261 protein-coding genes, 1 pseudogene and 2 riboswitches (1 of these 264 cut by a window edge) are annotated in these 230686 nt (G+C 38.9%); of the genes and pseudogenes, 227 read left to right on the top strand and 35 right to left on the bottom strand.

The window, feature by feature from the left end; genetic code table 11:
• From MKX72_RS21020 to spoVK, 59 genes and pseudogenes are all read left to right on the top strand, one after another.
• A protein-coding gene (locus MKX72_RS21020) for an isoprenyl transferase (RefSeq protein WP_028411408.1) crosses the window boundary here: on the top strand, positions 1–331 show its end. It extends 452 nt beyond the left edge of the window; 331 of the gene's 783 nt are visible here — the last part of the coding sequence; its start codon lies off the left edge, out of view; the stop codon is at positions 329–331.
• A gap of 18 nt (positions 332–349) precedes the next feature.
• Entirely contained in the window at positions 350–1141 is a 792-nt protein-coding gene (locus tag MKX72_RS21015) for a phosphatidate cytidylyltransferase (RefSeq protein WP_028411407.1), read from the top strand.
• A gap of 35 nt (positions 1142–1176) precedes the next feature.
• Entirely contained in the window at positions 1177–2325 is a 1149-nt protein-coding gene (gene dxr / locus MKX72_RS21010) for a 1-deoxy-D-xylulose-5-phosphate reductoisomerase (protein WP_033579795.1), read from the top strand.
• A 78-nt stretch (positions 2326–2403) separates the two neighbouring features.
• Complete coding sequence (gene rseP / locus MKX72_RS21005) at positions 2404–3663, top strand: RIP metalloprotease RseP (RefSeq protein ID WP_028411405.1); 1260 nt, start codon at positions 2404–2406, stop codon at positions 3661–3663.
• 104 nt (positions 3664–3767) lie between these two features.
• Positions 3768–5465, top strand: coding sequence for a proline--tRNA ligase (locus MKX72_RS21000; RefSeq protein WP_028411404.1), 1698 nt, complete (start codon positions 3768–3770; stop codon positions 5463–5465).
• A 118-nt stretch (positions 5466–5583) separates the two neighbouring features.
• A complete protein-coding gene (locus MKX72_RS20995; protein ID WP_049166117.1) occupies positions 5584–9894 on the top strand; it encodes a PolC-type DNA polymerase III in 4311 nt (1436 codons plus the stop codon).
• A 364-nt stretch (positions 9895–10258) separates the two neighbouring features.
• The gene (gene rimP, locus MKX72_RS20990; protein WP_028411402.1) at positions 10259–10729 is read left to right on the top strand and encodes a ribosome maturation factor RimP; all 471 of its coding nucleotides are present in this window, start codon (positions 10259–10261) and stop codon (positions 10727–10729) included.
• 37 nt (positions 10730–10766) lie between these two features.
• Positions 10767–11879 carry a transcription termination factor NusA gene (nusA, locus tag MKX72_RS20985; protein WP_028411401.1) on the top strand — a complete coding sequence of 371 codons (1113 nt, stop codon included), beginning with the start codon at positions 10767–10769 and terminating at the stop codon, positions 11877–11879.
• A gap of 13 nt (positions 11880–11892) precedes the next feature.
• Positions 11893–12174 carry an RNase P modulator RnpM gene (gene rnpM, locus MKX72_RS20980; protein ID WP_013058838.1) on the top strand — a complete coding sequence of 94 codons (282 nt, stop codon included), beginning with the start codon at positions 11893–11895 and terminating at the stop codon, positions 12172–12174.
• On the top strand, positions 12174–12473 hold the full coding sequence (locus MKX72_RS20975) for a YlxQ family RNA-binding protein (protein WP_028411400.1): 300 nt from the start codon (positions 12174–12176) through the stop codon (positions 12471–12473). The genes rnpM and MKX72_RS20975 overlap by 1 nt, the downstream gene beginning before the upstream one ends.
• A gap of 22 nt (positions 12474–12495) precedes the next feature.
• Positions 12496–14364, top strand: a pseudogene (infB, locus tag MKX72_RS20970) (translation initiation factor IF-2); the annotation flags it as partial.
• Positions 14361–14639 carry a DUF503 domain-containing protein gene (locus tag MKX72_RS20965; RefSeq protein ID WP_013058835.1) on the top strand — a complete coding sequence of 93 codons (279 nt, stop codon included), beginning with the start codon at positions 14361–14363 and terminating at the stop codon, positions 14637–14639. The pseudogene infB and the gene MKX72_RS20965, both read left to right, overlap by 4 nt.
• Before the next feature lie 14 nt (positions 14640–14653).
• Positions 14654–15019, top strand: coding sequence for a 30S ribosome-binding factor RbfA (gene rbfA / locus MKX72_RS20960; protein WP_013058834.1), 366 nt, complete (start codon positions 14654–14656; stop codon positions 15017–15019).
• 92 nt (positions 15020–15111) lie between these two features.
• Entirely contained in the window at positions 15112–16029 is a 918-nt protein-coding gene (truB, locus tag MKX72_RS20955) for a tRNA pseudouridine(55) synthase TruB (protein ID WP_155007673.1), read from the top strand.
• A gap of 28 nt (positions 16030–16057) precedes the next feature.
• Positions 16058–17014, top strand: coding sequence for a bifunctional riboflavin kinase/FAD synthetase (gene ribF, locus MKX72_RS20950; protein ID WP_028411397.1), 957 nt, complete (start codon positions 16058–16060; stop codon positions 17012–17014).
• 149 nt (positions 17015–17163) lie between these two features.
• Entirely contained in the window at positions 17164–17433 is a 270-nt protein-coding gene (rpsO, locus tag MKX72_RS20945) for a 30S ribosomal protein S15 (protein WP_013058831.1), read from the top strand.
• A gap of 168 nt (positions 17434–17601) precedes the next feature.
• A complete protein-coding gene (gene pnp / locus MKX72_RS20940) occupies positions 17602–19728 on the top strand; it encodes a polyribonucleotide nucleotidyltransferase (RefSeq protein ID WP_014458473.1) in 2127 nt (708 codons plus the stop codon).
• Between the two features lie 142 nt (positions 19729–19870).
• Positions 19871–20851, top strand: a complete 981-nt coding sequence (locus tag MKX72_RS20935; protein ID WP_155007674.1) for a polysaccharide deacetylase family protein — start codon at positions 19871–19873, stop codon at positions 20849–20851.
• A gap of 28 nt (positions 20852–20879) precedes the next feature.
• The gene (locus MKX72_RS20930) at positions 20880–22124 is read left to right on the top strand and encodes a M16 family metallopeptidase (protein ID WP_028411394.1); all 1245 of its coding nucleotides are present in this window, start codon (positions 20880–20882) and stop codon (positions 22122–22124) included.
• Between the two features lie 98 nt (positions 22125–22222).
• Entirely contained in the window at positions 22223–22489 is a 267-nt protein-coding gene (locus tag MKX72_RS20925; protein WP_013058827.1) for a YlmC/YmxH family sporulation protein, read from the top strand.
• Between the two features lie 188 nt (positions 22490–22677).
• Positions 22678–23577 (top strand): dipicolinic acid synthetase subunit A, encoded by a 900-nt coding sequence (dpaA, locus tag MKX72_RS20920; protein ID WP_013058826.1) that lies wholly within the window; start codon positions 22678–22680, stop codon positions 23575–23577.
• Complete coding sequence (locus MKX72_RS20915; protein WP_013058825.1) at positions 23577–24182, top strand: dipicolinate synthase subunit B; 606 nt, start codon at positions 23577–23579, stop codon at positions 24180–24182. The genes dpaA and MKX72_RS20915 overlap by 1 nt, the downstream gene beginning before the upstream one ends.
• A gap of 191 nt (positions 24183–24373) precedes the next feature.
• Positions 24374–25417, top strand: a complete 1044-nt coding sequence (asd, locus tag MKX72_RS20910; protein WP_013058824.1) for an aspartate-semialdehyde dehydrogenase — start codon at positions 24374–24376, stop codon at positions 25415–25417.
• A 39-nt stretch (positions 25418–25456) separates the two neighbouring features.
• Positions 25457–26689: an aspartate kinase gene (gene dapG / locus MKX72_RS20905; RefSeq protein WP_028411393.1), complete on the top strand. Its 1233-nt coding sequence runs from the start codon at positions 25457–25459 to the stop codon at positions 26687–26689.
• A gap of 75 nt (positions 26690–26764) precedes the next feature.
• Positions 26765–27637: a 4-hydroxy-tetrahydrodipicolinate synthase gene (gene dapA / locus MKX72_RS20900; protein ID WP_013058822.1), complete on the top strand. Its 873-nt coding sequence runs from the start codon at positions 26765–26767 to the stop codon at positions 27635–27637.
• Between the two features lie 193 nt (positions 27638–27830).
• Entirely contained in the window at positions 27831–29498 is a 1668-nt protein-coding gene (locus tag MKX72_RS20895; protein WP_034265208.1) for a ribonuclease J, read from the top strand.
• Between the two features lie 105 nt (positions 29499–29603).
• The gene (locus tag MKX72_RS20890) at positions 29604–30356 is read left to right on the top strand and encodes a ClpP family protease (RefSeq protein ID WP_013058820.1); all 753 of its coding nucleotides are present in this window, start codon (positions 29604–29606) and stop codon (positions 30354–30356) included.
• Positions 30353–30562: a YlzJ-like family protein gene (locus MKX72_RS20885; protein WP_028411391.1), complete on the top strand. Its 210-nt coding sequence runs from the start codon at positions 30353–30355 to the stop codon at positions 30560–30562. The genes MKX72_RS20890 and MKX72_RS20885 overlap by 4 nt, the downstream gene beginning before the upstream one ends.
• A 138-nt stretch (positions 30563–30700) precedes the next feature.
• Positions 30701–33058, top strand: a complete 2358-nt coding sequence (locus MKX72_RS20880; RefSeq protein ID WP_154991802.1) for an FtsK/SpoIIIE family DNA translocase — start codon at positions 30701–30703, stop codon at positions 33056–33058.
• Positions 33059–33698: 640 nt separating this feature from the next.
• A complete protein-coding gene (locus MKX72_RS20870; protein ID WP_028411389.1) occupies positions 33699–34424 on the top strand; it encodes a GntR family transcriptional regulator in 726 nt (241 codons plus the stop codon).
• Positions 34425–34557: 133 nt separating this feature from the next.
• Positions 34558–35646: a BMP family lipoprotein gene (locus MKX72_RS20865; RefSeq protein ID WP_028411388.1), complete on the top strand. Its 1089-nt coding sequence runs from the start codon at positions 34558–34560 to the stop codon at positions 35644–35646.
• A gap of 119 nt (positions 35647–35765) precedes the next feature.
• Positions 35766–37295 carry an ABC transporter ATP-binding protein gene (locus MKX72_RS20860; protein ID WP_028411387.1) on the top strand — a complete coding sequence of 510 codons (1530 nt, stop codon included), beginning with the start codon at positions 35766–35768 and terminating at the stop codon, positions 37293–37295.
• Complete coding sequence (locus MKX72_RS20855) at positions 37292–38353, top strand: ABC transporter permease (protein ID WP_014458483.1); 1062 nt, start codon at positions 37292–37294, stop codon at positions 38351–38353. The genes MKX72_RS20860 and MKX72_RS20855 overlap by 4 nt, the downstream gene beginning before the upstream one ends.
• A complete protein-coding gene (locus MKX72_RS20850; RefSeq protein ID WP_155007675.1) occupies positions 38350–39309 on the top strand; it encodes an ABC transporter permease in 960 nt (319 codons plus the stop codon). Before MKX72_RS20855 ends, MKX72_RS20850 begins: the two co-directional genes overlap by 4 nt.
• Positions 39310–39567: 258 nt before the next feature.
• Positions 39568–40863 (top strand): EF-P 5-aminopentanol modification-associated protein YfmF, encoded by a 1296-nt coding sequence (gene yfmF / locus MKX72_RS20845; RefSeq protein ID WP_028411385.1) that lies wholly within the window; start codon positions 39568–39570, stop codon positions 40861–40863.
• Entirely contained in the window at positions 40850–42133 is a 1284-nt protein-coding gene (gene yfmH, locus MKX72_RS20840; protein ID WP_186807944.1) for an EF-P 5-aminopentanol modification-associated protein YfmH, read from the top strand. The genes yfmF and yfmH overlap by 14 nt, the downstream gene beginning before the upstream one ends.
• A gap of 63 nt (positions 42134–42196) precedes the next feature.
• Complete coding sequence (gene ymfI / locus MKX72_RS20835) at positions 42197–42922, top strand: elongation factor P 5-aminopentanone reductase (protein WP_155007676.1); 726 nt, start codon at positions 42197–42199, stop codon at positions 42920–42922.
• Between the two features lie 65 nt (positions 42923–42987).
• Positions 42988–43248, top strand: coding sequence for a DUF3243 domain-containing protein (locus MKX72_RS20830; RefSeq protein WP_013058809.1), 261 nt, complete (start codon positions 42988–42990; stop codon positions 43246–43248).
• 213 nt (positions 43249–43461) lie between these two features.
• The gene (locus tag MKX72_RS20825) at positions 43462–44253 is read left to right on the top strand and encodes a DUF3388 domain-containing protein (RefSeq protein ID WP_013058808.1); all 792 of its coding nucleotides are present in this window, start codon (positions 43462–43464) and stop codon (positions 44251–44253) included.
• Positions 44254–44265: 12 nt separating this feature from the next.
• Positions 44266–45234 (top strand): helix-turn-helix domain-containing protein, encoded by a 969-nt coding sequence (locus tag MKX72_RS20820; RefSeq protein ID WP_235918721.1) that lies wholly within the window; start codon positions 44266–44268, stop codon positions 45232–45234.
• Positions 45235–45378: 144 nt separating this feature from the next.
• Positions 45379–45963 (top strand): CDP-diacylglycerol--glycerol-3-phosphate 3-phosphatidyltransferase, encoded by a 585-nt coding sequence (gene pgsA / locus MKX72_RS20815; RefSeq protein ID WP_028411382.1) that lies wholly within the window; start codon positions 45379–45381, stop codon positions 45961–45963.
• 16 nt (positions 45964–45979) lie between these two features.
• Positions 45980–47221, top strand: a complete 1242-nt coding sequence (locus MKX72_RS20810) for a competence/damage-inducible protein A (RefSeq protein WP_028411381.1) — start codon at positions 45980–45982, stop codon at positions 47219–47221.
• A gap of 199 nt (positions 47222–47420) precedes the next feature.
• Positions 47421–48458, top strand: a complete 1038-nt coding sequence (gene recA, locus MKX72_RS20805) for a recombinase RecA (RefSeq protein WP_154991800.1) — start codon at positions 47421–47423, stop codon at positions 48456–48458.
• A 280-nt stretch (positions 48459–48738) separates the two neighbouring features.
• Positions 48739–50298 carry a ribonuclease Y gene (rny, locus tag MKX72_RS20800; protein ID WP_013058803.1) on the top strand — a complete coding sequence of 520 codons (1560 nt, stop codon included), beginning with the start codon at positions 48739–48741 and terminating at the stop codon, positions 50296–50298.
• A gap of 81 nt (positions 50299–50379) precedes the next feature.
• Positions 50380–51177, top strand: a complete 798-nt coding sequence (locus tag MKX72_RS20795; RefSeq protein WP_028411380.1) for a TIGR00282 family metallophosphoesterase — start codon at positions 50380–50382, stop codon at positions 51175–51177.
• A 223-nt stretch (positions 51178–51400) separates the two neighbouring features.
• The gene (spoVS, locus tag MKX72_RS20790; RefSeq protein ID WP_003181955.1) at positions 51401–51661 is read left to right on the top strand and encodes a stage V sporulation protein SpoVS; all 261 of its coding nucleotides are present in this window, start codon (positions 51401–51403) and stop codon (positions 51659–51661) included.
• Positions 51662–51736: 75 nt separating this feature from the next.
• A complete protein-coding gene (locus tag MKX72_RS20785; protein WP_033579803.1) occupies positions 51737–52654 on the top strand; it encodes a dipeptidase in 918 nt (305 codons plus the stop codon).
• Between the two features lie 182 nt (positions 52655–52836).
• On the top strand, positions 52837–53013 hold the full coding sequence (locus MKX72_RS20780; RefSeq protein ID WP_155278273.1) for a hypothetical protein: 177 nt from the start codon (positions 52837–52839) through the stop codon (positions 53011–53013).
• A 17-nt stretch (positions 53014–53030) separates the two neighbouring features.
• Entirely contained in the window at positions 53031–54788 is a 1758-nt protein-coding gene (locus MKX72_RS20775; protein WP_013058800.1) for a 2-oxoacid:acceptor oxidoreductase subunit alpha, read from the top strand.
• Positions 54775–55641 (top strand): 2-oxoacid:ferredoxin oxidoreductase subunit beta, encoded by an 867-nt coding sequence (locus MKX72_RS20770; RefSeq protein ID WP_013058799.1) that lies wholly within the window; start codon positions 54775–54777, stop codon positions 55639–55641. The genes MKX72_RS20775 and MKX72_RS20770 overlap by 14 nt, the downstream gene beginning before the upstream one ends.
• A gap of 254 nt (positions 55642–55895) precedes the next feature.
• Positions 55896–57425, top strand: coding sequence for a tRNA (N6-isopentenyl adenosine(37)-C2)-methylthiotransferase MiaB (gene miaB / locus MKX72_RS20765; protein WP_025601388.1), 1530 nt, complete (start codon positions 55896–55898; stop codon positions 57423–57425).
• 1 nt (position 57426) lies between these two features.
• A complete protein-coding gene (locus MKX72_RS20760) occupies positions 57427–57858 on the top strand; it encodes a RicAFT regulatory complex protein RicA family protein (protein WP_013058797.1) in 432 nt (143 codons plus the stop codon).
• A 225-nt stretch (positions 57859–58083) separates the two neighbouring features.
• The gene (locus MKX72_RS20755) at positions 58084–58629 is read left to right on the top strand and encodes an outer spore coat protein CotE (RefSeq protein ID WP_013058796.1); all 546 of its coding nucleotides are present in this window, start codon (positions 58084–58086) and stop codon (positions 58627–58629) included.
• Between the two features lie 177 nt (positions 58630–58806).
• Positions 58807–60204 carry an amino acid permease gene (locus tag MKX72_RS20750; RefSeq protein ID WP_033579805.1) on the top strand — a complete coding sequence of 466 codons (1398 nt, stop codon included), beginning with the start codon at positions 58807–58809 and terminating at the stop codon, positions 60202–60204.
• A gap of 163 nt (positions 60205–60367) precedes the next feature.
• A complete protein-coding gene (gene mutS, locus MKX72_RS20745; RefSeq protein ID WP_028411377.1) occupies positions 60368–63025 on the top strand; it encodes a DNA mismatch repair protein MutS in 2658 nt (885 codons plus the stop codon).
• Positions 63026–63043: 18 nt separating this feature from the next.
• Positions 63044–64921, top strand: a complete 1878-nt coding sequence (mutL, locus tag MKX72_RS20740) for a DNA mismatch repair endonuclease MutL (protein ID WP_028411376.1) — start codon at positions 63044–63046, stop codon at positions 64919–64921.
• 100 nt (positions 64922–65021) lie between these two features.
• Positions 65022–65972: a tRNA (adenosine(37)-N6)-dimethylallyltransferase MiaA gene (miaA, locus tag MKX72_RS20735; RefSeq protein ID WP_048019986.1), complete on the top strand. Its 951-nt coding sequence runs from the start codon at positions 65022–65024 to the stop codon at positions 65970–65972.
• A 32-nt stretch (positions 65973–66004) separates the two neighbouring features.
• Complete coding sequence (gene hfq, locus MKX72_RS20730) at positions 66005–66229, top strand: RNA chaperone Hfq (protein WP_013058791.1); 225 nt, start codon at positions 66005–66007, stop codon at positions 66227–66229.
• 205 nt (positions 66230–66434) lie between these two features.
• Positions 66435–67373, top strand: coding sequence for a stage V sporulation protein K (gene spoVK, locus MKX72_RS20725; RefSeq protein ID WP_223546698.1), 939 nt, complete (start codon positions 66435–66437; stop codon positions 67371–67373).
• Between the two features lie 31 nt (positions 67374–67404).
• Here the strand turns inward: spoVK and MKX72_RS20720 are convergent, their stop codons facing one another.
• On the bottom strand, positions 67405–68016 hold the full coding sequence (locus MKX72_RS20720; RefSeq protein WP_013058789.1) for a trimeric intracellular cation channel family protein: 612 nt from the start codon (positions 68014–68016) through the stop codon (positions 67405–67407).
• A gap of 277 nt (positions 68017–68293) precedes the next feature.
• Between MKX72_RS20720 and hflX the strand changes: the two genes are divergently transcribed.
• The 8 genes from hflX (at position 68294) to MKX72_RS20680 (ending at position 78532) form a co-directional block, all read left to right on the top strand.
• The gene (gene hflX / locus MKX72_RS20715) at positions 68294–69556 is read left to right on the top strand and encodes a GTPase HflX (RefSeq protein WP_016765352.1); all 1263 of its coding nucleotides are present in this window, start codon (positions 68294–68296) and stop codon (positions 69554–69556) included.
• A 14-nt stretch (positions 69557–69570) separates the two neighbouring features.
• Entirely contained in the window at positions 69571–70833 is a 1263-nt protein-coding gene (locus tag MKX72_RS20710; protein ID WP_033579808.1) for a methionine gamma-lyase family protein, read from the top strand.
• Between the two features lie 182 nt (positions 70834–71015).
• Positions 71016–71423, top strand: coding sequence for a MerR family transcriptional regulator (locus MKX72_RS20705; protein WP_014458504.1), 408 nt, complete (start codon positions 71016–71018; stop codon positions 71421–71423).
• 83 nt (positions 71424–71506) lie between these two features.
• On the top strand, positions 71507–72841 hold the full coding sequence (gene glnA / locus MKX72_RS20700; protein WP_013084732.1) for a type I glutamate--ammonia ligase: 1335 nt from the start codon (positions 71507–71509) through the stop codon (positions 72839–72841).
• Between the two features lie 922 nt (positions 72842–73763).
• Positions 73764–74804, top strand: a complete 1041-nt coding sequence (locus tag MKX72_RS20695) for an N-acetylmuramoyl-L-alanine amidase (RefSeq protein WP_155007678.1) — start codon at positions 73764–73766, stop codon at positions 74802–74804.
• A 191-nt stretch (positions 74805–74995) separates the two neighbouring features.
• Positions 74996–75137, top strand: a riboswitch (cyclic di-AMP (ydaO/yuaA leader).
• Positions 75138–75299: 162 nt separating this feature from the next.
• Entirely contained in the window at positions 75300–77126 is a 1827-nt protein-coding gene (locus tag MKX72_RS20690) for an APC family permease (protein WP_155007679.1), read from the top strand.
• A 109-nt stretch (positions 77127–77235) separates the two neighbouring features.
• Entirely contained in the window at positions 77236–78213 is a 978-nt protein-coding gene (locus MKX72_RS20685) for a cation diffusion facilitator family transporter (RefSeq protein ID WP_028411371.1), read from the top strand.
• Between the two features lie 139 nt (positions 78214–78352).
• Entirely contained in the window at positions 78353–78532 is a 180-nt protein-coding gene (locus tag MKX72_RS20680; RefSeq protein WP_080754469.1) for a hypothetical protein, read from the top strand.
• A gap of 67 nt (positions 78533–78599) precedes the next feature.
• On the opposite strand, the gene MKX72_RS20675 is transcribed toward MKX72_RS20680, so the two are convergent.
• Positions 78600–80045 (bottom strand): hypothetical protein, encoded by a 1446-nt coding sequence (locus tag MKX72_RS20675; RefSeq protein WP_034270839.1) that lies wholly within the window; start codon positions 80043–80045, stop codon positions 78600–78602.
• 209 nt (positions 80046–80254) lie between these two features.
• Positions 80255–80872, bottom strand: coding sequence for a transcriptional repressor LexA (gene lexA / locus MKX72_RS20670; RefSeq protein WP_013058778.1), 618 nt, complete (start codon positions 80870–80872; stop codon positions 80255–80257).
• A 146-nt stretch (positions 80873–81018) separates the two neighbouring features.
• Here lexA and yneA point away from each other — a divergent pair, with 146 nt between their 5' ends.
• From yneA to MKX72_RS20630, 8 genes are all read left to right on the top strand, one after another.
• A complete protein-coding gene (gene yneA, locus MKX72_RS20665; protein WP_028411366.1) occupies positions 81019–81348 on the top strand; it encodes a cell division suppressor protein YneA in 330 nt (109 codons plus the stop codon).
• Between the two features lie 53 nt (positions 81349–81401).
• A complete protein-coding gene (locus MKX72_RS20660; RefSeq protein ID WP_155008232.1) occupies positions 81402–82070 on the top strand; it encodes a YneB family resolvase-like protein in 669 nt (222 codons plus the stop codon).
• 69 nt (positions 82071–82139) lie between these two features.
• Positions 82140–82370 (top strand): DUF896 domain-containing protein, encoded by a 231-nt coding sequence (locus MKX72_RS20655; protein WP_013058775.1) that lies wholly within the window; start codon positions 82140–82142, stop codon positions 82368–82370.
• A 167-nt stretch (positions 82371–82537) separates the two neighbouring features.
• Positions 82538–84544, top strand: coding sequence for a transketolase (tkt, locus tag MKX72_RS20650; protein WP_049166088.1), 2007 nt, complete (start codon positions 82538–82540; stop codon positions 84542–84544).
• A 149-nt stretch (positions 84545–84693) separates the two neighbouring features.
• The gene (sirA, locus tag MKX72_RS20645) at positions 84694–85134 is read left to right on the top strand and encodes a sporulation inhibitor of replication protein SirA (protein WP_028411364.1); all 441 of its coding nucleotides are present in this window, start codon (positions 84694–84696) and stop codon (positions 85132–85134) included.
• A gap of 90 nt (positions 85135–85224) precedes the next feature.
• A complete protein-coding gene (locus tag MKX72_RS20640) occupies positions 85225–85437 on the top strand; it encodes a YneF family protein (RefSeq protein WP_013058772.1) in 213 nt (70 codons plus the stop codon).
• A gap of 90 nt (positions 85438–85527) precedes the next feature.
• The gene (locus MKX72_RS20635; RefSeq protein WP_155007680.1) at positions 85528–87291 is read left to right on the top strand and encodes an ABC transporter transmembrane domain-containing protein; all 1764 of its coding nucleotides are present in this window, start codon (positions 85528–85530) and stop codon (positions 87289–87291) included.
• Positions 87281–89086 (top strand): ABC transporter ATP-binding protein, encoded by a 1806-nt coding sequence (locus MKX72_RS20630; RefSeq protein ID WP_340760883.1) that lies wholly within the window; start codon positions 87281–87283, stop codon positions 89084–89086. The genes MKX72_RS20635 and MKX72_RS20630 overlap by 11 nt, the downstream gene beginning before the upstream one ends.
• A gap of 22 nt (positions 89087–89108) precedes the next feature.
• Here the strand turns inward: MKX72_RS20630 and MKX72_RS20625 are convergent, their stop codons facing one another.
• Entirely contained in the window at positions 89109–89285 is a 177-nt protein-coding gene (locus tag MKX72_RS20625; protein ID WP_013084718.1) for an aspartyl-phosphate phosphatase Spo0E family protein, read from the bottom strand.
• A 139-nt stretch (positions 89286–89424) separates the two neighbouring features.
• On the opposite strand from MKX72_RS20625, the gene MKX72_RS20620 reads away from it, so the two are divergent.
• From MKX72_RS20620 to MKX72_RS20610, 3 genes are all read left to right on the top strand, one after another.
• A complete protein-coding gene (locus tag MKX72_RS20620; RefSeq protein ID WP_033579815.1) occupies positions 89425–90132 on the top strand; it encodes a cytochrome c biogenesis CcdA family protein in 708 nt (235 codons plus the stop codon).
• A 211-nt stretch (positions 90133–90343) separates the two neighbouring features.
• Positions 90344–90901 (top strand): DUF2179 domain-containing protein, encoded by a 558-nt coding sequence (locus MKX72_RS20615; protein WP_013058767.1) that lies wholly within the window; start codon positions 90344–90346, stop codon positions 90899–90901.
• Positions 90902–91005: 104 nt separating this feature from the next.
• Positions 91006–91497, top strand: coding sequence for a CcdC family protein (locus MKX72_RS20610; RefSeq protein WP_013084715.1), 492 nt, complete (start codon positions 91006–91008; stop codon positions 91495–91497).
• A 31-nt stretch (positions 91498–91528) separates the two neighbouring features.
• Here the strand turns inward: MKX72_RS20610 and MKX72_RS20605 are convergent, their stop codons facing one another.
• On the bottom strand, positions 91529–91954 hold the full coding sequence (locus MKX72_RS20605; protein WP_028411360.1) for a DUF2621 domain-containing protein: 426 nt from the start codon (positions 91952–91954) through the stop codon (positions 91529–91531).
• Positions 91955–92230: 276 nt separating this feature from the next.
• Between MKX72_RS20605 and gabT the strand changes: the two genes are divergently transcribed.
• The 3 genes from gabT to MKX72_RS20590 all read left to right on the top strand — a co-directional run bounded on the left by gabT (position 92231) and on the right by MKX72_RS20590 (position 96561).
• Positions 92231–93586 carry a 4-aminobutyrate--2-oxoglutarate transaminase gene (gene gabT / locus MKX72_RS20600; RefSeq protein ID WP_028411359.1) on the top strand — a complete coding sequence of 452 codons (1356 nt, stop codon included), beginning with the start codon at positions 92231–92233 and terminating at the stop codon, positions 93584–93586.
• Between the two features lie 148 nt (positions 93587–93734).
• Positions 93735–95105, top strand: coding sequence for a sigma-54 interaction domain-containing protein (locus tag MKX72_RS20595; protein WP_028411358.1), 1371 nt, complete (start codon positions 93735–93737; stop codon positions 95103–95105).
• 31 nt (positions 95106–95136) lie between these two features.
• Positions 95137–96561, top strand: a complete 1425-nt coding sequence (locus tag MKX72_RS20590; RefSeq protein ID WP_028411357.1) for an NAD-dependent succinate-semialdehyde dehydrogenase — start codon at positions 95137–95139, stop codon at positions 96559–96561.
• Positions 96562–96597: 36 nt separating this feature from the next.
• On the opposite strand, the gene MKX72_RS20585 is transcribed toward MKX72_RS20590, so the two are convergent.
• Positions 96598–96840, bottom strand: coding sequence for a hypothetical protein (locus MKX72_RS20585; protein WP_047749929.1), 243 nt, complete (start codon positions 96838–96840; stop codon positions 96598–96600).
• 123 nt (positions 96841–96963) lie between these two features.
• Here MKX72_RS20585 and MKX72_RS20580 point away from each other — a divergent pair, with 123 nt between their 5' ends.
• Both MKX72_RS20580 and MKX72_RS20575 read left to right on the top strand, forming a co-directional pair.
• Positions 96964–97131 (top strand): hypothetical protein, encoded by a 168-nt coding sequence (locus MKX72_RS20580; protein ID WP_165573659.1) that lies wholly within the window; start codon positions 96964–96966, stop codon positions 97129–97131.
• A gap of 116 nt (positions 97132–97247) precedes the next feature.
• Positions 97248–97733, top strand: a complete 486-nt coding sequence (locus tag MKX72_RS20575; RefSeq protein ID WP_013084711.1) for a metal-dependent hydrolase — start codon at positions 97248–97250, stop codon at positions 97731–97733.
• A 36-nt stretch (positions 97734–97769) separates the two neighbouring features.
• Here MKX72_RS20575 and MKX72_RS20570 read toward each other — a convergent pair whose 3' ends face one another.
• Both MKX72_RS20570 and MKX72_RS20565 read right to left on the bottom strand, forming a co-directional pair.
• Complete coding sequence (locus MKX72_RS20570; RefSeq protein WP_155007681.1) at positions 97770–98975, bottom strand: ATP-binding protein; 1206 nt, start codon at positions 98973–98975, stop codon at positions 97770–97772.
• A gap of 239 nt (positions 98976–99214) precedes the next feature.
• Positions 99215–100642: a cryptochrome/photolyase family protein gene (locus MKX72_RS20565; RefSeq protein ID WP_155007682.1), complete on the bottom strand. Its 1428-nt coding sequence runs from the start codon at positions 100640–100642 to the stop codon at positions 99215–99217.
• A gap of 165 nt (positions 100643–100807) precedes the next feature.
• Between MKX72_RS20565 and MKX72_RS20560 the strand changes: the two genes are divergently transcribed.
• The 12 genes from MKX72_RS20560 (at position 100808) to MKX72_RS20505 (ending at position 115020) form a co-directional block, all read left to right on the top strand.
• The gene (locus tag MKX72_RS20560; protein WP_155007683.1) at positions 100808–101644 is read left to right on the top strand and encodes a hypothetical protein; all 837 of its coding nucleotides are present in this window, start codon (positions 100808–100810) and stop codon (positions 101642–101644) included.
• Between the two features lie 251 nt (positions 101645–101895).
• A complete protein-coding gene (locus MKX72_RS20555; RefSeq protein ID WP_014458532.1) occupies positions 101896–102588 on the top strand; it encodes a copper homeostasis protein CutC in 693 nt (230 codons plus the stop codon).
• A gap of 262 nt (positions 102589–102850) precedes the next feature.
• Positions 102851–104215: an aspartate aminotransferase family protein gene (locus MKX72_RS20550; RefSeq protein WP_155007684.1), complete on the top strand. Its 1365-nt coding sequence runs from the start codon at positions 102851–102853 to the stop codon at positions 104213–104215.
• A gap of 1 nt (position 104216) precedes the next feature.
• Positions 104217–105737, top strand: a complete 1521-nt coding sequence (locus tag MKX72_RS20545; RefSeq protein WP_155007685.1) for a pyridoxal phosphate-dependent decarboxylase family protein — start codon at positions 104217–104219, stop codon at positions 105735–105737.
• On the top strand, positions 105715–107469 hold the full coding sequence (locus MKX72_RS20540; RefSeq protein WP_155007686.1) for an IucA/IucC family protein: 1755 nt from the start codon (positions 105715–105717) through the stop codon (positions 107467–107469). The genes MKX72_RS20545 and MKX72_RS20540 overlap by 23 nt, the downstream gene beginning before the upstream one ends.
• Positions 107466–108059 (top strand): GNAT family N-acetyltransferase, encoded by a 594-nt coding sequence (locus MKX72_RS20535; protein WP_028415137.1) that lies wholly within the window; start codon positions 107466–107468, stop codon positions 108057–108059. Before MKX72_RS20540 ends, MKX72_RS20535 begins: the two co-directional genes overlap by 4 nt.
• Positions 108038–109327, top strand: a complete 1290-nt coding sequence (locus tag MKX72_RS20530; protein ID WP_049166069.1) for a lysine N(6)-hydroxylase/L-ornithine N(5)-oxygenase family protein — start codon at positions 108038–108040, stop codon at positions 109325–109327. Before MKX72_RS20535 ends, MKX72_RS20530 begins: the two co-directional genes overlap by 22 nt.
• 3 nt (positions 109328–109330) lie before the next feature.
• Positions 109331–110485, top strand: a complete 1155-nt coding sequence (locus tag MKX72_RS20525; RefSeq protein WP_033579848.1) for an MFS transporter — start codon at positions 109331–109333, stop codon at positions 110483–110485.
• Positions 110482–112287 carry an IucA/IucC family protein gene (locus MKX72_RS20520; protein WP_155007687.1) on the top strand — a complete coding sequence of 602 codons (1806 nt, stop codon included), beginning with the start codon at positions 110482–110484 and terminating at the stop codon, positions 112285–112287. Before MKX72_RS20525 ends, MKX72_RS20520 begins: the two co-directional genes overlap by 4 nt.
• 285 nt (positions 112288–112572) lie before the next feature.
• On the top strand, positions 112573–113475 hold the full coding sequence (gene purU, locus MKX72_RS20515; RefSeq protein WP_028415133.1) for a formyltetrahydrofolate deformylase: 903 nt from the start codon (positions 112573–112575) through the stop codon (positions 113473–113475).
• 268 nt (positions 113476–113743) lie between these two features.
• Complete coding sequence (locus MKX72_RS20510) at positions 113744–114538, top strand: thymidylate synthase (RefSeq protein WP_013058746.1); 795 nt, start codon at positions 113744–113746, stop codon at positions 114536–114538.
• Positions 114535–115020, top strand: a complete 486-nt coding sequence (locus MKX72_RS20505) for a dihydrofolate reductase (RefSeq protein WP_155007688.1) — start codon at positions 114535–114537, stop codon at positions 115018–115020. Before MKX72_RS20510 ends, MKX72_RS20505 begins: the two co-directional genes overlap by 4 nt.
• A 294-nt stretch (positions 115021–115314) precedes the next feature.
• Here the strand turns inward: MKX72_RS20505 and MKX72_RS20500 are convergent, their stop codons facing one another.
• Complete coding sequence (locus MKX72_RS20500) at positions 115315–115533, bottom strand: hypothetical protein (RefSeq protein ID WP_155007689.1); 219 nt, start codon at positions 115531–115533, stop codon at positions 115315–115317.
• Positions 115534–115764: 231 nt separating this feature from the next.
• Here MKX72_RS20500 and ilvA point away from each other — a divergent pair, with 231 nt between their 5' ends.
• The 7 genes from ilvA (at position 115765) to MKX72_RS20465 (ending at position 122536) form a co-directional block, all read left to right on the top strand.
• Positions 115765–117036: a threonine ammonia-lyase IlvA gene (gene ilvA, locus MKX72_RS20495; RefSeq protein WP_013084697.1), complete on the top strand. Its 1272-nt coding sequence runs from the start codon at positions 115765–115767 to the stop codon at positions 117034–117036.
• Positions 117037–117197: 161 nt separating this feature from the next.
• Positions 117198–117449: a YpmP family protein gene (locus MKX72_RS20490; RefSeq protein ID WP_013058743.1), complete on the top strand. Its 252-nt coding sequence runs from the start codon at positions 117198–117200 to the stop codon at positions 117447–117449.
• A 169-nt stretch (positions 117450–117618) separates the two neighbouring features.
• On the top strand, positions 117619–118461 hold the full coding sequence (locus MKX72_RS20485) for a DegV family protein (RefSeq protein ID WP_028415129.1): 843 nt from the start codon (positions 117619–117621) through the stop codon (positions 118459–118461).
• 150 nt (positions 118462–118611) lie between these two features.
• On the top strand, positions 118612–120228 hold the full coding sequence (locus MKX72_RS20480) for an ATP-binding protein (protein WP_033579850.1): 1617 nt from the start codon (positions 118612–118614) through the stop codon (positions 120226–120228).
• Between the two features lie 24 nt (positions 120229–120252).
• Positions 120253–120831 (top strand): SCO family protein, encoded by a 579-nt coding sequence (locus MKX72_RS20475; protein ID WP_033579851.1) that lies wholly within the window; start codon positions 120253–120255, stop codon positions 120829–120831.
• Positions 120832–121066: 235 nt separating this feature from the next.
• Complete coding sequence (locus MKX72_RS20470) at positions 121067–121951, top strand: SGNH/GDSL hydrolase family protein (protein ID WP_014458541.1); 885 nt, start codon at positions 121067–121069, stop codon at positions 121949–121951.
• A 12-nt stretch (positions 121952–121963) separates the two neighbouring features.
• Positions 121964–122536, top strand: a complete 573-nt coding sequence (locus MKX72_RS20465) for a YpmS family protein (protein WP_028415126.1) — start codon at positions 121964–121966, stop codon at positions 122534–122536.
• Positions 122537–122568: 32 nt separating this feature from the next.
• Here MKX72_RS20465 and MKX72_RS20460 read toward each other — a convergent pair whose 3' ends face one another.
• The gene (locus tag MKX72_RS20460; RefSeq protein WP_014458542.1) at positions 122569–123324 is read right to left on the bottom strand and encodes a DUF4397 domain-containing protein; all 756 of its coding nucleotides are present in this window, start codon (positions 123322–123324) and stop codon (positions 122569–122571) included.
• Between the two features lie 214 nt (positions 123325–123538).
• Here MKX72_RS20460 and MKX72_RS20455 point away from each other — a divergent pair, with 214 nt between their 5' ends.
• The 13 genes from MKX72_RS20455 to MKX72_RS20395 all read left to right on the top strand — a co-directional run bounded on the left by MKX72_RS20455 (position 123539) and on the right by MKX72_RS20395 (position 136525).
• On the top strand, positions 123539–123700 hold the full coding sequence (locus MKX72_RS20455; RefSeq protein WP_176544773.1) for a hypothetical protein: 162 nt from the start codon (positions 123539–123541) through the stop codon (positions 123698–123700).
• Complete coding sequence (locus MKX72_RS20450; RefSeq protein WP_232217062.1) at positions 123690–124115, top strand: hypothetical protein; 426 nt, start codon at positions 123690–123692, stop codon at positions 124113–124115. Before MKX72_RS20455 ends, MKX72_RS20450 begins: the two co-directional genes overlap by 11 nt.
• An 87-nt stretch (positions 124116–124202) precedes the next feature.
• On the top strand, positions 124203–124376 hold the full coding sequence (locus tag MKX72_RS20445; protein ID WP_080518349.1) for a YjcZ family sporulation protein: 174 nt from the start codon (positions 124203–124205) through the stop codon (positions 124374–124376).
• A 153-nt stretch (positions 124377–124529) separates the two neighbouring features.
• Positions 124530–125930: an ATP-binding protein gene (locus MKX72_RS20440; protein ID WP_028415123.1), complete on the top strand. Its 1401-nt coding sequence runs from the start codon at positions 124530–124532 to the stop codon at positions 125928–125930.
• Positions 125931–126147: 217 nt separating this feature from the next.
• On the top strand, positions 126148–127617 hold the full coding sequence (locus MKX72_RS20435; protein ID WP_155007690.1) for an NAD(P)/FAD-dependent oxidoreductase: 1470 nt from the start codon (positions 126148–126150) through the stop codon (positions 127615–127617).
• A 603-nt stretch (positions 127618–128220) separates the two neighbouring features.
• Positions 128221–128375, top strand: a riboswitch (cyclic di-AMP (ydaO/yuaA leader).
• Between the two features lie 180 nt (positions 128376–128555).
• On the top strand, positions 128556–129791 hold the full coding sequence (locus MKX72_RS20430) for a dicarboxylate/amino acid:cation symporter (RefSeq protein ID WP_033579852.1): 1236 nt from the start codon (positions 128556–128558) through the stop codon (positions 129789–129791).
• A 108-nt stretch (positions 129792–129899) separates the two neighbouring features.
• Complete coding sequence (locus tag MKX72_RS20425; RefSeq protein ID WP_155007691.1) at positions 129900–131249, top strand: aspartate aminotransferase family protein; 1350 nt, start codon at positions 129900–129902, stop codon at positions 131247–131249.
• Positions 131250–131951 (top strand): CoA transferase subunit A, encoded by a 702-nt coding sequence (locus MKX72_RS20420; protein WP_028415119.1) that lies wholly within the window; start codon positions 131250–131252, stop codon positions 131949–131951.
• A complete protein-coding gene (locus MKX72_RS20415; protein WP_029715086.1) occupies positions 131936–132598 on the top strand; it encodes a 3-oxoacid CoA-transferase subunit B in 663 nt (220 codons plus the stop codon). The genes MKX72_RS20420 and MKX72_RS20415 overlap by 16 nt, the downstream gene beginning before the upstream one ends.
• Positions 132599–132611: 13 nt before the next feature.
• On the top strand, positions 132612–133877 hold the full coding sequence (locus tag MKX72_RS20410; protein ID WP_047749942.1) for a peptidase: 1266 nt from the start codon (positions 132612–132614) through the stop codon (positions 133875–133877).
• Between the two features lie 26 nt (positions 133878–133903).
• Positions 133904–134752: a putative beta-lysine N-acetyltransferase gene (gene ablB / locus MKX72_RS20405; RefSeq protein ID WP_033579855.1), complete on the top strand. Its 849-nt coding sequence runs from the start codon at positions 133904–133906 to the stop codon at positions 134750–134752.
• A gap of 67 nt (positions 134753–134819) precedes the next feature.
• On the top strand, positions 134820–136232 hold the full coding sequence (gene ablA / locus MKX72_RS20400) for a lysine 2,3-aminomutase (protein ID WP_028415115.1): 1413 nt from the start codon (positions 134820–134822) through the stop codon (positions 136230–136232).
• Between the two features lie 14 nt (positions 136233–136246).
• Positions 136247–136525 carry a YokU family protein gene (locus MKX72_RS20395; protein WP_013058725.1) on the top strand — a complete coding sequence of 93 codons (279 nt, stop codon included), beginning with the start codon at positions 136247–136249 and terminating at the stop codon, positions 136523–136525.
• A 35-nt stretch (positions 136526–136560) separates the two neighbouring features.
• Here the strand turns inward: MKX72_RS20395 and dat are convergent, their stop codons facing one another.
• Together dat and MKX72_RS20385 are read right to left on the bottom strand one after the other, a co-directional pair.
• Positions 136561–137406 (bottom strand): D-amino-acid transaminase, encoded by an 846-nt coding sequence (dat, locus tag MKX72_RS20390; RefSeq protein ID WP_028415114.1) that lies wholly within the window; start codon positions 137404–137406, stop codon positions 136561–136563.
• Between the two features lie 121 nt (positions 137407–137527).
• The gene (locus MKX72_RS20385; protein ID WP_013058723.1) at positions 137528–138565 is read right to left on the bottom strand and encodes an acyltransferase family protein; all 1038 of its coding nucleotides are present in this window, start codon (positions 138563–138565) and stop codon (positions 137528–137530) included.
• Positions 138566–138973: 408 nt separating this feature from the next.
• Here MKX72_RS20385 and MKX72_RS20380 point away from each other — a divergent pair, with 408 nt between their 5' ends.
• Both MKX72_RS20380 and MKX72_RS20375 read left to right on the top strand, forming a co-directional pair.
• A complete protein-coding gene (locus tag MKX72_RS20380; RefSeq protein WP_013058722.1) occupies positions 138974–139189 on the top strand; it encodes a YozE family protein in 216 nt (71 codons plus the stop codon).
• Between the two features lie 230 nt (positions 139190–139419).
• Positions 139420–140016, top strand: a complete 597-nt coding sequence (locus MKX72_RS20375; RefSeq protein ID WP_340760876.1) for a hypothetical protein — start codon at positions 139420–139422, stop codon at positions 140014–140016.
• Between the two features lie 36 nt (positions 140017–140052).
• Here MKX72_RS20375 and MKX72_RS20370 read toward each other — a convergent pair whose 3' ends face one another.
• The 3 genes from MKX72_RS20370 to MKX72_RS20360 form a co-directional block, all read right to left on the bottom strand.
• Positions 140053–141630, bottom strand: coding sequence for a recombinase family protein (locus MKX72_RS20370; protein WP_340760874.1), 1578 nt, complete (start codon positions 141628–141630; stop codon positions 140053–140055).
• A gap of 390 nt (positions 141631–142020) precedes the next feature.
• On the bottom strand, positions 142021–142164 hold the full coding sequence (locus MKX72_RS20365; protein WP_340760873.1) for a hypothetical protein: 144 nt from the start codon (positions 142162–142164) through the stop codon (positions 142021–142023).
• Positions 142165–142398: 234 nt separating this feature from the next.
• Positions 142399–142755, bottom strand: a complete 357-nt coding sequence (locus MKX72_RS20360; protein ID WP_340760871.1) for a helix-turn-helix domain-containing protein — start codon at positions 142753–142755, stop codon at positions 142399–142401.
• 410 nt (positions 142756–143165) lie between these two features.
• Between MKX72_RS20360 and MKX72_RS20355 the strand changes: the two genes are divergently transcribed.
• From MKX72_RS20355 to MKX72_RS20280, 16 genes are all read left to right on the top strand, one after another.
• A complete protein-coding gene (locus tag MKX72_RS20355) occupies positions 143166–143348 on the top strand; it encodes a helix-turn-helix transcriptional regulator (protein WP_340760870.1) in 183 nt (60 codons plus the stop codon).
• A 227-nt stretch (positions 143349–143575) separates the two neighbouring features.
• Entirely contained in the window at positions 143576–143764 is a 189-nt protein-coding gene (locus MKX72_RS20350) for a hypothetical protein (protein ID WP_340760869.1), read from the top strand.
• Positions 143765–144004 carry a hypothetical protein gene (locus MKX72_RS20345; protein ID WP_340760868.1) on the top strand — a complete coding sequence of 80 codons (240 nt, stop codon included), beginning with the start codon at positions 143765–143767 and terminating at the stop codon, positions 144002–144004.
• Positions 144005–144214 carry a hypothetical protein gene (locus MKX72_RS20340; RefSeq protein ID WP_340760866.1) on the top strand — a complete coding sequence of 70 codons (210 nt, stop codon included), beginning with the start codon at positions 144005–144007 and terminating at the stop codon, positions 144212–144214.
• Position 144215: 1 nt separating this feature from the next.
• On the top strand, positions 144216–144359 hold the full coding sequence (locus tag MKX72_RS20335; protein WP_340760865.1) for a hypothetical protein: 144 nt from the start codon (positions 144216–144218) through the stop codon (positions 144357–144359).
• A gap of 83 nt (positions 144360–144442) precedes the next feature.
• Complete coding sequence (locus MKX72_RS20330) at positions 144443–144577, top strand: hypothetical protein (protein WP_340760864.1); 135 nt, start codon at positions 144443–144445, stop codon at positions 144575–144577.
• Positions 144570–145178: a Sak single strand annealing protein gene (locus tag MKX72_RS20325; RefSeq protein WP_340760862.1), complete on the top strand. Its 609-nt coding sequence runs from the start codon at positions 144570–144572 to the stop codon at positions 145176–145178. The genes MKX72_RS20330 and MKX72_RS20325 overlap by 8 nt, the downstream gene beginning before the upstream one ends.
• A 156-nt stretch (positions 145179–145334) precedes the next feature.
• Positions 145335–145550 carry a hypothetical protein gene (locus MKX72_RS20320; protein WP_340760861.1) on the top strand — a complete coding sequence of 72 codons (216 nt, stop codon included), beginning with the start codon at positions 145335–145337 and terminating at the stop codon, positions 145548–145550.
• Positions 145551–145659: 109 nt separating this feature from the next.
• Positions 145660–145800, top strand: a complete 141-nt coding sequence (locus tag MKX72_RS20315) for a hypothetical protein (protein WP_340760860.1) — start codon at positions 145660–145662, stop codon at positions 145798–145800.
• Positions 145801–145909: 109 nt separating this feature from the next.
• A complete protein-coding gene (locus tag MKX72_RS20310; RefSeq protein ID WP_340760858.1) occupies positions 145910–146248 on the top strand; it encodes a BC1872 family protein in 339 nt (112 codons plus the stop codon).
• A 131-nt stretch (positions 146249–146379) separates the two neighbouring features.
• Positions 146380–146532 (top strand): hypothetical protein, encoded by a 153-nt coding sequence (locus tag MKX72_RS20305; RefSeq protein WP_340760856.1) that lies wholly within the window; start codon positions 146380–146382, stop codon positions 146530–146532.
• 18 nt (positions 146533–146550) lie between these two features.
• Positions 146551–146919, top strand: a complete 369-nt coding sequence (locus tag MKX72_RS20300) for an IDEAL domain-containing protein (protein WP_340760855.1) — start codon at positions 146551–146553, stop codon at positions 146917–146919.
• 183 nt (positions 146920–147102) lie between these two features.
• Positions 147103–147459: an NrdR family transcriptional regulator gene (locus MKX72_RS20295; RefSeq protein WP_340760853.1), complete on the top strand. Its 357-nt coding sequence runs from the start codon at positions 147103–147105 to the stop codon at positions 147457–147459.
• On the top strand, positions 147450–147809 hold the full coding sequence (locus tag MKX72_RS20290; protein ID WP_340760851.1) for a hypothetical protein: 360 nt from the start codon (positions 147450–147452) through the stop codon (positions 147807–147809). Before MKX72_RS20295 ends, MKX72_RS20290 begins: the two co-directional genes overlap by 10 nt.
• Positions 147806–148501 (top strand): sigma-70 family RNA polymerase sigma factor, encoded by a 696-nt coding sequence (locus MKX72_RS20285; RefSeq protein ID WP_340760850.1) that lies wholly within the window; start codon positions 147806–147808, stop codon positions 148499–148501. Before MKX72_RS20290 ends, MKX72_RS20285 begins: the two co-directional genes overlap by 4 nt.
• Positions 148502–148677: 176 nt before the next feature.
• Positions 148678–148950: a hypothetical protein gene (locus MKX72_RS20280; protein WP_340760848.1), complete on the top strand. Its 273-nt coding sequence runs from the start codon at positions 148678–148680 to the stop codon at positions 148948–148950.
• A gap of 13 nt (positions 148951–148963) precedes the next feature.
• On the opposite strand, the gene MKX72_RS20275 is transcribed toward MKX72_RS20280, so the two are convergent.
• Positions 148964–149230: a helix-turn-helix domain-containing protein gene (locus MKX72_RS20275; protein ID WP_340760846.1), complete on the bottom strand. Its 267-nt coding sequence runs from the start codon at positions 149228–149230 to the stop codon at positions 148964–148966.
• 174 nt (positions 149231–149404) lie between these two features.
• On the opposite strand from MKX72_RS20275, the gene MKX72_RS20270 reads away from it, so the two are divergent.
• From MKX72_RS20270 to MKX72_RS20095, 36 genes are all read left to right on the top strand, one after another.
• Positions 149405–149632 (top strand): helix-turn-helix domain-containing protein, encoded by a 228-nt coding sequence (locus MKX72_RS20270; RefSeq protein WP_340760844.1) that lies wholly within the window; start codon positions 149405–149407, stop codon positions 149630–149632.
• Positions 149633–149646: 14 nt separating this feature from the next.
• Positions 149647–149916: a hypothetical protein gene (locus MKX72_RS20265; protein WP_340760842.1), complete on the top strand. Its 270-nt coding sequence runs from the start codon at positions 149647–149649 to the stop codon at positions 149914–149916.
• Positions 149917–150684 carry a phage antirepressor gene (locus tag MKX72_RS20260; RefSeq protein ID WP_340760839.1) on the top strand — a complete coding sequence of 256 codons (768 nt, stop codon included), beginning with the start codon at positions 149917–149919 and terminating at the stop codon, positions 150682–150684.
• A gap of 13 nt (positions 150685–150697) precedes the next feature.
• On the top strand, positions 150698–150949 hold the full coding sequence (locus tag MKX72_RS20255; protein ID WP_340760838.1) for a hypothetical protein: 252 nt from the start codon (positions 150698–150700) through the stop codon (positions 150947–150949).
• A 12-nt stretch (positions 150950–150961) separates the two neighbouring features.
• A complete protein-coding gene (locus MKX72_RS20250; protein ID WP_340760836.1) occupies positions 150962–151135 on the top strand; it encodes a YozD family protein in 174 nt (57 codons plus the stop codon).
• A complete protein-coding gene (locus tag MKX72_RS20245) occupies positions 151136–151297 on the top strand; it encodes a hypothetical protein (RefSeq protein WP_340760835.1) in 162 nt (53 codons plus the stop codon).
• Positions 151298–151380: 83 nt separating this feature from the next.
• Positions 151381–152154 carry a DnaD domain protein gene (locus tag MKX72_RS20240; protein ID WP_340760833.1) on the top strand — a complete coding sequence of 258 codons (774 nt, stop codon included), beginning with the start codon at positions 151381–151383 and terminating at the stop codon, positions 152152–152154.
• Positions 152090–152905, top strand: coding sequence for an ATP-binding protein (locus MKX72_RS20235; protein WP_340760831.1), 816 nt, complete (start codon positions 152090–152092; stop codon positions 152903–152905). Before MKX72_RS20240 ends, MKX72_RS20235 begins: the two co-directional genes overlap by 65 nt.
• Before the next feature lie 12 nt (positions 152906–152917).
• Positions 152918–153076, top strand: a complete 159-nt coding sequence (locus MKX72_RS20230) for a hypothetical protein (protein WP_340760829.1) — start codon at positions 152918–152920, stop codon at positions 153074–153076.
• 161 nt (positions 153077–153237) lie between these two features.
• Positions 153238–154038, top strand: coding sequence for a winged helix-turn-helix domain-containing protein (locus MKX72_RS20225; protein WP_340760826.1), 801 nt, complete (start codon positions 153238–153240; stop codon positions 154036–154038).
• A 77-nt stretch (positions 154039–154115) separates the two neighbouring features.
• Positions 154116–154880 carry a DNA-methyltransferase gene (locus MKX72_RS20220; protein ID WP_340760824.1) on the top strand — a complete coding sequence of 255 codons (765 nt, stop codon included), beginning with the start codon at positions 154116–154118 and terminating at the stop codon, positions 154878–154880.
• The gene (locus MKX72_RS20215; RefSeq protein WP_340760823.1) at positions 154877–155137 is read left to right on the top strand and encodes a hypothetical protein; all 261 of its coding nucleotides are present in this window, start codon (positions 154877–154879) and stop codon (positions 155135–155137) included. Before MKX72_RS20220 ends, MKX72_RS20215 begins: the two co-directional genes overlap by 4 nt.
• Before the next feature lie 193 nt (positions 155138–155330).
• Positions 155331–155588, top strand: coding sequence for a hypothetical protein (locus MKX72_RS20210; RefSeq protein ID WP_340760822.1), 258 nt, complete (start codon positions 155331–155333; stop codon positions 155586–155588).
• A gap of 4 nt (positions 155589–155592) precedes the next feature.
• Positions 155593–156105, top strand: a complete 513-nt coding sequence (locus MKX72_RS20205) for an HNH endonuclease (protein WP_340760820.1) — start codon at positions 155593–155595, stop codon at positions 156103–156105.
• Positions 156102–156275 carry a hypothetical protein gene (locus MKX72_RS20200; protein WP_340760818.1) on the top strand — a complete coding sequence of 58 codons (174 nt, stop codon included), beginning with the start codon at positions 156102–156104 and terminating at the stop codon, positions 156273–156275. The genes MKX72_RS20205 and MKX72_RS20200 overlap by 4 nt, the downstream gene beginning before the upstream one ends.
• Complete coding sequence (locus tag MKX72_RS20195; RefSeq protein WP_340760817.1) at positions 156275–156430, top strand: hypothetical protein; 156 nt, start codon at positions 156275–156277, stop codon at positions 156428–156430. The genes MKX72_RS20200 and MKX72_RS20195 overlap by 1 nt, the downstream gene beginning before the upstream one ends.
• 84 nt (positions 156431–156514) lie before the next feature.
• Complete coding sequence (locus tag MKX72_RS20190) at positions 156515–156691, top strand: hypothetical protein (protein ID WP_340760816.1); 177 nt, start codon at positions 156515–156517, stop codon at positions 156689–156691.
• A 76-nt stretch (positions 156692–156767) separates the two neighbouring features.
• Positions 156768–157214 (top strand): single-stranded DNA-binding protein, encoded by a 447-nt coding sequence (locus tag MKX72_RS20185; RefSeq protein ID WP_340760814.1) that lies wholly within the window; start codon positions 156768–156770, stop codon positions 157212–157214.
• Positions 157215–157248: 34 nt separating this feature from the next.
• A complete protein-coding gene (locus MKX72_RS20180; protein ID WP_340760812.1) occupies positions 157249–158025 on the top strand; it encodes a hypothetical protein in 777 nt (258 codons plus the stop codon).
• Positions 158022–158303 (top strand): hypothetical protein, encoded by a 282-nt coding sequence (locus MKX72_RS20175; protein ID WP_340760811.1) that lies wholly within the window; start codon positions 158022–158024, stop codon positions 158301–158303. The genes MKX72_RS20180 and MKX72_RS20175 overlap by 4 nt, the downstream gene beginning before the upstream one ends.
• A 4-nt stretch (positions 158304–158307) precedes the next feature.
• The gene (locus MKX72_RS20170; RefSeq protein WP_340760809.1) at positions 158308–158763 is read left to right on the top strand and encodes an XF1762 family protein; all 456 of its coding nucleotides are present in this window, start codon (positions 158308–158310) and stop codon (positions 158761–158763) included.
• 108 nt (positions 158764–158871) lie between these two features.
• Entirely contained in the window at positions 158872–159090 is a 219-nt protein-coding gene (locus tag MKX72_RS20165; RefSeq protein WP_340760807.1) for a hypothetical protein, read from the top strand.
• Between the two features lie 158 nt (positions 159091–159248).
• On the top strand, positions 159249–159578 hold the full coding sequence (locus MKX72_RS20160) for a nucleoside triphosphate pyrophosphohydrolase family protein (protein ID WP_340760976.1): 330 nt from the start codon (positions 159249–159251) through the stop codon (positions 159576–159578).
• Positions 159579–159631: 53 nt separating this feature from the next.
• Entirely contained in the window at positions 159632–160039 is a 408-nt protein-coding gene (locus MKX72_RS20155; RefSeq protein ID WP_340760806.1) for a DUF1064 domain-containing protein, read from the top strand.
• Positions 160036–160431: a hypothetical protein gene (locus tag MKX72_RS20150; protein WP_340760804.1), complete on the top strand. Its 396-nt coding sequence runs from the start codon at positions 160036–160038 to the stop codon at positions 160429–160431. The genes MKX72_RS20155 and MKX72_RS20150 overlap by 4 nt, the downstream gene beginning before the upstream one ends.
• 12 nt (positions 160432–160443) lie before the next feature.
• Positions 160444–160905 carry a hypothetical protein gene (locus MKX72_RS20145; protein ID WP_340760802.1) on the top strand — a complete coding sequence of 154 codons (462 nt, stop codon included), beginning with the start codon at positions 160444–160446 and terminating at the stop codon, positions 160903–160905.
• Positions 160906–161488: 583 nt separating this feature from the next.
• A complete protein-coding gene (locus tag MKX72_RS20140) occupies positions 161489–161656 on the top strand; it encodes a hypothetical protein (RefSeq protein ID WP_340760800.1) in 168 nt (55 codons plus the stop codon).
• Positions 161653–161961, top strand: a complete 309-nt coding sequence (locus MKX72_RS20135; RefSeq protein ID WP_340760799.1) for a hypothetical protein — start codon at positions 161653–161655, stop codon at positions 161959–161961. Before MKX72_RS20140 ends, MKX72_RS20135 begins: the two co-directional genes overlap by 4 nt.
• A gap of 73 nt (positions 161962–162034) precedes the next feature.
• Positions 162035–162196, top strand: coding sequence for a hypothetical protein (locus MKX72_RS20130; protein WP_340760797.1), 162 nt, complete (start codon positions 162035–162037; stop codon positions 162194–162196).
• A complete protein-coding gene (locus MKX72_RS20125) occupies positions 162197–162646 on the top strand; it encodes a hypothetical protein (protein WP_340760795.1) in 450 nt (149 codons plus the stop codon).
• Between the two features lie 99 nt (positions 162647–162745).
• Positions 162746–163195 carry a hypothetical protein gene (locus MKX72_RS20120; protein ID WP_340760793.1) on the top strand — a complete coding sequence of 150 codons (450 nt, stop codon included), beginning with the start codon at positions 162746–162748 and terminating at the stop codon, positions 163193–163195.
• Positions 163195–163356 carry a hypothetical protein gene (locus MKX72_RS20115; protein WP_340760791.1) on the top strand — a complete coding sequence of 54 codons (162 nt, stop codon included), beginning with the start codon at positions 163195–163197 and terminating at the stop codon, positions 163354–163356. The genes MKX72_RS20120 and MKX72_RS20115 overlap by 1 nt, the downstream gene beginning before the upstream one ends.
• A 46-nt stretch (positions 163357–163402) precedes the next feature.
• Entirely contained in the window at positions 163403–164158 is a 756-nt protein-coding gene (terS, locus tag MKX72_RS20110; protein WP_340760789.1) for a phage terminase small subunit, read from the top strand.
• Positions 164127–165380: a PBSX family phage terminase large subunit gene (locus tag MKX72_RS20105; RefSeq protein ID WP_340760975.1), complete on the top strand. Its 1254-nt coding sequence runs from the start codon at positions 164127–164129 to the stop codon at positions 165378–165380. Before terS ends, MKX72_RS20105 begins: the two co-directional genes overlap by 32 nt.
• 17 nt (positions 165381–165397) lie before the next feature.
• On the top strand, positions 165398–166978 hold the full coding sequence (locus MKX72_RS20100; protein ID WP_340760788.1) for a hypothetical protein: 1581 nt from the start codon (positions 165398–165400) through the stop codon (positions 166976–166978).
• Positions 166975–168045 (top strand): phage minor capsid protein, encoded by a 1071-nt coding sequence (locus MKX72_RS20095; RefSeq protein WP_340760787.1) that lies wholly within the window; start codon positions 166975–166977, stop codon positions 168043–168045. The genes MKX72_RS20100 and MKX72_RS20095 overlap by 4 nt, the downstream gene beginning before the upstream one ends.
• A gap of 14 nt (positions 168046–168059) precedes the next feature.
• Here the strand turns inward: MKX72_RS20095 and MKX72_RS20090 are convergent, their stop codons facing one another.
• A complete protein-coding gene (locus tag MKX72_RS20090; protein ID WP_340760786.1) occupies positions 168060–168197 on the bottom strand; it encodes a ribbon-helix-helix domain-containing protein in 138 nt (45 codons plus the stop codon).
• Between the two features lie 115 nt (positions 168198–168312).
• Here MKX72_RS20090 and MKX72_RS20085 point away from each other — a divergent pair, with 115 nt between their 5' ends.
• From MKX72_RS20085 to MKX72_RS19965, 25 genes are all read left to right on the top strand, one after another.
• On the top strand, positions 168313–169836 hold the full coding sequence (locus MKX72_RS20085) for a hypothetical protein (RefSeq protein WP_340760785.1): 1524 nt from the start codon (positions 168313–168315) through the stop codon (positions 169834–169836).
• 109 nt (positions 169837–169945) lie between these two features.
• Positions 169946–170536: a phage scaffolding protein gene (locus tag MKX72_RS20080; protein WP_340760783.1), complete on the top strand. Its 591-nt coding sequence runs from the start codon at positions 169946–169948 to the stop codon at positions 170534–170536.
• A 14-nt stretch (positions 170537–170550) separates the two neighbouring features.
• A complete protein-coding gene (locus MKX72_RS20075) occupies positions 170551–170931 on the top strand; it encodes a hypothetical protein (RefSeq protein WP_340760782.1) in 381 nt (126 codons plus the stop codon).
• 81 nt (positions 170932–171012) lie between these two features.
• Positions 171013–172041 (top strand): major capsid protein, encoded by a 1029-nt coding sequence (locus tag MKX72_RS20070; RefSeq protein ID WP_340760781.1) that lies wholly within the window; start codon positions 171013–171015, stop codon positions 172039–172041.
• Between the two features lies 1 nt (position 172042).
• Complete coding sequence (locus MKX72_RS20065; RefSeq protein WP_340760780.1) at positions 172043–172192, top strand: hypothetical protein; 150 nt, start codon at positions 172043–172045, stop codon at positions 172190–172192.
• A gap of 33 nt (positions 172193–172225) precedes the next feature.
• Entirely contained in the window at positions 172226–172468 is a 243-nt protein-coding gene (locus tag MKX72_RS20060) for a Rho termination factor N-terminal domain-containing protein (RefSeq protein WP_340760779.1), read from the top strand.
• A gap of 8 nt (positions 172469–172476) precedes the next feature.
• On the top strand, positions 172477–172818 hold the full coding sequence (locus tag MKX72_RS20055; protein ID WP_340760778.1) for a hypothetical protein: 342 nt from the start codon (positions 172477–172479) through the stop codon (positions 172816–172818).
• An 8-nt stretch (positions 172819–172826) separates the two neighbouring features.
• On the top strand, positions 172827–173132 hold the full coding sequence (locus MKX72_RS20050; RefSeq protein WP_208756756.1) for a hypothetical protein: 306 nt from the start codon (positions 172827–172829) through the stop codon (positions 173130–173132).
• On the top strand, positions 173125–173625 hold the full coding sequence (locus MKX72_RS20045) for an HK97 gp10 family phage protein (protein WP_340760774.1): 501 nt from the start codon (positions 173125–173127) through the stop codon (positions 173623–173625). The genes MKX72_RS20050 and MKX72_RS20045 overlap by 8 nt, the downstream gene beginning before the upstream one ends.
• Positions 173622–174020: a minor capsid protein gene (locus MKX72_RS20040; RefSeq protein ID WP_340760772.1), complete on the top strand. Its 399-nt coding sequence runs from the start codon at positions 173622–173624 to the stop codon at positions 174018–174020. Before MKX72_RS20045 ends, MKX72_RS20040 begins: the two co-directional genes overlap by 4 nt.
• On the top strand, positions 174020–174601 hold the full coding sequence (locus MKX72_RS20035; protein WP_340760770.1) for a hypothetical protein: 582 nt from the start codon (positions 174020–174022) through the stop codon (positions 174599–174601). Before MKX72_RS20040 ends, MKX72_RS20035 begins: the two co-directional genes overlap by 1 nt.
• Positions 174602–174704: 103 nt before the next feature.
• The gene (locus tag MKX72_RS20030) at positions 174705–174875 is read left to right on the top strand and encodes a hypothetical protein (RefSeq protein WP_340760768.1); all 171 of its coding nucleotides are present in this window, start codon (positions 174705–174707) and stop codon (positions 174873–174875) included.
• 311 nt (positions 174876–175186) lie between these two features.
• Positions 175187–175684 carry a hypothetical protein gene (locus MKX72_RS20025; RefSeq protein WP_340760766.1) on the top strand — a complete coding sequence of 166 codons (498 nt, stop codon included), beginning with the start codon at positions 175187–175189 and terminating at the stop codon, positions 175682–175684.
• A gap of 20 nt (positions 175685–175704) precedes the next feature.
• Positions 175705–176025 carry a hypothetical protein gene (locus MKX72_RS20020; RefSeq protein ID WP_340760765.1) on the top strand — a complete coding sequence of 107 codons (321 nt, stop codon included), beginning with the start codon at positions 175705–175707 and terminating at the stop codon, positions 176023–176025.
• Between the two features lie 15 nt (positions 176026–176040).
• Positions 176041–180429, top strand: a complete 4389-nt coding sequence (locus MKX72_RS20015; RefSeq protein ID WP_340760763.1) for a phage tail tape measure protein — start codon at positions 176041–176043, stop codon at positions 180427–180429.
• Between the two features lie 325 nt (positions 180430–180754).
• On the top strand, positions 180755–181306 hold the full coding sequence (locus MKX72_RS20010; protein ID WP_340760761.1) for a hypothetical protein: 552 nt from the start codon (positions 180755–180757) through the stop codon (positions 181304–181306).
• Complete coding sequence (locus MKX72_RS20005; protein WP_340760759.1) at positions 181303–182133, top strand: distal tail protein Dit; 831 nt, start codon at positions 181303–181305, stop codon at positions 182131–182133. Before MKX72_RS20010 ends, MKX72_RS20005 begins: the two co-directional genes overlap by 4 nt.
• Before the next feature lie 14 nt (positions 182134–182147).
• Positions 182148–184442: a prophage endopeptidase tail family protein gene (locus MKX72_RS20000; protein WP_340760757.1), complete on the top strand. Its 2295-nt coding sequence runs from the start codon at positions 182148–182150 to the stop codon at positions 184440–184442.
• A 4-nt stretch (positions 184443–184446) separates the two neighbouring features.
• The gene (locus tag MKX72_RS19995) at positions 184447–184722 is read left to right on the top strand and encodes a hypothetical protein (RefSeq protein WP_340760755.1); all 276 of its coding nucleotides are present in this window, start codon (positions 184447–184449) and stop codon (positions 184720–184722) included.
• Positions 184723–184739: 17 nt separating this feature from the next.
• Positions 184740–186698: a hypothetical protein gene (locus MKX72_RS19990; protein WP_340760754.1), complete on the top strand. Its 1959-nt coding sequence runs from the start codon at positions 184740–184742 to the stop codon at positions 186696–186698.
• Positions 186699–186806: 108 nt separating this feature from the next.
• Complete coding sequence (locus tag MKX72_RS19985) at positions 186807–187388, top strand: hypothetical protein (RefSeq protein ID WP_340760752.1); 582 nt, start codon at positions 186807–186809, stop codon at positions 187386–187388.
• A 233-nt stretch (positions 187389–187621) separates the two neighbouring features.
• Entirely contained in the window at positions 187622–188059 is a 438-nt protein-coding gene (locus MKX72_RS19980; protein WP_340760750.1) for a hypothetical protein, read from the top strand.
• A complete protein-coding gene (locus MKX72_RS19975) occupies positions 188035–188433 on the top strand; it encodes a hypothetical protein (RefSeq protein ID WP_340760749.1) in 399 nt (132 codons plus the stop codon). Before MKX72_RS19980 ends, MKX72_RS19975 begins: the two co-directional genes overlap by 25 nt.
• A 12-nt stretch (positions 188434–188445) precedes the next feature.
• Positions 188446–188685, top strand: coding sequence for a phage holin (locus MKX72_RS19970; RefSeq protein WP_340760748.1), 240 nt, complete (start codon positions 188446–188448; stop codon positions 188683–188685).
• 42 nt (positions 188686–188727) lie between these two features.
• On the top strand, positions 188728–189747 hold the full coding sequence (locus MKX72_RS19965; protein WP_340760746.1) for a peptidoglycan recognition protein family protein: 1020 nt from the start codon (positions 188728–188730) through the stop codon (positions 189745–189747).
• Between the two features lie 42 nt (positions 189748–189789).
• Here the strand turns inward: MKX72_RS19965 and MKX72_RS19960 are convergent, their stop codons facing one another.
• From MKX72_RS19960 to MKX72_RS19935, 6 genes are all read right to left on the bottom strand, one after another.
• On the bottom strand, positions 189790–190578 hold the full coding sequence (locus tag MKX72_RS19960) for an FxLYD domain-containing protein (protein WP_340760744.1): 789 nt from the start codon (positions 190576–190578) through the stop codon (positions 189790–189792).
• Between the two features lie 108 nt (positions 190579–190686).
• Positions 190687–190971 (bottom strand): hypothetical protein, encoded by a 285-nt coding sequence (locus MKX72_RS19955; RefSeq protein ID WP_340760742.1) that lies wholly within the window; start codon positions 190969–190971, stop codon positions 190687–190689.
• Positions 190972–191072: 101 nt separating this feature from the next.
• Positions 191073–191297 (bottom strand): hypothetical protein, encoded by a 225-nt coding sequence (locus MKX72_RS19950; RefSeq protein ID WP_340760741.1) that lies wholly within the window; start codon positions 191295–191297, stop codon positions 191073–191075.
• Between the two features lie 245 nt (positions 191298–191542).
• Positions 191543–192295 (bottom strand): Rha family transcriptional regulator, encoded by a 753-nt coding sequence (locus MKX72_RS19945; RefSeq protein ID WP_340760739.1) that lies wholly within the window; start codon positions 192293–192295, stop codon positions 191543–191545.
• A complete protein-coding gene (locus MKX72_RS19940; protein WP_340760737.1) occupies positions 192292–192732 on the bottom strand; it encodes a hypothetical protein in 441 nt (146 codons plus the stop codon). The genes MKX72_RS19945 and MKX72_RS19940 overlap by 4 nt, the downstream gene beginning before the upstream one ends.
• A gap of 48 nt (positions 192733–192780) precedes the next feature.
• A complete protein-coding gene (locus MKX72_RS19935; protein ID WP_340760736.1) occupies positions 192781–193050 on the bottom strand; it encodes a helix-turn-helix transcriptional regulator in 270 nt (89 codons plus the stop codon).
• Between the two features lie 157 nt (positions 193051–193207).
• On the opposite strand from MKX72_RS19935, the gene MKX72_RS19930 reads away from it, so the two are divergent.
• The 5 genes from MKX72_RS19930 (at position 193208) to MKX72_RS19910 (ending at position 196455) form a co-directional block, all read left to right on the top strand.
• Positions 193208–193396 (top strand): hypothetical protein, encoded by a 189-nt coding sequence (locus MKX72_RS19930; protein WP_340760735.1) that lies wholly within the window; start codon positions 193208–193210, stop codon positions 193394–193396.
• 316 nt (positions 193397–193712) lie between these two features.
• Positions 193713–193889 carry a hypothetical protein gene (locus MKX72_RS19925; RefSeq protein ID WP_340760733.1) on the top strand — a complete coding sequence of 59 codons (177 nt, stop codon included), beginning with the start codon at positions 193713–193715 and terminating at the stop codon, positions 193887–193889.
• A gap of 186 nt (positions 193890–194075) precedes the next feature.
• Entirely contained in the window at positions 194076–195299 is a 1224-nt protein-coding gene (locus MKX72_RS19920) for an FtsK/SpoIIIE domain-containing protein (RefSeq protein ID WP_340760731.1), read from the top strand.
• Positions 195259–195804: a replication-relaxation family protein gene (locus MKX72_RS19915; protein WP_340760730.1), complete on the top strand. Its 546-nt coding sequence runs from the start codon at positions 195259–195261 to the stop codon at positions 195802–195804. Before MKX72_RS19920 ends, MKX72_RS19915 begins: the two co-directional genes overlap by 41 nt.
• Before the next feature lie 480 nt (positions 195805–196284).
• Positions 196285–196455, top strand: a complete 171-nt coding sequence (locus tag MKX72_RS19910; protein WP_013058720.1) for a YozD family protein — start codon at positions 196285–196287, stop codon at positions 196453–196455.
• Positions 196456–196513: 58 nt separating this feature from the next.
• Here MKX72_RS19910 and MKX72_RS19905 read toward each other — a convergent pair whose 3' ends face one another.
• The gene (locus tag MKX72_RS19905) at positions 196514–197575 is read right to left on the bottom strand and encodes a DUF2515 family protein (RefSeq protein ID WP_063248359.1); all 1062 of its coding nucleotides are present in this window, start codon (positions 197573–197575) and stop codon (positions 196514–196516) included.
• A gap of 117 nt (positions 197576–197692) precedes the next feature.
• Between MKX72_RS19905 and MKX72_RS19900 the strand changes: the two genes are divergently transcribed.
• From MKX72_RS19900 to MKX72_RS19880, 5 genes are all read left to right on the top strand, one after another.
• Entirely contained in the window at positions 197693–197947 is a 255-nt protein-coding gene (locus tag MKX72_RS19900) for a hypothetical protein (protein WP_080754470.1), read from the top strand.
• Positions 197948–197953: 6 nt separating this feature from the next.
• Positions 197954–198787 carry a serine/threonine protein kinase gene (locus tag MKX72_RS19895; protein WP_063248357.1) on the top strand — a complete coding sequence of 278 codons (834 nt, stop codon included), beginning with the start codon at positions 197954–197956 and terminating at the stop codon, positions 198785–198787.
• Positions 198774–199544: a sporulation protein gene (locus MKX72_RS19890; protein WP_028415111.1), complete on the top strand. Its 771-nt coding sequence runs from the start codon at positions 198774–198776 to the stop codon at positions 199542–199544. Before MKX72_RS19895 ends, MKX72_RS19890 begins: the two co-directional genes overlap by 14 nt.
• Before the next feature lie 235 nt (positions 199545–199779).
• A complete protein-coding gene (locus tag MKX72_RS19885) occupies positions 199780–200406 on the top strand; it encodes a phosphatase PAP2 family protein (RefSeq protein ID WP_154989786.1) in 627 nt (208 codons plus the stop codon).
• A gap of 246 nt (positions 200407–200652) precedes the next feature.
• A complete protein-coding gene (locus MKX72_RS19880) occupies positions 200653–200976 on the top strand; it encodes a hypothetical protein (RefSeq protein ID WP_013058713.1) in 324 nt (107 codons plus the stop codon).
• Positions 200977–201027: 51 nt separating this feature from the next.
• On the opposite strand, the gene MKX72_RS19875 is transcribed toward MKX72_RS19880, so the two are convergent.
• Positions 201028–201180, bottom strand: coding sequence for a hypothetical protein (locus MKX72_RS19875; protein WP_013058712.1), 153 nt, complete (start codon positions 201178–201180; stop codon positions 201028–201030).
• Positions 201181–201374: 194 nt separating this feature from the next.
• Here MKX72_RS19875 and deoD point away from each other — a divergent pair, with 194 nt between their 5' ends.
• Together deoD and MKX72_RS19865 are read left to right on the top strand one after the other, a co-directional pair.
• Positions 201375–202079, top strand: coding sequence for a purine-nucleoside phosphorylase (gene deoD / locus MKX72_RS19870; RefSeq protein ID WP_013058711.1), 705 nt, complete (start codon positions 201375–201377; stop codon positions 202077–202079).
• Between the two features lie 214 nt (positions 202080–202293).
• Positions 202294–203742, top strand: a complete 1449-nt coding sequence (locus MKX72_RS19865; RefSeq protein WP_155007692.1) for a SulP family inorganic anion transporter — start codon at positions 202294–202296, stop codon at positions 203740–203742.
• Positions 203743–203985: 243 nt separating this feature from the next.
• Here MKX72_RS19865 and MKX72_RS19860 read toward each other — a convergent pair whose 3' ends face one another.
• A complete protein-coding gene (locus tag MKX72_RS19860; RefSeq protein WP_014458560.1) occupies positions 203986–205152 on the bottom strand; it encodes an FtsW/RodA/SpoVE family cell cycle protein in 1167 nt (388 codons plus the stop codon).
• A 663-nt stretch (positions 205153–205815) separates the two neighbouring features.
• On the opposite strand from MKX72_RS19860, the gene MKX72_RS19855 reads away from it, so the two are divergent.
• From MKX72_RS19855 to MKX72_RS19800, 12 genes are all read left to right on the top strand, one after another.
• A complete protein-coding gene (locus MKX72_RS19855) occupies positions 205816–206361 on the top strand; it encodes a hypothetical protein (protein ID WP_028415108.1) in 546 nt (181 codons plus the stop codon).
• A gap of 158 nt (positions 206362–206519) precedes the next feature.
• The gene (locus tag MKX72_RS19850) at positions 206520–206975 is read left to right on the top strand and encodes a hypothetical protein (protein WP_014458562.1); all 456 of its coding nucleotides are present in this window, start codon (positions 206520–206522) and stop codon (positions 206973–206975) included.
• Positions 206976–207115: 140 nt separating this feature from the next.
• The gene (locus tag MKX72_RS19845; protein WP_155007693.1) at positions 207116–207742 is read left to right on the top strand and encodes an FMN-dependent NADH-azoreductase; all 627 of its coding nucleotides are present in this window, start codon (positions 207116–207118) and stop codon (positions 207740–207742) included.
• A gap of 133 nt (positions 207743–207875) precedes the next feature.
• Complete coding sequence (locus tag MKX72_RS19840) at positions 207876–208073, top strand: hypothetical protein (RefSeq protein WP_372452798.1); 198 nt, start codon at positions 207876–207878, stop codon at positions 208071–208073.
• Positions 208074–208307: 234 nt separating this feature from the next.
• Positions 208308–208805: a PTS sugar transporter subunit IIA gene (locus MKX72_RS19835; protein WP_028415105.1), complete on the top strand. Its 498-nt coding sequence runs from the start codon at positions 208308–208310 to the stop codon at positions 208803–208805.
• A 37-nt stretch (positions 208806–208842) separates the two neighbouring features.
• Positions 208843–209670, top strand: coding sequence for a PRD domain-containing protein (locus MKX72_RS19830; RefSeq protein WP_033579862.1), 828 nt, complete (start codon positions 208843–208845; stop codon positions 209668–209670).
• A gap of 178 nt (positions 209671–209848) precedes the next feature.
• Positions 209849–211228: a sucrose-specific PTS transporter subunit IIBC gene (locus MKX72_RS19825; RefSeq protein ID WP_028415103.1), complete on the top strand. Its 1380-nt coding sequence runs from the start codon at positions 209849–209851 to the stop codon at positions 211226–211228.
• 505 nt (positions 211229–211733) lie between these two features.
• On the top strand, positions 211734–212552 hold the full coding sequence (yidC, locus tag MKX72_RS19820) for a membrane protein insertase YidC (RefSeq protein ID WP_014458568.1): 819 nt from the start codon (positions 211734–211736) through the stop codon (positions 212550–212552).
• A 101-nt stretch (positions 212553–212653) separates the two neighbouring features.
• Positions 212654–213859 carry a TolB family protein gene (locus MKX72_RS19815; RefSeq protein WP_033579863.1) on the top strand — a complete coding sequence of 402 codons (1206 nt, stop codon included), beginning with the start codon at positions 212654–212656 and terminating at the stop codon, positions 213857–213859.
• A gap of 35 nt (positions 213860–213894) precedes the next feature.
• On the top strand, positions 213895–214404 hold the full coding sequence (locus MKX72_RS19810) for a GNAT family N-acetyltransferase (protein WP_033579864.1): 510 nt from the start codon (positions 213895–213897) through the stop codon (positions 214402–214404).
• 119 nt (positions 214405–214523) lie between these two features.
• Positions 214524–215366: an ATP-binding cassette domain-containing protein gene (locus MKX72_RS19805; RefSeq protein WP_033579865.1), complete on the top strand. Its 843-nt coding sequence runs from the start codon at positions 214524–214526 to the stop codon at positions 215364–215366.
• A gap of 1 nt (position 215367) precedes the next feature.
• Positions 215368–216054 carry an ABC transporter permease gene (locus tag MKX72_RS19800; RefSeq protein WP_155007694.1) on the top strand — a complete coding sequence of 229 codons (687 nt, stop codon included), beginning with the start codon at positions 215368–215370 and terminating at the stop codon, positions 216052–216054.
• Between the two features lie 27 nt (positions 216055–216081).
• On the opposite strand, the gene MKX72_RS19795 is transcribed toward MKX72_RS19800, so the two are convergent.
• The 3 genes from MKX72_RS19795 to MKX72_RS19785 all read right to left on the bottom strand — a co-directional run bounded on the left by MKX72_RS19795 (position 216082) and on the right by MKX72_RS19785 (position 218458).
• Positions 216082–216900 carry a glycerophosphodiester phosphodiesterase family protein gene (locus MKX72_RS19795; RefSeq protein WP_155007695.1) on the bottom strand — a complete coding sequence of 273 codons (819 nt, stop codon included), beginning with the start codon at positions 216898–216900 and terminating at the stop codon, positions 216082–216084.
• 128 nt (positions 216901–217028) lie between these two features.
• A complete protein-coding gene (locus MKX72_RS19790) occupies positions 217029–217652 on the bottom strand; it encodes a class F sortase (protein WP_155007696.1) in 624 nt (207 codons plus the stop codon).
• A complete protein-coding gene (locus MKX72_RS19785; protein ID WP_034270733.1) occupies positions 217649–218458 on the bottom strand; it encodes a DUF4397 domain-containing protein in 810 nt (269 codons plus the stop codon). Before MKX72_RS19785 ends, MKX72_RS19790 begins: the two co-directional genes overlap by 4 nt.
• A gap of 260 nt (positions 218459–218718) precedes the next feature.
• Here MKX72_RS19785 and MKX72_RS19780 point away from each other — a divergent pair, with 260 nt between their 5' ends.
• From MKX72_RS19780 to MKX72_RS19760, 5 genes are all read left to right on the top strand, one after another.
• Positions 218719–219609: a YitT family protein gene (locus MKX72_RS19780; protein ID WP_013058693.1), complete on the top strand. Its 891-nt coding sequence runs from the start codon at positions 218719–218721 to the stop codon at positions 219607–219609.
• A 214-nt stretch (positions 219610–219823) separates the two neighbouring features.
• Positions 219824–220579 carry an alpha/beta family hydrolase gene (locus MKX72_RS19775; RefSeq protein ID WP_033579868.1) on the top strand — a complete coding sequence of 252 codons (756 nt, stop codon included), beginning with the start codon at positions 219824–219826 and terminating at the stop codon, positions 220577–220579.
• Positions 220580–220684: 105 nt separating this feature from the next.
• On the top strand, positions 220685–221053 hold the full coding sequence (locus tag MKX72_RS19770; protein ID WP_028415095.1) for a GntR family transcriptional regulator: 369 nt from the start codon (positions 220685–220687) through the stop codon (positions 221051–221053).
• The gene (locus tag MKX72_RS19765) at positions 221050–221919 is read left to right on the top strand and encodes an ABC transporter ATP-binding protein (RefSeq protein ID WP_028415094.1); all 870 of its coding nucleotides are present in this window, start codon (positions 221050–221052) and stop codon (positions 221917–221919) included. Before MKX72_RS19770 ends, MKX72_RS19765 begins: the two co-directional genes overlap by 4 nt.
• Positions 221919–222614: a hypothetical protein gene (locus tag MKX72_RS19760; RefSeq protein ID WP_033579869.1), complete on the top strand. Its 696-nt coding sequence runs from the start codon at positions 221919–221921 to the stop codon at positions 222612–222614. Before MKX72_RS19765 ends, MKX72_RS19760 begins: the two co-directional genes overlap by 1 nt.
• 39 nt (positions 222615–222653) lie before the next feature.
• Here the strand turns inward: MKX72_RS19760 and MKX72_RS19755 are convergent, their stop codons facing one another.
• Positions 222654–223256 carry a DUF3885 domain-containing protein gene (locus MKX72_RS19755; RefSeq protein WP_155007697.1) on the bottom strand — a complete coding sequence of 201 codons (603 nt, stop codon included), beginning with the start codon at positions 223254–223256 and terminating at the stop codon, positions 222654–222656.
• Between the two features lie 230 nt (positions 223257–223486).
• Here MKX72_RS19755 and MKX72_RS19750 point away from each other — a divergent pair, with 230 nt between their 5' ends.
• Positions 223487–223855 (top strand): hypothetical protein, encoded by a 369-nt coding sequence (locus MKX72_RS19750; protein ID WP_033579870.1) that lies wholly within the window; start codon positions 223487–223489, stop codon positions 223853–223855.
• A gap of 5 nt (positions 223856–223860) precedes the next feature.
• On the opposite strand, the gene MKX72_RS19745 is transcribed toward MKX72_RS19750, so the two are convergent.
• The 3 genes from MKX72_RS19745 to MKX72_RS19735 are packed head-to-tail and all read right to left on the bottom strand — an operon-like array spanning position 223861 to position 227540.
• A complete protein-coding gene (locus MKX72_RS19745) occupies positions 223861–224988 on the bottom strand; it encodes a Ger(x)C family spore germination protein (RefSeq protein ID WP_155007698.1) in 1128 nt (375 codons plus the stop codon).
• Positions 224985–226088, bottom strand: a complete 1104-nt coding sequence (locus MKX72_RS19740; protein ID WP_034270713.1) for a GerAB/ArcD/ProY family transporter — start codon at positions 226086–226088, stop codon at positions 224985–224987. Before MKX72_RS19740 ends, MKX72_RS19745 begins: the two co-directional genes overlap by 4 nt.
• 21 nt (positions 226089–226109) lie before the next feature.
• Entirely contained in the window at positions 226110–227540 is a 1431-nt protein-coding gene (locus MKX72_RS19735; protein WP_098626902.1) for a spore germination protein, read from the bottom strand.
• 118 nt (positions 227541–227658) lie between these two features.
• On the opposite strand from MKX72_RS19735, the gene MKX72_RS19730 reads away from it, so the two are divergent.
• The 3 genes from MKX72_RS19730 to MKX72_RS19720 all read left to right on the top strand — a co-directional run bounded on the left by MKX72_RS19730 (position 227659) and on the right by MKX72_RS19720 (position 229004).
• On the top strand, positions 227659–228063 hold the full coding sequence (locus MKX72_RS19730; protein WP_033579874.1) for a secondary thiamine-phosphate synthase enzyme YjbQ: 405 nt from the start codon (positions 227659–227661) through the stop codon (positions 228061–228063).
• Positions 228064–228166: 103 nt separating this feature from the next.
• Entirely contained in the window at positions 228167–228292 is a 126-nt protein-coding gene (locus tag MKX72_RS19725; protein ID WP_016765283.1) for a hypothetical protein, read from the top strand.
• 586 nt (positions 228293–228878) lie between these two features.
• Positions 228879–229004 (top strand): hypothetical protein, encoded by a 126-nt coding sequence (locus tag MKX72_RS19720; protein ID WP_013058681.1) that lies wholly within the window; start codon positions 228879–228881, stop codon positions 229002–229004.
• 150 nt (positions 229005–229154) lie between these two features.
• On the opposite strand, the gene MKX72_RS19715 is transcribed toward MKX72_RS19720, so the two are convergent.
• Both MKX72_RS19715 and MKX72_RS19710 read right to left on the bottom strand, forming a co-directional pair.
• A complete protein-coding gene (locus MKX72_RS19715; RefSeq protein ID WP_028415087.1) occupies positions 229155–229697 on the bottom strand; it encodes a 5' nucleotidase, NT5C type in 543 nt (180 codons plus the stop codon).
• Positions 229698–229831: 134 nt separating this feature from the next.
• Complete coding sequence (locus MKX72_RS19710; protein ID WP_016765281.1) at positions 229832–230509, bottom strand: C40 family peptidase; 678 nt, start codon at positions 230507–230509, stop codon at positions 229832–229834.
• Positions 230510–230686 lie beyond the last annotated feature (177 nt).

The raw sequence follows: 230686 nt of genomic DNA, 5'->3' as shown, positions 1-230686 counted from the left end.
GATTTTAAACTTCGCGCTTAATTACGGTAGCCGTCACGAAATTGTGGGCGCTATTCGGTCATTGGCAGAAGATGTAGAACAGGGAAAAGTGGCTTCCTCTTCTATTTCAGAAAATTTATTTTCTTCCTATTTAATGAGCAAAAGCCTTCCAGATCCGGATTTGCTTATTCGCACAAGTGGTGAGCTTCGCTTAAGTAACTTTATGCTTTGGCAGCTAGCGTACACAGAGTTTTGGTTTACAAAAGTATTATGGCCAGATTTTAAAGAAAATCATTTAATCGAAGCAGTCGAGGCGTTTCAAAAGCGCGGTCGCCGCTTTGGTGGTGTATAAGAAGGTGTGGAAAACAAGATGAAACAGCGCATTATCACCGCGATTGTAGCACTTGCGGTATTTGTGCCGATTGTTTTAATTGGAGGGTTACCTTTTACCCTTATCATGTATGTGATCGGAACAGTTGGTGTAATTGAGCTTTTAAAAATGAAACATTTGAAAGCAATGTCTTTTCCAAGTATCATTAGTTTATTACTAACTTGGGTGTTTTTACTACCAAACGGAAGAGATGTTGCATTTCAATTCTTAAGTGAACATAAGATAGAAGTAGCGCTTGCTGCTGTCCTTCTTTTATTAATGTACACGGTTGTAGTTAAAAATAAATTTACCTTCGATGACGTTGGGTTTATTTTATTAACAACAGTATATGTTGGTTTTGGCTTTCATTATTTTATCGAGGTTCGTCAAGAGTTCGGGTTAGCTTATTTGTTCTTTGCTTTCCTTATTATTTGGGCGACGGATTCCGGAGCTTATTTTATTGGACGAGCAATGGGGAAACGAAAGCTATGGCCGGAAATCAGTCCCAATAAAACAATTGAAGGTTTTGTTGGTGGCGTCGTATGCGCTATTATAGTAGCCGTTGTATTTAAGCTGTTAGCAAATATTGATCAAACTATGATCGAGCTACTTGTAATTGGTATTATCGTATCGTTATTTGGACAGATGGGTGATCTTGTACAATCAGCGTTCAAACGTCACTATGGCGTAAAAGATTCAGGAAAAATTTTACCGGGTCATGGTGGGATTTTAGACCGTTTTGACAGTTTAATGTTCATCATGCCAATTTTAGCTTTTTTATTATCTCTATAAAAAAGATGTCTTTGTTTTAATAGGAGTGAATATACTTGAAGAAAATTTCCTTGTTAGGAGCTACAGGTTCAATCGGTACTCAAACCGTTGATATTGTTCGAGCGCATCCTGAGCATTTTGAGCTCTCAGCAATCTCTGTAGGTCGAAATATTAACGAAGCAAGAAAGATTATTCAGCAGTGTAAGCCAGCCCTTGTTTCTGTAATGAAGAAAGAAGATTGTCTGTCACTGCAAGCAGAATTCCCTTCTATTCGATTTGTTTATGGAGAAGAAGGACTTGTGGAAGTAGCAACTCATCCTTCTACAGAAGTGTTGGTAAACGCTGTTCTTGGAAGTGTAGGGTTGACTCCTACGCTAGAAGCAATCAAAATGAGAAAAACAATTGCTATTGCAAATAAGGAGACACTTGTTACCGCTGGTCACCTTGTCATGGAAGCAGCCAAGGAATATGGCGCTGATATTTTACCGGTAGACAGTGAGCATTCAGCTATTTTTCAAAGTTTGCAAGGGCAAGATCAAAAAGCAATAGACCGTTTAATTTTAACGGCTTCTGGAGGGAGCTTTCGAGATAAGACGAGAGCAGAACTACAGGGAGTAACGGTTGAAGATGCGTTAAATCATCCAAACTGGTCAATGGGAGCTAAAATTACAATTGATTCGGCAACGATGATGAATAAGGGACTAGAAGTGATTGAAGCACATTGGCTTTTTGATCTTCCCTATGAGAAAATTGATGTATTGTTACATAAGGAAAGCATCATTCATTCTATGGTAGAGTATTCTGATACAAGCGTTATTGCTCAGCTTGGAACGCCCGATATGCGCGTGCCAATTCAATACGCGTTAACGTATCCAAGACGCATGTCTTTGCCTGACACCAAGCGTTTAAGTTTGGCGGATATTGGTCAGCTTCACTTCGCTAAAATGGATGAAGAGCGTTTTCGCTGTTTAGCTTTTGCATTTGAGGCTGGCAAAGCGGGTGGAACACTTCCGACTGTTTTAAATGCAGCTAATGAAGAAGCTGTTCAAGCCTTTCTAGATGGTCACATTACATTTTTACAAATTGAAGATGTGATTGAAAAAGCAATGAATGAACATACTGTAATACAGAAACCTTGTTTATCTACTATTAAAGAAGTAGATTTAGAAGCAAGAGAGTTTGTTAGATCCGCCATCTCTCGATAATGTGCGTGCGAGAGAAGCCACTCCCTTATTTTTGGTGGGTGGAGGTTTGACTCTATTACATGAAGGGGGTAATACCCATTGAACACAGTCATTGCGTTTGTCGTCATTTTTGGAGCTCTTGTATTCTTTCATGAGCTTGGTCATTTAGTTTTTGCAAAGCGTGCAGGCATCTTATGCCGTGAGTTTGCCATTGGGTTTGGTCCCAAAATCTTTTCATTTAAACGAGATGAAACAGTTTATACCATTCGCTTACTGCCTCTAGGTGGATTTGTTCGAATGGCTGGAGAAGACCCGGAAATGATTGAAGTTAAGCCTGGTCAAATGGTGGGCCTCATGTTTGATAAGGAAGGCAAAGTAAATAAAGTCATTATTAATAACAAGGAACAGCATCCAAATGCAAAAGTTATTGAGGTAGAGCAAGCAGACTTAGAGCATAATCTATTTATTTCAGGTTATGAAGAAGGTGAAGATGAACATCTGCAAAAATTCGAGGTAGCAGAAGAATCTTACTTTGTTATGGACGGAGAAGACATTCAAATTGCACCTTACAGCCGTCAGTTTGCTTCCAAAACTCTTGGTCAGCGTGCGCTAGCCATTTTCGCTGGTCCGCTAATGAACTTTATATTAGCCTTTGTTATTTTTATCGTTCTTGGGATTTCTCAAGGATATGTTGTTGACAAACCTGTGATGGGCAAATTAACATCAGATGGAGTAGCCGTTGATGCGGGACTTAAACAAGGAGATAAAGTTCAAGCAATTGATGGACAAAGTGTTTCAACGTGGGATGATGTCGTAAAAGTAATTCAAAAACATCCTGAACAGCAAATTACATTCACGGTTCAGCGCGGCGGCAAAACCCTAGATATTCCAATTACACCTGAAAGCCGCAAGGTTGGGGAACAGACAATTGGATTAATTGGCGTATATGCACCGGTTGAAAAGTCATTCATTGGTTCGATCACGCACGGAGCTACTGAAACATATACGTGGATGAAAGAAATTTTAACGGGCCTTGGGAAGCTTGTGACAGGACAGTTCAAACTGGATATGCTTTCTGGTCCTGTAGGTATTTACGCAGCAACCGATCAAGTAGCACAGTCAGGCATTTATTACCTAATGAAATGGGCAGCCGTTTTAAGTATTAACTTAGGGATTGTCAATTTGCTTCCACTTCCTGCTTTAGATGGAGGACGACTATTATTCTTCGCTGTAGAAGGAATTCGCGGTAAGCCAATTGATCGTCAAAAAGAAGGGATTGTTCATTTTATCGGTTTTGCTTTATTAATGCTGCTGATGCTCGTTGTAACGTGGAACGATATTCAAAAGTTCTTTTTATAAGACATACGCTCAGCGAGGGATATTCCCTCGCTGATTATATGAAAATTGCGGCATGGTCCGCCTTAAAAAATAAGATAGAGAAGTAAGCAAAGAGGTGCGAGGTTATGAGACAAAGTTCTACATTGATTCCTACATTAAGAGAAGTGCCAGCTGATGCGGATATAAAAAGCCATCAGCTTCTACTGCGCGCAGGTTATATGCGCCAAAATGCAAGCGGCGTGTACAGCTTTTTACCGCTTGGTAAGCGTGTATTGCAAAAAGTTGAACAAATTGTTCGTGAAGAGATGGACCGTGCAGGTTCTGTCGAATTATTGATGCCTGCTTTACAACAAGCTGAATTGTGGCAAGAGTCTGGCCGCTGGTATTCATATGGGCCTGAGTTAATGCGTATGAAAGATCGTCACGGCCGTGAATTTGCTTTGGGAGCAACACACGAAGAAGTTATCACAAGCTTGCTTCGTGACGAAGTGAAGTCATACAAACGTTTACCGCTAAATTTATATCAAATTCAAACGAAGTTCCGCGATGAAAAACGTCCACGCTTTGGCTTATTACGCGGTCGTGAATTTATTATGAAAGATGCATATTCGTTTCATGCTTCTCAAGAAAGTTTAGATGAAGTGTATGATAAAATGTTTGCTGCCTACAGCCGCATCTTTGAGCGCTGCGGATTAAATTTCCGTGCGGTTATCGCTGATTCAGGTGCAATGGGCGGAAAAGATACGCATGAATTTATGGTTCTTTCTGAAATCGGGGAAGATACAATTGCTTATTCAGATACATCTTCTTATGCAGCAAATGTTGAAATGGCACCGGTTGTAAATACGTATGAAAAATCAGATGAAGCTGAAAAAGAATTAACAAAAGTGGAAACACCAAATCAGCATAGCATTGAAGACGTAGCTGCTTTCTTAAATGTTGAAGCGACTTCTTGTATCAAGTCCCTTTTATTTAAAGTAGATGATCGTTTTGTGCTTGTACTTGTTCGCGGGGATCACGAAGTAAACGATATTAAAGTGAAAAACTATTTTGAAGCTTCCGTCGTTGAACTGGCAACTCCAGAAGAAACAAAAGAAGCATTAAAATGCGCAGTTGGTTCGGTAGGACCGATTGGTGTAAGTGATTCAGTAGAAGTGGTAGCTGATCATGCGGTAAAAGCAATCGTTAACGGTGTATGCGGAGCAAATGAAGAAGGTTATCACTATACAAATGTGAATGAACGTAACTTTAATGCAACTTACGAAGATTTCCGCTTCATCCAAGAAGGAGATCAGTCACCGGATGGACAAGGTGTTATTAAGTTCGCTAAAGGTATTGAAGTCGGACATGTCTTTAAGCTAGGAACTCGCTACAGTGAAGCGATGGGAGCAACGTATCTAGATGAGAACGGACGCAGCCAGCCAATGATTATGGGTTGCTATGGTATCGGTGTTTCTCGTACAGTAGCTGCGATTGCAGAACAATTCAATGATGAAAACGGTCTTCTATGGCCAGAGGCTGTTACGCCTTATCAAGTGCACGTTATTCCAGTTAACGTGAAAAATGATGAACAGCGTGAACTAGGTGAGAAATTATATAATGAGTTATTAGATAATCGCTTTGAAGTGCTGTTAGATGACCGCCAAGAGCGTGCAGGAGTAAAATTTGCAGATTCAGATTTAATTGGTCTTCCTGTTCGAGTAACAGTTGGTAAACGTGCATCTGAAGGAATTGTAGAAGTAAAAGTACGGAAAACTGGGGAGTCACTAGAAGTGTCAGTTGACAATCTTGTTTCAACAGTGAAAGAACTGCTAGCGAAGTAATGAAGCAGCGGGGATTTGTATCCCTGCTGTTTTTATGTTTATAAACAGAACATATGACAGAATAGAAGTCATTTATGTTAAAATAGATTGCACTCATTTATAAAAGGAGGCAGAAAACTTGGAAGCACAAACGCTAGGAAAAAAAGAGCGTTTTAAGTTGCTGCTGCAGCAGTTAGAGCTGACGAGTGATCAAATTGTTCCTTATTTTGAAAACGCAGCGATTGAAAAGCTCATCATTCAGAAAGAACAAAAAAAATGGCATTTTCATTTTTCTTTAGAAGGGTTATTACCTTTTGAGATCTATGAGTTATTCCATGCTCGCATGTCTTCAGCTTTTTCTCATATTGCGAGTGTTTCTTTTTCTGTTCAAACCGTTAATAAAGAATGTACGGAAGAGCATGTACAGTCATATTGGAAGCATTGTATTGGAGAAATGCAGGGAATATCCCCGCTTTTACAGTCGCTTTTACAAGATCAAATGCCGAGATTGAACGGTGCCAAATTGATTGTGAACGCACGACATGATGCAGAAGGAACGGCTTTACGTAAAAAGTACAGTCAGTTAATTGCTGATCAGTATGCGTCCTATGGCTTTCCGAACCTTCAGCTAATGACGGAAGTTGTACATTCAGAAGAAGCATTTCAGCAGTTTGTAGAGCAACGAAAACAAGAAGATACAGAAAAAGTATTACAAGCCATCACAGAAATGCAAAATAAAGAAAATGAAAAAAGTGATGGACCAGACCTACCAAAAGGTCCGCTTACAATTGGATATACGATTAAAGACGAGACGGTTCGCCTAGACTCCATTGTGGATGAAGAAAAGCGAATTGCCGTTGAAGGATACGTATTTGATGCAGAAACTAGAGAATTACGAAGCGGACGTACGCTTCTTATTTTTAAAGTGACAGATTATACAAACTCTATTATGGTTAAAATGTTTTCACGTGACAAAGAAGATATTCCTTTACTTCAAGCGATTAAAAAAGGAATGTGGGTAAAGGTTCGCGGAAGTGTACAAAATGATACATTTGTCCGTGATTTAGTTATGATTGGAAATGATGTCAACGAGATTACCGGTCCTGCTAGACAAGATACAGCGCCTGAAGATGAAAAGCGTGTGGAGCTTCACTTGCATACGCCAATGAGTCAAATGGATGCCGTTTCATCTGTTGGAGCTTTAGTCGGACAAGCTAAAAAATGGGGACATCCGGCTGTAGCGATAACTGATCATGCGGTTGCACAGTCGTTTCCTGAAGCATATGGAGCCGGGAAAAAGAACGGCATTAAAATACTGTACGGAGTGGAAGTTAATTTAGTAGACGACGGCGTGCCGATTGCCTATAATCCGAAGCATGTGGATTTAACAGAAGCAACTTACGTAGTATTTGACGTCGAAACAACCGGTTTGTCAGCCGTATACGATACCATTATTGAACTTGCTGCCGTGAAGATGAAAGAAGGAGAAATCATCGATCGATTTGAACGGTTTGCAAATCCTCATCATCCTCTGTCTGCAACAACAATTGAGCTGACGGGTATTACAGATGATATGGTCCAAAATGCGCCTGAAATCTCAGAAGTACTTCGTGATTTTCACGAGTGGATGGGTGACAGTATTTTAGTCGCTCATAATGCAAGCTTTGATATGGGATTTTTAAATATGGGACTGCAAAAAATCGGTTTAGAAAAAGCAGCTAACGGCGTTATTGATACGCTTGAACTCGGAAGATTTTTGTACCCGCATATGAAAAACCATCGTTTGAATACTCTTGCTAAAAAGTTTGATATTGAACTTGTGCAGCATCACCGCGCGATTTATGATGCGGAAACAACTGGCTATTTGTTAAATAAAATGCTGAAAGATGCATTTGAACGGGAAATTACAATGCATGATCGCTTAAATGATTATATGGGAGAAGGGAATGCCTATCAGCGGGCCCGTCCTTATCATGCGACTCTTTTAGCACAAACCGACGTAGGATTAAAAAATCTATTTAAACTTGTTTCGATTTCTCATTTAAATTACTTTTATCGAGTTCCGCGAATTCCAAGATCTCAGCTCGACAAATATCGAGAAGGCATCTTGATTGGAACCGCATGTGACCGAGGCGAAGTATTCGAAGGCATGATGCAAAAAGGAATTGATGAAGTAGAAGGAGTAGCTGAATTTTATGATTACATCGAAGTACAGCCTCCTGACAACTACAAGCACTTAATTGAACTAGATTTAGTGCGAGATGAGAAAGCCTTAAAAGATATTATTAGCAATATTGTGAAGCTTGGTGAAAAGATTGGAAAGCCGGTTGTAGCAACAGGAAATGTTCACTATCTCAATCCGGAAGACAAAATTTACCGAAAAATTTTAATTGGTTCACAAGGCGGGGCTAATCCTTTAAACCGTCATCAGCTGCCGGATGTTCACTTTAGATCAACGGATGAGATGCTGAATTGTTTTTCATTTTTAGATGGGGACAAAGCGAAAGAAATTGTTGTTCATAATACGCAAAAAATAGCCGATATGATCGATGATATTAAACCAATTAAAGATGATTTATATACGCCGAAAATTGAAGGTGCGGACGAAGAAATGCGTGAAATGAGTTATGCGATGGCACGCAGCATCTACGGTGAAGAGCTGCCTGAAGTAGTAGAAGCTCGTCTAGAGAAAGAGTTGAAAAGTATTATCGGCCACGGGTTTGCCGTTATTTACTTGATCTCGCATAAACTCGTTAAAAAATCATTAAATGATGGTTACTTAGTTGGTTCACGTGGTTCCGTAGGGTCTTCATTTGTTGCGACGATGACGGAAATTACAGAAGTAAACCCACTGCCGCCGCATTATGTGTGTCCAAAATGTAAGAAATCCGAGTTTTTTAATGACGGTTCCGTAGGTTCTGGATTCGATCTGCCGGACAAAAGCTGCGACGATTGTGGCGTACCGTTTATTAAAGATGGACACGATATTCCGTTTGAAACGTTCTTAGGATTCAAGGGAGACAAGGTTCCCGATATCGATTTGAACTTCTCCGGAGAGTATCAGCCGCGAGCTCATAACTATACAAAAGTACTGTTTGGAGAAGATAATGTATACCGTGCGGGAACAATCGGTACAGTTGCCGAAAAAACAGCTTATGGCTATGTAAAAGGCTATGCTGGTGACCGTGATTTACATTTACGAAACGCAGAAGTGGATCGTTTAGTAGCAGGATGTACGGGCGTAAAACGTACAACTGGTCAGCATCCAGGAGGAATTATTGTTGTACCGGACTATATGGATATTTTCGATTTTTCACCCATCCAGTTTCCAGCTGACGACCGTAATTCCGAATGGAGAACAACTCATTTTGACTTCCATTCGATTCATGATAATTTATTAAAACTTGATATACTCGGACACGATGATCCGACCGTGATTCGCATGCTTCAAGATTTAAGTGGAATTGATCCAAAAACAATTCCGACGGATGATCCTGAAGTGATGAAAATTTTTAGTGGAACGGAATCACTTGGCGTAACAGAAGAACAAATTATGTGTAAAACAGGAACGCTTGGCATACCTGAATTTGGAACGCGCTTTGTGCGTCAAATGTTAGAAGATACGAAGCCAACGACGTTTTCAGAACTTGTTCAAATCTCGGGACTGTCGCACGGGACGGACGTATGGCTTGGTAATGCGCAGGAGCTAATTCGCAATGATATTTGCAACTTAAGTGAAGTAATCGGCTGTCGTGATGACATCATGGTTTATCTAATTTATCAAGGTCTTGAACCTTCACTTGCTTTTAAAATTATGGAGTCTGTGCGTAAAGGGAAAGGGCTAACACCTGAATTTGAAGAAGAAATGATCAAAAATGGTGTTCCGGACTGGTATATTGATTCTTGTAAAAAGATTAAGTATATGTTCCCTAAAGCCCATGCGGCTGCTTATGTATTGATGGCCGTGCGTATTGCTTATTTCAAAGTGCACCACGCGCTTCTTTATTACGCAGCATACTTTACGGTTCGTGCAGATGACTTTGATATTGATACGATGATTAAAGGATCAACTGCCATTCGAGCGAAGATGGAAGAAATCAATGCCAAAGGTTTAGATGCATCTCCTAAAGAGAAAAACTTATTAACGGTGCTTGAGCTTTCTTTGGAAATGTGCGAACGAGGCTATTCATTTAAAAAAGTAGATTTATATGAATCGAGCGCAGACGAATTTTTAATTGACGGCACATCTTTAATTCCACCGTTTAATGCCATTCCTGGTCTTGGCACAAATGCAGCGCTGAACATTGTAAAAGCTCGTGAAACGGGAGAGTTTTTATCGAAAGAAGACTTGCAGCAGCGAGGCAAAGTATCGAAGACGATTTTAGAGTATCTAGACAACCATGGATGCCTTGAATCATTACCTGATCAGAACCAGCTTTCTCTTTTCTAACATTTGCATAAAATAAGCGGTTATGATATAGTAATTGTGGAAATGCTAAGGATACGGACGAGAAAGAGTGGGGAAACCCGCTCTTTCTTATTGATATGAACTTACTGTCATAGTAAGTAGTATGGAGAACGAATCGGCTTCTAGCATGATTCGTTTTTTCTGTAGATTTTCAATCACCATGATTGATTTATTATGTGACGTTTAAAATCCTGCAACACAAATGACAACATTTCCACTCTAGTAGGTTAGACCTCTTATAGAGTGCAAAATAAAAATAGCAAATAAACCACTCTTTTTTGATATAAGAGACATAAAAAACGCGTAACCTAAACATACCATGCAATGTCTCGAAGGGAGGATTAGAATGAGTAAAAATGTAAAACAAACAGTGGAAGAAATGGTTTCCCCTATCTTAGAGGAAATGAATTTAGAGCTTGTTGAAATTGAATACGTAAAAGAAGGAAAAGATTGGTTTTTACGTGTGTTTATCGACTCTGATACCGGCGTGGATATCGAAGACTGCGGAGCAGTAAGTGAAAAATTGAGTGAGAAAATGGATGCAGTAGATCCAATCCCTCATAACTATTTTTTAGAAGTATCATCGCCTGGTGCGGAACGCCCATTAAAAAAAGATAAAGATTTTGAACGTGCAATTGGTAAGCATGTATACATAAAAACATATGAACCAATTGAAGGTGCAAAAGAATTTGAAGGCGAATTACAATCATTTGACGGAGAAACTGTCACATTATCTATTCGTATCAAAACACGCACAAAAACGGTGATTTTACCATATGACAAAGTCGCTTTTGCTCGATTAGCGATTGTATTTTAATGTGTAGGGGCCAATATTAAAGGGGGATTATCCAACGATGAGCAGTGAGTTATTTGATGCCTTAGTCATTCTTGAAAAAGAGAAAGGCATTAGCAAAGATGTAATTATTGAAGCAATTGAAGCAGCGCTAATTTCTGCTTACAAACGCAACTTTAACCAAGCGCAAAACGTACGCGTTGATTTAAATTTAGAAAGAGGTTCAATGCGCGTGTTTGCTCGCAAAGATGTGGTTGATGAAGTATATGATCCACGTCTAGAAATTTCGGTTGAAGAAGCACAAACAATCAACCCTAACTTCCAGCTAGACGATGTGGTTGAAATCGAAGTAACGCCAAAAGACTTTGGACGCATCGCGGCTCAAACAGCAAAACAAGTTGTTACACAGCGTGTTCGTGAGGCGGAGCGCGGCGTTATCTACTCAGAGTTCAGCGATCGTGAAGAAGATATTATGACAGGTATTGTTCAGCGTCAAGATTCTCGCTTCATTTACGTGAGCCTTGGCAAAATTGAAGCATTGCTTCCTCAAAGCGAGCAAATGCCAAATGAGCAGTATAAACCTCATGATCGTATTAAAGTGTATATTACGAAAGTAGAAAAAACAACAAAAGGACCACAAATCTATGTTTCACGTACGCATCCAGGTCTTTTAAAACGTCTTTTCGAAAAAGAAGTTCCGGAAATCTATGACGGTACAGTTGAATTAAAATCAGTAGCTCGCGAAGCTGGAGACCGTTCAAAAATCTCTGTTCATTCTGAGTATGCTGAAGTAGATCCGGTCGGCTCTTGTGTTGGGCCAAAAGGTCAGCGCGTACAGGCTGTTGTGAATGAACTAAAAGGTGAAAAAATTGACATCGTTCGCTGGTCAAATGACCCAGTTGAATTTGTTGCCAATGCCCTAAGTCCATCTAAGGTAGTAGATGTGATTGTAGATGAAAATGAAAAAGCAACAACTGTTATCGTTCCTGACTATCAGCTGTCACTTGCAATTGGTAAGCGTGGACAAAATGCACGTCTAGCCGCTAAGCTGACAGGCTGGAAAATTGATATTAAAAGTCAATCAGAAGCTGAGCAAGAAGGTATGGTTGTAAAAAGTAGCGATGATATGCTAGTAAGTCAACATGCATTTGATTCAGATGAAGATATGGAATAAGAGGTGAGCCAAGGTGAACAATCGTAAAAAAGTCCCGATGCGAAAATGTGTGGCCACTGGAGAAATGAAGCCTAAAAAAGAGCTAGTACGCGTTGTACGTTCAAAAGAAGGCGACGTTTCAGTTGATGTAACGGGTAAAAAGTCCGGGCGCGGAGCTTATGTAAGCAAGGATAAAGAAGCAATTTTATTGGCAAAAAAGAAAAATGTGCTTTCGACACATTTAGGCGCGTCAATAGATGAAGCGGTTTATGAAGAGTTGCTAGCGCTTGTAGAAAAGGAGAAACAGTCACGCTAATGAATGAACAGTGGATCTCTTTTTTAGGGCTTGCAAACCGTGCACGCAAATTGATTTCTGGAGAAGAACTTGTGGTTAGAGAAGTTCGGAAACAAAAAGCAAAGTTAGTACTTTTAGCAAGCGATGCGTCTGAAAACACAAAGAAAAAAGTAACGGATAAATGTTCTTACTACAACGTTTCGGTTAGAATGGTTCCCGATCGCTACACGCTAGGTCAAGCGATTGGTAAAGATGCTCGAGTTGTGGTAGCCGTTATGGACGAGGGATTTGCTAAAAAGCTAGCAACGATGCTCGGTTAATTTTATGGGGGTGAAAGTATTGAATAAAAATACAAAATCAACAGCTAACAAAGGAAACAATAAAGGTAACAAAAAGCCACAGGCACAAAAGTCACAGGCACCAAAAGGTAGACCAGCTCCAGCAGCTGCAAAAGAGTTACCGGAAAAAGTAACGTTTGTCGGAAGCTTAACGGTTTCTGAGTTAGCAAAAGAATTAGGCAAAGAGCCTTCTGAAATTATTAAAAAATTATTTATGCTTGGTGTAATGGCAACAATTAACCAAGAGTTAGATAAAGATTCTATCGAACTAATTGCCGGAGAATACGGTGTAGAAGTTGAAGAAGAAGTAGTAGTAGATGACACTGCTTTTGAATCATTAGAAATTATTGACGACGAAAAAGACCTTCAAGTGCGTCCTCCAGTTGTTACAATCATGGGTCACGTTGACCACGGTAAAACGACGCTTCTTGACTCTATCCGTAACACAAAAGTAACGGCTGCAGAAGCAGGCGGTATCACGCAGCATATCGGTGCTTATCAAGTTGTGGTTGATGAAAAGAAAATTACATTCCTTGATACACCAGGGCATGCTGCATTTACAACAATGCGTGCTCGCGGTGCGCAAGTAACGGATATTACAATCCTTGTTGTTGCAGCAGACGATGGTGTAATGCCTCAAACAATTGAAGCGATTAACCATGCAAAAGCGGCAGAAGTGCCAATTATTGTTGCGGTTAACAAAATGGATAAAGAAGCAGCAAATCCAGATCGCGTTATGCAAGAACTAATGGAGCACGGCCTTGTAGCTGAAGAGTGGGGCGGAGAAACAATCTTCTGTAAGCTTTCAGCCATTTCAGGTGAAGGGATCGATCAATTACTTGAAATGATTTTACTTGTAAGTGAAGTAGAAGAGTTAAAAGCAAATCCTAACCGTCGTGCAGCAGGTACAGTTGTAGAAGCACAGCTAGATAAAGGCCGTGGGTCTGTAGCAACGCTTCTTGTTCAAACTGGTACACTACGCGTAGGTGATCCAATCGTAGTCGGAAATACGTTTGGCCGCGTTCGCGCAATGGTAAATGATATCGGCCGCCGTGTGAAGGAAGTAGGACCATCTACTCCGGTTGAGATTACTGGCTTAAACGAAGTTCCATTAGCTGGAGATCGTTTCTTAGTATTTGAAGATGAGAAAACAGCTCGTCAAATCGGAGAAGCTCGTGCTCAAAAGCAGCTTGAACAACAGCGCGGTGAAAAATCTCGCGTAAGCTTAGATGATTTATTTGAAAAAATTAAACAAGGTGAAATGAAAGACTTAAACCTTATCGTAAAAGCAGACGTACAAGGTTCTGTAGAAGCATTGGCTGCTGCTCTTCAAAAGATTGATGTAGAGGGTGTAAATGTTCGTATTATCCATACGGGTGTAGGCGCAATTACAGAATCTGATATCATTCTTGCAACTGCTTCTAACGCAATCGTTATCGGCTTTAACGTGCGTCCAGATGCTGGAGCAAAACGTACAGCTGACGTAGAAAACGTAGATATTCGTCTTCACCGCATTATTTATAAAGTAATTGAAGAAATTGAATCTGCGATGAAAGGAATGCTTGACCCTGAGTTTGCTGAAAAAATCATCGGTCAAGTGGAAGTACGTCAAACATTCAAAGTATCAAAAGTTGGTACAATCGCAGGAAGTTACGTAACAGACGGTAAAATTACGCGTAACAGTGGAATTCGTTTAATCCGTGACGGAATTGTTATCTTTGAAGGTGAAGTAGATGTGCTAAAACGCTTTAAAGACGATGCAAAAGAAGTCGCTCAAGGATATGAGTGTGGTATTACAATTAAAAACTTCAATGATATTAAAGAAGGAGATATTATTGAAGCATATGTAATGGAGCAAATTGATCCTAAATGATTGGACTAGTGGAGTGTGAATGCTTAATTTACGATGCTGCTTCTCTTAAAGAAAAACGTGCCGTGCTTCAGCGCATCTTGATGCGCTTGAAGCAGCGGTTTAACGTATCGGTTTCAGAAACTGATTTTCAAGATGTGTGGCAACGAACAAAAATTAGCATTGTCGCAGTCTCATCTAGCCGTGTCACAACGGAACAAGAACTGCAAAAAGCGCTAAGCTTGATTGATTCTTTTCCAGAGATTGAACGTACCATTACAACTTTTGATTGGTTATAAAAGGGGTGACACAGATGAACATAAGAGCAACTAGAGTCGGAGAACAAATGAAAAAAGAGATGGGCGAGATTTTAAATCGTAAAATCAAGGATCCGCGCATCGGTTTTGTGACTGTAACAGATGTTCAAGTATCAGGCGATTTACAGCAAGCGAAAGTTTATATCTCTGTTTTAGGAGATGCTGAACAGCGTGAGAATACGTTAAAAGGCCTTGCGAAAGCAAAGGGATTTATCCGCTCAGAAATCGGTCAGCGCATTCGCTTACGTAAAACACCTGAAATTACGTTTGAGTTTGATGAATCAATTGATTATGGTAATCGAATTGAATCATTGCTTCATGAAATAAAAAAAGAAAGCGATGACCATCAAGAGAACGAATAAGATCAGTGAATGTAGAAACAAAAAAGGGTGTCTCAAAAGTGGTTTTTGCTTCTGAGACACCCTTTTTTAAATGAAAAGGAGATGAAGAATGAGTGGACGGTGTTTTAGTTTTACATAAACCAGCTGGCCTGACTTCGCACGACTGTGTGTTTAAAGTCCGAAAGCTGCTTCGCACTAAAAAAGTAGGGCATACAGGCACATTAGACCCAGACGTTACAGGAGTATTGCCTATTTGTATCGGTAGAGCTACCAAGATTGTAGAATATCTAACAGGAGCTACTAAAACCTATGAAGGGGAAGTTACACTCGGGTTTTCTACAACAACAGAAGATTCTTCCGGAGAGGTTGTAGAAGAAAAGAAAGTAGCGGATTCTTTTTCACGTGCTCAAATCGAAGAAGTGCTGTCTTCGATGACAGGAGAACTTCAGCAAGTCCCTCCAATGTATTCAGCGGTAAAGGTCAAAGGTAAAAAACTATATGAATATGCAAGGCAAGGAATCGAAGTAGAGCGCCCAGTTAGAACCATTCATATCTATAACTTTGAACTGCTGGATGATCGCGCTACATTTGAGGGAGAACAAATTTCCTTCAAATTCCGCGTAACGTGCAGCAAAGGTACATATGTGCGAACGCTTGCTGTGATGATTGGAGAAGCTCTTGGCTATCCATCTCATATGTCGTATTTGCAGCGAACGGGTTCCGGGCAGTTTTCACTCGAAGATTGTGTGACATTTGAAGATATTGAACGGGCGGTAGAAGAAGAAACGATCAATGAGAAACTACATTCGATCGAAGAAGCTCTTAATCATTTGCCGAAACTTCAAATTAGTGATACATTAGCAGAGAAAGTGAAAAATGGCGCGGTATTGCCGTGTACGGAAGATGAAGAGTTAAAAAAAGAACCCTTCTTTTTAATGGTAAATTCTGCAGGCAAGTGCTTAGCAATTTATGCTCAGCACCCAACAAAAAAACATTTAATGAAGCCGGTTAAAGTGTTGGCAATCGACTAGACCGGTTAGGGAAAAGGTGAACTGTGTTTTGGAAACGATTGAAATTCGACATCCACACCACTTTCAACGAGAAGCTGTTCAACAATCAGTGTTAGCGCTTGGTTATTTTGATGGTGTGCATTTAGGGCATCAGCAAGTGATAAATTCAGCAAAACAGTTAGCCGATGAAAAAGGCATAGCTAGTGCTGTGATGACGTTTACTCCTCACCCTTCTGTGGTGCTCGGGCGCAATGTGCAGCACATTGATATGATCACACCGCTTCAAGAAAAAAAGAAACTCATTGAGGAAATGGGAATTGACTTTTTATATATCGTTCATTTTGATAAACAGTTTGCAGCACTATTGCCTCAAGAGTTTGTTGATCAGTATATTATTGGACTGAATGTACAGCATGTGGTAGCTGGATTTGACTATACGTATGGAAAGTTAGGTAAAGGAACAATGGAAATACTACCATTTCATTCTCGATCAAAATTCACGCAAACAACAATTGATAAGTTAACAAATGGCGAAGAAAAAATTAGTTCAACGCTTATTCGCGAAAGTTTAGCAAATGGAGATATGCATCGAGTAAAAGAGCTGCTTGGCCGCTATTATGAAGTGTCAGGTACAGTGACTCATGGAGAAAAGCGAGGCAGGCAAATAGGTTTTCCTACTGCTAACATCGCTTTAGACGATGAGTATTTACTTCCACGCATCGGCGTGTATGCTGTTGAGCTTCAGCTTCACGGTAAGTGGTATGCAGGAGTGTGCAACGTGGGCTACAAGCCGACTTTTCACGATAATTTAGAAAAGCCAACAATCGAAGTCCACTTATTATCATTTGACGAGCAAATCTACGATCAGCACGTAACGGTGAAATGGCACCGAATGATTCGCTCAGAAAAAAAGTTCAGCGGCATCGAAGAGCTTGTCGGTCAGATCTCAAAGGACAAGGAAGAAGCCCTTGCTTATTTTGAAGGAATTCAAAAAAACAAGAAATAAAAAAATATATATAAATAGCTGCTACGACTTGCTTTTTGTTCTAATAAGTAGTAACATAACACTTGTATGTAAAACAACCATTGCTTGGCATTACGATTCACCAACGTTTTGCTCGGTAACTGGGGTTTAATAATAAGGAGGTGAATAGGATGGCTATCACACAAGAGCGTAAAAATGAAATCATTAGTGAGTACAAAACTCATGCGAACGACACTGGTTCTCCAGAAGTTCAAATCGCTGTCCTAACAGAGCAAATTAACAATCTAAACGGTCACTTACGTACTCATAAAAAGGATCACCATTCACGTCGTGGTCTTTTAAAAATGGTAGGTCGACGTCGTAACTTACTTAACTACCTACGTAACAAAGACGTTACTCGTTATCGTGAGTTAATCAACAAACTTGGTTTACGTCGATAATAAGAAGAAAGCGGGAGCATTCCCGCTTTTTTAGTATGTACATTTAAGAAACATTAAAGATGCTACATAATGTGAAAAAAGCTATTGTTTTTGGATATTTCGTTTATAATAAAACTATCACATTTGATTACATACATATTTTATATGTAGAGAGGGGTACTCGTCGATATGGAACAAGAAAAACGAGTGTTCTCTGTAGATCTAGCTGGACGAAAGCTAGAAGTTGAAGTTGGCCAGTTGGCAAAACAAGCAAATGGCGCAGCATTAATCCGCTATGGAGACACAGTTGTATTAAGTACAGCAACGGCTTCAAAAGAGCCTAAAAATGTAGATTTCTTCCCGTTAACAGTAAACTATGAAGAGCGTTTATATGCAGTCGGTAAAATCCCAGGTGGATTCATTAAGCGTGAAGGCAGACCAAGTGAAAAAGCAATCTTGGCTAGCCGTTTAATCGACCGTCCGATTCGTCCTTTATTCGCAGATGGTTTCCGAAACGAAGTTCAAGTTGTCAGCGTTGTAATGAGCGTAGACCAAAACTGTTCTTCAGAAATCGCAGCAATGTTTGGTTCTTCATTAGCATTATCAGTATCTGATATTCCATTTGAAGGTCCTATTGCAGGCGTAATCGTAGGCCGTGTAGACAATGAATTTGTTGTAAACCCAACGGTAGATGAGCTTGAAAAAAGCGATATTCATCTGACGGTTGCTGGTACAAAAGACGCGATCAACATGGTTGAAGCAGGCGCTGATGAAGTACCGGAAGAAGTAATGTTAGAAGCAATTATGTTTGGACACGAGCAAATTAAAAAATTAATTGCGTTCCAAGAAGAAATTGTAGCAGCAGTAGGCAAAGAAAAAGTTGAAGTTGAGCTTTATACTGTTGATGCTGACCTTGAGCGTCAAGTTCGCGAAATTGCAGAAGGTGACATGAATCGTGCTGTTCAAGTTCAAGAAAAGCATGCGCGCGAAAATGCGATTAAAGAAGTGAAAAGCGCTGTAGCTGCAAAATTTGAAGAGCAAGATGTAGAAGAAGAAGTACTAAATCAAGTGAATGAAATTTTGTCGAAGCTTGTTAAAAGTGAAGTGCGTCGCTTGATCACAGAAGAAAAAGTACGTCCTGATGGCCGTAGTATTGACGAAATTCGTCCACTTTCTTCTGAAACAAACTTGCTTCCACGTACACACGGATCTGGATTATTTACGCGTGGACAAACTCAAGCGCTTAGCATCTGTACATTAGGTGCACTTGGCGATGTGCAAATTTTAGATGGTTTAAGTGTAGAAGAATCTAAACGCTTCATGCATCACTATAACTTCCCTTCATTTAGTGTTGGTGAAACTAGACCGATGCGCGGACCGGGTCGTCGTGAAATTGGACATGGTGCGCTAGGTGAACGTGCACTTGAACCGGTTATTCCAAATGAAAAAGATTTCCCTTATACAATTCGTCTTGTATCTGAAGTATTAGAGTCAAACGGTTCTACTTCACAAGCAAGTATTTGTGCAAGCACGCTTGCAATGATGGATGCTGGGGTTCCAATTAAAGCACCTGTAGCAGGGATTGCAATGGGTCTGATCAAATCAGGTGAACACTACTCGATTCTAACGGACATTCAAGGAATGGAAGATCACCTAGGAGACATGGACTTTAAAGTAGCAGGTACCGAAAATGGCGTAACTGCGCTTCAAATGGATATTAAAATTGACGGGTTATCTCGTGAAATTTTAGACGAAGCCCTTCAACAAGCAAAAAAAGGCCGTATGCAAATCTTAAATCATATGATGTCAACGATTGCTACGCCTCGTCAAGAGCTTTCTCAATATGCGCCTAAGATCCTTACAATGGCGATTAACCCTGATAAAATTCGTGATGTTATTGGACCAAGCGGCAAGCAAATCAATAAAATCATCGAAGAAACAGGCGTTAAAATTGATATCGAACAAGATGGTACAATCTTCATTTCTTCTATTGATCAGCCGATGAATGAAAAAGCGAAGAAAATTATTGAAGATCTTGTACGCGAAGTTGAAGTCGGCCAAATGTACTTAGGAAAAGTAAAACGAATTGAAAAATTCGGTGCATTTGTAGAAATCTTCAGCGGAAAAGATGGGCTTGTTCATATTTCAGAGCTTGCAGAAGAGCGTATTGGAAAAGTAGAAGACGTTGTAGCGATTGGTGACGAGCTTTTAGTTAAAGTCATGGAAATTGATAAACAAGGTCGCGTTAACTTATCTCGTAAAGCAATTTTAAAAGAACAAAAAGAAAAAGAAGAAAAAGCAAAAGAAACAAAATAATCTTCTTTTACTACTATATAGATATTGTGAAATCGTCCATACATGAAGAAAATCCATGTGTAGGGCGATTTTATCGTTTGTAGATGTTTGTTCTACCTTGTCCTCTTTATACATATTTTAAATGGTAAAGGGGGAAGGATAAGTGAAGAGAACCATTGTGCAATTTACAGCATTTCTATTTTTACTGGCAATTACATATAAATCTATTTATAATCCTTTTGCTGAAGCATATATAGAAGCACTTAAATCCGATGTACAATTTGTATCAGCTCAGCATGATGCGTTATATCAAAAGATTGAAGAAAAAGCAAAAGATTATGAAAAGCCAGCAGCGAATGCACGAATCGATCCCGTTTGGAAACGGGTTCCTGGCTATAACGGCATAAAAGTTGATCTTGCTGCTTCTTATAAAAATATGAAACCTGCGGGTAAATTTGATGAAAAAAAATTAGTGTACAAACAGGTTAGACCAAAGGTTCACTTGAAGGATTTACCACAGGAACCTATCTACCGTGGACACGATGAAAAGCCTATGGTATCGTTTACAGTGAACGTAGCATGGGGGAACGAGTATTTGCCTAAAATGTTAGAAGTGCTGAAAAAGCACCATGCTAAAGCAACCTTCTTTTTAGAAGGAAAATGGGTTAAAAATAATCCAGATATGGCAAAAATGATTGTAGACGCAGGGCATGAAGTGGGAAACCACTCTTATTCTCATCCTGATATGGCCACTTTATCGGCTAGTCAAATCAATCAGCAGCTTAAAAAAACGAATGATATTATTACATCTACTACGGGACAAAAAGTAAAATGGTTTGCTCCGCCGAGCGGCAGTTTTCGCCCCGAAGTAGTAACGCTTGCTTCTCAGTTAAAAATGAGTACCATCATGTGGACAGTTGATACAATCGATTGGCAAAAGCCGAGTTCAGAAGTGTTAATTAATCGAGTAATGAAAAAGATTCATCCAGGGGCTATTGTACTGATGCACCCGACTGAATCAACGGCTGAATCGCTTGACCAATTGTTAACCGATATTGAACGCAAAGGCCTGAAAGTTAGCGATGTGTCAACAATGCTAGATGAAGAACGAATGATGAAACTACCTTCTTCTACTAAGAAGTAAGTGAGATAAGCAAAAGGGAGGCACTAGCTTGATAAAACGATATACGTGCAAAAATGGTGTAAGAATTGTATTGGAAAATATCCCAACTGTTCGATCTGTGGCCATTGGGGTATGGATCGGAACGGGTTCTCGAAGTGAACACCCTGAAATTAATGGTGTATCACATTTTCTTGAACATATGTTTTTTAAAGGAACAAAAACAAGATCTGCTCGTGAAATTGCAGAAAGCTTCGACCGCATTGGGGGACAAGTAAATGCATTCACTTCTAAAGAATACACGTGCTACTATGCAAAAGTATTAGACGAACACGCAGATCAAGCGCTAGATGTGCTGGCGGATATGTTCTTTAATTCTTCATTTGATGAAGAGGAATTAGCTCGTGAAAAAAATGTTGTATATGAAGAAATTAAAATGTATGAAGATACACCTGATGATATTGTACACGATCTATTAGGAAAAGCCGTATATGGCAATCATCCATTAGGCTATCCAATTTTAGGAACGGAAGATACGTTAAAAACATTTAACGGTGATTCGCTTCGTCAGTATATGGAGCAAATGTATATTCCTGAAAACATCGTTATTTCAGTAGCTGGAAACATTGATGAGAGTTTTATTCAACAGGTGGAAAACTATTTTGGTACATATACGTCAAGTCATTCCGCTCATCAATATGTTCAGCCAGAGTTCCATACAAATCATATTGCGCGCAAAAAAGAGACAGAACAAGCTCATCTTTGCCTTGGCTTTAAAGGTTTGCCAATCGGCGGAGAAGATGTATATAGCTTAATTGTATTAAACAACGTGCTTGGTGGAAGTATGAGCAGTCGTTTGTTCCAAGAAGTCCGTGAACAGCGCGGCTTGGCTTACTCTGTTTTCTCTTATCATTCTTCTTATCGAGACAGCGGTCTTGTAACGATTTATGGGGGAACTGGAAGCCATCAGCTCGACGTATTATATGATACGGTTCAAGAAACGCTTTATGATTTGAAAGACAAGGGTATTACGGATAAAGAACTTGCTAACAGCAAAGAGCAGCTGAAAGGAAACTTAATGCTGAGTCTTGAAAGTACAAATAGCCGTATGAGCAGAAACGGAAAAAATGAGTTAATGCTGGGCTATCACCGTTCATTAGATGAGATTTTAGACCTTGTTAATGCCGTGACTAAAGATAGTGTAAATGGTCTTGCACGAGATATTTTCAAAGACGAATTTGCGCTTTCATTAATAAGCCCGAGTGGAGATTTACCTAAGGGTTTTAAGGGAAATTAAACCATAAAAGTAAGGTTGGCTAAAATAATTGAGCCAGCCTTATTTTTATGTCATTTTTTGTATGGTTGTTCAATAAATTAGATGAAAGGAGGGATTTCATGAGATTAAGTGAGCTGAGTGGAAAAGAAATTGTAGATGTTAAGCGAGCAGAGCGTTTGGGTATTTTAGGGCAAACAGATCTTGAAATTAATGAACATACGGGACAAATTAATGCGCTTATTATTCCATCTGTGAAGTGGTTTGGATTTCGAAAACAAGGAGATGAAGTGCGAGTGCCGTGGGGGAATATCGAAAAAATTGGTACGGATATGGTGATTGTAAATGTTCATCAGCTAGAAGACATAAATAATGAGTCAACAAAATAACAAACGAGATGCTTCCTGCATCTCGTTTCTTTTATTTTCAAGGATAAAGATTCACCGATTCCTGTGTGTTTACATAGTATGTTGAAGAAAAGCAATAGGCATTCTAGGGCGTAATGATAGCACTTTACATCTCGATGGTTTAAGCGAAGGATACATCTATTTAATGTTAAAGAAGGTGAAAATGAAACATGTTAACGGATTTGCACATAGCTGTAATTGGCGGTGATGCTAGGCAGCTTGAAGTCATTCGAAAATTAATTCAATTAGATGCAAAAACCTCTCTTATTGGTTTTGATCAGCTAGATCATGGTTTTACAGGTGCGACGAAATATCAGATAGAGGAGCTGGATTTTTCAGATGTTGACGCCATCATCCTTCCAGTGCCTGGAACAAATCACGAAGGGCAAGTAGATACTATTTTTTCAAATGAAAAAGTAGTATTGACTGAAGAAATACTTAAAAAAACGCCTGAGCACTGCATTATTTATTCTGGTATTAGCAATGGGTATTTAAACGAATTAGTCAAAACGACAAACCGTAAACTCGTTCAGCTATTTGAGCGTGATGATGTAGCAATTTATAACTCTATTCCTACTGTTGAAGGTACCATCATGCTTGTTATTCAACATACGGATTTTACCATTCACGGTTCAAATATTTCTGTCCTAGGTTTAGGAAGAGTAGGAATGAGCGTGGCGAGGTCCTTTGCTGCACTTGGTGCCAATGTAAAAGTAGGAGCTAGAAAATCTGAACATTTAGCACGTATTGCTGAAATGGGTTTGCAGCCTTTCTATCTTTCTGAACTCGATAAAGAAATTGCTGATAGTGATATATGTATTAACACCATTCCATACCCCATCTTAACGGCTAAGACATTATCTAATGTCCCGACCCACGCGCTCATTATTGATTTAGCTTCAAAGCCTGGAGGAACCGATTTCCGCTATGCAGAAAAACGAGGAATTAAAGCTATTTTAGCACCTGGTCTTCCAGGGATTGTGGCTCCAAAAACAGCAGGTCAGATTGTCGCTAATGTATTAGTGAATTTATTAAAAGACGCTGCGGATGCGAGAGAGGAGAAAAAATAATGTCATTAAAAGGTAAAAGAATAGGATTCGGCTTGACCGGATCTCACTGTACGTATGATGCGGTTATGCCAGAAATTGAAAAGCTTGTTAATTTGGGAGCAGAAGTGTTACCGGTTGTTTCTTACACTGTACAATCCACAAATACTCGTTTTGGAGATGGAGAAGACTGGGTGAAGAAAATTGAGGAATTAACAGGTCACGCCGTCATCAATACAATTGTAAAAGCAGAGCCTCTAGGACCAAAGATTCCGCTTGATTGTATGGTAGTTGCCCCAATCACTGGGAATACGATGAGTAAGTTTGCGAATGCAATGACTGAATCTCCGGTACTCATGGCAGCTAAAGCAACGCTTCGTAATAATAAGCCAGTGGTACTGGGAATTTCGACTAATGACGCACTAGGGCTAAATGGTGTAAACTTAATGAGGCTAATGGCGACTAAAAATATTTATTTTATTCCATTTGGTCAAGATGACCCGGTGCTTAAACCAAATTCAATGGTAGCGCGTATGACGATGTTATCAGACACGGTGTACGCAGCGCTTGAAGATAAACAGATTCAGCCTGTTATTGTCGAAAGGTTCCGCGACGGTCAAGAGTCATAGGACATATATGCCTCTTGCTGTTGTATGAATCTGTTCAATACTGCGGCTGTAAGAGAACTCTCAATCTCAAAGAAGAGAAGATTTTAAAAATCTTCTCTTCTTTGACGCAATGAAGCATAATAATATGTTAAAATAGTCAGTATATGCAGATAAATGTTGAGTAGTTGAAAATTGTTGGAGGCGGTATTAAAATGACAAGAGAATTACATGTAGCAGTAGTAGGAGCAACAGGTGCAGTAGGACAACAAATGATTAAAACCCTACAGGAGCGTAATTTTCCAGTTGGTAAATTAACGTTATTATCTTCAGCTCGTTCAGCTGGTAAAAAAGTGTTGTTTAACGGAGAAGAAGTTGTTGTGCAAGAAGCAACTCCTGATAGCTTTGAAGGCGTAGACATTGCTTTATTCAGTGCAGGCGGCAGCATTTCAAAAGCACTTGCACCAGAGGCAGTAAAACGCGGAGCAATCGTTGTAGACAACACAAGCGCTTATCGAATGGATGAAAATGTCCCGTTAGTTGTGCCGGAAGTGAACGAAGATGCATTACACGCACATAACGGAATCATTGCTAATCCAAACTGCTCTACAATTCAAATGGTAGCAGCATTACAACCATTACGCGAAACATACGGCTTATCTAAAGTGCTAGTATCAACGTATCAAGCCGTTTCTGGAGCAGGCGCTGCTGCAATTAATGAATTAAAAGAACAAGCTAAAGCTATTTTAGAAGAAAAAGAGTTTACACCGGAGATTTTACCGGTTGGTGGAGATAAAAAACATTATCAAATTGCTTTTAATGCCATTCCGCAAATTGATAAATTTCAAGATAACGGTTTTACATTTGAAGAAATGAAAATGATTAATGAAACGAAAAAAATTATGAGCATGCCTGAATTGCCAGTAGCTGCTACTTGTGTTCGTCTACCGGTTGTAACAGGTCATTCAGAGTCAGTGTACATTGAAATTGAAAAAGACGGTGTAACGGTAGCTGATGTGAAAAATTTATTGGCTGATGCACCTGGTATCGTATTGCAAGATGATCCAGAAAATCAAGTATATCCAATGCCAGCAGATTGTGTAGGTAAACGAGATGTGTTTGTCGGCCGTATTCGTAAAGATTTAGATCGCGATAACGGTTTCCATATGTGGATCGTTTCTGATAACTTGTTAAAAGGTGCAGCTTGGAATTCTGTACAAATTGCAGAATCACTTATTAAGCTTAGCTTAGTAAAATAAGCGCAACCAGAGTGTCTCGGAACATGATGAGGTGTAAGTATGAAAATAATCGTCCAAAAATTTGGAGGAACTTCCGTTCGTAACGAAGAAGGAAGAGCAAGAGCAATCTATCATTTAAATAATGCATTAAGTGAGGGTTACAAAGTAGTCGTTGTTGTATCGGCAATGGGACGAAAAGGTGAACCGTATGCAACGGATACATTGCTTTCACTTGTTGATGGAAATAAAGCGTCTCTTAACAAACGTGAGCTTGATATGCTTATGGCATGCGGAGAATTAATTTCATCGGTTGTATTTACAAATTTATTAAACGAAAATGGGATTAAAGCTACAGCATTAAACGGTGCACAGGCAGGGTTTGTGACGAATGATGATTTTACCAATGCCAAGATACTAGAAATGAAATGCGACCGTTTGTTAAAAGAATTAGAAGAATATGATGTCGTTGTCGTAACAGGCTTTCAAGGGGCAACTGCTGAAGGTGATACAACAACGCTTGGACGCGGAGGTAGCGATACATCTGCTTCAGCGTTAGGTGCAGCCCTTATGGCTGATTACATTGACATTTTCACGGATGTAGAAGGTGTGATGACAGCGGACCCGCGTATTGTAGAAGATGCAAGACCGCTATCCGTTGTCACATATAACGAAATATGCAACATGGCTTATCAAGGTGCAAAAGTAGTTCACCCACGTGCCGTAGAGATCGCCATGCAAGCAAAAGTACCGATGCGCGTCCGTTCCACGTATGCTGATTCAGAAGGTACGCTCGTTACATCTCAAGGTGAAGCACAGCAGCGTGGAAGCGATGTGCAAGAACGCCTTGTAACAGGAATCGCCCACGTATCTAACGTGACTCAAATTAAAGTTTTTAGTAAAGAAGGCCATTATGATACGCAAGCAGAGGTATTCAAAGCAATGGCACAAGAAAAAATCAGCGTAGATTTTATCAATATTTCACCGAAGGGTGTTGTATATACGGTAACAGATGAAGCAACTGACAAAGCAATCGATGTGCTTCATGCGCTAGGGTATGAGCCGGCTGTTATTCGCAACTGTGCCAAAGTATCAACGGTTGGAGCAGGAATTGCAGGGGTGCCTGGTGTTACATCTAAAATTGTTACAGCTCTTTCTAGCGAAGGTATTCAGATTTTACAATCTGCTGACAGCCATACGACGATTTGGGTGCTTGTAAAAGAAGAGGATTTAAAGAAAGCCGTTAATGCTCTTCATGGTGCCTTTGACTTGTCAAAAGCACCGCAAAAAAGATAAACTACATGTTCCGTTAGCTATAAGCTAACGGTTCATTACATGAATAGGGATAATGCAATTTCAAGGAGTGAAAACATGATTGATTTTGGGAAAGTCGCAACAGCGATGGTAACGCCTTTTGATCATAAAGGAAATATTGATTTTGAAAAAACAACGCAGCTTATTAACTATTTAATCAGCAACGGTTCAGATGCGTTGGTTATTGCAGGAACAACTGGTGAATCTCCTACGCTTTCAACAGAAGAAAAGCTGGCGCTGTTCCGCCACTCAGTAAAGGTAGTAGATGGCCGTGTACCTGTTGTTGCAGGTACAGGAAGCAATAATACGTATGCATCAATTGAATTAACGAAAAAGGCAGAAGAAATCGGCGTAGATGCGATTATGATTGTAGCACCTTATTATAACAAGCCGAATCAGGAAGGCTTATATCAGCACTTTAAAACAATTGCTGAAAGTACAGAGCTGCCTGTCATGTTATACAATATTCCAGGGCGATCCGTGATCAATATGTCTGTGGATACAATTGTACGCCTAGCTGAACTGCCAAATGTTGTAGCGTTAAAAGATGCAAGCGGCGACCTTGACGCAATGACAGCTATTATCGCACAAACAAGCGATGATTTTGCTTTATACAGCGGTGATGATGGCTTAACACTGCCGGTATTAGCAATTGGAGGAACTGGGATTATTTCTGTTGCCTCTCACGTTATTGGAAATGAAATGCAAGAGATGGTTAAGCTGTATGAGTCAGGAAATCCGAAAGAAGCAGCAAAAATTCATCAGCGTATTGTACCTGTGATGAAATCTCTTTTTGCGGCTCCAAGTCCAACGCCTGTTAAAACAGCTTTACAGCTAAAAGGGTTAGACGTAGGATCGGTACGATTACCTTTAGTTCCGTTAACGGAAGAAGAACGCCAAACGTTAGTCAGCACATTAAATACGCTATAAGCTATAAGTATGTTTTTAAACGTCTCTTCATTGACCGTATATACGAGTTGATGAAGAGACGTTTTTTTCTTATAAGATAACAGAAGAGCAGATGACGGAAATAGACGAATGAAATTTCTTGTATTCCAATTCTTACTTCAGTTATAATGTAAGCAAATGAAATTGTACGGGTGAAAGTAAGTAGGAGGAACTTATGGTACTAGAAAAGACAGAAAATATTAAAATTTCAGCCTTGGGTGGAGTCGGAGAACTTGGAAAAAACATGTATGTGGTGGAAATCAATGAAAACATATATGTGTTAGATGCAGGGTCAAAGTTTCCGGGAGGGGAAATGTTAGGAATTGATATTGTCATTCCTGACATTACATATTTAGTAGAAAATCAGCAGAACGTAAAAGGCATTTTTGTTACTCATGGACACGAAGAGCAAATTGGGGCGATTCCCTTTATACTTCAAAAATTGGACGTGCCGGTATATGGTACAGAATTAACGCTAGCGCTTATCAAAGAAAAGTTAAAAGAGTATGGAATTAAAAAATATGAAGCTTTACATCCTATCACTTCGTCAACGGTTTTATCGTTTGAAGGAGTGGATATTTCATTTTTTAGAACGCAGCACAGTATACAAGATTCAGTCGGCATTTGTTTACAAACCAATCAAGGTGCGATTGTATATACAGGTGATTTTAAATTTGATCAAAACTCAGTCAGCATTCAAAGCGCTGATATTGGAAAAATGGCTGCCATTGGGGAAAAAGGCGTCCTGTGTTTGCTTTCAGACAGTACAAATGCGGATAAGCCAGGCTATACAGTTTCCGAGGCCGTCATCGGACAAAATATTACCGACGCTTTTTATAAAAGCAAAGGTCGAATCATTGTTGCTGCATACAGTTCCAATCTGCACCGTATTCAGCAAATTATTCATGCCGCATATCAGCATGGCCGTAACCTGATCGTTATGGAAAAGAGTATGCTGAAAATTATTGATATTGCAGCAAAACTTGGACATTTGCAGCTGCCTGAGGATTTAATTGTTCCTGTGCAAAAGCTAAAGGATCTTTCAGAACATGAAACGGTTATTTTAACAACAGGTCATCACGGAGAGCCGATTTCAGGTCTTACTCGAATGGCTAGACAGTCCCATAAATTGATTCAAATCAAACAAGATGACACGGTCCTGCTGGCTGCTACACCCGTGGCGGGGCACGAAACGACCTTTTCAAAAACAATTGACGTCATCTTTCGTTTAGGAGCAAGCGTAGTGTTTGCTCAGAAGAAAGTGCAGGCTTCCGGACACGGCAGTCAAGAAGAACTAAAATTTATGATTAACTTAACAAAGCCGAAATATGTCATGCCTGTGAATGGAGAGTACCGAAAACAAAAAGCTTATGCAAAGCTAGCCGGTCAATTAGGAATATCAGAAGATCATATTTGTTTGCTTGAAAAAGGTGAGCGAGTTGAGTTTAAAGATGCTCGCATGTACCCTAGCGGTTCTATTCAAGCGGGAAATACGCTCATTGATGGACTAGGAGTCGGCGATATTGGGAATATCGTTCTGAGGGATCGCAGGCTGCTGTCACAGGACGGAATCTTAACGGTAGTAGTTACGATTAATAAACGTCAAAAAACAGTAGTAGCGGGGCCAGAAATCATCTCCCGAGGCTTCGTCTATGTAAGAGAATCAGAAAAGCTTTTAGAAGAAGCAACGAAGATTGTTCAGCAAATTTTAGAAAAGTGTATGGAAGACAAAGTGATCGAGTGGTCTTCATTAAAATTAAAAATGAGAGAAAGTTTAAATCAATTTTTATATGAAAAAACCCGTCGTAAACCGATGATTTTACCGATTATCATGGAAATCTAATGTGAAGCCTTCCCGCTGGGAAGGCTTTTTATTTGCAGCTGATGCGGATGTAATAACTATGAGAAGTTCATACTACTACTATCAATAAGTGAAAGGAGCTAGAATATGTTTGAAAATAACGAAAGATTACATTCTGATGAAGCGCCTCAGCAGCCTAATAAAAATGAAGAAAGCAAGGGCGGAATATTAGATAAAATTCAACAATTGGGACAGACCAACGTGGCTCAGCTTCCTCAGGATTCTAATATTCACTGTTTAACGATTGTAGGACAAATCGAAGGGCACATGCAGCTGCCTCCTCAAAATAAAACGACAAAATATGAGCATGTCATCCCGCAAATTGTGGCGATTGAACAAAATCCAAAAATTGAAGGATTGCTTATTATTTTGAATACAGTAGGTGGAGATGTAGAAGCAGGTCTTGCCATTGCGGAAATGATTGCTTCGTTATCCAAGCCTTCTGTGTCCATTGTGCTAGGAGGCGGACATTCAATCGGTGTTCCAATTGCGGTTTCAACTGATTATTCGTATATTGCCGGTACAGCGACCATGACCATTCATCCCATTCGCTTAACGGGTCTTGTTATTGGTGTACCGCAAACATTCGAATACTTAGATAAAATGCAAGAGCGCGTGATTAACTTTGTGAGAGAACACTCTCATATTTCAGAAGAAAAGTTTAAAGAACTTATGTTTTCAAAAGGGAACTTAACGCGTGATATCGGGACAAATGTAGTTGGCGGAGATGCTGTTTCATACGGGTTAATTAACGAAGTAGGCGGAGTTGCTCAAGCAATCAAAAAATTGAATGAACTGATTGAGCAAGGACGTCAGAATGAGGAGCAGCTGCTGCAATGATTTTATATACAATGATGCCACAAGAACTGATTTTTCAGCAGTCTTATCATCAAGAACAATCTCAGCCAAAGCTTATTAATCATAATGGAATCCCGGTTATCGTTGAAGAAAATGAACAAAAACAACAGCAAATTGTAAGGGTTTTAAGCACGAATCCTCAAGATTATTTGAATGAAAATTATTATCCTGGTCAAATTTTGTCGTAAGGATTTCAGTATAATTATGGTGAATATGGTATAATGAATATGACGAAGAAGGCAGCCGCTGTATTGGCTGCTTTTTTATTCAACTGATAAAAGAAACAAAATCAACATAGGGTGTTGGACGTTGATTGGAGTGGAAAAATGGCAAAGAAAAAACGAAGAGGTCAAATAAAAAAGGATGAATGGAAACGCATATTGCGCTTTGAGCTTATTGGATTATTTTTATTAGCGTTAACGTTAATTGCCATGGCAGGACTCGGTGCTGTAGGACAGGCTCTTGTGCTCGTGGTCCGCTTATTTATTGGCGAATGGTATATGCTGTGTTTAATCGGAATGGTTATTCTATCTGTTTATATTATTTGGAAAAGAGAAATGCCTCCTTTAGTGACGCGGCAGCTTATCGGTACATACCTCATTATTTTATCTATTTTACTGTTTAGTCACGTGACGTTATTTGAAAATTTATCGAAAAACGGAACGTTTACAGATCCATCTGTCATTATGAATACGTGGGATTTGTATATGCTCGAAGCAACGGGACAATCGAATCACAGTGATTTAGGGGGAGGGATGATAGGAGCTATTATGTTTGCCATGTTCTACTATCTGTTTGATAGCTTAGGAACAGAACTTATCGCTGCCTTGCTTATTGTGATTGGGGTACTGCTCATTACCGGACGTTCGCTTCACGAAACGGTATTAAAACTTCTGTCACCTCTAGTTAATTTTTTAACAACGGAGTTAAAAGAAGGCTGGCAAGATATTCGGACGTGGAAACATAAGAAGAAAAAAGCCCCTAAAACAACAAAAAAGAGACGCCAAGAAAAAGCTGTTCAAGAACCAGAAGAAAGCGTGGAAATAGAAGTGGAAGCACCTTCGCCTCCAATTATTGAACACTTTGATTATGGAGAGGAAGAGTCTAGTCAATCTCCTGCTGCTCCTATAGCTCCGGTGCCTCCGGTTATGGAATCGAAGCCTGTAGCTGCTGCACCGCAACAGCCAAGGCCGCAAAAGGAACAGGAAGAAGAAAAAGCTCCTATGATTACCTTTACTGAAACGGAAAATAAAGAGTATGAGCTTCCTCCTATCAAGCTATTGACGATGCCAAAGAAAAGTAACCAGGCAAAAGAGCATAAAAACATTTATAAAAATGCCGAAAAGCTTGAAAAAACGTTTCAAAGTTTCGGCGTAAAAGCAAAAGTGGCAAAAGTTCACCTTGGACCAGCTGTTACAAAATATGAAGTATATCCTGATGTAGGAGTAAAAGTAAGTAAGATTGTCAATTTAAGTGATGATTTAGCACTTGCATTAGCTGCCAAAGATATTCGGATTGAAGCTCCAATTCCCGGGAAATCAGCGGTAGGAATTGAAGTGCCGAACGAAGAAGTAGCGATGGTTTCACTTAGAGAAGTACTTGAAGCGACTGAAAATAACCGACCTGATAAAAAGCTATTAGTTGGTTTAGGAAGAGATATTTCAGGCGAAGCTGTGCTAGCAGAGCTTAATAAAATGCCTCATATGCTTGTAGCAGGGGCAACAGGAAGCGGAAAAAGTGTGTGTATCAACGGTATTATTATTAGTATTTTAATGAGAACAAAGCCTCATGAAGTAAAATTAATGATGATTGACCCTAAAATGGTTGAGTTGAATATGTACAATGGTATTCCGCATTTATTGGCTCCTGTCGTAACAGATCCGAAAAAAGCTTCTCAAGCATTAAAGAAAGTTGTAAGTGAGATGGAGCGACGGTATGAGTTGTTCTCACACAGCGGAACGAGAAACATTGAAGGATATAACGATTTAGTAAAACGTATGAATGATGATGGAGACGTCGATGCAAAACAGCCGACTCTTCCTTATATTGTGGTGATTGTTGATGAGTTGGCTGACTTGATGATGGTTGCTTCATCTGACGTCGAAGATTCGATCACACGTCTTGCTCAAATGGCTCGTGCTGCCGGCATTCATTTGATTATTGCTACACAGCGACCATCAGTAGATGTTATTACTGGAGTTATTAAAGCAAACATTCCTTCCCGAATCGCTTTTAGTGTATCTTCACAAACTGACTCTCGTACGATCCTAGATATGGGAGGAGCTGAGAAGCTTCTAGGAAGAGGAGATATGCTGTTCATGCCTGTTGGAGCTTCAAAACCTGTGCGTGTGCAAGGTGCCTTTTTATCAGATGAAGAAGTAGAAGAGATTGTTGATTTTGTAATTGCACAGCAAAAAGCACAGTATCAAGAAGAAATGATTCCAACAGATGCTCCTGAACAAGTCGATGATTTTGCAGATGAGCTGTATGACGAAGCGGTTCAGCTTGTGGCAGAAATGCAAACAGCTTCTGTTTCTATGCTGCAGCGACGCTTTCGAATTGGCTATAACCGGGCTGCACGTTTAATCGATGCGATGGAAGATCGTGGAGTGGTTGGGCCTTACGAAGGAAGTAAGCCGCGTTCGGTGCTGATTTCTCAGCAAAATGAAGATGTTGGATCTTAATAAGGTTATTAGAAAAGATGGAGCTGGGACAAAAGTATTTTAGCCTAAGTGAAAAACGAATCACTAATCAACATGTCTGATTAGCGGTTCGTTTTTTTTGTTAGGGTGAATATAGGTTTCATCCGTTTCGTTCCTTCTAGCAGTTGACTGAAAGACAAGGTGAAGACTCCTGCGGGAAAAGCGTAAGCGACGAGGAGGCCCATCGCCCGCCCGTGGAAACCGAAGTCTTGCACGGAAATCAACTGCGGTGTCGCAAGCGTTTCAGCTCATGTATCTTATTTGTTTGTCTTTAGATTGGATTCATTTAGTTATGTCTCAACCTCATTTTTTTATGGAAGAAGAGACGGTAAGAATAGTATTATACAAAAATATGTCATGCTAAATAAATAAAATAAAAACGAATATTAAAAAATTTAATGACTAAAATGTTTGGGTTTTATCTAATATTAGAAGAAAAGTAGGTTGTTAGGTATGCTGACATTAAAAAATAACAAAAATTCATTTTTTTAAAAAAATATTAAAAATATTAACAAAAAATTAATATAACCTATTTATTTATCTGTCGAAAAATGATATATTATTTTCGATTAAGTAGTCGAACATCAGAGGTCTGATGACTTTTTAATATGGAGGAAGAGTGATGTCTATACGTGCGGATAATCGGCACTTGTATTTACAAGTGATTGATAAAATTAAACAAAATATAGAAAAAGGAATTTTTAAAGAAAAGGAAAGACTCCCTTCAGAGTTTGATTTATCAAAGCAGCTAGGGGTTAGCCGCGCAACGCTACGTGAGGCACTTCGCATATTAGAAGAAGAGAATATTATTGTTCGCAGACACGGCGTGGGAACATTTGTCAACACGAAGCCTACTTTTTTGTCAGGGATTGAGCAATTAAATAGTATAACACATATGATTGAACAAGCTGGTATGAAGGCCGGAACAATCTTCTTATCTTCTCAAATACAAGAGTTGTCTGAAAATGATTTAACACGTTTTGCTTGCGGGGAAGACGAACAGATTTTATTTGTTGAACGGGTGAGAACGGCAAACGGAGAGCCTGTTGTATATTGCATGGACAAGGTTCCTCAAAAAATATTGCCTGAAAATTTCGAATATAAACAGGAATCTTTGCTAGAAATTCTTGAAAAACAAGCAGGAAAGCACATTTCATACGCCGTGGCAAATATTGAGCCTCTAGGCTATCATGAAAAAGTTTCTCCTATTTTACAATGCGAGCCAGAAACCGCTTTGCTTGTGCTGAAACAAATGCATTATGACCAGTATGATGAACCTATTTTATATTCCATCAATTATTTTAAAGCAGATCAATTTAGTTTCCAAGTACTGCGTAAACGCGTCTAGTTTTTTTATGGTTAAATGTCAGAAAATTTACAACTATTTAACATTGTCCTTTTAAGGAGGTGTCAAATGTAGGTCACAGGGACGAAATAGAAAATTGGCTTTATACTTTTAAAACTATTCAGGGGGTTAAAACATGTTAAAACGTAAAACGGGACTTGCATTATCACTAGTATTAGCGGCAGGAACACTTTTAAGCGCGTGTGGCTCAAACGACGCAGATAAGAGCAGCGGAGATAAAAAAGCAGCGGATTTTAAAGTGGGAATGGTAACAGATACGGGCGGGGTAGATGATAAATCGTTTAACCAATCTGCTTGGGAAGGTCTAACAAAGTTTGGGAAAGACAACGGACTTGATGAAGGGACTGGATACAAATATTTGCAGTCTACAAAAGCATCTGAATACGAGAGCAACCTTTCTAAATTTGCTGAGAGTGGCTACAACTTGACGTATGGAATTGGCTTTTTATTAAAAGAAGACATTAAAAAAGCAGCAAAGCAGTATCCAGATGCTAACTTTGCATTAGTAGACGATACGTTAAAATCAGAAAACTTAGATAACGTGGCGAGCATTCTATTTAAAGAAGAGCAGGGCTCTTTCTTAGTAGGTGTAGTGGCAGCGAAACAAACGAAAACGAACAAAATCGGCTTTATCGGAGGCGTTGAATCTCCATTAATCAAGAAGTTTGAAAACGGATTTAAAGCAGGTGTTAAATCTGTAAACCCAGACGCTGAAGTTATTTCTCAATACGCGGAAAGTTTTAACTCTCCAGAAAAAGGCTCAGCTATCGCTTCTACCATTTACAGCAAAGGCGCTGATATTATTTATCAAGCGGCTGGCGGTACTGGAAACGGCGTATTTACAGAAGCTAAAAACCGTTCAAAAGGCGGTAAAGACAAAAAGGTTTGGGTAATTGGAGTTGACCGCGATCAGCATGAAGAAGGTATGCCTGAAAACGTAACGTTAACTTCGATGGTAAAACGCGTTGACCTGGCTGTAGAAGATGTTGCAAAACAAGCAATGGACGACAAATTCCCAGGCGGTAAAGAGGTTGTGTTTGGCTTAAAAGAAGACGGAGTGGGAATTGCTCCATCACAAGATAATGTAAGCAAAGATGCGTTAAAAGCAGTTGATGAGTATAAGCAAAAAATTCTAGACGGTGACATTACAGTGCCTCAAACGGATAAAGAATTTAAAGAGTTTGAAAAAACGCTTAAAAAATAAGCTGATATCTGTTAAGCAATGATTATATGAGTATAAAAGGCTAGTGAAAACTAGCCTTTTTCATAGCCAAAAAACGGAAGACAGAATCCTGTAGCAGGCAGGAATAGGGAGTGAAAGTAGTGGAATATGTTATTGAAATGCTAGATATTCGCAAAGAGTTTCCCGGTATTGTCGCTAATGACAATATTACACTCCAAGTGAAAAAGGGAGAAATTCATGCTTTGTTAGGAGAAAATGGTGCAGGTAAGTCAACGCTGATGAACGTTTTATTTGGGCTTTATCAGCCTGAAAAAGGGCAGATTCGTGTAAACGGCCAAGAAGTCAAAATCACGGACCCTAACGTAGCGAATGACTTAGGAATTGGAATGGTTCATCAGCATTTTATGCTTGTTCAAAACTTTACAGTCACAGAAAATATTATTCTTGGGAACGAACCGACGCGAACGGGGAAAATCAATATTAAAAAAGCAGCTCAAGATATTCAAGAGCTTTCAAATCAATATGGATTATCGGTAGATCCATATGCGAAGATTCAAGATATCTCAGTTGGCATGCAGCAGCGAGTGGAAATTTTAAAGACGCTTTACAGAGGAGCCGACATTCTTATTTTTGATGAACCTACTGCCGCCTTAACACCTCAGGAAATTACGGAATTAATTCAAATTATGAAAAAATTAATTCAAGAAGGAAAGTCGATTATTTTAATTACGCATAAATTAAAAGAAATTATGTCAGTGTGTGACCGCTGTACAATTATTCGAAAAGGTGTCGGGGTTGGTACGGTAAATGTGCAAGAGACCAACCCTGATGAACTTGCTGCTTTAATGGTAGGAAGAGAAGTACATTTTAAAACTGAAAAGAAAACAGCGACTCCAAAAGAAGCTGTGTTAACAATAAAAGAATTAGTAGTAGAAGACAGCCGAGGAGTAGAGGCTGTAAGTTCACTTGATCTAAGCGTTCGAGCAGGCGAAATTGTAGGCATCGCGGGTGTGGATGGAAATGGCCAAACAGAGCTGATTGAGGCAATTACGGGTCTAAGAAAAATAAAGTCGGGCTCGGTCACGTTAAAAAATCAAGAGTTGTCTACGTTATCCACGCGTAAAATTACGGAGTCAGGAGTAGGACATATTCCGCAGGATCGCCATAAGCACGGGCTTGTATTAGATTATACAATTGGTGAAAATATCGGTCTTCAAACGTATTATCAAAAGCCGATGTCTAAATCAGGTATTTTGAATTATAAAGAGCTGTATAAAAAAGCAAAAGAGTTAATTGCAGAATATGATGTGCGAACCCCTAGTGAATATACGCAAGCGCGATCGCTATCGGGCGGAAATCAGCAAAAAGCCATTATTGCCCGTGAAGTAGACCGCAGTCCGGAACTATTAATTGCAGCTCAGCCAACGAGGGGGCTGGATGTAGGAGCCATTGAATTTATTCATAAAAAGCTGATTGAAGAACGAGATAAAGGACGGGCAGTGCTGCTCGTTTCGCTAGAACTAGATGAAGTAATGAATCTAAGCGATCGCATTGCGGTTATTTATGAAGGGAAAATAGTTGACATTGTAGATCCAAAAGAAACGAATGAACAAGAGTTAGGTCTATTAATGGCAGGCGGTACGCGTGAGAAAGCGGGTGGAACAGCATGAATAAACTTGTGAAAAATGAACGTGTAATGATGATTTTGATCCCTGTTGTATCGGCCATATTAGGACTCATTGCCGGAGCGGTTATTATGTTACTAGGCGGCTATGATCCAATGCTTGGCTATCAATCTCTTTTTGACGGGATGTTTGGAACGCCAAAAGCCATTGGAGAAACGATTCGTGCCATGACTCCTCTTGCTCTGGCCGGTATTGCGGTTGCGTTTGCTTATAAAACCGGTCTCTTTAACATTGGAGTAGAAGGACAGCTTTTAGTTGGCTGGTTGGCTTCAGTATGGGTTGGGTATGCGTTTGATTTACCAGCAGTCATTCATATTCCTTTAGCTGTATTAGCAGCAGCTGCAGCTGGAGCAGTTTGGGCGTTTATTCCAGGATTTTTAAAAGCAAAATTTCATGTTCATGAAGTAATTGTTTCCATCATGATGAACTATATTGCTCTTTACACCACGAGCAGTTTAATCCGTACGTATTTATACGCGGGTAATGAAAAATCGTATGATATTAAAGAATCGGCATCTTTAGCATCAAGCTTTTTAGCACAGTTAACCAATAACTCCCGCCTTCATTACGGCATTCTTATTACCATCGCTGCAGCCGTCGTAATGTGGTTTATTTTGAATAAAACAGCTAAGGGATTCGAGCTAAGAGCCGTTGGTTTTAATCAGCATGCTTCACAGTATGCAGGAATGAATGTAGGCCGAAACATTGTGTTATCCATGGCTATTTCAGGCGCTTTTGCCGGGCTTGCCGGAGCTATGGAAGGGCTTGGAACATTTCAATATATGGGCACATTCACTGCGTTTACGGGTACGGGATTTGACGGTATCGCCGTAGCCCTTTTAGGAGCTAACAGCGCAATTGGAATTTTATTAGCTTCATTCTTTTTCGGAGGACTGCAAACTGCGGCTCCTCAAATGAACTTTATGACAGGCGTACCGTCTGAATTAATTCAAATTGTCATTGCGCTTATTATCTTTTTTGTTGCATCTAGTTATTTAATTCGCTGGGTGCTTGGCCGTGCAGGCAAGGGGGGAGCAAAATGAACTTCTTAGAGGTGTTAGCCATTATTATTCCAGCGGCGCTATATTCAGCTGCACCGCTTATCTTTACCGCGCTCGGAGGGATATTTAGTGAACGTTCCGGGGTCGTGAACATTGGATTAGAAGGGCTGATGATGTTTGGCGCGTTCACAGGTATTGTTTCAACCCTTTTACTTCAGGATTCATTAGGTGCTTGGGCCCCGTGGGTAGCAATAGTAATTGCGGCTGTTGTTTGCGCTGTGTTCTCGCTGATTCATGCTGTTGCAAGCATTACATTAAAAGCAGATCAAACTGTAAGTGGTGTAGCCCTGAATTTTCTAGCTGCGGGTCTTTCAATCTTTTTAATCAAAAAGATTTTTGGGAAAGGACAAACAGATTTTATTCAATTCCGTATCGATAAAGTAAGTATTCCAGGTTTATCAGACATTCCAGTAATCGGTAAAATTCTGTTTTCGAACGTTCCTATTACGTCTTATATTGCGATTGCGCTAGCTTTTGGTGTATGGTACATCATTTATAAAACGCCGTTTGGTCTCCGTCTTCGTTCAGTTGGTGAACACCCAATGGCAGCAGACACGATGGGGATCAAAGTTGTGAGAATGCGTTACGTTGGCGTTATGATTTCCGGCATGTTCGCTGGAATCGGCGGAGCGGTGTATGCCACGTCTATCGCTACAAACTTTGCAGCGGGAACGATTGCTGGACAAGGGTTCCTTGCTATTGCGGCCATGATTTTCGGGAAGTGGCATCCTATTGGTGCTTTAGGTGCAGCCATGTTTTTCGGATTAGCACAGTCTTTGAGTATCACGGGAGCTCAGATTCCGGTTATTCAAGATATCCCATCCGTCCTTTTAACCATTGCACCGTACGTATTAACAATCTTAGCGCTTACTGGTTTTGTAGGACGTGCTGAGGCTCCTAAAGCGCTGGGCGTTCCTTATGAAAAAGGCCGCCGCTAATAAATCCTCTATACGAGGTCTAACAATGACTAAAGTTGGATAAATATAGAAGGTGGAGACAAAGAAATCATATTCTTTTCTCCGCCTTTTTTTCATTGAGAGAAAGAATATGAAAAGAAATGAGGAAGCGCGCGGCAAGTTACTTGAAAATGTTTCCTTGAATTCGATATAGTGGTTATAAGACTAAAATTAGCGTTAAAGATTCAAAATAGAAGTATTGTCTAGTTAATACATCAAAATTTAAAAGGAGGTTTATATATGAAATTATTGACTGAACAAAAACATGAACTAGAAGGATTGACTGTTCATACCATTCAAACAGCTAAGTACAAAACAAACACGTTCATTTTAAAACTAAATGCCCCTTTAGATAAGAAAACGGTGACAATGCGTGCCCTTTTACCTTATGTGCTTCAAAGCGCTACCGAGTCGCTGCCGTCTACGACAAAGCTTCGTACATATTTAGATGAGCTTTATGGTGCTACTTTACAAGTAGACTTAACAAAAAAAGGTGATAACCACGATATTACGATTCGCATTGATATAGCGAATGAAAAATATTTGAAAGATTCAACTCCGCTTTTGCAAAAAGCGTTAGCGCTTCTTGGCGATATTTTATTAAAGCCAGCAGTTGAAGGGGACTCTTTTTTAACGGATATTATGACAAAAGAAAAGCGTTCGCTTCGTCAGCGAATTCAAGCCGTATTTGATGATAAAATGCGCTATGCTAATTTAAGACTAGTTGAAGAAATGTGTAAGGAAGAACCTTACTCTTTACATGTAAACGGTCAAATTGACGATGTGGAAGAAATTACAGGTGAAAGTTTGTACGCTTATTATCAGCAGGTGTTAAAAGAAGATGCCATTCACCTTTATGCTATTGGAGATTTGCAAGTCGAAGAGGTTTTACAAACAGTAAAAGAAACATTTACTTTACCAAAGCGCGAGCAAAAAGACATTGAAGATTCTATCACGTCTAAAGAGATCTCAAACGTAAATGAAGTGGTGGAAAAACAAGAAGTCAAACAAGGGAAATTAAATATTGGCTATCGTACAAACGTTGTATACGGAGATAGACAGTATTTTGCTCTTCAAGTATTCAATGGGATATTCGGAGGGTTCTCACATTCCAAGCTATTTATTAACGTGCGTGAAAAAGCGAGCTTAGCTTACTATGCTGCTTCGAGAGTAGAGAGTCATAAAGGATTACTAATGGTCATGTCGGGTATTGATGCTAAAAATTACGACCAAGCTGTTACGATTATTAAAGAACAAATGCAGGAAATGAAACAAGGATCGTTTACAGACGGCGAAATCGCTCAAACGAAAGCCGTTATTCACAACCAGCTGCTTGAAACGGTGGATACTCCACGAGGACTAGTAGAGGTTATGTATCATAATGAATTAACGGGTAAAGATATTTCAATTGATGAATACTTAAAGCATATTGATGCGGTATCTAAGCAGGAAATTATTAAAGTGGCTGAGAAAATTGAAATGGATACAATTTATTTCTTAACAGGAACGGGCGGTGAAGAAAATGGAGAAAATTGAATTTTCGCAGCTTCAAGAACAGCTGTATCATGAAAAAATGGATAACGGGCTGCAGGTATACATTTTGCCAAAACCGGAGTTTAACAAAACGTTTGCCACTTTTACAACAAACTACGGATCGATTGACAATCAATTTGTACCGCTAAATGAAAATGAAATGACAAAAGTTCCGGATGGAATTGCCCACTTTTTAGAGCATAAATTATTTGAAAAAGAAGACGGAGATGTCTTTCAGCAGTTTAGTAAACAAGGTGCTTCGGCCAATGCATTTACTTCTTTTACCCGCACAGCTTACTTATTCAGCTGTACATCTAACTTTGAAGAAAATCTTGAAACATTAGTGGACTTTGTACAAGAGCCGTACTTCTCAGAAAAAACGGTAGAAAAAGAAAAGGGCATTATCGGTCAAGAAATTACAATGTATGACGACAATCCGGACTGGCGCTTGTATTTTGGTACCATTCAAAATATGTACAAAAACCATCCTGTTAAAATTGATATTGCTGGCACGATCGAATCAATTTCACATATTAATAAAGATTTACTGTACACATGCTATGAAACGTTTTATCATCCGAGCAACATGCTGTTGTTCATTGTAGGTCCTGTTGATGCGGAAAAAGTAATGACGCAAGTTCGAGACAATCAGCAGAAAAAAGATTATAAAGAAATCTCTGACATACAGCGTCATTTTGACGAAGAGCCTGAAACGGTGGATCAAGAAAAACAAGTATTAAAAATGCCGGTGCAGTCTTCGAAATGTATGGTGGGTCTAAAAGCGAAAAATCCGCAGCGTTCAGGCGGAGAAATGCTTAAATACGAGTTAGCAATGAATATCATTTTAGATTATGCATTTGGAAAAAGCTCTTCGTACTATGAGGAGTTGTATGCAGACGGACTCATTGATGAAACGTTTGCGTATGATTATACGGAGGAAAGAGGATTTGGTTTTGCTCTTATCGGAGGAGATACGGATCAACCGGAACAGCTGTATGATCGAGTTAAACAAATTTTACTTGAAATGAAAACAAAATCACTAACAGAAGAGGAACTTGAACGTATTCGTAAAAAGAAAATCGGCGGATTTTTACGTTCATTAAACTCACCTGAGTTTATCGCTAATCAGTTTACACGCTATGCGTTTAATGATATGAATTTATTTGATATTGTTGAAACGCTAGAAAAACTGAAGGTAAACGAAATAAAAGATGTGCTAAACGAGATTATTGATGAAAAGAACTTTACGGTTTGTGAAGTAGTACCTAAATAAAGATGATTGTTGCCAAAAAAGCTGATGTTCATCAGCTTTTTTGCATGTAAAGGAGAGAAGGCTATGGAGAAATTTGCCCTTGTGACAGGTGCAAGCGGAGGAATTGGCACAGCGATTGCTAAGCAATTGGCTGAAGATGGATACTCGCTTATTTTGCACTATCATCAACGAAAAGACAAAATAGAGGCGCTTGCACATGAGCTAGCTGAAAAGGTGAAAACCGTGTTTACAGTACAAGCGGATTTATCATGTAAAGAGGGAGTGGAGAAGTTGTTAAAGGAGATTATTGTTCCGGTAGAAGTTATTATTCATAACAGCGGACGAAGCGTTAGCGGGTTAATGACAGATGCTTCGGCAAATGAAACCGAAGAAATGATCTATCTTCACATCACGGCTCCCTTTGTTATTACAAAAGCTTTGCTGCCTAAAATGATCAGTGCTAAAAGCGGACAAATTATCATGATTTCTTCCATTTGGGGACTTACAGGAGCTTCGTTTGAAGTTCTTTATTCAATGGTAAAAGGCGCCCAAAATACGTTTGTAAAAGCTTTGGCAAAAGAGGTTGCATTAAGTGGAATTCGCGTCAATGGAGTTGCGCCCGGAGCGATTGAAACGGATATGATGGCCAGCTATTCAAAAGAAGAGGTTAAAGAGCTGGCTGAAGAGATCCCTTTAGGAAGAATAGGATATCCAAAAGAAGTGGCAGATGCGGTTTCATATTTAATATCTTCACGTGCTTCGTATATAACTGGACAAATATTATCGGTTAATGGCGGTTGGTACATATAAAGTGTGCATAAAATTAAAAACAAGGTACAAACTATGATATGAATAAACCTTAAGGAGGGCTACTCATGTCAGTATTAGAAAACTGGGATAGCTGGAAAGATTTTTTAGGCGACCGTTTACATCATGCACAAAACGAAGGAATGCAAGAAGAAGTTATTCATGATCTTGCTTATCAAATTGGTGGATATTTAGCAAACCAAGTTGATGCAAAAAATGATCAAGAGCGAATTTTAGCAGACCTTTGGAGCGTTGCTTCTAAAGAAGAGCAGCATGCGATTGCGAGCAGCATGGTGAAATTAGTTCAAAATAACGGATCAGTAAAATAAGTTATCGTTTCTAAAAAGGAGCTAATTCACCGCGTGTGAAAGCTCCTTTTTTCTTAGAATTAAATAGTACAAATAAATAAGCGCTTACATACATAACAAATGTAGAACTACTTGCCTTTAGGGTTTATAATATAATGGAAATCATTTATAGTTAAACTAGGTGAAAAAAAGGGGGCACCTCTCGAAGGCCAGCCAAGAAATGGGAGGGGTTTGATGGAGAAAATTGAGTGGTATTTAGAATATCAAATACAAAAAAATCGTCCGGGTCTTTTAGGTGATATTTCATCGCTTCTTGGAATGTTGTCAATTAATATTGTCACAATTAATGGAGTGGATGATATTCGCCGTGGATTATTGCTGCGCTGTGATTCACATGAGCAAATAGACAGGCTTGAATCTATTTTGAAAACAATGGATAATATTATTGTGACAAAAATGAGACCGCCTAAATTGCGTGATAAGTTAGCAGTGCGTCACGGTCGCTATATTCAGCGTGACGCAGATGATAAAAAGACATTCCGTTTCGTAAGAGATGAATTAGGTTTGCTCGTAGATTTTATGGCGGAACTGTTTAAACAAGACGGTCATAAGCTTATCGGTATTCGAGGTATGCCGCGAGTAGGCAAAACCGAATCGATTGTAGCAGCTAGCGTATGTGCGAACAAAAGGTGGCTTTTTGTGTCTTCTACACTCTTAAAACAAACGATTCGCAGTCAGCTTATTGCTGACGAATACAACGCTGATAATATTTTTATCATTGACGGGATTGTATCGACAAAACGAGCGAATGAAAAGCACTGGCAGCTTGTTCGAGAAGTAATGAATGTACCCGCGACAAAAATCGTGGAGCATCCGGATGTATTTGTACAAAATACCGAGTATTCGTTAGATGATTTTGCCTACATTATTGAAATAAGAAATGACCCCAATGAGAAGATTACATATGAAATAATGGAAGGTCCTCAAATGTTTCAAGACGGTGGATTATCGATGTTTGATTTTTAGCATAATTGGTAGGTGTTAGCATTGACAGAGTTAGGACAAAGGTTAAGACAAGAACGAGAAAGCAAAGGATTGTCGTTAGAGGATTTACAAAAACTAACGAAAATTCAAAAACGCTATTTACTTGGCATTGAAGAAGGCAATTATGAGGTTATGCCAGGGAAATTTTACGTACGAGCGTTTATTAAGCAATACTGCGAAGCAATTGGGTTGGACACAGATGCTATTTTTGAAGAATACAAATCAGACATTCCTTCAACTCAAACAGAAGACATGCCGCAGCAGCTTTCGCGCGTTCGCAGCCGCAAAGAAATTCCTCAGCATACAAAAGGAGTTTCAAAAGCATATGACTACCTTCCAACTGTTCTAGTGGTGGCGGGAGTTGTAGTTGTTGGGATTATTATTTGGGTAATCGCTCAAAATATCGTCTCGGATAAAAACAAGGAGCAGGCTAACCAAGAAGCTCCAAACAGCGAAGTTCAGCAGTCTAACACGCAGGAAGAAACGAATGAAACTACTGCAAAAAATGACAATAGCAAGTCAGAAGATGAACAAAGTGCTGCTGATAAGAAAGAACAAGAAAAAGAAAAAGCTGAAAAAGAAAAAGCCGCAAAAGAAAAAGCTGAAAAAGAAAAGAAAGACAGCGGTAAACAAGAATACAAGGAAGTTCAAAAAACAGGCAGAAGTGCTACGTATGCTCTTTCCGGTACAGATGCATTTAACCTAGAAGTAACATCCACTCAAGCAGATACTTGGTTAGATGTGAAAAATGGAAAAGGAAATGCTCTCTTTAGCTCCATTCTAAAAAAAGGTGAAACAAAAGAATTTGATTTGACGAAAGAAACGGAAGCTCGTGTCAACATCGGTTATTCACCTGGAGTAGAGTTAAAAGTAAATGGAAAAGCGGTTGACTTGCCGTTTGATTCATCCAAGCAAGTTCGACAAGTTGTAACGATTCAATATCAGCCGGCAGAAGCACAGTAAACAGCCTGTTTTAAAAAGTGGTCAGGGTGTAAATAAAGATAATATGTGAATTAAACACTCATTCACGCTATAATAAAACCAAAGCCGTGCAAACAACTTCGTTTGCACGCTTTCAGTTTGTAACAGTAATTGGAGGCAGAAGAAGTGAATTTACCAAACAAGATTACCATTTCGCGAATTTTTCTAATTCCCGTATTCCTCATTTTTATGATGGTGCCGCTACCATTTGGCACAGTAGAGGCAGCAGGAAAAGAGATTCCGATCGCTCATCTATTAGGGGCGGCATTATTTATTATTGCATCTACAACAGACTGGATCGACGGATACTATGCAAGAAAGTACGATTTAGTCACGAACTTGGGCAAGTTTTTAGATCCACTAGCAGACAAGCTGTTGGTTTCAGCTGCGCTTGTAGCTATTGTTGACTTAGATTTAATTGCAGGTGCAGGATGGGCTGCTATCATCATTATTAGCCGTGAATTTGCTATCACAGGTTTAAGACTTGTACTAGCAGGGGAAGGAGAAGTTGTAGCAGCCAATATGTTAGGTAAAATTAAAACATGGACTCAAATTTTAGCTATTTCAGCTATTCTGTTGTACAACTTGCCTTTTGAATGGATTTCCATTCCGTTTGCTAGCGTAATGCTTTGGATCTCAGTGATTTTTACGGTTATTTCAGGCTGGGACTACTTTGCTAAAAACAAACAGGCTTTTGTTAATTCAAAATAAGTAAGATGGAGATGATATGATGAACGCTGAAATTATTGGAGTCGGCTCTGAGCTGCTGCTTGGGCAAATTGCCAATACAAACGCTCAGTATTTATCGAAAAAATTAGCCGAACTTGGAATTAATGTTTACTATCATACAGTAGTAGGAGATAATGCACAGCGCTTGAAAGAAGTGATTGCTACAGCTCAAACACGTGCAGAGTTAATTATTTTCACAGGCGGGCTTGGTCCTACAAAAGATGATTTAACAAAAGAAACAATTGCGAGTGTGCTAGGAGTAGAGTTGACAACAAATGCGGAAGCACTTGAAAGCATTGAAGCCTATTTCAAACAGTCAAATCGTATCATGACACCTAACAATAAAAAACAGGCAATTGTACTTGAAGGTTCGACAGTGCTCCCTAATGATTACGGAATGGCTCCAGGTATGGGGCTTACAGTAGAGGGAAAACACTATATGCTATTCCCAGGGCCGCCAAAAGAGCTCTATCCAATGTATGAAGCATATGGTCAAGAATTTTTAGCTCAAAAGCTTGAATTAAAAGAAAGTATTGAATCACGCGTTCTTCGTTTTTTCGGAATAGGAGAATCACAGCTTGAGACGGAAATTGAAGATTTGCTTGATGCGCAAACAAACCCGACGATTGCACCGCTTGCAGGAGATGGAGAAGTGACGCTTCGCTTAACTGCTAAGCACGCTGATGCTGCTGAAGCACAGCGCATGTTAGACGAAGTGGAAAAAACCATTTCAGAGCGCGTAGGCGAGTATTTATATGGATACGAAGCAACTTCTTTACATAATGAATTGGTAAAAGAATTAACGGCACAAGGCTTGACGATTGCTTCAGCCGAAAGTTTAACCGGCGGGTTATTCAGCGAACGTTTAACAACTGTTTCAGGTGCTGGAGAAGTTGTTAAAGGCAGCCTGGTAGCCTATCATTATGAAATCAAGCAAAATATTCTCGGAGTGAGCGAACACACGCTGAATCAGTACGGAGCCGTTAGCGAGCAGTGCGCGGCTGAAATGGCTCAGCGTATTCAACAGTTATACAAAACGGATATTGGCATCGGTTTTACGGGTGTAGCTGGACCCTCTAAACAAGAAGGACACCCTGTAGGAACAGTGCATATAGGGGTCGCTTATAAGGATCAAACTCCTCAAGTTTACAGCTTGCAGCTATCTGGAAGCCGCCAAGGAATTCGTTCACGAACGGTTAATTACGGCTGTCATTACGTATTGAAGACGATAAAAAAATAAAGAAAAAAGGCTGCTTAGTTTTACCAAAGCAGCCTTTTTTTAATTTTATAAAAAACGAACATTTATTCGCTTTTTGCTTGTCAAACGACCCAAAAACTAGTATAGTAAGTTATAGAAAGTTGTTAATTCGACATTGCTACTACATCGTAGTAAGTTTGCAGTTTATAGATGATTTCAAAGAGATAGAGGAGGAAATTGAGTGAACGATCGTCAAGCAGCCCTTGATATGGCTTTAAAGCAAATTGAAAAGCAATTTGGTAAAGGTTCAATTATGAAATTAGGTGAACAAACGGAAAAAAGAATTTCTACAATTCCAAGTGGTTCATTAGCATTAGATATAGCTTTAGGCGTAGGTGGATATCCACGTGGACGTGTGGTGGAAGTATATGGCCCAGAAAGCTCAGGTAAAACAACAGTTGCTCTTCACGCGATTGCAGAAGTTCAACAGCAGGGCGGACAGGCTGCATTTATCGATGCGGAGCACGCGTTAGATCCTGTATATGCTCAAAAATTAGGTGTTAATATTGATGAGCTGTTATTATCTCAGCCTGATACAGGAGAACAAGCTTTAGAAATCGCAGAAGCTTTAGTTCGAAGCGGCGCAGTAGATATTATTGTTGTTGACTCAGTAGCAGCGTTAGTGCCAAAAGCGGAAATTGAAGGAGAAATGGGAGACTCTCACGTGGGTCTACAAGCTCGTTTAATGTCTCAAGCATTGCGTAAACTATCTGGAGCTATTAACAAGTCTAAAACAATCGCTATCTTTATTAACCAAATTCGTGAAAAAGTCGGCGTAATGTTTGGTAACCCTGAAACAACTCCTGGTGGACGTGCGCTTAAATTCTACTCTTCAGTGCGTCTAGAAGTGCGTCGTGCAGAGCAGTTAAAGCAAGGAAATGATATCGTAGGTAACAAAACAAGAATTAAAGTTGTGAAAAATAAAGTAGCTCCGCCTTTCCGTGCTGCCGAAGTAGATATTATGTACGGAGAAGGTATTTCAAAAGAGGGTGAAATTTTGGATATCGCTTCTGAACTAGATATTGTCCAAAAAAGTGGATCTTGGTATTCATATAATGACGAGCGTCTAGGTCAAGGTCGTGAAAATGCAAAGCAATTCTTAAAAGAAAATACTGATATTCGTCAGGAAATTGCGGGACAAGTGCGTGAACATCATGGTTTAGACCAAGATGCAGAGCCAGCTCCTGAGGATGACGATCAAGGCGATTTAAATATTTAATTTGCTGCGAGATAAAAAAAGACTCCTCTATTTCAAAGAAGGGGTCTTTTTTTTGTAAAAATTGTTAATGCTAGAAAAGTAACATACGAAATTTCAATATATACTGTAGAGGCAGGCTTGACAATAAAAATGCACAGATTTACAATTAAGATGTATATTTTCCCTTTTTAAAACATTTTAGCGTTTAAAAGCCTTTGTGTGTATATTGAAAGGTGAATACGATGTACATGCCGACATGAAATTTAAAACTTACAAGTTTATAGCAAGGGGAGGTGAAATGATGGATACTAATACAATCATCTTCGCTTTGCTTGGCCTAATCGTCGGTGCAGTTGTTGGCTTTTTTGTTTGTAAATCGATTGCTGAAGCTAAAATTGCGGGAGCAAAGTCTAGTGCAGAACAAATTATTGATGAAGGAACCCGCGAGGCGGAAGCTTTGAAAAAAGAAGCTTTACTAGAAGCGAAGGATGAAATCCATCAGCTTCGTACAGAGGCAGAACAAGATATTCGTGATCGTCGAGCAGAACTTCAAAAACAAGAAAATCGATTAATGCAAAAAGAGGAAAATCTTGATCGTAAAGACGAATCACTTGATAAACGTGAAGCGTTACTTGAAAAGAAAGATGATTCTCTTACTGTTAAACAACAGCATATTGAAGAGATGGAAAGCAAAGTTGAAGAAGTAGTACGTGCACAGCAAACAGAGCTAGAGCGCATTTCAAGCTTAACAAGAGAAGATGCAAGAGCGATTATTTTAGATCGTGTTGAAAATGAACTTTCCCACGACATTGCAATAATGGTAAAAGAAACAGAAAACCGTGCAAAAGAAGACGCCGATAAAAAGGCGAAAGAAATTCTTTCACTTGCTATTCAGCGTTGCGCAGCAGATCATGTTGCTGAAACGACTGTCTCAGTTGTTAACTTGCCAAATGACGAAATGAAAGGCCGAATTATCGGTCGAGAAGGTCGAAACATCCGTACGCTTGAAACTTTGACAGGAATTGATCTTATTATTGATGATACGCCAGAAGCAGTTATTTTATCAGGATTTGACCCAATTCGTCGTGAGACAGCAAGAATTGCACTTGATAAACTCGTTCAAGATGGTCGTATCCATCCCGCACGTATTGAAGAAATGGTTGAAAAATCTCGCCGCGAAGTGGACGAATATATTCGTGAAGTCGGTGAACAAACGACGTTTGAAGTCGGTGTTCACGGGTTGCATCCAGACTTGATGAAAATTCTTGGTCGCTTAAAATTCAGAACAAGCTATGGTCAAAATGTGCTGAAACATTCAATGGAAGTAGCTCATTTATCAGGACTTATGGCTGCTGAATTAGGTGAAGATGAAACGTTAGCCAAACGAGCAGGATTGTTACATGATATTGGTAAAGCAATTGACCATGAGGTAGAAGGAAGCCACGTAGAAATCGGTGTTGAATTAGCTACAAAGTATAAAGAACATCCGGTTGTTATTAACGCGATTGCTTCTCACCATGGAGATACAGAACCAACATCAATCATTGCTGTACTAGTTGCAGCAGCGGATGCATTATCTGCTGCAAGACCAGGTGCTCGCAGTGAGACGTTAGAAAACTACATTCGTCGTCTTGAAAAGTTAGAAGAAATTTCAGAGTCTTATGAAGGCGTTGAAAAATCATTTGCAATTCAAGCAGGGCGTGAAGTTCGTATTATGGTGAAACCAGATACGATTGGTGATCTAGAAGCGCATCGACTTGCTCGAGATATCCGAAAACGAATTGAAGATGAGCTGGATTATCCTGGCCACATCAAAGTAACGGTTATTCGCGAAACAAGAGCAGTAGAGTATGCAAAATAAAAATGAAGTGGCGTTTCGCCACTTTATTTTTTTTCGTAGAGATGAAGATGCAGATTAAGAATGAAGTATAGGAGCTTTTACATGAGAATTTTATTTATTGGAGACGTAGTTGGTTCTCCAGGCCGTGAAATGGTTGAAGAATATTTACCGAGATTAAAAAGAAAATACTCTCCGGGACTTACAATTGTGAATGGAGAAAATGCAGCTTCAGGAAAAGGAATTACCGAAAAGATTTATCGTCAGTTCTTACAAGCAGGGGCTAACATTATTACTCTTGGTAACCATGCGTGGGACAAACGTGAAATTTTTGATTTTATTGACGATGCAAAAAATCTTGTTCGTCCAGCAAATTTTCCTGAAGGTACACCGGGCAAAGGAATTACGTATTTTACGTACAATCAGCTTGAGGTAGCCGTGATTAATTTACAAGGGCGTACGTTTATGGCTCCGCTCGATTGTCCATTTCAAAAAGCAGATGAATTAATTGAAGAAGCACGCCAGCGCACTCCGCTTATTTTTATTGATTTTCATGCTGAAACAACAAGTGAAAAGCAAGCGATTAGCTGGTATGTGGACGGTCGTGTCAGCGCTGTTGTCGGCACTCATACGCACGTTCAAACAGCTGACAATCGTATATTGCCAAAAGGAACAGCCTACATCTCTGACGTAGGAATGACGGGACCTTATGACGGCATTTTAGGGATGGAGCGCGAAGCTGTTATTAAGCGTTTTTTAACGTCTCTTCCTGTTCGATTTGAAGTGCCAAAAGAAGGAAGAACGCAGCTTAGTGGAATCGTTATTGATATTGATCAAAAGACGGGGAAAGCAACAAAAACAGAGCGAATTTTAATTAACGAAGATCATCCGTTTTTTGAATAAAGGGAAAAAGTCAATGTGTCGAAAGGCGATACATTGGCTTTTTTATTTTGTCAAAAACGTAAAAAGAAAAAAGAAAGGTGTAGAAATATAAGTTTTTGAATATTTAGGAAAAACAAGCAGGAATACGTTTGACATATCGTGAATATAGTAACATTGAAATCAATTAAGTCATTGGTCTAATGATCTCTCATCATACATTGTAAAGAATAAGGAGGAGCTAGATATGGAAATATTAAAAGTTTCAGCAAAGTCTAATCCAAATTCAGTTGCTGGTGCCTTAGCAGGCGTGCTGCGCGAACGCGGCGCAGCAGAAATTCAAGCCATTGGGGCCGGGGCACTTAATCAAGCAGTAAAAGCTGTAGCAATCGCAAGAGGGTTCGTTGCACCAAGTGGGGTTGATTTAATCTGCATCCCAGCTTTTACAGATATTCAAATTGATGGAGAAGAGCGAACAGCCATTAAATTAATTGTAGAGCCGCGATAATTATAAAAACCACGGACCTGTAAAGCATAGAAGCCAAACAGGTCCTTTTTGTATAGAGTTAAAGGGGTGTTGGTTGTGATATTTGATGCTCATTGTGATGTATTAATGAAGCTCTGGTTAAATAAACGTTTATCTTTTACATATGATTCAGCGCTGCATGTTACGTTAGAAGGCATAAAAAAAGCAAAAGGGAAAGTTCAGCTATTCGCTATTTATATTCCAGAAGCGGTTCCGGCAGCTCAGCGCTTTGATGTTGCGTTAGAAATGATTCAGCTGTTTCAGAGTCATATTTTATCGCTTCCCGGTGTAAAATGGGTTCGTTCAAAGCGCGATATAGATAGCTTGAAAAAAGGTGAACTTGGAGCCATGCTGACGCTTGAAGGGTGCGATGCCATTGATACAAGTTTAGTTCGCTTAAAGACACTTTTTTCACTGGGTGTACGTTCAGTAGGCTTGACATGGAATTACAGCAATGCTGTATGTGATGGTATTTTAGAACCTCGAGGTGCGGGGTTATCGTCTTTTGGAAGAGAAGTTGTTGAATTGAATAATGAACATAAAGTATGGACGGATGTCTCTCATTTATCAGTAAGAGGTTTTTGGGATGTGATTGAGCTAGCACAATATGTAGTGGCTACTCATTCCAATTCACACGTATTGTGTTCTCATCCCCGGAATTTAAGAGACGATCAAATTCATGCTTTAATAAAGCGAAACGGCGTGATTGGTATTACGTTTGTCCCTGAATTTTTAACGAGTTCTGCCAAAGCGCACATAGCGGATGTGATCCGTCATCTTGATTACATATGTGAAAGAGGAGGCGAATACTCCGTTGGTTTTGGCTCAGACTTTGACGGCATTGACAAAACGGTTTATCGTCTCGGAAGATATGAACAGTATACGAATTTAATTGAAGAACTCCTTAAGTATTACACTGAGGAGCAGGTAAAACGTTTTCTGTTTCAAAACTTTGCCGATCGTGTATGCAACTAATAAAAAAAGAGCTTTTTCTTTTTGGAAAGCTCTTTTTATAGAAGTTATTTATATAATAATACCTCATGTGAAGGCAGAAAAGATCATTAAAAAACTTCATCTTATTCATTAAATATAAATATAATTAAAACGATTGAGAATTCAATGGAAAGGGTTGCATTTTTCTGGCAATCGGAATAAAATTGAAAACGGATTATGGAGCTGTTCAAGCAGAAACGTATCCTGCACAGCGACAAGGTGCTGTGGGAGTTTTGCGGATGATTTTTGTTCGTGAAATGCAGAAGCAAATGAAATCGTTTGCTAATTTACTTTTTTCAGTTTTTATCAATAAAATAGATTTCTATATTAAGAGCAATTAAAGGAGTGGCGTTGATTTATGGTACAGCAACTTTCATGGAAAGTTGGCGGACAGCAGGGTGAGGGAATCGAAAGTACGGGAGAAATCTTTTCAACCGCTTTAAATCGATTAGGTTATTACTTATACGGCTATCGTCATTTTTCTTCTCGTATCAAAGGTGGACATACAAATAATAAGATCCGAGTGAGTACAACTCAGGTTCGATCTGTGTCAGATGATTTGGATATTTTAGTTGCGTTCGATCAGGAAACAATCGATGTAAACGTCCATGAGCTGCGCGTAGGAGGCGTTGTAATTGCAGATGCGAAATTCAACCCAAGTCTGCCCGAAACATGTACAACTGCTACGCTATACGCTGTTCCGTTTACAGAAATTGCAACGGAACTAGGAACGTCGCTAATGAAGAACATGGTTGCTGTAGGCGCTTCAAGTGCTGTGCTTCATATTGACACAGAAGTATTTGAAGAAGTAGTGCTTGAAATCTTCGGTAAAAAGGGCCAAAAAGTTGTACAAAAAAACATGGAAGCTATTAAAAAAGGTGCAGATTACATTCGTGAACAGCTAGGCGAACAATTAGAAACAATGAAACTAGATCCAGCGGATGGTAAAAAACGTATGTTTATGATTGGAAACGATGCGATTGCACTAGGTGCTTTAGCCGGTGGGGCTCGTTTTATGCCAGCATATCCAATTACCCCTGCTTCAGAAATCATGGAATACTTAATTAAAAAGCTTCCTCAATTCGGTGGAACTGTTATTCAAACAGAAGATGAAATCGCAGCATGTACGATGGCTATCGGAGCTAACTATGCAGGCGTACGTGCGCTGACAGCATCAGCTGGACCTGGTCTATCATTAATGATGGAGTCGATTGGATTAGCGGGCATCACTGAGCAGCCTGTTGTGATTATTGATACGCAGCGCGGCGGTCCAAGTACAGGGCTTCCAACTAAGCAAGAACAGTCTGACTTAATGGCGATGATTTACGGTACGCACGGTGAAATTCCGAAGATCGTCATGGCGCCAAGTACGGTTGAAGAAGCATTCTACGATACGATTGAAGCGTTTAACTTAGCAGAAGAATATCAGTGTCCAGTTATTATGCTAACGGATTTACAGCTTTCACTTGGGAAACAGTCTGTAGAACCGCTTGACTATAACCGCGTTGAAATCCGCCGCGGCAAGCTTCAGCAAGGAGAGCTAGAAGAGTTGGAAGAAAAACAATATTACAAGCGCTACCGCGTAACAGAAGACGGCGTATCACCACGCGTCATTCCAGGAATGAAGCATGGCATTCATCACGTAACGGGAGTAGAACATGATGAGACAGGAAAGCCATCTGAATCTCCGGTGAACCGCGATGATCAAATGAATAAGCGTCTTCGTAAAACAAAAGGAATTCGTTTTAATACGCCAATTCATGTTCACTCTCATGAAAAAGAGTCTGATATTTTATTTGTTGGATTTAATTCGACGCGTGGAGTTATTGAAGAGGCAATGGAACGTTTGGAACAGGACGGTATAAAAGTAAATCACGCTCACATTCGTTTAATTCATCCTTTCCCAGCTGACGAACTGCTTCCTTACGTGCAAGGAGCTAAAAAAGTAGTTGTCGTTGAAAACAATGCTACTGGACAGCTTGCTAATATTTTAAAAATGAATATCGCAAGTCATGATAAAATTCAAAGCGTATTGAAGTACGATGGAAATCCATTTCTTCCGCAAGAAGTATACGCAAAAAGTAAGGAGATGTTTGTGTTAAATGGCAACGTTTAAAGATTTTCGTAACAGTGTAAAACCTAACTGGTGTCCGGGGTGTGGAGATTTCTCCGTACAAGCAGCCATTCAACGCGCATCTGCTAACGTAGGTTTAGAACCTCATGAGCTTGCTGTTATTTCAGGTATTGGATGCTCTGGACGTATCTCTGGTTATATTAATTCATATGGTTTTCACGGTATTCACGGACGTGCGCTTCCAATCGCTCAAGGTGTAAAAATGGCTAATCGTGATTTAACCGTTATCGCATCTGGCGGTGATGGAGATGGGTTTGCTATCGGTATGGGACACACGGTACATGCGATTCGCCGAAACATCGATGTAACGTATATCGTAATGGATAACCAAATCTATGGTTTAACAAAAGGACAAACATCTCCTCGCAGTGAAGTAGGATTCAAGACAAAAAGTACGCCTGAAGGATCAATTGAGTCGTCTTTATCTGTCATGGAGCTGGCGTTAACTTCCGGGGCAACGTTTGTAGCGCAAAGCTTTTCAACGAATTTAAAAGAGTTAACAAGCTTAATTGAACAAGGCATTCAGCATAAAGGTTTTTCTTTAATTAACGTATTTAGCCCGTGCGTAACGTATAACAAAGTGAACACGTATGATTGGTTTAAAGAAAACCTAACTAGTCTTAGCACAATTGAAGGTTATGATGCAAACAATCGTATGCAAGCTATGCAGACGTTAATGGAGCATAATGGCTTAGTAACAGGGCTTATTTATCAAAATGCGCATCAGCCGTCGTATCAGCAGCTTGTTCACGGCTATAGTGAAGAGCCGCTGTCAAAAGCAGACTTAGGTATGACTGAGGAAAAATTTGATGAGCTAGTGGCTGAATTTATGTAAAAGAGGCTGCAATAAAAGCAGTTTAGTAGAGGGAAAATCCGAACGGTAAATTGAGATTCTTAATGGAGAATCCAGCTCGTTCGGATTTTTTCATAGTGATAGGTATAGAAAATAGGTATATGATTGTGTTCGCTACTTGAAAGTTATATACTATGTTAATGTGATGAGTTTTATGCATAAGCATAAGGCTGTCACATTTTTTTGCGATTTACAGGTGCAACGTGACAATTGTCATGGCGAAAGGAGATTTTTTTATGAACGAAAAACAACGTTTAGAAAGCAACCAAGTTAATCCAGCGGACAAAAAATCCGAAAAGGATTACAGCAAATATTTTCAAACAGTATACATGCCACCTTCTTTAAAAGATGCGAAAAAACGAGGAAAAGAAGAAGTTTCCTATCACAACGATTTTGCAATCGATGAACAGTTTCATGGAATGGGACAGGGACGTAAGTTTTATATCCGTACGTACGGCTGTCAAATGAATGAGCACGATACAGAAGTAATGGCTGGTATTTTTCTAGGCCTTGGCTACGAGCCGACTGACTCTGTTGAAGATGCTCATGTTATTTTATTGAATACGTGTGCGATCCGTGAAAATGCGGAAAATAAAGTGTTTGGTGAATTAGGACACTTGAAGGCCTTAAAGCGCGAGCGTCCTGAGCTATTAATCGGCGTCTGCGGATGTATGTCTCAAGAAGAGTCAGTTGTAAATAAAATTTTACAAAAACATCAGCACGTGGATATGATTTTTGGTACACATAACATTCACCGTTTGCCTCACATTTTGAACGAAGCATACTTAGCAAAAGAAATGGTGATTGAAGTATGGTCTAAAGAAGGGGACGTTATTGAAAACCTTCCAAGAGCACGTAAAGGCAGCGTCAAAGCATGGGTTAACATCATGTACGGCTGTGACAAGTTCTGTACGTACTGTATCGTTCCGTATACGCGAGGAAAAGAACGAAGCCGCCGTCCAGAAGATATTATCCAAGAAGTACGACATTTAGCTGCTCAAGGCTACAAAGAAATTACGCTTCTAGGCCAAAACGTTAATGCATACGGAAAAGATTTTGAAGACATGACGTACGGCTTAGGCGACTTAATGGACGAAATCCGTAAAATTGACGTTGCTCGTATCCGTTTTACAACAAGTCATCCTCGTGACTTTGATGACCGTTTAATTGAAGTTCTTGCTAAAGGTGGAAATCTTGTCGATCACATTCACTTGCCTGTTCAATCAGGAAGCAGTGATATCTTAAAAATTATGGCACGAAAATATTCTCGTGAACATTATTTAGAGCTTGTTCGTAAAATTAAAGAAGCCATTCCAACGGCATCATTAACAACTGATATTATTGTTGGTTTCCCAAATGAAACGGATGAGCAGTTTGAAGAAACAATGTCGCTATATCGTGAGGTTGAATTTGATAGTGCTTATACGTTTATTTATTCACCTCGTGAAGGTACGCCGGCTGCTAAGATGCAAGACAACGTACCAATGGAAGTGAAAAAAGAGCGTCTTCAGCGTTTAAATGCTCTTGTAAATGAAATTTCTGCAAAGAAATTGAAGGAATATGAAGGTAAAGTTGTCGAAGTATTAGTAGAAGGTGAAAGTAAAAATAATCCGGAAGTATTAGCAGGCTACACGGAAAAAAGTAAGCTTGTAAACTTCAAAGCACCTAAGTCAGTGATTGGGCAACTTGTAAAAGTAAAAGTTACAAAAGCCAAAACATGGACATTAAACGGGGAAATGGTAGAAGAAACAGCAGAGGTGAAGTAATATGGCGCAGTATAACAAGAGTGACGTAATTAAACGTGCTCAAGAGCTGGCAAAAATGATCGCTGAAACGGAAGAAGTAGATTTCTTCAAGCGTGCCGAAGCTCAGCTTAACGAAAATCAAAAAGTGCGTGAAACCATTGCAAGCATTAAAAGTTTGCAAAAACAAGCTGTTAATTTCCAACATTATGGTAAGACAGAAGCGTTAAAACAAGTGGAGGCAAAAATCGATCGTTTACAGGAAGAGCTGGATGAACTGCCGATTATTCAGCAGTTTCAAGAGTCTCAAATAAACGTGAATGATTTGCTTCAACTTGTCGCTAACACTATTTCAAACACAGTAACAGATGAAATTATTGTGTCAACAGATGGTGATTTACTGCGCGGTGAAACAGGTTCACAGGTGCGAAACAGCCCTGGATCTAGCTGCTCATAAAGAAAAAATGCCTTAGCAAATTGCTGAGGCATTTTTTTGTGCATCACGTTGCACGAAAATTGGGCAGATTTTCTCTCTAATAATTGTCACGTTTTTCTATATCCTTGCATACAATGGAACATAGGTTTTTTATGCCTTAAACCTAGTTTCTTAAAAATAATGTGCAAACAAGTGAATGAGCCTGCATAGGATGAAATGAAGATAGTTTGAGGAGGGTATGCTCACATGTCACAACACTATAGAGAAATTATTACAAAAGCAGTCGTAGGTAAAGGTCGCAAGTTTACACAATCGTCTCATACGCTTGCACCGAAAAATCGACCAACAAGCATCTTAGGATGCTGGGTGATTAACCATGAGTACAAAGCAAAGAAAAGCGGCAGCAATGTAGAAGTTGACGGCAGATATGATATTAACATCTGGTATTCGTACAATAATAATACAAAAACCGAAGTTTGGACGGAAACCGTATCATACAAAGATAATATTAAGCTGCGCTATAAAGACGAAGATTCGATTGGAGACGATTACGAAGTAATTGTTCGCGTGCTGCAGCAGCCAAATTGCCTAGAGTGCACAATTTCACCAAATGGCAATAAAACGATTGTTCAAGTAGAGAGAGAATTGTTGGCGGAAGTGATTGGCGAAACCAAGGTTTGTGTTGCAGTAAATCCGAAAGGCTGCGATGATGAAGACGAGTTTGATTTAGACGTAGATGACGATGAATTTGAAGATTTAGATCCTGATTTTATATTAGGAGACGATGAGTAACTAGGAAGAAGTTCTTCCTAGTTTTTTTATTTTTACTATTTTAAGAAAATTCTTATAAAAATAAAAAAATATATTGCTTTTTGTCGAATGCGCAGTGTATAGTAAATCTAAAGAAAATAATGCATTAATTTTCAGAAAATTTAGTTATATCAGATAAGTATTTTTTGGGGGTTTACTATGAGCTTATTTCGTAAAAAATCAATTCAAACGTTAATTAGTGAAACCAACTCCAAAGGTGTTAAATTAAAAAAGGATTTAGGCGCTTTCGATTTAACGATGTTAGGAATTGGAGCCATTATCGGAACCGGAATTTTTGTATTAACGGGCGTAGCCGCCGCTGAACATGCCGGTCCAGCTTTAGTTATATCTTTCATTATGTCAGGACTTGCGTGTGTGTTTGCAGCTCTTTGTTATGCGGAGTTTGCCTCAACAGTTCCCGTTTCAGGAAGTGCATACACTTACAGTTATGCAACATTTGGTGAATTAATCGCTTGGATTTTAGGGTGGGATCTTATCTTGGAATACGGTCTTGCTTCTTCTGCTGTAGCGAGCGGATGGTCGGGGTATTTCCAAGGATTGTTAGCAGGGTTTGGCATACATTTTCCAAAAGCTTTAACAAGTGCATACAATCCTGCAAACGGCACGTACATTGATATTCCAGCAATTATGATTGTTTTCTTAATTACCTTGCTTTTAACACAAGGAGTAAAAAAATCTTCACGTTTTAATGCTATCATGGTTATTATTAAACTGGCTGTTGTACTTCTGTTTATCGGGGTAGGAGTTAGCTATGTTAAGCCAGAAAACTGGACGCCGTTTATGCCGTTTGGTTTCTCGGGAGTAGCGACAGGAGCAGCAACTGTATTCTTCGCCTACATTGGATTTGATGCTGTAGCAACAGCGGCCGAGGAAGTACGTAAGCCTCAGCGAGATATGCCAATTGGAATCATCGCATCTCTTGCGATTTGTACAGTCCTTTATATCGTCGTATCGCTTATCTTAACAGGAATCGTCCCTTATACTGAATTAAATGTTAAAAACCCTGTAGCATTTGCTTTAAGCTACATTAATCAAGACTGGGTAGCAGGATTTATTTCATTAGGTGCAATTGTTGGTATTACAACGGTATTACTCGTTATGATGTATGGACAAACTCGTTTATTTTATGCGATCAGTCGAGATGGTCTATTGCCGAAGCCTTTTTCAAAAATCAGTGAGAAAAAACAAACGCCAGTAGTAAATACGTGGATTACATGTTTACTAGTATCCATCTTCTCTGGTTTAGTACCATTAGGAAGATTAGCAGAGTTAACAAATATCGGTACTCTTTTTGCTTTCATGACTGTATCAATTGGAATTTTATATTTACGTAAATCAAAACAAACTTCAGAATCGACTGGTTTCCGCGTACCGTTCGTGCCGGTGGTTCCAATTTTAGCTTTTGTGTTCTGTTTATACTTAGCACTTCAGCTTCCAAAGTTAACATGGATTAGTTTCGTAATTTGGCTTGTACTAGGGCTAGTGGTTTACTTCTTATACGGACGTAAGCATAGTCATTTGAACAGCAGTAAATAATGAAAAGCTTCGGACAAGCTTCTTCCTTCGTCCGAAGCTTTTTTATTTGTTTGATGAAAAGAAATTGAAGATTGTTCTATTTGAATAAATTAAGTTTAAGAAAGACTTATGTTATAATACGTGTAGCAAAAACGCACAACTAGATGTGGTATGGAGGAATAGTATGGCAGCGTATACGCCAATGATACAGCAATATTTGAGAATTAAGGCAGAGTATCAAGATGCCTTTTTATTTTTTAGATTAGGTGATTTTTATGAAATGTTCTTTGAAGATGCTACGACAGCTTCTCAAGAACTTGAAATAACATTAACAAGTCGAGACGGAGGAGGACAAGAGCGAATTCCGATGTGCGGGGTTCCGTATCACTCTGCTCCTACGTATATCGAGCGTTTAATTGAAAAGGGATTTAAAGTAGCTATTTGTGAGCAGGTAGAAGACCCTAAGCATGCAAAAGGTGTTGTAAAGCGAGAAGTGGTGCAGGTGATTTCACCCGGAACACTGATGAACGAACGCGGACTGCATGAAAAGGAAAATAACTATATTTGTTCTGTTACTGCGTTCGAGGATCAAACGTTTGGTCTTGCTCTTTCTGATTTGTCTACAGGAGAAAACAGCGTAACGCTTGTTAGTTCGTTTCACGATATCGTCTCAGAAATTTATGCAAAAGAAGCAAAAGAAGTTGTTGTAAGCTCTGAGTTTCCTGCTGACTTATTACAAACACTAAAAGAGCGCATGACGATTACCATTTCTTATGAAAATAGTACAGATCAAGTAGAAGGACTAGATTATTTAGTAGAGTCGCTTCAGCAGCAAAAGCTTATTACAACGTTTGCGCGTATTCTTCAGTATTTAACTCGCACGCAGAAGCGTTCGCTTGAGCACTTACAGCCCGTGCAGTTTTATCAAATCAATGAATATATGAAAATTGATTTGTTCTCTAAGCGAAACCTAGAGTTAACCGAAACGATTCGTTCAAAAGGAAAGAAAGGCTCGCTTCTATGGCTATTAGACCAGACCGTTACGGCGATGGGCGGCCGTTTATTAAAAAATTGGATTGACCGTCCGCTTTTAAAACAAGCGGATATTGATAATCGTTTGAATATGGTAGATGTCTTAATGAAACAGTTTTTTGAACGAGAAGAACTGCGTGAGTTGCTAAAAGACGTATATGATTTAGAACGCTTAGCTGGTCGAGTAGCTTTTGGGAATGTAAATGCTCGTGATTTAATTCAATTAAAAAAATCATTGCAAAATGTGCCTCATATTCAAGAGGTTGTGAATCGTTTGAATCATCCTTATGCCACAAAGCTTGTTGAAGACATTGATCCTTGTGAGCGATTAGCTAATCTTCTTGAAAGAGGATTAAAAGAGCACCCTCCGTTGTCAATTAAAGAAGGAGACATTATTAATGACGGCTATCATGAACAGCTTGATCAATATCGAGATGCAAGCCGAAACGGAAAAACGTGGATTGCGTCACTTGAACAGCAAGAGCGTGAGAAAACAGGGATTCGCTCACTGAAAATTGGTTATAATCGTGTGTTCGGCTATTATATAGAAGTAACGCGGGCAAATCTGCATCTTTTGCCTGAAGGAATGTATGAACGAAAACAGACGTTAACCAATGCAGAACGTTTTATTACGCCTGAGCTGAAAGAAAAAGAAGCGCTAATTTTAGAAGCGGAAGAGAAAATTGTAGAGCTGGAATATGAATTGTTTTTACAAATTCGTGAAGAAGTAAAAGCATATATTCCAAGGCTGCAAGAACTTGCTAAAAAAGTAAGTGAGCTCGACGTACTGCAGTGCTTTGCAAAAATCAGTGAAGAACGTCATTACACGAAGCCTATTTTTTCAAGTGAAGACATTTCAATTCAAAATGGACGCCATCCAGTAGTAGAAAAAGTAATGAATTCGCAGGAATATGTGCCAAACGACTGTCAAATGACGGATGATAGTTCAATTTTACTGATTACAGGACCAAATATGTCTGGTAAAAGTACGTACATGCGTCAGGTCGCTTTAACGGCGATATTAGCTCAAATTGGCTGTTTTGTGCCAGCTGACGAAGCGGTTCTGCCGATTTTTGATCAAGTGTTTACACGTATCGGAGCAGCTGATGATTTAATTTCAGGCCAAAGTACGTTTATGGTCGAGATGCTAGAAACGAAGAATGCAGTGACAAATGCCACTCAGTCGAGTCTGATCCTGTTAGATGAAATTGGACGGGGCACGTCTACGTATGACGGAATGGCTCTTGCTCAAGCAATTATTGAATACGTTCATGAACATATTGGCTGTAAGACACTATTTTCTACTCATTATCATGAATTAACCGTACTCGATGAGTCGCTTCCTGCGCTTAAAAATGTTCATGTAAGCGCGGTTGAAAAAAATGGGAAAGTCGTCTTTTTACACAAAATCAAAGATGGTGCCGCAGATAAAAGCTATGGTATTCACGTAGCGGAACTAGCAGAACTTCCAGATCCGCTTCTGGAGAGAGCTCGCGTCATCTTACACGATTTAGAACAATTTTCTGAGCGTGAACCTGTACGTCAGGCTCCAAAAAGAGAAGAGATAACACAACAAGTTCCACAAGAAGGTGCTTCTTTGGTTCAAGAAGAACGTGCAGATCGTAAAAAAGCAGATGAAGCCAATCAGCTTTCGTTCTTTGAAATAGAAGAGAAAAAAGAAAAGCCTGCGCTTTCAAAACGTGAAAAAGCAATTATCGATCGTTTAAAAGAGCTCGATATTTTAGAAATGACGCCTTTAGACGCAATGAATGCGATGTATGAACTGCAAAAATCATTAAAAAAGAAATAGATTGAGAGGAGTGAGTCTGTGGGTAAAATTGTGCAGCTTTCAGACGAACTTTCAAATAAAATTGCTGCCGGAGAGGTTGTTGAACGACCTGCTTCGGTGGTGAAAGAACTAGTCGAAAATGCTATTGATGCAAACAGTACAGTTATTGAAATTGAACTAGAAGAAGCTGGGCTTTCAAAAATTCGTATATTGGATAATGGAGACGGCATTGCTTCTGAAGACTGCTTGACCGCTTTTAAAAGACATGCGACAAGTAAAATCAAAACAGAACAAGATTTATTTCGAATTCGAACGTTAGGATTTCGCGGTGAAGCTTTGCCAAGTATTGCTTCGGTTTCAATGCTTGAACTCAAAACGAGTACGGGAGAAGAAGCCGGCACTCACCTTAAACTTAGAGGCGGAGAAATCGTTCATCACGAATTAACGTCAAGCCGAAAAGGTACCGAACTTGTTATTGAAAACCTATTTTTTAACACACCTGCACGTTTAAAATATATGAAGACGGTAAACACGGAGCTTGGTAACGTAACGGATGTCGTCAATCGCCTTGCGATGTCTCATCCTGAAGTTTCAATTCGGCTGATGCATCAAGGAAGACAGCTTCTGTATACGAACGGAAGCGGAGATGTGCGCCAAGTGCTTGCAGCTATTTATGGAATGGCAGTGGCCAAAAAAATGATTCCAATTAACGTTCAGTCTCTTGATTATGAAGTGAATGGTTACGTTGCTCTTCCTGAAATTACACGAGCTTCTCGCAACTATATGTCCACCATTATTAACGGTCGTTTTGTTAAAAACTACGGGTTGTTAAAAGCGGTACAGCAGGGCTATCATACCCTTTTACCTATCGGCCGTTTTCCAATCGTGTTTTTAACCATTACAATGGACCCTTTGTTAGTGGACGTGAATGTTCATCCAGCGAAACTAGAAGTGCGTTTAAGTAAAGAAGCGGAGCTGTTTGAGCTTATTGAACAAGGAGTAAAAGCTGCTTTTAAAAAGCAGCAGTTAATTCCGGATGCTGTAGTACCAACCAAGTCAAAATCAGCTGTGCAGCCAACTGAGCAGCAGACCTTTACATTTGATCATCAGTCTAAACCGTCTGGCTATCAGCCGTCTGATACGGTTCGCGAGCCTAGCTTTAAGGAGACTACCGCTCGTGTAGACGAGATCATGCCGCCTGTTAAAACAGAGGTCATACGTCAAGATGAAGAACTTGAACCAACGTTTCGAGAAATAGAACACTATGAAGAATCGGTGGAAGAAAACGCACCTATTCCAGAACCAAACCGTTCAGCCAAAGAGCAGCCAGAACCGCGTGTTCCTGCGATGTACCCAATTGGACAAATGCACGGAACGTATATTTTGGCACAAAATGAAAAAGGATTATTTATTATTGATCAGCACGCGGCGCAGGAGAGAATTAAGTACGAATATTTTAAGCGAAAGCTTGGAGAAGTAGATTCAGAAGTTCAAGAACTGCTTATGCCGCTTACGCTAGAGTTCTCGGGAAATGAAGCCTTGATTTTAGAAGAATACAAAGACATGCTTGCTGAAGTAGGAGTCTTTTTAGAACCGTTTGGACAAAACTCCTATATCGTTCGTTCACATCCGCAGTGGTTTCCAAAAGGAGAGGAACAGGAAACCATTGAAGAGATGATTCAGCAAATCTTTACGATGAAGCGAGTCAATATCGAAAAGTTACGAGAAGAAGCGGCTATTATGATGAGCTGTAAAGGATCGATTAAAGCGAATCATCATTTGCGAAACGATGAGATTTTTGCTTTACTTGAAACGTTAAGAAAAACAACGGATCCATTTACGTGTCCGCACGGACGACCAATTATTATTCATCATTCGACGTATGAAATGGAAAAAATGTTTAAGCGAGTGATGTAAGCAATGCGGCTAGCTGCAGCTAGCCGTTTTGTTGAATAAATCATAGCCATTTGGATAAAATGGAATGATGTGAATGCCTATAGATGAAAGTAGTGTTGTTATGACGGGAGAGAAACCAAAACTTATTGTCATTATTGGACCAACTGCGGTTGGTAAAACAAAATTAAGCATTGAACTTGCCAAACAGTTAGACGGAGAAATTATTTCAGGTGATTCGATGCAAATTTATAAAGGGATGGATATCGGAACAGCAAAGGTGTCAGAAGAAGAGATGCAGGGTGTTCCCCATTACCTGATCGATATTAAGGAGCCGGATGAATCGTTTTCTGTGGCAGAATTTCAAGAGATTGTAAGAAAACAAATCGATGATATTCATGCTAGAGGAAAAATGCCGATGATTGTTGGAGGGACGGGTCTTTATATTCAATCCGTTATTTATGATTATCAGTTCACAGAAACGCCTAGTGATGAAAAAGTTCGTGAACGAATGGAAGTATTTATTAAAGCTCATGGCATTGATCCCCTGTATGAGAAGCTCAAAGAAATTGACCCAGACAGTGCGGCTGCTATTCATAAAAATAACCATCGCCGTGTAATTCGAGCGCTTGAAGTTTATGAAGTAACCGGCAAAAAATTCAGTGACTATACAAAAGAACAGTCGCAAGAGTTATTATACGATGTAACCATTATTGGACTTACAATGGATCGCGACGTATTATATGAGAGAATTAATCACCGAGTCGATATGATGATGCAGGCTGGACTGCTTGAGGAAGTCAAATCATTGTACGAAAGTGGTCTGCATGATGTACAATCAATTCAAGCTATCGGCTACAAAGAGCTTTATGCTTATTTTGAGGGACGCTGTACGCTCGAAGAAGCCGTTGAACAGTTGAAACAAAATTCACGCAGATATGCAAAGCGTCAGTTAACATGGTTTCGAAATAAAATGCCTGTAAAATGGATAGAGATGGAAGTTGACAAATTTCCCGAAAAGTTTGCTGAAATTTTTACATATATTGCAGGAAAGCTGAAGAAAGAAGCGAATTAAGTAAACAGATAGAGAAACGAGGAGGCCGAATAATGAAACAATCAGTTAATATTCAAGATCAATTTTTAAATCAATTACGTAAAGAAAATATCTATGTGACGGTATTTCTTTTAAATGGTTTTCAATTAAGAGGACTAATTAAAGGATTTGATAATTTTACTGTGCTAATTGAATCTGAAGGAAAACAGCAGCTGATTTATAAACATGCGATTTCGACATTTGTACCAAATAAAAATATTACAGTAGAACTTGAATAGAGATTAAAGAGAAGCATCCGCATATTCGGATGCTTTTTTTATGTAAATAAAGGCTTAGAAAAGTTTCTTAACATTGTTTTTACTCATTGAACATAAACCTTATAATAGACGATTATTTCTTCGGTAATAAGAGATCATTGTCTTCGTATCGTTCATCGCATGCAGCTATGCGATACAGAGAAGTGGGATGAAACGAGAGGTGAACATGGTGGAACAGCCGATAACTCTTAAAAATAATGGGCAAATTAATATCATTTTAAATAATGAAACAAAAAAGGAAAAATCGTATACGACATCAATTCCGCGTCCTGCCAAAAAAGCTGTGATAAATCATGAGCCGCTTCGGGAAATTGAACGAGAAATGAGCGGACTGGTTGGAATGGAAGAATTGAAAAAAATGATAAAAGAAATATATGCGTGGCTATATATTAACAAAAAAAGAGAGGAACAGGGCTTAAAAGCGGGAAAGCAGGCGCTGCATATGATGTTTAAAGGAAATCCAGGAACAGGGAAAACGACGGTAGCCCGCCTGCTGGGTAAATTATTTTTGAATATGAACATCTTGTCTAAAGGACATTTAATTGAAGCAGAGCGTGCAGATTTAGTTGGAGAATACATTGGTCATACCGCTCAGAAAACGAGAGATCTTGTAAAAAAAGCGCTTGGAGGTATTTTATTTATCGATGAGGCTTATTCTCTTGCAAGAGGGGGAGAAAAAGATTTTGGAAAAGAAGCGATTGATACATTGGTCAAACATATGGAAGATTCAAATGATAAGTTTGTATTGATTTTAGCTGGTTATCCAAGAGAAATGGAAAATTTCTTAAGTCTTAATCCAGGACTGCGCTCTAGGTTTCCGTTTATTTTTGATTTTCCGGATTATGATGTTAATGAACTGATGGACATTGCGGGTCACATGATGAATGACAGGCAGTATCAGTTTAGTACAGAGGCCTATAAAAAGCTAAAAGATCATTTTATGGACGTGAAGTACAATCAGACGCCTAGGGATTTTAGTAACGGTCGATATGTGCGAAACATTATTGAACGTTCCATACGTACTCAATCCATGAGGCTTTTAGAAGAAGAAAGCTTTGAACGCAACGAGCTTTTAACTTTAACGTCAAGCGATATTCAGCTGTGAAAAAAAGCCTTTCGTCATGAAAGGCTTTTTTCTACATATTTGGTTGTCGAATCGTTTTAATCGGCAGGCGCCATTTGTAAATGTATGAACACATCCGAAGGCCTACAAGCAAGATAAATAACGTATAAAGTTCTACAGGCGTGTTTGTAATATGGAGCCCTACGCTAAATCCTGCGATAATCGCCCATACGGCATAAATTTCATCTTTAAGAACAGTAGGCTTTCGGCGTGCTAATAAATCTCGGATAATCCCCCCGCCGCTTCCTGTTAAGACCGCAGCTACAATAACCGCGCTAAGCGGATGGTTCATATGAGTGGCATAAAGCGCTCCTTGAATCGCGAATGCTGCAAGGCCAATGGCGTCCGAAAAATTTCCCCATCGCTTCCAATGTTTTAAGATATTGTTTGGAAATAAAAAAGTGGCAGTGATAGATAATAAAGCAATTTGAAAAAAGAGTCCTTGTTCCCAAAGGGCAGACACCGGTACACCGATAAGCAGGTTTCGAATGGCTCCTCCGCCAAAAGCCGTTACGATTCCGAGTATGTAAACGCCTAAAATATCATATTCCTCTTCCATGGCAATGAAAGCTCCGCTGATTGCAAAAGCAATCGTTCCAATAATGCTAAGTACGTCCCAAGTCATGATGCTATCCCCTTTATTCTGTTTTCACCAAGTAGCGACTATTATTTTAAAATCAGGCAGCCTGATTCAAATTTCGATAAGTAAACCAATTCAAATTGTATACAGAATTTCGTGATATTTCAATGTTTTTTTAATCATCGTTTTATAGATTTTAAAAAGGGTGTTAAACTAGTAAAAGACAATGTATTCTGTCTCTTTTGCAAAGATGGAGAAATGGACATTTTTTTGATATGATATGAATGATTTGTCAATTTAATAGTAAGGGAAGGAAAAATCTTTGACAGCAGAAATGAATACTGAACTTGAACGCGTAATTTTAGTCGGATGTCAGCTTCATGACGATGACGAACGTTTTGAATATTCAATGGATGAGCTAGCATCTTTAACTGAGACTGCAAAAGGCGAAGTGCTGGTAAGGTTAACGCAAAAGCGCGATCGCATTCATCCAGCTACTTATATTGGAAAAGGGAAAGTAGAAGAACTTGTGGCTCTTGAAGAAGAGTTAGAGCCTGATTTAATTGTATTTAATGATGAATTGTCACCGAGTCAAATCCGCAATTTGTCAGCAGGGTTATCTGCGCGTGTTATTGACCGCACGCAGCTGATTTTGGATATCTTCGCACAGCGTGCTCAAACGCGAGAAGGAAAAATGCAGGTGGAACTTGCTCAATTAAATTATCTGCTGCCTAGGTTAGTAGGACAAGGTACCGCTTTGTCGCGTCTTGGAGGCGGAATTGGAACAAGAGGTCCTGGTGAAACGAAACTTGAAAGTGACCGCAGACATATTCGCCGTAAAATTGATGAAATTAAGCGTCAGTTAAAGACAGTGGTAAGTCACCGCGAACGTTATCGAGAAAGACGTAAGCGTAATCATGTCTATCAAATTGCAATTGTGGGCTATACGAACGCTGGTAAATCGACGATCTTTAACCGCTTAACAGAAGCTGGTATTTTTGAAGAAAATCAGCTGTTTGCAACTCTTGATCCAACGACAAGACAGTATACGCTTCCGTCAGGATTAACGGCGCTGTTAACGGATACGGTTGGATTTATTCAAGATCTTCCAACAACGTTAGTAGCCGCCTTCCGTTCAACACTTGAAGAAGTAACCGAAGCTGACCTTGTTCTGCACGTGGTAGATTCATCTAATCCAGATTACAACAACCACGAAAAAACAGTGCATCGCTTACTAGAAGAGCTGAACGTAACGGACATTCCGATGCTAACAGTTTACAATAAAGAAGATATGCAGCATGAACTATTTGTCCCATCCGCTTCAACATCGTTATCAATGAGCGCTTTTAAAGCTACGGATTTAGTGAAGCTTGGGGAAAGAATTCAAGAAGAAATGAAAAAAGAAATGGCGTTTTTTCATGTGCTGCTGCCGGCTTATGAAGGAAAAATGCTCGCTGAACTAAAAACGGTCTCTATTCTTGAGTCGTTAAAGTTCAATGAAGAAACTGAGAAGTATCAGTGCAAAGGGTATATTGCAAAAGAGCATCCCCTTTACAAAAAGCTACAAACGCTTGAAGAAAGTTGAGGAACAAAGAAATGATGTTTGATCAGTTAAAAAACGGGGCACGCATTCGGGAACTTGCTGCAAAAGTAGAAAAGCAGATTAAGCCCGTACATGAGAAAATTGACGAGCGTATTGAAGCAAATCAATTTCGAGTGCTGCAAAGCTTTCAGCAAAACCGAGTGAGTGATTCACATTTTAATCCAACAACGGGGTATGGCTACGACGATCTAGGCCGCGATACGTTGGAGAAAGTATATGCGGACGTTTTTGGAACAGAAGCATGTCTAGTGCGTCCGCAAATTATTTCAGGCACGCATGCAATCGGCATTTCGCTGTTTGGTGTACTGCGTCCTGGAGATGAACTATTATATATAACCGGAAAGCCTTATGACACGCTTGAAGAAATCGTTGGCATACGAGGAAGCGGTGTAGGTTCTTTAAAAGAATATAACATTAGCTATAAATCAGTAGATTTAACTGAGGAAGGTCAAGTGGATTTTGAAGAAGTGAAAGCGTCTATTCATGAGCATACAAAGATGATAGGCATTCAGCGTTCAAAAGGGTACGGCATTCGTCCTTCTTTTACAGTCGCTCAAATAAAAGAAATGATTTCGTTTGTAAAGAGCATTAAGCCTGACGTTGTTGTATTTGTTGACAACTGCTACGGTGAATTTGTAGAAACAATCGAGCCAACGCATGTAGGAGCGGATTTGATGGCGGGGTCGCTTATTAAGAACCCTGGTGGAGGTCTCGCTAAAATCGGTGGCTATATTGCAGGACGAAAAGACCTAGTGGAAGCTTGTTCATACCGAATGACAACTCCTGGAATCGGTGCAGAAGCTGGAGCGACGCTGTATAGCTTGCAAGAAATGTATCAAGGGTTCTTCTTGGCGCCGCACGTAGTAGGTCAAGCCTTAAAAGGAGCGGTTTTCTCATCCGCTATGTTTGAAGAGCTTGGTATGCAAAGTGAACCGAAGTGGGACAGTGAACGAACAGATTTAATTCAATCCGTTCAGTTTGATGACCGCGATAAAATGGTGGCTTTTTGTCAGGCAATTCAATTCGCTTCGCCAATTAATTCACACGTAACGGCGTATCCTGCTTATATGCCAGGGTATGAAGATGATGTGATTATGGCAGCAGGAACGTTTATACAAGGAGCGAGCCTCGAGCTTACGGCAGATGGTCCTATCAGGCCGCCTTATGTCGCTTACGTGCAGGGCGGATTAACGTATGCTCATGTAAAAGTAGCAATATGCATGGCGGTAGATCAATTACTGACAAAAGAACTTTTATAAGATAGAAAGATTATTTCTCCCCGTTAACAAGGAAAAAAATAAGCTATAAAAATAAACGAAGTGCTATTTATTTGTATAGAAAAAATGTTCAGAAAAATTTATGTTAGAATTACTAACATTCGGTTGACAGGTGAACTAACATAGCATACAATGTAAATAGTTAATCCAAAGGAGGAACTGAAATGAGTGACAACATTCGAAGAAATACGCCACTTTTCCCGATTGGAATTGTGATGCAGTTAACTGAGTTGTCTGCTCGCCAAATTCGCTACTATGAAGAACATGAATTAGTTGCACCGGTAAGAACAGAAGGAAATCGACGACTATTCTCATTTAACGATGTTGATAAGCTGCTTGAAATCCGCGATCTAATCGAACAAGGTGTAAACTTAGCAGGTGTAAAACAGCTGTTTCATCTTCAAAAGGAGCAAAAAGGGCATAAGCAAGAAGAAAAAGTTGTGGCAGAAACAGCAAAGCCAGAATTAACGGACGATGAGTTGCGAAAAATGCTTCGTGCAGAACTTATGCAAGCAGGCCGTTTTAATCGAGCAACTTTAAATCAAGGAGATATGTCCAGGTTCTTTCATTAATAAAGTTATCAATATTTATGCCGTTCGTATATGAGGGGTATAGATTATAAATATTATATAGAGATTTAGGGGAGGATCACACGATGGCAAAGTACACAAAAGAAGATATTTTCCGCAAAGTTCAAGAAGAGAATGTAAAATATATTCGTCTTCAGTTCACTGACATTTTAGGAACAATTAAAAACGTTGAAATTCCAGTAAGTCAATTAGAAAAAGCGTTAGACAACAAAATGATGTTTGACGGTTCTTCTATTGAAGGGTTTGTACGTATTGAAGAATCAGATATGTACCTATTCCCGGATATTGATACATTTGTTATTTTCCCTTGGACATCTGAAAAAGGTAAAGTAGCACGTTTTATTTGTGACATCTACAATGCAGATAGAACTCCGTTTGATGGCGATCCACGTAATAACTTAAAACGTGTGTTAAAAGAGATGGAAGAGTTAGGATTTACTGATTTTAACCTTGGACCTGAGCCAGAGTTCTTCTTATTCAAATTAGACGAAAAAGGCGAACCTACATTAGAATTAAATGATAAAGGTGGCTACTTCGACTTAGCGCCAACTGACCTTGGTGAAAACTGCCGTCGTGACATCGTATTAGAGCTTGAAGAAATGGGCTTTGAAATTGAAGCATCTCACCATGAGGTAGCTCCTGGACAACACGAGATCGACTTCAAATATGCTGCTGCATTAAAAGCTTGTGATGATATCCAAACGTTCAAACTTGTTGTAAAAACAATTGCACGTAAACATGGCTTACATGCTACATTTATGCCAAAACCATTATTTGGTGTGAACGGTTCAGGTATGCACTGTAACGTTTCATTATTCAAAGATGGCCAAAACGCATTTTATGATGAGAACGGTAATCTAGAGCTAAGTGATACTGCTCGTCAATTTATCGCAGGTATCATCAAGCACGCACACAGCTTTACAGCAGTAACAAATCCTACTGTAAACTCTTATAAGCGTCTAGTACCTGGATATGAGGCTCCTTGTTATGTTGCATGGTCTGCTCGCAACCGTAGCCCATTAATCCGTATCCCAGCTTCTCGCGGCGTAGGAACTCGTGTTGAAGTACGTAGCGTAGACCCGGCTGCTAACCCATATTTAGCAATGGCTGTTCTATTAAAAGCTGGTTTAGATGGAATCAAGAACAATCTTGAAGCTCCAAAACCTATCGATCGTAATATCTATGTAATGACAAAAGAAGAGCGTGTTGAAGAAGGTATCGTAGATTTACCTGCAACATTAGCTCAAGCTTTAGATAGCTTCCAATCAAACGAAGTGATGGTTTCTGCATTAGGTGAACACTTAGCAGAGCACTTCGTTGAAGCGAAAGAAATCGAGTGGGATATGTTCCGTACACAAGTTCATCCTTGGGAACGTGACCAATACATGAGCCAATATTAATTTTTAAAAGTCGGAGAGATCGTTTGTACGTTCTCTCCGACTTTTTTGTTTTTCACAATGAATAAATAACATTCTACATACGTAAATTGAATAATATAGCTTGTTTATAAAAAAGCTGCCTGTCGTATAATTTACAGGGAGCTTTTTTATTGTTTTGTTACATACAAGAAAGAATTTGTTTACATGAATCAAAAAGGATGAGCTTTTTGTCTCATTGAATCTATAAGTAAAAGTAGTGTATAACAGATAGTGAGATTGTTTATGTGTTCACTCTGCACTGTATTTCAGTATAACTTCAGAGAGTTTTCAGCCAATCATAGTATCGTTAGAAAATACTGTTGGAGAGGAATGTAATAAAAATGAAAGAAGGAAATTTCTTTAAAGGTTTAGTGATAGGGATATTGATAAGCATTCCAATTTGGATTATTCTCATTGTTGTAGGCGTTCTGCTTTTTAAATAGGTCCTAACGTTATAAATAATAGACCCTCCTGATCTATTTAATCAACCAGAATAGAATCTGGACCAAAAGTATGTTAGGAGGAGGGAACCGCACGATGAATTGTGCGGATTTTTTTATTGGTAGGATGAACGTAGATTTCATCTATTTAGTTGCTTCTAGAAGTTGATTGGAGGGCAGGCGAAGACTCCTGCGGGAAAAGCGGAATAGGTGAGACTCCGCAGTAACGCACGCGACGAGGAGGCTCACCAGCCCCCCCGCGGAAAGCGAAGCCTTGCACGGAATTCAACAGCGATGTAACAAGCCATCCATACTAGCGCATTTATCCCATTTGTTCGTTTTGAGTTTGAAGTGATTTCGTTATGTCTCAATCTCCTTTTTTAGTAATTTTTCACTAAGTAGGCTAGTATACGTAGCACTTTTTTCCCTCATGCATATGTTAACAATAAGGAGGGACAAGTAATATGAAAAAAATTTATCTTGATGCAGGACATGGTGGGGCAGATGCAGGAGCAGTTGGAGCGAATGGACTGTATGAAAAAAACTTAGTGTTAAAAATTCAACAATATTTAATAAGCTATTTAAATAGCACTTACAGTGACTTTACGATTAAAACCACCCGTACCACAGATACTTTTTTATCGTTATCTCAGCGCGCTTCTCAAGCTAATTCGTGGGGAGCAGATGCATTTATGTCTATTCACGTAAATGCCGGTGGAGGAACAGGATACGAAGATTATGTTTATAGAAGCGCTAGCAATGCTAGTAAAACGTTTCAATCGATTGTGCACGGGCAAGTACAGCCAACGCTGCTGTCGTATAATCATCCGAATCGTGGACGAAAATCGGCCAATTATGCGGTGCTTCGCTTAACAAATATGCCTGCAGTACTAACTGAAATAGCTTTTATTGATAGGAGCGCCGATGCAGCACTTCTTCAAAATGAAGCTTTTTTAAAAAGCATGGGTGAATCGTATGCAAAAGGAATTGCCGTATATTTAAATTTACCTCGTCGTGCAGTTCCAAATCCATCTCCATCTCCAACACCGACACCAAATCCATCACCTTCTGAACCAGGTGAAAAAACGTATACAATTAAGCAAGGAGATACGCTGTACAGTATTGCACAGAAGTACGGCATAACAGTACAAGCGCTTCAAGAAGCGAATACAGGGCTTTCTGATCCTTTAACACTACAGGTTGGAAAAACAATTGTTATTCCTTCAGGAACTTCACCAACACCTACTCCAACACCACCTTCTGAACAATATCCACTTCCCAATGGAATTTTAAAACAAGGAGATTCTGGAGAAGCAGTGAAACAGATTCAAAGAGCATTAAACGCGGTTAATTTTAAAGTAGGGTCAGTAGACGGAATATATGGAGTACAAACGAAAGATGCAGTCAGACGTTTTCAGCTTGTGTATCTTCCTTATGATGTAGATGGCATTTATGGTCCTCAAACGAAAAACAAGCTAGCAGCCGTTTTAAAAGCAAAAAGTTAAAGAAAGCAGGTCTTCTGTAAGCAGGCAGAAGGCCTTTTGTTTTCCCCTTAAAAGCGCCTTAAGCACTATTTTATCGTTTACGTAAAATAATGCTTTACAAACCATTTGTACGGGAGTATATTATCTAAGAACAAAGGATAGTTATGAAAGAAACTTGTTATCAATCATACCCTTTAACCGAAAATTATATTGACCTGTTATCGCTTAATTCGTCAGAAGTGGGGGACCCAAATTTGTGCATTGTCACTTGGGGTGAATCCTTTTTTAAAAGGTAGGGCTACTCTCATAGCCCGAATCCGACAGCTAACCCCATAAGCGTTTTGGAGAGGAGGTTTAAGCTGTGTAAAAACGCTGAGAACCCTTAGTGTTTTTTTTGTGCGCTTTTTTAACATAAAAAGGTATTTTTTAGGGATAATATCACTTATTCATGAACTTGTAACGGAGCTTAGCAACGAACAGTGAATAGTAGCTAAGCAATCATCGGAGGGAAATTACGTGAACTATTCAGTTCTCAAGAGATTATTGATTGGAAAGCCGCTCAAAACAAAAGAGTTAGGCGATCAAAAGCTTAGTAAGCTTAAAGCGCTGGCTATTTTATCATCAGATGCCTTATCTTCAGTGGCTTATGGAACAGAACAGATTTTGATTGTCCTTGCAACAGTGGGCGTGCTTGCCTATTGGTATTCGATTCCAATTGCGATTGGGGTATTGGTGCTGCTGACGGCTTTAATTCTTTCATATCGTCAAATTATTTATGCGTATCCGCAAGGCGGAGGAGCTTATATTGTTTCGAAAACCAATTTAGGAGAAAATCCTGGACTTATCGCTGGGGGATCACTGTTAGTAGATTATATTTTAACAGTTGCCGTGAGTGTTTCAGCAGGAACCGATGCTTTAACTTCGGCTTTTCCAACGCTGCATCACTATAACGTAGTAATTGCGTGTTTGCTGGTGATTTTTATTACGGTTTTAAATTTACGAGGTGTAACAGAATCCGCTTCTGTCTTAGCTTATCCGGTTTATTTATTTGTGATTGCTCTTATTTTGTTAATAGCGGTGGGCTTCTTCAAAATAGTGACAGGTCAAGTTTCACCTGAGCTTCATACATCTCTCGGTACCGTGGTGCCAGGTATTAGTTTGTTTTTATTATTAAAAGCTTTTTCATCAGGCTGTTCGGCATTGACTGGTGTAGAAGCTATTTCGAATGCAGTGCCTAACTTTAAAGATCCAGGTGCAAAAAATGCTGTTCATACATTAATGCTGATGGGCGGTATTTTAGCCGTTTTATTTTCTGGCATCACGTTTTTAGCTTATTGGCTTGGCATTTCTCCAAAAGCAGATGAAACGGTTGTATCACAAATTGCATCGAGTGTATTTGGACGAAATGGGTTTTATTATTTTATTCAAGGCACCACAGCTCTGATTTTAGTGCTAGCAGCGAATACGGGTTTTTCAGCTTTCCCTTTGCTTGCCGTAAACTTATCGTCTGATAAATACATGCCAAGAATGTTTCAAATTCGCGGCGATCGACTAGGCTATTCAAATGGAATTGTGATTCTTGGAATTGCTTCTATTGTCTTACTTGTCGCCTTTAAAGGAGCGACGGAACAATTAATTCCTCTTTATGCAGTTGGAGTGTTCATTCCATTTACGCTTTCTCAAACAGGCATGATTGTCAAATGGCTTAGAGAAAAGCCGGCCGGCTGGCAAGGAAAGCTAACCATTAACTTAATTGGTGCCCTCATTACCTTAACGGTGCTAATCATTTTGTTTACAACGAAGTTTTCACAAGTATGGTCCGTGCTCGTTTTCTTACCGGTTATCGTTTATATTTTTCATCGCATTCATACGCATTATGAAGCAGTAGGAGAGCAGCTTCGTATTAAGCAAGGAGAAAAGATTGGAAAGCTTGAAGGAAGTGTGGTCATTGTTCCTGTAGCAGGAATGACAAAGGTAGTGGAAAATTCATTGAACTATGCAAGAACGATTGGTGATACCGTTATTGCGGTGCACGTTGCTTTTGACCGAGAAAGCGAAAAGAGAATGGAAGAGAAGTGGGAAAAGTGGCAGCCTGATATTCGTATTGTTACGTTTCACTCTCAATACCGCAGTCTTGTGCGTCCGCTGTTTCGATTCATCGATATGGCTGAAGAAAAAGCCCGGGAAAATAATATGGCTATTACGGTTGTTATTCCGCAGTTCATCACGAAAAAAAGCTGGCAAAACATCCTTCATAATCAGTCCAGTCTGCTGTTAAAAGCACATTTGCTTTACCGTAAAAACGTAATCGTTACAACGGTACCTTATCGTTTTAAAAAATAATGAAACATGACTAAAAACCTCCAACTTATATGTTGGAGGTTTTTAATTTTTAAATTCACATACACTAACCATAATTGAATCTCATCAAAGGCACAAACGGAGGGATTGCATGAGTGAATTAATTAAGTTATTGCGAAAAGGAAATAAATCGGCCATGATGGCCGCTATAGTTAATACCATTATATCCATTATTAAAGGGATTGCTTTTGCTTTAACGGGAAATGTAGCGATGTTTGCTGAAACGATGCACAGCTTAGGAGACGCAGCAAATCAGTTCTTTGTTTTTATAGGTTCAGCATTAAGCAAAAAAGCTCCGACCAAACGATTTCCAAACGGATTTGGACGATTGGTTAATCTCGTTTTATTAGGGGCGGTTCTTGTAGTAGGAATTATGGCATTTGAAACGATTAAAGAAGGGTATCATCATATTCTTCATCCGACGAAGTCTTCAGGCTTTATTTTAAATATTGCAGTACTTGGCATCTCGGTATTACTTGAGATGTTTGTCCTCTTTAAGGCAATGAAAGAAATTTTGCACGATGTCGGAATGAATACTGCAGAGGTCAATGTTTTTACGCAAAGCTTTGTTCATCTAAAGAAAGCAAAGCCAGCAACTAAGCTTGTTTTTATGGAAGATCTGGTAGCCACTGGAGGAGGCGTATTGGCTTTAATTGCCGTTTTTATTTCGCGGTTTACGCCTTTTCATCAAGCTGAAGGAATTGCTTCTATGCTAATTGGTCTTATGATGTTTTTTGTAGTAGGACGAGTATTTTTAGATAACGCTGCTGGAGCGCTTGGTGAAGCAGATAAAGAAATGGAAATGAAAATTGGCGCCATTGTTATGCAAGATGTACAAGTGCGTGATATTCAAACGTTAATGGTGATGAAAGAAGGAGAAGAGCTTCACGTTGAATTAAAAGTAGAAATTGATCCTTCTTTAACAGTAGCAGAAGCGGATGATATTAAAGATCGTCTCGAAAATCGTATTTTACAGGAAAAAGGAATAACGGATGTCATTATTGAATTTGATGAAGATGATGGAATTCCTGACTGGGTGACAAGCGATTTACAGCTTCAAAAAGAATAAAAACAATAGGCTGAAACAAAAGTATTTTAGTTGAAAAGAAATCTGGACGAGTTTGATTCTTGATGGAGAATCAAACTCGTTCGGATTTTTTTATGGTTAGGGTGAACGTTGGTTTTCTGTATGTAGCTACTTCTAGCAGTTGATTGGAGGGCAAGACGAAGACTCCTGCGGGAAAAGCGGAAGGGGTGAGACCCTGCAGGAGCGCAAGCGACGAGGAGGCTCACCGGTCGCCCGCGGAAAGCGAAGTCTTGCACGGAAATCAACAGAGGTGTCACAAGCAATCCCTGCTAGCTTATTTATTTCATTTGTTTCCCTTTAGACTTGCTTAATTTAGTTATGTCTCAATCTCTTCTTTTTTATCATGTATTTTCTGATGCGAACAGCTTTTATGTTTTAAATCGATCTTTTAATAAATTCCATAGGGAACTCACTCCGAGACTAATGCTGATCAGAATTCCTGATAAAGCTACTATTAAAGCGATATATTCAAAGATAGAAAACTGCTTCATACTATCCCAATTGATGTTTCCCTTTAGCTTGCTAATAACTAAATTCATTCCGTAAATACCGGAAAGAACGGTATAAATCGTTAAAATTAATAATAAGTAATTGTGACGCTTGGCCGCGATTTTCTCTTGATTTTGATACAAAGTACCAAGGGTTTCTTTGACTTCTTGATAAAGAGAATTGATGTGGAAGATTTTTTTAAAGAGCTCAGAAAACTCTTGACCTTCCGTGCGAGAGCTAATTTCTAAAAATAAATATTTACCTGAAAATACAGTAATAGAGCGAATTAGTCGCTCGATGCCCTCTGAATTTTTATGAAACGTGAGCTGAGAATACTCATAGGATAGTTTTAGCAACACGATTTTATAGAAAAAATGCAAAAATAAATTATAGTAATGTTGGCCAAATAGATGATTCATCAAAAGCTGATCCGTTTTAGAGTCTGTCGATTTAGAAATACACGAAAACACATGGTCTGTTATAACGTAATAGGTTTCAGGAGCCCATCTGGAATACACGTGTTTGGTATTATACGTTTTAATATACTCATGGTTGTGTGCAGAGATAAACGGTTTCCCGTCAGGCGTATAGCTATTTAGCTGCCCAGTACGAAATAAAGTTGTGGAGTTAATCTCTTGCTCTTGATTTACCGTTACATAACTTAATACAAACATCCGTTCATCGATAAAATAAGGAAGACTCCCGACGTGCTGTTCACGCGTCGCTTCTTTTTTGATGTGTTCGTTCAAAAATGGCGCGAGCTGTGAAAAAATATAATCCTGTACTTTGCTATAGCGATGATGTTCATAGGTAATGGTGGATCCATGCTCTTCAGCAAGCTTCGGTTCTAATACACGAAAATGATTCATGAATTCTAAAATGTCATCATAGGTGTAATGATTATGACTCATCTCAGTGCGAATGGTCATGACGCCAATTTCAAAAGGACATAAAAAAACATCCACAGACAGCACGTTGCTAGACACGGTGGTGGAGGAAGTTTGTAGCGTAACGGTATGGTCTATTTTTTTTGAAAATCGAAGCAAGCCTTCTTTTTCGCACGAATCAGGAAATAGAATACATTCAATGTAAGGAAGAAAATATTGATCCAAGCTATCATGAGATACGTAATACTGTTCTCCGTAGTATTCTTTTTCTACATGTTTGTTTTGAATGGAAAAAAACTCAAACATATTTGCTTCTAGTGCATGAACAAGCTGCTCTTTATTTTTTCGATCAAAGGAAAAAGGAAAAAGAAACATGTTCATTGCTTTGGTAGGCATAATAGTTTGAAATGGTTCTGTTTTCCTTGGTGTATTGGTCATAAACTACATCCTTCTTATAGTCGGTTGTATTTTTTTTGAGAGTCGAAAAAATGCAGACAGAAAGTAAAAGGTAAAACAGGCTTTATAAAAACCGCTCTACCTGCCTGTAATGATTCGACGTATCATTTATAATATGCCAATTTTTTTAGAAAACAAACGTAAAAAAAACCAACTAACATCATGATTAGTTGGTTTTACATACAGTGTGATTAGTGAATCGTGCGATATACACCAGTGACTTTTCCTAAAATCGTTACGTGGCGAAGAATAATAGGCGCCATCGTTGAATTTTCAGGCTGTAAACGAACGAAATTTTCTTCTTTAAAGAAACGTTTTACCGTTGCTTCGTTGTCCTCGGTCATAGCGACCACAATATCTCCGTTATTAGCAGTTTGCTGCTGACGTACGATTACCATATCGCCATCTAGAATACCTGCTTCAATCATACTTTCTCCCATAATTTCAAGCATAAATACATGATCATCTGGAGAAACGAATTTATCTGGAAGAGGGAAATATTCTTCCACATTTTCAACGGCTGTTATAGGAAGACCCGCTGTTACTTTACCGATAACAGGAACATTAATGACATTGCTTTTAGGGATGTTTACTTCGTCTAGTTGAAGAACTTCGATTGCTCTTGGTTTTGTTGGATCTCTGCGAATTAACCCTTTGCTTTCTAAACGAGCTAAATGCCCGTGTACAGTGGAACTAGAGGCTAATCCAACCGCTTCCCCAATCTCACGAACAGAAGGCGGATAACCTTTTAATTTTACTTCGTGCTTAATAAAATCTAGTATGTCTTGTTGACGTTTTGATAGCTTCATATTTTTCACCTCGATTTTAGCTATTCTTTAGGTGAATTATACCACGTGATGTGTCAATATACAAACATAAGTTCGAAGAATTCCATTGACAGAAACAAATGTTCTCAATAAAATAAGAACATATATTCTGATAGGGGGATCATAATATGCACCAATTCTTACATTCTATGAAACATTACGCTATTTTTTTTGCAGTTATCGCTGCACTTACATATGTATTGACGCTGGTTTTAGGAGCGGATAAAGTAGATTTAGACAAATATTCAACGGTTACTATTACAAAAGGAGATACGCTTTGGGACTTGTCCAACAAGTATCATAATCACCATCATTTGACCACCAATGAATTTGTCAAATGGGTTGAAGACGTCAATGATCTAAACTCAGACACTGCCCAGTCTTTATCTCCTGGAGATAAATTATATATTCCTGTTTTAAAAAAAGAGTTACATAATCAAGTGGCAATTGAACAGTAGTGTGTAACGGCCGTTCCTGAATATTGTTAGAAGCCGAAAAGGTCGTGATAAAAGTGGACGCCATTATTTATTGCCGTGTAAGTACGGATAAAAAAACCCAAGAAACATCTTTACAGCGCCAGCAAGAAGAATTAAAAAAGCTTGCTGATCTTCACCATCTAAAAGTAAAAAAAGTCGTAATGGAAAAAGCAAGCGGATATGACGTAGACAGAGAGGGTATATTGGATGTTCTTCATACAATGAAAGAAGAAAAAATATCTGTGCTGCTCATTCAAGACGAAACGCGATTAGGCAGAGGAAATGCCCGAATTGCGCTTCTTCATGCTTTTCATAAAGAAAATGCTACGATTTATACGATTAGTCATCAAGGTCAGCTTCAGCTTTCAGAATCTGATTCGATGGTGTTAGATATTATTAGCTTAGTGGAAGAGCATCAGCGGAAATTACATAATGCTAAAATTAAAAGAGGAATGAAAAGAGCCGTAGAAAACGGTTATCGTCCGCAGCAAAATTTAAAAAATCAAGGAGTTAACTCAGGAAGAGAAAAAAAAGAAGCGCCGATTGAAGAAATTGTCCGCCTTCGTCATAAGGGCTTAACCTTTGCTGAAATTTCAGTTACGCTAAAAGGTTTTGGTTATAATATTTCAAAAGCAACGGTACATCGTCGCTATCAAGAGTATCAAGAGAGTGCTCAATCTCTTGATAAAACGAAAGAGATTTAGTAAGATGACTACATGTTGCCGGAACGGTTCGGTAATTTTAATTATTGATTATAAGGAGATAGGTTTTATATGCTATCAAAAGATAAACTTGCTCGTATTAATGCTCTTTCAAAAAAGGCAAAGGCTGAAGGTCTGACAGAATCTGAAGCGAAAGAACAGCAAGAGCTACGTCAGGAATATTTAAAAGTTTTCCGACAATCTATGACAAACCACCTTCATACGATTAAAGTTGTGGACGAGGAAGGTAAAGATGTTACGCCTAAGAAGTTAAAAGAGAGCAAAAAGAAGCGTCTTCACTAAGACGTTCTAGTAAAACTAGAGGGAGAGTTCCCTCTAGTTTTTTGTATATTTTTAATAAGGCACACAAAAACTGTAAAAGTGGAAATTTTTTTGGTTCAAGTATTGTACAAATAAGCAAATCATTAGTATGATAACATATGTACATAGTTTTGAAAGGAATGAAGAGTATGACACAACGTATTGAAGATCTTTCGATTGCAACAATTCGTACTTTATCAATCGATGCGATTGAGAAAGCAAATTCAGGTCACCCAGGTATGCCAATGGGAGCTGCTCCAATGGCATATACATTGTGGACAAAATTTATGAACATCAATCCAAAGAATCCAAACTGGTTCAACCGTGACCGCTTTGTATTATCAGCAGGACACGGATCAGCACTATTATACAGCTTGCTTCATTTAGCTGGATATGACTTATCAATTGAAGACCTTAAAAACTTCCGTCAATGGGGAAGCAAAACACCAGGTCATCCAGAGTTCGGTCATACAGCAGGTGTTGATGCAACAACTGGTCCACTAGGACAAGGTATTGCAATGGCTGTTGGTAAAGCAATGGCAGAACGTCATTTAGCTGAAACATACAACAAAGAAGGTTTAGAAATTGTAGACCACTTTACGTATGGTATTTGTGGTGACGGAGACTTAATGGAAGGTGTATCTGCTGAAGCAGCTTCATTAGCGGCACACTTAAAATTAGGACGCTTAGTTGTTTTATACGATTCAAATGATATTTCTTTAGACGGAGATTTAGATCGCTCGTTCTCTGAGAACGTAGAAGATCGTTTCAAGGCTTACGGATGGCAAGTAATTCGCGTTGAAGACGGCAATGACTTGACAGCGATTGCAAACGCAATTGAAGAAGCAAAAAGCGATTTAACACGCCCAACGCTAATTGAAGTAAAAACAACAATCGGATTTGGTTCTCCAAACCACGCGGGTACTTCTGGCGTGCACGGTTCTCCATTAGGTTCCGATGAAACAAAATTAACAAAAGAAGCTTATGCATGGACATTTGAAGAAGATTTCTATGTGCCAGAAGAAGTGTATGCTCACTTCAAAGCTACAATTGCTGAAGATGGCCAAAAGAAAGAAAACGAATGGAACGATGTATTTGCACAGTATAAAGAAAAATATCCTGAACTAGGTCGTCAATTTGAACTAGCAGTAGAAGGAAAGTTACCGGAAGGCTGGGAAGAAACGCTTCCAGCATACGAAACGGGTTCAAGCTTAGCTAGCCGTGCTTCTTCTGGAGAAGTATTAAACGCAGTAGCACAAGCTGTACCTCAATTCTTCGGCGGTTCAGCTGACTTAGCTGGGTCAAATAAAACAATGATTAAAGGTTCAGAAGACTTCACTGCAGCTGATTACAGCGGACGTAATATTTGGTTCGGTGTACGTGAATTTGCAATGGGAGCTGCATTAAACGGTATGGCTCTACACGGCGGTGTAAAAGTATTCGGAGGAACATTCTTTGTATTCTCTGATTATCTTCGCCCAGCAATTCGCTTAGCAGCTTTAATGAAGCTTCCTGTAACATATGTATTCACACATGACAGTATCGCAGTTGGAGAAGACGGCCCAACACATGAGCCAATTGAACAATTGCCATCACTTCGTGCAATGCCAGGTCTTTCAGTGGTTCGTCCTGCAGATGCAAATGAAACAGCTGCTGCATGGCGCTTAGCATTAGAATCAACTGACCGCCCAACGGCGCTTGTATTGACTCGTCAAAACTTGCCAACGCTTGAAGGTACAAAAGAAAATGCATACGAAGGCGTGTCTAAAGGCGCGTACGTTGTATCTAAAGCTGGTAAAGACCAAGCGGATGCATTAATACTTGCAACAGGCTCTGAAGTAAGCCTAGCAGTAGAAGCACAAAAAGCATTAGCTGCAGAAGGCATTGATGTATCTGTAGTAAGTATGCCTGCATGGGATCGTTTCGAAGAGCAATCTGCTGAGTACAAAGAAAGTGTTATCCCTAAATCAGTGAAAAAACGTTTAGGTATTGAAATGGCTTCTACACTTGGCTGGGAACGCTATGTTGGAGACGAGGGACAAGTTCTTGGTATTAATCACTTCGGTGCATCTGCTCCTGGTGAAACAATCATGAAAGAATTTGGTTTTACAGTTGAAAATGTAGTAGCAAAAGTGAAAAGCTTGCTTAATGCATAATTCTTTTTCACAAGAAAGAGCAGACTCCTATGGTCTGCTCTTTTTTTTCGACAAAAAAACAAAGAAATTTTTTCATCGATAGACAAGCATTGCGTACACCATTCGGTATAATGGTACAAAAAAGAACGAGCCGAAAGGGAGGATGAATCGTGAGAACGTATGAAGTATATTTAATGGAGGAAGAAGTTGCATCATCCTATTTTCGAAGAGAAAAGCTCATTTATCAGCTGCTGATTGAATATAAAATGAAACGTCACTTGCAGGAAACGCATTTACAAAAACAAGTTCATTACATTACTCGCCAACTGCCCAATTCATTTATTCAACGAGAATTACTTCAGGCGTTTTCTCATTATCCTCATTTTTTTACTCATCAAGAGACGTTTGTGCTAGAATATCCTCATAAAAAAAGTCGAGCATCTATAAAATTAACGAATCGCTGTATAACAATTGAAGGAGATGGCAATGTTGATGCTGAGACAGCTTTTTTTGAAGTATTACGCAAGCTAGATCCTTGTTTTTTAGCAGTGAATTATGGAACGGATGAATACGGCTGGCTGAGGCCTGTGAAAACAAGAAAATTTGTGTAATTATTTAAGGAAATTGGAACGGAAATATTGTATAATAGCGTATGGTCTAGTACACTGTAAGTTAGACAACACGAAGGAGGAAGTAATACCATGGGAATGTATATTCTAGTTGGTGTTCTAGCATTAATTGTTGGGATAGCGCTAGGATTTTTCATTGCTCGTAAGTATATGATGAGCTATCTGAAGAAAAATCCACCAATTAATGAACAAATGTTAAAAATGATGATGATGCAAATGGGCATGAAACCATCGCAGAAAAAAATTAACCAAATGATGAAAGCAATGAACGGCCAAATTAAATAATGGTTAATTGGACAGACACTCTCTATTCAGAAGGGTGTCTTTTGTTTTATGATAGAGATAAGAAAATGGTTGTGGGGCTAGGGGGATACGATGAAAATTTTTCGAGAGTTATGGTGGTTTTTCAAACAGGAAAAAAAGTCTTACATAACGGGGATAGCGCTGCTCATTATTGTGGCAGCATTAGAACTTCTCCCGCCTAAAATTATTGGTTTAACGGTAGATGGCATTAAAGAAGGGACGCTGAATGGAAAGCGCTTAATGCAGATGGTTGGCATTTTGCTAGGAGCTGCTGTTGTGGCCTATTTCACAAGATACATATGGCGTATTATGATATTTGGTTCATCTGTTAAACTAGCCAAGCAGCTGAGAAATACTCTCTACACTCATTTTACCAGGATGAATCAGGCCTTTTATCAGCGGCGGCGAATTGGGGATTTGATGGCCCATGCAACGAATGATATTCAAGCTATTCAACAAACTGCAGGTTCGGGCGTTTTGACGCTCGTGGATTCCATTGTCACAGGAGGGCTTGTTCTATGCACAATGGCCCTAACAATCAGCTGGAAATTAACGCTTATTTGCCTTATTCCTATGCCGCTTATGGCCGTTTTAACAAGTTACTATGGTACATTGCTTCATGCGCGGTTTCATCACGCACAAGCAGCATTTTCTACTTTAAATGATAAGGTTCAAGAAAGCATTAGCGGAATTAAAGTCATTAAGACGTTTGGGGAAGAAGCAGCTGATATCGAAGAATTTCGTATGAAGTCTGCAGATGTTGTTCAAAAGAACATGAAAGTAGCACGAGTAGATGCATTGTTTGATCCGACCATTTCGATTATTGTAGCACTTTCTTTTTTACTTGCTCTTATTTTTGGCAGCAAGATGGTGATTAGTGAAGAGTTAACACTGGGACAGCTTGTTACCTTTACAACTTATTTGGGCCTTCTTATTTGGCCGATGCTCGCGTTTGGCTGGCTATTTAACATTGTGGAACGAGGAAGAGCATCATATGACAGGGTATTTTCTTTATTAAAAGAAGAAAATTCGATTGAAGAAGCAGCGCATCCTAGTGTTGAACTGCCAACAGGAAATATTGAAGCTGTTATTCATAGGTTTTCGTATGGTAAAGAAGACGAATACACGTTAAACGAAATTTACTTTACACTTTCTCGCGGTCAAACGTTAGGGATTGTCGGAAAGACGGGTGCTGGGAAAACCACGCTTTTAAAGCTGTTGCTTCGTGAATTTGATGTAAGCGACGGAGCTGTTTTATGGGGAGGAAAAGACATTAAAGATTATGCTTTTGATTCACTGTACAAAAGCATTGGATATGTTCCTCAAGATCACTTTTTGTTTTCAACAACAGTCGCTGCTAATATCGCGTTCGGAAAAGAAGACGCAAGCAATCAAGAAATCCAAGAAGCGGCTAAAGTTGCAAATGTACATAAAGACATCCTCGATTTTACAGATGGCTATCAAACAATAGTAGGTGAAAAAGGCGTTTCGTTATCTGGTGGACAAAAACAGCGTATCTCGATTGCAAGAGCTCTTCTATTAGATCCTGAGCTTTTAATTTTAGATGACTCGCTATCAGCGGTAGATGGAAAAACGGAAGCGGGTATTTTACAAGCGTTGAGGCAAAAACGTCAAAATCGAACAACGATTATTACAGCGCATCGGCTGAGCTCGGTTACTCATGCAGACCTGATTCTTGTCCTTGATAAAGGGAAAATTATTCAGCGAGGAAATCATGAAAAACTGCTTAGCGTGAGCGGCTGGTATCAGGATATGTACGATAGACAGCAGCTTGAACGTGCGGTAGAAGAAGGAGAGACGAAAAATGAAAATTGAGCATTCTTCGGTACATAAACGTCTGTTTCACTATACAATTCCGCATAAAAAATCATTTTTTTTAGCGTTCACTCTATTATTAATTGCTACGGCTGCTGATTTATTAGGGCCCATTTTGATTAAAATTTTCATTGACGATTATTTAACTCCTAAGTATTTGCCTCTTCAGCCTCTGGTGTGGCTTGCAAGCAGTTATTTGCTTTTACAGCTTTTAAAAATTGTCGTTCAATACTTTCAGCTTCTGCAGTTTCAGAAAATTGCGCTTCAAATTATTCAGCAGATTCGAATTGACGTTTTTTCTCATGTTCATCGTCTGGCGCTTCGCTTTTTTGACAACACGCCAACGGGAAGCCTTGTTTCTCGAATTACAAATGACACGGAAGCTATGAAAGAAATGTTTGTAGAAGTCATCGCGGTTTTTATTCAAAATGGGGTATTTTTGATTGGTATTTTTATAGCGATGTTTATGCTAGATGTGAAGCTGGCTTTTTACTGTTTAGTTCTTCTCCCGTTTATTTGGGGACTTATGAAGCTTTATCAGCATTACAGCGCTATTTACTACGGACAGCTCCGAGAAAAGCTAAGTCAGTTAAATGCCAAGCTTCATGAGTCTTTGCAAGGCATGTCCATTATTCAATTATTTCGTCAAGAAAAGCGGCTTCGCTCGGAATTTGAAGAAATTAATGATGAGCACTACAAAGCGGGCATGCGCAATATTAAGTTAGATGGTTTGCTACTGAGGCCTGCTGTCGAAATTCTTTATATTTTAGCGGTTATTCTTGTGCTCAGTTATTTTGGCATTTCCGTAGCTGACAGTCCTGTTAAAATTGGTGTTCTTTACGCGTTTATCAACTATTTGGATCGTTTTTTTGAGCCCGTTAATGAAATGATGCAGCGTCTTTCTATGTATCAGCAAGCGATGGTATCAGCCTCCCGGGTATTTGATTTGATGGATGAGGGAGAAAAAAATCCAGTGATGAGAGGAGAACAAAAGCAGGGGGTACAAAAAGGAACGGTAGAATTCAAAAACGTCACGTTTTCCTATGACGGTGTTCGAGATGTGCTTTCTGATATATCATTTACGGTAAACGAAGGAGAAACAGTGGCTTTAGTAGGCCATACTGGAAGCGGGAAAAGCTCCATCATTAATTTATTAATGCGTTTTTATGAGCAGCAAAAAGGAGACATTTTGATCGATAATAAACCACTGTCGTCCTTTTCAAATAAACAGCTTCGAGATCAGGTAGGGCTGGTGCTGCAAGATGCCTTTTTATTTGCCGATACCGTAAAGCGAAATATTACGCTGCATGAAGACCATTTTTCTGATGAGCAAGTAAAAGCAGCGGCGAAATTTGTGCAAGCTCACGCATTTATCGAAGCTCTTCCTAATAAGTATAATGAAGTGCTAGTGGAAAGAGGTTCAACTTTATCAAGCGGTCAGCGTCAGCTCTTAGCATTTGCAAGAACGGTGATTCGAAACCCTAAAATCCTTATTCTTGATGAAGCAACAGCCCATATCGATACAGAAACGGAAGAAGCGATTCAAGAAGTGTTAAGAGATATGGGAAAAGGCCGCACAACGATTGCGATTGCCCATCGTTTATCAACTATTCAACACGCCGATTGTATTTTAGTATTGCATAAAGGGAAAATCGTCGAAAAAGGAACGCATGCTGAACTGCTAGATAAAGGCGGTTTGTACTATAATATGTATCAGCTTCAGCACAGTGAAAAAGAGGAAAATTTCAATAAAGAAACAGGAGTAAAAGAGATTTATAAAGAATTGATAGAGTGAAGGTGAAAAAAAGAAACAACCTTCATGAAGAGGTTGTTTCTGTTGTTTGAGCAGGGAATTCATTGTAAACGTTTAATAAATGATCTAATTCTTGACTATGTTTAATAGCAGGTGGAGAGTTTAATCCACTTACTCGGACTATGCGGATGAGTTCTTCTCGTTTCTTTTCAATCGCTAATAGAATATCTTTTTTGGCCAATGCTATGTATCCCTTCTAACAAGTCGTTTACCTAATTATACAAGATAATGGTACTATTTGAAAGAAGTGAGATAAGACAATTTGGTTACAAAATGGTAACGAAAAAGAACAAAAAGAACAAAAAAGGGAAGTGGGAAATGTGGGAGATTTAAATTTATTTTTGGCATTTGGCGCAGGCTTTTTATCGTTTATTTCACCCTGCTGTTTGCCTTTGTATCCAGCTTTTTTATCGTACATAACGGGAGTATCAGTCAGCGAGCTAAAGGAAGGCGCTAAGTCACATCAGCGCAAAGCTTTTATTCACACAGCTTTTTTCCTGCTGGGATTTTCTGTTATCTTTATTATGATTGGTTTTGCGACATCCTTTATTGGTCAGTGGTTTTTTAACTATAAGGATTTAATTCGGCAGATTGGCGCTATTCTTATTATTTTCTTTGGTCTAGTTGTACTAGGGATTTTTAAGCCTCGAATTCTTATGCAGGAACATAAAGTTCAATTCGCCAATAAGCCGGCTGGACTCTTAGGTTCTTCTTTTATTGGTATGGCTTTTGCTGCCGGCTGGACTCCTTGCACGGGACCTATTTTAGTATCGGTTATGGCGCTTGCAGCGACAAACCCAGGCTCCGGTCTTTTGTACATGATAACGTATTCACTTGGGTTTTCTATTCCGTTCTTTATCATGACATTCTTTATTGGAAAAATGAACTGGTTAAAAAAACATATGAATTCCATGATGAAAGTTGGCGGATACGCAATGATTGGCATGGGGTTTATTTTATATTTTGACTGGATGACAAAAATTATTATTTATACAACGAGCGTATTTGGAGGGTTTACGGGCTTTTAAAAAGGGAAAATGATACAAAAAAGAATCTGGAAGTTGGCAGGTTCTTTTTTGTTTTTTAAAGACCAAACGTTCATTTTAGCTCTTAGGAAAGAAGCAAGAATATGACTCGAAAAAATATATAGAAAAAATTTATTTTTACTATATCTTCTATAAATACGGAGTGATACAATGAAATCGTCATATTTTTAATTGTTAAAAAGAGGTGTATAAATTGAAAGATATTTTGTTAATCTTGCTTTTACAACTGATCTATGTACCGATCTTGACGCTGCGCACAATTTTTTTAGTCAAAGGTATGAGTATGTATGCCTCGGTTTTTGGATTTGTTGAAGCGTTAATTTATGTATTTGGCTTATCCCTAGTATTTTCAGGAGATCAAAGCACGCTTGCTATGGTTGTATACGCAGTTGGATTTGGAGTGGGAATTATACTTGGAAGTTATATCGAATCTAGGCTTGCTATCGGATATACAACATTCTTAGTTAACCTTATGACCAAAAATGAAGAGTTAATTAACCGCCTTCGACAGGAAGGTTTTGGTGTTACTGTGTACCAAGGTGAAGGAAGAGACAGTGCACGCTATAGATTAGACATTTTAACAAAAAGAAGTAGAGAAGAAGAGCTATTAGCATTCATTGAAGAATATGAGCCTCGTGCTTTCATTATTTCATACGAGCCGCGTAAATTTAAAGGCGGGTTCTTACTAAAAGCAATGAAAAAGCAAAAACAAAAGCAAAAAGCAAAAGCAGATATTACCTCTACTAAATAAAAACAGAAGAGATCCTCTTCTGTTTTTTTGTTGCACTTTTACTTCTGATGTTTTTTGGATTATAATATAAGTACACACTAAACTATAGTAAAGGAAGGATTTCATTGGTTATTGCTTCAACACTTGTCGCAATTTTTATGGCTTCTTTCATATTAGTTGTTCGAATGAAAGCTGCTGATAAACCAACGAATGCAAAAAAAATTATACTTCCGCCTTTTTTTATGAGTACGGGAGCGTTAATGTTTATCTTTCCAATGTTTCGAGTAACGGGTGCAGAACTGCTTGAGGCGTTAATAGCAGGCATGATCTTCTCAATCCTGTTAATTAAAACGTCTAAATTTGAAATTCGTGACGATCATATTTACTTGAAGCGTTCAAAAGCTTTTGCATTCATTATTATTGGTTTGCTTATTATTCGAATTGCAATGAAAATATATTTAAGTTCTTCAATTGATGTTGGCCAGCTTGGCGGTATGTTCTGGATTTTAGCATTTGGTATGATTGTACCTTGGCGCATTGCGATGTACACATCGTACAAAAAGCTCGAACGAAAGCTGCACAATGATCGTCTTGGAAATACAACGATATTAAATTAAAAAAGGTGGCTACGCAGCCACCTTTTTTGATTTAAAATAAATGCTGATAAGGGACGGCATCTATTTTTTGCTTTTTTAATGTTTTTAATAAAAATTTATGATCACGTTTAGGCGTAGCTAAGATGTATCCACGTACGATTAAGTCTTCTGTTATAGAGGCGGCTTGTTCCTCAAGTGCGAGTTCCCCAATTTTCCCTGCAATTTTTTGTTTGGCCACATCGCGAAATAGTTCAGGTACTGGTTCAACAAGAACGTTTAATAGCTGCTTTTGATCCGCTGACCAAAGGTGAATGGTTTTGGAAAGATAGTGATCTTGCCAATCAAGTTCAGACATGCCGTCTTCTTTTGGTAAGCGCTTTAAAAATTTTCTGAACATAAAAAATCCGCCGATAGCAAACATGCTCATTAAAAAGACAACCCAAAATAAAATAACCCATAAAAACCAGCCCTCTAGCATATTTTTCACTCCTTTATAAAGAGATTAATCATAACATTACTATATTTATACATTTATTATAAAAGCCTTGTTCCTTTTATGGCAATATAAAATTCCTGCACTTTATGTGAAAAGAGAGTCATTTTTGACTTACTGATAAGTTTATATTGACTCATTAATGAGTGAATTATCGTTAGAATTATCTAAAAATGCTTATTTTTCAGCCTTTTAAAAGTTGGCACGTTTTTTGCATATAAACTAATTGAAGAATTATTTAATATGAGAGGAAGATAAAAAATGAGTCAAACTTTTAGCAAAGTAGCAACAAATTTACCGGGAGAAAATGCAAAGCAATTATTAGATAGAAGACACCGTGCCATTCCGAAAGGTGTAAGTTATGGCATTCCGACATTTGCTGATACGGCTGAAGGGGCGATCGTTAAAGATGTCGATGGCAATACGTTTATTGATTTCGTAGGGGCAATTGGCACAATCAATGTAGGACATAGTCATCCAAAAGTAAAAGAAGCGCTTCACAAGCAAGTAGACCGTTTTATTCACACAGGATTTAATGTCATGATGTATGAGTCATATGTAGAGCTTGCAGAAAGATTAGCAGCAATTGCACCTGGTGAATTTGACAAGAAAGTATTACTTTTAAATAGCGGAGCAGAAGCTGTAGAAAATGCAGTGAAAATTGCTCGTAAATATACAAAGCGTCAAGGAATTATTTCATTTAACCGCGGTTTCCACGGCCGTACATTAATGACAATGACAATGACAAGTAAAGTAAAGCCATATAAATATGAATTTGGACCGTTTGCTCCTGAAGTATACAAAGCTCCATATCCTTATGAGTATCGCCGCCCACAAGGATTATCAGTTGAAGCATACGAAGAGTTTATGATCACTGAATTCAAAAACTTCTTAAATACAGAAGTAGCACCAGAAACGATTGCAGCTGTTGTAATGGAGCCAATTCAAGGCGAAGGTGGTTTCATTGTTCCAGGTAAACGTTTTGTGCAAGAAGTGTATCAATTATGTAAAGAGCACGGAATTTTATTTGTATCAGATGAAATTCAAGCTGGTTTTGCACGTACGGGCCGCTACTTCGGTATTGAACACTTTGACGTTGCACCAGATTTAATTACAGTATCTAAATCACTAGGAGCTGGTGTACCGATTAGTGGTGTCATCGGCCGCGCTGAAATCATGGATGAATCTAATCCTGGTGAGCTTGGCGGAACGTACTGCGGAAGCCCTCTTGGATGTGAAGCGGCTTTAGCTGTACTTGATATCATTGAAGAAGAAAAGCTAAATGAACGCGGTGAGTACCTTGGAAAAGTGGTAACATCACGATTTGAAAAATTAGCAGAAAAATATGACTGTATCGGTGATATCCGCGGATTAGGAGCTATGTCTGCTATCGAGCTTGTGAAAGACCGCGAAACAAAAGAAGCGGATAAAGAGCTTACACAGCGCATCGTAAAAGAAGCAAACAAACGTGGATTATTACTGCTTAGCGCGGGAGTATTCGGAAACGTTCTTCGTATCTTAATGCCGATTGTTATTACAGATGAGCAGCTAGAAGAAGGCTTAGCTATTTTTGAAGCAGCACTAGAAGCAAGCGTGCAGCAAACGGTTGAAGTATAAGAGAAATTGAGGCATGAGTGAAGAGAGAACTCTTCACTCATTCTTCATAAATCACAAAGAATGGATATGTTTGGACACTCTATTTATAGATTTTTCATTTTCTGATAAAATAAAATAATAATTATTTTTTGACGAAAAGGTGATTCAAATGACCATTCATAAAAAGCAGATTCAGCAAATTAACGACGAACTTTACGATATATTTGAGTCATCATTTGATGAAATCTTTGTAACTGATGCAAATGGGTATGTATTAGTTGTAAATTCAGAGTGTGAAAAAAATTATGCTTTGAAAGTGGAAGATTTTATTGGAAAGCACGTAAAAGAACTTCAGGAAATGGGCATCTTTTATCCTTCGGCCACGTTAAAGGTGATTGAATCTAATCAAGCAATTGAATTGGTTCAAAAAACAAACTCAGGCCGATATCTTCATGTGCGGACCAGGCCAGTATTTACTAATGACGGGCAATTGAAAAGTGTTATTAGCTATTCTCGAGATCTCACAGACTTAATGGAATTAAAACGAAAAGTAGAAGAGATGGAAGAACAGCTTGAAAACTATAAAAAAGAGTTAAACGAATCCGTAGATTTAGAAGGAATCGTAACAAAAAGCGAAGCGATGAAAAAAGTTTTTTCAACCATTCAACGAGTTGCTTCTGTAAATACAACCGTTCTCTTACTTGGAGAAACAGGGGTAGGAAAAAGCAGAGTAGCAAAACTGCTTCATCAGCTTAGTACAAGAAAACAGCAGCCGTATCATGAGCTTAATTGTGCAGCGCTTCCTGAACAGCTTATTGAGTCAGAGCTATTTGGCTATGAAGGCGGTACTTTCACTGGAGCATTTCGCGAAGGGAAAAAAGGGATCATTGAGCTTTCGAACGAAGGCACGCTTTTTCTAGATGAGATTGGTGAACTTTCTCTTTCAGCACAAAGTAAGTTGCTCCATGTACTGCAAGACCGTACAATTCGTCCCGTGGGCTCAACAAGAGCAGTATCAATAGACGTACGAATTATTGCTGCTACGAATCAAAACCTGGAGCAAATGGTCGAAGAAGGAAAGTTTAGACGTGATTTGTACTATCGACTTAACGTGGTGCCAATTACGATCCCACCTTTACGAGAGCGAAAAGAAGATATTCTGCCTCTTGTCTATCAGTTTCTTCATCATTTTAATACGGTATACGAACGTAATGTACGCTTATCACCAAAGGCATTAGATGCATTTTTAGGGCAGGAATGGAAAGGAAACGTTCGCGAAGTGGAAAATATCATTGAGCGTCTGGTTGTTACAGGAGAAGAAATGATTACGCTTAAAGACTTGCCATTTGCAAAAGAGTTTGCTATCGATCCACCTGTGCATACGCTTCCTGAAATGATTGAACATGTGGAAAAAGAAATGGTCATCAAGGCGTTTGAACAGCATAGGTCATCTTACAAAGTAGCCGAACAGCTTGGTATTAGTCAATCACAAGCGAGCCGTAAAATTAGAAAATATGTGTCGGACAGTACCGAACAGTGAGTAGATAAATTTAAGCAGGGAGTGAAGAAATATGAAGCAAGCAAACTTATATATTAACGGAGAATTTGTTTCGGCAAATGATACATACGAAGTGGTAAATCCAGCAACAAATGAAGTAGTAGCTACCGTTGCAAAAGGCGGAGAAAAAGAAGCAAAGCTAGCAGCAGATGCTGCTTATGAAGCGTTTCAAACATGGTCTAAAAAAACAGCAGAAGAGCGCGGCAAATTATTATTTAAATGGCATCAGCTGATCGAAGAACACACGGATGAACTGGCTGAAATCATGACAGTCGAGCAAGGTAAGCCTCTTAAAGAAGCAAAAGGTGAAATTGGCTATGCCAACGGATTCGTTTCATGGTACGCAGAAGAAGGAAAACGCATTTACGGAGAAACAATTCCAGCTTCTTCTCCTAATAAACGATTATTTGCTCATAAGCAGCCTGTGGGAGTTATGGCAGCTATTACACCTTGGAACTTCCCGGCAGCTATGATTACGCGTAAAGTAGCCCCAGCTCTAGCAGCTGGATGTACAGCGGTTATTAAACCGGCAGAACAAACGCCACTAACGGCTCTTCGTCTAGCAGAGTTGGCGCAGGAAGCAGGTATTCCAAAAGGCGTAATGAATGTAGTTACAGGAGATGCAAAAGCGATTGGAGAAGCGTGGCTTCAAGATGGACGCGTACGCAAACTATCGTTTACGGGCTCTACAGAAGTAGGTAAACTGTTAATGCGCGGAGCAGCTGATACGGTTAAAAAAGTGTCTTTAGAATTAGGAGGACACGCTCCGTTTATCGTAACAGCAAATGCTGATTTAGATAAAGCAGTAACAAATGCAATTGCTTCTAAATTCCGTAACGCTGGTCAAACATGCGTATGTACAAACCGCATCTACGTGCACGAGTCTATTGCTAAACCGTTCGCAGAGCAGTTTGCAGCAGCCGTTAGTCAGCTGAAAGTCGGAAACGGCTTAGAAGAAGGTACGGATATCGGACCTTTAATCGATGAAAAAGCGTTAGAAAAAGTAAAGCGCCACTTAGATGATGTTGTAGCAAAGGGTGGAAACGTCTTAACTGGAGGGGCTGTACGCGAAGAGGGAAGCGGACTTTTTGTTGAGCCTACGGTTGTAGATGGTGCAACGGATGATATGCTTTGTATGTACGAAGAAACATTCGGACCGATTGCTCCAATTGCGACGTATCAAACAGAAGAAGAAGTTATTCGCCGTGCAAATAACTCGCCTTACGGATTAGCAGCTTATGTGTTCACTGAAAATATTTCAGAAGCTATTCGTATTGCTGAAGCTTTAGAATATGGTATTGTAGGACTAAATGATGGACTACCTTCTACACCACAAGCGCCATTTGGCGGCTTTAAAGAAAGTGGACTTGGACGTGAAGGCGGACATTACGGAATTGAAGAATATTTAGAAGTAAAATATATTTCTTTAGGCTTTTAATAAAAAGTGATTTCGCTTTCCTGCGAAATCACTTTTTTAGTAATAGTACACGTGGGGAATTTGTGCATGGATTGATTGAAAATTCATGAATGAAAAACAAAACTCCTCAAGAGTACAGCATGCAAGGTCTTCGCAATCGTGAGAATTAAAAAAATCTTCTAGTATAGTTGGTTCGGCGTCTTTAAATAACCAGTGGTGTTCAACATCTTCAAATTTGCCTCGATAAACCTCGCTCAGTCCATAAAAGTCAAATATATCTTCCAACTGCTTTTGGTGCATAGCCATCCCTCCTCTTCTTAGTATAAGAAAAAGAAAGAGATATTAAACAAGCCGTCATACTACTTTGTTTTTTTGAAAAAATCTCGTATAGTTAATAGTAATGACAAGCAAAGGAGTTTCGGCATGTTTACATATATTACGTTATTTGGTTTTCTTGGATTCGCTGTGTATTCGAGTACGTGGATTTATTCCATTGTCAAAAAAGATGGAAGAGCAAAGAAAAATGGAAAGGGTACTCTTATTAGTTTTCTTGTGATGCTTATCGGGTTAGTCGGTATGCAGTTTACATAACTATAGATTATTTTGACATTTTTACCACCTTCACTTATAGTTAACGTTGGGCGAACATATGTATGATTTTGGTTACGGTGCTTGCCTTAAGTTGAAAAAGAAAGAAGGTGGCATATTTGAGATATCACACACATATTGCAACATCGATTGCTGCCGGTGCCGGTGTGGCTATAACAGGAGACGCTTCGTTTACATTTCCTTATGTTGTAGGCATTGCGATTGGAGCGCTGCTTCCTGATATAGATGAACCAAATTCATATATTGGTAGAAGATCTCTTGGTCTCGCAAAAGTCATTAAATCTATTTTTGGACACCGAGGTATCACGCATTCTATTCTTGCAAGTGGACTTATTTTTTATTTACATACGATGTATAACAACGATTTTACATTAGGGATAGCCTATGGATACGCTTTTCATATTCTTGGAGATTTCTTTTCTAAACGAGGGGTACCTTTTTTCTCTCCTCTTAGCAAGAAGAAGTTTAAGCCTCCTTTAACATATGAAACAGGTGGTGGAGCAGAGACTCTCATCTTTTACCTGGCAGTGATAGGAAGTTTCTATATGCTTTATAAGTATCAGCTGTACACCCAGCTGTTTTAAAGAAAGAAGCCATCTGAGTAAATTAGATGGCTTCTTTTACACTTCTACCACATAAAGTTCAGGCGTTTTCATAGGCAGGGTAATGGTAATGCTTGTGCCGTCATTTTCTTCACTTGATACGTGGAAAAAACCATTATGCTCGTTAATAATTTTGTTGCAAATGGTTAGTCCCAGGCCTATTCCTCGTTCTTTTGTTGTATAAAAAGGCTCTCCTATATGAGGGATACGCTTTGAGTCAATTCCACATCCGCTATCTTTTATCACAATGCATAGCGTTTCTCTAGCTGATTTTTCAATCGATACAGCCAGCTTGCCGCCGCTTTCCATAGAATCAATGGCATTTTGTATAATATGAATAAATACTTGGGTTAGCTGTGTTTTTTGCCCACTAATGAGCAGGGGATATTCTTTTGGATAATGGCGAATGATGTGGATGTTTTTGACTTCGGTAACTGGTTCAAATTGCTTTAATACCTCATCTAGCAAGTCTGTCATAATAAGGCTTTCTGTATATGCGTACTCTCGTTTAGCTAAGCTCATAAATTCTGCGATAATATGTTCAATTTGTGAGAGTTCGTGCTGAATGAGATCTCGATAAACCATTGTTTCTTTCGGCTGCTGTGTCTCACTGAACAGTTGTATAAACCCTTTAATGGTTGTCAAAGGATTTCTAACCTCGTGTGCGATACTTGCAGCAAGGTGACCAATGACAGAGAGTTTTTCTGAATTCTGGATCTTTTTCTCTGCTTGTCTTTTCTCTGTTACGTCTCGTGAGATAAATACAAACCCTTCGATTTCTCCAGTAGCTGTGATAATTGGAGCGCCTTTACATTCTAATAAAACGATGGTGCCATTCACGTGAAACTTCCGGTATTCAAATGTGAAGGCATCTTTTGTTTTGCTCATGTTAGCTAAAATAGTCGAGATTAGGTGCTTGTCTTCAGGAAACGCATTGATAAGCACATGTTGTCCAATAAGTTCATCAGGATAAACCCCTAATGTTTTAGCGTAAGAAGGAGAAGCGTATTCATAAATGCCATCTTCAGTAATAGCACATACTAAATCATGGGTATGAGATAAAATAGCTTGATGCTTTGGTTCATTGTCATCGGCAATGATTCGATCTTTTAATGGATAAAAAAGCTGATCTTCTTGGTTGGTGAAGGTGTGACGAACTTGAGTGCCGCACATTCTGCAAAAATTATAATCTTCCTTATAGTTACAAGAAGGACAAACGGGCATCGAATCACTCCAATCAGATCTATGCAGTGAGAGAGTTCTCAAGCACATATAATCATTATTATATATTCAAATTATAGGAAAAAATATGAAAAATCAAATGTGCTATAGAGAGGGAAACTGGGCTTGAAAACCCTATAAATGGATTTCAAATACATGTTTTTAGTTGCGAATAGATGCGAAATGGGAATTTTTACACATTTAAAAAATCAAGACATCAAATAAGAGGTGAATAATACCTCTTATTTGATGTCTTGATAATGCTCTAGCGCACGCTCTCTAGCTGCTTTATGATCAACAATTGGAGTCGGATATGTTTTATCAAGCGTAACGTTTGCTTTTTCTAATACGTCTGCTGGAGCCTCCCAAGGTTTATGAATGTAGGAGGAAGGCAGATCTCTAAGCTCTGGAAGCCACTTTTTAATATATTCTCCTTCTTTATCAAATTTTTCTGATTGAGCAGTTGGATTAAAGATACGAAAATATGGCGCGGCGTCTGCTCCCGAGCCTGCAACCCACTGCCAGCCCATTGTGTTGTTAGCTAAATCTGCATCTACTAAGGTATCAAAAAACCAATTGGCTCCGTGTTTCCAATGAATTAAAAGATGCTTTACTAAAAAGGAAGCAGCTACCATTCGAACTCGATTGTGCATAAAACCTGTTTCCCACAGCTCCCGCATTCCGGCATCGACAAGGGGATAGCCGGTTTTTCCATTTTTCCAAGCTTGAAGCTCTTCATTGCCGTCCGCCCACTGAAATTGCTTGAATTTTTCATTCAGCGGTTCACTTGTAGTGTGTGGGAAATGATAAAGCAGCTGATAAGCAAAATCTCTCCATACAAGTTGACGAATAAACATTTCAGCTTGATGGTCAAAGGCATCAGAGCTTACTTTTTCTGCTTTAGTTCTCAAATAATGATAAAGGACTCGAGCTGAGAGCTGTCCTGTAGAAAAATAAGGAGATAGAAATGAATTTAATGCTTCAGCGGGAAAATCTCGTCCTTTTTCATAGTGAAGCAACTTCTTCTTTAAAAACGTTTTAAAGGCATTAACAGCGCCTTTTTCCGTAGCTTCCCACGTCGACTTAATCGTTTCGTCCCAGGGGATGCTTGGAAGTAAATCGAGATCTGAGACCGAAAGAGATTCAATTGGTTTAGAGAAGGCCTGTATGGAAGTAACTTTTTTTACAGCAGAAGATACGGCATGTTTTTGAGAAGCTTTATAGTAAGCTGTAAATACTTTATAAGGATCTCCATTTTCTTTTGTGATTTTCCAAGGTTCATGAAGGAGAAATCCTTCAAATGTGCGAATATTTATTTGTTGCTCTGAAAAAAAAGCTTGAAGCTCTTTATCTCTTTTTAGCGCATATGGTTCATAGCGTCTGTTCCAATAAATATCTTGCGCATTCGTTTCATGGAGTAATTTTTGCAACACATCTTTAGGGTTTCCTTTTTGTACAATTAGCGTTCCTTGTATTTGTTCGATCGAAGTTTTAAAGTCATTTAGCGCATGGTGAAGCCACCATTTACTTGCACTTCCCATTGAGTTTTCTTCATGGTCGTCATGGATATAAACAGGTACAACCATTCCTTCTTTAGCTGCGTGAAATAGAGCTGGGTTATCAACCAGCCGAAAATCTTTTCGAATCCATACGATAATGGTTTTATTCATCATGTGCCACCTTTCTATCTGCAATTCGCCTCGATTATAGCTTTTTTCTCATACGTTCTACAATTTTGAATGTGTAGAAGGCCTATTTTCTTATGGACGAATTTCAGATTGATGGTAAAAAGAATAACGTAAACAGAGTAAGAGAATGGGAAGGAGCCCTTAAAAATGAGAAATTCGTATGGAATGAAACAAACCGGACAACCGATATCCAATCCATATATGCAAGCAGCACCTAAGCCTGCTAAAATGCCGCCGATGCCTTCTGCAAAGGAAATGCAGGCAATGCCGATACAAGAAGGCACAAAGCAAATGCCGATGCACGGAGAAATGCCGCCGATGAAAGACGGAATGCCGTCGATGCATGGCGGAATGAGTCAAATGCCAACTATGCAAAAAGACATGAATCAAATGCCAATGTACGGAGAACTACCGCCAATGCATGGAGGGATGGATCAAATGCCCATGAAAGACGGAATGGCGCCAATGCATGGAGGGATGGGTCAAATGCCAATGCATGGAGGAATGCCGCCAATGCACGGAGGAATGGGTCAAATGCCGATGCAAGGTGGAATGCCGCCAATGCACGGAGGGATGGGTCAAATGCCGATGCAAGGTGGAATGCCGCCAATGCACGAAGGAATGTGCCAAATGCCGATGCAAGGTGGAATGCCGCCAATGCACGGAGGAATGGGTCAAATGCCGATGCATGGAGGAATGCCGCCAATGCACGGAGGAATGGGTCAAATGCCAATGCAAGGTGGAATGCCGCCAATGTACGGAGGAATGGGTCAAATGCCGATGCATGGAGGAATGCCGCCAATGCACGGAGGAATGGGTCAAATGCCGATGCAAGGTGGAATGCCGCCAATGCACGGAGGGATGGGTCAAATGCCGATGCATGATTGCGGATGCCGCGATGTCTCAGCACCCGTTGGTCATCAGCAGCCTCATTCTTTAAATGAGTGGATGTTCATGCAACAAACAAATCCACGCTCTTTTTAATAAACCCTTTACCCTAGATAAAAGGGATGTATTTTTGGATCTTTAGTATAAATATAGAATTTTATTAATTGAAACGTCATGAGAAAAAGAATAGTTCTTACTCTTTTTCCATGACATTCAATTTTTTGAAAATATTAATCACATCTTTTGGGTGTTTTCTTACATAAGAGAGTTTGGTAGAGTTTTTTAAGTATAAATACAGGGAAAAGAAGGCAAAAGCTCTATATTAAAGGGGAAAGGGTGTTTTTAGAATGATATTAGAAGTCACAGCTGCAACCTTGCATGATGCTAAAGTTGCCCAGGAACATGGTGCCGATCGTATAAGTCTTGTAACTGGAATCGGTGAAGGCGGCTTAACCCCAAGCTACGGTTTGATGAAAAAAGTGAAAGAAACGATACATATCCCAATATTTGTGATGATTCGTCCACATAATCAATCTTTTCAATATGATGAAGATGATTTGCAAACAATGATTGAAGATATTCACTATGCAAGAGAAATTGGCATTGATGGAATTGAAATTGGCTGTTTAACAGAAGACAAAATTATCGATGAGCAAGCTTTAAAGCGACTGCTGGATGCGGCAGGAGAAATGAACGTAACGTTCCACTTAGCATTTGATGAAATCAGTGATCAAGAAAAGGCGCTTGAAACGCTTTTAAGCTATAAGCAAATTCAGCGTGTCATGACTTCAGGAGCGGATAAAAGTGCGCTAAACGGTATTCCTCATATTAAAAAGCTGTTAAGAAGAATGAAAGATAAAGATATTATTTTAATCGGGACAAAAGGGCTGAAGCCTGAAAATCTTCAAGCGTTCTTATCCGTTACTCCCGTGAAAGAAATTCGTATTGGTTCAGGGGTTCGAGTAAATTGTCAATATACGAAACCGCTTGACCCAAGGAGTGTAAAAGCTGCAAAAGAAACGATGAATAAGCAAAAGTAACAGAAGTGCTACAAGAAATTGTAGCACTTTTTTATTTGGAAATAGAAAGGGACTTATTACATAGTTTTCCCTAATTGGAAAACAACATAAAACTCTTTTAACCCTTGATACACAAGAGAAATACTGAGTTTTTACGACTGTAGAGTGAAATAGGAATAATTTCATATTTTCAGAATAATTATTGACAGTGATAATCATTATCATTTATTGTTGTAATTGTTAATGAAAATCATTATCAATTGAACAAACAGGAGGATATGATATGTCAACGTCAACGAAACAACTTACATCAAACGAAATGCTGCTTGCTATGCAAAATGAACGAGAATCCAATGCAAGATCTTATCCTAGACGCCTTCCTATTGCGATTAAGCAGGCAAAAGGCGCCGTGATCACGGATATGGATGGAAAAGAGTATATTGATTGTTTAGCAGGAGCCGGCACACTTGCTCTTGGTCATAACCATCACGTAGTTCATGAAGCAATTCAAGACGTTTTAGCAAAATCTATTCCTTTACATACATTAGATTTAACAACGCCTGTAAAAGAAGCTTTTATCGATGAAGTGTTCGCTAGTTTGCCGGAAAATTTCGCAAACAAAGCGAAAATTCAGTTTTGCGGTCCCACTGGAGGAGACGCAATTGAAGCGGCTTTGAAACTTGTGAAAACAGCAACAGGCAACCGAACGCTTTTATCTTTTCAAGGGGGATATCACGGCTCCACACACGGAACATTAAGCATCAGCGGTACAACGAGTCCAAAAAAGCACATTCATGCGCTAGTGCCAGATACACATTTTTTACCCTACCCATATGAATATCGCTGCCCTTTTGGCGTAGGTGCTGAAGGACACACGTATATTAGTACATATATTGAAAATATGCTGGATGATCCTGAGAGCGGAATTGTTACTCCTGCCGGTGTTGTAGTAGAAATTGTACAAGGAGAAGGAGGCTCTGTTCCAGCACCGATTCCATGGTTAAAAGAGCTTCGTCGAATTACAAAAGAACGAAATATTCCGCTTATTGTGGATGAAGTTCAAACTGGAATTGGACGAACAGGAAAACTGTATGCATTTGAGCACGCTGATATCGAACCAGATGTATTAGTACTGTCTAAAGCAATTGGAGGAAGCCTTCCATTATCCGTTGTTCTGTATGATAAAAGGCTTGATCAATGGGAAGCAGGTGCACATATCGGCACCTTTAGAGGAAATCAGCTTGCAATGGCTACAGGACGGGCTACTCTGCAATTTATAAAACAAGAAAACTTACCTGCGCATGCTCACGAGTTGGGAGCCTACATTCAAAGCCAGCTAAGACATATTCAAAAGCAAGTATTGTCGATTGGAGATGTACGTGGAAGAGGTTTGATGCTGGGTGTTGAAATCATCGACGCGACAAAGCCGGCTAATAAAATCGGCAGTCATCCTGCAAACGGTGAGTTAGCTAAGCTGATTCAAAAAGAATGTTTTAACAGAGGCGTCATTTTAGAAGTCGGTGGAAGGCATGGTGCTGTTATTCGTTTGCTTCCTCCATTAATTTTAACGAAACAACAAACGGATGAAATATTAACGAAATTTGAAGAAGCGGTAAAAGCAGCAGAAGAGAAGTGGGTGAATAAATAGAATGGCACCGTTTGAAAAGTGGTTTTTATCATCATCAAAGGAAAGCCTCGAGAATTATGAAGCGATGATAGGCGGAATGACTGAGATGATCAAACGTCACTACTATGAATTAAAGTCCGCTTATACTCACATCGACGTTGAAGAGTTGTCAAACTTAGTCAATCGTTCTGTCTATTTTAGCAAGCACGAACAGCCGCTAGAAGATTTATTTGATAACGTACAAGCAGTAGTGATGAATCATTCGCTTCATATTTCGCATCCCGGAGCAATGGCGCACTTGCATTGCCCTCCGATTATACCCGCTCTTGCTGCGGAAGTGATGATTTCTGCTTTGAATCAATCTATGGACTCGTGGGATCAAAGTCCGGCAGCTACGTATATAGAAGATAAAGTGATTGATGAGTTAACACAACAAATTGGTTATCCAAGCTCATCTTCAGGCATTTTTACAAGCGGAGGGACGCAGTCAAATTATATGGGACTCCTGCTTGCTCGTAATGAATATTGCCATTCTGCCTTTTCAATGGATGTTAGTAAAGAAGGCTTACCGTTCCAAGCTAAAAAACTGCGGATTTTCTGCTCGGAAAAAGCGCACTTTACGGTGCAACAATCTGCAGCTCAGCTTGGGCTGGGCATGCGTGCAGTGGTGAGTGTAAAGTGCAATGAGCAGCATGAAATGGATATAAAAAGCTTAGAAGAAGCAATACAGGAAGTGAAAGCTCAGGGCAACCTCCCTTTTGCTATTGTAGCAACGGCAGGTACAACAGATTTTGGCAGCGTAGATCCTCTTTTTGAAATAAGTGAGCTTGCTAAAAAAGAAGGGCTCTGGCTCCATGCTGACGCCGCTTATGGAGGAGGGCTGCTGTTTTCCCATAAGTACCGTGAACGCTTACAAGCTCTTGAACAAGCGGATTCTATCACGATGGATTTTCATAAATGGTTTTATCAGCCTGTAAGCTGCGGAGCATTTTTACTGAAAAATTCAGCTATGTTTAAACACATTCAGCTTCATGCAGATTATTTAAATCCTGAAGAAGATGAGCATGTGCACTTAGTAGACCGCAGCATTCAAACGACAAAGCGGTTTGACGCCTTGAAGCTCTGGCTTACTTTCGGTGCAGTAGGTGCAAATGAATACGGAGAAATGGTTGACCACACGATTGAAACTGCTAAGCAAACAGCTGACTACTTACAAAAACAAAGCAATGTAGAAGTGTTAAATGACCCTTATATGAACGCGGTTGTCTTTCGCTATGTACCAGATATTTTATATAGTGATTGTCAAAAGCATCAGCATTATGAAAATAGGTTGAATCAGCGTATTCAGCAGCACTTATACGAAAAAGGCACGTTTATCATGGCAAAAACAAAGCATAAAGAACGAGTCTATTTAAAACTAACGATGTTAAATCCTATGATTACATTTGATTCTGTTGTCACTCATTTAGAGGAAGTTGTTGCTTTAGGCAAACAGTTGGAGAAAAAGGAGGAGCGATTACGTGAACGCTCAGTTATCGGCTAATTTTATTACGATGCAAAACATTATTAATTGCTATATTCGAGAGACAGGTAAGGGAGTATGGGAGTCCGTTTCAGAAATAAAAAGTGAGGAAACGCTCGTTCTTAGACTAGAAAAACAGCCGGTAACTCTTTACTTTCCAGTAAAGTACCGCTCAGCCACCGGACGTCACTTGTTCTTTTCAAACTTTTCTTATCGTATTCAGCAAGAGGAGATTAAGGAGTTAGATATCGTCACTCTTTTGGCCTTTCTTTTAAAAGAAGTAACGGATCATTTAGTACAAGTAAATGAGCTAATTATACGTGTTCTATTAAGCTATGAAAATATGAAATTATTCATTGAAAAAAGGCAGAAAGAGTTAGAGACGTGCTATAAATGGGACAAAACGTTCTTAGAATCTGAACAGTCCCTGCTTATTGGGCACCAGCTGCATCCAACACCTAAAAGCCGCCAAGGGATATTACCTGAAGAAGAAGAGGTATTTGGACCTGAAGTGAACGGGGAATTTCAGCTTCATTATTTTAAAGCGCATGCATCTCTCGTTGCAGAACAGTCCGCTGGAAATCAAACCGCTTCACAGCTTATTAAAGAGCAGCTGAAAAAAGATAAGACGGTTTCTGAAGAATTCATACATTCTTATTGCCAAGCGGACGATTATTCACTTATACCTATGCATCCGCTGCAAGCTCGTTATCTTTTAGGAAAAGAAGAAGTGTGCCAATGGATTCAAAAAGGCAGGCTTGCTTATCTAGGGCCACACGGTCAGCTGTTTTATCCGACTTCGTCTGTTCGAACCGTATACAGTAACAATGCAGATGTGATGTACAAATTTTCCATTCCGGTAAAGATCACTAATTCACTGAGAGTGAACAAACGCAAAGAATTAAGCAGAGGGGTAGAAGTTAGCCGTTTATTGCAAAAGGGATTACAGGCGGAGCTTCACGAAAATCATCCGGCTTTTCAAGTAATTGAAGACCCTGCTTACATCACGCTTGGAGAAAAGGAGCTTGGATTTGAAGTTATGATTCGAAGCAATCCTTTTCAAGGTAAGCAAGGGGATCGTACAACACTTCTAGCCAGTTTGTGTCAAGATCATGTGTTTGGAGAAGCTTCTCAAATTGAAAATATTATTCATCACATTGCTGCAAGTGAAAATAGCACGACTGAAGATGTAAGCAAGCGCTGGTTTAAACGCTATTTAGACGTATCTTTTCATCCTATGATGTGGCTTTACACTCAAAAAGGAATTGCGCTGGAAGCTCATCAGCAAAACTCCGTTATTAAACTTGATGAAAACGGATATCCATCGGTGTTTTACTACCGCGATAACCAAGGCTATTACTTTATGAAATCAAAGGAACAAGAGCTTCGCAAGCTGCTTCCTTTCTTAAACGGAGAAAGCGATACGGTCTGTGATGACGCTGTAGCAGAAGAAAGATTTCGTTATTACGTATTTTTTAATCATATTTTAGGATTAGTTAACGCTTTTGGTGCAGCTGGCCTCACTCAAGAATCAGATCTGCTATTGATTTTGCGACAAGAGATCGAGATGTACAAAGAAAAAGATCATACAGGGCTTGTTTCATCAATGTTAGAAGAGAAAGTGCTTCCTTGCAAAGCCAACTTCTTAACGCGCGTTCATGATATGGATGAGCTGGTAGGATCTCTTGAAACACAGTCTGTTTATGTAAATGTCGAGAATCCATTGTTCGAATCTGCAGGTGTACGTGTATGAAATCAGCCTTGCAAACGCAGTATCCATTTATGATTCAGCAAAAGGAGCAGAGCATTACCTTTCGCTCTGTTTCTTTTGCAAAAGATTTCGAACGGCTGTACAAGTGGATGCATGAACCGCATGTTATTCCGTATTGGAATTTAAATATTTCAAAACAGGCGTACGAGCAGCATTTAAAAACATTTTTAGCTGATTCTCATCAAAAGCTGCTAATCGGAGAAATTGATGGTGTACCTATGAGCTATTGGGAATCTTATATGGTTGAAGGTGACATAATCAGTAACTATTATCCTTATGAAAAAGGAGATCAAGGAATTCATTTATTGATTGGAGAACCTGCTTTTTTAGGAAAAGGCTATATTTATCCGCTCCTTCTTAGTTTGCTAAAGCATAAGTTTAACGTAGCAGACACTGCTAAAGTAATAGCGGAGCCAGATAGACGAAATGAAAAAATGATTGCAGTATTTAAAAAATGCGGGTTTCAATTCATGAAAGAAGTGTCGCTGCCTGATAAAACGGGTGTACTGATGAAATGTGAAAGAGAAGTATTTGAAAGAAGGTGGAGCGAATGGAACAACGGGACATTTTAGACGTAATTGGAGTAGGAGTTGGTCCATTTAATTTAGGATTAGCCGCTTTAATTGATAAAAAAGATTGTACATATAAATGTTTTGAACAAAAGAATGAGTTTAATTGGCATCCAGGAATGCTTTTAGAAGGTACAACACTTCAAGTGCCGTTTATGGCAGATGTGGTCACGATGGTGGATCCGAAGAGTCCATACACGTTCTTAAATTATTTGCATGAGCATGAGCGCTTGTATCAGTTTTATTTCTTTGAAAAGTTTCATATTCCGAGAAATGAATACAATCACTATTGCCGCTGGGTAGCGAGCCAGCTGAGTGGGCTTGAATTTAACAGCACAGTAAAAGAAGTAAAAATGCATGAAGACGCTAAGCCTTACTACGAAGTAACAGTTGAAAAAGAAGGAAAGCTTTATACCTATTACAGCTATCATCTTGTTACTGGAGTAGGTACGCAGCCCGTAGTGCCAAGAGACTTTCAAACAGTGGCAAGCGATACGTTTTATCACTCCGCTCATTACAAAATGAAGCGTCAGCAAACGCTGCAGGCTAAAAGCATAACCGTAATTGGCTCTGGTCAAAGTGCAGCTGAAATTGTCTATGATTTACTTCAACAGCAGCCTGAGTTTGAGTATAAGCTGAATTGGTATACGCGCTCAAAAGGTTTTTATCCAATGGAATATTCAAAGCTTGGCCTTGAACATTTTTCACCGGATTATACCCGCTATTTTTACAGATTGCCCGAAGAGAAAAAAGAGAGCGTTTTACGAAATCAAGCTCTCCTCTATAAAGGAATAAGCTTTGAAACAATCGGGAATATTTATGATTTGATTTACGAACGAACAATTGGAGGAAAAGAAGTGCCTCTAACGATGCGCGCGCTTACGGAACTTGCAGGCGTTGAAAAGATAAACGATACACATCTTCTGACTCTTCACCAATACGAGCAAGACTCATTTGAAAAAGAAGAAAGTGAAATTGTCATTATGGCTACTGGCTATCATGCAAAAGAGCCTGCTTTTATGGAAGGTTTAAAAGAACATGTACTATTCGATGAAAAAGGCCAGCTGAAAATTAACGAACGCTATCAAGTTGAGATGAAGAAGAAAGGAGCCCCGCTATTTGTGCAAAACGGAGAGCTTCATACACACGGAGTTGGAGCACCGGACTTAGGTTTAGGCGCTTATCGCAATGCTGTTTTGATTAACCAAATTGCAGGCAAAAGCGTGTACAAAATATATAAAAATACTGTTTTCCAAAAGTTCGGATTTTAAGAAATGATTTCCGCGCGTTTTGTTTTTATCTGCTTGTTTATGACCATGACGTCAGAAGTATTATTATCACCATTTTATCCACAGTATTTTACACATGCATTTCATGTAGATGGAGTGGCGATGACGTCTTTTTTCATTATTTGCTGCCGGATTGTGGTCATTGTTATGACACCTTTATGGGGAATGCTGTTTAAGAAATGGAACGTAAAATATGTAGTTGTAACGTCACTTTTAATGACGGCCTTAATTAAAGTCATTTTGAGCGAAGTTTCTACTTTTTATGAATTTTTAGCTACTTCCTTAGTGCTGCTCCTATTTCAAAGCAGTTTATATCTTTTGTACCCCTATTTAGTAGGCCACATGAAAAAAGGACAGAAAAAGGCAAGTGCTGCAACAACGTATGTATTTATTGTTCATACGGCTATTATTGTCGCTAGCTTGTTTGGAAGTACGGTTATTGCATGGGAAATGCCGCTTAACGTATATCAATACTTTGCTTTAATTGATATGGTACTGGCCGTATGGCTCTTAACAAGAAAAGCATTACCTTTAAAAGCAGAAAAAACGCCATCCATTCAAAGCATAAACGAGCCCATCTTTTTTTATTTGCTGGCGATTTTCTTTTTTTACCTTGGGCACAATGTCATTCGCCCTTATTTTACATTGTTTACACATGAAACATATGGCATGAGCAGTCAAGGCAGCGCTTTGCTGTATGCGATGCCGAGTATTATGGCGATTGTCTTAAAGCTTACGGTACCTACCAAACTATTGAACGGCAACGTTATACCGCTTTTTTATGGCATAACGGGTGCTAGTGTTTTGGTGCTGTGTTTGCAGGCATATGCTGATCATCTCAGCGTGTTTATTATCAGCCGAATTTTATATGGAGCCGGGTTTTATCTCAGCATGGTTATACTGGATATCTATTTATTTCGAAAAAGTAAAGAAGCGGCTGCTTACTATTACAGCTGGCTTATTGCTGTTCAAAATATCGCTCTGCTGATTGCACCGATTTTAGCATTAGAAATCAGCAAAGTGGATTTGGCATTTCCTTTAGTAGCGGGAGCAGCTGCTTTGCTAGCTGCTAGCGCTGTAATGCCGCTGCGTAATAAAACAATCCCTATTCTAAGACAAGTAAAGGAGAATGAAGGATGAAAATCAAAGAAACGAATCTTTCTGTATTTAATAAGCAATCATGGGAAAAAGCAAATCGACAGCTTTTAGCTAAAATGCTGCAGGAATTCATGTATGAACATATTATTGAGCCGAAACAACTGCAAAAACAGGGTGCGATTGCTATGTATCAATGGGAAGACCATCGGGGCGTTACGTATACATATCAAGCGAAACAGCGAATGTTTGATAGTTTTTCTGTACTGCCAGAAAGTATTAAACTAACATCTCAAACGTCAAACCCCACATTTTCAGAAGCACTGCAGCTGTTAATTAGCTTATCTGAAGACAAAGGAATGTCTAGCTCAACTGCAGGCCACTTAGCAAAAGAATATTTTCATACATTAGTAGCAGATTTGCATTTGCAAAATCGAAAATCAGCTGATGAATTAGCAGATATGGATTATGCAGAGCTAGAAGGTGAAATGACGGGGCATCCTTGGATTACGTATAATAAAGGGCGCATTGGGTTTGGTTATGATGACTATCTTCGGTTTGCGCCCGAGCAAAAACAAGAAATTCAGCTTTCATGGATTGCTGTAGAGAAGCAAATTGCTTCATTTCATTCGTTGGATACCCTTGGTTTTGATGATGTCATGAAGAAGGAGTTAAGCGCTGAGACGCTAGCTGAATTTGAAAAAGAGTTAACAAGCCAAAGTCTTTTACCTGCGGACTATTATTATATTCCTGTCCATGAATGGCAGTGGCTGAACGTAATTGTTCCTTTATTCGCTGAATACATTGCAAATAATTTAATTGTTCCTTTAGGAGAAGGGCAGGATCAATACTTGCCTCAGCAGTCGATTCGTACATTTGTGAATACAACAAATCGAGATAAGTATCACGTAAAGCTTCCAATGAGTATATTAAATACGCTTGTGTACAGAGGCCTTCCAAGTGAGAGGACGGTCATTGCTCCTCAAGTCACTCAGCATATAAAAGGTATAAGAGATCGTGATACGTTTTTAAAAGATACGTGCAAAGTAGGACTTTTAGGAGAAGTGGCTACGTTAAACGTCACTCAGCCGACGTTCGCTTCTATTAAAAATGCGCCTTATCAGTATCTAGAGATGCTTGGAGTCGTTTGGCGTGAAAGCATTTATCAAGAGCTAGAAGAAGGAGAGCATGCGATTATGCTAGCTGCGCTATTACATGTTGACGGTCAAGGGAAGGCTTTAGTTTCGTCATATATTGAAAAGTCAGGCTTAACTCCTAACGAGTGGATTAATGCGCTAACCAGCGCTGTGTTGCCGCCACTACTTCATTACTTGTATCAATACGGCACTGTATTTTCCCCGCACGGTCAAAATACGGTACTGGTTCTTAAAAACAACAAGCCGGTTCGAATTATTATGAAAGATTTTGTAGACGACGTGAATATTAGCGATCAGCCGTTTGAAGAATTGCAGCAGCTATCTTTTGAATTAAAAGAAGTGCTGCGCAGCGAAGAGCCGGAAGGATTGACGCAGTTTATTTTAACAGGGTTATTTGTTTGTCACTTCCGCTATTTAGCAAGCATCTTAGAAGAGCATGAAGGTGTAGAAGAAGAGGACTTTTGGAAAAGTGTACGAGCAGAAATCTTGCATTATCAAGCATCATTTCCACATTTGAAAAAACGATTTGAATTATTTGATTTGTTGCGTCCAACGATTACGAAGTTAACGTTAAATCGAAATCGAATGTTTGACTACGGATACGAAGATGACGGAGATCGTCCTCACGCAAGTGAATATGGTACGGTGAGAAATGCTTTGCATGAAGTGAGTGAAAAAGCCGTGCAATAATAAGGAAAAGCCGCTGGTGTTGTACTAGCGGCTTTTTTATGGTTAATTCTAAAGCAGGAAGCTAAGGGGATGAGCGGCAGCACTTTAGGAAACACTCATTTTATGTATGTGTAGAACGTAAAGATCAGTGAATGAACGATTTGATGGAGTAGATGGTAGAACAACAAATACGAAAGCCGAAGCAAACGTTTCGGCTTTCTTTTGTCAAAGCCTTATTTCAATGTCGCATCGCTACAAGGATAATGGTACAATTGTCTGTATATTTAAAAAAAGAGAGGGAATTACATGAAATCGCATATTCAAAAACATTTAACTTCATATAAAGAGAAATATAAAAACCGAGGTCGGCTGCTAATTAGCTGTCCGGACAAACCGGGTATTGTAGCCGCTGTGTCTACGTTTTTACATGAGCACGGTGCAAATATTGTAGAATCAAGTCAACATTCAACAAACCATGAAGGCGGCATGTTTTTTATCCGTTTCGAATTTGAATGTGAGGATTTATTAGCTAAAGAAGTAAAGCTAGAAGAAAGCTTCAAAAAGATTGCCGATACATTTTCGATGAACTGGCAGTTTACATATGCTCATAATTTGAAAAAAACAGCTATTTTTGTGTCAAAAGAGCCTCACTGTCTGCTAGAGCTGCTGTGGGCGTGGGAAAGCGGAGACTTGATGACAGACATCGCTGTCGTTGTAAGCAATCACGAAGATGCGCGCGAAGTAGTTGAATCGTTTGGCATTCCATTTAAGCATATACCAGCGACAAAAGACATTCGTCAAGAAGCAGAAGCAAAACAGCTTCAAGTATTAAAAGATTATGATATTGATGTAATTATTTTAGCGCGTTATATGCAAATTTTAACGCCGACCTTTGTGGCTGAAAATCCGTATCGCATTATTAATATTCACCATTCATTCTTACCGGCATTCATTGGAGCACGTCCATATGAACGTGCATATCAACGAGGCGTAAAATTAATTGGTGCTACGTCTCACTATGTAACGGACGACTTGGATGAAGGACCAATTATTGAACAAGATATTGAACGCGTGAATCACCGTGATGATGCGGATGACTTAAAGAAAAAAGGCCGCTTAATTGAACGTACGGTGCTTGCACGCGCTGTGAAATGGCACTTAGAAGACCGCATTTTAGTGCATGAAAACCGCACAATTGTATTTAATTAACAAAGACTAAGCTGTTAAAAAGTAGTTTAGCCGAAGGAAGATCCGAACGATGAATCGAGATTCTTGAGAGAGAATGAAATTCGTTCGGATTTTTTTATGGTCATGGTAAACGTAGGTTTCATTAGGTCTCATTCTCGTTTTTTTTTCGGGGAAATCGCGTACCTACATGATAAAGAACTTTTCTATATGAGCTGAGATTTAGTTGTTTACTTAGCCCGTGAACACTTATACAATAGAAAAGGACTTTTTAATAAAGGAAGTGTCGGAAGTGAAACAATATCTTGAACTTTGCGAGCATGTGTTAGCAAATGGAACAAAAAAAGAAGATCGGACAGGAACAGGTACAATTAGCACATTTGGCTATCAAATGCGTTTTAATTTACAAGAAGGTTTCCCGGTATTAACGACAAAAAAACTTCATTTGAAATCAATTATTCATGAACTGCTTTGGTTTTTACAAGGAGATACAAACGTTAAGTATTTACAAGATAACGGCGTGCGCATTTGGAATGAATGGGCGGATGAAAACGGCGAGCTTGGCCCTGTATATGGTCATCAGTGGCGTTCATGGCCAACGCCGGACGGCGAAAAAATTGATCAAATTACAAATGTTATTAATCAAATCAAAAACAATCCTGATTCGCGCCGCTTAATGGTAAGCGCCTGGAATGTATCTGATGTAGACAATATGGCTTTGCCGCCTTGTCACTGCTTATTTCAGTTTTATGTAGCGGACGGCAAATTGTCTTGTCAATTGTATCAGCGCTCAGCTGATATTTTCCTAGGCGTACCGTTTAATATAGCTTCATATGCGCTGCTTACAATGATGGTGGCACAAGTGTGTGATTTAGAGCCAGGTGATTTTGTTCATACGTTTGGTGATGCGCATATCTACAGCAATCACATCGAACAAGTAAACCTGCAGTTGACGCGCGAGCCTCATGCATTACCAAAAATGAAAATCAATCCAGACGTAAAATCAATTTTTGACTTTAAATTTGAAGACTTTGAATTAGTAGATTATAATGCGCATCCTCACATTAAAGGAGCTGTGAGCGTATGATTTCCCTCATTGTCGCAATGGATCAAAATAGGCTGATCGGTAAAGAGAATGATTTGCCATGGCGTCTTCCGGAAGATTTAAAGTATTTCAAGCGCATCACAACGAGTCATACGATTGTAATGGGAAGAAAAACATTTGAATCAATTGGACGACCGCTCCCTAATCGCGAAAATGTGGTTCTTACGCGTCAAAAAGATTATCAGCAAGAAGGAGCAACCGTTATTCATTCAGTTGAGGAACTAGAAGCATTAGATGCTGAAAAAGAAGACGAGCTCTTTGTGATTGGTGGAGCTACTCTGTATAAGCAAACATTAGACGTTGCAAACCGACTTTATATTACGCATATTGAAGAATCTTTTGACGGCGATACACATTTTCCTGCGATTGATTTGAGCGAATGGAAAGTTATTTCGAAGCAGCAAGGAATTAAAGATGAAAAAAATCCCTACACGTATTATTTTACCGTATACGAGCGAAGCTGATTTCCCTTATTAAAAAAATGCGAGTCTGGGACAAAAGTATGGTAGTTGAAGAAAGATCCGAACGATTCATCGTTCGGATCTTTCTTTGTGATGGTGAACGTAGGTTTCATGTCTGTAGGTGCTTTTAGCAGTTGATTGGAGGGCAAGGCGAAGACTCAGGCGGGAGCGGAAGCAATGAGGAGGCTCACCGCCCGCGGAAAGCGAAGTCTTGCACGGAAATCAACTGCGGTGTAAAAACCGATTCATATTAGACGTCTTTAGGTGGGGGCTATTTCGTTATGTCTCAATCTCTTTTTATATTGATTTTAATTGCTTCATCATTTCGTGAAAAGCGGCTGTGCTAACAAACTGTTCAGCGCTCCAGTTTGCTTCAATCCATTGAATCAGCTCGCTTGGTGTATTAAAAACTTCTCCGCTTGTATCTGCTTTGCGAAGCATATATCTACCGTTTTCTTCATCTGCCGTTACTTCGCATGGAATGGCACTTTCATAACTTTGAAGTGAAAACTCCATTTATTCCACAACCTTTCTTAATTTATACCTGTTATAGCATCAGCTGCATGTAGAAAGTATGGGCAATTTTGTAAGTCTATTTAGCGTTTGCTAAACATATGTAAAGTATGTGGACAGTAAAATAGTTGGAAAAGTTTTTTTAGTCATTATTAATGAAAAATAATGATTTTTCTAAATTTTATGTGATATAATGTACAAATTAATAATGGTAGAAGAGGAAGGAAGTTGGTTATGAAACAACAAGTAGATAATCGAACAAAACACGTACATTTAGAGGACATCATGATTGCAAATCAATTGATTAAAGATGTTGTTGTGCATACACCACTACAGCGTAATGACGTTTTGTCTGAACGATATGAATGTAATATCTATTTAAAACGTGAGGATTTACAGGTGGTGCGCTCATTTAAAATCCGCGGTGCGTACAATCGAATCAAAAAGTTATCCCCAGAAGAATTAGAAAATGGAATTGCCTGTGCAAGTGCAGGAAACCACGCACAAGGTGTAGCATATGCGTGCCGTCATTTAAATATCGATGGTAAAATCTTTATGCCGAGCACAACGCCACGCCAAAAAATTAATCAAGTGAAATTTCTAGGCAAAGATAACGTAAAGGTCGTACTAATCGGAGATACGTTTGATGATTCTTATGAACAAGCTATTGCATGCAGTGAAGAGGAGCATCGAACATTTATTCATCCATTTAATGATGTAGACGTTATTGCAGGACAGGGTACAGTAGCCGTTGAAATGTTCAATGACTGTGAAGATGAAATTGACTACGTATTTGCGGGTATCGGCGGGGGCGGATTAATTTCCGGTGTCGGCACATACGTAAAAAGCATCTCGCCTCAAACAGCTGTGATTGGGGTAGAACCAGCAGGCGCGCCTGGTATGCAGACATCTTTAGCAAATGGAAATGTAGTGACGCTACCGGCAATCGATCCATTTGTAGACGGAGCGGCTGTTAAAACAGTTGGAACGCTTCCGTATGACATCAGTAAAGAGCTTGTGGACGATATTGTAGTTGTTCCTGAAGGCAAGGTTTGCACAACCATTTTATCTCTATACAATGAAAATGCGATTGTAGCAGAACCAGCAGGAGCTCTTTCGATTGCTGCTCTTGACTCATACCGTGAGCAAATTAAAGGAAAAACGGTTGTTTGCGTCATCAGCGGAGGCAACAATGACATTGGACGTATGCAAGAAATCAAAGAACGTTCGATGATTTATGAAGGATTACAGCATTATTTTATCGTTAACTTCCCTCAGCGCGCAGGAGCTCTTCGTGAATTTTTAGACGAAGTGCTTGGACCGACAGACGATATTTCGCGCTTTGAGTATACGAAAAAGAATAACAAAGACAGCGGGCCTGCACTTGTGGGAATCGAGCTTAAGCATAAAGAAGATTATTATCCACTAATTAATCGTATGGATAAAAAAGGATTTCCTTACACAGAAATTAATAAAGAAAGCAACTTGTTTCACTTATTTATTTAAATAGAAGGTCGTTTTAAAAAGGAATGCTTCATCAACTGTCGAATAAGTTGATGAAGCATTTTTATTTTAAAAAATATTTGTGTTTTCTTTTTATTTTATCAAGACAGAAAGTACCTCAAGCATTATAATAAAATAAACGGGTAAAAAGAGGGTTGATCGCCTTGCTATTAAAAAGCCTTGAATTTAAACATGTCAGTGGTCAAAAAGTAAAAATTACTGAAATTCCAGTTTTAGAGGAAAATAGCACGTTTCGGTTCATGTTATCTGCAAAACTTGATTTATTTATTAGACAAATCACGAACGAATCAGTTCCGAAGCAAACCTACTCGTTTCAAGAATATTTAAAACGCGTGCTGAAATGGAAAGATTACGAACAGCTCTTTAAGTCTCATGTATTAAAGCATAATGCATAAACGTAAAAGTTGACTTTTCTGAATATTTCAGCAGAGTCAACTTTTTTTGTTGATCTAAAAGGTTGAACATGCATTTTACGAATTAGCAAAACTTGCATTCTATTATAACTATATTGTTGTAAGCGTTCATGTTATACTAGTTTGCAATGCATCTTATAGGGGTGAACACATGTCGAAAATTAAAGTGGTAACGGATTCAACAATTGATTTAACGTTGGAAGAAGCTGAAAAATACGGTATTGAGATGATACCTTTATGTATTAATATTGATAATGAAACATATTTGGATCGCGTGGAATTAACGCCGACAGATTTTATTGAAAAAATGAAAAATTCAAAAGAATTACCAAAAAGCTCTCAGCCGGCTATTGGTTCTTTTGTTGAAGTATATGAACGATTAGTGAGTGAAGGGTATGACGTCATTTCCATTCATATGACTGGAGGAATGAGCGGAACCGTTCGAGCAGCTGAAAGCGCGGCTCAAATGGTGGAAGGAAATATCACCGTTGTCGATTCTATGTACATTACAAAAGCTCTTTCGTTTCAAGTCTTTGAAGCGGTGAAAATGATTGAAGAGGGGCATACGGTAGAAGAAATTGTCGCGCGCTTGGAAGAGGTGCGTCAAAATACGAATCTTTTTGTCGTAGTCGATACGCTTGAAAATTTGGTTAAAGGTGGACGTATTGGACGTGGAAAAGGGCTAATCGGTTCTCTTTTAAATATTAAGCCAATTGCTTCCCTAGCTGACGGAGTATACACTCCTGTTGCTAAAGTGCGCAGTCATTCTCAAATTGTTAAGTTTTTAACGAAGCAGTTCGAAGAGCATACAGAAGGAAAAAGTATTAAAGGAGTAGGGCTTGTACATGCAGATGGACTTGGGCTCGCTTCTAAGCTAAAAGAATCAATCGTGAAGGCAAGAGGCTATACGCAATTTTCGATTGAAGATACGACGCCTATTATCTCGACGCATACGGGTATTGGTGCAATTGGTTTTATGTATTTTGCTGAATAAAGTGAGTTGCTTTTTGCAAGTCACTTTTTTGGCTTTCTCTTTTTTGGAAAAAGGAGAAAGAGAAGTGGACGAACGTGTGATATAATAGAATCAACTTTCTACCAGCGAATGCTGTGCTGGTTACTATTCTTTTGAATCCGGAGTATACCGATGAAAAAATATATTCGAAATTTGAGTGTGTTTAACAAAACGGTTTTATTTTCTACTTTAATTGTAGTTGCCCTTGGAGTCATTTCTTTAGCCATTAGCTATCAAGTTCAAAAAAAAATGGCAAAAGAGACGTTAACGCAGCATGTGTTAATTATGGCCGATTTATGGAGGGAGTCTTTATCTAAACAAGACGTAATAGCAGCAGTGGATTCAAGGAACGGGCCGATTCCTGAAAAAGACGAGCTAGAAAAGCAGTTCAGAAAGATTTATGAATTGCATCCGTCGTACTTGCAGGGATATATTATGACGACCGAAAAATTTAAATCGCATGGAAATAAGATTATCGTAACAGCGAATAAGAAAATTAAGCAATCGCTAGAGCCGTCCATGATTTATTATGGGGGAGAAGAATTTTACAAATCATTTAAGGAAGCAGAACGAAAAAAGAAAAATATCGTAACATCTACATACAAAGACGAATTCGGGACGTGGATAACCGTTTTATCGCCTATTACAAACAGCTCTGGAAAAGTTGTGGCTATTCTTGGTGTAGATGTAGATGCAAGCGCTATCTATATCTATCAAAAACGTTTAATTGTGTCTTTGGTCGTTGCGTTTACGCTTCTGTTTACCTTCATTATTGTGATTCAAGACTGGGGACTAAGGCGATTAATGTCGCCCCTTGGGGAATTAATAGAAGGAATTCAAGCGGTTAGTCAAGGGAAATTTGATGTGAAGCTGACACACGAAGATGATTCTGAGTTAGGGAATGTACACACAAGATTTAATGAAATGACCGAGCGGCTGCAGCAGCTTTTTCATCAAGTGTCAGTAACAAAAGAACACCTGAATGTAGAAACAGATCTCAGTCATACAAAAGACGGAATTACCAAAGCGATTGATGAATTGGAAGTTATTATGGAAAAAACGAGGATGCAAAAGGAATTGCAGCGAGCGGAGAAAATGAATGCAATTGGCCAATTAGCTGCTTCTGTAGCGCATGAAATTCGAAATCCTATGACGGTGGTAAAAGGGTTTTTGCAGCTGTTTCAAGATAACACAAAGCTTTCAAACACTGAATTAAGTTACATTCATCTTATGATTAATGAAATGGACAGAGCAGAAGCGATTATTCATGACTATTTATCGTTAGCCAAGCCGGATGTTCACCAGCATCGTTTTATTAACTGCTTGGAGTGTATTACAAGCTTAGTAGATTTATTATCTTCTTATGCTTTATTAACAAACAATATACTCATAGAATTAGACGCAAAAGAAGAGATGTATGTTCGCGGCAGCCGAAACGAATTGAATCAAGTTCTGCTTAATATTATGAAAAATGGAATTGAAGCCATGAGAGCTGGGGGAACGCTTCGAGTGGGGCTTTACAAGCGAGAAGGGCATGTACATATTCAAATTGAAGATACTGGTATAGGCATGACCAGTGAACAAGTGAAGCGGCTGGGAACAGCGTTTTATTCTTTAAAAGAAAAAGGAACAGGGATTGGTCTGATGGTTTCTTATCAACTGGTGGAACAAATGAATGGAAGAATTGAAGTGGAAAGCATACCAGGAAAAGGTTCAACGTTTATCTTGATTTTCCCTAGCTATGACTAAACTTTAACCGTGCAGGAGGAACATATGAAAAGCTGGTCTTATAAATTGTTTTTTTTACTGCTTATTAGTTGCATGATGTTAACAGCCTGTGGTTCCAAAATAGAAAATCCGCTTAATTGGAAGATGGACTCTTTTTCTTATGTTAACCAAGATCAAAAGAAAGTAGGGCTAAGTCAGCTGAAAGGGAACGTTTGGGTAGCTAACTTTATCTTCACAAGCTGCGAAACCGTATGTCCCCCAATGACGGCTCATATGGCTAAATTACAAAAAATGGCTAAGGATGAAGGCCTGGACGTTCACTTTGTTTCATTTAGCGTAGACCCTGAAGTGGACACTCCTCAGAAAATGAAGGACTATGCGACTAAATTTGGCGCTGATTTTTCGAATTGGGATTTCTTAACGGGCTATAAACAAGCGGAAATTGAAAAGTTTGCGCTGGATCAATTTAAGATGATTGTGAAAAAGCCGCAAGAAGATCCGCAGGTTATTCACGGTACGTATTTTTTTCTAATTGACAAAGATGGAGTGGTTCAAAAATCTTATCAGGGAGTGACTGATCCTCCTTATGATGATATGATAAAAGATATTAAAACCCTTCAGTAAGAGCTATAAAATCGTCAAATCTATCCGCTCACACAGCTATCTTTACAGTGATGTGTGAGCGGATATTTTTATGAAAGAAACATGCTTATCCTTTTTTTTACATATACTATATATAAGAAACGTAGTAAAATATCAACTTGACATAGTATGATAAGATATAAAGATATAGTTATTCAGAGCGGTAAGCAGTATTGCTTGTGACAGCGAGAATACAGCATAGTTAGTAGGTGTTATGATGAGAAAATGGAAAAGTATAGTGATAAGCAGTATGAGTGCGGTGGTGTTAGCGAGCTGTTCGACAACGACTTTTTTGCCAACGGACAATAAAGAAGAAGCCGTTCAGAAAGAAGTGGATTTAACACCTAAAAAGCATATTCCGAAAGGCTTTTTCCCTGTAGATTTAGATATTGTAGCCATTGGCGACTCATTAACTGAAGGAGTAGGAGATGAGTCTAAAAAAGGCGGTTATGTACCATACTTAACTAAATACCTTTCTAAACAAAATGAAGTGCAAAATGTACGAACAGAGAATCTAGGCAAAAGAGGAAATCGGACGGATCAGCTATTAGCGAGGTTAAATCAGCCGGGAGTAGCAGCTGAAGTATCAAGAGCAGACATCGTTTTCTTGACGATTGGCGGCAATGACGTGATGAAAGTGGTAAGGGATTACTTTTACAATATCTCAATTAAGACGTTTGAATCACAGCAGTCAAAATATGAAAAACGTCTAAATGACGTGTTTTCACGCATACGTAAGCTTAATCCTAATGCCCATATTTATTTAATCGGTTTTTATAATCCATTCTTTAAATCGTTAAGTGATGTGAAAGAAATTAATGTCGTTATTAATGAATGGAATGCGGCAAGCGAGAAAATTGCTTCTCAATATGATAATGTAAGTTATGTAAAAATTGATGATATTTTTTATGATTCTGACGTAAATTTATTAGGGAAAGACGAGTTTCACCCTAATAAAAAAGGGTACAAACTAATGGCTGAGCGCATTAGTAAATCAATGGAGGAAGAAGATCCTCTCGTTGGAGACCAGAAAAAGGAAACAGCAGAAGAAGTTACATCTGATGAAAAAGAGAAAAACACGAAAGAGAGTGGGAACGAGTAAGGAGATTGTTATATGAAGAAGTGGAAAACCCTATTTATCGCGTTATTAGGGATTAATGTTCTAGGGGCTATCCTTATTATTGCGTTTATTTTTCAACCGGTTGACAAGGTCAATCCAACTCCCTCTGAAAAAGTAGAAGGAGACGCAGAACTAACTATTTTGGCTAAAAAAGCGGACTTAAATGTACTGATTGATAAATATTTAAAAAAAGAATTTAAGAATCAGCCGCTTAACTACAAAATTACTCTTACCGATGTAGTAAGAGTAGACGGAACGATTCAAGTATTCGGCGATGATATTAATATTCGAATGACATTTGATCCGATCGTACAAAAAAATGGAGATATTGTGCTTGAACAGCAGTCACTTTCTGTTGGGAAGCTGCAGCTGCCTGTCCGCACAGTGCTTCGATACGTAAATAATAATTTTGCGCTACCAGAATGGGTAACAATCGATCCAAAGAATGAATCAGTATACGTAGCGTTACAGCAGATGAAGTTAGAGAGTGATTTTGCTGTAAAAGTACAAAAGTTTGATTTAAAAAATGATGATATTCGCGTACGTTTAATTTCGCGCAGTGAATAAAAAAAACCTTCCAATTTGGAAGGTTTTTTTTGTTAACGGTCTTGGGAAATCAGCGCTTCTAATGCAGGACGGTTTTTAGCAAATCCGACGGCATATACCGTATATGTTCGATTCGGGCGAAGGTTCAGTGCTGGGATTTCGAGTACTACATTTTTGGTTCCTGCTATGCGCACACTAAGTTGAACATGCATGGGGGATAAAGGCAAATATTTTGTGACTTCTTTGAACTGCACGCCAGAAAAAATGACGTCTCCACCTCTAGCCGCAATATCCACAGCAGGAGCATCAGGAGAAAGGTGCACAAACCGAAGCTTCGTTTCTCCACTTGGTACATCCGTATTGTCATAGATAAATAATAAATCAAGCTTGTTTAGCTCATCTACCGCCGCTACCGTGTAATTTTGGTTTCCTTCAAATGTAAATGATTCCGTTAAAACAGGTCTTCCCGTTTCTCCAGCGGGATAAATAGAAATTGTGTATCTTCCAGGTTCTTGTAATTCAATATAATCTGTTTCTTGTTTATAAGTTAAGTTGCGAATCACTCGTTTGTTGTTAATATAAATATCTACAGATGGAGAATCTGGAGAAGCGTGAAGTATACGAATTTGCGGCGGATTTACGCGTAAATTCGTATTTTCAGAAGAAGTTAAGATGGCCTGCTGGATATAGTACAAATGCTTTTGATAATAATGAATATGCTTAGATGGATCACTATACTTATAGTAGTTAGCTAGAAAATCGTATTTCATTGCTTTTTTAATATATTGATCAAAGGAATAATTAGCCATATGTTCAGCTCCCTTATTGTCGGAGTATAAAAACATTTCCATACGTAACCAAACATATGCTAAAACTCATAATTTATGCCGATCACTGATCACTCCCGAGACCTCCAAGAAGAAACAATGAGCCAAACGCCCTCTATGTGCATATACTGAATCAAATTATTGACTGAAGGCTTATTGTACGACCGAATTTAGTATAGAAAAAAGGAGTGAGAGCATGCGTGATTTTTATGCTCGGATGCTACGGTTAATCATGTTAAGTTTTTTACTGCTGCTACTTTTAATTCAATTTACAGAGCGCTCTACTTCATTTAATCAAATTACCCCCGCGCTAAATAAAGTAACCGAGCGAATTGAGCTGATTACCTATGATCAATAAATGTATGTTTTCTGCGTTTCGATATGTACTTGTTCTTTATGCAATTTGCTTTACATTTTTATTTGTTAGCACAGTTCCAAGCCTATTTGGTTTCACTGTAACCGTTCAAGAAACGGATTATCACCACCTGCATCGCGGAGATATGGTTGTCTTTAGAGACGAATCATCTTCTTCAAAGAATGAACTTGTACTGGCCCATAATCAAGACCCTGATGTACTGGTTACAGCTCAAAGAAATTCTTTGCCTGCTTCTTTTAAAGTGATTGGAAGCTACGCATACCATCTCCCGTATATAGGGGTCATTATTGAGTTTATGAAAGATTTTACTACGCTACTGGTGATGGGCAGTATTTTACTTTTGTTGTTTTCGTATACGCTGCAGCCCAAAAGGCGAATATGGCGTAAGAGAAAGTAAAAAATGGGCGAATGCACATACAGGACAATCAACTAACGCATATAAAGTACAGTGTACGAAATGAAAAAAACAAGAGGAGAGATTGCTATGTATAACTACGATTGTTACGACCCATGCCATCACGGAGGCTATCACCACCTATATGATACTTGCCACTATCCAATTGGCGGTTATCATCATTGCGGAACGGGCCAGTCATTTGCATTAATTGTTGTGCTATTTATTTTATTAATCATCATTGGCTGCACTTGTTTTTGCTGATTAGGTCTCATTTGCTCGCATGTGCGAGCTTTTTATAAAAGATGGAAAAGGACAAACTTACATATAAATTGTTTAAATAATAAAAAAATTTTGCCAAATCAACATTTACCATATTATACTATAGCTAGTAACTCAATAAGCGAAGGTGAATATATGGAAAAGGAAAAAGTATTTCAACAGCTATTTTCAATGTCATTTACACCAATGCTCGTAATGAATATGGATGGCGATATTCAAATTTTAAATGAAGCTTGCTGCCACCTTTTTAAAACGACGGAGGAACGGCTTCTTTCCTGTAATGTATTTGAAGAGCCAAATCGCTTTTTTATTGAAAAGCATGAAGTGGAACCGTTAAGAAAGCAAGAGGAAGAAGTTGTTTTACTTAAGAAAAAAGTAGATCAGCAGTTTCCGATGCATATCCATATTCAGCGCACGGAAGAAGATATTCCGCTCTTAGTTGTTCAGTGGAAAGAGTTTTCCTCAAGTATTGAAAAGCAAGAGGAAGTCATTCGGAAAATGAAGCAATATAAGCAGTTTGTCCAGCAGAGTCAAGATGCATTTATTGTAACGAGAGAAGGCAGAATTCAATATTTGAATCCCGCTGGTGTTAAACTTCTTGGCGGCGAGAAAAAAGAAGAGTATATCGGGCGTCCTTGGCTTCACTTTATTCACCCCGAACATTTAGAAATTGTAAAAGAACGAATGGTTCAGCTGATGAATGGAATGTCCGTGAGGCCACGTGTTGATGTGAAACTATTGACTAAAAAAGGGGTCGTCATTATTGAATCTTCGGCAACCAAAATTAAGTTTGAAGGACAGGATGCCATTCAGTATATTATTCGCGACGTAACGGATCGAAAAAAATATGATGAAATGGCAAGCAAATCTGAAAAGCTTACAATGGTGAGCAAGCTAGCGGCAGGAGTAGCACATGAAATCCGTAATCCAATGACGGCGATTAAAGGGTTTATTCAGCTGCTAAAAGCATCGAAACAGTATAATGAAGAATACAATGATATTATGCTTGAAGAATTGAATCGCGTCGAATCCATTATTCAAGAATTTTTAACGCTGGCCAAGCCTAAAATTGAAAATTCATACCATCCGAAAAGTCTCAATCAAATCATACGTCACGTGACATTACTATTAGATACACACGCCAATTATAAAAATTGTCGTATTATTAATGAGATTAGTGATGAGATTACAATCTTTTGTGAAGAAAATGCGCTTAAACAAGTTTTTATTAATTTAATTCAAAATGCGCTTGAGTCAATGAGCAAAGGTACAGTTAAAGTTACCGTTGAGAAAAGAAATGAATACGGCATGGTCATTATCGAGGATGAAGGATGTGGAATTGATGAGCAATCTTTAGCTCGGCTAGGTGAACCATTTTATTCCACCAAACAAACAGGAACTGGGCTAGGATTAATGATTAGCTACCGAATAATCGAACAGCATCAAGGGCATATTTCATTTGCGAGTAAAGTAGGAGTAGGAACAAAAGTAGAAATTGCTCTTCCGTATATTAAAGAACCAGTGAACATTTCGTAGCGCTTGCTATTCGTTCGCTGGTTTTTATTTGGTTGAAATAAAAACGAATGTTTTTTATTTTTTTTATTTTAATGTTCGTGTATATTGTTGACTAAAGGGTTTGTTTTTGATATATTATCAAATGGCTAGAAAATAACCGAATGATAATAAAAAAAGAAAATTCGGTCAATAACTTTTATCTTTTACCCAAAGAAAAAAGATGATGGGAGAATGTACAATGAACTCAAATTATGATGTTATTGTGGTAGGGGCAGGACCCGCTGGAATTTTTACTTGCTATGAGCTAACGTTAAAATTACCGGAAGCAACTATTTTGTTAATCGATAAAGGACACGATATCTATCGACGTAATTGTCCGATTCTTCAGAAAAAAATTGAAAAATGTCCGCCTGCAGTTGGCAGAAAAGAGTTTGCTGGCTGTTTGCCTGCTTGTTCTATCACAAATGGTTTCGGTGGAGCCGGCGCATATTCAGACGGGAAGTTTAATATCACCAGTGAATTTGGAGGCTGGATGACGGATTATCTGTCTGAATCACAGGTGGTAGATTTAATTAAATACGTGGATGAAATTAATTTAAAACACGGAGCAACCGATACGATTACGGATCCGTTAACTGATAAAGTTCGTGAAATTGAAAAACGCGGATACGCAGCAGGATTAAAGCTATTGCGTGCCCAAGTGCGTCATTTAGGAACAGAGCAAAATTTAGAAATTTTAAAAAGCATTTATGAATACTTAAAAGAAAAAATTGATATGCAGTATAAAACGGAAGTAGCCGATTTAATAACAGAAAAAGAAGATGGTCAGCATATCGTACGCGGTATTGAATTGAAGAATGGTGACAGAATTACGGCTGATAAAGTCGTGGTTTCACCAGGTCGAGACGGCTCGAAGTGGATGAGCGACTTACTAAAAAAACGCCGTTTGAAAATGATTAACAATCAAGTAGACATCGGTGTTCGAGTAGAAACATCTAACGTTGTTATGGAAGAAATCAACAAGCACTTGTACGAAGGGAAATTTATTTACAATACGTCTGTAGGTACAAGAGTCAGAACGTTCTGCAGCAATCCTTCAGGGCATGTGGTAGTAGAGAATCATTCAGGGATTATGTTAGCAAATGGACACGCATACAAAGATCCGAAGCTTGGAAGTCAAAATACGAACTTTGCGCTGCTTGTTTCTCATAAATTTTCGGATCCATTTGATCAGCCGAACGAATATGCGCACGAAGTGTCAAGATTAGCTAATATGCTGTCAAACGGAGGCTTAGTTGTTCAAAAGTATGGAGATATTTTAAAGGGGCGCCGTTCAACAACGAATCGAATTAAAGAAGGCTTTTTAGAACCAACGTTAAAAGAAGCTGTCCCTGGTGATTTGGGTTTAGTGCTTCCATACAATACAATGAAAAGCTTAATTGAAATGACAGAAGCACTGGATCATGTAACGCCTGGGTTAGCATCTGAACATACGCTGTTTTACGGTGTGGAAGCGAAATTTTACTCCGCCCGTCCGAAGTTAAACGATAAGTTTGAAACTGAAATTTCCGGTTTATACGTGGGAGGAGACGGAGCTGGTATTACGCGAGGACTCGCGCAGGCAAGTGCGTGTGGTGTGTGGGTAGCTCGTGACATTGTTGAAAAATTAAAGAATCGTAAAGCAAGTTCTGAACCTGTTACTGTATAAAAAAAAGAGGCCGTCACGGCCTCTTTTTTTTATGGGTTAAATAACGAGAGGGAATAAGTAAAAAGTAAAGAACTTGTACCGTTCCAACTCCGATAGTTTTATATGATAATTACCCGCTCCTTTTTTAAAAGATAGTAGGAAATCTATACTTCTATCTTGAGCAGAATTAAGTAGAATAAGGGGAATTGATAATGTCGATTTCTTCGCATCAATAAAGTCAGTGAAATTTTAAGGAGTGTATATCAAGCAGTACAAGGATAAAATCAACAGTTGGAAAGAGTTATTTTTTTGATAAGTAAAATATTTATGGAAGCAGTAAAGTACATGGATGTTAGAATAATTATACATATTTATGAATGATATTAATGAGAAGAAAGTTCACTTTATAAACTATTTTTTGAATTAATTTTTTATTCATTAGATTGTAAGTCTTGTTAAATAGGTGTTTTTAGTTTATTGAAATATGATGTAAATATTTTAAAATATAACAATTCTCAACTTTTTACGATAAAATCATGCATTATTTTTGAATAAAAACTTGACAGAAACATATAAAATGAATTTTAATTAAAGTAACAATTATTATCATGCAAAAATATTAAAGAAAATTATTTGCTTAATCTCTTTTGTTTTATAAGAGAACGGAGGACCCATATTTGTGCGTAATGTACTTGGGGTGAATCTTGAATGAATCAAGTAGGGTAACTCACATACCCGAATCCGACAGCTAACTCCGTAAGCATTCAGTGAGGGAATAACAGGTCTATGAAACCATGATATTCTCATGGTTTTTTGTATAGCTAAAAATATTCCTAAACTATTAATCTGAAAATTTTTAATATATTGTATATTTTGAGTGTTATCGCCCTCAATGCATGGTAAAATAAGTATGGTAGTTAGAATCATTCTAATATAATTTATTTACGGGAGGTAAATCTATGAAGCTATCGACAAAGATTATTATCGCGCTAATTGCTGGTGCTATTGTAGGAGTGTTAATCAATGCTTTTGCTCCAAGTGCTTTTGCTCCGCTGGACAAGTACTTGTTTACACCGCTTGGCCAAATTTTCTTAAGCTTAATTAAAATGCTTGTTGTACCAATTGTGTTTTTCTCTATCACGTTAGGTGTAGCAGGTTTAGGAGATCCTAAAAAATTAGGAAGAATCGGGGCAAAAACAGTTTCCTACTTCCTAGTGACAACAACCGTTGCAATTATTATCGGTTTAATTTTAGCGTATGCAATTAAACCGGGTACATTTGGATCTTTTGATACACAAAACGCTTCTTTTGAAGCTGAAAAAGCACCACCTGTTGGAGAGACATTCTTAAATATGATTCCAGTCAATCCAATTCAAGCGATGGCTGAAGGGAATATGCTTCAACTTATCGTTTTCTCTATCTTTATCGGTTTTGGTATCACGATGCTTGGAAGTAAAACAAAAGGACTTTACAATTTACTTGAGCAAGGAAATGAATTGATGATGTACCTTGTGAATCTAGTGATGAAGTTTGCTCCGTACGGAACATTTGGGCTTCTTGCAACCGCGGTTGGAAGTCAAGGCTGGCAGGCAATTAAAGCGATGGGGCTATACATGATTGTAGTCGTGCTCGCGCTGTTCATCCATTCAATCGTAACATATGGGGGATCAGTCGCTCTTATGGCCAGACGTAACCCTATTGAATTTTTTAAGGGGTTTGCTCCTGCGATGACAGTTGGATTCAGTACATCAAGCAGTAATGCAACGCTTCCGATTTCAATGAATGTGGCGCAAAAAAATCTTCGTGTCCCCGAGTCTATCAGCAGTTTTGTTCAGCCATTAGGTGCAACTATTAACATGGATGGAACGGCAATTATGCAAGGTGTAGCGACTATTTTTATTGCGCAAGTATACGGGGTTGATCTGTCGTTGGGCGCTCTTGTGACGGTTGTGTTGACAGCGGTGCTTGCTAGTATTGGTACAGCAGGCGTGCCGGGAGTTGGTCTTATTATGCTAGCGATGGTACTGAGTTCGGTTGGCCTGCCTGTAGCAGGTATCGGATTAATTATCGGAATTGATCGCTTGCTTGATATGCTTCGTACGTCTGTAAATATTACAGGAGACGCTGCGTGTGCCGTTATTGTGGCTGAGTCAGAAGCAAAGCGTATCGATAAATCTGTAACGCAATCAGCTTAATATGTGTAAAAGCTCTAGCTATATGCTAGGGCTTTTTTTATTGGCAAGAAACTCTTCTTTTCAGCATACAGTTTAATAAGAGTGTGTGTTTGAAAGGAGAGTGCGGAAATGAATAAAACCCATGTGATAAAGCCGCTGCTCGACGACGACTACCCAGTTATTTCATATGGAAAAGGAATTTATTTGTACGACCAAGATGGAAAAAAGTACATAGATGCTTCGTCAGGGGCAGTTACAGCAAGTATCGGACACGGCGTAAAAGAAATTATTGATGCGATGACGGATCAGGCACAGAAAGTTGCGTTTGTATATCGGTCGCAGTTTACAAGCGATCCGACGGAAGCCTTAGCTAAGAAACTATGTGAATTAAGCAGCAATCATTTCCAGTGGAGCTTTTTTGTTAACAGCGGGACAGAAGCGACTGAAACGGCTATGAAAACAGCCATTCAGCATTTTCAAGAGCAAGGAAAGCCAACCAAAACAAAGGTTTTGTCACGCTGGATGAGCTATCACGGTATTACAATAGGAGCGCTGTCTATGTCAGGGCACGTTGGAAGACGAAAACGTTTCTCGTTTTTGCTTGAAGATTATCCTTCGGTTTCACCTCCTTATTGCTATCGATGTCCGTTTCATCAAACCTATCCATCCTGTAATCTTGCTTGTGCACACGAATTGGAAACAGTTATCAAACGAACCGGCCCTGAACATATTGCTGCTTTTATTACAGAGCCCATTGTAGGAGCTGCCGGAGCAGCTCTCACACCTCCACCCGGTTATTATGAAGTGATAAGAGAAATTTGTGATAAATATGATGTGTTATGGATAGCCGATGAAGTCATGACTGGAGTTGGGCGTACAGGCGTGATGTTTGCATATGAGCACTGGGGAGCTAAACCAGACATCATGACGCTTGGAAAAGGAGTGGGAGCAGGATATACACCGATAGCCGTTACGTTAGCTAGCAGCAAAACGATTGAACCTATCATGAACGGATCCAAATTAATTATGAGCGGCCATACGCTAAGCGCTAATCCGCTGTCAGCCGCTGTAGGGCTAGCTGTCTTAGCCTATATTGAAAAGAACGATCTTGTTCAACAAGTAGCGCTGAAAGGAGACTATTTAGTAAAAAAATTGAAGGAGCTTCAACTTCTTTACCCTATCATTGGTGATATTCGTGGCAAAGGCTTACTAGTTGGTCTTGAGCTTGTACAAAATCCAAAAACGAAGGAGCCTTTTTCATCCTCCGAAAATATGACGGCGCGCGTAATAAGTAAAGCCCATAAAAATGGTCTTCTCCTTTATCCTTCACAAGCAGGAACAGATGGAGTAGAAGGAGACGGTATTATTATTGCGCCACCATTTACGATTACTCATCGCCAACTTGATGAAGCGGTCGTGTTGCTTTCGAAAACATTGTATGAAGTACAAAATGAAAAACAGGGAGATGAGGTGAAATAAGTGACAAAGGTCGAAAACTCATTTCAAAAGATTACAACTGTGGAACAAGCAATTGAATACGTGGATCATGCTGCTACGCTGATGATAGGAGGGTTTGGAGGCGTAGGCAGTCCGCCTTCTCTCATTGACGGCCTTATTGAAAGCGAAAAATCAAATTTCACACTGATATGCAATGATTCAGGCTTTCCTCATATTGGTGCGGGAAAATTAGTAAGTCAAGGAAGAATTCAAAAACTGATCGCTTCTCACATTGGATCGAATCCTGTGGCTGGAACGCTGATGACAGAAGAAAAGCTGAAAGTTGAGTTTTCTCCTCAAGGAACGCTTGCTGAACGGATTCGAGCGGGGGGAGTTGGACTTGGAGGAGTACTGATTGATGTAGGAATAGAAAATGACATTATTCAATTTGGAAAAGAAAAAGTGGAAGTAGACGGCAAGACATTTTTAGTTGAAAAACCGCTCACAGCCGACGTGGCTTTTGTATATGCAAAAAAAGCAGATCCATTCGGCAACTTGCTCTATGATAAAAGCGCTCGAAACACTAATCCATTAATGGCTATGGCAGGTCGTATAACTATTGCTGAAGTGGAGGAAATCGTTCCTCTTGGCGACATTGACCCAGAGAATGTGATGACGTCAGGCGTATTTGTGGATTATATTGTGCCTTCAAAAGGAGTGAATTGGAAATGGGTTTGGGAATAGATATTCGTCATCGTATTGCAAGACGTGCTGCGGCTGAAATCAAAAACGGCATGATTGTTAACTTAGGGATTGGCATTCCTTCTCTTATTCCTAATTATGTACCAAGCGCTGTTCATGTGATGTTTCATGCTGAAAACGGAATTTTAGGGTTAGGATCTTCGCCTCCTTTAGGTGAAGAAGATGAGAATGTCTGCAATGCAGCAGGCTATCCAACAACTACTGTTCAAGGGGCTTCATACTGTGATAGTGCTACAGCCTTCGCGATGATTCGAAAAGGATACGTCGATATGACCATTCTTGGTGCGTTAGAAGTGAGTGAAAAAGGGGATTTAGCTAATTGGATTGTGCCAGGTAAGCGAGTTCCTGGGATGGGAGGAGCGATGGAATTAGCTCAAAAAGCGAAAAAAGTCATTGTGCTAATGAATCATACGAGCAAGACAGGAGAACCAAAACTGGTCAAGACATGCTCTTTACCTCTTACTGCTTCGGGCTGCGTGGGATTAGTTATTACGGATCGGGCGGTTTTTAAAGTAGAAAAAGATGCGCTTCTTCTAACCGAGTTAATGTCTCCTTATACCGTAGAGGATATTTTGAGTTCAACAGAAGCGACAGTTCGCCTGAGTGATCAATTGATTACGATACCATAAGGAGGACCATTACATGAACATACAGCAATCTATTCATAACTGGATGACAGAGCATCGTCAAAGTGCAGTGCGTTTACTCAAGCGTTTCGTAGAAGAAGCAAGCGTACAGGGTTCTGAAAAGCATGCGCAGGCAATTGTCATTGAACGCCTTCGACAGCTGCAGTTAGATATTGATATATGGGAACCAGACGAAAAAACACTTCGTACCCATGAAGCTTTTGCCTCCAACCGTTCTAGTTTCCGAGATAGCCCGAATGTGGTAGGCGTGTTAAAAGGAAAAGGTGGGGGAAAATCCATCATTTTAAACGGACATATTGATGTTGTGCCTCCCGGCGATCTTTCACAGTGGAAGGAAGACCCTTATACGGCCGTTGTAAAAGATGGAAACTTATATGGGCGCGGTGCAACAGATATGAAAGGAGGGAATGTGTCGTTACTTTTAGCGATTCAAGCATTAAAAGAGCTAGGTATTTCATTAAAAGGAGATGTTATTTTTCAAAGCGTAGTAGAAGAGGAAAGCGGAGGGGCAGGAACACTTTCCTGCGTGCTTAGAGGGTATAAAGCAGATGGTGCCATTATTCCAGAACCAACCAACATGAAGATCTTTCCTAAACAGCAAGGGTCGATGTGGTTTCGCGTGACCGTACATGGAGTAGCAGCACATGGAGGGACTCGGTATGAAGGCGTGAGTGCCATTGAAAAAGCAGCTGTTGTGCTTAAACATATTGAGGGTCTTGAAAAAGAGAGAAACAGCCGAATTACAGACCCGCTCTATAATAAAATTCCCATTCCCGTGCCCATTAATATCGGAAATATACAAGGAGGAACGTGGCCTTCTTCAGTTGCTGATCAAGTAGTATTAGAAGGCAGGATAGGAGTTGCTCCGCATGAAAAAATGAAAAATGTCAGAGCGGAAATGAAATCGTGGCTTGAACTTTTGCCTCAGTGTGATGAGTGGTTTGCTGAGCATCCTGTCGACTTGGAATGGTTTGGGGCCCACTGGCTTCCTGGTGAAATTGAATTAGAGCATCCGCTTATGACCTCTCTTTCGTCCTCTTTTTATCAAGTGAAACAGAAACAGCCGATCATTGAAGCATCTCCTTGGGGAACGGACGGAGGGATATTGTCACAAGTTGGAGATATTCCAACAGTTGTGTTTGGACCAGGAGTAACAGAAGTAGCCCACTTTCCGAATGAGTATATTTGTATTCAAACGATGCTTGATGCAGCAGAAATTATTGCGCTCACCGTAGCAGACTGGTGCAGTATTGCGGACTAAGCTAAAAAGGGAGAGGATACAAACAAATGGCGAAACAAGAAACTATTTGTCAACCAACCTTTGCTATGACTCTTTTTTTAGATGAATGTAACAAGCGTCTGAGAATGGATGATTACCGGGGAAATGTGAACGATATTTGCAGCTATATATATAAAGAAATTGATAAGGTAACGTACGAAAAGTGGATTATAAAAGCACGTGCCGAACATCTGTTGGACTGGATGAGCTTGGGATTTTCTTTAGAAGCAACTGTTCCCTACTATTTTAACGGAAGCGACGCGTATCTTTTATGCTACTATACGTCTCAATCCCGCCGAGACAGCGGGGAGACGTTAAAAGAAACAGAGCTGCTTCAAGATGTTTTGAATTTGCCGACATCTGATTATTCTCCTTTATCGAATCAACTGATCATGCGCCGAGCCATTTCATCTGACGCTAAACAACTTTCTCAGCTCTACCGTCAAATCTTCACAGTGTATCCGACTCCCCTCTATGAAGAAGAGTATCTCTCTAGTTTGCTTCAAGAAGATAGTTTGTTTTATATCATCGTTGACAAGAACGATATCGTTAGCGCTGCTTCTGCTGAAATTGACTATGTCTATCACAATGCTGAACTAACGGATTGTGCGACTCTCCCTGCTTACCGAAAGTATGGATTCATGAAGCATTTATTAAGCGCACTAGAGGCGGAGCTAAAACAGAGGCATATTTTTTGTGCATACACAATAGCGAGAGCGCTTTCATTTGGGATGAATGCCGCTTTTCATCAGCTTGGGTATACCTATACGGGACGGTTAACGAATAATTGTTACATTTATAAATCGTTAGAAGATATGAACGTATGGGTGAAGGATCTATCAAAAAGTAAAGGATGAGAAATAATTAACCAATTTATGGGCTGTAACATATAACAATAGTAAATCTTCATAAAGGAGCGATTGTATGTTATATGATTTATATAAGCCGTCCCGACATTGGAAAGATATCGAATTATGGAAAGATGTGCCCGAGGAAAAGTGGAACGATTGGATTTGGCAATTAACAAACACAATTCGAACGCTAGATGATTTAAAAAAAGTCATTAATTTAACTCCTGAAGAAGAAGAAGGAGTGCGCATTTCAACCAAAACCATTCCGCTTAATATTACGCCTTACTATGCATCTTTAATGAATCCAGATGATCCTCGCTGCCCCGTCCGTATGCAGTCTGTTCCGGTTGGCCAAGAACTTCATAAAACAAAATACGATCTAGAAGATCCGCTAGATGAAGACGAAGATTCTCCAGTGCCAGGATTGACTCATCGCTATCCGGATCGCGTTTTGTTCTTAGTTACCAATCAATGCTCCATGTACTGCAGATACTGCACTCGAAGAAGGTTTTCAGGACAAATTGGAATGGGCGTTCCAAAAAAGCAGTTAGATGCTGCGATTGCTTATATCGCCAAAACACCTGAAGTACGAGATGTACTCATTTCAGGCGGTGATGGCTTGCTGATTAATGACAACATTTTAGAATATATTTTGAAAAATTTAAGAGCTATTCCCCACGTGGAAATTATTCGAATTGGCACCAGAGCACCCGTTGTGTTTCCACAGCGAATAACGGAAAATTTATGTGCCATTTTAAGAAAATATCATCCAGTGTGGTTAAATACTCACTTTAATACATCCATTGAAATTACGGAAGAGACAAAAAAAGCATGTGAAATGCTTGTCGATGCAGGCGTTCCAGTTGGCAATCAAGCGGTTATTTTAGCTGGGATTAATGACAGCGTAGCTATCATGAAAAAGCTTATGCACGATTTAGTAAAAATACGCGTTCGTCCTTACTATATTTATCAATGTGATTTATCAGAAGGAATTGGGCATTTCCGAGCACCTGTTTCCAAAGGGCTTGAAATTATGGAAGGGCTGCGAGGTCATACGTCTGGCTACGCTGTTCCAACGTTTGTTATTGATGCGCCAGGAGGTGGAGGAAAGATTGCCGTTCAACCAAACTATATTATTAGTCAAAGCGCAAGTAAAGTTGTTCTGCGAAACTTTGAAGGCGTGATTACGACGTATCCGGAGCCAGAAAGCTATGTGCCTGGGCGTGCAGATGATTATTTTCGAGCTGTTTATCCAGAATCGGATGCTAAAGATTCTTCCATCGGCATCTCGGGTCTTATGAATGATGCTCAATTCAACCTTGTACCGGAAGGGTTAGGGAGAGTAAAAAGACGTAAAACATATGAAAGTGACAGTGCTCACGAAAGCCTAAAAGACAAACGTGAAAAAAGAGATGAATTAAAAGATAAAAAGTTTAAAGCTCAATTGAAAAAAGACGGTAAAAGCGACGATGCTCCATCATCTTAAGGAGGTCCTGTAATATGACTGTTCAATGCGCATGGTGCGAAGAAGAAAAAGCGGTAGAAACAACCAATACCGCATACTGGGAATTGCCAGATGGAACGAGAAGTATCGAAATTACTCATATGCCATGTATCAGCTGTTCAGGTTGCGGGATGTCATATCAAGAAGAAGAGATCATAGAAGAAGTGGAAACACAGCTGCTTCTTGTCGATACAAAAAAACTTGATGAATCCATTCGGTATGATGAGCTATTAAAAGTGCCAAGATTATTAAAGCGCAACTACTTTAAATTCTAAAAATCCGCCCCTTATTTTGTAAGGGGCGGATTTTCTTATTGATAAGCCTTTGTTCCAGCAGTACGTAGGCTGTATGCGTGCTTTAAAGCTACTGTAACAGGACGAACAGTTGGAAGTTCGACTTCGTCTATTTTCGAAACGGGCAAAAGACCAACAGACGTGCTCGTAATAAAAACTTCATCAGCGTCTTTTAAAAAGGAAGGAGTCATATTTTGTTCTCGGATTTGAATGGCTTGTTCCTGCGCACATTCCAGTACGTTAGCGCGCGTAATACCGGATAGAATTTTTCTTGTGGCAGGAGTCGTGAACAAGACGTTGTCTTTTATCGCAAATACATTGCTGCTCGACCCTTCGGTTATGTATCCGTCTTTTACTAAAATAGCTTCTTTGCACCCTTTAGAAGCCGCAGCTTGTTTGGCCAGAAGGTTAGGAAGTAGGTTCAATGATTTGATATAGCAATTAGCCCATCGTTCGTCTTCCAATAGAAGAGTGGAGATGCCTTTTTCATAGGCTTCTTCAGGTGTTTGGCGAGGATGGCGTATTGTGAGTGCTAATTGTGCAGGTACATCAGGAAATAAATGATTTCGAGGAGCAATCCCGCGCGTAACTTGAATATAAATATCAGCGTCTTTTAACGTTGATTTTTCCATTCCTTGACGAATGATGTCCTTTAGTTCCTGTCTTGAAACTGGCAGTTCAATAAAGATTGCCTTTGCACTTCTTTCTAAGCGGTCTAAGTGACGTTCAATCGAAAACGGAACTCCTTTGTATACACGAATAAATTCATAAACACCGTCTCCAAACTGGTGACCGCGTTCATCAATTGGAATAACAGCCTCGTTAATATCTCTAAACTCTCCAGCATAATATGCTAATTCCATCTTGAAAAACTCCCTTCCTTTAGATATTAAAACGTTAACATAAAATTCAGCAAAATGAAATTATTTACTTGGTTTCTCTAAAGAAAATGAAAAAAGTCATACTCCTTTAGGAGTATGACTTTTATGAAAACGTACGTTTGAATGCTAATGAAAATTTCTGAATGGCTTTTTTAGGTGTAACAAACTGAACGATGAGCTTGGTACCGGTGATGAACCAATCGACAATACGGCTGCCAAGAAGCATCGTTACTAAAATGGACAGTGCGATTAAGACGATAATACCCCATGATGTTGGCTCTAGACTTTTTGAGAAGTCAGTTGTAAAGAACCATTTTAAAATGAAGCCGTGCAATAAATACACGTATAGTGATCGCTGTCCAATGCTTGTTAAAGCAAAACCGCGCGTTGGAATTAAAGCCATAAAGGCAAAAGATACAAGAAAAGCAATTCCATAGTGAGAAACGCGCATTAAAAATTCGGCCACATTGTCGTACGTGTTCGTTCCATACAGCATATCTGTGTAAGCCGTGTCGTCTAAGAAAGAATAGCTTCCAATTAATGTAACTAGTAATACGATGGATGCAATGATTCGATTTCGCGCTGTCAAAAGATTTGTAAAAGGCTCTTGTCGCTGTGACAAATAGTAGCCTAAAAGGAAAAACGGGAAGAAGACAAACATTCTGCTAATGCTTAGAATTTTATCAAATCCGTCAATATCAATGAAGCCCATTGCAAGTCCAAGCGAAATAGAGACAGTTAAGCTAATCCACATTGGGAATTTTGCAAAGAAAGGAAGCATTAATTTCCAAAAAATTAAGCTCAGTAGAAACCACATTGCCCATCTAGGAACCAAATATTGAAGCGTGTACGTTTCATCTGTATAAAGCACACTATAATAAAGAGTATAGATCGTTTGGAAAGCTAAGTAAGGAAGAGCCACCTTTGTAAATATTTTTTTGTAATATCCTTTTTTATGGAAATTTTTCGAGAAATAACCTGCTAGTAAAATAAAGACAGGCATATGGAAAATAAAGATAAAGTGATAAATGGACAGCATTCCGCTGCTATCTGTTCGGTACGGAGAAATCATGTGCCCAAATACAACTAAAAAAATTAATACGAATTTAGCATTATCAAAGTAAGCATTTCGAGTATTCATAGTATTATTTTTCCTCAACATATGCTGATGTAAACCTCCCACCAACAAGATTTATTTAAATGGCGATTATTGTTAGAATAACCTTTCACTACGGAATTAAAACATGAATTCTTCTTTTTTGCAATTACATAAAGGCTTGAGAAACCTGTCGAATCAACGCTTTTGTTATAAAAACGATGTGTTTTTGTTACAAATGTCTTTTTGAAAAAAGAAAAATATTGATATAACAATATTTATTCGTTACGCTAATAGTGAAATTTGTTTTGCAACTGTAACATGAATTTAATATTTTTTGTCCAGTAAAACACTCATATTGCAGTGTTCGACATCTACATATCACAGAAGAAAGTTGTAGATTTCTTGAAAAAATGATAGAAAAGATACACATACCGCTGGAGGGGGAGTACGATGAAATCCTTTTATCACTATATAATGAAATTCCGATCAAATAAAAAACATGATCGAATGGGAGAGTTTGCGCGAAGTGCTTATGATGATCACAGCTTCCCGAAATCTTCAACAGACTATGACGAACTGAGTTCTTATTTAGAGCTCAACGGACATTATTTATCAAGTATGACCGTATTTGATGAAGCATGGGAGCTTTATCAAAATAATGCGTGAGAAAATAAAAAGAGGCTAGAACAACAGTATTTTAGTTGAAGGAAGATCCGAACGATTCATCGTTCGGATCTTTTTATTTTCCTTAGCCTGTACAATAAGCAGAAAAAAATGATAGAGGGCAATAGATAATAAAGGCTTGGTTCTAAAGATGTTATACTTCCCCTTTTTTAGTTACTGCATATAATATTGTAACTTTTCAGTAGGTGTATGTTTACTAAGGAGGTGCGACGATGGCAGGGAAGAAAAAACCTAAATACGGAATTGGTGAAACAGTCGTTGTAACAATATACGGGACCGTTGGCACTATTACCGATATAAAAGTGATGGATGGGATTTTTGTATACGAAATCAACCATAGTGAAGGTCTTTTTTTAGAAGATACAATTGAACTTCTAGAAGAATATGAAGGTCAAATATTAGTACAGGAAAGAGTAGAGCTTGAATATAAATTTTTCTTCGGCGATATCGTCCAGGTTTTTAATTATGGAAAAGAGTTATTTAAAATCATTGGTATTCGAACAGAAATATGGCGTTATAAAGAGGATTCATGGGAAGATATTGTCTATGAATTGTCACGTGTAACAGATGGAGAATGGCTTGAGGCTAGTGAAGAAGAACTCATTCTCGTAACTCCTCATGAGGAAACAGAAAATTACGCTCAAAGTGTTGATATGTTGTATTTAGGTAAAGAAATTAAAAAGACGGAGTTGCTACCAAAGATGAAAAAACAAAACGGTTCTGAAAAAGAAGAAGTGAGGTTAACTAAAGAAAAGCATGAGATTATAAACGGTCTTTTAGATGTATCGAATAATCGAACCTATATATAATAAAAAGAGATACACCATTTACCAGGTGTATCTTCGTTAAACTTTAGGGTATAATGTAATCATAAAGTCATCCGGTCCCTTGGACGAATAAGACCGGTAGTAATCAGCTTTTTCTAATATGGACTTCAGCAGGCGATTCTTTTTCGAGATATCGTCTGTTTTTTTGTATGCATCAATCACACGCTCTACTTTTGGCATGTATTGATCTTCGTGTGACGAGCGTTTCTTTTCTCTTTCGATGTCTTGCTCGAGCGATTGGATATCTTGCTCAATTCCTTTGATGCGATCAGATAACAACTGTTGACGTTCCATGAACATTTCAATGGTATATACACCACGTTCTAAAAGGTCATGAATGTTTTCGCGTTGTTTATCTACTTCACCACGTTCATCTTGTTTTTGTTTCAATGCTTTTTCTTTTAATGGAAGAAGGGAGTTTTCTTTTTTCTTTTTCTTTTGCATCTTATCTTTTGCTTGGAACTCCTGTAGCATTTCTTCTAGCGCTTGAATCACAGCTGCTTCTACCCGTTTATAAGAAGCTCCTTTATTTTTCTTTAGTCTTCTACACTCATCGTTGGAACAAATAAGGGTAGCTGACTCAACTGCAGCATTCTTCGGCTGATATGCGTTCTTCTGTCGCCACATCGTTTTCCCGCAGCATTCACATTTTAATATGCCGGCAAAGGCGTTTCGCATAACTTTCTCATCGTTGACATGTGATGTATACGAGCGATTCTGTAAAAGCTTCTGGACCTCATCAAATACCTTTGGATCTATAATAGGAGGAAACGCGTTTTTATGAACAATCCATGACTCAGGCGGGAGGGTTTTGCGTGTATATTTCCCGTTACGCTTGATATGCTTAAACTTACCCCATACCAAATCACCTTTGTATACTTCATTGACCAGGATGTTACGTACCGATACAGCACTCCACGTTCCTTTTCCTGAAGCTGGAACAATCTCTAATAGGTTTAGTTCCTCTGCGATCCTACGTCTTCCTAAACCACTTCTAGCGAGTTCAAATATCTTTTCCACTACCCACGATGTCTCAGGGTCAGGGGAGAGCTTCAGTTTTTCATCCCGTATGTATCCGTATGGAGGGCGATTGCCGATGTGTTTTCCTTCTTTGACTGAATCCACACGGCCATTGTACAGACGTTTGTTGATGATTTTAAACTCTTGCCTTGCAATCAGTGACTTAATCCCAAATATCAATTCCCATGATTCATCTTCAGGATCATAGACATCAGAAGGGGTAATGATTAAAGTGGATGTATAACGGAATGCACGGTCAATCAATCCCTGGTCCAACATATCCCCACGGCCAAGACGATCTAAGTCAATCACCATCACCGCATCAATATCACCTTTTTCTACCGAACGCAGCACTTCCTGCATCATCGGACGCTCAGAAATACTTTCCCCGGATACCACTTCTTCAAAAATCTTCACAATGTTGTGATGTTCTTGTTTTGCTACAGCTAACAGACGCTTACGGTGACGATCTAACGTATCGTAGTCTCTGCCTTCCTCAGTTGCTTTCTTCTCTTCTTCGATGTCACTACGGCTTTTACGTAGATAAATATAGACATCTAAATGTGAAGGTTTCATGTGATCACCTCTATCTATCTATTAAACATCAAATAAAAAAAGCCCTCAAGTGGGACTTTTTTCTTTTTAGAGCTATTTGCCTTTTGTTTCCTTTGTCCCTTTTAAAATAACACCGTTTTCTAGCTTAATTGCCACCCCTTTATCCATTTCCTCACTATAGACAATGTTTACCACACAATCAGCCCCTGACGTTTTTTATAAAAGAAGAACATGAGTTCCTTTTATTTAATACCCATTATACACATAAATAGTCCATATTTTCCCTATTTTCAATAAATTCGGTTAATTGTCTTATTTGTTTACATCGCAATGAACCTCACCTAAAAGGGTGGGGGGTATATTGAATCTATTGTACCATTTTAAGGATAAATATGACAAATAAAAAAGAGGTTAAAAAACCTCTCCCTCTTGTTCTTCTATATATCGATCAGAAGCACTTCTGATTATTAGGTCGCCCACACAGATTGTTTCTCCCTTTGGTAAATCATCACTATATACGATATTTTTAATTTCCAAGCTTTCCACTACATTCATCCGCCCAACTCCTTTTATTTCACGAACACTCGTTCCTAAGTCTTAACTACTATTATATAACGAATCGTCTAATTTTTCTATCAAAAGGTAGCGTTTGGAAGTGTGTGAATTTTCTACATTATACTACAAAATTCTACAAATCTATGCCGAATTATTAAAAGTTATATTCTTATTTATCCTCATTTTATCTTTATACATATCCTCAATTAATCCTCAATTATCCCTCAATTATCCTTATACTTTCTTAAATTGTTCTATTATTTTTATATATTCTTTTATTTTTTCAGGAGTTATTTCTTGTTCTTCCATATCTTTAGCGAAAGTTATCCACTCAACACCTATATCTCTTAGTTCTTTAGGTACAGGCTGACTCTCTCCGAATAAGTCTTTTATCTCAATATCATAGATGTTACATATATCTTTTAGGAGTTTCATCGACGGTATGTACCCTTTTTCTATCTTACTAATATACGTATAATTTATTCCTAATTCTTCTCCCACTTGTCTCATGCTTAAATTCTTTTCGTTCCTAAGTTCTTTTAATTTGTTTCCTATTTCGGGATCAATATAGACATCATTGTTCTTATTCATACTTTCCCCTCTCATATCCAAAAAAGTTATTAATAATCACTTCCATATCTGTGTGGAAAAGTGGAAGTGGTATCAAATGTTATTATACTTCAAATTGTTGAATATTCCTCAGAATAAATAATTAAAAAAGGTAAAATAATGTATTTTTGTTAAAAAACTATTCATTATATCGGCTATTCAGAAAAAAACTTAAAATTTTTTTAAAAAAGGTTGAATTATATTCTACACCTGTGGTATTCTAAATTTAACGAAACGGTTGAATATATTTCAACAGGTTACGGAAGCTAAAATGAACACTTAAACCGAGCGGAGTAGGCGATGATATGAGCCACACCATAATACATGAACGGTTACGCCACGACGTTTAAATGTTGATCTTAGCTTTCGTACCACAGAAAGGCGGTGAAAACATGAGCAGCAAGATTACAGAACTTCGTGAGCAACGCGGCTGGTCACAAGCTGAGTTAGCACAACGTTTAAAAGTAACTCGTTCACACATTAATAAGATTGAAAAAGGTAAGGCGAACGCAAGCATTCCTTTATTAGAACGAATTGCTAAAGAATTCGGTGTATCCATTAAAGATTTTTTTTAACCTGATGTTGAATATATTTCAATGAATATCATTCAACAAATTGACTTTTTTACTCATAATTGAAAATCACTTTCAGTTACTTGATTGTATCAAATAATGACTGAATTTGAAAAGAGTCAAATTGCTTCCAAATGGTCAGAAAAACGGTTTGAAAAGTAGTTGACACAAAATGAAGGAGGTTGCCCCTTATGATAACGCGCATAGCCTTAAACAAGGAGGCGGTTGAAATGAGTAAACCATCTAAGACATACCAATACGGCAATACAAAAGTGAAGATTGTTTCACCGTTAGTCAACATGACGCCACAAGAACAATATGAGTGGTTTGAAAGTGAATGGGAAAAAGGCAATCCGGTGTTACGTGACATTGTAGACGCTGCTGTTGATTGCTTAACAAATGATGAAGAGGTGAGTTAAATGGAAAATCAATTTATTAATGAAATCGAAAAAGTGAAACACCTGATCAAACGTTCTGAACAACGTATCAACGAGTTAAAAGACGGTGATTACTTCGCCCTTACATTCTTATTAGCTGAACAGGTTCACTTAAACGGCTTAAAGGATAAGTTAAACACCTTAGAAGATTTGTTCTTTCAATTATGGGTGGATGACACGCAAAGTTATTTAGATGAATTACATGCGAAAGGAGTTATCTAAATGGGTATCATTACAAATTACCTTTGGGATAAGTGGGATGAAGAGGGTGTGGTTCCGGCAAGGCATATCATCGAAGAGGATTTACAAGACCTCATAAGCCACGATCAAGCATTAAGTATACCAGCAGTTGTTTCAGGCTTTATGCAACGTATTATACCAGCGGAAGGGGTGATTCATTACAATGCATCCTCTGAAGAAGCTGAAGAGTGAGTTGAAATCAAAGCAAGATAACATCACTCATATGGAAGAAAAGATTCAGTTCTACCGCGAACACATGCCAAAGGTGGCAAAAGAAATTGAGGAAATCGAAGAAGTGATTGCGGTTCTTGAAAAGCATTACGCAGAAAAGAAATAGACTCCCTAGCTGCTGGAACAGCCGGAGAGTCGTTTGGAAAATATATTAGAAATTAATCTTACCATAGGAAGGAAGAAAAATACATGACGATTTATTGGTTGGACGGAAAACCTCATATTTCAACAGGCAACGGATACAGAGAGGTACTACCTACAGAATTAGCTGAACTTGATGCAGCAAACGAAATTACAGGGAGCGTGAATGTAGATCATGACTGAAACTAACTACTATACACAATTAGCAAAAATAGATGTCGGTGAACACATTGAGAAAAAAGGAAAGTTTTCGTATCTCTCTTGGGCTTATGCGGTTGATGTTCTTAGAAAGCACGATCCTACAGCAACATGGGAAACAATCAGATTTGACGGTATGCCTTACATGAAAACAGAGTGCGGTTACTTTGTAGAAGTAGCTGTCACAGTACAAGGGATTACATTAAGTCAGATTCATCCGGTGCTTAATCATCAAAACAAACCAATCGAAAAGCCAAATGCCTTTGATATCAACACAGCGATTCAACGTTGCTTAGTAAAAGCAATCGCATTACATGGTTTAGGACTGTATATATACGCTGGTGAGGACTTGCCTTCTGACACACACGCTACACCTATTACTGCTCAACAGGTCGGAGAATTAAAAACGGCAGCATTAGAGTTTGCTCAGTTGCGAGGTCGTACAGATAAAGAAGTGTACAAAGCGTTAAACATTGAAGACATCACTAAATTGAGCGAAACGGATTTTAAAAAGCATTTAGCTTCATTGAAAACGTGGATTGATAAAGCTAAAGAAGAACAGGAGCAACAACATGAAAGCGCGTGAACGTGAAGCACTCCTAAAAGAGCTACAGCGCACGATTGATTGGTACAAAGGCATTAAACACGAAAAACCACGCAAGGACAAATAAACAAGGGGAGCCGCGGCTCTCCTACATACTTCAAAGTCAGTCAGGTAAATCAAAAACAGGGGGATTTACTGATGGAAATTACCATGAAACGCCATAATCGCGCAGAGTTAGAAAGAGCCATTGAAGACAATATCAAACGCGGGTTTACCGTGGTAGGTCAGATCCACGAAATCACACGGGGCTATCGCAACTTCAAATATGACAACTACCGTAAGAAATACGATGAATTCTCACATACCGATGATAACACCTTATACTGCGTCAAAATGAGAGGGGAGAAACGCTGATGGGTGCAGCAATGGCAGTTTTGATCATGTTAACACTGGCATTTGTGATAGTTGGCGGTTATACAGCTTATGAGTATGTCATGAACTTCTATAAAAAGGAGTTAGGGGAATGAGTGATAAGTTGCAGCAAGCAGTTGATGGTTATAAATGGCTAAGCGAAAGTAACACAACAGTTCTTTGCTACCTAGAAGCAGTCGAAAACGGTACGTGTCATGAATCCATTATGAAGTTGGTTCCAGTCAATGAGTGAGGGACAAATGATTTGTTGCTACGTTGCTATTATTGCAGTTCTTATCGTGTCTTGTATCTTAGTTGCACGTGATTAAGACTGAACATTCAAATAAAGGGAGAGAAGAGAAATGAATTATGACAAAATAGATCGTTTAATTGCTGTTCATGTAATGGGTTGGGAGATTAAGGCTGTTGATTTCAAGCAAGATGGTTCTTTCTACGAAGCTTATTTTGATGAAAAAGGTAATCGTTTGGGACTTGTAGGCGCTTACGAATTTAACCCATCTGAATATATTCAAGACGCTTGGATTATCTTAGATAAGTTTACCTCTTTTAAAATTCAAGATACGTTCACAGGCAACATACATGCTTCTCTGTTCAATGGAGAATGGCATAAAGCTCAGTCATCAACAACACCTTTGGCTATATGTAAAGCAGCTCTAAAAGCTAAAGGCATTCAAATATAAAGTGTTCCGGTATTTCTGTAACATATGTCAGTTTGAATTGTGGTCGTGTCAGATAGAAGTTAAACTCTCATGCTCTTGCGGTTGTTACGTGGAGCGTGAAGAGATTCAAGAATAAAAAGGAGAGAAGAGAAATGCCGTTTCGGGTTTATTGGAAAGAAGATAAAAGGTCTACTTACATGGTTTACGCAGTTGGAGAAAGTAATGAAGGAAAAGTTCAGTTCTTAGTCTATACCTTGAGTGGTTGGGATTGGGTTCCGGCAGAAGAATATACACCAGTTAAATAAAAAGAAGGAGTGGGGAAAATGAGAGTTGGTTATATGAAAGGCGATTTAATCAAATATCATTTAATGGGGTACGAGGGCAAAGTTCATTGTGTATTTAATGAAGAAAACGAAGTCAACAGCTATATGAGTGTAGAGGTATCAGCAAGCGAAGAACCAACCATTGCAGTAGGTTCTATCCAGTACATCAGCTATAAAAATTACAAGCATATCGAAATGCTACCAAATGAAGAAATGGTGCTGTATTTCAAGGATAAAACAGATGTGGACAACCTATTCACCTTCTTGCAAGAAAACGTGAAAGAGAACGCACGTAAACACTGGATTGATGAAGCATTAGCTAACGGTGATAAAGAACGGTTCATGCGTTTGACGAAGGAGGGAGAGTGATGACAGACCAACATTTTAAAGAGTATGTACACACTATATCCAAAACACTGAACATGAGCTTAACTGACTTAGCAAAACGGCTGAGACTCCAAGAAAAACGCTTATATAAATACAACATGCCTATCAGACATAAAAGAGATATTTGCAGGCGTTTACACGGCATGGTGATTAGGAGGGTGAAACGTGAAGTGTCCTGAATGCGGTCTAGTCAATGAATCTCATGTATACGATACACGTTCCAAAGGTAAGACAATCGAACGCAAACGCGAATGTGATAGCTGCCATTTTCGCTTTAAAACATATGAAGTCACAGAAGATCAGTATGAGACATCTCGTAATTGTAAGAAGTATATCCCTTGGTCAGAAGGTGAACGTGTCACATTGGTGACTCTATACGACAAAGGTCATAAGAAAGAAATGATTGGTGCTTTATTAGGAAGAAGTCGTATGAGCGTTTCGAGAGAATTGGACAAACTTACGTCCAGTGGTGACTATTTCAGTATTTTAGAAATGACAAAGGAGAATCATTCATGTTCATGAGAGTAGTTTCACAAGAAGAAGAACCTGTTATCAGTAAAGAAGCTTACCTCATGTATAAGAACATGGGCTTAGATGACTACGAAACAGCACGAGCTATGGGTTTACCTCATAAACGGTTGCAACGTGTCTACAAGCGTGAATGGGGCTTAAATAAAGTAGGTCGGAAACCTGTAGTCTTGTCGGATTCAGAAGTTAGTCGTTTAAGACGTAAGTACATCGAAATGAAAAAGAAAAGTTGGGATGATGAACGAATTGCCAAACATATGAATATGAGTCGTCCCGCACTTTCAAGATTCAAGAAGAAGTATCTACCTGGATATGTAAAAGAGAGGAAGGTCATAGAAAAATGAAAAAGCTGATAAACGGAAAAGAAATGGATGTGACAGAAGCGGTTTTAACTAACGTTGGTTTAATTCATTCGATTTGCAAGCCATTTACAGCAAGAGCAAAACGTCTAGGGTATGAATACGATGATCTTTACCATGTTGGTGTTGTTGGAGCGATAAAAGCATTTAATCGTTTTGATACAGATTCATTCGATGTAAAGTTTGCTACCTTTGCGGTTCCTGTCATTAACAGTGTGATCCAAAAAGAATTATCAAACATCAATCTAGGCGCTAAATTTTCCGCAGACGTTAAGTATTTAGCCTATCGGTTCAAAGTCAGTAAAGAAGAAGAATTTAGTGTTGACAGCATTCAGAGGACATTAGGCATTACGCGTTACAAAGCGCATAGTATCTTTGAGTTCATTTTAAACAGTCAACCCGATTCTCTTAGCAAAGTTGTTTTTCAAGATGAAGAGGAAGGATCTATCACGTTAGAACAGCAGATAGGTTACGTGGTCGATTTTTCCGGCATCCATATAGAAGAACATCTAAGCGTCTTAAACGATAAAGAGAGACGGATTGTACAAGCTATGCTGGATGATAAAAGACAGCGTGAAATCGGCCATGAATTAGGCGTAACCCAAGCGCATGTGTCACGAATGATCAAAAAGATACAGAACAAAATCAAAAGAAATATGGAATTAGCAGCCGTATAAGAGAGGATGAAACCAAATTGAATTGCGCCCGCACCTTAAAAGAAGAAATCGCTTGTCTACGAAAAGAAATCAAACAATTAAATGATACCCTGTCACAGAAAAAGTGCGGAGGGAAACCCAAGCAGAAAACGATTAGGGAACGACTGAGTTCGAGGATGTATTGAGGGGGGAGAAACATGAAAACATTTAAAACGATATTAATGAGTGTAACCCTCGCTATTTTAGCGTTGGCATGGGCATATCACATCATATTTCAACCGCCGTATTTCAGTACTGTATTAAAGGTTTCAGCTCTAATTATTGGCGTTGGTTTAATGGTTTTCGGATCATGGTTTGTAGCTTTGATAATCCGTGATGGTGATAAAACAGATTTAGGTCCTATACCAGCATTAGCTTTAATGTTTGGAGCTGGAATAGTCGTAGTATTTACGAAAATTATTTTCTTTTAAATAGAGAGCGGTGTTACTCGCTCTCCCCACTGCTATCTTGTTCTTTCGGCACTTCAACTAATGTAAAAAAATCACCAGGTTGGATATCAAGAACAACACATATGGCTGCTATCGTATCATAGTGAATTTGATTGTTGTCATTTTTATAAAGTCGGTCGAGTGTCCTTCTTGCAATTTTGTGGCCCTTCAACTCCATCAATTCTTGCAACTTGGACACACTTCTGATTTCTTTCTCAGCCATTATGATCGCTAGTCGATTTTTAACAATAGCATTTTCCATAGAGGTTTGTCCTCCTCTCGTTTATATTATGTCTGTTTCCTAACCATTATAACCGAGAAGTATAAGAAATAGTAAGATGTTAATAAAAATTACTAAAATGTTCTAATAATTTCGTTGCATTTTTTACTAACATGTTGTAACATAATACTAACAAGTTAACCGGAGGTGAAAAACATGAACGCTAAAATCAAAAACAGATTACCCGAAATTATGGGGCAAAAGAGAGTAAAGTCAATTTTATTCTTGAGCAGCGAATTGGATGTTCCGTATTCAACACTTCGTAATTTTTACAACGAACGTCATGAGATCATCAACGCTGAGTTAATCAAGAAAATCTGCTTGTACTTTGATATTGAAATCGGAGAGCTTTTCTATTTGGAAGTTGATGGACAAGTTTCTTAAAAGGAGCTGGGGAAATGCACAGTAAAGATAAGGTTTACCATATCATTTCAATTTTTCAAAACCAAAACGGATCATACAACGTTTATGGTCAAGGTATTAACATCTACACACAACAAATGGAGGTTGATTGGTTAACAAGTCATGGTGTTTTAGAATACGCAAGAAACTTTGCTAATTCAATGGCTGCTTCTTACGATTGCATCTTAGTTGAAACGTTAAAAGATTCACGTCAAAGTGCAACAGATGTAAATGAAGGTATTGGAATAGCGAGGGGGACGAGTTAAATGGACTCAATTCAGAAAATTTTCAATTATGGAGAAACGACAGTTCGTACAATTGTTAAAAATAATGAACCTTGGTTTGTGGCTAAAGATGTTTGTGAAGTATTAGAAATCACTAAGTATCGTGATGCTGTATCTCGACTTGATGAAGATGAAAGGGAGTCGGTATTAATGGACACCCTTGGTGGCGAACAGAAAATGACCGCAATTAATGAATCGGGTCTTTACTCCTTGATTCTAACAAGTCGCAAACCACAAGCTAAACAATTCAAACGGTGGGTAACACATGAAGTCATCCCTAGCATCAGAAAACATGGTGCTTATATGACGGAAGCAGCATTGGAACAAGCAGTTGCGAATCCTGACTTTATCATTGGACTTCTAACCAACTTAAAAGAAGAAAAGGAAAAGAACAAGCAGCTAAGTACAACAGTACAAAAACAAAAGCCTTTAGTTGATTTCGCTGAAATGTGCATGAGATCCGAAACAGATTTACTTGTTAGAGAATTATCCAAGCTATGCAAGAACAAAGGTTTAAATATTGGAGAAAAGCGGTTGTTTCAAAAGCTGCGTGATTGGGGCCTTATCTTTAAAAACAAAAATGAACCGATGCAAAGGTACATCGATAACGGTTTGTTCTCTGTCAGTCAAGGTGTAAGGGAGTCGCACAAAGGTACATTCACTTATCTGACAATGCGTATCACACCTAAAGGTCAAGCTTATATTGTGAATCGATTGATTAAAGAAGTTGAATCTCAAAAAGCAGTTTAAAGGGGGAGCTAATATGTACGCTATCAAAAATAAGAAATCTCAGTTATTCGCTAAACACACTGGTGAAACAAACGGATACGGTCAATACGTTGAGTATCCTTGGGAATTAGTTTCTGACATCAATCAAGCGCAACAGTACACAACTTTCATTCATGCTAACGAAATTGCATTTTGGCACTTAGATCATTATGAAGAGTGGTTAATCGTCAATGTGGAAACTGGTGAAGAAACACCTATGCAAAAAGGTAAGTACATTCCAGTTTAAGGAGCTGATCGCATGGAATTCAAAGATGTTGTCATCGATACAGAAGAAATTGCGAATTACCTCTATACCCACTTAGCGAAACGGGGCTATGCACCAGGACAAGAAGAGGTCGAAGAGTTAGCGGATATCTTTTTCGATTATCTGATTGATAAAGAAGTGATTGAAGATGATGAGGAGGAGTATTAAATGAACTTTACAAAAGGTGAAATGATGATTATTACAGGTATGACCGCATTGGTGGAAGAGGATGGTATGCATCCACGCGAAGTAATTGAAAAGATGCGTAAGCTTGAAAACAAAGTGTACTTCGCTCTAATGGAGATTTACGAAGAAACGAAAGCAAAGTAAGTAACCCCATGTTGGCGCATGGAGTCGAAACATTTAGAAAATATTTGTACAGATATTATATCACACGGAACGGAGTGTTTTAAATGACAACTTTTAGAGTCGTGAAGGATAAAGATAATCCTTACGTCATGATGAATAAACATTTTATATACGATGATCAACTTAGCTTTAAAGCTAAAGGGATCTTATCTTATATCTTCAGTCGTCCTGATGATTGGCAGATATACGAAACTGAAATCGTGAAACATGCCAAGGATAAAAAAGATGCTGTTAAAACAGGCATTAAAGAATTACTGGAAACTGGCTATATTTCAAGAACGATGAAACGTGCTGAAAAAGGGAAGTTTGGCGGTTATGAATACGAGGTGTACGAAATACCTCACCGTAACGGATTTACCGCAACGGAAAACCCGACAACGGATAATCCGACAACGGGAAATCCGCAACTACTAAATAATGAAAGTACTAATAATGATTCAACTAATAATTCTACTACTACTACCGAAAACGCCTTTAGCTTTTATGAACAGAATTTCAGTCAAATAAACGGACACCTTAGTCAAGATATAGGAGCTTGGTTAGATGATTTTAATGGACAAGATGAAATCCTTATTGAAGCCATGAAAATTGCTATTGATCGCAATAAAAGAAGTTGGGGCTACACTAAAGGCGTTTTAAAAGATTGGCATGATAAAGGTGCTAAAAGCTTAAAAGATGCTCTAGCCTTACAGAACGAACACAAACCAAAAGTAAATATCGGTACTCACAACAAACAGAATGGAGGGTATCCAAATGAACGCACTCAACAAAACAGTGGAAACACTGATACAAGCGAGTACGACAACCTCTCACTCTGAACCGCATGTTTGTAAACATTGTGGCGAAGAAGTACCACCGATTGAAGTAGAGGTGTTAGGACGTAAACGAATGGTGCAGCCTGTATGTGAATGTGAAGCGAAAGAGCAGGATAAATTCAAGGAAGAAGCTGAGAAGTACCAGCTACGGAAAGATGTTGAAAAACTGTTCTCCATTCATAACTTGGGTGAGCGGTTTAAAGAATCATCATTTGAAACGTTTATACCAAGACCTGGTGCTGAACAAGCTTATAAATTTGCGAAGATGTATGTAAATGATTTCGATTCTTGGGAAGAAGAATCTTTAATCTTTTGGGGAGTACCCGGAAATGGAAAAACCCATCTAGTGGCTGCGGTGGCCAATGAACTAGATAGGCAAGGGAAGATTGTTGTATTCATTAGTATGCCCGATTTGTTGGAAAAAATAAAAGGGACTTTCAATAAAGATAGTTCTGAATCAGAAGAACAAATTATGAGGGCTTTACACGCTTGTGACTTACTCATTATTGATGATATAGGAGCGGAAAGAGTAACAGAATGGGTGGAAGAAGTTATCTTTCGGATTGTTGATGGACGTTATAGAAAGAAAAAACCAATTGCTGCTACATCAAACCTGAAACCTAAATTATTAGCGGATAAAATCGGTGAACGTTCGTATGATCGGTTAACTGAAATGAGTCAAACTGTTGAGAATAAAGCAACGAGTTACCGCAGAGAGAAAGCGAAACAGCGTATGAAACGGTTTGTTGAATAGGAGGATGAATAAATGACAGTTCAAGAAATCAAAGAAAGTATAGCTACTTTGGAATTGTGTAAAGAAGCCTTAGAACGTCAAGGAGATCACATGGGCGCTGCTTCAACTTCATTGACGATTATCGGATATAAGAACTTGCTTAGAAAAGTGGAAGGTAAAGACAATGTGTAACACTTGCAACGGGACAGGGAGAGTCACCAGCTCCCCCTACCCTGGATTAACCACATTTGAAAGATGTACATGTCTAAAAGATATGACAGGCTACCCGACATTAGAACAACAATTACAGGTATTGGATCAAAAAATAGAAGATTTCGAAAAGGGGATGTCTTATGGCGAAAGTTTGGACGGATGAAGAAAATGAATTTCTCGAACAACATGCCGGAAAGATGACCATACCAACCTTAGCGAAACGGATATCGGAAGAGTTCGGGAATCATCGTACAGCTTCGGGGGTTCAGGCACGATTAAAACGATTAGGTATTACGAATATGCTGCAAGAAACAGGGCGAATGACTATGAATGAGCTAGGTACTCTTATCGGCGCGGATCATAAAGCAATAAGACGCTGGATTGAAAATGGATGGTTAGCCTATGTGAAACGAAAAGTGGTTTTTAAACGGCAATATTACCTCATTAAAGCTGATAACTTTTGGGAGTTCGCAGAGAAACACAAAGATCAAGTGAACTTCCTACGTATTGAACCAAACAGTATTGCACCTGAACCTGAGTGGGTGGAAGCAGAACGCAAAAAGGAATACTACGATACACCAAAAAGACAAAGTAAATTGTGGGATAAAGAACAAGACGAACTGTTAATCTCCATGAAGAAAGCAGGATATTCCATAAAAGAAATAAGCGAACGATTAAAGCGAACCGTTTCTAGTGTGCATTCTCGAAAAAAGATGTTAACGGATAAAGGGCTTATCCCACCTGACCAAATCAAGTTGTGCTGGACAGAGAAAGAAGTTGAACTGCTCTATGAGTACGAACAAAAAGGTTACACCACTAAGCGGATTGCTTACGAACTAGGGAGAGAAGAACACCATATACGCCGAAAACGCTATGACTTGAGAAAAGCTGGCAAGTATAAAGGTGCTATGAAAAAGATGGAACGCGGCAAAGTATCATAACAGGTTAACCAATAACACGGTGCATCAGACATACATACGTAGACATACACCTTTGCACCAGGGGGAGGAAACGGAGAATGGGGAGTTTAGGGGAGTTAGAGTTAAATCAGATTTATCAAAGGGATTGCTTGCTAGGAATGGAGAAGATACCTGACTGCAGCATCGATATGATTTTGTGCGACTTACCTTATGGGACAACGCGTAATAAATGGGATTCGATTATTCCTTTAGATGAGTTGTGGAAGCAATATAACCGGATCATTAAAGAGAATGGAGCGATTATTCTTACTGCACAAACACCATTTGATAAAGTGCTTGGCATGAGCAACTTAAAAATGTTGCGTTATGAATGGATTTGGGAAAAAACATCAGCTTCTGGTCATTTAAACGCAAAGAAAATGCCGATGAAAGCGCATGAAAACATATTGGTGTTTTATAAAAAACTACCAATATATAACCCTATAAAAACAACAGGGCATGTTAGGAAAGTAAGTAAAGCCGAACACAAAGTAAATTGTGTTAAATCATCTAATTATAACGATTACGGATTAAGCACTTACGACAGTACAGAGAGATATCCGAGAAGTGTTCAAGTTTTTCCGACAGATAAACAAAAAGAAGCGTTGCACCCAACACAAAAACCTATTGCTCTCTTTGAATATCTGATTAAGACATACACAAACGAAGGTGATGTCATCTTAGATAACTGTATCGGAAGTGGAACAACCGCCGTTGCTGCAGTAAATACAAATCGGAAATGGATAGGATTCGAAATAGAACCTGAATACGTGAGGTTAGCAAATGAACGTATTAAGAAAACATTAGGGGGAGTAATGATATGAAACCAGTACAAACACAAGAAGTGCAAGAGTTACTTTGTGAATTAGCTAAAGCAACACCTTTTCGCCAAGATTTAATAGAAGCAGCTGTAGATATGATTGGACGTTTGGAAGTGGAGAAAGCTGAAAAGAAACAGGCTGTTTATTTCGCTGTATTAGACGAAATGAGTCAGGCGAATGTAAATGTATCAGAATACGAGAGTGATAGCCTCAGAGAAGAAAATGAAGCGCTACGCACGGTGTTAAAAACAATACTTTAATCGGGGAGCTGATCGGATGGATATTCAACACTTATGCTTCTGTACTAATTGCGGATTACCCAATGTACTCACTCAATACGTACTGAATCACTATTTCATCCAGCACAACATCAGTCAGTTTTATTGCAGTAATTGCACGTATCACAATCAAGTGTCCAAAGCGGTCATGGACTATATAAGGGAGATGTAGGGGATGGAGGACATTCAAAAGGCGGTTGAACGTTTGGTTCATGATTTGGAATACGATGTCGAGTATGCAGATATAAGCGGGTACGCAAAAGATTTGAGATTGCTAATGAGAGAGAATAAAAGGTTGCGAGAAGAACTTGAAGTATCCGCGCCTAAAGTACTGAAAGAGAAAAACGGAAAGGTGACAAAGATTGAATTCAAAGGCATCCACTTCACACGTATTGATGGCTATTCCTATAGCGCTCAAGGAAAGAGAGGGTGATCGCATGTTAAATGAATTCCGGCCCTATTCCAAAGAAACGCAGCTAAAAGGTCATCAAAAAGAGAAGCGTAAGCCTAAACCGAAAGAAAAGCGTCCAAAGAAGCAGAAAAACCCGCATTTATATAGAGGTCGTCTCATTCCTGAACGAAAAGAGCGCACCAAAATCACGCCTGATAACTACAACAAGATGATTGAAATGTTTGGATCTTGGTGTCAAGAGTGCGGATATACACCAATACACGCCCATCATCTCGTGTTCAGGTCAAGCATTGGCACAGGAAACTGGCGCAATCTTTGTCCACTTTGCACCAAATGTCATGATCGAGCGCATAAGGATGCTGAATTCGCTGAAATGCTCAGAGAGAAACGGGCTGCAGTATATGGTCCACACTTTGGACAGGATAAATGGTCACTCTTTAAATTAGGGCTGATAAACAATACGACAGATGAATCATATGAGCAATTCATGAGAGAACAAGAAACCAAACTAAACGAGAATGGGGATATGAAACTATGAAAAATTTTGAATGTCAATGTGGTAAAACAAGCGAAAATGAAATCTTAATTCCTAAATCTGTTGTATTCATGGGTAATGGTAAGTGGCATTCTATGTACGCTGAAAAAGGTGAGTTGATTTGTCTTAGTTGTTTAGAAGAAGAAGCACAACACATAAAGGAGTGTTACTAATGACTGGATTTATGACAAAAACAATGTGGTTTGATTTCTCTAATAACAAAGTATATGAAGCTACCATGAATTTCCCTAGATTCAGTGAAATGATGAAGTTAGATAACCAAAATGACATTCAACTTCTAACTTGGAATCGAGTTGAAAGCTTATGACACTATTTGAGTTCATGGAACACATTAGCCATCTGAATCAAGCTTATGTACAAGCAGTTATCGAGATTATGAAGGGGTGATCACATGGTACGGCGTGTTATCGAAAAGAAATGGATATCCATAGACCGCGAACCACTCAGCATCATCACGATTTACGAAAACGGCGTAAGTAAACAAGACATCAAACAGGATTGGAACAAACGCAAATCCGGTGGAGTGATTGTGGGAGAGGGACAAGCTTTAACGTTCATTCAGAAATAAGCAAAACTAATCCATTTAAAACATTACTACAAAGTGCTTACGAACAGCAACCAAACATTTTTAGGAGGAAATAACTATGAACGTCATTATTCTTACAGGTAATTTAGTTAAACAGGAACTTCGATATAACAAAAGTGGTACACCAATCTGCAACGGAACAATCGCAGTAAGAAGAGATTACAAAAATCAGCAAGGTGAATACGAAACAGACTTCCACAACTATGTGGTGATCGGCAAGCTTGGTGAAATTATCGCCAATCATGTAAACAAGGGTGATAAGTTCGGTATCAAAGGTAAATTACAAAATCGTGTATGGGAGAAAGACAATGGCGAGAAAAAGTATTTCACTGAAGTATTAGTAGATGGGTTTGATTTCCCTTCTAAGCCCTCAAACGGTGGAGGTAATACAAATACATCAAACAGCAACAGAAACACGAATGTAAGCAATCCTCTGACGAATAACGATCCGTTTGCTAACCAAGGGGAAACAGTTCAATTTGATGACGAAAGTTTGCCTTTTTAGAAAATATTTCCAATAAAGTAAAGGGGATGAATAAATGAAATGGACTGAAGAAGAAATAACTATTGCGATATATAGGCTTATGAGAGAAATAGGCATCAAAAGAATGCCTACCAGTATGGAAATGCGAGAACATAAATTATCAGGGTTATCAAGGGCTATAGGTTTAAATGGTGGTACAGCGCATTGGGCCAAGAAAATGAATCTACCAGTAAAAGAGAAAAAAGTTCTGTGGTCCGATCAAAGAATAGAAGAAGAAGTTCGTAAGTGTATGAAGGTGCTGCAAATCCAAAGAATGCCGGTTGCTAGTGAATTGACAGGGATAGGGCGTAATGATTTACATTGCGCTTTATCAAAATCAAAACTCAAGTACAGTGGATGGGCGAAAAAGCTAGGTGTCAGTTTGAAGAGTAGTGAAACAACAAAAGGAAATGAGTATGAAGGTAAAGTTCTAAAACTCATCGAGGTTATGGGTCTTGATGCGAAAAGTATGAGTACTAAACACCCTTATGACTTACTTGTTAATGACTGCGTGAAAATCGATGTGAAAGTTGGTACAGCTCATCATCATTTCGGTGCAAGAGCGCACACATTTGCTCTCAATAAGAAATACGCAAGTTGCGATATCTATGTATGCGTGGCCTTGGACGAACAAGAAAAGACTGAGAGTTGTTTTATTATCCCTGCTAGAGACGTTCAAATAGTCACATTAAACATTGGTACGAACAGCAAATATAACAAATATAAAGATGGTTGGGAGCTAATTCCTAAATTAGTCAATCACTTCGATAAAGCGTTTGGTGTAAGTGGATGATCGACTATACAGGTGCATCTAAAAACCAATTACTAACCATCGCATTTGATGAGACTAACAGTTTAGAAGATAGATATGAAGCGGTGAAAGAATTAGAGTCACGCAAAATACAGAAACACTGGAAAGACTATATGATTTCCTCTCTTGTCCTCATGTGGGCGAGAGGGGCAAGTGTAGGAGAGATCGCCAAGGAATTACGGGTGAATCCTGGTCAGGTCGGTGAAAAAGCAAAACAGTTGCAGTTATGGAAAACACGATTAGTCCTTGAGAGAGGGTGAAGGGATGGAATTAGAGCTACAACCAATTACATTGAAAGAAGCTCAGGCATTTGTAAATGAACATCACAGACACAATGTTTCACCACAAGGACATAAGTTCAGTATTGGTCTAAGTGACGGAGAAAAAGTAGTTGGTGTGATAATGGTGGGCCGGCCAATAGCTAGACACAATGATGATGGTTGGACACTTGAAGTTACAAGAAACTGTGTGCTAGAGGGACATAAAAACGCTTGTTCAAAATTATACGCAGCTGCGTGGAGAGTAACAAGGAACTTAGGTTATAGCAGATTGATCACATACACGTTGAAAAGCGAACCAGGAACAACATTGAAGGCTGCAGGGTGGAAGGTTATTGGAGAAACAACCGCAAGACCTAAAGGGTGGAATACACCATCAAGGCCAAGGGTGAAAGCAGAACGTTATCCAACAGAACAAAAGACAATATGGGAAGTCAAATGAATATGGCAAGAGGGATGCTTTTCGGCGCTCTCTTCTCCATCCCGTTATGGATCAGTATTTTCGGATGGGCGAAGTTATTACAAAAACTAATTTAAAGGGGATGTCAATATGAATACAAACAATTTAGTAGCAGAGGTAACGGCAATCATTAGCAAGGAAGCGCCAATGAACTCAGGATATGAAGCACCAGTAACAATTGTAAAAGAAAAGGTGCTAACAGATAAAGAAATGCAAGAACAATTGAATGATGCATGGTATGTGAAACATAGAGGGATTGCGTACAATTTCGGTGCTGCTGGTATCAATGTAATTGGGGAGGAAGAATGATGGAAAATAGAGGGTACGAAGCATTATTACAAACCTACAACGCTTATTGGGAAACAGGTGTCATTGATGTTGACTTAGCTAACAGATTAGTTAATAAAATCCCTGTCTTAATTAAAGAAAACAAACAGTTGAAAGAAGAAATAGAAAGAGGTAATAAAGTGCAATTATCTTTAAATGATTACCAAACAATTTCAGGGCGTACAGCAAACAGACACGATTATGAATTAGCGAATTACGGGTTAGGTCTTACAGGAGAGTCAGGAGAGGTCGCGGATCTCATCAAAAAATCTATGTTTCATGGTCATAAAGTAGATAAAAGTGAAATCAAAAAAGAATTAGGGGATGTACTTTGGTACTTGGCTAATATTGCAACCTTAGCTGGTTTAACGCTAGAAGAGATTGCAACCGCAAATGTGGACAAGCTTATGAAACGTTATCCAAACGGATTTGATAAAGAAGCGTCGGTAAATCGAGTAGACATGAAGTAAATAAAAAGGATGCATCCTCAAACGGGGCTGCATCCCTCATAAGGAGAGAGAACATGAGTAAATACAAAAACAAGAAAATTGAAATAGATGGTCTTACATTTGATAGCCAAGCAGAAGCGAGATATTACACATACTTATCAGACCTCATGCAAAAAGGAATTGTAGCAGCAATTATTCCTCAACCTAGATACTTACTACAAGAATCATTCAGAAAGAACGGTATCCTGTTTAGAAAAATTGAATATGTAGCAGATTTCGCGGTTCAGTACGCAGATGGACACGGTGAAGTAGTGGACGTAAAGGGAATGGAAACAACAGATTTTAAGATTAAGAGAAAGTTATTCGAGAAAAAGTATCCAATGCCGTTGAAAGTGGTAAAGTACGTAAAGAAATTTGGCGGGTGGATAACGATAGAGGAATACAAGAAGTTCAAGAAGGAAGAAAAGAAGGTGTCTAAGTGACCGAAAGAGATTGGGTAGTAGAACACCTCAAAGAAATTACTAAATACCAAAAACAATTAGATCGTACACCTAAAGAAATGAAGGTGCAAAGAATTGAAATATTATCAAGAATGCTTGTATTCATCGGTAAGTTAGCTGCAACATTTTCAGAAGAATACAAAAATATCTATGCAGAACGCAAGTACACATACGCAGAAGCGGAAATAAAGGCAGAAAAGAATAAAAAGGCTTATGCAGAAATAGCAGTTCGAGATTTACGGAAGCAAGAAGCGAAAGCCTACGGTAATATGCAACGTTGGAAGAATGCATTTGAAAGTACGAAAGAAGAAATAAATGCCTTGAAATATAAAGTGAAGATTGATGTAGAAGACGGTTCGAGCCGTACACGATAAGGAGGAAGCAAAATGACTCAACAATTAACAGATTGGCAAGTAGAGGATTGGATTCGTGATTATGAATACTTCAAGCGAGAAATCAATCGTTTAAATAAAATCTTAAATAAAGTGGAAGTACCTAACCAAAAGCTAACAGCCACGTATGGTGATGAAGCGGGAATGCCAAAAGGAAGCAGCGGAAAGAGCATGGAAGAGTTAAGTGCATTGAGTCATGATGAAAAACGTCTGTATCGCTTTATAGAGATTACAGATTATCTTTGGAAGTGTCGAGATATTATTGAGGATGATAAAGAGTGGACAACCTACGATTGTATGTTACGAGGAATGACCTACAAAGAGATTGCTCAATACCTCAGATGTTCACGTGATAAGGTGCGAGATTACAAGGTAAATGTTATTCGCATAATCGGCAACAAAGTCACGCAAGACCAGTTCCTTACTCAGTTGAAAAACATAGCAAAAGTGGGCTAAAATGGAAGAGAGTAAGTGAGGTCGTTGAAATACACGACAACTTCACGGTGTCTTAATATTCGGAAAAATATTAGGACGGTGCTAAATTCTACATTCAGAATACTTTGGTTCGGTTTAACTTACTTTCTTTTTATCACAGGGAATAGAGTTTTTCTTTGAACTAACTAACAAACGTCTATCCAGCAGTTAGCGGAAGCTGTCGGGTAGGCGTTTTTATTTTGTGCCTAGCGCACCGCGCGACTGAGCGCTTTATATCATGAGGTGGCGGAATAGGTAGACGTTAATCAGGTATAGGAGATCCGTCTCGGTGAGACCGCGTAACGGGTAGGCTAGTCGAGATAGCGAGAAAATCTCCCCGAATCAATTGATCGGGCACGTATAACGTGTGTTACCCCTTATCCAAGGGATACGGTGGATGGAATGAGTTCCCATTGAACTAGCAGGAAGTAAAACGAGGCGTCGGTACACGCCTATCCTATACTATGTTAGGTGCGAATCCTAACCCTCATTTAATTAAATTATCTGCTAAGTAAGAAACAGAAAACAACTTACATGCCACTAAGTGGAATAGAGGTGAAAGAGTATGCGCAAAGGACAATTAGACGATGAAGAGAAAAAGCGCAAAGAAGCATATGAGCAACACAAATGCAAAGGTTGCGTATGGGGCAAGTGGTTAAATCAAAATACAATTGTCTTTTGCGGATACCCTGCAACGTGCGTAAGAGACAAGGTGAAGGAGATTAATGCATGAGTGGACGATTAGAGTTGAAGACGTTCAAAAATCATGAGGATCATTTGATTCACCGCATCCAAGAAGTATTTAGTATCGAAGTAGAAACGTGGTTCAGAAGAGAAATCAGCAATACCATGTATGGAGCAGCGAAGACGATGTTAAAAGGTTGTCAAAAGAAATTAGAACGTGCGGAAGCGAAGATTGAACACATCAGAGAAGATAGGGATAAGTGGAAGGATGCCTGTTTACAGGAGATTGAGCTAAACAGTATGCTAACAGCTCGTTTAACAAACAATCCAATCGCGCCGCCTATGCACGTTTAACTTTGGTTAACCTCTATGACCAGCGCTTGTATTTTAAGGTCGACTTAAATAAGACTGACAAGGAGTGAGTGGGATGGATGAAAAGCTAAAAACGAGCGTTGAAGGTATAAACGAATCCATTAAAAAGACTCATGAGTTATGGGAGAAGTATAACAATAGCGTGAAGGAAGCTGACGAACTGTTTCAAGAAGCGGAAAATTACATTCAATCCTGGTATGAGAATAGGAGAGATTAAATGAGCAAAGGTGAAGTAATCGTTAGGTATGAAAACGGCATAGCAATTTCAATCCCTGTTAAAGCTGCTAATGTTGAAAGGTGTTTAGAAGAAGCTCTTTCTCTACTTACAGGTAGACCGCCAAAGAAACCTGAGTATAATTGGGAATTTGATACGTTGGAAAAACACGCTAAAAAACAACAAAAAGAATCACAGGAAATAAAAGAAGAAACAAAAGCTATTGCTAAAGAAATTGCTAAAAGAGAAATCAATAAGCAATTACGAGAAGCGGCGGAGATTCTTAAACAAAACATTCGTGTCCATGGTGAAATTAGTGCGGAGTTTGCAGAAGTAGCAACGGAAGCAATGGAAAGAAACACTTACGTTAAAGGTGATAGCATTTACACTTTTGAACGTAAAATTCTTAGAGAGCTTCTAAATGAAAATATGGATAAATGTATAGGTGATTAATAAAACAGAGCTTCGTTCTCTGTTCTATGGATAGCAATACAGCGCGCAGGAATGGGTTGTGTCTCTAGAAGAAGGAATGAACATAAGGGAGCTGAAGTGATGAGGAAACCAACATATGACCCGAAAGGATTTGTAAGCAGACTGCAATCATTGGCGAAGTATTCTGTTTTATTCGCAGAACATCAAAACGAAGCTTTCGAAACATCTATGAAGAACAGCACAAAAAGGCTAGTGGAAGCGTACCAAGAGCAAAATGAATACATTGAGTACCTAGAAAAGAAATTAGAAACACCTAAACAACAATATCACCTATACGAAGTGACAAACGGCTATCAAGGATATGTTCCTGTTAGTGTAGAGGTTATGGCTGAAAACGAAGAAAGAGCGCTGAAACTCGCTTCTATCGCTTTTATAATCCATTCAGGCAAAAGGGTTAGAGAGTTAGGAAAACAATTCGGTTATGATCCCGATTTTTGGTTAGATTTAAAAGCTAGACTAATAACGGAGAACGCCGGAACACATGAATGTACGTTCGAGGTGAAGCATTAATGGATAGAAAAAAAGAATTCCTTGATAATCTCATTGAGTTAGAGAAGGAATACAATATGTATATCACCTCTGATGTAGGCCGTATAGGCGTATATGTAGAGGATAAGACAGAAAACGAACTGTTATTCTTTAATGAAGAGGATAACAGTAAATTCATTTAATACATAAAACAAACCACAACGGATGGAGTGAGGAAGTGATGACATAATGAATTGGGATGCAATACGCAAAGAGTATGAAAGCAGTGATATTACACTCAAGGCATTAGCAGAGAAACATGAGATTAAACTAGGGACATTGAAGAGCAGGAAGAGTCGTGAGGGATGGGAACGCGCGACCGAAAAGGATGCAACCCGAAAACGTGCAACCTCTAAGAAAAAGGATGCACCGAAAGGGAAACCACACAGAGCGCCAAAGGGCAATAAGTACGCTGTAGGAAACAAAGGGAACCCAAACCCAACGCCTAAATTCGCAAAACGCAACACAGAATCAGTGAAGCACGGCTTGTTCTCGAAGTACCTCCCACAAGAAACACTCGACATCATGCAGGAGCTTGAAACGAAAAGCACCGCTGATATGATATGGGATCAAATCGTTATCCAGTACACCGCTATCATTCGCGCTCAGAAGATTATGTTTGTCACTGACCAAGAGGACATGACAAGAGAAGTCAAAAAGGAAAAGTATAGCGATAGTGGTTCTGAAACAGAGTGGGAAATCCAATTTGCTTGGGATAAACACGCAAGCTTCATGAACGCCCAATCTAGGGCAATGAGTGAGTTGCGTAGTTTGATTAAGCAGTTTGATGAAATCGCCCATATCGAGGACGAAAGACGTTTGAAATTAGATATCATGGGCCAACAAGTGAAGAAGTTGAAACGTGAGAATGAAACAAGCAGCTCTACTGAAGATAAGTTGAGTAAATTGTTTGATGCGATTGAAGGTGAGTACCTTGAGCGTTAAGGATTTATACACTGAGAAACAAAGTAATATCATCCGCTATGTAACAAACAATGATTACTTTATGCTCATTAATCATGGGGCTAAACGTACAGGTAAAACCATTTTGAATAACGATCTGTTCTTAATGGAGTTGCGAAGAGTTGGGCGTATCGCTAAAGAGCTAGGGATTGATAGACCTCAGTACATTTTAGCGGGTGCAACACTAGGAACCATTAATAAAAACGTACTCATTGAGATAACAAATAAATACGGTATCGAATTTAAGTTTGATAAATTCAACCGCTTTGAGTTATTCGGTGTGCTTGTTGTATGTACAGGGCACTCAACCATTGGCGGTTTAGGTGCTATTCGTGGTATGACATCATTCGGTGCGTATATTAATGAGGGTTCACTTGCTAATGAAGAAGTATTCAATGAAATCAAAGACCGCTGTTCAGGTGAAGGTGCAAGGATATTGGTTGATACAAACCCTGACCATCCCGAACATTGGTTACTGAAAGATTACATTCAGAATCCAAGTGATGCGATTGTAGACTTTCACTTTGAATTAGACGATAACACGTTTCTAAGTGAGCGGTACAAGAAGAATATTAAAGAGTCAACACCTTCAGGTATGTTCTATGACCGTGGGATTAAAGGGTTATGGGTTAGCGGTGACGGTGTTGTGTACAGTGACTTTAATAAAGATATTCACTTTATCAGTAAAGAACAAGCGGAACAATTAAACCTTTCGTCTTACTTTGCAGGAGTGGATTGGGGCTACTCTCACTATGGTTCAATTGTGGTTATCGGTACAGATAACAAAGGGAACTACTACATGGTAGAAGAACACGCTAAACAGTACGAGGAAATTGATTATTGGGTAGGGGTTGCGAAAGATATTAAAGACCGCTACGGCAATATTAATTTCTATGCGGATAGCGCAAGGCCTGAGCATATAGCGAGATTCAAGAAAGAACGAATACGAGCGATAGACGCTAACAAAAGAGTGTTATCGGGGATTGAAGAAGTAGCGCGGTTAATTAAAAACCAGCGCTTATTTGTCGTGTATGATGTAGCTCAACGTTTCAGAGAAGAGATTTACAAATACATTTGGAATGAACGTACAGGCGAACCAGTAAAAGAGAATGACGATGTTCTCGACAGTCTTAGATACGCTATATATACACACGTTACTAAGCCTAAAGCGGGCATCAGTGGCAAAAATGCTTTTACTAGATAAGGAGAGTAGGTGAACACATGATTAACTGGAAAGAATGGACGAAACAAACCATTGCATCAATGCATGGTGATATCTATTTATACCGTGATATCTACAAAGGGAAACACGCAAAACACTTCGAACGAGCAAGACAACTGATTGAAAAAGGTGAAGTCATCGATCATACAAGCGACAAAGTATTAGGTCCAGGTGTACCAGTAAACATCCGCACACCGTATATCGTGATGAATATTTCAAAATTAATCGTAGATACACCCGCTATTCTCATTTCTCGCTCCATCGGAAAGATTTCATCTTCTATTCCAAGTAATGAAGAACAGAATGATGCAGCAACAGCGGAAGCAAAGGAAATTGTGGATGGTACAGGGGAATTCGATGATTTACAGAACGAAACCATTCGTCAAATTGAAAAGAATAGTAAGTTAACGCTAAAACATAAACGTAACATTGTTCAGCATCAGCTTGATGGTGGGCTAGTTGGTGTGCCTGTTGATGATGACAAGGGCTTGCGTATTGAGTTTAAAGCGCGTGATGTGTATTATCCGCATGAGGATGGTATGGGCGCTGATTTAGCCTACTACAAAAAGGTGGGCGAAAAGGAATACTTACATGTGTACCGCGAACGTACAGATGGAGTGAACCTGAATACAGAAAACATGTTGTATGAATTGGTAGGTGGGCAATTAACACGTACTGATGATGTAACTGCTAGAGAAATCCTTCAAATGAGTCAATTGAAAAAGGATTATCCAAAGCGTTCACAGCTGTTCATTCAGTATCTACCAAATGATGAGACATTCATGGATGAGTTAGGGGTATCCGCTTTAGAGGGGCAACTTGCTCACCAAGATGAAATCAATTGGCGCTTAACACGTAACGGGTTAGTGTTCGAACGTAACTCAACACCACGCCTAGCGGTTACATCAGATATCTTTGCCGCTTTACAAGATGCTGCAGAAGATAAATTCGGTGAACAAGGCCGTGGGTTTATCGATCATGAAATGCTTGAGATTGTGACGATGGACGAAAACGGAAAGTCGATGGAAGTAATCCAAGTGGATGTGAAAAACATTGGTGGTGTGGAATGGGCTGATACACTTATTCGTGAAATGTTAGTGTCTACAAGTACGAGCCAAAAGGCTATCGACTATTTCTCAGGTGATGCTGCGAATAACGCCGCTAGTGGTGTAGCGAAGTTCTATGACTTATTTGTATCCATCGTAAAAGCGGAGCATATCCAATCTAAATACGTGTACTTTTTGAAACAACTGTTTGAAGGGTGCATGTGGTTAGCGAATAAAAGTTCAAAAGGATCTGTGCAGATTGAAGAGCCAGAAATTGCGTTAAACGAAATGGTTCCTGTCACTCGTACAGACTTAATCGCTGAAAACCTTCCGGCTTTTGAAGTTGGCGCGATGTCCATTGAAACGTTTGTAAGGCGGACTAATCCTTATGCGAGTGAGGAATGGATTCAGTCGGAAATAGAACGCATTGAAATGGAGAAGGCAAGCGTAGACAGCACGGGTACTCCTTCATTGGATATGTTAAACGATAACCGCGATGAAAATGGTAATCCGATTGTAGATGATGAAGAATGAACAGTGAACAACTGATAGAGTATTTCGCTAAAGTGATTCAGACTATCATGAATCGAATTGGTGGAGCGTCTAACTTAACAGAAGATAAGAACGCTCAGAATCTCATTACAGCGATTTTAAAAGATTTAGATACTCTAGGTATCAAATCAAATGAAGTGATGCCTATGGAGCTACAAAAGGTATATAACAAATCATTAGACATTGCATCTAAAGAATTAAAAGATATGGGTGTTACTCCACCACCTATTAAAAAGAAAATTCACATGGCTGCAGTAAAACAAATCATCTTCAAAACGATGGATGATATAAGGAAATCTGTTGCTCGTGCGAAGAATAACGCCAAAACAATGGTAAACAGAGTGGTATCTCGTACAAAGTCTGAAATCGCTAAAGGGTTAATCCTTGGGAATCATAGCAAAATCGTAAAGAAGCGGGTAGCTAAGATGTTTCAAGAAGAAGGAATCACTGGATTTGCGACAAAGGACAAAAACGGACGAGACGTTACTATTCGCATTGAAAAGTACGCTGAGACAGTAGTTCGTACCAAAATGCGTGATGCGAATACACAAGGAGCTGTCAACCGCTACGTTGAAAGTGGCGTAACACTTGTTCAGGTTAGCAAGCATTCGCCAAGTTGCGCTAAGTGTGGGCGGTTTGCTGGTATGGTTATTTGCTTAGATGGCAGCAATAAAGGTTTCAAGTCCATAAAAGATGAGGGTATAGAACTCCCGCCTTTCCATCCAAATTGCAGACATACTGTGAAAAGTTGGGTCAAGGATTATAAGACACAAGAAGAAATTGAAGAAGAGAAAAACAAATGGCAGAACTGGCGAGAGGATGTTGATAAAAGAACACCCGCTCAGCAACGTGCTTATAAAAAGGAACAGGATATTAGAAAGAAAGCAAACGATGAGCTTAAACAGTTTGAACGCTATAAAAGTCTTTTAGGAAACGATATGTTCAAAACGATTGGGGCATTTAGGCGAGCAAAGCGGACAAATAGTAAGTCGTGGCAATTAATGCAACAAAAGTATAGACAGGCTAACAGAGAACTTAAAGCACAATAAAAAAAAGACAAGGTCTATTCCTTGCCTTTCAAATACTCTTTCAACACTTTGTTTACTTGTTGGCTAACTTTACGTTCTTCTTCTTCGCTTATTTGTTTAATTTGTTCGTAAACATCCTTATCTAACGTTAAAGATATTTTAATTTTATTCATTATTCATCACCTCTCATATATTCTAACATAAATATCTTACAATGACACATAAAGTATGTAAAAGTAGGATAAATTATGGTATAATTAAGGTATCAAATATACGAGGGTGATAAACTTGGCGAGAAAAATGACTCATCAAGAATTTGTGAATAGAGTTAATGAACAAGGTAATGGAGATTACGAGGTTTTAGGTGAGTATAAAAACAGAAGAACTAAGATTCTTTTAAAACATAAGGTTTGCGGTTGGGAGTATGAGGCTTTTCCTAACACTTTCAGTTCAGGTGGAAGATGCCCGAAATGTTCAGGATTGATGAAACTGACTCAAGAAGAATACGAGAACAAAATCACTGAATTAACAAATGGGGAGTTTGTTGTTATAGGTGAATACATCAACAGTCATACTAAAATACTTATGAGGCACAACATATGTAATCATGAATGGATGGTTTTCCCACAATCTTTAATAGTGGGTAAAAGTTGTCCGAATTGTGCGAGTAACTCGAAAAGAACAACAGAGTACTACAAAACTAAGGTAAAAGAGTTAACTGGTGATGAATATATGGTGTTAGGTGAGTATGTCGCGAATAATGTGAATGTTAAGATGGCGCATAGAGTTTGCGGGCAAGAATTCGAACCTAGACCTAGCGATTTTTTAAGGGGAAGCAGATGTCCAATCTGTTCTAAAAGGCCTGAAGAAAATAGAGAAAAGTTTGAAATGAATATGCGTTCTCTGACAGGTGATGAATACAAACTTATTGATGGATATACCAATATCAAAACAAAAGTTTTACTCAAACATAACAAATGCGGTCTTGAATATAAAACAAAACCTATAAATTTTTTAGGTGGAGGCGGACGTTGTCCGGTATGTGTTGGAAGAGTCAAAAAGACGCACGAAGAATTCGTTTTTAAAATGAAATGTTTAGTCGGTGAAGAGTACGTTCTACTGAGTGAGTATATTAATGACTCAGAAAAAATTTCATTGAGACATAACAAATGCGGAAGGTTATATAGTGTAACAGCTAATAGTTTTGTACACGGATCTAGGTGCGCTAAATGTTCAGGAGTTTTACCGCTTGACCAAAAAGAATTTGAAAAAAGAGTTAGAAAAGCTGTCGGTAAGGAATATACAGTTCTAGGTGATTATAAAACTAGAAAAAAGCCTATCTTAATGCGCCACAATAAATGCGGTCATGAATGGGGAGTGACACCAAATAACTTTCTAGACCAAAGTTCTCGTTGTCCTAGATGTAATGAGAGTAAGGGCGAAAAAGAAGTTAAAAGAATATTAGAAGATAGGAAATATAACTTTTTACAACAATATAGATTTAATGATTGTAAAGACCAAATAACATTAGCGTTCGATTTCGCTTTAATGAATAACGATGAAGTATTATGTCTAATCGAATATCAAGGTGAACAGCATTATAGAGCGGTGGGTTTCTTTGGTGGCGAAGAAGGTTTTAAGAAAAGCCAGAGAAGAGACAACATAAAACGCGATTACTGCAAAAGAAACAAGATACCGCTTATTGAGGTACCGTACTACGAAAAAGATGTTGAAGGTTACTTAGAAAATGAATTAAACAAAGTATTCAAGAAAATTAAAGGCACATATGAACAATTAGAGTTACTACTTTAAGCGTCCTTAACAGGGTGCTTTTTATTTTGTCCTGCCGAATGACGCTATAAAAGTCGGAAATACCTATCGGAGCGTTGTCCGTAATAAACGTATATAGGAGGAAATGGAAATGAAAGAACTATTAGAAGCTCTTGCAAAAGGCGATAAAAGTGTGGATGAAGTCTTACAAGCCATTGAAACAGAGAACAAAAACATGGTTCCTCGTTCCCGCTTAAATGATAAGAACAATGAAATCAAGGATTTAAAGGAGCAGTTGGGTGATCGCGACACACAATTAGCCGATTTAAAAACAAAAGCGGTTGGCAATGACGACTTACAGAAGCAGATTCAAGATTTGCAAGCAGCGAATCAAGCAGCTACATCTGAATATGAAGCCAAGTTAACCAAACAAGCTTATGACTTTGCACTAGACAAGGAATTGCTGGTAGCAAAAGCGCGTAATCCTGTAGCGGTGAAAGCTCTGTTAAACCCTGAGTTGATTAAGCTAGAGGATGGCAAGCTGTTAGGTCTTAGTGAACAGTTATCAAAGATTCAAGAATCGGATAGCTATCTGTTTGATACAGTTCAGCAACAAGATCCAGGTGGTTCAGGTGGTTACAATCCAGGCTCAGGTAAAGGTAATCCAGAACCAGGTAACAGCGGTGATGAGGGGTATGAAGCCGCTCAAGCTGCAGTAAGAAAATTAATGGGACGTAAATAAGGAGGAGAATACTTATGCCATACAATTTAAACCGTGGCCGTACAGAGTTTACAGGCGGTAAAAATATTTTAGCCAGCACTCACTTACAATTCCGTGAAGTCGGTGGAACATTAGATGCTACAAAATTCGATACTGGACTAGTGGAAGTTGGTACTTGTATCGTTCGCAACACAACAACAGGTAAATTTGAGCCTTACGAAGAAGCGACAGCAGGTACATTCCCAAGCGGTTACGATGATCCTGTGATTTTAAACGTTGATTTCGTCAATGACGGCGTAAATGACACAATCGTAGGTGAGTTAATCGTTCGTGGTTCTGTATATGGTGCGAAATTAGTGGGTGTAACAGACGAATTTAAAGCCGCTACACCGATGATTCGTTACGTATACCAATAAACCTATTCAAACAAATAAAAAATCAAATACACAAAGGATAAGGCGCTCATAGAGGGTCTTTTTTATTGAGGAGGAATTTAGATGGCTGGTTTACAAGGTCTAAAACAATTTGAAAAACCATACCTTCGCGGGTTAATTGATGAAAGTGTGGCATTACGTGAAGAAACTCCAACATTCGGACAACGTTTCTTGCCAAACTTAACGGTATACAGCTCAAACTTCACATATGACATCATCAAAAAGACAAAGAACTTAGCAGCGTTCATTGGTTATGGTGCTGAACCACCGGTAATGGACCGTGATGCGGTAGCAACTCAATTCGGTTCAATGGCTGCGTTTGGTTTACAGTACATTGCAACGATTGAAGAGTTAATGGCAATCGAACAAGCGAAAACAGACGCTGAGAAAACAGCTCTTGTAAATCGTTTGGTGAAAAAGACAGTGGATATCGTCAATGGTATTCAAGAATTTACAGATGTTTTACGCGCTCAAGCGTTAACAAACGGTAAATTACAATATACAAAAGGTGAAGTGAAAATTAACTTCGATTACATGGTTCCTGCTGAACATAAAATCGCGTTAACAGGTACAGATAAATGGTCTGATCCAAATGCTGATATCTTAGGCGATTTATTAGCGTGGAACGAAACGTTTGAAGAGTCGAATGACGGACAATCACCGGCTGTTATGTTAATGCCGCGTGAAGTGTACAAAGCGATGAAGACAAATCTTTCTATCATTGCTGAAGCGCGTCCGATGACACAAGACAAAGCAACTCGTTTACGTGACTCAGAAGTGAATGAAGTGTTAGCGGATCAAGGTCTACCAGCAATTCAAATTATTAAGAGCCGTAAAACGACTGTAACAAACATGTACACAGGTGAAACGGAAGAAGTAGAATTCTATCCTGCTGGCCGTGTCGTGTTATTAGGTGAAGGGCTTGGTAACTTCTACTATGGTCCAAACCCTGAAGCTGAAAACTTCGAGCCTGGCATTACAGTTCGTGCTGAAGATGAAAAACGTCCAAAACGTTCAATCATTGAAGGTTACGCTGCTGGATTCCCTGTTATCGAAGTACCATCATTAATTCTTCATGCGGATGTGCTGTAAGATGGCGAAAGTTAAAGTTGAAGTAACAAACGCTGTCGTTGGTGGGAAGAAGCATGGTGAAACGTTAACGGTGGAAGAAGCGGAAGCTAAACACCTAGAATCAATCGGTTACGTGAAACGCGTAGCTGCTAAAAAAGAGGACAAGGGCTAATACCTTTGTCCTTTTCTATTAGGAGGGATAAAGATGCCAAAATACGTAGCGAATGAACTGTTAGCTCATAACGGTGCGCCTGTTGCAATTGGTGAGAAGTTGATTCTTACTGAGAAACAAGCTAAAAAACTTGGCAATAAGGTGTCTCTTGCTCCTGAAGCGGTGCTAGAAAAGAAAACAGTACCGGAGTTAAAGGAGTTAGCAAAAGAGAAGGAACTTGAAGGCTATTCCGATATGAAGAAAGATCAATTAGTTGAAAAGCTTGCTGAAGAGTAGGTGAAGATATGGATTTCGTATCTGTTGATGCCTATTTAAACAAGCTGCATGGTGCTGACCTCTACACACAATTAGCACAAGAGAATAAAGAACCGCTTGTGTTTACTGCTACGGAGCTTCTAACGGATGAATTCGGAGTGGATAAACTCACAGACCGGATTGTTTCTTTGCAAGTGCTGTACATGTTAGAGGGGGAACAACAAGGGTATGCGATGTTAAAACGTCAAGGGATTACGCAGTACGCTAATAAAGGGGTATCTGCTACCTTTAACGGATCTACATCGGATATCGCACCTTCGGTCTTAGGACTGATTAAAACAAGCGGTGCAAGAGTGGGGCGTTTAATATGAGACCGCTCATGAATCAAGAAGTAAAAGTCTACTCACCAACAGGGGAGAAAGACAAATATGGTAAACCCATTCTAAAACCTATCACCTCAAAAGCGCGTGTTCAATTCTCAACTAAAACGATTATGAGTAAAGAAGGGGTAGCGTATCAATCCATTTTGGATATTGACCTACCCGCTGAAACTCTTGTCTCATTTGGCACGAAGATTTCCTACACTCAAAACGGTGTAACTACGGAAGGTTCAGTCATCTTACTAGAAGATGTTCCGAACCTAGCGGGTACACTCATTGATTATTGGAATGTGAGCGTTGGCTAGACGAGACGGAATCGACATTCGGTTTGAAGGATTGGACAGACAAGCGGATATGATGGGGGATATGTACAAGAATTGGGTCAAAATCACAAAACCAAAAATGACGAAGTTCGGCCTACTTGTTGAAGAAAGAGCTAAAGCGCTCGCACCTCACGATGAAGGGGATTTAGAAGATTCCATTTCTGCTGATCCTGCGAAATTAGCGGGTAATGAAATCAGTGTGGAAATAGGTGCGAGTGCTGAACACGCTCTTATCCGTCACGAAGCTCCTTACAAAAAAGGAACCCGTGATAAATACGACAACGGCGCGAAATTCCCTCACTATTATGTAAATGGTCGAGGTCAACGTACGCGCACCAAGTCCAGTTTGCGCGGTTTCCAACCTGGCAGAAAGTATTTACAAAATGCCGTAACCATTTCGGAACCTGAATACAATGAAATGCAAAAACGTATTCAAGAACAATTGATCAACGGTAAAAGGGGTACGCAATCATGATTGAAGAATACCTCATGAAACAAGCCAAAGAGATTACGCCTGAGTTAGAGTGGACGGTCAACTACGTAACCGGTATGGAAGCGACAGGAACCGTATACGACACAGGCGGCTCAAATGGCGATATAAACAATGATGCAGAGATTCGATATCCTACGTATCAGTTTTGGATTCGATCTTCGAAAGAGGATTGGGACTTAGCGAAAAAGGTAGCGTATCGATTATATAAACAATTCCATAAAAAAAGCGTGGATGATGTTGTTCACGTTCCAGAACTCGATGCTTCGTATCGGGTCTTTTTTATGCAATTCATGAGTCAACCCATCCTCATTGGTGAAGTCGATGACGTGATGGTGTACTCACTCAATTTAGAAGTGACATTAAGGGAGGAATCATAATGGCAGAAGCAACAGAACGCGTAGACAAGATGTTTGGACAAGCCAACATTAAATTCACTCACATTAAATCAGGTAAAGTCCTGAATTTTAATGGTAAAGAGTACTTGCAAGCAGAAGGCGGCGAATACACGCTAACACCTAGCTACTATGATGAGCAATGGGCTGATTCAGCTGAAAACGTAGTAGAAAAATGGTTAACGGGTCAAGAAGGAGCGGTAAAGGTTGTTATCGGTCAATACTCTCCTAGCTTGATGCAAATGGCGTTAAACGCTGTACAAACTATCACAGATACAACAAGCGGTGATGTTGTCGGGTTTACTGACGCACCAATCGGCTCAAAAGCGAGCGATAACGCATACAAAGTAGAGGTTCATCCTCGTATCTTACCTGAATCAGATAAATCACAAGACATCACATTCTATCGTGTGATTGCTGACAGTGAATTTACACGCGCATTCGCAAATGAAATCAACCAAATTGAGATTAACTTCTCTATGATTCCACGCGAAGGTGCTGACTTCAGCAAAGGTGGTAACTACTACTTCACTGGCCCACAAGATCCAAATGCGGTGACGCCCTAATTTCGCCGTCGATGTAGGCGGCGCTGGCAACTACACAGTTGGCTAACGCATAATGTATGGCGCTCCTTTATCGGGGCGCTTTTTATTTTGAAGGAGGGATAACATGGCTGAAGTACCTTTAAATTACGCAGGTCCTGTACCAACTTCAGGACGCGATATCGATGATACTGCTAGTAAAGTTGTAACAGATACGGTTAATAGAGGGAGTTTCACAAAGATGGTTCCTTTATTATCAGTTGATAAAACGACAACCGGTGCTGGTACGTCGGTATAAGTTAAGTCATTCAAAACATTACGTGTTGAAGTATGGGGGACAGGAACGTATACAGTTCAGATTCAAGCTGTAGGTCCTAGCGGTACAGCTCGCACACTTCAAGCGTGGGATAATACAAATAATCAGTTTGCAAACGGCAAAAACATTACCGCAGCAGGGTTTTACGATATCGATGTTCAAGGTTATACGTCTGTCAAAGCAAATGTAACAGCTATTAGCGGCGGTAACGTGAACGCTTCAGGTTTATTAATGGCTTAACAAAAAACACGCGCACTCAAACGAGTGTGCTTTTTCTATTAGGAGGAAAAAAGATGGCAACTGAAATTAAATTAAAAGTAAAAGAAAAAGTAGACGGCGAGACAGTTACAAAAAGCGTGTCGTACGAAATTGAAAAGCTGAATTTCTTTAAATTCATCGATGTTACCAAATTGATTAACGAAATCATGGTCATTGCAAAAGATGATGAAGAGTTAATCAGTGTAGCCAAAACCATGTTCATTGGACAAGCTCCATCGGATGAAGAAAAAACAAAAGAAGAGCGGGACTTAGAATTTGCTGGTAAATTAACAAGCAGCTTCGAAACATTAGCGTATAAACTACCGGACAAAGCGTTTGAACTGTTAGCTATCCTTAGTGACATCGAAAAGCCTGTTCTTGGTAAACAAGACTTCTTCACGGTTATGGATGTATATGAAGCAGTTATTGCTGAAAACGACATCCAAAAACTTGTAGATCGTGTAAAAAAGTCTTCGGAACTAACGAAACAAGCGTTCAAGCTGAAAGCGTTAGTAACGAACGTGACACAGTAGGGATTACCACTGCTGAAGCGATGATATATAAACTTTCTCCTATCTTGGGTGGACGTTCAGAAGTCGCAAAACTTTCGTTAATGGAAGCGCTCGGTCATATGTGTTTACTGAAAGATGAAGAAGAAGTGAAAAGGGATGAGAAAGAAATTGAACGTTTCATTAATTTCCGTTCCATGCAATTCGCAAGACCTGTAGATGAGAAAGATGTTGATAAAAAACGAGCACTCCAAGAATTTGAAAGACAAATTACACCGCGTAAATTCAGAGGAAGCGCAGGGGCAGGCAAGAAAATCAGAACGCTTCAAGATTACAAGTGGGACTTTGAGAAAAAGGACGAATAGAGGGGAGGTACATAAATGGCTGGTGGATTTATACGTGAGGTACGAACAGTCTTTACAGCTCAAGCAGGAAACTTTCGTTCTGTCACACAAGGGATGCAACGGGATTTCCGAAACATCCAAACATCCGGAAGAAACACAGCGCAATCAACCGATAAAGACTTCGGTAAAATGCGAACGTCTTTGTTGGGGTTGCAAAAAGAGTTGCAGGGAACCGGACAGAAAACGCAGAGTCTAAACAAACTTCAAGCTGTTGCTCATGAAGTAGCGGCGGAAATGGACCGAACAGGAAAAGCAAGTGAAGCGTCTATGAATCGTTTGCGTGAAGCGATGAAGGCAGCGGGTAAGGATACCAAGAACTTTGAAAAGCTTGGCGTATCCGGTTTTATGGCGTTGCAAAATGACATCGTAAACGTAGAACGTGAAATGAACGGTTTAGGTAAAACAACAACTAACGTTTCTTCTCAGGCTTCTAAAGGGTTCGCGCAAATTCGTAAAGGGGCTATGCTGGTTACGGGTGCATTAGCAGGGATAGGCGCAGGATTAACAGGGGCATTTGTTTTTGCTGACCAATATCAAGCGGCGATGAATAAAATGCAGATGGCAACCGGCGCAACCGCGAAAGAAACGAAGCAGCTAGGTGATGCTGTTAAGAATGTATACGCAGCAAACTATGGTCAAGATATGCAAGATGTAGCGGATTCAATGACTGCGGTTAAACAGGCGACAGGTGCGACAGGCAAGGAGTTAGAAGATTTAACAAAGTACGCCATTAGTATGCGTGATACATTCGGTTTTGAAGTAGTCGAAAGTACAAGAGCAGCTAAACAAATGATGCAACAGTTCGGCGTAACGGGGAAAGAAGCTTATACATTGATTGCACAGGGCGCACAACAAGGAGCAAATCAGAATGACGATCTTCTTGATGTAATTGGGGAGTACTCGATCCAGTTCAAAAACCTCGGATACGATGCAGAAGGCTTTATGGATATCCTAATTTCAGGAAGTCAAAGTGGCGCATTCTCAATGGATAAATTGGGTGACAGTGTTAAGGAAAGTTTCTTGTTATTAGGACAAGGATCTGACCAAACAAAAGAAGCGTTAACGGCTATGGGTTTAGATGCAGATAAAGTCACTGGACAAATCGCGTCCGGTGGAGAAGATGCACAAAAAGCCTTTACCGCAGTTTCAGCAGCTATTGCCACAATCAAAGACCCTTTAAAACAAAATCAAGCAGCAGTCGCAGCGTTCGGTACACCTATTGAGGACTTAGGGCCACAGTTTGCTACATTCTTTGCGGATGTTGAGAAAAAGACGAACAAAAGCGCAGACACCCTTAAAAAGATGAATGACGTAAAGTTCAACACGGTTGGCGATGCTATCCGTGGTGTTGGTCGTGTCATTCTAGTTGAAATGCTAGACCCAATGCAGAAGAAAGTCTTGCCGTTCGTCAATAAAATGATTTCACAGTTTAAAACGAACCTACCACAAATCAAACAAGTTGCTTCTGACGCGTTTGGTGGTATGGCTAACTTCTTTGTGAAGATGCAGCCTACGATTAAAAATTTATGGTCAGCGCTCAAACCAATTGCAGAAGTGGTAGGTGTAGCGATTTACGGGGCATTTAAAGCAATGGAAGCGACATTACCGCCGATTACAGGCGCACTTTCCTTCTTAATCGCTAAATTCACAAACATGAAAGGGTTCGTCCCTATTATGTCAGGGATTTTAGCGGCGTTTGCCACATTTAAATTATACTTATTAGCTATGCGCGCACCAGCAATGGTTATCCAAACGATATCCGTATTAACAAGAGCGTGGGCGGTTGCCCAAATGCTTCTGAATACGGTGTTGTTAGCTAACCCTATTGGTCTTGTAATCGCAGGAATTGCCGGACTTGTGGCAGCCTTTGTTGTTGCTTATAAGCGGTCTGAAACATTCCGTAACGTTGTCAACAAAGCGTTAAATGGTGTGAAAGATGGAGCTTTATTTGTTCTAAATTGGCTCAAAACAAACTGGAAAACGATTCTCGTTGTCCTTACGGGTCCAATAGGAATGGCTGTTGCGTTAATTGTTAAACATTGGAGTTCGATAAAATCGGCTACAATTACAGCTTTTAATTCGGTACTTTCCTTCTTTAAACAATGGGGTCCATTATTACTCGCCGCCTTAGCCGGTCCGGTTGGGTTAGCGATTTACGCAGTGATCAAACATTGGGATACGATTAAAAATGCAACGATTACAGCATTTAACGCAGTCAAGAAAGTTATATCTGACACAATAAACGGAATCAAACTAATTACAGGAATTGTCATTAGTGCAATGGTTAATGATGTTAAAAATCAGTGGAATCAATTTAAAGCTATGACAATTGCTGTGTTTAATGCGGTGAAAAGTTTCTTAGTTTCCGTATTCAACGCAATCAAGTCAGCGGTTATCTCTATTGTGAATGCGTATGTAAACCAAGTGAAACAAAACTGGAACGCATTGAAATCTGCTACAATCGCAGTGTTTAATGCGGTGAAATCATTCCTTGTTTCAGTATGGAATACGATTAAAACAGCTGTTAACGCCGTAGTCAACGCTCTTGTGAACTATGTAAAAGGTCAATGGAACGCGCTGAAGAGTATAACAATATCTGTTTTCAATGCTGTGAAGGCTTTTATAACGAATACATGGAATAGCATTAAGAGTTTCTTCAATTCAGTTGTTAGTGCGATTGTTAACTATGTAAAAGGGCAGTGGAACGCATTAAAGAGTATGACAACCTCCATCTTCAATGCGTTGAAGTCATTCTTAACAAGTGTGTGGAATGCAATTAAAAACACCATCCAAAAAGCGGCTAATGATGTGTTTAACCGTGTGAAAGCAGTATGGAACAATATTAAGAACATCACGACTTCTGTTTTTAATGCGGTGAAAAATTTCTTAGTTAATACTTGGAATGCTATCAAAAACACCGTATCTAAACTTGCGAACAGCGCAAAAGACGGTGTAGTCAATGCTTGGAACACGTTGAAAAACCGCACGACTGAAATGTTCAATAACATTAAAACAAAAGTAACTTCCATCTTTGATGACATTGTAGGCGCGGCTAAGAAATTGCCGGGTCGTATTGGCGATGGAATTAAAGCAATGGCTGGCGGCGTGAAAAAAGGGGTTACATCTTTTGCAAATACCCTTGTAAAAGCGATGGGTAAAGGCTTAAATGGAACAATCACAGGTATAAACTGGGTGCTTGAAAAAGTGGGAGCGCCAAAAATCAAAGAGTGGAAAGTCCCTCAGTACGCAAAAGGTACAGGGAACGGAAAACACCCTGGTGGATTAGCTGTGCTTGGTGATGGTGGCGAACATGAGCTTTACCGTACACCGAAAGGGCAAGTTGGTTTATCTCCTAATACTGATACACTCATGAACTTACCTAAAGGCACAGAAGTGTTAAGTGGAAAACAAACGAAACAAGCGTTTTCTGCTGCTGGTGTTCCGATGTATAACAAGGGTTCGGGTGTTATTGGTGGCATCAAAAAAGGTGCTGGATGGGTAGCTGATAAAGGTCAAGAGGTATACGAACACGCTAAGGATAAAACAGTTGAAACAGCTGGTAAAGTCAAAGATTTAGCCCTTGATGTGTGGGATTACATGGATGACCCTGCAGCATTGATGAAAAAAGTATTCGGTAAATTCATTCCCGACTTACCTAACCTAGCTGGCGCAGCTGGTGACATGTTAAAAGGCGGTGTAAAAACCGTAAAAGACAAGTCAATCGATTTCATCAAGTCGAAGTTAGATGAGTATATGTCCTTTGATGATGGCGGCGGTGACGGTTCTACAGTCGGTCCAGGTAGCGGATATGGCGGTATGCATCCATATGTTGAAGCATGGTACAAAAAAGTAAAAGATAAGTTCGGACCTACGAAGTTTATGGGTGGGTACAACAACCGTAATGTGCGCGGTGGTTCTAGTAAGTCCATGCACGCATACGGACGAGCGTTTGACATTGGTGGATCTCATGAAACGATGTCTAAGATTGCGGAGTGGGCGCGTACACACATGAACAACCTTCAATATGCGATTTACAACAGACGTATTGCAGGGCCGGGTATGGGTAGCAAGTGGCGTAAATATACAGGGCAAAATCCTCATACGGATCACGTTCACTTAGACTTCATGACCGGTGGCGGTGGTGGCGGTAAATCAGGCCCTTCAGGTAAAGGTGCTGAAAGATGGCGTTCTTCTATCAAGAAGGCTGCGGCCCAAATGAAAGAATCGCTATCACCTTCTGAATTGAATGGTATTATCGCTCAGATACATCGAGAATCCAAAGGAGATCAAGGTATCATTCAGTCTCCAAAAGTGAGAGATATTAATACTCGCAACGGTAATCCCGCACGCGGATTTGTAAAATAGTCCGGTTTAAATTGGGTGAATTGCTGGAACATCCTAAAGCTATCTTGCTACAACGTAACTGGAAACGGTAAGCGTGAATGCTAGAAAAGTAGATAGATTGGACAATCAGCAGCCAAGCTCCTGTCTCGAAAGAGTGGAGAAGGTTCAACGACTACGCTTAACCTACGGCTAAACGCTATGGTGATGATGCGACAGCGCCCAACACTTTTATAAGTGATGATATAGTCTAAACCGTTTAAATATCTCGAAAGGGACGGTATAAATTGTATTACAATACATCCCGCAGACGTTCCGTGCTTACGCGTTAAAAGGACACAGCAACATTATGTCCGGTTACGATCAATTACTTGCCTTCTTCAACAATACGACTTGGAGGCGTGATTTGCCCTATGGCCGAAGAGGTTGGGGGCCGCGTGGTAATCGTAAGTACAAAAACGGAACAGGATTGCTTGGTCACTTAGGTGGCGATGCAATTATGGGTGATGGAAATAAACGCGAACCATTCCTAATGCCGAACGGCTTAATGGGATTGAGTCCTGCAATCTCCACTCTATTCAAAGACCTACCGAAAGGAACGGTTGTATGGAAGAGTGTTGAGGACTTCATGGGTCAACTCAACAACGGCGCTTCTTCTATCTTAGGAAGTAACATGCCTTCTGTTGATTTAAGTGGCATTTCGTCTGCTGGCGTAGGAAGTACAACAACGAATAACTACACATTAAAAGACATCCAAAACGCGCTGACAGTCGATGTGAACGTTCAAATGGGTGATGTCATTATGGATGGCCGTAAGGTGGCACAAGTAACATCGCCATATATCAAAAAAGATTTAGTCAATGACATCAAAAAAGATTCATATAAGAGGGGGATGAAATGATGAGAGTAGACCTATACGACAAGAACTTTAACTTAATCGACTTGGAGCAATACGATGTGATTACAACGAACTTCATCTTAGACTCCCCCTCTCCTAGTCATCAACGACAAGAAATTAGTGGGCAGCACGGAACTGTGACGCTAGGTTCTACGCTTGGCGCACGTTCTATGTCTGTTACGTTTCATATACGAGCGAGAGACGCATACGACTTTCCTCTTGTTCGAAATGAAGTGTTCAAGGTGCTGAATGGCCTTGAGTTTGTTTACATCGTGGACAAGCGCGAACCAGGTAAGCGGTGGAAAGTAAAGGTCGAATCCAATTACGATGTGGCTCCTATTGCAATGGTGTTTGCTCAGTTCGATATCTCATTTATGTCAGATTCACCTTTCGCTGAAAGTATTGGAACTACACAAGATCCCTTATCTTTTGATGCGGAGGTTTGGCAGGTTGGGCAGGGATTAATCGCAGAAGACCTTAGTTACTCTACTACAAATAAAGATTTTCAAATTTACAACGCGGGCGATGTGAAAATTGACCCGCGTTTTATTCATACACCTTTAACTATTGAAGTCACAGCTGCTCAAACATCAAGCAACATTACATTGAGTTTAACAAACAATACGACAGGCGAAACATGGAGCTATACAGGCGCGACAACTGCAGGGCAAATCATTCAGTTAAGGAATGTTGAAACGCTCTCAGGTGGAGCTTCTGTGGCGTTAAAAACGAATTATAAATTAATCACACTGGTTCCAGGATACAACAGTATTTCACGAAATAGCGGAATATCGAAAGTATCCTTCATACATCGCTTTTATTATGTTTGATTGGAGGTGGATATATGCCTGATATGTATGCATGGAGCTTAGATAAAACACAGAAAGAACATTTAGTTGGATATGATGACTTATTAAGGAAATGGAAGGTGAATAACCTAAACTCCATTTCCTTTTCTATTGAGCGAACCGAATTAAATAAACGAGCTTTTGATTTAATGGAAAAGAAATCGTGGATTGAATACGATGGAACCACTTACGTTATCGAAGATATGGATCGTTCTCCTTTTGGCGATACACGAACAGTAGATATAACAGCAGAACATGTTTTTTATGATGAATTCAGAAGTCGTTCCTATGTGTATACAGTTCTTTCAACAGCCAAACGCTCCTTGAATGCGTATATGAGCTTCATTATCCCTGATACCGGCTATAGCTTTTCGGTTATCGGCAGTTTCGATAGCAAAGAAATTGAAAACTTCGGCGCTAGTAATCCTCTTGATTTACTTAACGAGTTATTAAATAAGTTCGAAGCTGAATTTGAAGTAGTTGGCACAGATATCCGTTTGTATAACCGTATTGGCTCACAAACAGCCTATCCGTATCGGTATAAACATAATATATCTGACGTTACCGAAAACGGTTCAGCGCGTAATTTAAAGACGTATATACGAGGGTTCGGGAAGGAATATGAAGATCAAAACATCACACAAGGAATTTCGAAGAACCTTGAAGCGCAAACAGGAACGTGGGTGAATCAATCGGACTCCCCGTATGCGTATGCGACTACTGTAGGTTCAACATTCAAAATGTACTGGTATGGAACAGGTTTGAAATTCCGATACCTTCAAAGTCCTGATGGTGGCGTTTGGGAATTTAAGTTAGATGGTGATCAAACTGCAACATTAAGTACGTGGGGGGCAACATCAGAATTAAAATCATTAGATTTATTTATGGATGCTCCACAACAATCTCATACCATTGTTGCTACGTTTAAAGGGGATGACGAAAAACACAAACCAAGTACCGGTGCTGGCAAATCAAAAGGGTGGGTTCGTTTTTCAGATACAAACCAATACAAAACGTTTGATCCATACCGACTACGAACGAATGATGAAAAATATATGGCGGTTGCTGAATACACATCTCCTCTAGCAGCTAAGTACGGGATACGTATACAAGACCCTGTATTTGATGAGCGCTTCACTGATAACGCAGTCTTACTTGAATACTTAAAAGAAGGAATCAATGACAAATTAGAGATTAGTCAAGAAATGACATTCGTTGAGCTTCGAAAAGCTGGTTATCCATCACCTAAACCACGTATAGGTGATAGTGTGCCGTATATCGTAGAAGAGCTAGATATCATGATACCTGATGTACGTATTATGGAAATCGATGAATACCCTGAAGACTTCAAATCCTCCACCCTTGTATTAGGTAATAGTCGTGACGACTTCGGAGAAGCGGTATTTAATTCAGGTAAACAGCAGCTAGACGAGATATTTGATTCTCGTAAAAAGAAAATTAAAAACAACGTGTTAGAAGAAGCGGTGAAACTCGCAACCCAAGCGCTTACGAATTCACTTACTGAGTTAGAGTATCCGGCTGGAATGGGGATATTAGCACGAGATCCCAACGACTATAACCGTTTTGTTGTCTTGCGTAGTTCAGGTCTAGGTGTTACAACAAACGGAGGTGTAACGTTTGATAATGCCATTACAGCTGATGGAGTCGTAACCAACAAACTGACAGCCGGACAAATTTACACGGAGAACATTCAAATCATCGGCACGGAGAACTTGTTTTATTGGGATGGCGTAGAGTTAATTGCTATTAACCCTGATAACCAAAACAAATTCGTTCGGTTAAACTCAAGTGGTATTTACATGGCTCAGGGTTCCTCGACAATCGAACGTGGGGATGGGTTCAAACTTATTGATGATGGATATGCCAACTTTAGTTATGCGACTGACATGGCGATGCCTCCACCGATCAGTAATGGTGTATACCAAGAAGGTAGATGGTATAAAAACGCAAACACTGAAAAAGGCGATGTATTTTACTACAGTTTTGAACATGTTACCCGTTATCTTTACTTACAACTAGCTTTTCATGCTGAAGATGGTGGTGCTGGTTATATCACTGTCGAAGGAAGCGGGCCATTTATAGGAACAACATACGCTAGTTTCTATACAAACCATTCAATCGGAAATAAGTATGCAAATTCAGGGCGTGTATTTGTGGCTGATTTAGGTGTTCCGACAGGTGGGACAAGAAGTGTATACGTTCGAATTCGCTCAGATGTCGCAGATAAATTCGTTGCAGTACGTCACATTAGGGGTTATTTAAGGGGGTAATCATATGGTCACGTTTGCTGAAGCGAAACCGAATATATACGGTGACCAATATCAGTTATTCATCACGTGCGATGATGAAGGAAACATTACATCTGCTGAGTACGGGCAAATGATTGTTCGATTAGATCCGGCAGATTTTTTCTTTGTGGTCACAAAAGAAGAAGGGGATATCTTAAACGACAATATCAGTAAATACAAAATTCAAATCGATGGTTTTAGACCTTCGTTAGTGTTGAAAGAAGAAACACCTACGGAAACACCTACAGAACCAACCAATTAATAAAGTGAGGTGGAAATATGAAATTATCATTTGAACGAGTCACCAACGCACTTTTTGGGGATTTTCGAAACAAAGTAAATCAATTGATGAGTGATGTAGAAGATAATTTCAAAGAGACTACATCAAACACCTATAAAGCACAAACAGATGCAACAAAAGCGATTAATGATTCTGGATCTGCGGTTCAAAAAGTAAATAACATCCAAAAACAAGTTGATGCACTTGTTGTTGGTTCTAATACCTCTCCTGCTGAGACAGTTCAAGCGCGAGTTGATGAAGGAGGCAATAGTTTCAATACTTTGAAAGAACACCTAGATGATAAAGGTAATAAAATTAAGACGTTGCAGGAATCTCAAAATACAACAAAAAAAGCTATTGGTTACAATCTAGAAGACTTCCCTCGTATTATCTTAGAGAACAATGATAATGGTAGGTTTAAAAGAGCTATAGACTCATTGGGTGATGGTGACAAATTAGTTATACCGAATGGGAGTTATACAGCCCATAGTATTAGTGTGTTAAACAAAAAAAATAACTTAATAGTAGGTGTAGGAATAGTAAAAGTTGAACAACCTGTCGAAACAACTAATTCAAGAACTTCGCTCCGCTATACTTTCAATATAGATAGTTGTACTAATGTTATATTTGAAAACATTCGAGTTAAAGGACAACATTTCCATGCGAATGGTGGAGACAACTTCAAACAACTTGGTTTCTATCTAAAAAACTGTATAGATACTGTAGTGCAAAACTGTTATGTAGAAGAAATTCACACAGCCTATAGGACTGAAGGTTGTAAAAATGCCAGGATTCTAGATAGTAATGCTAATAAAACTTATACTGGTTTTTTTATTGGTGGCAATTCTCAGTATTCTAAAGTAACAAATTGTGCATCATACGATGCCCATTATTATCCTGATGGAGATGACAAAGCGGTAGGGTACGGTTTCTTAAATGACACAGCTCAATATACTATTTTTAAGGACTGTGAAAGCTATCGTGGTGGAAGCGAATGTTTCAGAACACAAGGATCGGCAGAAGTTTTCACAGATTTTATAAATTGTAAAAGTTATCAATCAAGAAGATACGGATTCACATTTAGGTTAGCCGGTAAATATGCGAACTTTGAAAACTGTACCGCATATGACACTGGTGATCCGAATTATTGGAATGGAGCTTCAGGAAGTTTTACTTATCCATACCAGGGAACGCATTATGGTTTTTTGTTAGAGGGAACTGGTGGAGAATGTACCTCTTATAATTGTAAAGTTCTTGGAACTCTAGATGCTACAGTTTTGCTAAACGCTTTATATATCGCTAGTCCTAACACAAAGATTACAAATGCCAAAACGCGTGTAGGTGTTAGTGAAGCCGTAATAATGGTTAGACCAGAAGCAGTTGGATCTATTATTTCTGATAGCGAGTTCACCTTAAATAATACAGCTAATGCATATAACATTTATTCCTCAGCAAATGGTGTTAAAATTCAGTCTGTTAAAGCTTACGGAGGAAGAACTGGTTTTTTAGTCGGTGGCGCCAGAGTTAAGATGTTTAATAACGAATCACTATATGCTGGAAAGTATGCTTTCTTAGTTAGCTCTGCAAATTCAATTTTAGATGGTAATATCTCTTACAATTGCGGTCAATTATTAGAGGCAAATAGCTATGCTTTTTATATGCAGGGACCCAATATGGTATTAGGAACGAATACAGTCACGGATGACCAAACAACCCCAACTATTGCAAAAGCTTTGCGAATTGATAGTACATGTTTAAATTTCTTCAACGGGCAATTTCTTGAAACTCATACGAATTTAGGTGTTTCAAAAGGAATAGCAAGCACAAATGATATGAAAACTATTTATGGTAAAGCAGGAACACAAACCGATAGCACTGCAACAGACGTCGCAACTTTGAAAAATGATTTCAACTCTCTGTTGCAGAATCTAAAAAACAAAGGATTAATGAATAGTTGAAAAATCCTTGATAATAAAATCTTTATTTTGAAAAATATACCTCTTCTGTAAAAAAAGTTGTATAATTAATTGATAATATTTTCAGTTTTTTATCGGAGGAGAATAAAAATGTATATAAAAAGCAGACAAGACCTAATGGAATTTCTGAATTACGAAAAGAAAAACTATGGCAGAAAAAACACAAAGATGCCTTTGATTTGTGTTAGGGAGAAATCGTACCTTTGGAAATATAATGTGCTGCTTAGAAAATCTGAATACTATACAAATACGCGAAAGAAGATAAGGAGTTTAATTTATAGAGCTTGGTTATCTCATTATCAAAACCAACATCAAATTCACATTCCTATTAATACTTTCGATAAAGGTTTACGACTGATGCACTTGGGGCCTATCCTTGTAAATGCTAAAGTAAAGGCCGGCAAAGATATAGCTTTGCATATAAATACTTCTTTAGTTGCTGGAGGGTCTAATGATCATACGCCGGTATTAAGTGATAATATTGTAGTTGGAGTTGGAGCTGTTATTCTAGGTGATGTCCATCTTGCTAAACATATAGCTGTTGGAGCGAATTCTGTAGTGAATAAATCTTTTGATGAAGAGAACATCGCTATAGCAGGTGCGCCCGCTAAAAAAGTTAGCGATAATGGGCGTTTAAATTGGAATGTAAAAGATAAAAAGAAAATCGGATAAATGCTTGTTGAACAGTAATGTTTTTTTTGGAAAAATGAAGAAATATCGTGAGTTGAAAGGACCTTATTATTTGGGTTCTTTTTTTGTTTTTTTAAAACGACTTTAGTAATTAAAAATATTCAACTCTCTATCAAATTTTTATAGATTCAGAAGATCACTTCACTTTTTTATGTAAAATGTTTTTTGGAAAAAGAAGGCTATATAATTCTTTTTTTGATGTAAGGGGGGGGCGAATGATGCCAAATACATCGGAGGATAACATGGAGAAAAAAGTACGTGACAATACACTAGATACCCTATCAATTGTTGTTATGTTCTATACACTAATCACAGGAGTTTGCTTCATTTTCTTAGGAAGTGACGAAATCAGCAATGAAAGCACCTATAACCGTATGCAAGACCTCATGAGCATTAAGCTATGGGGTCTTTTATTTGTCTTAAATTCCATTCTCCACTTATTAGCGGTGAGTTTGGAATACAAACGGTTGCAGTATGGCTTCTTTATCGCAGCAGGAACAGTAGGGTTAGCTTTAACCTTACTGTACGCCACTGCGTCGTTTGACACATCAGCTTATAAAATTAACGCCTTTCGCTATCTATTATTTGCAGGGGTGAATCTAACCATTGCTTTAAAGGGGGCGAGAGCGTGGAAACAGGAAAACATTTCGTAACCAAAGGCGAGCTTTACGAGCATACAGACCTCATCAAGAAAGAGTTACAGGGGAGTATTAATCATGTTTCGCAGAATGTAAACAACTTAGAAAAAATTGTGTTGCCGATGGTGGTTGCTTTAGAAGCCATCAAAGAGAACACAGGCGAGTTAAACACCACGATGAAAGAGTTTGTCAGTGAACAAAAAGAACATCGCGAAAAGATCCACACACACGATATGGCCATTAATGACTTGCAACGTGATGATGATGTGAAAATTGAGAAAGAAAAAGGCAAGTGGAACGTCATCGGTATTATTACAGCTGCCCTAGTCGGTGGTGGTTTATTCATGGACAAATTCGGCTCATGGATTGCAGAAAAATTATTCGGATAAGGAGAGATACACATGAACAAAGACTTCGTAAAACAAATTACAGCGTTCCTCATGGCAATCTTGCTGTTTCTAGGTACATTAAACGTGAAATTCGAATGGTTTACGGTAGATAGCATCAATGCCTTTGAAGCGGTGTTAATCGCAGCTATTCCTCTTGTAGCGGTGCTGGTGTCCATTTATAAAAACCATTACGGCATTACGGAAAAAGCGAAGGAACAAAAGGAAGTCTTGAAACAAAAAGGATTAAAGTAGTCGCCTTTCGGGGTGGCTATTTTATTTTAGGGAGGAATATAAATGTCTGCATGGGAAAATAAATTTATCAACGTAAATAAATATGCTCGTTCAGGTAAGAAGTTAACAGCGGTTCGCAAAATTTTGATGCACTATACTGCCAATCCGGGTGCAAGCGCGATGAATCATTATAAATACTTCAACAACCTAAAAGACCGTTATGCATCAGCTCACTTCTTTGTGGATCGTGTAGACTCACTTTGTATTGTTCCACTTAATGAAGTAGCTTACCATGCGAATGATGTTCAAAAGCGTGTGAATGGGGTTGCTTATCGTGGAGTAGCGGCATTGAAACCAAATGCTAACCTTCTTTCGCTTGGTATTGAAATGTGTATCGAGAAAGACGGTACAATCCATCCTGATACTGTTAAACGTTCGGCTGCCATCGCTGTTGAGTTATGTAAGAAATACGGGCTAGACCCACTTACAGATATCGTCCGTCATTACGATGTAACAGCGAAGAATTGTCCTGCTCCTTGGGTAGCGGATAAATCACAGTTTGAAGCGTTTAAAGTATTTGTGAAAAATGAGTTAGCAGGGAATGATCCTACAATTATTCCTGCACCTTCAAATAAAGTGGATAGCGTAATCGTGAAGCAACCAACTAAACCATCTGAACAACCAAAAACAAAAGGTAATGCGGTGATGATGTCCATTCAGACAACGTTAAACAACCGATATGGCACGAAATTAGTGATTGATGGCTTATACGGACCAGCTACAAAAAAAGCGCTTGTTACAGGCTTACAAACTGAATTAAACAAACAGTATCGTGCGAACCTTACAGTCGATGGCTTATATGGTCCTGCTACTGCTTCGAAAGTGGTCAATGTACATGAAGGAGCAAGAGGGAATATTACCTATATTGTACAAGCTGTATTGTACGCACTAGGGTATGACACAAAAGGGGTAGATGGTATTTTCGGTAGCGGAACAACAGCAGCGGTGAAGAAGTTCCAAGATGATAAAGGACTATCAGTGGATGGTGTTGTCGGTGTAAACACCTTTAATAAATTGTTCTAACACAAAAGCCCTGTTACTCACTACGAGCGACAGGGCTTCTTTTTATTCTGTTACTTCTCCATCCCCACCTTCGCCAGCGGTTCCTTCAGGGTACACGTATTTGTACGCAAAGAATTCATAGTGATCCGGTTGAGTCATCTTATTAAAATTTAAAAATGGAGACTCAGCTTTAAACGACATCTTCTGACCAGGGTTTAACGTATCGCCGATTTGCCCGTAAAGTGTTGTCAGGAATTTGTTGTCTTTATCGTAAACGGCAGCGCCAATTGTAATATCGTTAGTCGCTTCTTTTGTATCGTTCTTCACTTGGCCGCGCATAAAGATAAACGTTTGATCCTCGTTCGCGTCTAGTGCTTCATTCGACATCGGCAGCTCAACCACTTTTACATCCGTCACTTCAGGAGAAATCGTCATTTCAGCCTTACCTAGCTCATAGTCAGGGTTCATATCTATTTGATTTTGTACATGTGCAATCTTACCTGGTGCTAAGACAGAAGGGGAAACCCATGCTGTTGAATCGTCACTTGAACCGATGACATGACCTTCTTTATCAAAATACGTAATATTAATAGCTGATACATCAATGTTTTCTTTGCTGTCATTCTTAATCGTAGCAGAATAACTTGCTTGTTTCTCGCCCGTGTAATCATCGTCATACGTGTAATAGATTTCTTCTTTGTTCGTAATTTTAATATCTTCAGGCTTAACTTCCTTTTTGACTGCTTCTTGTTTTGGTTCCGATTTACTCGTTGTTTCCTTTGCTGGTTCATTCCCACACCCTGCAAGTAATAATCCACATGCTAAGAGTGAGATACCCATTGCTTTTTTCATTGTTTTATCCCCTTTATTTTCATTTGTTGGCAAATTTTATTATAAAGGCAAAAAGAAAACATGCAAGATAAAGGTTCTTACATGCTTGGTTTAGGGTGCGAAAGGTGCTTATTTTTTAGGTGCATATTCAACGATAGAAAATTTATTCTTCACTGATTCTATCAGCTCCTGTTCGAGTTCGATACTGATATCCTCCCAATCATCAAGGTGATATCCTTCTTTTTCTCGTTTTTTATTGTAAAGTTCTTTTGCTTTCTCATATGAATCTTTTGTAATAGTGGATTTAGCTAACGATTCTTTTGTATAAACTATTCGACTTCCGTTTCCATAATAGGGTTTGCCTTCATAATAAACAACATAAACTGTTTCATTTTCTATTTTAGGACTAGCCATTCCATCCACTCCCTTTACATTCATCCAAACTATGATATAATCTCTCTTGTACATCTAGTGTACGTTCTTTGCTAGAGCACCCTTTGTCGTGAGGGTGCTTTTTATTTTGTTTCCTTATATACAAATTCAAACGTCTGAATACCGTTGTCTATTTCTAAAGGCAATCCATAAAAACTACTTGTTCCTTTTGTTTTTGGATCATCAATCATGATTACATCACTTAATTGCTCATTTAACCACGATTCATTTACTTTGACTCTAATGGGTTTGTTGGATTGTATTTGTCTAAGGTTTTTAACGATATCTGTTAACTCTTGTTTGTTCATTAGATTTCCTCCTCATGCCGCTTCTGATATTTTCTACCGCATTTCGTGCAAGTTATTGTGTATTCACCCCTATGTTCTTCCCAAGATGTCCACCATGTCCCAAAATCATTACTGAACCAATGTCTACGATGGAATATATTACAGATAACGTTCATTATCATTCCTCCTATTTGTATTACCTTTATTTTATGATATACTTTTCAAAAGAGGGAGAGAGCGACCAAACTAGCTCCCTCTGTATTGGTTTATTGAGTAACTTGCTTTGCAGGTTGCTCTTTATTTATGTCTAAAACCCTTAATAACTCTTCGAATTTAGAAGGGTAGTAATGCGGTTGCGTTTCTTTTGCATTATTCGGACTAATTAAGTTCTTCCCGTACACTAATCCTTTTTCTGTAATGGACTTAAACTCTTTTGTTTTTCCTTTTGAGCTAGGACGTTCTTTAATCTCCAATAATCCTACTTCAATTAATTTTGTATTAACTTTAGCAGTAGACAATCCAACTTCATGTTCTTTCAATAACTCTGTCAACGATTTAGTTGTTTCATCTTCAATGTATTTCGGAAGGTGATCGGTAGGTACTCCATGATGTTTATGAGCAACTTCAAGCATTTTAATTTTAGAAGTATCATCTACACGTAAAATTCTCGATGTGTAGTCAACGCCTATCAAGTGCATTTCAAAAGCTCTAATGTTTTCAGTCGGTTTAACCCGCGAATTCTCTAATTCCTCGATTTTCTTGATAACCTTATACCGAACTTTCGCATCATATTTTAAAGCTAATTGCATTGCGCCTTCTTTACCAAATTCGTAACAAGGTCTTTCTTGATTGTTTTTATCGAGATAGGAGCCGGGCTGAAAAATAAGCTGGGCTATTTCTTCTCCTAATTCCTCACTTTCTTTCCTTATATCAGCCATTACATTTTTGTGAAGTTTACCCGTTAATTCAGCTAAATCTAAACTCGTCATTCTAACATCATTAGCGATTAATTCGTTCATTTCACTTCCTCCACATCTTCACTAGAGTAGAAATCAACAGACATTTTAATTTTCTTCATTCCATCTTGGAGACGTTTCTCTTCCTTTTCTAATTCTAAAATTTCAGAAACTAATTTTTGTGCTTGAGCAGGGGATAAAGTGATTTCTTGGTTAAGAGCTGAAATTAATTTAAGTTGTTCAATCGCGCTATCAGGCGTAACCTTTTCGTATGCAGGTGTTTCTGGAAGTTTTGAAGCATTAACTTCAATAACTGTTTCTTCTCTTGGGATTATAGGAGTAATTTGGTCTTCAAAAAGCAAATCGTAATTACGACCATCATCACCTTTAACGTTATAAGCATTAAAGCTTTTCTTGTACTTAACGATTTCTCCAACAGGATTTCCTACATAACCTCTTGTAATCTGAACGCGTTGACCTTTTTTAAATTTCTGAGCCATTTTATATTCCTCCCGTTTTTAAGGTGCTGTATATCACAACACCTATTTTTATTTAATTTTATCCTTTTCTTCGATGTACTCCCATAAGTCGTCAACTTTACAGCCAAGAAAATGAGCTAACCTAAAAGCCTTTATTAAAGAAGGTTCTTTATGGTTGTTAGCCCAAGCGCTAACTGTTTGCTTACTTTCATCCATTACTTCAGCTACCTTATGCTGTGGAATATCCAGTTCTGCGAATCTGATTTTTAATTTGGCTTTAAGATCATCTTTTCTGCTTTCTTTACTGCTTGGCATGGTAACCACTCCTAAACTATTCATTATATTTCCCTCCCTTCATTTTATTACCATATACTCATTATAACAAGTATGATTGCCTTTGTATACTAAAAAAGATAAAAAGTTTAACAAATAGTTGAATCATGTACAACCCAACTGTCATACCATGAAGTATACCAACCAACAGGGAGTGTTTAGGATGACTACACTTGAAATGAAATTTATCGAAATGATGAAAGAAACAAATTTCAGTATGATGGATGTTTTATTTATGATGATTGACCGATTAGAAGCTGAAAACCTTTCTGAAATGGAATTAGAAAGAAGAATGGCAGTCTTACATGATTTTTCTAAAAAGTTACATGAAGCTGAATGTGGTAATGACTAATGCTAAAAGGTTTCTTCGATGGACTGTCGGAACACCGTAGCAAACGGGCGAAACAATCTGAATTCGACCATTTGGAACATACCGAATACCTTTATAGCTCAGATTACTTACGAGGCTTATACAATCGCACAAGCAATAACGGTCAACGTCACGCATTAATGGATTACATGGACAGATTTGATGTGAATAATGAATCATACAAGGGTTACAGTGGTTTGTACAACGAAATAGACAATTGGTTACATCCACAAGAAGACGAGTGGGTAAAAATCCCGCGATCCATTTTGGAAGAATATTTAAAGGGGGATGATGAGTTATGATTGCAATGTTAGGGACAGGAGCTTTATTTGTAGGGTTGGCGATTGCTGAGAAGAGAGGTTGGCTTGAACTAGATTTTGAGAAAGTAGAAGGGTTCATCAAAATTGGTATGAGTGCTGGTATAGCGGGTAGCTTGTTGTATTTTGTTTCGAAGTTAGCTGCGATGTTTTTATAGGTATGACCATTGGAAGACTGATGCAGTATTTTCCTAGGTATGGTAAAATAGTTGATGTAGCAAGGGTTCAACGCGGATTCGTCCACCGTTAGCTATTTTCTTTCTTCCTCAATCTTTTTCCAACCTCATTTCAGGAAAGTACGCTGGAGAAAATTCAGAAGATTAAAAATAGAAGGAGTGGTTTCTGTGATTGAATTCTTATTTCCTGCTGCTGTTTGTGGTCTAGCTGTAGCTTTTGGTCGAAAGAAAAAACCAACTGATAAAGATCAAATTGAGTTAGTGTTTCGGAACTTGGGCGTAGGTGGAAAAATCGGTAAAGAGAAACAAACCTTCGTATTCCCTAAACTCGTCCACGAACACAGTGTAGAAAACGGAAAAGAGTATGTCTATGCTACGACTGTAGGATTACCCGACAAGACGTTAAAACCACTTAAAGAGGTATTGTCCTCTACGCTGAACAAACCCTTGAAATTAAAGTATAAGAAGTATTTGAGTATCACTGTGTATGATATCGAAATGCCTGAAATTGTTCCGTATAAAGATGTACCAAGTAAAGAAGGGTGGGTCGTGCCTCTTGGAATGAATTTAGAAGGTTGGCACTTCCACGACTTCGATAAAACACCCCATACGACAATTGCGGGAACAACAAGGTTCGGGAAAACACAAATGCTCAAAAACATCATGACATATCTTATTGAACATCACCCTGAAGACGTAGAATTTCTTATTATCGATTTAAAAGGAAAGTTGGAGTTTAACCCTTATCGCAATTTAAAACAGGTCAGAGCGGTTTGTGGTGATCCATTTGAAGCTTATGAGGAGCTTTCGCAATTACATTTACAAGTAAAAGATACAATGGAAAAGTTTTTAGGTAACGGATGGAACAATGTTGTTAAGACATCTGAAAAGAAACGATTATTTGTCATTGTGGATGAAGCAGCTCAACTGGCCCCTGATAAATTCATGGAGCCTGAAGTAAAGAAAATTATGAGTGCTTGTCAATATTATTTATCTGAATTAGCAAGGGTAGCAGGGGGCTTGGGGACGAGAATTGTGTACGCCACTCAATATCCCACATCGGATACCCTACCACGCCAAATTAAACAAAATGCAGATATGAAAATTAGTTTCCGTTTACCTACAGGATACGCTTCGGAAGTTGCTATCGATGAACACGGTGCTGAAAAGCTACCTTCTAATATCCCTGGTAGGGCTTTAGTGAAGACGCATGAAGTGATGGAAGTTCAAACGCCTTATATAGAAGATACTGAAATGATGGAAAGGATTGATCGTTATGTTATCAGCGAACGAAAAGAAGTATCACGAGAGAGTGGATCAAGTATTACACAATTTGGAGAAAATGGAGTTCATGAGTCGGAGTCAAATCCAAAAATTATTAAACATCTCTAATGTGCGAAATATGAACCGTATCCTGATGAACATGAGTAAGTACCTCAATTCAAAAAGGTTGCATGAAAATGTCTATTATCTAAACAGAGCTGGAAGACAATACATTGGTACAGACCGAAACCCTGCTAAACCTAACCAAATTGAACATAAATTAATGAGAAGCGATATGTACATGTATTATGATTTCCCTGACACTTGGAAACCTGAACATCCGATAGAGTGGAGAGATAGACAACGAAACAAAAAGAAAATTATTTCAGATGCTTTTTTCAGCCAAGATCAAACATACTTCTTTGTAGAAGTGGACCATAAACAAATGATGACTCGAAATATGAACAAAATTGATTCTTATGCTGAACTTTTCCCTTTGCTTGAAAAAGAGTACAACGTTGATTGCGTTCTTGTCTTCTATACAATGACTGAAGCGAGAAAGAAACGTTTAATGAAATATTGTGAAGAAAAAGGTGTTACATGCGGCGTGTTCACCAAAGACGATATAGTTTAACTTGAATTAGCCACCTATATTTATATATTTCACTAGCTCACTCTTAGTTTACTTATCTGCCGAACTATGAATTTTATATATAGCCTAAACCATTGTATGTGTACAATGATTATAAATTTTTGTATGAGCTTTTTGAAGATGAAGAATACGCTGAAGTCATGAACTTAGTGCTGAAACATTTAAAAAAGATAGCAAAATCCGAACAAGGAAAATAGCAGGTAGATGCCTAATAAATAAAAGATAGCCGAGATAGATCATCACATCTCTCTTAGCTATCTTTTATTGTGTATACGGCGATGGTAATGAAAAAAGAATGGGTATAATTACCTTTCTATTTAAACTGCTGAAATTTTAGACATACTATTGCCAAATTGTTCATAAATGTGTATAAGGTAAAACTTCAAGCAGAAGATGGAGTGAACCTATTTTTAAGAAAAATAAGGTACGCTAATCCGTTCAAACGGGATAAGGAGTGATATTGTGAAAGAAATCGAAGTGGTCATTGATACGGAAGAAATTGCGGAGTTCTTTTACAATGAACTAGTCAAGCGAGGCTATGTTCCCGCTGAAGAAGAGCTAGGCGAATTAGCGGATATAACTTTTGATTATCTCATTGATAAATGTATTATTGATGAGCAAGATGAAGAATAAAAAGATAGATACATCTGTAACGACGGGGAAACTCGTCGTTTTGTTTATGAGACAGCGGTTATGAAAAAGGATTAGCAGCTTTTATAGCGGATTGCACTTTTATATGATGCTGAAGGGGAATTTTTTTAACTGAAGAATCGGGAATAGAGTCAAGAAGAGAAAATATGCTTTCGTCTTCAAACCATTCTTCTTTTCTTAAAAAAAGATGTACGCGGTCTCCCCAGCTCATAGTTAAAGTCGGGCTATAGAGCTTTTTGGAATGAGTTCTGTCATTTGTAAATATATCTGAATTATAATCGCTTCGAGACCCTGTATGAGGGTGTTTAAGGCTAAAGGTATAAATAGCATCATGCAAGTTTGAATAAAAAAGAAGAACGTATAGGGTTTTTCCCACTTCAATCCGTCTTATCACAGACTCAAAATGGTACACTTTCGTTCCACATAAATCAATTTTATTACCTGAATAATAGGGAAAGACGATTTGAGTCATACCGAGAAAATTTTGAGTGTGAAACTGCCAAGAGTGAAGAACATTACGCTGAAACTCTTTTTTAAAGAGAACATTTTTTTCGATATGATACTGTTCGTTCACAATCAGGGCTATTGATAAGAGCGTTTTGTTTCTATGCTGCCAAAAGTCATTCCAAACAGCTTTCATAAAAGAAGATATGTGAAAGGCGGGGAGTAAATGAAACAGATTGCTGTTTTGCTCTTTGCTTTTTTCATAGAGTAACAGCTGAGCGTAAGCATCATGAAATATCGCTGAGTTGGAATGTTCTAAAAACAAGAAGTATGCGTGCTGTTTCTCTGATGAAAGCAGGGATTTTATTAAGGTAGTGGAGAGATCTGTCATATAATAGCCGCCGTTTCGTGAAACTAAGTGTGCTAAAAGAGCCCAGTGAATTTCAGGGTGTTTTTGATAATAGTCCAAATAAGCTTGTGTACGTGTAACATTGTTTTGATTAGCTTTTTTTACTTTTCTTCGAATTTCTTTAATCCATTTTACATCTTCTCCAATAAAAGAGAGCGGGAGAATAGCAGGAGGTTTGTGCTGCATCATCTGCTGCAGACGAAGAACATCCTCCAATCTAATGAGGGGATTTGTGTCAGTAGAAGTCATGTTAAGCCTCCTTTGAAACGTTTAACTATTTTAAAAAAGGGTAAGGGACTTTTTGAAACCTTTATAACATTTCGTACGTATAAAGGGTAACAAATGTTAAGAAAAGAGGTTTTCTTTATGTTCAGAAAAATATTTGAATCATTAACTGGATCTAAACATCGCCGCTATAGCAGCAGTGATCGGCACTACCGACGTCCACGCCACTACAGCAGCAGTGATCATCATCACCGACGTCCGCGTCACCATAGCAGCAGTAGCGATTATAAACGAAGCAAATATTATGACAGCCACAGTCATTCAAAATATGGTCATCACCATTACAAGCGTAAACGCAAAAGCGGAAGCTTCTTCTCAAGCTTTTTCTCAAGTTGATTTGGAATGAAAAATCGAATGTTCAAACACTTTCATCGCTGGCTAGTTGACCGTCCTTTTAAAAAAGGCACAGTCATTTGTGAGCGCTATGAAATCATAAATGTACTGGGAATGGGGAGCTATGGTATAACATATGTTGCTAGTGACATTGTGCAACAAAAAGAGGTAGTAATAAAGCAACTCCGCAAAACGAAGCAGCGCACGCCTCAGGGGCTGAAGTCTTTTCATTATGAAGCAAAACTGCTGTCTCAACTAGATCATCCTCAAATTCCTTCGCTGTATGAAGCTGTTGAAATAGATGAAGGGTGTTTTCTAGTGATGGAGTTGATTCAAGGAAAAACGTTTGAAGATTTAATTTTTGAAGAGAAGCGCGTATATACAGAAGAAAAAGCGCTTGACATTTTACTTGATATTCTAAAAGTAGTTTCCGTTATTCATGAGCAAGGAATCGTTCACCGTGATCTTCGTATTCCAAACATTATTGATGTTAACGGGACCATCTATGTTATTGACTTTGGTCTTGCAAGATTTTTGGGAGCTCATGAAGAAACAAGCAGCCTTATAGAAGAACAGCAGTTTATGAGACAAACATTGGTTGCAAGCGATATCTATGCGCTTGGTCATTTTCTTTTATTTTTATTGTATTCTGGTTATGAGCCGACGGATAAACAAGAAAAAAGCTGGGAACAAGAGCTAAGCTTGTCGGCGCCCATTAAAACCATCATTCAAAAAATGCTGAGAGCAGATGAAGCGTATGAAAGTATTAAAAGTTTACAAAAAGACATTTATGACTATATAAATAGTAAGAACTCGGGGAGGGAAAAGCATGGCGCTATTTAATAAAGCGTTAGCCCGCATTGGAATTGGTGCAGCGCGAGTGGATGCTAAGCTTGTCAATGATGAATTTCGTGCTGGTGAAACGATTGAAGGGATTGTTGAAGTGTACGGCGGAAATGTTGAGCAGAAAATTGACAGCATCTATCTGCGTCTATTCACAACCTATGTAAAAGAAAGAGACGATAAAAAATACAAGCAGGACATTGAACTTAATACGTTTAAGATTAACGACCCGTTTACGATCCAACCATCTGAAACCAAGTCTATTCCTTTTACCTTTCAGCTACCTGATGATACGCCTGTTACATTAGGGAGAACCCGAGTGTGGGTGGCGACGAGCCTCGATATTAAAGATGCGGTTGATCCGTCGGATATTGATCATGTAAAAGTGCTCCCTAACCTTATGGTAACAAGCACAATTGAAGCGATGGAACAGCTTGGCTTTCGCTTGCGTCAAGTCGAGTGCGAAGAAGCTCCTCGCAGGATGAGAAAAAGACTTCCTTTTGTTCAAGAATTTGAATTTGTTCCAAGCGGTGGAGTGTACGCTGGGAAAGTAGATGAAATTGAAATCATCGTGCAGCCGAGCGGCTTACATGACTACGATTTATTTATAGAAGTAGATCGACGGGCCAGAGGGTTCGGGGGGTTTTTATCTGAAATGCTGGATGCAGATGAGTCGCTCGTTCATGTTCATGTTTCTGAAAAAGAAATTCCTCAGTTAAAAAATAGATTAACCAATATTATTTCACGCTATAGCTAACGTGCATAGCTCTCCTTTATTTTTCGTATATTAAAGACAGTAAAAAGAAAGGAGAGAGGTATATGCCGCAATCAAAACAAACGAAAAAAATAAATGCAAAAGAGGAATTTTCGGCTGAATTTGTCGTTCATCAAGCTCCCAAGCCGGAAGACTATATTCAGCCAAAACGTGTGAATAAGTAAAGCATGTAGCACGCTACATGCTTTTTCTTTTAATAGGTTGGAGGAAATAAAAAATGGTAAATCGCACTACAAAATATTCTCTATTTATTGTATCGCTTTTAGCTTTCTTTTTACTCATTTTATTTACGTTTAATACACCTTGGGTGAAACAGCTTGACTTTAATGTACTTCATACCATTGAAGGATGGAGGACGGATACGTTAACACCCATCATCATATTTATAACAACTGTAGGATCTTGGTATGTCACTGCGCCAATATGGTTTGCCATTATAGTATTTCTTCTTTATAAACGAAAAGGATTGCTCGCTTTATATATCACGCTTGTTTTTTGGGGAGTTCGCGCTTTAAATTGGGGATTAAAGGAGATTTTTGCAAGACCAAGACCTGATTGGAGTCAAGTCGTTCCCGCCTCTCACTATAGTTTTCCGAGCGGACATGCCATGAACTCAATGGCGTTTTACAGCGGAGTGCTTTTGTTAATATGGATGTATACAAGAAGCAGGGCTATTAAAACGGCAGCTGCATGCGTAATTACTATTATTATTTTATTAATTGGATTTAGCCGTTTGTATTTAGGCGTACACTTTTTAACGGATATACTAGCAGGATATTGTGTAGGACTTGCTTGGTCATTAGGAGTCTACCTCCTTTCTAAGCGCCTATATAACCAAAAATAGGAGCAATGGTTACATTTTTTTCGTTAATATTTCATTTTGTTTAAGTAGGCCTATTGATTCATCCATTCAAAAACAACTAATGATAAAATGGGAAACAAATATTTTATGTACATGTTTAATAAGAAAAAACTAGTAATTTCGACAAAAAACGTTTTGATTCGATAAAGGGTTTTCGGATTTTATCACTAATTATATAAGAATACATGACGTAAAAGAGTAAATACTTGCTTTTGGGTGGAGGGAAGAATGTTGAGTGTGTGGACCACAATAAAAAAACAATTTAATATTAGCACAGAATATGATGTAACCATTATGCAAACAGAAGAAAAAGGTGAAAAGCGCGGATATAAGCCTGTCCATCGTCTAACGATTACAGCATTCGATCATCAAGACGCAGCAACACAAGTATTTCAGATGTTTAATATTGCTGATAATTTGCCAAAAGATTGTGATGCGAGATTTATTAGCACAGGCGATATTTTGTTAATTGATGAAGGTACTCGAGGGAAGTATTACTACAAGCTATGGACAGACGGATGGCAAAAAGTGAATCGCCTGCACGTACGTTAAACATAAGGTAAAAGCGACCTATCTGGCCGCTTTTTATTTATATGTTGACTCTTAGTAATCACGAGTATGATGACCAGGGCCATTTTTTCGGTTTGTTGCTGAATATTCATCTCCATGGGCTTCATGTTCTGCTATAATTGCTTCTTTTGGAATGTGATTATTCTTTTTAGGCGAATTAATTCGGTTGCGATGTTTTTTCCCCATACATATCACCTCAGCTAAAGTTAGTAAATCCCTTGCGCTATTAGCGTACCCTTATATAAAAAGACATACTACGCCATTTTTTGGGCAGTATGTCTTTTTATTTTTGACGCATAATGTTAGAAGTAAATAGACATGCAAGGGATACAATATGGTATAGTGAAAGCGTAAGATTTTTTACATATAGGAGGTACGAAATGAGCGTACATATTGGGGCAAAACAAGGTGATATTGCAGAAACGATTTTACTTCCAGGTGATCCACTTCGTGCAAAATACATTGCAGAAACGTTTTTAGAAGACGTAACTTGCTATAACGAAGTGCGCGGTATGCTTGGATTTACAGGAACATATAAAGGAAAGCGCGTTTCTGTTCAAGGAACGGGAATGGGTGTACCATCGATTGCTATTTATGTAAATGAACTAATGAATGAATATGGTGTTCAAAACCTAATTCGCGTGGGTACATGCGGAGCAATCCAAAAAGATGTAAAAGTACGTGACGTTATTTTAGCCATGTCTTCGTCAAGTGATTCACAAATGAACCGGGTTAAATTTGGTCCTATTGACTACGCACCGACAGCTAACTTTGATTTATTAAAGCGCGCTTACGATGCAGGTGTTGAAAAAGGCCTTCAGTTAAAAGTAGGAAGTGTATTTACATCTGATCAATTTTACAATGAAGACGGCCAGCTAGAAAAATTAGCAGCTCACGGCGTATTGGCAGTTGAAATGGAAACGACGGCTCTGTATACGCTAGCCGCTAAATACGGCCGTAATGCTTTGTCGGTTTTAACAGTAAGTGATCACATCTTCACTGGTGAAGAAACAACGTCAGAAGAACGTCAAACGACGTTCAACGATATGATTGTTGTTGCGCTTGAAGCAGCAATTAATGAATGAACATAATTTCATTTATTTGCTGAATGGAAGCGAAATGCTGCCGCGTAACAAATAAAAAGACGAGAAGCAATCAAGCTTCTCGTCTTTTTATTTGCGAAAATTAATTGTTTCCAAATAGGAAATTGTATGGTACGATTTGATACGTTAAAAACGGCCTTGATTTTCGTGAAAGTCGAAAATCGTATAAAAAATTCATAAGAGGTGATAAACCATCATGATGGCAAGTATTAAACAGCAGTGGTTTTCAAATGTTCGAGCAGACATTTTGTCAGGGATGACAGTTGCTCTTGCGCTTATTCCAGAAGCCCTTGCTTTTTCCATTATCGCCGGTGTCGATCCTATGGTTGGTCTGTATGCATCTTTTTGTATGGCAATTGTGATTGCTTTTACAGGTGGAAGACCAGCTATGATTTCAGCTGCAACAGGAGCAATGTCTTTATTGATGATTAACTTAGTCAAAGATCACGGCATTGAGTATTTATTTGCAGCTACTGTTTTAACCGGAATTATTCAAATTTTACTTGGTGTTTTGAAAGTAGGAAGGTTTTTATCGTTTCTTCCTCAAACAGTGATGATTGGCTTTGTAAATGCGCTCGGTATTTTGATTTTTACCGCACAGCTTCCGCATTTTGAAGGAGCAAATTGGATGATGTACGCCATGGTAGCCGGAACGCTGCTCATCGTCTACTTATTTCCGCTCATGACCAAGGCAATACCATCTCCGCTTGTTGCCATTGTCTTGATGACGATTGTAGCGATTGTCTTTCATTTAGATTTAAAAACGGTAGGAGATATGGGGAATATTACGCGTTCGCTGCCGGTTCTTCACTTTCCAAAGGTTGATTTATCAGTGGAGACACTGGTCATTATTTTACCTTATTCGCTTCCTTTAGCGATTGTAGGCCTACTTGAATCTATGCTAACGGCAACGGTGCTGGACGAAATTACAGATACGCCTTCAAATAAAAATAAAGAAGCGCGCGGTCAAGGCATCGCTAATATTGTAACAGGTTTCTTTGGAGGGATGGCTGGCTGTGCCATGATTGGACAATCTATGATTAATGTAAAATCAGGGGGACGTGGAAGGTTATCTACCTTAGTCGCCGGAGTCTTTTTATTGTTCTTAATTATGGTGCTTGGCGATGTTGTTAAACAAATTCCAATGGCTGCTCTTGTAGGCGTTATGTTTATGGTAGCTGCCGGTACATTTGATTGGCAGTCCCTTAAAGACTTAACGAAATATCCGCTATCGGATGCTATTGTAATGGTTGTTACGGTGGTTATCGTATTGTTTACACATAACTTAGCATTAGGAGTAATGGTAGGTATTGTTTTAAGTACGATTGTATTTGGCTGGAAGATGGCTAAAATCAAAACAACTTCACAAAAAGAAGGCAATATGAAGCAATACAGGGTTTCAGGGCAATTATTTTTTGCTACCATCAGTTTCTTTATGGATGAATTTCAGTATGAAACAGACCCGGATACCATCATTATTGATTTTAGTTCTTCTCATATATGGGATCAATCGGCCGTGATCGGCATCTCAAAAATTATCGATAAGTATGAGCGATTGAATAAAAAGGTTATTGTAAAAGGATTAAATGAAGACAGTAAAAAAATCGTTAGGCAGATTGGCTTAACGTCGCTGTCGAACAAATAAAAGGTGTGCAGTAGCACACCTTTTTTACTTGTTTCGTTTTAGTAGCTGTATGAACCAGGTGGAAAAAGAAGTTGTAGATGAAGGTGCGGATGTCTGTTTTAACAAAATAGCATAGGCTTTGCGACGATATTGGTAATCAAGCATGCATATCTACTCCTTTTAAAACAGATTTTGAAAGCGTTTTCTTTATTGTAGCATGCTTAATAGGGAGATAAAAGAAAAAAGAGAGACCATTGTCTCTCTTTAATCATTTCCAAACATATAGCGTTTGTGATGCCATGAGATTCCAAACATCAGACCCATTGCAAACATGTTCCCCATCAGTGAACTACCTCCATATGAAATAAAAGGAAGTGGAATTCCGGTAATAGGCAAGACTTGAATGGTCATACCGATATTTTGAAATACGTGGAACGTAAGCATTGAAATAACGCCTACACATAAGTAAGAATTGAATTCATTTTTTGTTTCAAGCCCTAGCTTGATCAAGTAATAAACGAGTACGAAGAAAAGACTAATAACAATGCTGGCGCCTATAAAGCCAAACTCTTCTCCAATAACCGCAAAAATAAAGTCGGTCTGTCCTTCTGGCAAATAGACAACTCCATTTCCGATTCCTTTACCGTTTACCATTCCTGAGCCAATCGCATCTAACGATTTCTTTAAATGATAGCCCTCTCCGGAACTGTACGACTCAGGATCCAGCCAAGAGTAAATACGTCCAAATTGGTATTGCTTAACCCCTAAATACTTTTCCAATAAGTTAGGTGCATAAACAACAAGTCCCAAAATAACAGAGCCAACTGCTGTAATGCCTAAAAATGCAGGGGCGATGATTTTCCAGCTTACGCCTGAAACAAATACAAGTCCAACGGTGATTGCTAAGAACACAAGAGCGGTACCTAAGTCAGGCTGCTGCATGATTAGTAATAAAGGTAAAGCAAGTACAGCGCCTAGTTTACCAAGCAGTAAAAAGTCTTCTCTTACTGTTCGGATACGATATTTTTCATTGTGTTTAACAATGACCGTACTCAGTGTGATAATCAAAAACACTTTCATAAACTCTGATGGCTGCAACGAGAAGCCGGGAAGTGTGAACCAACTTTTTGCCCCGTTAATTTCTCTGGCAATACTTGAAGGAGCCACTAGTAAAAGAAGCAATAAAAAGTTCCCAAATCCATAAAAAACCCACGTTAGCTTTTGAAGCTGATCGGAGTCAAAACGCATGACAAATCCTATAATCACCATTCCAATAATATAAAAAACAACTTGTTGCGCTACGAAGTTCTTATCATACTGCCCAATTTTTTCAGCACTATGAATTGCCACGACGCTTACGCAAAACAATAGGAAGATTAGGAAAGCCAAATTCCAGTCAAATCTACTAACATTTCTTTGATTTTCACCCATATTATTCACCTGTCACTATTAAATCTCATTCTTTCTTTATGATAAAAGAAAAATGCTGTTTTTAGTGCAAAGTTGATTAATGAAGAGTCGCACTAACCTCACTTTGCAGTTTTTACTTTGAATATAGACTTGCTAAAAGTAAGAAAAGATATGTCGCAAGCTGCGTTACCATACAGCCTTTTATTATACATGAATTATTCTATAACATAAATAGGAGAAATGATAACAATTTCTTTTTTCTAAAAACTCTATTGGCAGAGATTTATTCAATTCATCTTCTTTATCTCCTTAAAGGTTAATATGAAAACATACTATAGGAATTTATCTTTTTTTGCACGTGAAAAGATAAAGAAACGTGTATATATAACGAAAGAAAGGGGGAAATAGTTTCATATGAACGACTGAAAAATTCTAAACTGCAAGGACTAAATCTAGCAAGCTATACATATGAATAATAGTAAAGGTAAGAGAAAGTGTTCTACACTATCTTTTTCTACATGCAGACATTCAACTTCTTAGCTCCCTACAAGTAAACAGTCATAGTCTACTTTCTTACTGATGAACGTATGGAAGGCATAGGGTAGATTACCGAATAAGAGACACAGGATATTAGGAAAATAATAGATAGAGATTAATAGAATCATAACGTAGAGAGGTGTGTTTATGATTATAGGGGCAAGTTTGACAGCATTTTTATTATTATGGTGGACAATTTTTTATAGCGGGCGCTACCACCATTATGTTTCAGAGCCTGTTGGCAAAAGAATTTCCCTTCACGTAGGAATACATGTTACCTTAGTGGTTGGAGTGAATGCATGTCTCTGGCTTGAGCAGCCGCTGCTTTTTTCTAGCATTTTAGCAGGGTGTGCAGGACTAGGAGCCGGATGGTTTGTAGGGATTCCTTTTTCGGTAAAAAGTATTTTAAGCGGAATAATGGGGGGCATAGGAACGAGTGTTAGTTTTTATATCTCTATGAGTATGTGGATAGATCAATTTAACTCGCTGTCTTTTTTATTGATAGGAACGAGCGTTATTTTTAGCGGAAGCTCGTTATTTCAAGTGTTAAAATCGATTCCGTCATTTGAAAAGGTACTGGTGAAAATGTGGGTTCAACATCCTTTTCTGATAGCGCCTATTTTGATTACCGTATTTTGGCTGTATAATTTTATTGAAAAATATTTTCCGCAAGCAGATCCAACACGCAAGTAGTTTCCGTGTTGGATTTATTATTTCTTCGGGTAAGCCTCCTTTAAGCTCACCAAGTTTGACATCGTTCCATTAGTCTATAGAAGGTAAAAGTAGACATTCACCTATCTTCATTATGATGCATATTGTAACGTAGCAAGCATTATAAAGGGGGAGTGCGTATGTATCCATATCAATACGATCCACGTTTTCAAAATTTGTTTCCACCTGGAGGAGGCCAAGGCTTTCCGTCGTTTCCACCTGGAGGAGGAGGTCAGGGCTTTCCGCCGCCGCCACCTGGAGGAGGAGGTCAAGGCTTTCCACCGCCACCACCTGGAGGAGGGGGCCAAGGGTTTCCGCCGCAGGGAGGAGCGCAGCCACCTTCAAGTCCGCCGCCAGGTTTTACACCTGCACCAAAGCTAGGTTCAGGAGGTCCATCGCTTTATGCTGTTGATCCAGGCGCTATTTCAGGATGCCTATACCGATACACCTATATATGGCCGAGAAATGGTCGACCTTACTGGTTTTACCCAACCTTTGTGGGCAGACGCTCAGTTGCAGGATATCGCTGGACAGGATCTTTCTGGGTGTATGCTGGGGTAGATGTAAATCAAATTCGAGAATTTCAATGTGTATAAAACTCCGCTTGCGGAGTTTTTTTGTGCGAAAAGGTTGACGCATAAAAAATGACGTTATATAATAAATCTCGAATTAAAGATAATTTGTTTAGTAATATCTCGAATTGATAATAATATACACTTTTTAGGAGATGACATTTATGGCAAATGTATTATATGTAAAAGTAAATCCACAGGTTGATGAAGCATCATTTTCAACTCGTTTAGCACAGGTTTTCTTGGATGAGTATAAAACAGCAAACCCGACTGATACAGTGACAACGCTTGATCTGTATAAAGAAACAGTTCCATTCATCGACGGAGATGTTTTAGCGGCGTGGGGAAAAGCTGGAGCTGGTGACGAATTATCAGCTGTTGAATTAGAAAAAGTAACGCGTATGGGTGAATTAGTAGAGCAGTTTTTACAAGCTGACAAAGTTATTTTCTCAGCTCCAATGTGGAACTTAAGTTTCCCTCCACTAATGAAAGCATATATTGATAACATTTTAATTGCAGGAAAAACGTTTAAATATACTGAAAATGGTCCAGTAGGATTAGCTTCAGATAAAAAGGTAGTATTACTAGAAGCTCGTGGAGGCGTGTATTCAGAAGGCCCTGCGGCAGAGCTAGAATTTACTCAAAGCTATTTACGTACAGTAATGGGATTCATTGGTGTTCAAGATTTCCAACTGGTTGTTGCAGAAGGCATGGCTTACACGCCAGCAGAAGCAGACAATATTCTAGCAAAAGCATCTGAAAAAGCAAAAGAAGTTGCGTCAATGTTCTAATCTCAAGAGGCTGGGACAAAAGGATTTTAGACGAAGTGAAAAACGAACCACTGATCAAGATGTTTGATTAGTGGTTCGTTTTTTTTGTTACGGTGAACGTAGGTTTCATGTTTGTAAGTCTTTCTAGCAGTTGATGGGAGGGCAAGCCGAAGACTCCTGCGGGAAAAGCGGAATAGGTGAGACCCCACAGGAGCGTATGCGACGAGGAGGCTCAGCATCCGCCCGCGGAAAGCGAAGTCTTGCACGGAAATCAACTGCGGTGTCAAAAGCGGTTCGGCTCATGTATACGAGTTATTCGTCTTTAGATTGGATTCATTTGTTTATGTCTTAACCTCTTTTTTAGGGTTAAAATTCAATATCCACCCTTCAGAAGATGTAGAAAGGGTTACATAAAGTGCAGCATAGGGAACGTGCTTCTTATAAAAGCGCTTATACATTTTTATTTACAAGATAAAAAAAGCATGGTTAAATAATGACCATGTTAATGTACCATCAGGATAGGGGAAGTTTTTCTGCAGAATCATTGGGGTATGCTACAAGTACAATCTAAAAAAGGGTGATTGAGATGTTTAAAAAATTATTTGGTAATAAGACAAAATCAAAAGAAACAACCGTTCTAGCTCCGCTTTCAGGTAATATCCTGCCAATCAGCGAAGTGCCAGATCCAGTGTTTGCACAGAAGATGATGGGAGACGGTTTTGCAATCGAACCTTCAGAAGGACAAGTTGTTTCACCCGTTGCTGGGGAAGTCGTTCAGCTTTTTCATACAAAACATGCGGTAGGCTTAAAAACAGAAGCCGGTACAGAAGTATTAATACATATCGGCCTTGAAACAGTGGCAATGGAAGGCGAAGGATTCGAAGCTCACGTAACACAAGGTGACAAAGTAAGTGTAGGAACACCTCTTATTACATTTGATTTAGCGCTTATTCAAGAAAAAGCGAAAAGCATTATCACACCAATTGTTATTACAAATAGTGATGCAAGTGAAAGTTTCGAAATTTTGGCTCAAGGGACGGTTCAAAAAGGCGAAACTGCTTGTGCAAAAGTAACGATGAAGTAATAAGCAAGGCCTTTTCCTTTAAGAAAGGAGAGCGCATTTGAAGATATTAAAAGTGTTAAATAACAACGCCGTTGTCTTTAAGGAAGGCGGAGTTGAAAAGATTGCGATGGGTCCCGGCATCGCTTTTCAAAAAGGTAAAAATGATCTTATTAATGCTACAAAAGTGGAGAAAGTCTTTGTCATGAAAGAAGAACAGGAAAAGTTTCAAGAACTATTAAAAAATCTTCCTGAAGAGCATATTCAAGTGGCGGAAGAAATCATTTCGTATGCTGAGCAGCAGCTTTCTGCTACGCTAAGTCATCATGTGCATATTGCTTTGAGCGATCATTTATCCTTTGCTGTCGAAAGGATAGCCCGCGGAATTTCCATCCAAAATAAATTGCTTAATGAAATTAAATCACTCTATCAGCCTGAGTATGCAATAGGAGTGTGGGCTCTTCAGCATATCAAAAAGAGGTTAGACATCACGATGCCGATTGATGAAGCGGGATATATTGCGCTTCATATTCATACGGCGAAACTGAATTCACCGGGAATGCAGCAGCTCATGATGAATACAACGATTATTAATGAAATGGTTACGATTATAAAAAAAGAGCTGAATATGGAGATTGATGAAAACAGCATGTCCTATCAGCGTCTGCTGACTCACTTGCGCTTTGCGTTAAATCGTTTAGCGCAAAATGAACCTTTTCATGAGATGGATGAAGAGATGCTCGACGTATTAAAAGTCAAATATAAAAAATCGTATCAGTGTGCTGAAACGATAAAGCAATTTGTCAAAGAGGAGTACGATATTAATTTTCCAGAAGCGGAGTTAGGCTACATCACGCTTCACATTTGCCGAATAGAGCAAAGAATATAGAAAAAAGCATTGACGAATATTGTTGTATTGAGTACAATGAAAGCGTATTAATTGAATAATCGGGATTGTGACTGGTAAAGCAGGCAAGACCTAGAATGCGCATAAAGGACAAGTGTGTCTTTTATAAGCGTGTTTTAGGTCTTGCTTTTTTTATGACATACAACAAGGAGGAAGTAAGATGGACGTAAAAGAAATTGCTAAAAAGCTTGTTCCGCTTTTGGGAGGAAAAGAAAATATTGCTAGTGCCCAGCACTGTGCTACGCGTTTGCGCCTCGTTATTCGAGATGAAAGCAAAATCGATCAAAAAGGTTTGGATGAAATAGAGGATGTAAAAGGGGCTTTTTCAAATTCAGGACAGTTTCAAATCATTTTTGGAACCGGTCTCGTTAATAAAATCCACGCTGCTTTTGTTAAAGAATTAGGCGCTGAAGAGGCTGCTGCCCCAGTAGATCACCAAGAAGAAATGAAGAAGAAGATGAACCCATTTGCCCGTTTTGCTCGCATGCTTTCCAATATTTTTGTTCCGATTATTCCAGCCATTGTAGCAAGCGGTTTATTAATGGGATTGCTCGGTATGATGAAAGCGTTCCACTGGGTCTCAGAAGATAGTGCGTTATTTGTTTTATTGGACATGTTCTCAGGAGCAGCATTTATCATTTTACCGATTTTAATCGGGTTTTCAGCTGCAAAAGAATTTGGTTCAAACCCTTATCTTGGAGCGGTTATCGGAGGGATTTTGACGCATCCGATGTTATTAAATCCATGGACATTAGCAGATGCTAAGCCAGAATATATGGATTTGTTTGGCTTAAGTATTCCGCTGATTGGCTATCAAGGTACGGTCGTTCCAATTTTATTAGCTATTTACGTGATGAGTAAAATTGAAAAGGGCCTGCGGAAAATTGTGCCGAATTCGGTTGATTTACTTGTTACGCCTTTTTTAACTGTTATTATCACGGGCTTTGTGTCACTTGTGTTTATTGGTCCTTTCGGCCGTTATATTGGAGATTTAATTTCCATTAGCCTTCAGTCTCTATACGATGTAGCCGGAGTGTTTGCAGGAATTTTGTTTGGTGGCTTATATTCAACCATTGTATTAACAGGCTTGCAGCATAGTTTTCATGCTATTGAAGCAGGGCTGCTTGCTAACCCGAAGATTGGTGTTAACTTCTTACTTCCTATTTGGGCCTGCGCGAATGTAGCGCAAGGAGGAGCAGGACTGGCTGTTTACTTTAAGACGAAAAATGCCAAAACGAAGAAAATTGCGATTCCGGCGGCTATTTCTTCTTTCTTAGGAATTACAGAACCGATTATTTTTGGCGTCAACTTACGGCTTCGCAAGCCATTTATTGCTGCGGCTATAGGCGGGGCAGCCGGGGGAGGCTACGTTGTACTTATGCACGTAGTAGCCAATGCATACGGACTCACAGGTATTCCAATGATGGCAATCGCCGCACCGCTTGGTATGAGCAATTTAATTCACTATATCATCGGTATGATTATTTCTGTGGGTGTAGCATTCGGCGTTACGTGGTTCATGAAACTAAAAGAAGACTGAGAACCAGCGCTAAGCATACGAGAATAGAGAATGGGATTAGATTTGCTCATCATATTTTATGATGAGCAAATTTTGTGTCGTAAATATGAAACTTTTTAAAAAGTAATACGTAGAACAGTCAAAGAGATAAGTTGATGTTGTGTAACAGGAATGTAAATGCTACACTACATATATTGGATTGTACTATTATAGTCAGAAAGAGAGCTGGCACATGGAATTTTATCACGATCTTTTTCTATATGCGCCGTATTTATCTGCTTTCGTTTTATACATCCTTTGTTATTATATGCTTCGTGAAGCTAGGTTTACGGCTTTTCATGCGGAACCTGTCACTGACCATGTGAATGCAGGGATCGATCCTTCAGTATTAACGATATGGAAAAGACGAAATGTATTTATACATGTGTATAGAAAAACACCAGTTAAAGAGAAGAATAATGATGAAGAAGATCCTTTCCTTCTGAAAAACACTTCATACATTTAGTCATTATTAGGAGGAAAGAATATGAAAAGAAATAAAAAATTATTATTGCTTGGTTTAATGGGAGCGCTTCTTTTAGCTCTAGCCGGCTGTAGCAGTACAAAAACACCGGTTACGGCTACAAGTGGCGGATTCTGGGATCATTATTTTGTTTACCCTTTATCTATGGCATTAACGAAAATTGCTGAGTGGGCAGGCGGAAGCTATGGTCTGTCTATTATTATTGCAACGGTTATCATTCGTTTAGTTCTATTGCCACTTATTTTAAAACAGCAAAAGAGCACGATGGCTATGCAAGCACTTCGTCCAGAGATGGAAAAGATTCAAAAGAAATATGCTGGTAAAAAAGATCCGGAAACACAGCAAAAGCAGCAAAAAGAAATGATGCAGCTTTACCAAACGCATAAAATTAATCCGGTTGGCGGATGTTTGCCAATCTTTATTCAAATGCCTATTATTATCGCATTTTATAATGCCATTGCACGAACGCATGAAATTGCGCAGCATTCATTCTTATGGGTAAGTTTAGGAAAGCCAGATCCTTACTTCATTTTACCGGTAGTTGCAGCGATTACGACATTCTTACAAATTCGTGTAAGTATGACGGATGAAATTCAACCTCCAATGAAAATGATGATGAACATTATGCCAATCTTCATCTTAGTAGCGGGAATTTCACTTCCATCTGCTCTTGCACTATATTGGGTAATTGGTAACTTATTCGGAATTGGACAAGGTTACTACTTGAAAAAACGTATGAGTTTATTAAAAGAAAAAGATGCGGCTAATAATGCAGCACAAGCTAAAACAAAGCCATCACCAAAATCTAAGTCAAAATCATAATATACAAAAAGCGCAGCTATCCGCTGCGCTTTTTTATTTTTTCAAAAATGTGATGAGATGAGGAGATTTGTGTAACGCTATAAAAAAAGACAGGAGTGAACATGGTGAAAAAAATAGCGTTATGTCTGCTTTTTCTTATGTTGTTCCCTATGCAAATAAATGCTGCCAATACAGTGAAGGTCAGTTTTATACGGCAAGGAAACCTATGGGTATATGATAACGGTACCGAAAGGCAGTTATCCTATGCCCGTCATGCCTCTATACCTCAATGGTCATCACATGGAGATATAGTTGCGTATGCAGAAAATGATTCTTTAATGATTGCACCGTTAAAAGGAAAACCGCTGCTTGTTGAACATGATGTGACTCATTATCAATGGTCACCGGTTGCCGAGGAGCTTGCGTATATTTCGAATGGAATCTTAGTATATTACAACGTTAAAACGCATGAAAAGAAGCGTGTAGCCATAGGAGTTGATCAGTTTTCATGGTTTCCGGAAGGAGATCGATTTTTAATTACGTCAGCTGCTGCGCTGGCGCCCACGGGATGGGGACCGGTAAAGCTATATACAGTGAGCAAATATGCAGGGTTAGATGTGAAAAAAGTAGAGGCTTTTACGACGCTGCCAGCAGAAAATGATTCATTTTTTGCGTATACAACAAGCAGCTTTAAATGGTCTCCTAACGGTCAATGGATTAGTTTTATCGCTATTCCAACGGCTTCGATGTCTGCAGATGCAAATAAGCTGTGCATCATTACAAAAGAAGGAAAAGCTTTTCAAGTGGTGGGAGATATGCTTAATGTACCCAATTGGTTTAAGTGGAGTAATGAAGAGCAAGTACTGGCATTTATTAATGGAGAAGGAAGATTTGCCACCGAAAATAAAAAGTTCACTTTAAAAGAGATGCCCGTTTTTAAAGAACATGTGTTTACGCCAAAAGGCTTCGCAGATTGGGATTTCACTTGGACAGAAAAAGATAACATCATCATTTCACGTGTGCCCGAAGCAGGGTGGTCGAATGATGAAAAAAAGAGGCCGCTGCCTTTTTTATATAGCATGAATGTAAAGACCAATAAGCAAAGTCAGTTCACATTTCCGCAAAAAGGCTTAGGCGATTACGCGCCTGTTTATCATAAAGCAACGAATCAAACGATGTGGATTCGTACAAATCGAAAACAAGCAAATCTTTTAACGCGCGTAAAAGATACGAAAAATGACAAGGTACTCATTTCAGATTTAGACCTGCCGGGAAATTATTATGAGCTGTATCGGTGGAATGAAGTATTTAGCGTGTACAGTCCTTAATAGCTAATTAAAACATAAGAAACTAAGGTGAAAAGATGAATATACGATTGTTGGCAAAAGAAGACGCTGACGTGTACTTTGAACTCCGTCTTCGTGCTTTAAAAGATCATCCCGAAAGTTTTATTTTAAGTTATGAAGAAGAATATGAAAAAGAAATTGCTGATATCAGAAATTATTTTCCAAGCAGCCAATCAGAATTTGTAGTAGGAGCTTTTATGGAAAGCCAGCTTGTAGGGATTGTAGGGTTTCAGCAGCAAAAGCCTTTAAAAGTTCAGCATAAAGGAGATATTTGGGGCATGTACGTAGCCCCTGAAGCAAGGGGGAAAGGTCTTGGGAAGAAGCTGTTAAAAGCCGCTGTTGAACAAGCTTTTTCCAAAACGAATGTTTTGCAAATCTACCTAGCTGTCGCTGCTAAAAATGAAGGGGCAAAAGCCCTATACAAAAGCCTCGGTTTTACTTCTTATGCGTATGAAAAAAGAGCTCTTCAAGTAGATGGTGAATTTATTGATGAAGAGCATATGGTATTGTCTATAAAAAGCCTTTGACCATATCAAAGGCTTTTTTGTATGGGAAAAATTTAGCTGAAACGTATAGAGATGGAAGCACATTCCCCATAAATATGCTATGATTTAACATATAGGATTATGGAGAGGCGAGGCAGCGGATGGAAAAACTGATTGAATTAAAAAATGTTGCAAAAGTATACAAAAAACATACCGTATTAGAAAACATTCATACGACCCTTTATAAAGGAGAGACTGTTGCGATTGTTGGAAAAAACGGGGCGGGAAAAAGTACGTTTTTAAAGCTAATTGGCGGATTATCTAAACCGACTAAAGGAACAATTCACCTTGATAAAGAAACCGGTACGCCTGGATTTGTGGTAGAGCAATTTCCTCAGGAGCTGCGTTTTACCCTAGCAGGTTATTTGCAGCACATGGGACGAATTCAAGGATTGTCTAAGAAAAAGCGCAGCTCTAGAATTGAAGAGCTGCTCGAAACTTTCGAAATGGTAGAGTTTAGACATGAAGAAATCGTTTCTTTTTCAAAAGGAATGAAGCAAAAAGTCAACATGATGCAAGCACTGCTGAGTTCTTCTAAGCTGCTATTGCTTGATGAACCTCTATCAGGATTAGATGCGCGTGCTCAGCTAGAAGTAGAACGAATTTTTACAAAGCTAAAAGAACGAGGGATGACCATTGTATTTACGTGTCATGAAGAAAGGCTCATACATGCTGTAGCAGATCGTGTTATCACTATTGGGTCACAGCGCATTTTAAAAAATGAGCGCGTTCAACTCATTGAGCATTTAACGGTTATTGAGGCAAATGTGATTCTTAATAAGCCACTTCGTTTATTAAAAGAAAAGTGCACGAAAATTGAACAGCACGGAAACTACTGGATTTTTTATATAGATAAAAAATATGTAAACGAGTTTCTTGCAGAATTACTTGCTGTTCAAGGTGAAGTTGTAAAGCTATATCATATGGAAAGGGAAGAAATTTAAGATGGGTGCATTGATTCGCTATCATTTTATTACATATATTAAATCGTATCGATATATTCCGCCGCTTGCACTTTATATTATTTCGCTGTGTATGAACTATACATATAGACCGAACCCGGTGCTTGATAGCTTTTTTAATACGGCGCTTTTCCTCTTTTTTCTAACCACTTGGTTTACAATGTCGCTGTTTCACGCGGAAGATTCCAGTCAAGAAGTTATTACAAAACTTCACGTAGGGAAAAAGAATAAGTACTTTACGAGCAAACTTATTAGCTGTGTTCTGCTGTTTACATTTTTATCAGCGGTTTCAATTGCCTATCCCGTGCTGCTTGATATGTTTGAAGTGGATATATCCACTAAGCAAATGGTGTTTGGGTTTATTATTCACTGGACGTTTAGTTTGCTTGGTATGAGCATAGGTCTTGTTTTTACAAGAGATGTTGTAAGAGAAGGCAGCTTATCGTGGTTTGGACCTCTATTTATTTTAATCATTACGCTTGCAGCGGCAGGCGTTTCATTTCCGTATCAAGGAGGCGGACTGCTGCTGTATGTACTGCCGCCCGTATCTGCAATCATTCAATTTGTTAACGAAGGATTAAATAAATTTTTGGTGTTTGGCTGGGCTTTGCTTTATGCCATAGCATTAATTAGCCTGTACTTGTGGCGAGCGAATAGAAGAGATGTATAAAAAATAAACACTTGCCGCGGCAAGTGTTTATTTTTTATGAAGCACGTTATAAAGACGATCCGGGTAATTAGTAAACATGCCGGTTACGCCCCACTCGATAAGTGTTCTCATTTGTTTTTCATCATTTACTGTATACGGGTGGACGTCTAAATCATACGAGCGAGCTTTTTGTACATATGGTTTTGTCAGCGTGCTTGCGTTAGGACCGATGCCGTTCGCGTATGTTTTAATTTGTCTGAACTGCTGATCTGTTAATATATTGGTTTGGTTGGAACGAATCAGTTGAATTAGTTTCATAGTAGGTCGGTATCGATGGACGGTTTTTAAGCTTTCAGGACTAAATGATTGTACAATGACGTGATTGGTATGAATGTTGTACTTAGCCATCAGCGTTAACAATTCTTTTTCCATACCTGGATATTCATGAGGAGATTTTGTTTCAATATAATAGTTTGTTCGATTGCCAAACTTACGGAATATTTCTTCTAAAGTTGGAATGACGGCTTTTTTAGGACCTTTTCCTGCGTTCAAACGCTGAAGCTGCTTCACTGTATACTGTTTTACATATCCTGTTCCATTTGTCGTGCGGTCAACTTTGTAGTCATGAATGGCTACAAGCTGCTGATCTTTAGACATGTGAAGATCAATTTCAATGTAATCCGCTTTTTGCTGTACGGCAGCGAGATAAGATTGCATCGTATGCTCTGGCTCATATCCTGATGCGCCTCGATGAGCAATAATGGCTACTTTTTCTGCTTGAGTAGAAGCTGCCTGCGTATGTATAAACATAAAAATACCGCATAAACAAAAAGTGAGTGAGCTTACAAACCACCATTTTCGTCTCATATCAAAACTCCTTTTTATTGAGGGGTCGTGCATTAGTTTACCAGCGAGATGTTGTGTTCATATTAAGGCTGTGTAAATATTTAAATAAAACGAACCAGTGTGTAATTAAAAGTAATAAAGGCCGATGTTTAGTGAGAAACATCGGCTGTTTTTTCCGGGCGGAGGCTTGTATAAATAACGAGTCTGCGCTCATGAGTTTTCTGTTTATGATCAAATGTTCCCGTACAGGTGATTAAATTAAGCTGGTGTTGAAAAGTTGGACCAAAAATCTCTCTGATAGGAGCAGACTCTCGGGGGTAAGAAGCTTTATTGGTAACAACAAAGGCCAGCTGCTGACCTTGCTGATCGGTTACAAAAATTTCATCTCCTTTTGTGAGCTTGTCGAGATGATAGAAGATAGCGGGTCCTTTTTGGTCATCAACATGTCCTGCAATGACCGCATTTCCTTCCTCTCCGGGTCTTGCTCCAAGCTTAAACCATGCTACATCATGACCATTATCAGGAACGCTCATTTCACCTTGATTAGTAAGGCCCATTCCTTTTATAAAAGCCTTGATATGAAGCTTCGGAATAATAAGCTGAGATGGAAGAGGTGTAGAAGCGGTCCCTGAAGATTTCAAGGATTGAGCCGATTTTGTTTCAGCCATCTTCACAACAAAATCCGTCGAGCTGTTTGCAAATGTTGATTGGGCAAACCAGCTGCTCATGAATAGTATAAAAGAAAAGGTGAAAACCCCTCCTATCCATTTCATTCGCTTTCGTATCCTCTGTGACGACGAACAACAAATATAGCGACCGCTCCAATTCCCAATAAAGTAAGAACCGGCACAATTGAATTATAATTATCCTCTGAAGCACCGCCCATACCGGTTTTTGGCATTTCGGAAGGCATAGCGGTATTATCTTTTAATAACAGCGTTTCAAGGCTGTCGGCTTTGTTAATAGCGAGCACCGTGTAGACCGTGTTGGCTTCTAAATTAAGGTTTGGAATTTCCAGTATTTTTTTATTGTCTTGACTAGTTGCGATGGTTAAATCATAAGTTCCGGCATTTACTTCAGAATAATTTGTCATTTGTTTAAAAGCAGTGTCTTTAAACAAAGCAGGGCCGTGATTAATACCTACATTAACAGCGGGAGCATCTGGAGAAAAGTGAGCAATTCGGATTTTACTCTTTCCTTTAGCTACGTTCATATCATCTTGAGCTACTTTTAATTCTAAGTGTGCAACTTGGTTAATAGCAGCAAGGGTATAGGCTTTGTTTGCTTCGACGGTTACATTAGTGGAAATGACAGGTTTTTCTTTTCCTTTTGTACCTATAGCATATACCTCTACTTTATGAGACCCCGCAGGTACCTTAAGGTAATCTGTCACATCTTTAAACGATGCGCCGACTACGATGCTTTGATTGTCCACATATATATCTACTTCAGGTGCATCAGGTGATGCATGCACAACTCGTATCATTGCCTCCTGCACAGCTGCAGAAGTGAAATTATCTGAAAAAGCTAGCAATAAAACTGCGAGTAAAGAAGCAGCAATAATCTTTACACGGTTCATAACGTTTTACTCTCCTTTTAATCTAAGTTTGTCCTGTTAATCCCGTATGAAAAGTGGTCGGGGTGCATTCACTTTTGAACGTACTCGGGCATTTATTCACTTGTTATCATCTACAATTTTATCCAATATATGCATAATTTATTTCATTAGATGAAATTTTTGTAAAAGAGCAGATAAATAGTTTGAATTTTGTGATAATATTAAAATAGAGCGTTTAGTTAGTAATTGATGTCTCTATCACAAAAAGGAGGGGAAGTTATGTGCTGCAAACGAATCATGAAATAAAAAAGGTTGTTCATCGTTCGCTATCAGCTAAAATGATTGTAAAGCGTATGCTATTTATTTTAGTGGGGGCCCTTTTAATGGCCGTCGGGCTAGAATTTTTTCTTGTCCCTAATGAGGTTATTGACGGTGGAATTGTAGGTATATCTATTATTTTATCCCACTTAACGGATGTTCAAATCGGCTTTTATATCTTCGTATTAAATCTTCCATTCTTTTTTATTGGATACAAGCAAATTGGAAAAACATTTGCGCTATCTACGCTATTAGGTGTTATCATTCTATCCATTGCTACCTCTATTTTTCACGACTTGCCGGTCTTAACAGGCGACCCTCTTTTAGCAACTGTGTTTGGCGGAATTGTTCTCGGTGTGGGAGTAGGAATTGTTATTCGATACGGAGGTTCTTTAGACGGCACCGAGATATTAGCTATTTTATTTAATAAGCGTACGCCGTTCTCCGTAGGTGAGACGATTATGTTTTTTAATTTATTTATTTTGGGAAGTGCCGGTTTTGTATTTGGCTGGGACCGCGCTATGTATTCTTTAATGGCTTACTTCATTGCTTTTAAAACGATTGACATTGTGATTCAAGGTTTAGATGAGTCCAAGTCAGCTTGGATTATTAGCGAACAATATGAACAAATTGGTGAAGCAATCCTTGCTCGTTTAGGGAGAGGCGTCACGTATTTAAACGGGGAAGGTGCGTATACGGGAGATGATAAAAAAGTGATTTTTTGTGTTATTACCAGGCTTGAAGAAGCAAAGTTAAAAGCAATTATCGATGAGATAGATCCATCTGCTTTTTTTGCTGTAGCAGCTATTGCTGAAGTCAGGGGAGGAAGGTTTAAGAAACGAGATATTCATTAATGAAGGTTGTCTGCTAATGAGACTGCCCCTTATTATAGCTTACAGCCGAATTTTTAGCTTTCTCTGCTTGATTGTTTGTAATGGTTTACGTTACTTTTGCTGCTTCATGCATATTGAGCCCCTCTTTTTTCTTGTATGTCTTTGAAACAAACATGTAAAATGTCTAAAAGATATAAAAAGAGTACATAGTAAAAAAACAGAAAGAGGGAGTGACATGAAAAAAACGTTAAAAATACTAGGAGTCAGTCTTGCCGTTCTTGTTGCAGTAACCGCGGCTTTTTTTGTTATATGGTCGGGTTTTGATTATGAACCTTCAAAACAGCTTCACTCACTGGTAGATGAGAAAAAAGTAGTGAAAAAAGACGATTATTACGTATTTAAGCCTCAAACGAACAAAGAGATAAAGGCCGGCTATATTATTTATCAAGGTGCTAAAGTAGAGCCGTTAGCATATGGCTATTATGCTCAGCAAATTGCAAATGAAGGATATCTTGTTGCTGTTGTAGATTCTCCGTTTAATATGAGCTTCTTTAGTCAAAATAAAGCGACGGATATTGTGAAGAGCTACCCGAAGATTGCCGCATGGTTTATCGGAGGGCATTCCCTTGGAGGAGTGAGTGCAGCGTCTTATGCGTATGATCATCAAAACTCAATAAAAGGCTTAGTTCTTTTAGCATCGTATCCGATGAATAAAAATGATTTTTCAACCTCCACTTACCCTATTTTGTCTTTAACCGGTGAGAAAGATGGTTTGTCGACCCCTGAAAAAATTAAAGAAACCAAGCATTTACTTTCAAAAAATACGGAGCTGGTCCAAGTAAAAGGAGCTAATCACGCACAGTTTGGAATGTACGGGAAACAAAAAGGCGACAACAAAGCCAGTATTTCTCCTAAAGAGCAGCAGGATGAGCTCGTAAAAAGAACGGTCAAGTGGTTAAACAGTCAAATGAAAAAGTCCGTCAGTAACTAACTGACGGACTTTTTTTCTTTTTTTGGAAATAATACTTGAAAAAATAACCAGTTAGTTATATAGTTAGTTACATGAGTAATGAACCACTTAAGTGAGGTAGTCAAAATGAAACAATCATTAGATCATCAGCGACCAATTTTTCAACAAATCAAAGAAACCATCGAAGAGAATATTTTAAATGATGCTTTTCCAGAAGAAGAAAGAGTACCGTCTACGAATGAATTTGCCAAAATGTATCGCATTAACCCTGCAACGGCAGCTAAAGGAATTAATCAGCTAGTTGACCACGGAATATTGTATAAAAAGAGAGGGATCGGGATGTTTGTATGTGCGGGTGCCAAAGAAGTGTTGCTTACACAAAGAAAAGAAGAATTTTATAACCGTTTTATCGTTCCGCTGAAAAAAGAAGCACAGCATTTAGGAATTACGGTAACCGAGTTAAAAGAGCTGTTAGACAAGGGGGAAATAGAATGAATATAGAAGCGCAGCTGTTAAATAAATGCTACGGATCTAAGCAAGTGTTAAAGGATATTTCACTTACGCTAGCACAAAATAAAATATACGGACTGCTAGGTAGAAACGGAGCGGGTAAAACGACTCTGATGCAAATTGTAGCCGGACATATTCCAGTTACAACAGGAGAGGTAAAAGTGGGAAATCAATCTCCGTTTGAAAACCGCTCTGTTCTACAAAACATCTGCTTAATTAACGAAAGCGGAAATTTCAAAAAAACATTAAAAGTCAAAGACGTGCTAAAAATTGCCTCCTTTTTTTATCCTTATTGGAGCCAGGAAGCTGCTGAGAGGCTTATGGAAGAGTTCGATTTAGATTGTAATAGGAAAGTGAAAGCATTGTCTAAAGGTATGGAATCAGCGTTAGGAATTATTGTTGGGTTATCTTCTCGCACAAGCATCACAATTTTTGATGAACCTTATATTGGACTTGATGCTGCGATGCGAGCCCGCTTTTATGAGCTTTTATTGGATGAATATGAAGAATATCCACGCACGTTCATTATTTCAACGCACTTAATTGATGAAGTAAGTAATTTGTTTGAAGAAGTACTTATTATGCAAAAAGGAAAGCTGATTCTTCAGGATACAGCAGAAAATTTGCAGCAGCGCTGTGTAAGTGTGAAAGGACCTAAAAGTCAAATTGAAGAATATGAAAAAGGAAAGCAAGTCATCCATGAACAAGTATTCGGGGGAGAGAAAAAAATAGTGCTGTTTAATGAAGATATTTATGCTGAAGAACTTGTCGACAGTTCGTTTCATGTAGAAGCCGTTCACATACAGGATATTATGATTTATCTTACAGCCAATCGTGGAGGTGTAGCGTAATGAAAGGACAGTTTGCAGCCATTAGTTATTCGCTCTACGTTGAACTAAAGTATTTAATGATTCGCTTTTGGACGATTCTGCTAGCTTTTGTTGCAGTAGATATTTTAGTGTTCAGTCAGGTGAATGAGCATCTTCTGTTAGTAACAAGTATGCCGCAGTATATCTTTTCAGGTATTGTAAGTTTTATTATCATTCGAAAAAGTTTTTCCTTTTGCTTAAAGTTAGGAGCTACTCGTAAAGCATATCTTTCAACGATGACCTGTGTTTTTGCTCTATTTGCAATTGTAATGTCTTTTATCAATGTTGTCATCATGAGCATTTCAATGAAGGTGATTAATAGTTTGAATTTAATGAATGTTCAGCTTTATTATGCAAGTGATTTTATCTTCCATGATCCTACTCTCGCTGTTCACTTTTTAACGGACGCTGTCTTTATCTTTTTTATTACAGCAGCCGCATGTTTGCTTGGCAGCATTGTCTACAAATTCGGGCAAACAGGAGGGATGATCAGCGGTGCTGTTCTGGTGTTACTGTTCACAATTCCAGTAACAAAAGAACCGATTATTCATTTTATAAAAAGCTTTTCGAGCGGGTCGTTATTGCTTACATTCGGAACAATGGTTATCGTAAGCTTCCTACTCTTTCTTATCAACTGGCTGTTTTTAAAAAAAGCGTCTCCTGTCCATCAAGCCTAATAAAAAAAGCAATCATTCCTTTACTGAATGATTGCTTTTTTACTGTACTTTTTTTGAACAAGCTGCATCAATATCTAGAATCCAGTCGTGAAACTTTTGCTGAAGCAGTTGAAGAGAAGACTGATTGTTTGATACGATGTCCAGGCCGCGCTCGTCGTATAGGTGGAAGATGGTTTCTTTATTCAAATTCACAATGTAACACTCTTCTTCAATAGCCGGATGAATATGAAGATCACGGTTGGCAATTGATTGCAAAAGAAGCTTTTCTTTCACATCATTTGTTTTACAGGCAATAATATACTCAGCGTTATTTAATAATGCTACGGATTGAACTTCTTGTTTCTTCAGGCGAGAGCGGATGAATTTTTTAATAGCTGTTTCTTTTTTCTTTTTTAAAAGTAAATCATCCTGTGCAGCATTCGCTTTGAAAACAAGCAGCAGCTCATCATTTTTTTCATGGAGTGTCTCAAAAATTTCGTAAGCGCGTGTGTACACATTTTTCATGTATTCTCGTTCCCATACGCCTTTTTGATTGGTAAGCGTAAAGCGAATACCCGCGGGCGCGTTATAAAAAAGAGGTCTTTTCATTTGAACATTTGGAAACATTGTTGTTAAGTATGATTGAAGCCGCATTGTGGTCATACGCAACACCTCATTTAGTTTAGTCCTGACTTAATATGTTGAATTTAGTCTATCACGTGATTAGCTAAATTTGTAAAGAAGTAATGTTATTTAATCAAAAGGTAACCAAACTGTTATATTTTGTTGATTTTGCATTATTTCTTTACACAACCTTTGCGGATGAACAGGTTTTTTCATACGCCTGTCGTATTACTTAACGTAGTAACGACGTGAAGAAAGGGTGATAGACGGTGAAAAAACAGCTTGTTCTTATTTCAATTGTTACAGCTGCTTTCTTTGTGCTTATTTTTCACAAAACGATCTTTCAAGAAGGTAATCCTCTTCCCATTGCATGGAGTATTGTAAAATTAAAGTCTTCAGGTGAAGATGTTGTTCAAATATCCGATAAGCCTAAGAGGTATCTCATTCATTCAAATGACTATTTAACGTTTATTAAACAAATGAAAAAGAAAAAAGTGAATTTTCAATATCAAGACGATAAAAAGTTTTATTTTAATAACGACGATGAACGCCAGCTGTTCGTCAGCAAAAACTATACCGATAAGTTCACGATTATGGAACTAAAGAAAAAAGAGCTGACTGAAGCTGGCGTTGAGTAATAAGACTAATCTCTGCCCTGTGTACCAAAATCTTTAATTTGAACATCAATATGATAGTCGATGGTCGACTGGCTAAATATTTCATCCCATTCATGCTGATGTTTTTTCCAAAAATGAGGATGATGAATTCGTACGTAATTATGCAGGTCAATCACATCAGCTTTGTAATTATTTTGTAATAAGCGAAGTGCTTTTTCTGCGTCTTTTCGAATAATTTTTTCTATTTTTTTTTCGGTCTTTTTTACATTAGAGGCGGCAAGAGCCTGTTTTGAAGTCTCCCAATCTTCTGATAGCCTGCCGCTTGTTTGAACGTTGATGTCAAAATGAACGGAGTGATTTGAATCAATGCGGGCCTTCACATCTTGCTGAACATCTCCGATTTCATAGGAAAAGGGGTATGGACCGTGTTTGCCGTAAATAATTCCGCCTTTAATATTCCCCGTTAACCACGTTAAAGCCTCTACTTGGTGCTGAGTTAAGATGAATTTTGCTTTTTTATCTTTTATAATTGCCGCACCGTCTATTTCAACGCTATTTTTAATTTTAGAAAGCCGCTGTATTAAAAAGCTTTGATCTGTTTTTAACTTAGCAGATAGCTCTCCCATAGTTAAGGGATTTAGAATTTTATTCGTTTTGAATTTATTGTAAACAAGCTCGTAAATTAAGTTGACTGGAGGCACAGACATTCCTTGAATCGTTAAAACGTTTTTAGCATCGCCTTTTGTAACAAACGCAAGGCTGCTGCGCCGTATCTCGTTATCACGTACAAACTGATTAATAAGCGCATCAAGAGGGATTGTCTTGCTCGCTTTTTCTCCTATTAAAAGTGCTCGCTGATGCTGGCTGTATATAGGGTCAGATTTCAGCGAAATATTTCGTGTGATTTCATGAATGGTAGGGCCGGCTGTTGTAATGTTTTTGTATGGGATGGAAGAAGACATATTTCCGGATTCCGTTTCGGTTAACGTTTGATGAGTCAGCACAAGCTGGTTTTTTCCTGTTTTTGGTTCGATTTTCGATGTAATATCCATTGCCACTCCTATAACAAGAGCAAGTTGTTCAATGTTTCGATGATTTGTACAGCCACACAATAAAAAAATGGTCATTATGACAGGAAGACATTTTTTCGTCATTTGAACACAACCTTTTTTATTTTCATTAACATGCTGAAAAAAAGAGGGATAACCAAAAATGTTACTAAAAATGCCCAGCCTAGAACAGTTGAATAATTCGACACGTCGCTTGCTGTTTTGGGCGCTAAAGAGCTCATAAATAAAACGGGTACAAGAAAGATAATATTAGTAGTTGACCGGTTTTTGAAAATCTTTTTAAATCCTGAAACAGCTAAAAAGAAATACATTACAAAAGTTAAAAAAAACTGAAGAAGCCAGACAATAAGTAAAAATAATTCAAGCCTCTCAAAGAAAATTCCTTTTACTTCATGTGTCTGAACAAATTCAATCGTAGGCCAGACGGTCGTTTTTACCTCCGGAACGGATAACGCGCCGACAACTAATACGTAAGTGATAATATATAAAAGCAAAGGAATGGAAAATCCGATGATAGAAACTTTTCGTAAATGATTTTTGTTTTTCATATGCTTTGGAAGAAAGACAATCGTTTCAATTCCTAAAAAAGAAACAGAGACGGTTGTAAAGGCAGAAAGAAGCGGGCTGAATCCATCGGCTAAAACGGGCTGTAAGTTTTTTAAATCGACCATTCCGATACTAAGAAGATATAAGATAAGAAGAATGATGACCGTTACAGGAAAACATAGCGCCATTACTTTTCCGATAGAATTGATACCGCCAGTGATTAGATAGACGCCTGTCAAAATAAACGAAAGGATAATTAACTCAATGGGCATCGTTTCCAGTAAATAAAAATGAATCATTTCTGCCATAGCTCTTACTTCAAAACTTGCTACAGATGTGAAATAAACGACTATGGCGAAATTGAAGATATTTCCAATCAGCTTACCGGTTACTTCTTGCGTGAAATCAAACATACAGCTAATTGCAAAATACTTAACCATCCAGACTAAAAAAAGAACAATTCCAATAAACAAAAGGCCGTCCATAATAAGTACAATCCATCCGTCTGCATTATTTGTCTGGTTTGTAATGCTGCTTGGCAGTGTTAATAAACCGACGCCAAGCATGGTTGAAGAGATAATTGAAATGGCATAAAAGTCTGAAAGAAGCTTGCTTGATTGTGACTGTGATTGTTCCATATGGTCCTCCTTTTGTCAGTTTTATTTCGCTTTATTTTTAGACTGTTTTAGACTTTTGTTTGGCAGACGAATATAAGAGTCTTTCCACGCTTTTTTATTTAACGCAAAAAACGGTTTGAAGTAAGCCATACCAAAACTTTCGAGCTTGGTTAGATGAATGACAAGAACAAGGAAAAACATGGTAACTCCGTATAATCCAAAGATTGCTGCAATCATCATAGATACGAAACGCAAAATTCGAAACGAAAGGCCAATTCCGTACTGAGGAACAGTAAAGGACGCAATTGCCGATACGGATACAACAATAATCATAACGGAGCTAACGATATGGGCTTCCACCGCTGCTTGACCAATCACAACTCCGCCTACAAGTCCAACTGTTTGTCCGACAGGAGTAGGGAGACGCAGCCCGGCTTCGCGCAACAATTCAAGCGTCACTTCCATGACCACTGCTTCGATAAAAGGAGAAAAAGGAACGTTTTCTCGTGTAGCCGCAATAGTAATAGCTAGCTCCGTCGGAAGCAGACCTTGGTTAAACGAAACGAGTGAAATATAAATAGCTGAAAAGAATAGGGTAATAAAAATAGACAAGTACCTTAGTAATCTCAGCAACGAACCCGCTATCCATCTTTCGTAATAATCATCGGGTGATTTCATAATCATATCGAAAGTTGTAGGTACTAAAAGAGCAAAAGGAGAGCCATCTACTAAAATGGCTACTCGCCCTTCATTCACCGCAGCGAGAACGCGATCCGGTCTTTCTGTATTTTGCACTTGAGGGAACGGTGAGTAGGGTGCTTCTTCTAAAAATTCTTCAATCATTCCTGAGTCTTGAATGTTATCTAAAGGAATGTCTAATAATTTCTCTCGGACTTGATTCACGATGTGAGTTTGACAGTGTTTATTATGAAAAACGATACTTGTTCGATGTTCCTTTGTATTTCCAATGTAAATGTCTTCAATAACCATTTCTTCTTCGGTAGAACGCTGCCTTAAAAGACCAAGGTTTTCATCTAAGTTTTCGATAAGCGCAATTTTAGGGCCGCGCACTACTTTTTCTGTTGTAGGTTCACTTAAAGAGCGCTGTTTGGTCATAGACATATTCAGCGAATATGCCGTGGTGCTTTCGCTAATGAACAGCAAGGGCTGACCTTTAAAAAAACACGAGATCGCTTGCTTGTATGTATAAACTTCTTTGTCTTTAATGACAGAAATAAATGAATCGATGTCATCGAGTGTTTGCGTTTCACTTTTTGCTTTGGTCTCAACAATATGCTGAGTGAGATTATCAAGTTTTTCTCCGTCGACTAATCCTTGGAGATAAATAATGCATATATATTTTGTGGGGGACAGCCATAATTTTTTGGAACCAACATCTGTATTTTGACCCACCAAATCTAGAAACGTTTGAACGGTGTAGTCTGCATTGGGCTGAAATTTTGAATCAAGCATAAATAAACTCACCGCCTGTTGTGTTAATGAGCTTAGTGTTTACGATGTAAAAACGAGTTATGCGAAAAATGTGGAAGAATAGAAAAGATATGTTATGGTAAAGAAAAGAGGTGATGGTATGCTACATTCATTTACGTTAAAAACGAATAAGCGTGACGAAATGATCGACGTTACGAGTCAGGTACAAGCAGTAATAAGAACAAAAGGATTAAAAGAAGGGGCTGTAGTTGTTTACTGTCCTCATACAACCGCTGGTATAACAATTAATGAAAATGCGGATCCCGATGTAAAAACGGATATGATCCGACGCTTCGATGAAGTATATCCTTGGGAACATAAGTTAGATCTTCATATGGAAGGAAATACGGCGGCACATCTCAAAGCGAGCACGGTCGGCCCCTCTCAGCATATAATCATTCACGATGGGCAGCTGCTGCTAGGAACGTGGCAAGGAATTTATTTTTGTGAGTTTGATGGACCGAGGACTCGTACGTATTATGTGAAAATTTTATCCCTACAATAACTTTTTTTCATACGTCATTGTCCAACTTTTTTCTGAAAATTGTTATAAAACAAAGTTAGTTTAATATAAATGTTATATAACAGTTAAAGGGAGAGATTGAACAATGGAAAAGATAGGTGCAGAACAAGAAACAGTAAAAAAAGAAAACGAAAAAACAAATTTTACATGGGTGGAAGAATACCCAACTATTTTAGACATTGTCAACGAGTATTACAGTACGTGTCGGTAAAGTGAAGAGACTGAGACAAAATTATTTTAATTGAAAGAAGATCCGAATGAGTTAGATTCTTGCTGGAGAATCCAACGCATTCGGATTTTTTCATTGATATAGTGAACGTAGATTTTATGTATGTAGACGAGGGGGCTCATCAGCCTCCTGGGGAAAGCGAAGTCTTACAAGGAAATCAACAGCAACGTAGCAAGCAGTTGAGATCATTTATCTCGTTTGTTCGTCTTTGGATTGGAATAATTTAGTTAGGTCTTAATATCTTTTTTATAAAAAAGATATAATAGTAGCAATTTTTCTAAAAGGTTTAATATAATAAATATTAGGGTACTGAATTGTATGAAATAAAGATAAAACGCATCGTTTCATACTATTTCCTTTTTTACCGCTAGTATAGCCTTGAAGAAAAAGTTTCATTTGATATACTAACTATACGCTTAGTCTTTAAGAGAAAGATGAAGATTCATTGTCATTGTTACACGCAGTGAATGAGCTGCCTTTGCTTGGCGAAAACGTCGTACAAACAAAGACAGATAGCGAATTGTTTTGGGTGCGTTCATTTAGTTCAAAACAGGGAGGCGATTAGTCTATGTTACTTGTACGTATGGCCATGATTGGTTTCTTTTCATTAACAGCCATATCATTGTTTTCTTTTCAGTCCGTTGAAATTATCCATGCCATTATGGACTTTTTTTCATCAGCTGATAAGTACTAAAAAACGATATCTTTTTTAAATAAAAAGCGGATAGCCCTTAGCGGGCTATCCGTCAAAAACCGCCCAAAAGGCGGTTTTTTTAGGCTTATAGCTGTGCTCACAAACGCACTGCATTCATTCTCTGATGACAAAGTCTACGTGTTTTTTTGATTAACATTCGTTAAAATAAGTATTTACGTACTGTTCAAACTGAAGCCAATCGTCCACGCGAGGAACATTTACTTCTTCGTTATACGGGTAGCTCATGGCAACAGCATGGCGGCCTGTAGCTTGAAAAGCCTTCAAATTATGAGGTGCATCATCAAATAGCAAGTCTCCGTATATTTTATCTTTTTGGTGTGTAAACACGATATTGTACTTTCCGATAAACGGAAGGTGTTTTTCAACCCACTGCTCTTTTTCTGTATAAGCATAGGTACGGCTGCTTGTGACAATTAAAATGGAAAACCTTTCATAAAGTCGTTTAAGAACCTCAACAGCATGAGGCAGAGGTTGTAAATGTAAAAAAAGCCCCGGCTGATCGAGGTAGTCATAAATCTTTGTGCCGCATTCCGGCTTTACATACTTTTCTGATTCCCAGCATTTTAACTTTTCAACCGATAAGCTGTCGCAATAATCTTTGTTATATTGGTTATGCCAATCCGTCATAAGATCACAAATGACAGAATCCATGTCAATTAAAAGGGTGTGCATTTATTCAACTTCCTTTACAGTATTCATCTACACGCTTGGTTTTGCAATGCGCTGCTTCTACTATACCAAATCTTTTACATGCAGAAAAAGAGCAAGCCGCATCAAAATCGCACAGCTTGCCCTTTTTATCGAAACTACATTCTTTTAGCACCTAAATAGCGTTTGCTCCAATAGCTCTCTTTTAGAGAAGAGATGCTCACACCTTTAGATGAAGAACAGTGAAGAAACTGGTTGTTTCCTAAATAAATTCCTGCATGAGAAGGCCCTTTTGTATAGGTTTGGAAGAACACAATATCTCCAGCTTTTGGACTTGAGACGCGCGTTCCTTTTTGATAAATCTGAGCTACTGTTCGAGGAAGCTGAACCCCGCCGCCATGTTTGAACGCATAGCCAATAAAACCGCTGCAGTCAAAGCCGCTTGGCGTTGTTCCGCCCCAGCGATAGCGAACGCCCATGTACTGTTTTCCTTTGTTAATCACTGCGTTAGGGTTATAGCGCGCTGAGCTAGAAGGCGATTTGCCCTTTGCTGAAACGCCTAGTTTAGCGTACGTTCCTTTTCCGACAATACCATCTGCTGCTAGTCCATTTTTGCGCTGAAATGATTTTACAGCAGAAGTTGTAACAGTCCCAAAGTATGTAGTCGTATTCCCTTTAAAATAACCTTTATTTTTCAACGTTTGTTGTAGTTGTTTAACATCTTGGTGATTCATGCCTTGGCGAAGCGTTTGGTCGCCTAGAGCCGCTTGGCTGACAATCGGGCTAGTAGAAACAATAACGCCAGCAAGCGTAAGAGCTGCTATTACTTTTTTCATAAAACTAGTACCCCCTGAAAATTTTTCCTGATTTGAGTAAATTCATCATATCATCTTTCGACAGTGTTCTACGTTACAATTTCATTACATATATGAAAAAAATGAAATATAAAGGTGAATATAGTCTTATAAAAGCTGTAATTAAAAGGGTTCTTTAGATGTGTAATATTGCTAGAA

Origin of the sequence: Priestia sp. FSL R5-0597 (assembly GCF_038006305.1) — a bacterium.
Classification (GTDB): Bacteria; Bacillota; Bacilli; order Bacillales; family Bacillaceae_H; genus Priestia; species Priestia zanthoxyli.
Note: the sequence above shows the minus strand (reverse complement) of the source record. Positions and strands in the feature narration are given on the sequence as shown.

Excerpts from the sequence above, each read along its gene's own strand:
- asd (WP_013058824.1), top strand. The coding sequence starts at position 24,374 with ATGACAAGAGAATTACATGTAGCAGTAGTAGGAGCAACAGGTGCAGTA.
- MKX72_RS19995 (WP_340760755.1), top strand. The coding sequence starts at position 184,447 with ATGGTCACGTTTGCTGAAGCGAAACCGAATATATACGGTGACCAATAT.
- MKX72_RS19855 (WP_028415108.1), top strand. The coding sequence starts at position 205,816 with ATGATTATAGGGGCAAGTTTGACAGCATTTTTATTATTATGGTGGACA.
- MKX72_RS20070 (WP_340760781.1), top strand. The coding sequence starts at position 171,013 with ATGGCTGGTTTACAAGGTCTAAAACAATTTGAAAAACCATACCTTCGC.
- MKX72_RS19740 (WP_034270713.1), bottom strand. The coding sequence starts at position 226,088 with ATGGAACAATCACAGTCACAATCAAGCAAGCTTCTTTCAGACTTTTAT.
- MKX72_RS19760 (WP_033579869.1), top strand. The coding sequence starts at position 221,919 with ATGAAAGGACAGTTTGCAGCCATTAGTTATTCGCTCTACGTTGAACTA.
- MKX72_RS20190 (WP_340760816.1), top strand. The coding sequence starts at position 156,515 with ATGGTACGGCGTGTTATCGAAAAGAAATGGATATCCATAGACCGCGAA.
- MKX72_RS20350 (WP_340760869.1), top strand. The coding sequence starts at position 143,576 with ATGAGTAAACCATCTAAGACATACCAATACGGCAATACAAAAGTGAAG.
- MKX72_RS20825 (WP_013058808.1), top strand. The coding sequence starts at position 43,462 with ATGGAGAAAATTGAGTGGTATTTAGAATATCAAATACAAAAAAATCGT.
- MKX72_RS20215 (WP_340760823.1), top strand. The coding sequence starts at position 154,877 with ATGAAACCAGTACAAACACAAGAAGTGCAAGAGTTACTTTGTGAATTA.
- MKX72_RS20010 (WP_340760761.1), top strand. The coding sequence starts at position 180,755 with ATGTCCGGTTACGATCAATTACTTGCCTTCTTCAACAATACGACTTGG.
- MKX72_RS20235 (WP_340760831.1), top strand. The coding sequence starts at position 152,090 with ATGAACGCACTCAACAAAACAGTGGAAACACTGATACAAGCGAGTACG.
- MKX72_RS20870 (WP_028411389.1), top strand. The coding sequence starts at position 33,699 with ATGTCTATACGTGCGGATAATCGGCACTTGTATTTACAAGTGATTGAT.
- MKX72_RS19985 (WP_340760752.1), top strand. The coding sequence starts at position 186,807 with ATGTATATAAAAAGCAGACAAGACCTAATGGAATTTCTGAATTACGAA.
- MKX72_RS20880 (WP_154991802.1), top strand. The coding sequence starts at position 30,701 with ATGGCAAAGAAAAAACGAAGAGGTCAAATAAAAAAGGATGAATGGAAA.
- MKX72_RS21000 (WP_028411404.1), top strand. The coding sequence starts at position 3,768 with ATGAGACAAAGTTCTACATTGATTCCTACATTAAGAGAAGTGCCAGCT.
- MKX72_RS20760 (WP_013058797.1), top strand. The coding sequence starts at position 57,427 with ATGGCGCAGTATAACAAGAGTGACGTAATTAAACGTGCTCAAGAGCTG.
- MKX72_RS20055 (WP_340760778.1), top strand. The coding sequence starts at position 172,477 with ATGGATTTCGTATCTGTTGATGCCTATTTAAACAAGCTGCATGGTGCT.
- MKX72_RS20165 (WP_340760807.1), top strand. The coding sequence starts at position 158,872 with ATGAATACAAACAATTTAGTAGCAGAGGTAACGGCAATCATTAGCAAG.
- lexA (WP_013058778.1), bottom strand. The coding sequence starts at position 80,872 with ATGAAGCTATCAAAACGTCAACAAGACATACTAGATTTTATTAAGCAC.
- MKX72_RS20465 (WP_028415126.1), top strand. The coding sequence starts at position 121,964 with ATGAAGAAGTGGAAAACCCTATTTATCGCGTTATTAGGGATTAATGTT.
- MKX72_RS19915 (WP_340760730.1), top strand. The coding sequence starts at position 195,259 with ATGAGTCGGAGTCAAATCCAAAAATTATTAAACATCTCTAATGTGCGA.
- MKX72_RS19770 (WP_028415095.1), top strand. The coding sequence starts at position 220,685 with ATGAAACAATCATTAGATCATCAGCGACCAATTTTTCAACAAATCAAA.
- MKX72_RS20105 (WP_340760975.1), top strand. The coding sequence starts at position 164,127 with ATGCGATTGAAGGTGAGTACCTTGAGCGTTAAGGATTTATACACTGAG.
- MKX72_RS20585 (WP_047749929.1), bottom strand. The coding sequence starts at position 96,840 with ATGCACCAAAAGCAGTTGGAAGATATATTTGACTTTTATGGACTGAGC.
- MKX72_RS20925 (WP_013058827.1), top strand. The coding sequence starts at position 22,223 with ATGAGATTAAGTGAGCTGAGTGGAAAAGAAATTGTAGATGTTAAGCGA.
- gabT (WP_028411359.1), top strand. The coding sequence starts at position 92,231 with ATGAGTCAAACTTTTAGCAAAGTAGCAACAAATTTACCGGGAGAAAAT.
- MKX72_RS20315 (WP_340760860.1), top strand. The coding sequence starts at position 145,660 with ATGAGTGATAAGTTGCAGCAAGCAGTTGATGGTTATAAATGGCTAAGC.
- MKX72_RS20750 (WP_033579805.1), top strand. The coding sequence starts at position 58,807 with ATGAGCTTATTTCGTAAAAAATCAATTCAAACGTTAATTAGTGAAACC.
- MKX72_RS20275 (WP_340760846.1), bottom strand. The coding sequence starts at position 149,230 with ATGGAAAATGCTATTGTTAAAAATCGACTAGCGATCATAATGGCTGAG.
- spoVK (WP_223546698.1), top strand. The coding sequence starts at position 66,435 with ATGGTGGAACAGCCGATAACTCTTAAAAATAATGGGCAAATTAATATC.
- MKX72_RS19865 (WP_155007692.1), top strand. The coding sequence starts at position 202,294 with ATGATGGCAAGTATTAAACAGCAGTGGTTTTCAAATGTTCGAGCAGAC.
- MKX72_RS19710 (WP_016765281.1), bottom strand. The coding sequence starts at position 230,509 with ATGAAAAAAGTAATAGCAGCTCTTACGCTTGCTGGCGTTATTGTTTCT.
- MKX72_RS20205 (WP_340760820.1), top strand. The coding sequence starts at position 155,593 with ATGTTAAATGAATTCCGGCCCTATTCCAAAGAAACGCAGCTAAAAGGT.
- MKX72_RS19795 (WP_155007695.1), bottom strand. The coding sequence starts at position 216,900 with ATGAGACGAAAATGGTGGTTTGTAAGCTCACTCACTTTTTGTTTATGC.
- glnA (WP_013084732.1), top strand. The coding sequence starts at position 71,507 with ATGGCAAAGTACACAAAAGAAGATATTTTCCGCAAAGTTCAAGAAGAG.
- MKX72_RS20895 (WP_034265208.1), top strand. The coding sequence starts at position 27,831 with ATGGTACTAGAAAAGACAGAAAATATTAAAATTTCAGCCTTGGGTGGA.
- MKX72_RS19790 (WP_155007696.1), bottom strand. The coding sequence starts at position 217,652 with ATGAAATGGATAGGAGGGGTTTTCACCTTTTCTTTTATACTATTCATG.
- MKX72_RS20685 (WP_028411371.1), top strand. The coding sequence starts at position 77,236 with ATGAGTGAATTAATTAAGTTATTGCGAAAAGGAAATAAATCGGCCATG.
- ymfI (WP_155007676.1), top strand. The coding sequence starts at position 42,197 with ATGGAGAAATTTGCCCTTGTGACAGGTGCAAGCGGAGGAATTGGCACA.
- MKX72_RS20425 (WP_155007691.1), top strand. The coding sequence starts at position 129,900 with ATGAATAAAACCCATGTGATAAAGCCGCTGCTCGACGACGACTACCCA.
- MKX72_RS19800 (WP_155007694.1), top strand. The coding sequence starts at position 215,368 with ATGGGTGCATTGATTCGCTATCATTTTATTACATATATTAAATCGTAT.
- MKX72_RS20250 (WP_340760836.1), top strand. The coding sequence starts at position 150,962 with ATGGAATTCAAAGATGTTGTCATCGATACAGAAGAAATTGCGAATTAC.
- MKX72_RS19900 (WP_080754470.1), top strand. The coding sequence starts at position 197,693 with ATGTTCAGAAAAATATTTGAATCATTAACTGGATCTAAACATCGCCGC.
- yfmH (WP_186807944.1), top strand. The coding sequence starts at position 40,850 with ATGGAGAAAATTGAATTTTCGCAGCTTCAAGAACAGCTGTATCATGAA.
- MKX72_RS20265 (WP_340760842.1), top strand. The coding sequence starts at position 149,647 with ATGCACAGTAAAGATAAGGTTTACCATATCATTTCAATTTTTCAAAAC.
- MKX72_RS19935 (WP_340760736.1), bottom strand. The coding sequence starts at position 193,050 with ATGAATAGTTTAGGAGTGGTTACCATGCCAAGCAGTAAAGAAAGCAGA.
- MKX72_RS20830 (WP_013058809.1), top strand. The coding sequence starts at position 42,988 with ATGTCAGTATTAGAAAACTGGGATAGCTGGAAAGATTTTTTAGGCGAC.
- MKX72_RS20640 (WP_013058772.1), top strand. The coding sequence starts at position 85,225 with ATGGGAATGTATATTCTAGTTGGTGTTCTAGCATTAATTGTTGGGATA.
- MKX72_RS20170 (WP_340760809.1), top strand. The coding sequence starts at position 158,308 with ATGGAATTAGAGCTACAACCAATTACATTGAAAGAAGCTCAGGCATTT.
- MKX72_RS20430 (WP_033579852.1), top strand. The coding sequence starts at position 128,556 with ATGAAGCTATCGACAAAGATTATTATCGCGCTAATTGCTGGTGCTATT.
- MKX72_RS20370 (WP_340760874.1), bottom strand. The coding sequence starts at position 141,630 with ATGAAACCTTCACATTTAGATGTCTATATTTATCTACGTAAAAGCCGT.
- MKX72_RS20125 (WP_340760795.1), top strand. The coding sequence starts at position 162,197 with ATGAGCAAAGGTGAAGTAATCGTTAGGTATGAAAACGGCATAGCAATT.
- MKX72_RS20145 (WP_340760802.1), top strand. The coding sequence starts at position 160,444 with ATGACTCAACAATTAACAGATTGGCAAGTAGAGGATTGGATTCGTGAT.
- MKX72_RS20225 (WP_340760826.1), top strand. The coding sequence starts at position 153,238 with ATGGCGAAAGTTTGGACGGATGAAGAAAATGAATTTCTCGAACAACAT.
- tkt (WP_049166088.1), top strand. The coding sequence starts at position 82,538 with ATGACACAACGTATTGAAGATCTTTCGATTGCAACAATTCGTACTTTA.
- MKX72_RS20140 (WP_340760800.1), top strand. The coding sequence starts at position 161,489 with ATGCGCAAAGGACAATTAGACGATGAAGAGAAAAAGCGCAAAGAAGCA.
- MKX72_RS19850 (WP_014458562.1), top strand. The coding sequence starts at position 206,520 with ATGTATCCATATCAATACGATCCACGTTTTCAAAATTTGTTTCCACCT.
- MKX72_RS20090 (WP_340760786.1), bottom strand. The coding sequence starts at position 168,197 with ATGAATAAAATTAAAATATCTTTAACGTTAGATAAGGATGTTTACGAA.
- miaA (WP_048019986.1), top strand. The coding sequence starts at position 65,022 with ATGACGGGAGAGAAACCAAAACTTATTGTCATTATTGGACCAACTGCG.
- MKX72_RS20695 (WP_155007678.1), top strand. The coding sequence starts at position 73,764 with ATGAAAAAAATTTATCTTGATGCAGGACATGGTGGGGCAGATGCAGGA.
- MKX72_RS19950 (WP_340760741.1), bottom strand. The coding sequence starts at position 191,297 with ATGAACAAACAAGAGTTAACAGATATCGTTAAAAACCTTAGACAAATA.
- MKX72_RS19895 (WP_063248357.1), top strand. The coding sequence starts at position 197,954 with ATGAAAAATCGAATGTTCAAACACTTTCATCGCTGGCTAGTTGACCGT.
- MKX72_RS20210 (WP_340760822.1), top strand. The coding sequence starts at position 155,331 with ATGGAGGACATTCAAAAGGCGGTTGAACGTTTGGTTCATGATTTGGAA.
- MKX72_RS20355 (WP_340760870.1), top strand. The coding sequence starts at position 143,166 with ATGAGCAGCAAGATTACAGAACTTCGTGAGCAACGCGGCTGGTCACAA.
- dapA (WP_013058822.1), top strand. The coding sequence starts at position 26,765 with ATGATTGATTTTGGGAAAGTCGCAACAGCGATGGTAACGCCTTTTGAT.
- MKX72_RS20330 (WP_340760864.1), top strand. The coding sequence starts at position 144,443 with ATGACGATTTATTGGTTGGACGGAAAACCTCATATTTCAACAGGCAAC.
- MKX72_RS20590 (WP_028411357.1), top strand. The coding sequence starts at position 95,137 with ATGAAGCAAGCAAACTTATATATTAACGGAGAATTTGTTTCGGCAAAT.
- MKX72_RS20035 (WP_340760770.1), top strand. The coding sequence starts at position 174,020 with ATGGCAGAAGCAACAGAACGCGTAGACAAGATGTTTGGACAAGCCAAC.
- purU (WP_028415133.1), top strand. The coding sequence starts at position 112,573 with ATGAAATCGCATATTCAAAAACATTTAACTTCATATAAAGAGAAATAT.
- MKX72_RS20885 (WP_028411391.1), top strand. The coding sequence starts at position 30,353 with ATGATTTTATATACAATGATGCCACAAGAACTGATTTTTCAGCAGTCT.
- MKX72_RS20095 (WP_340760787.1), top strand. The coding sequence starts at position 166,975 with ATGAACAGTGAACAACTGATAGAGTATTTCGCTAAAGTGATTCAGACT.
- yneA (WP_028411366.1), top strand. The coding sequence starts at position 81,019 with ATGCACCAATTCTTACATTCTATGAAACATTACGCTATTTTTTTTGCA.
- MKX72_RS20060 (WP_340760779.1), top strand. The coding sequence starts at position 172,226 with ATGCCAAAATACGTAGCGAATGAACTGTTAGCTCATAACGGTGCGCCT.
- MKX72_RS20175 (WP_340760811.1), top strand. The coding sequence starts at position 158,022 with ATGATCGACTATACAGGTGCATCTAAAAACCAATTACTAACCATCGCA.
- MKX72_RS20505 (WP_155007688.1), top strand. The coding sequence starts at position 114,535 with ATGATTTCCCTCATTGTCGCAATGGATCAAAATAGGCTGATCGGTAAA.
- hfq (WP_013058791.1), top strand. The coding sequence starts at position 66,005 with ATGAAACAATCAGTTAATATTCAAGATCAATTTTTAAATCAATTACGT.
- MKX72_RS20775 (WP_013058800.1), top strand. The coding sequence starts at position 53,031 with ATGGTACAGCAACTTTCATGGAAAGTTGGCGGACAGCAGGGTGAGGGA.
- MKX72_RS20340 (WP_340760866.1), top strand. The coding sequence starts at position 144,005 with ATGGGTATCATTACAAATTACCTTTGGGATAAGTGGGATGAAGAGGGT.
- MKX72_RS20115 (WP_340760791.1), top strand. The coding sequence starts at position 163,195 with ATGGATAGAAAAAAAGAATTCCTTGATAATCTCATTGAGTTAGAGAAG.
- MKX72_RS20280 (WP_340760848.1), top strand. The coding sequence starts at position 148,678 with ATGAAAACATTTAAAACGATATTAATGAGTGTAACCCTCGCTATTTTA.
- MKX72_RS20450 (WP_232217062.1), top strand. The coding sequence starts at position 123,690 with ATGATCAATAAATGTATGTTTTCTGCGTTTCGATATGTACTTGTTCTT.
- MKX72_RS20855 (WP_014458483.1), top strand. The coding sequence starts at position 37,292 with ATGAATAAACTTGTGAAAAATGAACGTGTAATGATGATTTTGATCCCT.
- ilvA (WP_013084697.1), top strand. The coding sequence starts at position 115,765 with ATGAAACAACAAGTAGATAATCGAACAAAACACGTACATTTAGAGGAC.
- MKX72_RS20305 (WP_340760856.1), top strand. The coding sequence starts at position 146,380 with ATGCCGTTTCGGGTTTATTGGAAAGAAGATAAAAGGTCTACTTACATG.
- MKX72_RS19815 (WP_033579863.1), top strand. The coding sequence starts at position 212,654 with ATGGTGAAAAAAATAGCGTTATGTCTGCTTTTTCTTATGTTGTTCCCT.
- MKX72_RS19720 (WP_013058681.1), top strand. The coding sequence starts at position 228,879 with ATGTTACTTGTACGTATGGCCATGATTGGTTTCTTTTCATTAACAGCC.
- MKX72_RS20550 (WP_155007684.1), top strand. The coding sequence starts at position 102,851 with ATGTCAACGTCAACGAAACAACTTACATCAAACGAAATGCTGCTTGCT.
- MKX72_RS19845 (WP_155007693.1), top strand. The coding sequence starts at position 207,116 with ATGGCAAATGTATTATATGTAAAAGTAAATCCACAGGTTGATGAAGCA.
- MKX72_RS20260 (WP_340760839.1), top strand. The coding sequence starts at position 149,917 with ATGGACTCAATTCAGAAAATTTTCAATTATGGAGAAACGACAGTTCGT.
- MKX72_RS20565 (WP_155007682.1), bottom strand. The coding sequence starts at position 100,642 with ATGAATAAAACCATTATCGTATGGATTCGAAAAGATTTTCGGCTGGTT.
- MKX72_RS20080 (WP_340760783.1), top strand. The coding sequence starts at position 169,946 with ATGAAAGAACTATTAGAAGCTCTTGCAAAAGGCGATAAAAGTGTGGAT.
- MKX72_RS20555 (WP_014458532.1), top strand. The coding sequence starts at position 101,896 with ATGATATTAGAAGTCACAGCTGCAACCTTGCATGATGCTAAAGTTGCC.
- MKX72_RS20545 (WP_155007685.1), top strand. The coding sequence starts at position 104,217 with ATGGCACCGTTTGAAAAGTGGTTTTTATCATCATCAAAGGAAAGCCTC.
- nusA (WP_028411401.1), top strand. The coding sequence starts at position 10,767 with ATGAGCAGTGAGTTATTTGATGCCTTAGTCATTCTTGAAAAAGAGAAA.
- MKX72_RS19785 (WP_034270733.1), bottom strand. The coding sequence starts at position 218,458 with ATGAACCGTGTAAAGATTATTGCTGCTTCTTTACTCGCAGTTTTATTG.
- MKX72_RS20675 (WP_034270839.1), bottom strand. The coding sequence starts at position 80,045 with ATGACCAATACACCAAGGAAAACAGAACCATTTCAAACTATTATGCCT.
- MKX72_RS19970 (WP_340760748.1), top strand. The coding sequence starts at position 188,446 with ATGAACAAAGACTTCGTAAAACAAATTACAGCGTTCCTCATGGCAATC.
- MKX72_RS20320 (WP_340760861.1), top strand. The coding sequence starts at position 145,335 with ATGGAAATTACCATGAAACGCCATAATCGCGCAGAGTTAGAAAGAGCC.
- MKX72_RS20720 (WP_013058789.1), bottom strand. The coding sequence starts at position 68,016 with ATGACTTGGGACGTACTTAGCATTATTGGAACGATTGCTTTTGCAATC.
- MKX72_RS20025 (WP_340760766.1), top strand. The coding sequence starts at position 175,187 with ATGGCAACTGAAATTAAATTAAAAGTAAAAGAAAAAGTAGACGGCGAG.
- MKX72_RS20040 (WP_340760772.1), top strand. The coding sequence starts at position 173,622 with ATGATTGAAGAATACCTCATGAAACAAGCCAAAGAGATTACGCCTGAG.
- MKX72_RS20130 (WP_340760797.1), top strand. The coding sequence starts at position 162,035 with ATGGATGAAAAGCTAAAAACGAGCGTTGAAGGTATAAACGAATCCATT.
- MKX72_RS20310 (WP_340760858.1), top strand. The coding sequence starts at position 145,910 with ATGAATTATGACAAAATAGATCGTTTAATTGCTGTTCATGTAATGGGT.
- MKX72_RS20580 (WP_165573659.1), top strand. The coding sequence starts at position 96,964 with ATGTTTACATATATTACGTTATTTGGTTTTCTTGGATTCGCTGTGTAT.
- MKX72_RS19875 (WP_013058712.1), bottom strand. The coding sequence starts at position 201,180 with ATGGGGAAAAAACATCGCAACCGAATTAATTCGCCTAAAAAGAATAAT.
- rbfA (WP_013058834.1), top strand. The coding sequence starts at position 14,654 with ATGAACATAAGAGCAACTAGAGTCGGAGAACAAATGAAAAAAGAGATG.
- rimP (WP_028411402.1), top strand. The coding sequence starts at position 10,259 with ATGAGTAAAAATGTAAAACAAACAGTGGAAGAAATGGTTTCCCCTATC.
- MKX72_RS19955 (WP_340760742.1), bottom strand. The coding sequence starts at position 190,971 with ATGGCTAGTCCTAAAATAGAAAATGAAACAGTTTATGTTGTTTATTAT.
- MKX72_RS20480 (WP_033579850.1), top strand. The coding sequence starts at position 118,612 with ATGAAAAAATATATTCGAAATTTGAGTGTGTTTAACAAAACGGTTTTA.
- MKX72_RS20220 (WP_340760824.1), top strand. The coding sequence starts at position 154,116 with ATGGGGAGTTTAGGGGAGTTAGAGTTAAATCAGATTTATCAAAGGGAT.
- MKX72_RS20795 (WP_028411380.1), top strand. The coding sequence starts at position 50,380 with ATGAGAATTTTATTTATTGGAGACGTAGTTGGTTCTCCAGGCCGTGAA.
- MKX72_RS19990 (WP_340760754.1), top strand. The coding sequence starts at position 184,740 with ATGAAATTATCATTTGAACGAGTCACCAACGCACTTTTTGGGGATTTT.
- MKX72_RS19755 (WP_155007697.1), bottom strand. The coding sequence starts at position 223,256 with ATGACCACAATGCGGCTTCAATCATACTTAACAACAATGTTTCCAAAT.
- MKX72_RS19885 (WP_154989786.1), top strand. The coding sequence starts at position 199,780 with ATGGTAAATCGCACTACAAAATATTCTCTATTTATTGTATCGCTTTTA.
- MKX72_RS20965 (WP_013058835.1), top strand. The coding sequence starts at position 14,361 with ATGATTGGACTAGTGGAGTGTGAATGCTTAATTTACGATGCTGCTTCT.
- MKX72_RS20525 (WP_033579848.1), top strand. The coding sequence starts at position 109,331 with ATGATTTCCGCGCGTTTTGTTTTTATCTGCTTGTTTATGACCATGACG.
- MKX72_RS20415 (WP_029715086.1), top strand. The coding sequence starts at position 131,936 with ATGGGTTTGGGAATAGATATTCGTCATCGTATTGCAAGACGTGCTGCG.
- MKX72_RS20200 (WP_340760818.1), top strand. The coding sequence starts at position 156,102 with ATGAAAAATTTTGAATGTCAATGTGGTAAAACAAGCGAAAATGAAATC.
- yfmF (WP_028411385.1), top strand. The coding sequence starts at position 39,568 with ATGAAATTATTGACTGAACAAAAACATGAACTAGAAGGATTGACTGTT.
- dpaA (WP_013058826.1), top strand. The coding sequence starts at position 22,678 with ATGTTAACGGATTTGCACATAGCTGTAATTGGCGGTGATGCTAGGCAG.
- miaB (WP_025601388.1), top strand. The coding sequence starts at position 55,896 with ATGAACGAAAAACAACGTTTAGAAAGCAACCAAGTTAATCCAGCGGAC.
- MKX72_RS20195 (WP_340760817.1), top strand. The coding sequence starts at position 156,275 with ATGACTGGATTTATGACAAAAACAATGTGGTTTGATTTCTCTAATAAC.
- MKX72_RS19960 (WP_340760744.1), bottom strand. The coding sequence starts at position 190,578 with ATGAAAAAAGCAATGGGTATCTCACTCTTAGCATGTGGATTATTACTT.
- MKX72_RS20285 (WP_340760850.1), top strand. The coding sequence starts at position 147,806 with ATGAAAAAGCTGATAAACGGAAAAGAAATGGATGTGACAGAAGCGGTT.
- MKX72_RS19925 (WP_340760733.1), top strand. The coding sequence starts at position 193,713 with ATGATTGCAATGTTAGGGACAGGAGCTTTATTTGTAGGGTTGGCGATT.
- MKX72_RS19745 (WP_155007698.1), bottom strand. The coding sequence starts at position 224,988 with ATGACGAAAAAATGTCTTCCTGTCATAATGACCATTTTTTTATTGTGT.
- MKX72_RS20710 (WP_033579808.1), top strand. The coding sequence starts at position 69,571 with ATGTTTGATCAGTTAAAAAACGGGGCACGCATTCGGGAACTTGCTGCA.
- MKX72_RS20180 (WP_340760812.1), top strand. The coding sequence starts at position 157,249 with ATGAAATGGACTGAAGAAGAAATAACTATTGCGATATATAGGCTTATG.
- MKX72_RS20155 (WP_340760806.1), top strand. The coding sequence starts at position 159,632 with ATGAGTAAATACAAAAACAAGAAAATTGAAATAGATGGTCTTACATTT.
- MKX72_RS20605 (WP_028411360.1), bottom strand. The coding sequence starts at position 91,954 with ATGCTAGAGGGCTGGTTTTTATGGGTTATTTTATTTTGGGTTGTCTTT.
- terS (WP_340760789.1), top strand. The coding sequence starts at position 163,403 with ATGAATTGGGATGCAATACGCAAAGAGTATGAAAGCAGTGATATTACA.
- MKX72_RS19905 (WP_063248359.1), bottom strand. The coding sequence starts at position 197,575 with ATGACTTCTACTGACACAAATCCCCTCATTAGATTGGAGGATGTTCTT.
- MKX72_RS20635 (WP_155007680.1), top strand. The coding sequence starts at position 85,528 with ATGAAAATTTTTCGAGAGTTATGGTGGTTTTTCAAACAGGAAAAAAAG.
- MKX72_RS20395 (WP_013058725.1), top strand. The coding sequence starts at position 136,247 with ATGACTGTTCAATGCGCATGGTGCGAAGAAGAAAAAGCGGTAGAAACA.
- MKX72_RS19725 (WP_016765283.1), top strand. The coding sequence starts at position 228,167 with ATGGAAAAGATAGGTGCAGAACAAGAAACAGTAAAAAAAGAAAACGAA.
- MKX72_RS19825 (WP_028415103.1), top strand. The coding sequence starts at position 209,849 with ATGGACGTAAAAGAAATTGCTAAAAAGCTTGTTCCGCTTTTGGGAGGA.
- MKX72_RS20460 (WP_014458542.1), bottom strand. The coding sequence starts at position 123,324 with ATGGCTAATTATTCCTTTGATCAATATATTAAAAAAGCAATGAAATAC.
- MKX72_RS19965 (WP_340760746.1), top strand. The coding sequence starts at position 188,728 with ATGTCTGCATGGGAAAATAAATTTATCAACGTAAATAAATATGCTCGT.
- MKX72_RS20255 (WP_340760838.1), top strand. The coding sequence starts at position 150,698 with ATGTACGCTATCAAAAATAAGAAATCTCAGTTATTCGCTAAACACACT.
- mutS (WP_028411377.1), top strand. The coding sequence starts at position 60,368 with ATGGCAGCGTATACGCCAATGATACAGCAATATTTGAGAATTAAGGCA.
- MKX72_RS20365 (WP_340760873.1), bottom strand. The coding sequence starts at position 142,164 with ATGAATGTAGTGGAAAGCTTGGAAATTAAAAATATCGTATATAGTGAT.
- MKX72_RS20440 (WP_028415123.1), top strand. The coding sequence starts at position 124,530 with ATGGAAAAGGAAAAAGTATTTCAACAGCTATTTTCAATGTCATTTACA.
- MKX72_RS20455 (WP_176544773.1), top strand. The coding sequence starts at position 123,539 with ATGCGTGATTTTTATGCTCGGATGCTACGGTTAATCATGTTAAGTTTT.
- MKX72_RS20240 (WP_340760833.1), top strand. The coding sequence starts at position 151,381 with ATGACAACTTTTAGAGTCGTGAAGGATAAAGATAATCCTTACGTCATG.
- MKX72_RS20270 (WP_340760844.1), top strand. The coding sequence starts at position 149,405 with ATGAACGCTAAAATCAAAAACAGATTACCCGAAATTATGGGGCAAAAG.
- MKX72_RS19930 (WP_340760735.1), top strand. The coding sequence starts at position 193,208 with ATGACTACACTTGAAATGAAATTTATCGAAATGATGAAAGAAACAAAT.
- MKX72_RS19945 (WP_340760739.1), bottom strand. The coding sequence starts at position 192,295 with ATGAACGAATTAATCGCTAATGATGTTAGAATGACGAGTTTAGATTTA.
- MKX72_RS19880 (WP_013058713.1), top strand. The coding sequence starts at position 200,653 with ATGTTGAGTGTGTGGACCACAATAAAAAAACAATTTAATATTAGCACA.
- MKX72_RS20655 (WP_013058775.1), top strand. The coding sequence starts at position 82,140 with ATGCTATCAAAAGATAAACTTGCTCGTATTAATGCTCTTTCAAAAAAG.
- MKX72_RS20810 (WP_028411381.1), top strand. The coding sequence starts at position 45,980 with ATGATGAACGCTGAAATTATTGGAGTCGGCTCTGAGCTGCTGCTTGGG.
- MKX72_RS19980 (WP_340760750.1), top strand. The coding sequence starts at position 187,622 with ATGATGCCAAATACATCGGAGGATAACATGGAGAAAAAAGTACGTGAC.
- dat (WP_028415114.1), bottom strand. The coding sequence starts at position 137,406 with ATGGAATTAGCATATTATGCTGGAGAGTTTAGAGATATTAACGAGGCT.
- ablB (WP_033579855.1), top strand. The coding sequence starts at position 133,904 with ATGGCGAAACAAGAAACTATTTGTCAACCAACCTTTGCTATGACTCTT.
- MKX72_RS20705 (WP_014458504.1), top strand. The coding sequence starts at position 71,016 with ATGAGTGACAACATTCGAAGAAATACGCCACTTTTCCCGATTGGAATT.
- MKX72_RS19765 (WP_028415094.1), top strand. The coding sequence starts at position 221,050 with ATGAATATAGAAGCGCAGCTGTTAAATAAATGCTACGGATCTAAGCAA.
- MKX72_RS20325 (WP_340760862.1), top strand. The coding sequence starts at position 144,570 with ATGACTGAAACTAACTACTATACACAATTAGCAAAAATAGATGTCGGT.
- MKX72_RS20630 (WP_340760883.1), top strand. The coding sequence starts at position 87,281 with ATGAAAATTGAGCATTCTTCGGTACATAAACGTCTGTTTCACTATACA.
- MKX72_RS19835 (WP_028415105.1), top strand. The coding sequence starts at position 208,308 with ATGTTTAAAAAATTATTTGGTAATAAGACAAAATCAAAAGAAACAACC.
- MKX72_RS20435 (WP_155007690.1), top strand. The coding sequence starts at position 126,148 with ATGAACTCAAATTATGATGTTATTGTGGTAGGGGCAGGACCCGCTGGA.
- MKX72_RS19810 (WP_033579864.1), top strand. The coding sequence starts at position 213,895 with ATGAATATACGATTGTTGGCAAAAGAAGACGCTGACGTGTACTTTGAA.
- MKX72_RS20865 (WP_028411388.1), top strand. The coding sequence starts at position 34,558 with ATGTTAAAACGTAAAACGGGACTTGCATTATCACTAGTATTAGCGGCA.
- MKX72_RS20050 (WP_208756756.1), top strand. The coding sequence starts at position 172,827 with ATGAATCAAGAAGTAAAAGTCTACTCACCAACAGGGGAGAAAGACAAA.
- MKX72_RS21015 (WP_028411407.1), top strand. The coding sequence starts at position 350 with ATGAAACAGCGCATTATCACCGCGATTGTAGCACTTGCGGTATTTGTG.
- MKX72_RS20005 (WP_340760759.1), top strand. The coding sequence starts at position 181,303 with ATGATGAGAGTAGACCTATACGACAAGAACTTTAACTTAATCGACTTG.
- MKX72_RS20485 (WP_028415129.1), top strand. The coding sequence starts at position 117,619 with ATGTCGAAAATTAAAGTGGTAACGGATTCAACAATTGATTTAACGTTG.
- MKX72_RS20520 (WP_155007687.1), top strand. The coding sequence starts at position 110,482 with ATGAAAATCAAAGAAACGAATCTTTCTGTATTTAATAAGCAATCATGG.
- MKX72_RS19940 (WP_340760737.1), bottom strand. The coding sequence starts at position 192,732 with ATGGCTCAGAAATTTAAAAAAGGTCAACGCGTTCAGATTACAAGAGGT.
- MKX72_RS20020 (WP_340760765.1), top strand. The coding sequence starts at position 175,705 with ATGATATATAAACTTTCTCCTATCTTGGGTGGACGTTCAGAAGTCGCA.
- MKX72_RS20230 (WP_340760829.1), top strand. The coding sequence starts at position 152,918 with ATGACAGTTCAAGAAATCAAAGAAAGTATAGCTACTTTGGAATTGTGT.
- MKX72_RS19805 (WP_033579865.1), top strand. The coding sequence starts at position 214,524 with ATGGAAAAACTGATTGAATTAAAAAATGTTGCAAAAGTATACAAAAAA.
- MKX72_RS20360 (WP_340760871.1), bottom strand. The coding sequence starts at position 142,755 with ATGAATAAGAACAATGATGTCTATATTGATCCCGAAATAGGAAACAAA.
- MKX72_RS20380 (WP_013058722.1), top strand. The coding sequence starts at position 138,974 with ATGAAATCCTTTTATCACTATATAATGAAATTCCGATCAAATAAAAAA.
- MKX72_RS20890 (WP_013058820.1), top strand. The coding sequence starts at position 29,604 with ATGTTTGAAAATAACGAAAGATTACATTCTGATGAAGCGCCTCAGCAG.
- MKX72_RS20570 (WP_155007681.1), bottom strand. The coding sequence starts at position 98,975 with ATGCCCGTTTGTCCTTCTTGTAACTATAAGGAAGATTATAATTTTTGC.
- MKX72_RS19730 (WP_033579874.1), top strand. The coding sequence starts at position 227,659 with ATGCTACATTCATTTACGTTAAAAACGAATAAGCGTGACGAAATGATC.
- spoVS (WP_003181955.1), top strand. The coding sequence starts at position 51,401 with ATGGAAATATTAAAAGTTTCAGCAAAGTCTAATCCAAATTCAGTTGCT.
- MKX72_RS20445 (WP_080518349.1), top strand. The coding sequence starts at position 124,203 with ATGTATAACTACGATTGTTACGACCCATGCCATCACGGAGGCTATCAC.
- MKX72_RS20470 (WP_014458541.1), top strand. The coding sequence starts at position 121,067 with ATGAGAAAATGGAAAAGTATAGTGATAAGCAGTATGAGTGCGGTGGTG.
- MKX72_RS20385 (WP_013058723.1), bottom strand. The coding sequence starts at position 138,565 with ATGAATACTCGAAATGCTTACTTTGATAATGCTAAATTCGTATTAATT.
- MKX72_RS20075 (WP_340760782.1), top strand. The coding sequence starts at position 170,551 with ATGCCATACAATTTAAACCGTGGCCGTACAGAGTTTACAGGCGGTAAA.
- MKX72_RS20595 (WP_028411358.1), top strand. The coding sequence starts at position 93,735 with ATGACCATTCATAAAAAGCAGATTCAGCAAATTAACGACGAACTTTAC.
- MKX72_RS20975 (WP_028411400.1), top strand. The coding sequence starts at position 12,174 with ATGAATGAACAGTGGATCTCTTTTTTAGGGCTTGCAAACCGTGCACGC.
- MKX72_RS20100 (WP_340760788.1), top strand. The coding sequence starts at position 165,398 with ATGATTAACTGGAAAGAATGGACGAAACAAACCATTGCATCAATGCAT.
- MKX72_RS20185 (WP_340760814.1), top strand. The coding sequence starts at position 156,768 with ATGAACGTCATTATTCTTACAGGTAATTTAGTTAAACAGGAACTTCGA.
- MKX72_RS20345 (WP_340760868.1), top strand. The coding sequence starts at position 143,765 with ATGGAAAATCAATTTATTAATGAAATCGAAAAAGTGAAACACCTGATC.
- MKX72_RS20290 (WP_340760851.1), top strand. The coding sequence starts at position 147,450 with ATGTTCATGAGAGTAGTTTCACAAGAAGAAGAACCTGTTATCAGTAAA.
- deoD (WP_013058711.1), top strand. The coding sequence starts at position 201,375 with ATGAGCGTACATATTGGGGCAAAACAAGGTGATATTGCAGAAACGATT.
- dapG (WP_028411393.1), top strand. The coding sequence starts at position 25,457 with ATGAAAATAATCGTCCAAAAATTTGGAGGAACTTCCGTTCGTAACGAA.
- MKX72_RS20000 (WP_340760757.1), top strand. The coding sequence starts at position 182,148 with ATGCCTGATATGTATGCATGGAGCTTAGATAAAACACAGAAAGAACAT.
- MKX72_RS19840 (WP_372452798.1), top strand. The coding sequence starts at position 207,876 with ATGGGAGGGCAAGCCGAAGACTCCTGCGGGAAAAGCGGAATAGGTGAG.
- MKX72_RS20030 (WP_340760768.1), top strand. The coding sequence starts at position 174,705 with ATGGCTGAAGTACCTTTAAATTACGCAGGTCCTGTACCAACTTCAGGA.
- MKX72_RS19735 (WP_098626902.1), bottom strand. The coding sequence starts at position 227,540 with ATGCTTGATTCAAAATTTCAGCCCAATGCAGACTACACCGTTCAAACG.
- rpsO (WP_013058831.1), top strand. The coding sequence starts at position 17,164 with ATGGCTATCACACAAGAGCGTAAAAATGAAATCATTAGTGAGTACAAA.
- MKX72_RS19715 (WP_028415087.1), bottom strand. The coding sequence starts at position 229,697 with ATGCACACCCTTTTAATTGACATGGATTCTGTCATTTGTGATCTTATG.
- MKX72_RS20475 (WP_033579851.1), top strand. The coding sequence starts at position 120,253 with ATGAAAAGCTGGTCTTATAAATTGTTTTTTTTACTGCTTATTAGTTGC.
- rny (WP_013058803.1), top strand. The coding sequence starts at position 48,739 with ATGGATACTAATACAATCATCTTCGCTTTGCTTGGCCTAATCGTCGGT.
- MKX72_RS19860 (WP_014458560.1), bottom strand. The coding sequence starts at position 205,152 with ATGGGTGAAAATCAAAGAAATGTTAGTAGATTTGACTGGAATTTGGCT.
- MKX72_RS20500 (WP_155007689.1), bottom strand. The coding sequence starts at position 115,533 with ATGGAGTTTTCACTTCAAAGTTATGAAAGTGCCATTCCATGCGAAGTA.
- MKX72_RS20535 (WP_028415137.1), top strand. The coding sequence starts at position 107,466 with ATGAAATCAGCCTTGCAAACGCAGTATCCATTTATGATTCAGCAAAAG.
- MKX72_RS20410 (WP_047749942.1), top strand. The coding sequence starts at position 132,612 with ATGAACATACAGCAATCTATTCATAACTGGATGACAGAGCATCGTCAA.
- pnp (WP_014458473.1), top strand. The coding sequence starts at position 17,602 with ATGGAACAAGAAAAACGAGTGTTCTCTGTAGATCTAGCTGGACGAAAG.
- MKX72_RS20300 (WP_340760855.1), top strand. The coding sequence starts at position 146,551 with ATGAGAGTTGGTTATATGAAAGGCGATTTAATCAAATATCATTTAATG.
- MKX72_RS20065 (WP_340760780.1), top strand. The coding sequence starts at position 172,043 with ATGGCGAAAGTTAAAGTTGAAGTAACAAACGCTGTCGTTGGTGGGAAG.
- MKX72_RS20120 (WP_340760793.1), top strand. The coding sequence starts at position 162,746 with ATGAGGAAACCAACATATGACCCGAAAGGATTTGTAAGCAGACTGCAA.
- MKX72_RS20850 (WP_155007675.1), top strand. The coding sequence starts at position 38,350 with ATGAACTTCTTAGAGGTGTTAGCCATTATTATTCCAGCGGCGCTATAT.
- MKX72_RS20755 (WP_013058796.1), top strand. The coding sequence starts at position 58,084 with ATGTCACAACACTATAGAGAAATTATTACAAAAGCAGTCGTAGGTAAA.
- MKX72_RS20375 (WP_340760876.1), top strand. The coding sequence starts at position 139,420 with ATGGCAGGGAAGAAAAAACCTAAATACGGAATTGGTGAAACAGTCGTT.
- MKX72_RS20245 (WP_340760835.1), top strand. The coding sequence starts at position 151,136 with ATGAACTTTACAAAAGGTGAAATGATGATTATTACAGGTATGACCGCA.
- MKX72_RS20770 (WP_013058799.1), top strand. The coding sequence starts at position 54,775 with ATGGCAACGTTTAAAGATTTTCGTAACAGTGTAAAACCTAACTGGTGT.
- yidC (WP_014458568.1), top strand. The coding sequence starts at position 211,734 with ATGAAAAGAAATAAAAAATTATTATTGCTTGGTTTAATGGGAGCGCTT.
- MKX72_RS20135 (WP_340760799.1), top strand. The coding sequence starts at position 161,653 with ATGAGTGGACGATTAGAGTTGAAGACGTTCAAAAATCATGAGGATCAT.
- MKX72_RS20915 (WP_013058825.1), top strand. The coding sequence starts at position 23,577 with ATGTCATTAAAAGGTAAAAGAATAGGATTCGGCTTGACCGGATCTCAC.
- MKX72_RS20560 (WP_155007683.1), top strand. The coding sequence starts at position 100,808 with ATGAGAAATTCGTATGGAATGAAACAAACCGGACAACCGATATCCAAT.
- ablA (WP_028415115.1), top strand. The coding sequence starts at position 134,820 with ATGTTATATGATTTATATAAGCCGTCCCGACATTGGAAAGATATCGAA.
- MKX72_RS19890 (WP_028415111.1), top strand. The coding sequence starts at position 198,774 with ATGGCGCTATTTAATAAAGCGTTAGCCCGCATTGGAATTGGTGCAGCG.
- MKX72_RS20015 (WP_340760763.1), top strand. The coding sequence starts at position 176,041 with ATGGCTGGTGGATTTATACGTGAGGTACGAACAGTCTTTACAGCTCAA.
- MKX72_RS20530 (WP_049166069.1), top strand. The coding sequence starts at position 108,038 with ATGGAACAACGGGACATTTTAGACGTAATTGGAGTAGGAGTTGGTCCA.
- MKX72_RS19775 (WP_033579868.1), top strand. The coding sequence starts at position 219,824 with ATGAAAAAAACGTTAAAAATACTAGGAGTCAGTCTTGCCGTTCTTGTT.